The sequence below is a fragment of the Streptomyces sp. NPDC024632 genome (assembly GCF_055559175.1).
Genome location: NZ_JBVHLD010000007.1, coordinates 1 through 210832 on the forward strand (window position 1 = coordinate 1; position 210832 = coordinate 210832).

The window sequence follows — 210832 nt, forward strand, 5'->3', positions numbered from 1 at the left end:
CCCCCACCCCCCCCCCCCCCCCCCCCCCCCCCCCCCCCCCCCCCCCCCCCCCCCCCCCCCCCCCCCCCCCCCCCCCCCCCCCCCCCCCCCCCCCCGTGCCGCGTCCAAGACGCTCACCCGCGGGAGGTCAGCCCGCCTGGACCGCCGTGCACCGCCAGCGGGCCTGCCCGTAGCCCGCCGAGGGCGGCGCGGCGGCCCCCGAGGGTTCGAGCCGGAAGGCCAGGGCGCGGAAGACGTCCTGGTCCAGGGCGACGACGGCCGCCACCTCCAGGGCGCCGTCCGCGGTGCGGAAGCAGCGGCACCGGTACACGTAGGGGGTACGGCCGCGGGCCCGCAGCCGCCAGTCGGCGCGGGCGCCGTGCAGCTCCCACAGCCGTTGGTACGCCTCGTCCCTGACGCGTCCGGCCAGCGACGTCACGGGGCTGCGCCCGGTCAGCACGTCGAGCAGGCGCCCGGCGAACCACAGGTGCGGCGCGGGCGGGCGCGGCGCCGTCCCCGGCCGCGTCACGACCGCCACGGACCTCGCCGGGACCGGAACCGAGCCGGAGCCCCCGCTCGCCGCGCCTCCCGCCGGCCTCGCCGCGGCGCCTGGACGCCCGCCTGGCCGCCCGCCGGGCCGGCGGCTGTCTCTGCGTCCGGGCGGACCGGCGCCGCCCGCCGTACGCCGCTCCACACCCGCGGCGCGCGGCGGAGCGGGAGCGGGCGGGGGAGGTGCCGGGGTTCCGGGTACGGGCACGGTTACGGGCGGCTGCGGCGGCGTCGTCTGCACGGGTGCTTCCCCTGTGGTCGCTACTGGCGGGTAGGGCGGTGACAGGGCGGTTCTAGGACCCTCGGGGAGGGGCTGGCAAGCGGGGTGCCGTCCGACGCAGGGCGCGGAGGAATTCACCTATTCGCGTGGTGGCGCACGTATGCTTCACGCCATGCGCGTCTATATTCCAACGACCCTGGCCGGTCTCGCCGAGGCGTACAAGGCGGGCGAGCTGGGGCCCGTACCGCTGGACGCCTACGCGGTGACGCCGAGCCTGCGCGAGTGGTACGTCTCGGACGACATCGAGGAGCTGGAGTACGCGGCCCTCAACCGCGCCGCCCAGGCGTCGCTGCGGCTGCTGGCCGTGCACCCGGACACCCCGCGCCGCCGGGTGGTCGTCGCCGTGGACGTGGACGACGCCGCCGTGACGTACGACCCGGACCACGGCCTGGACCCCGGCTCGCTCGGCGAGGTCCGCCTGGCGCGCGCCGTGCCGCTGTCCAAGGCGGCCGCGGTGCACGTGGACGCCGACGACGCGCGGACCGATGTGACGGCCGCCGCGGCGGCCGTGGGCGCGGCCGACATGGGCGACGACGACGCGCAGTTCACCGTGGACGGCGCCGAGGACCACGACCTGCTCTGGTACGCGACGCAGGAGATCCCCAACCTCATCTCCTGACCCCGGCGCGCGAGGACCCGAGCGCGCGACCGGCTGAACGCCCGACCGGCTGAACGCCCGACCGCGTGAGCGCCCCGGCATCCGACCGCCCGGGCACCTGATCGGCTGAATCCGTTCGGCCCCCGCCCGGTCGTACGGCGGCCCCGCGTGGCCGGGACCCCACCCTCGGGCACCGGGCTGTCACACCCCGCGAGTACGGTTCGTGGAGTGAGCACGCATTCCGTAGGCACGCATCTGGTGTGGGACTGGAACGGCACCCTTTTCCACGACATCGACGCGGTGATCGAGGCGACGAACGCCTCGTTCGCCGAGCTGGGCCTGGCCCCGATCACCCTGGAGCGGTACCAGGAGCTGTACTGCGTGCCCGTGCCCCGGTTCTACGAGCGGCTGATGGGACGGCTGCCGACCGACGCCGAGTGGGAGGTGATGGACGCCGCCTTCCACCGCCACTACTGGGCGCTGGCCGGCCGCTGCGGCCTCGCCGAGGGCGCGGCCGAGCTGCTGGCCGCGCGCCGGGCCGCCGGGCTCACGCAGTCGCTGTGCTCGCTCGCCCCGCAGGACAATCTGCTGCCCGTGGTGACCTCGCACGGCATCATGGAGCACTTCGTCCGGGTGGACGGCCGTACCGGCCCCTCCAACCAGGGCAAGGCCGCGCAGATGGCCCGCCACCTCGCCGCGCTCGCCGACGTCGCCGCCGACCCCGGCCGGATCGTGGTGATCGGTGACGCGCTCGACGACGCGGTGGCCGCCGCCCACGTCGGCGCGCACGCCGTGCTGTACACCGGCGGCTCGCACAGCCGCGCCAGCCTGGAGAGCGCCGGGGTGCCGGTGGTCGACAGCCTCGCCGCCGCCGTCGTGGAAGCCGAGCGAATAGCCGCGGGCTAGAGCCTGTCCGGCGGACAGGCCCTGCCGCCGGGCTCCCGAATCGACGCTCGGGCCCGGTCCGTGCCCCGCTCCAACGCCGGAATCATCACCTCCGCATCGACTGTTCGCCGTCTCGTCCCGGTCCTGTTCCCGCCCGGTTCCTGTCCAGAGGGGCCAAAGGTGTGCAGTGCATTTGTACGAAGACGTCTCCTGACAGGCACCCGTGAGCGAGCGATAGCCTTGCGGCGTGATCAACGTTGATCAGTTCATCAGGGGCCACCGCGTGCGTACGGGCACGGCGGACCCCTCTTCCGGCATAGCGTCGTCCCGTAGCGGATACCCCGCGTCACGTGACGTCCTGCCATCACCCGACGTCACGCAATGGCGCGCGACAGGAGTCAGAGGACATGCAGACCAAGCTGGACGAAGCCAAGGCCGAACTGCTGGAACGAGCAGCCAAGGTCGCTGAGAACAGCCAGACGGGGGGACTACCCGGCCAGGGCCGCGACACAGAGGCGCTGACGGCGTTCCTCCGGGGTTACTACCTGCACAGCGCACCCGAGGACCTCAACGACCGCAATCCGGTCGACGTCTTCGGCGCGGCAGTCTCCCACTACCGGCTCGCGGAGGTACGCCCGCAGGGCAGTGCCAGCGTCCGGGTGCACACCCCCACCGTCGAGGAGAACGGCTGGCAGTCCAGCCACACCGTCGTCCAGGTCGTGACCGACGACATGCCCTTCCTCGTCGACTCGGTCACCAACGCGCTCACCCAGGCCGACCGCGGCATCCACGTCGTCTTCCACCCGCAGTTCCTGGTCCGCCGCGACGTGACCGGCAAGCTGCTGGAGATCGTCGCCCCGGGGTGCGGACCCGAGGACGGCTCGCTCCCGCACGACGTGCTGGTCGAGTCCTGGATCCACGTCGAGATCGACCGCGAGACCGACCGCGCCGACCTCAAGGAGATCACCGCGGACCTGCGCCGCGTGCTCTCCGACGTCCGCGAGTCCGTCGAGGACTGGGCGAAGATGCGCGAGTCCACCAAGCGCATCGCCGACGAGCTGTCCGCGACCCCGCCGCCGCTGCCCGAGCGCGAGGTCAGCGAGGCCGTCGAGCTGCTGCGCTGGCTCAACGACGACCACTTCACCTTCCTCGGCTACCGCGAGTACGAGCTGACCACCGACACCGAGCCCGACGGCTCCACCGAGGACGTGCTGGTCGCCGTCCCCGGCACCGGTCTCGGCATCCTGCGCTCCGACCCGGTGCACCCCGGCACCGACGGCACCGACCCGGGCCACCACACCCACCTCGGGCACCCCGGCTCCCCGTCGTTCAGCAGGCTGCCCGCCGACGCCCGCGCCAAGGCCCGCGAACACCGGCTGCTGATCCTCACCAAGGCCAACAGCCGCTCCACCGTGCACCGTCCCTCGTATCTGGACTACGTCGGCGTGAAGAAGTTCGACGCCGAGGGCAATGTGATCGGCGAGCGCCGCTTCCTCGGCCTGTTCTCCTCCACCGCCTACACCGAGTCGATCCGCCGGGTCCCGGTGGTCCGCCGCAAGGTCGAGGAAGTCCTCGAAGGCGCCGGATTCACCGCCCACAGCCACGACGGCCGCGACCTGCTCCAGATCCTGGAGACGTACCCGCGCGACGAGCTGTTCCAGACCCCCGCCGACGAGCTGCGGTCCATCGCCACCAGCGTGCTGTACCTCCAGGAGCGCCGGAAGCTGCGGCTGTTCCTGCGGCAGGACGAGTACGGCCGCTACTACTCGGCGCTGGTCTACCTGCCGCGCGACCGCTACACCACGGCGGTACGGCTGCGCCTGACCAACATCCTCCAGGACGAACTGGGCGGCCGAAGCGCCGACTTCACCGCCTGGAACACCGAATCGGTGCTGTCCCGGCTGCACTTCGTCATCCGCGTCGAACCCGGCGCGCCGCTGCCCGACATCACCGACGCCGACGTCGAGCGGATCGAGAGCCGGCTCTCCGACGCGACCCGCTCCTGGGCCGACGGCTTCGGCGAGGCGCTGACCGCCGAGTGCGGCGAGGAGCGCGCGGCCGAGCTGACCCGGCGGTACGCGCACGCGTTCCCCGACGGCTACCGCGCCGACTTCGCACCGCGCGTCGCCGTCGCCGACCTCCAGCACATCGAGGGCCTGGGCGCCGACGACTTCACCCTCAGCCTGTACGAGCCGGTCGGCGGCGCCAGCGACGAGCGCCGCTTCAAGATCTACCGCACCGGCGCGCCCGTCTCGCTGTCCGCCGTCCTGCCGGTGCTCCAGCGGCTCGGCGTCGAGGTCGTCGACGAGCGGCCGTATGAACTGCGCCGCTCGGACCAGACCCGCGCCTGGGTCTACGACTTCGGGCTGCGCCTGGACCCCAGCCTCGGCGACCTCGGCGACGACGCCCGCGAGCGGTTCCAGGCGGCCTTCGCCGCGACCTGGACCGACAAGGCGGAGAACGACGGCTTCAACTCCCTGGTGCTGCGCGCCGGTCTGGAGTGGCGCGAGGCGATGGTGCTGCGCGCGTACGCCAAGTACTTGCGGCAGGCCGGGTCCACCTTCAGCCAGGACTACATGGAGGACACCCTCCGTACCAACGTCCACACCACCCGGCTGCTGGTCAACCTCTTCCAGGCCCGCTTCTCGCCGGACCACCAGCGGGCCGGCAGCGAGCTGACCGACGGGCTGCTGGAGGAGCTGGACGGCGCGCTCGACCAGGTCGCCAGCCTCGACGAGGACCGCATCCTGCGGGCCTTCCTCACCCTGATCAAGGCGACGCTGCGCACCAACTACTTCCAGCGCCGCGACGACGGGCAGCCGCACGACTACCTGTCGATGAAGTTCGACCCGCAGGCCATCCCCGAACTGCCCGCGCCCCGCCCGGCGTTCGAGATCTGGGTGTACTCCCCGCGGGTCGAGGGCGTCCACCTGCGGTTCGGCAAGGTCGCCCGCGGCGGTCTGCGCTGGTCCGACCGGCGCGAGGACTTCCGTACCGAGGTGCTGGGCCTGGTCAAGGCGCAGATGGTGAAGAACACCGTCATCGTGCCGGTCGGCGCGAAGGGCGGCTTCGTCGGCAAGCGGCTGCCCGACCCGGCCGCCGACCGCGACGCCTGGCTGGCCGAGGGCATCGCCTCGTACAAGACGTTCATCTCCGGCCTGCTCGACATCACCGACAATCTCGTCGGCGGCGAGGTCGTGCCGCCGACGGACGTGGTCAGGCACGACGAGGACGACACGTATCTGGTCGTCGCCGCGGACAAGGGCACCGCGTCGTTCTCCGACATCGCCAACGAGGTCGCGGTGTCGTACGGCTTCTGGCTCGGCGACGCCTTCGCCTCCGGCGGCTCCGTCGGCTACGACCACAAGAAGATGGCCATCACCTCCAGCGGCGCCTGGGAGTCGGTGAAGCGGCACTTCCGCGAGATGGGCGTCAACACCCAGGAAGAGGACTTCACCGTCGTCGGCATCGGTGACATGTCCGGTGACGTGTTCGGCAACGGCATGCTGCTGTCGGAGCACATCCGGCTGGTCGCGGCCTTCGACCACCGGCACATCTTCCTCGACCCGAAGCCGGACGCGGCCACGTCCTACGCCGAGCGGCGCCGCATCTTCGAGCTGCCGCGCAGCAGTTGGGCCGACTACGACACCAAGTTGCTGTCGTCGGGCGGCGGGATCTTCCCCCGTACCGCCAAGGCGATCCCGCTCAACGCGCAGATCCGCAAGGCGCTCGGCATCGAGACCGCCACCGCGAAGATCACCCCCGCCGAGCTGATGAAGGCGATCCTCCAGGCCCCGGTGGACCTGCTGTGGAACGGCGGCATCGGCACCTACGTCAAGGCGTCCACCGAGTCGCAGGCCGACGTCGGCGACAAGGCCAACGACGCGATCCGGATCGACGGCGCGGAACTGCGGGTCAAGGTCGTCGGCGAGGGCGGCAATCTGGGCTTCACCCAGCTCGGCCGGATCGAATTCGCCCTGAACGGCGGCCCGGAGGGGACCGGCGGCCACATCAACACCGACGCGATCGACAACAGCGCGGGTGTGGACGCCTCGGACCACGAGGTCAACATCAAGATCCTGCTCAACAGCGTCGTCGCCGAAGGGGACATGACCGTCAAGCAGCGCAATTCGCTGCTCGCGGAGATGACCCACGAGGTCGGCGACCTGGTGCTGCGCAACAACTACGCGCAGAACGTCTCGCTCGCCAACAGCATGGAGCAGGCCCCGAGTCTGCTCCACGCCCACCAGCGGTTCATCCGCCGCCTGGTGCGCGACGGCCACCTGGACCGGGCGCTGGAGTTCCTGCCGACCGACCGGCAGATCCGCGAGCGGCTGGCGGCCGGACAGGGCCTGACGCAGCCGGAGTTGGCGGTGATCCTCGCCTACGCCAAGATCACCACGGCCGAGGAACTGGTCCACACCGAACTGCCCGACGACCCGTACCTGCGCTCCCTGCTGCACGCGTACTTCCCAGTGCCGCTGCGGGAGCGCTTCGAGCGGCAGATCGACAATCACGCGCTGCACCGCGAGATCATCACGACCGTCCTGGTCAACGACACGGTGAACTCCGGCGGCACGACCTTCCTGCACCGCTTCCGCGAGGAGATCGGCGCCACCACGGAGGAGATCGTGCGGGCCCACACGGCCGCCCGCGCGATCTTCGGTCTCGCCGAGATCTGGGACGCGGTGGAGGCGCTGGACAACATCGTCGCCGCCGACGTGCAGACCCGGATCAGGCTGCACTCGCGGCGGCTGGTCGAGCGCGCCACCCGCTGGCTGCTCAACAACCGCCTCCAGCCGCTCCAGATCGCCGAGACCATCGACTTCTTCGCCGAGGGCGTCGCCGCGGTCTGGTCCCACCAGCCCAAGCTGCTGCGCGGCGCGGACGCGGACTGGTACCGGTCGCTGCGCGACGAGCTGACCGCGGCGGGGGTGCCGGACGAACTGGCCACCCGGGTCGCCGGATTCTCCGCGGCCTTCCCGGCGCTCGACATCGTCGATGTCGCGGACCGCACCGGCAAGGAGCCGCTGGACGTCGCCGAGGTCTACTTCGACCTCGCCGACCGGCTGGGGATCACGCAGCTCCTGGACCGGATCATCCTGCTGCCGCGCGCCGACCGCTGGCAGTCCATGGCCCGCGCCGCCATCCGCGAGGACCTCTTCGCGGCCCACGCGGCACTCACCGCCGACGTGCTGACGGCGGGCCCCGAAGGGTCCACGCCCGAGCAGCGCTACACGGCGTGGGAGGAGCAGAACGCGGGGCTGATCGGCCGCGCCCGCACCACCCTTGAGGAGATCCAGGGCGCCGAGGAGTTCGACCTGGCGAGTCTGTCGGTGGCGATGCGGACCTTCCGTACGCTGCTGCGCACGCACCGCTGAGCCGCACGCACCGCTGAGCCGTACGGTCGCGGCGGTGCGTGCGCGGCGGTGCGGCTGAACGCGGGCCCGGTGGGCGGCACTTGTGCGCAAGTGCCGCCCGCCGGGCCCGACCGCGCTACGGTGTGGGCTGGTCCGGCATCTTCCACACCGTCAGCAGCGTGGAGTACGTCGGCATCGGGTCGGTCATCATGTTGCCGGACGGCGTGACGTCGGTGACCTTCAGCATGGCCAGATTGCCCTCCGAGGTCACCGTGCACAGCACCGTGCCCTTGGCGATGTACGTGTCCTTGGCGAGGTCGTCCCGGTAGATCTCGCCGGACAGCGCGTCGGCGCCGACGCCGTTCCTGCACGCCTGGTAGTCGGTGCCGTCGGCCCGGCCGAAGGTGGTGAGGAACCGCATGCTGCCGTCGGCCCAGTCCTGGTACTCGATCTCGTAGCCGTCGGTGTCGCCGATCTGGCCGTTCGGCTCGACCCTCGCGCTGTCCAGGTCCACATGCGTGCCGTGGTTCCAGGCGGGCGAGCGGATGGTGAACTTGCGGTCCTGGAAGATGACTTGCGGCTGCCCGCCGCCGGGTGTGCCCGGGTCGGCCGAGGAGCCGCCGGGGGAGCCGGTCGGGTCGGTGCTCGCGGGGCCGGTGGTCGGGGCGGCAGCGGGGGACTGGGAGGTGGAGGTGCCGGGGCCGCCGCCGAGCGGCGACTTGCCCTGCGGGCCCTTGTCGTCGCCCTTGCCGTCGGAGTGGGTGAAGGCGTAGGTGAGCGTCACCGCGAGGATCACGGCCAGGACGCTGCCGCCGATGGCCATCACCTTCTGCGTCCGGCCGCTGGGGACCCGGCTCTGCCCGTCGTGCCCGTTCCCGTCGTGCCCCTCGTTCCCGTTTCCGGGACCGCGCCCGTTCCCGTTTCCGGTGGCTCCGTGGGCGCCGGTCGCGGGGCCGTCCACGTTCGTCGGCCCGAACATGCCCGAGGTGTAGGGGCCTGACGCGTACGAACCCGGCGTGTACGGACCCGGCGCGTACGTGCCGGAGGGCGCGGCACCCGTCCCGGCGGGCGGTGCGGCCCGCGGCGCCCCCTGCGGCATCGCGGGCGGTACGGCGGGCGGTACGGCGGGCGGTACGGCGGGCGCCGGTATGTGCGGCGGCGCGGCGGGCGCGGCAGGCGGTGCCGGGGCCGGCGGCAGGGCCGCGGCGGCCTCCCGCCGGGCTATCTCGGCCGCGAGCGGCTGCGGCAGCCAGCCGCTGAAGTCCCGCAGCGGGCGGCCCGCGCCGCGCTCGCACAGCTCGGCCAGCTCCGCGGGGGTGGGCCGGGCCGCCGGGTCCGCGGTCAGGCAGCGTTCCAGGACGGTCCGCAGCTCGTCGGGGTAACCGGACAGGTCGGGCGGCCGGACGGCGGTGTTGGCTATCTGCGTGGCGAGCGTGATCGCGCCCGCCGTGCCGTACGGGTGCCGTCCGGTGGCGGCGACCGCGGCGATCAGGCCGAGCGAGAACAGGTCGGTGGCCGGGGTGAGTTCGTGCCCGTTGGCGTGCTCGGGCGACATGTACTGCGGGGTGCCGATCAGGCCGCCGCTGCGGGTGAGCTGCGTGGAGTCCGCCGCGCGCGCGATGCCGAAGTCGATCACCCAGGGGCCGCCCGCGCCGAGCAGCACATTGCTGGGCTTGAGGTCGCGGTGGATGACGCCCGCCGCGTGCACCGCGCGCAGCGCCTCCGCCGCGCAGCCCACCAGTTGCAGCGCGGTGGCCACCGGCAGCGCCCCGTACCGGGCGAGCGCGTCGTCCAGCGGCAGTCCCGGAATGTAACTGGTCGCCAGCCAGGGCCGGTTGCCGGTGGTGTCATGGTCGACGACCGGCACCACGTGGTAGCCCTGCACCCGGCGCGCGGACTGCACCTCCTGCTGGAAGCGCCGCCTGAACTCCTCGTCCTGCGCGTATTCGCGCCGGATCACCTTCAGTGCGACCGGCTGTCCGCCGCGGGTGTGCGAGAGGTAGACCGACCCCATCCCGCCCTCGCCGATCCGGGCCAGCAGCCGGTAACCGGCCACCTCGCGCGGGTCCTGCGGCTCCAGCGCCTGTAACGGACTCCCGCCCGGACCCTGATCAGAACCCGGTCCCGCGCCCGGCACCGGACCCGCACCCGCTCCCGCGCCCGGCACCGGACCCGCGCCCGGCGCCGGGCCACCGCTCGAACTGCTGTCGTGACTGGAGATTTCGGGCACCCCCCGGTAGGCGAACGGGGCACGATGCTACCGGGGGTGTGTACGAGGCGCGGACGTCGTATCGAACCCGCTGACGCCTTGGTGCCGTTCGGTGACATCACCCGCCGAGGACGGCCCCGGGCCGGAGGCCGGAACGGCATCGGGCCTCGCCCCGTATCCGCCTCAGGACTCGCCCGGCACCGGCGCCAGCCGCACCAGCCGGTCACCCGTCCTGGTCCCCGTCGCCACCAAGGTCCCGCCGGGCGTTACCTTCTGATATTTCGTCAGCAGCAACCAGCCGACCCCGTACCGCCGTTGGACCGCGGCGCGCTGCGCCGCCGTCGACTTCGGGTCCAGATACGTGCGCACGGCGGCGAATCTGCGGTCGCGTTCGGCGGCCGGGGTGGACGGGTCGGGCCAGGTGGGGGCGACCAGGAAGAAGCCGTAGGCGGGCAGGACGTGCGTGGCGTAGTACCCGTCGGTGAGGACCACCGCGTCGGCGGGCATGCGGTCCGCGGCCCAGCCGTACCCCGGCCAGCGCACCGGGTGGTCGACGGTCACCGGCAGGAAGCGCTGCGGCACGACGGCGCCGATCTGCGCGGCCACGCCGAAGCAGAGCGCGACGGCGGCCACGGGCGCGAGCACCGCGCGCAGCCGGGTCCACGGCGGGATCGAGGCCAGTTCCACGGCGAGCGCGAACTGCGGCGGCACGAGCAGCAGCGCGAAGACCCGCCCGTAGGTGTAGTGCCCGCTCACCCACCCGTAGGCGACGATCAGGCAGAAGGCGGCGAACATCAGGACCAGCGGGTCGCGGACGCCGCGCCGGGCGCGCAGCAGCAGCGGCGGGAGGCCGACGAGCGCCAGCCCGTACCACTGCCAGGGGTGGATGTAGAGCCGCTTGTGCACCGCGTCGACCGTGGTGTCACCGGCCAGTGAGAACACGTCGTAGTACGGCCACGCCACGGCCACCAGCAGCGCGAGCGCGCCCGCCAGCAGCCAGCGGGCCGTCACCCGCCGCGACCAGCCGCGCTGCCGGGCCGTCAGCACCGCCACGATCCCGACGGCCGCGGCCAGCGCGGTGATCGGGTGGATGAGCAGCAGCAGTCCGCAGGCCACCCCGAGCAGGGCGTAACCGGCCCAGCCGGTGGTACGGCGGCGCGCCAGCCGGTCGGTGAGCGCCCACAGGTGGAAGGTGACGCCGACCGCGAAGGCGCTCGGGTACGAGGCGCCGCGGGTCAGCGACCACACCCCGCAAAAGCCGCTCCACTCCTTGCCCTGCACGCCCCACAGCAGGGTGAAGGCCAGCAGCGCGTAGACCGGCGCCATCGGCCGTCTGCTCAGCGTCCGCGCGTACACGCCGACGCCGGTGACCAGCACGGCCAGATTCACCGGGCCGCACCAGCGCACGACCTCCCGCCCGGCGGCGCCGGTGGCCCGCGCGATCAGGCCGAGCGCCACGATGTACGGCGAGAAGTACGGGCTGCCGGTGCCCGGCAGGTCGAGCAGCGGATTGGCCGGGTGCCGCCAGTCGGCCTTGACCCGCTCCACCGCCGAGGCGTGCTGCCCGAAGTCCGAGGCGATCGGCGTACGCCAGGCCGCCGCGGCGACCACCAGCCAGAAGAGCGTCCCGACGACGGCGTACGGCGTCACCCGCCAGGCCCGCGCCCGCTCCAGCAGCCGGGCGGGCAGACCGGCCCGCCCGGCCGCGACCGCGGCGCCGTCGGCCGTACCGGCCCCCGGCTCGTCGCCCGCGCCGTCGCCCGCGGTGACCTCTCCGGTCGTCAGTGACGGCAAGGCGCGGCCTTGAGGAGGGTGCGGTCGTGCGGCCGCGGCGGGTGTGCGGCGGGGGCCAATTCGCTCGATGTCATGACAAGCTCCGTGTTCCGGCGGCGGTTCGGTCAGGGTGTCAGGGGGTCAGCCGAGCATCAGGTCCGCCACGCGGGCGGCGGCCCCTCCGTCGTCCAGGTGGCAGAAGGCGGCGCGGAAGGCCGCGTAGGCGTCGGCGCGGCTCCGGACGGCGGCCTCCGGGTCGCGCAGCGCGGCGGTCAGCTCGTCCGTGGTGCGCAGCAGCGGCCCCGGCGCCTGGGCCTCGTAGTCGAAGGTGAAGCCGCGCAGCGTGTCGCGGTAGTGCGGCAGGTCGGGCGTGAACAGCAGCACCGGGCGGCCGGTGACCGCGAAGTCGGCGAGCACCGAGGAGTAGTCGGTGACCAGCACGTCGGCGACGAGCAGCAGCTCCGCGAGGTCGGGGTGGGCGGAGACGTCCCGCACGAAGCCGCCGGGCACCGCCGGGAGGGTGTCGGCGACCAGCGGGTGCGAGCGGACCAGCAGCACATGGCTGGTGGTCAGCTCCGCCGCCATCGCCGCCAGGTCGAGCGGCAGGTGCAGCCGGGCGTGCTCGGCGTCGTACGCCTCGTCGTCGCGGACCGTCGGCGCGTACAGCACGACCGTGCGGCCGGGGGGCAGGCCGAGCCTGGCCCGTACCTCCTCGCGCACCTTGTCGCGGTCCTCGCCGCTGAGCAGGTCGGTACGGGGCAGCCCCGTCTCGGCGACCTCGCCGTCGAAGTCGAGGGCGCGGCGCAGGGCCGGGGTGCTCTGCGAGTTGGGGGAGAGCAGCACGCTCCACTGGTGGCCGAGGCTCGGCTGCGGCCACATGTGGGTGAGGTCGGCGCACAGCGTGCCCGCCAGGTCCTGGCCGATCCGCTTCACGGGCGCGCCGTGCCAGGTCTGGACGACTCGCTGGCCCTCGCGGCGGCGGAACCACGCGGGCAGATGCGTGTTGGTCACCACATGGCGGCCGCGGGCCAGCGCCTCGTACCAGTCGTCGCTGCCGCGCAGCACCGCGCGGGCGGTCGCGGGCACCGCCACGGTGTGGTCGCGCACCACCCACACATGGTCGAACGGGACGCCCCTGCGCACCAGTTCGTCGTGGACGGCGCGCGGCGAGTCCGCGCAGTCGCGGCCGTCGAAGCTGCTGTAGAGGACGGTGTCGGTCAACGGGCGGCGCAGCAGCACCGGATAGCGCCGCTCGCGCAGCATCCGCTGCCGGTACGGGCCGCGGTCCGCCGCGGGCACGGGCGATCCGGCCGCCACGAACAGGTGGTCGTGGAACCGCCGGTCGACCGTCACCGGCCGCGCGCCCGGCGCCGCCGGGAGCCGCAGCGGCAGCTCGGCGAACGCCTCCCGCGCGATCCGCACCGGGGCGTCGCCGCCGTCCGCCGCCCGCAGGTGCAGATACCAGCGTCCTGCGTGCGGCAGCGCCGACACGTCCAGCGCGGCGCTGAACCGGCGTACGGGGCCGGCCGGGCCCCGCCCCGCGGCTCCCTCCGCCTCCACGGCAGACGCCGTTCCGGCCACAGCCTGCGCCGGGGTTCCCGCCGCGAGCGGGGCGTCGTCCCCCGCTGCCGTTCCGGCCCCGGCGGCCCCGGCCCCCGCCGCCTCGGCGGCAGCGGAGTCCGCGCACTTGGCCGCCAGCGTCACCTCGACGCCGACCTCGGCCGCGTACGTGCCGTGCCGCAGGACCAGCCGGGCCGGGGGCGGGGTGTCGGCGGGGAGTTCACCGGTGACCAGGAGGGTGCCATTGGTGGCGCGCGCCACATGGGTGGCCAGCGGCTGGGGCGTACGGTCGCGCAACAGCAGATTGCCCGCCGCGGTGGCGTCGACGACCAGCTCGCGCCGGGCCCCGGCCAGCAGCGCGTCGCCGCCGAGGTCGTAACGCCCCTGCGGCAGCGGCCCGTCGGCGGCGATCCGCGCGGTGCCGCCGTCGGCGAAGACCGCCTCGAACGACCAGGCCGCGGCCGTCTCCGGCGCGACCTCCTTGGGCAGCCCCTCGACGTCGGGCCGCGCCCCCGCGAGGTCGGCCAGGACCAGGCGCGCCGTCAGCCGCGTCCAGCCGTCGATGCCGGTGCTCTCCGCGTCGGCGGTCAGCGGGTAGTCGAAGGCCGCGCCCGTCGTCTGCTGCGTGGCCCGCAGCGCGACCGGGGGCTTGCGGTCGCGGACGGCGATCCCGAAGACGACCCCGCCGTCGCCGTCCGCCCGGTGACCGGTGATCCGGCGGGTGACCGGCTCGACCGACAGGTGCAGCCGGCCGTCCTTATACCAGGGCACGAGCCGGGTGTCGTCGTCCAGCGGGAAGGGGACGGGCGAGGACCCGGCGCCCGCGTCGTCGGCGCGCGGCGCGGCGGGGCGGACCACCGAGCCCGCCGCCACGACGATCCCGAGCCGCCACTGCCCGGCCGTCCAGCCCTCCTTGCCCCGCAGCCGCTTGGGGTCGACGGTGATCTCGAAGCCTGACCAGTCGTACGAGTGCCGCTCCTGCGGTCCGCCGTCGGTCACTTCGGGGACCCGCACGGTCCGCACCGGCAGCAGCAGCTTGCGGCGCCCGGACATCAGCACCGCCGTCTTGAGCGAGGTACGGCGCGCGCCCGCGTCCACATTGCGCACATACGCGTGGCCCCGGAGAATCAACTTGCCCTCGCGCCAGTCCAGTTGGCTGAGCCGGGCGACCACCGGCAGGTCCTTCGTGCCGATGGCGGTCACCGCGCGCGGCAGCGGCACGGGCGAGCCGTCGCCGCGCACGACCACCGCGCGCTTGCGCAGCGGCGGCCCCGCGATGTCGAACACGGTGCGCCCGCCGTGCTGTTCGTGCGCCAGCACCTCCAGCAGGTCCGCCAGCCGCCCTTCCCTGATCAGTTCCCAGCGGATGCGCAGTTCGGCGGGCAGCGCGGGGAAGAGCGTCGGGTCGACGCGGCCGAGGTAGTCGCGGACGCGGTCGAGGAAGACCTGGTGGTATTCCGGTCCCGCCATCGGCAGGGCCTCGATGAAGTACAGCAGGTCGTCGGTGAGCACCGACCGGTCGTAGTCCCGCTTGTGCTTGCTCCAGCGGGTGTTGGCCGGGTCGGCCAGGAACCGCGAGACCCCGTCGACGGCCGCGATCCGGTCGCGTACGCCCTTGACGTCGGTGCGGCGGCGGGTGATCGAGCCCTCGCGGATCCGCCAGTAGTAGACGTGCTCGTGCAGCACGTCCACGGCGTCGGCGAGGAAGTGCGCCGGGATGGTCAGCGGCGTGTCCTCGTACAGCACGCCCTCGGGGAAGGCCAGTTGGTGCTTGTCCCAGAAGGAGCGGCGGAAGACCTTGTTCCACGCCACCCGGTCGGACAGCAGGCCCAGGTCACGGGTGATGTGCGTGCGCCGCACGGTCTTGTCCATGCCCCGGTGCTGCCACGCCTGGCTGCGGCCCTGCGTGGTGAGCCGGTAGACGTTGCCGGTCGCGAAGTCGGAGCCCGACTGGTCGAGCAGGCCGACCAGCTTCTCGTACGCGCGCGGCGGCAGCACGTCGTCGCTGTCCACGAAGGTCAGGTACGACGTCTGCGGCGCCGCGTTCCGCGCCCCGGTGTTGCGGGCGTGGCCGAGGCCGCCGTTGGGCTGCGCGACCAGCCGGAAGCGCGGGTCGCGGTCGGCGAACGCCTGGGCCAGTTCGGGGCCCGAGTCCGTCGATCCGTCGTCGACCATCACCACATCGAGGTCGGTGAAGGTCTGCGCCGCGATCGACCGCAGGCACTCCTCCAGATACTGCTCGACGTTGTAGACGGGGACGACGACAGTGAGGCGGGGCGTCATGGCGGGCAACGGTCCTTCCGGGACGGCGACGGCATACGGATGACGGCACGCGCGCGACGGCACATGCACGACGGCATGCGAATGCCGTTCCTTCAACTCGCCGAAGCGCCTTCCGGTCACCGCGAGTGAGCCGAACGAGCGAAAGGGTGAACCGCCGCAGGGTGTCCGGTTGGTACGCTCGGACGCTATCCCGTACCGGTACGTCTCGATCTGTCCAGGATGGTCATGCCCCGAATCACCGTCGTCGTCCCCGTCCACCGCGCCCAGGGCTTCCTGCGCGCCTGTCTGGAGTCGGTGCTCGGGCAGTCCTTCACCGACGTCGAGGTCGTCGCCGTCGACGACGCCTCACCGGACGCGAGCGGCGCGATCATCGCCGAATTCGCCGCCGCCGACCCGCGGGTCAAGCCGCTGCGGCTGGACCGCACCGGCGGCACGGGACCGGCGCGCGACGCGGGCGCGGCCCTCGCGACCGGCGACTACCTGCTCTTCCTGGACGCCGACGACCTGATGACGCCCGGCACGCTGGCCGCCGCGGACGCCCGGCTGCGCGCCACCGGCGACCCCGATGTGCTGCTCTTCGACCACGAGCGCTTCACCGTCTGGGAGAACATCCAGGAGAGCGACGACGCCGACTTCCTCGGCGAGGCGGGCGACTCCGTCTTCACCGCGTCCGACCGCCCCGAGTGCCTGGGCACCTACCCCGCGGTCTGGAACCGGCTGCTGCGCCGCGCCTTCTGGGAGGAGCGCGGCTTCCGCTTCGGCGAGGGCGCGTACGAGGACGTCGCCGTCGCCTCCCGCGTCCTGCTCGCCGCCACCGGCATCGCGTGCCTGGACCGGGTCGGCGTGCGCTGGCGCAAGCGGCGCGGGATCAGCGTCGGCACCACGCCCGGCCGCCACCACCTGGCCGTACTCGACCGGTACGAGGCGCTGTTCGCCGAGATCGACGGCGGCGACGAGGCAGAGGACCGCAAGCGGGAGCAACGCGCCGCGCTGTACCGGCGGATGGCCGTCCTGCTCGCGGCCGTCGGCGAGGACGGCTCGCCGCTGACGCCCGACGCCCGGCCGGAGTACGTCCGGCGCGCGGGACGGCTGCTGGGCCGCTACCGGCCCGCGGGCTGGACCGCGCCCGACAGCAACGAGGGCCGCTGGCTGCGGGCCGCGGGCACCGGCAGCTACGGCCGCTACCGCGCGGCGCTCGGCGGCCAGGCGTGGACGCGCAAGCTGGCCCGCCGGATCAGGGCACGCAAGAACGCGCTGGGCCGCGCGGTCTACCAGCGCTACTACCGGCTGCGGCTGCGCCGCCCCGTCGACCCCAACCTCGTGGTCTACGCGGCCTATTGGAACCGCGGGGTGTCCTGCAACCCGGCGGCCGTCTACTACAAGGCCCAGGAGATCGCCCCGCACCTGCGCGGGGTGTGGGTGGTCAACAAGAAGGACCGCGAGGCGATGCCGCCCGGCGTCGACCACGTCGTGGTCAACTCCCGCCGCTACTGGGACGTGCTGGCCCGCGCCAAGTACCTGGTGAACAACGCCAACTTCACCGGCCAGGTCGTCAAGCGCCCCGAGCAGGTCTACCTCCAGACCCACCACGGCACACCGCTCAAGCACATGGGCATGGACCTGCGCGCCCGCCCGGCCGTCGGCAAGGGCATGAGCTTCGGCCGCCTGCTCGACCACGCCGACCAGTGGGACTTCTCGCTGGCCGCCAACCAGCACTCCGCGGAGGTCTGGGAGCGGGTCTACCCCAGCGGCTACGAGACGCTGCCCAGCGGCTATCCGCGCAACGACGTGTTCCACACCGCGGGCGCCGACGAGGTCCGCCGCGCCCGCGAGAGCCTGGGCCTGGCCCCCGGCACCACCGCGATCCTCTACGCGCCCACCCACCGCGACTACCAGCGGACCTTCGTCGTCCCGCTCGACCTGGAACGGCTCTGCCGCGAACTGGGCCCCGGCTACACGCTGATGGTCCGCGCCCACTACTTCTACGGGCAGAACGACGCGCTCGAGGCGCTGCACGCGGCGGGCACCATCATGGACGTCTCGCAGCACCCGTCCGTCGAGGAACTGAGCCTCGCCTCCGACGCGTTGCTCTGCGACTTCTCCTCGCTGATGTTCGACTACGCCAACCTCGACCGGCCGATCGTCGTGCACGCCGCCGACTGGGAGGCGTACCGCGCCGCCCGCGGCGTCTACTTCGACCTGCTGTCCGGGCGGCACGGCGAGACGCCGGGCGTGGTGGCGGGCGACGAGGCGGGACTGGCCCGCGCCTTCCGCTCGGGGGCCTGGCGCGGCCCCGAGGCGGCGGCGCTGCGGGCCGCCTTCCGGCAGCGGTTCTGCGCGTACGACGACGGGCTCGCCGCCGAGCGCGTGGTGCGCCGGGTGCTGCTCGGCGAGCCCTCGCTGCTGCCCTACCGCCCGCTCCAGGACCGCCGTCCCGCCCCGGCCCCGGCCGGTGCGCGGGACGCGGACCCGACGGCGGGACCGGCGGGGGAGCGCCCGGCGGTCCCGCTCGGCTGAGGCGCGGGAGGCGCGCGAGCCGCTGGAGCTGCTGGGGCCGGCCGCTCGGCTGAGGCGCGGGGGCCGCTGGGGCCAAGGCCGATCGCGTGAACCGCCGGGCGCGTGTGAACCGCCGGGCCCGCGGGAGCGGCCCGATCGGGTGAACCGCCCGCGCCGCCGGGGCCCTTGGGGCCGCTACAGGCTGCGCGGGTCGGGCCCCGAGGGCTCCAGCGGCGGCGGGCCGGACGGATCGGAGGCGTCCGCCGCGAGCGGGGCCAGCGCGCGGGCGCGGGACGGCGGCGGGGCCAGGTGCCGGTCCTCCGGCGGGATCACGGGCGGCAGCCCGCCGTCCTCGCGCAGGAACACCCGGCGCACCACGCGCTCGGCGGCGAGCCCGTCGTCGTAGGGACAGAACCGGCGCCGGAAGGCGGCCCGCAGTTCGGCCGAACGCGGGCCGCGCCAGGCCCCCGTGGCGAGGATGTCGGTCAACTCGTCCTCGCCGCGCGCCACCAGGCCCGGCGGGTGCGCGGTGATGTCGAAGTACGCGCCGCGGGTGGCCCGGTAGGTCTCCCAGTCCGCGGCGTGCAGCACGATCGGCCGGTCGAGGCCCGCGTAGTCGAACATCAGCGACGAGTAGTCGGTGATCAGGCCGTCCGAGGCCAGGCACAGCTCCTCCGCCGACGGGTGCCCCGACACGTCGATGACCCGCGGGTGCGGGGCCCGGTCGTCCAGACCGTCGCGCGGGTCGCCCGGCGGGTAGAAGTGGTGGGTGCGGCGCAGCAGCACCACGTCGGGGCCCAGCGCGTCGGCCATCCGCGCCAGGTCGAGCGCGGGCCGGTAACCGCGCTGGTAGTCGCGGTGCGTGGGCGCGTAGAGGAAGGCGGTGCTCTCGCGCGGGATGCCGAGTTCGTCGCGCAGCCGCAGCACGTCGCGCGCGGTGGCCCGGTGGAAGATGTCGGTGCGCGGCTGGCCGTACTCCAGGGCCGTGAAGCCCGACGGGTAGGCGCGCTCCCAGACCAGCGTGGAGTGGCGGCTCGCCGAGAGGCTGTAGTCCCAGCGGTCGACGTGCCGCAGCATCCGCTCGAAGTCGGTGGTGCCCGCGGCGGCCGGGTGCTCCTGGAGGTCGATGCCCATGTGCTTGAGCGGCGTGCCGTGGTGGGTCTGCACATTGATCTGGCCGGGCCGCTTGGCGTACCTGCGGTGGAAGTTGACGTTGCTGACCAGGTACGAGGCGCGGGCCAGCGCCGTCCAGTACGCGGCCGAGCCCGGCTCCAGGCGCCGTACGCCCGGCGGCAGGGTGTGCGCGTGCTCCGCGGTGGTCACCCACGCGGTCCGCATGTGCGGCGCCAGTTCGCGCAGCCGCTCCTCGACGGCCGCCGGATTGCAGGAGTAGCCGCGGTCCCAGTACGCGGAGAACACCGCCAGGTCCGGGTCGAGCGCGCGCCGCCGCTGCACCCGGTAGTGCGCGTGCAGCGCCGTCGTCCGCAGCCTGCCGTACAGCGCCCTCGCCCGGTGGGTGGCGCGCAGCCGCAGCCGGTGCGCCCGGCCGAGCGCCTGGAAGGTGCGCCGCGCGCCCAGCGCGACCAGCAGGTACCGCACCCCGCTGCGGCCGGTGGGACTGGCCCGGAAACCGCTCGGCCGCAGCCGCCGGTACTGGGCACGGCAGCGGCGGAAGTACTCCGGGCGCGACGAATTCGGCAGCCGGTCGGGGAAGTTGAAGACGGTGGTGAGGTGATCCAGTATCCGGCGGAAGAGCACCGGCCGCCACCGCTCCAGCTCCGGGTGGCTGTCGAGGAACGCGAACAGCAGGTCGTACTGCTTGAAGATGTCGAAGTGCCGTCGGCTGGTGGTGTGCAGGATGCCGCTGCCGCGCCGCTGCCGGTAGTGCACGCAGACCCGGTCGAGCAGCGCGATCGACCCGGCGGCCATCAGCACCGGATACGTCCACGGGGTGTCCTCGTAGTAGCCCGAGGGGAAGGCGATGTCGGACTTCTCGATGAAGTCGCGGCGGTACGCCTTGTTCCAGGCCACCATGATCAGCCGCAGCAGCTCGGGCCGGTCGTCCAGCGTGCAGACCTCGGGGCCGGTCTCGCTGAGGATCGCCGCGAACTGATTGCGGTGGACGTCGCCGTTCCAGTACGTGCGGGCGTAGTCGAAGACCAGCACGTCCGGCTCGCCGGTCCGCTCGATCCGGGCGGCGACGGCCTCCAGCGAGCCGGGGACCATGGTGTCGTCGGAGTCGAGGAACAGGACGTAGTCGCCGGTGGCGCGGGCGAGACCCGCGTTGCGGGCCCGGCCGAGGCCGATGTTCTCCGGCAGGTGCAGCACCTCGACGCGGGCGTCCCTGGCCGCGAACGAGTCGGCGATGGCGCCGCTGCCGTCGGGGGAGCAGTCGTCCACGACGATCAGTTCGACATCGGCGAAGGACTGGTCGAGCACGGATTTCAGACAGGCGTGCAGATACGCCTGCACCTGGTAGACGGGGACGACGACGCTGAAGCGGGGCACAGCACATCCAGGTTCGACACGGGGGCGAGGGGCGCACGGGCGCCCATGGCTTTCGCGCGGAGTGCCCGTTATATCCAGGGAACGCGTGGCCGCGCCGCTGGTTACGCTCCGGCGCGTCGCGAGTCGCGGATCCGTACAAGTGCTTTGGTGATGATCGGCGGCAGGACGTTGACCAGCAGACGGCGCGCCCGGGAGCGGCGCGGCGCGGGGGCGGCGGGGGAGGCGGCCGTCGGGGCCTGCGACTCGGCCCGCCCGGCGGGCCCCGCGGTCCGCCCGGCGGCGGATTCGGCGTGCTCCGCGGTCGGCGCCGCTGTCTGGGCCGCGGTCTGGCCTGCGGTCTGATCAGGGGTTTGTGCGGCGGCGGGCGCGTGCCGGGACGGCGGCTGCGACGGCGACACCGTACGGTCCCGGTCGCCCTTGACCCGCAGCAGCGGCGCGCCCGCCACCGTCTGCACCTCGTGCCACAGGTCGGCGCGGCCCGACACGTACGCCAGCAGCTCCGCGCGGATCTCGGCCGGATCCCCCCAGGTGGCGTACATCTTGCTCTCGGTCACGCAGATCGCGTGCAGCCCGCCGGAGGTGACCGCCTGCCAGACGGCGGCGGCCACGCCGGGACAGTGCGCCGAGCGGTAGTCGTCCAGCGCGACCACGCCGTGCGGGTGCAGCAGCTCGCGCGAGGTCTCGATGTCGGCGTGCACGTGCTCGTACAGGTGCGAGGCGTCGATGTGCGCGAACCGGCACGACACCGGCTGGACCCGGTCCCTGACCGTCGAGGACATGCCCTGGACGACCTCGGGCAGTTCGTCGTGGAAGGAGAGGTAATTGGCCTCGAACGAGTGACGGGTCAAGGTCGGGTACGACTTCTTCATCTCGGCGGAGTTGGCGTTGTCCTCGGCCGGGGCGTCGAACAGGTCGCAGACGGTGAAGGTGTCGCCCTCGCGCAGGTAACTCCCCATGAAGATGGCGCTCTTGCCGAGATAGGCGCCCACCTCCAGCAGGTCGCCGGGCTCGGTGCGGCTGACCTGCCGGGTCAGGAACCAGTCGAAGAGGACCTGGTCGACGGGGAAGAACCAGCCCTCGACCTGGGCCAGTTCGGTGGGCGCGGGAAGCCGGTCCTCGGCGGAGGTCATGGTCATGGGGGGATGTCCGTTCGGTACGGGTGTGGGGGGCGTCAGTGTAAAGCGCCCGACGCCCCCCGTTTCGTACCGAATATCCCGCCGCCCCGCGCGTGCGCCGCTCCCCGGTGGCTCCCCGGTGGCTACCCGGTGGCTCCCGGGCGGCTGTTGGACGGCCGCTGGACGGCCGCTGGACGGCTCCGTGGCGGCTACTTGACGGCGCCCGCCATCACACCGGACACGAACTGCCGCTGGAAGGCGAAGAAGACCACCAGCGGGACCACCATCGACACGAAGGCGCCGGGCGCCAGGATGTCGATGTTGTTGCCGAACTGCCGTACCTGCTGCTGGAGGGCGACCGTGATCGGCTGCGCGTCGCTGTTGGCGAAGATCAGCGCGACCAGCATGTCGTTCCACACCCACAGGAACTGGAAGATGCCCAGCGACGCGATGGCCGGGCCGCCCAGCGGCATGACCACCCGCACGAACAGCCGGATCTCGCCCGCGCCGTCCAGCCGCGCGGCCTCCAGCAGCTCGCGCGGGATCTCCGCGAAGAAGTTGCGGAGCAGGAAGATCGCGAAGGGCAGTCCGAACGCGGTGTGGAAGAGCACCACACCGGAGATGTCACCGAAGATCCCGATGTCGCCGAAGAGCCGCGCGACCGGGATCAGCGCCACCTGCACCGGCACCACCAGCATCGCCACCACGGCGATGAACCACCAGTCGCGGCCCGGGAACTCCATCCAGGCGAAGGCGTAACCGGCGAGCGAGCCGATCACCACGACCAGCAGCGTCGCGGGCACGGTGATCAGCGCGGTGTTCACCAGCGAGTCGGTGATCGCGTGATTGTCCAGCAGCGTGCGGTAGTTGGAGACCGTCAGCTCCGACGGCGAGGTGAAGACCTTCCACCAGCCGCTGGCCGAGATGTCGCTCGGCGTACGCAGCGACGACAGCAGCAGCCCGATCGTCGGCATCAGCCAGAACAGCGCCACCACCAGCAGGAAGACCCGTACCAGGCCGCCGCTCGCGCGGGCCGCGATCCGCGCGGCCACACTCTCCTTCGGCCTCGGCGCGGCCTCGGGCACCGCGTCGCCCTTCGCCGCCTGGCCGCCCGTCTCAGGACCGCCCGCCATGGCGGCCGATTCCGCGCTCATCGCCGTCCCTCCCTGCGCAGCCGCCGGATGTTGAAGATCATGACCGGCAGGACCAGCAGCAGCAGGATCACACCGATCGCGCTGCCCACCCCCTGGTTGTCGCCGCCGCCGAAGGACGACAGATAGAGCTGGAGGGCCAGGACGTTCGCGTCCGACTGGGTGTTGCCGGGCGCGATGATGTACACGAGGTCGAAGATCTTCAGCACGTTGATCATCAGCGTGACCGTGACGACCACCAGGACCGGGGCCAGCAGCGGCACGGTGATCCGGCGGAACACCTGCCACTCGTTGGCGCCGTCCACCCGCGCCTGTTCCATCAGCTCCCGCGGCACCCCGGCCAGACCGGCCGCGATCAGCACCATCGCGAAGCCCGCCCACATCCAGATGTAGCTGCCGATGATCGACGGCGTGATCAGATTCGGGCCGAGCCAGTTGACGCCGTTGTATTTGCCGGAGAAGTTCGAGGCGGGCAGCCGCAGTTGGGCCCCGGCGGCGGACGCGGGCAGCTTGTACGTGCCGTCCTTCCCGGACTTCGCCGTCGCCACCACCTTGCCGTCCTTGACCGCCTGCACCTTCACACCGGACAGCGCCTTCTCGCCCGGATCGATCACACCGGGCTTCCCGGTGCCGCCGGGCCTGAAGTCCAGCCATACGGTGCCGGTCACCGAATCCGGCTGCGAGGGCGCGGGCTTGGCGTCCACGGCGTTCGAGGGCAGCTTGTTCTGCGGGATGCCGATCAGCGGCAGATCCGCGGGACTGCCCTGCCGGGCCGTGGACTTGGTGGTGAAGGAGCCGCCCGCGCTCGGCGCGAGATCGCCGCCGGGCCGCGGCCTGGCGCCCGGATAGGCCGCGTTGTCGGTGAACGTGTCATGGACCGCGACCACCACGGCGTTCGCGACGCCGCGCCCCGGGTCCTGCTCGTACACCAGCCGGAAGATGATCCCGGCCGCCAGCATCGAGATGGCCATCGGCATGAAGATGACCAGCTTGAACGCCGTGCTCCAGCGCACCCGTTCGGTGAGCACGGCGAAGACCAGACCGAGGGCGGTCGCCACGGTCGGCGCGACCACCACCCAGATCGCGTTGTTGCGCACGGCCGTGAGGATGCCGTGGTCGGTGAAGACCGTGCCGAAGTTCTTCAGACCGACGAAGGCGCTGCCGTCGGCGTCGAAGAGGCTGCGCTGGACGGTGTAGACGATCGGGTACACCACGAGCGCGCCCAGCAGGATCAGGGCGGGCAGCAGGAAGAGCGCGGCCACCCAGGGACGGGTGCCCATCAGGCTCCTGCGGCGGCCCGGTCCCTTGGCGGGCGGCCCGGGCAGAGGGCCGGGCGGCGGCGGCACCGTCACAGCGGTGCCGCCGCCTCCCGCCCCCGCGGCGGAGTCAGCCATCGGGGGCATCTCGCCTCAGTTCCCGTACGCCTTGGCGGCGTCCGCTTCGAGCTTGGCCTGCACGCCCGCGACATCGGACGGCTTGGAGAGGAAGTCCTGGAGGTCCTTCCACTCGCCCTGGCCCTTGGTCCCGCCGAAGGCGGCCGGAGCCTGGTCCGACATGTCGAAGCGGAAGTCGTCGCCCGCCGCGATCAGCGCCTGCGCGATGGACCGCTGCACGTCGTCCGGGTACGCCGCGAAGTCCAGCGACTTGTTCGGCGACAGGTAACCGCCGCCCTGCGCCCAGATCTTGGCCGCCTCCGGCGTCGCGATGTACGTCAGCAGCGCCTGCGCGGCCGGGCTGTCCTTCAGCGCCACGCCCACGTCACCGCCGCTGACCACCGGCGCCTTGCCGCTGCCCACCGCGGGGAACGGGAAGACCTTCGCGTCCGTGCCCACCTTCGCCTTGGTGTTGGCGGCGATGAACGCGGAGACGAAGTCGCCCTCGTAGACCATCGCGCCGGCCGGCGGGTTGCCGGTGAAGACCTGCGTCACCGACTTCGGGAAGTCGGCGGCGAGTGCGCCGCTGTTGCCGCCCGCGAGCAGGTCCTTCTTGCCGAAGAGCTGCCCGAGCGTGGTGAGCGCGTCTTTCACCGACGGGTCGGTCCACTTGATGGTGTGCGCGGCGAGCTGGTCGTACTTCTCGGGTCCGGCCTGCGAGAGGTAGATGTTCTCGAACCAGTCGGTGAGCGTCCAGCCGTCAGCGCCGCCCACCGAGACCGGCGCGGTGCCCGACTCGAAGACGGTCTCCGCGGTCTTCAGGAAGTCGTCCCAGGTCTTGGGCACCGAGGCGCCCGCGGTCTCGAAAGCCGCGCTGTTGTACCAGATCAGCGACTTGTTGGAGACCTTCGCGTAGATGCCGTACTGCTTGTCCTTCCACGCCCCGAGCTTCTGCCATCCGGGCGAGAAGTTCTTCTGGAGTTGCGCGGTCGCCTCGGGGCCCAGCGGCTTCAGCCAGCCCTTGTCGGCGAATTGGTGCAGCACGCCGTTCTGCGCGAGGAAGGCGACATCCGGCGGGGCGCCGCCCTCGATCTTCGTGCCGAGGAAGGTGGACTGGCTGTCGCCGGTCGGGACGAACGTCGATTTCGCTCCGGTGAGCTTGTCGAACTCGTCCAGCACCTTCTGGAAGTTCTTCTGCTCCGGCCCCGTCCACACGGCGGCCACTTCGAGCTTCTGCCCGTGCAGATCGGGCAGCTTGACCCCCGAGGCGGAACTCGTGGCGGACGCGCTCGGCGATTTCCCGCCGTCGTCCTTCTTGTCGCTGTCACCGCCGCACGCGGCGGCGGTCAACGCCAGCGCGGTCGCCGTCACTGTGGCGAGCGCTATGCGCGTAGTGCGGTTGTTTCGGCTGGTGCGCGGATTCTTCAGCGTACGCATCTGGCCATCCCCTCAGTCCCGTGGCGTCTGTCCTATGCCTTCGCGAACCCCAGCCGCAAGGGAGTACGGGGCTCCGTGACAGCTATCGTGACCATGACGTGATCTTGAGCCAAACGCTTTAACAGGGACGGCGGTTGGAATATCGCCGCTTGTCCGTCACGCGCCTCCCGAATGCCGGGGCACGGGTGTGCCGCATGACGGGGCGTTGGCCAACGCCCCGTCAAATCGGCCTATCCGCACGAGAATCGACGGACGGCGTGCGCGATGACCGTCGGAACATCGCAGATCAGCCGTCTGACGCGGGCCAGTTGACCGCCGTCGGCCACCCGACCGGTTCAGACCAATGACGGTTTCCGCCCGCCGGACGGAATCGGATCGCCGTGCGGGTACGAATTGGCGGACGGGGCAGGATCAGGGCATCCGCGTGAAATCCGCGCGCGGACGCTTCGGACGCTTCCGACGCGTCGGTACGGGCGGATTCGGCGGGATGCCCGTCCGACGGGCCGTCCGACGGGCGCGCGACGTCAGATCAGCGGGCCGGGGGCGGAACCCGGCGCGCTCGCGGACGCGGCGCCTTCCGCGGCGCGCGCGCCCGCCTCCTCGGGCGCCGACTCCGCCGCCCGCTGCAAGGCACTGGCCAGCAGGGCGAGATCGGTCGGGCCGTTGCCCAGCTCGCGGACCTGGCGGCGGGCCGGAGGATCGCCCATCCGCTCCCACTCCAGCGCCACGACGGTCGGCCGGAGCGTCGCCGTACGCGGGATACGGCCGCTGACCCGGCCCGCCTGGAACGCCGTCACCGCGCCGCCGGGCCGCCGCAGATAGCCGCGCCCCGGCACCGTGTCGTCGAGCCCCGCCGGGTCCTCGACATGCACCAGCAGCGCCGCGGACTCCGCGTCCGGCATGCGCAGCGCGATCCGCAGCCGGGACCGCTCGTCGGCCTCGGTGGCCGCCGTACGCTCCGGGCGGCCGGTCGACGCGATGAGGTGCACACCGAGCCGCGCGCCCTCCCTGGCGACCGCCTCCAACGCCCGGACGACACTGCCCGCCGCCGGTCTGCCGGTGCTGCCGAGACCGGGCGCGACCAGCTCGTCGAAGTCGTCCACGACCACCACGAGCCGGGGCAGCACGGGCTGGGTCCGCGCCGTCACCGCGCCCTGACCGGTGGGCTTGCGCGCCCCCGTCTCACCGGCGCGCGCCTCGTTCCGTCCGTCGGACCGGCCGCCTTGGTGCGGGCCGCCCTGGTGCGGCACGGTCGCGGCGACCAGCCGGTCCCCGTGCCAGGCCGCGAAGTCCTGCCCGTCGAGCAGCTCCGCGCGCCGCTTCAGCTCCGCGCCGAGCGCCTGCGCGAACTCCCGCATCCGCAACGGGTCCGAGGCCACCAGATGCGTGCTCACATGCGGCAGGTCGGCGCAGGCGCGCAGGCCCTCGCCGCGGTCCTGCCCCGCCCCGTCCACCAGCACCAGGGACAGCCGCTCGGGGCGGTCGCCCGCCGCGAGCGCCGCCGCGACCGACCGCAGCAGCTCCGTCTTGCCCGAGCCCGGCGCGCCGCCGACCATCGCGTGCGGCCCCTCGGTCACCAGGTCCACCGCGACCCGGCCGCCCGCGCCGACGCCCAGGACGGCCGTCGCCGCCCCGACCGCCGCGGGGGCCGCCGCCCACCGGTCGGCGATCTTCGCGGGCGTGGCCAGCGCCAGGTCCAGCTCGTCGAGCAGCCGTACGGTGCCGGGCAGCGCGTGCCGCGAACGGGCGCCGGACACCTCGCCGTCGGCCTCGCGCAGCGGCGCCAGGGCGCGCGCGAAATGCTCGGCCCACGCGGCCGACACGGCGTCCAGCACGATCTCGTCGGCGGCCGGTTCCGGCGGCGCGCTCGCGGCGGCCGGGCCCGCGGGCTCGATCCGCAGCGTCGTCGCCACGTCGCCCGAAAGCCGGGCCACCACCCCGGTGTCCACAGCGGGCCGCTCACCGCTCTCGGCCAGGCACAGCACATGCACCCCGACCGAGGGGCCGGCGACGGCGATCCGCGCCACGGTCTGCCGCAGCGTCGTGGACCCCGGATCGCCGTCCACCACCAGGAGCGTGAAGGGCCCTTCGTACGAGGCCGCCGCCGCCGAAGCCGCCTCGGGGGTCGCGGCGGCCCAGCCCGCGCCCAGCGGACCCGCCTCCAGACGACGCGCCAGCTCGCCGGTGCGCGCGTCCGCCTGGTCCCGGTCGAAGGCCAGCAGCAGCCGGCAGTCCTGGCCGTGCGCGGGGCGCAGATGCGGCAGCCAGTTCAGCCAGGACCACTCCTCGGCGCGCTGGTCGGCGGTGCGGGCGCGGTCGGCGCTCAGCATCACCAGCTCAAGAGCGGCGGGGGAGTGCAGCGCGCACAGCTGTGCCAGGACGGCGCGCGCCAGACCCGCCAGCCGCGGCCGGGGCCCGGCCAGGGTCAGCGCGGCCGTCCGCGGCGCCAGCAGGTCCACGGTGAACGGCACGGCCGTCAGCAGCCGCGTCCCGTCCTCGGACGGCAGATCCGCCGTCCCCAGCCGTACGGTCAGCGCGTCCGGATGGCCGGGACCGCGCTCCCACAGCCGCCGCCCCGGGCCCAGCGCCGTCAGCAGGACGGCCGCGGGATCGGGCCACCGCTCCCGCAGCGCCTCGGCCTCCCCGCCGTCCCCGTCGTCCGCAACACCCTTCGCCGCGCCGAGCCGCCGCCGCGCCCAGGCCCCTATCGACCCGACGACGCCGCCGCCACCGGGGCGCCGCGCGCTGTCGAATCCGGGCGCCCGGCGCTCACCGGTGGCCCGGCGGCCACTGCCCAGGGGGGCGTCGTCCTCGTCGCCGTCGTCGCCGTACACGTCGGCGGCGGCGCCCGGCGCGTCGTACGGGGCGCCGGGCGTACGGCCGTAGGCGTCGGCCTCGGGCGCCGCCGGGGGACGGCTGTGCGCCGTGCCGGACGTACCCGCGCCGGGGAGGCCGTCCGGCCGCGTACCGCCGAAGGCACCGGGGCCGGTAGCGGCACCCGCGCCTGCGTCGACGGCCGCGCCCAGGGCCAGGCCCGCGCCGTGCGTGACGGTGGACGAGGGGTCGGTGACCGGGAGCGGCGCGGAGGGCTCGCGCAGCGAGACGCGCAGGTGCCCGTCGGCGTCGGGCTCGGCGGCGAGCGCGGAGGGCCCGGTGGGGCTTCCCGACTCCAGGCGGAGCGTCGACTCGCCGATCCGGAGCAGGGCGCCCGGGGGCAGCGCGAGGGGGCGGGGGCCGACGGGCCGCCCGGCGAGGGTGGTGCCGTTGGTCGAGTCGAGGTCGGCGACGGTGATGAGCCCGTCCGCGCCGAAGGCGACCTCGCAGTGCAGACGGGAGACGTCCGGGTCGTCGAGCGGCACGTCGGCGTCGGCCGAGCGGCCGATCCTGGCCTGGCCGCCCTGGAGCAGGTGCACACCGCCCGCGTCGGGGCCGCCGACCACATGCAGCCTGGCCGTCTCGGCGGGCGGCTGCCCGTACTGCCCGAACCGGCCGTACTGACCGTGGTCCGCGACATGGCCGCCGCGCTGCTCCGCGGGCGCGTGCAGCGAGAGCAGGGCGCCGTCCACCAGGGGCGGCACGCCCAGCGGCGTGGTCGGCGCGAGCCGCAGCGTCCCGGCGAAGAGCGCGACGGACGACCCGGCGGACCTGCCCGGCTGCCCGGACCCGGCCGCGGAGGCGAGGGCACCGGCCACCGCGCCCAGCGTGGTCCCCGCGGGCGCGGTGATGAGCACGTCGCAGGCGCGCACGGCCCGACCGCTGCGCGGCCCGAGGACGGTCAGCCGGATCTGCATCTCGTCCGCGCTCCCCTTCTGCCCTGACCCGCGGCGGGAAGTCCCCTCCCCGGCCGCGCGCGGGCGCGTCGACACGTACAAGCACGAGCGGTGGAGCCCCCGTTGCCCCAACCGGACCGTACGGGTGCATCCTCCCACCCGCCACTGACACCCCGTCCCCGGTCCCGCCCCGAGTGATCTTGAAAGTACGGCAGATGATCATCCCGCGACGGAAACCGTCCGGAAAGAGCGCCGCATCCGACCGGAAAGCCGCCGCTCGCGGCCGATCGCCGCCACAAACCGGGCGCGGGCCCTCAGTGCGCGATTCACCGCGCGCCACGGCACATGCCCGTGACACCACGTGACGCAACCAACAGCCCGGTCCTCGCGTCCTAGGTCGGACAACTGTTCTCGGACGTTCTCGGGCGTTCCCGGACCATCCGCGGGCCCTCGCCGGGCCGTCGTCCGGCCGACGGCGGGCTGGCGGCGGGTCGTGGGCGTGACACCGGGCACGGCACGGAACGCCGGACGGAACGCGGCACGGGCCGATTCCCGTGGCGCGGCCAGGACGCGGGTCCGCCCGGCGGCACTACGCTTGGCCGGAATCAGGGCGAGCCCGCCATGAGTACGGCCATGAGCACCGCCGCGCACGTGCCGGCGGCGCGCATGGTCAGGGCGGACACACTACGGAGCAGGGAGCGCATGACGTGCGGCCGGTAGGCAGCAAGTACCTCCTGGAGGAACCGCTGGGACGCGGCGCCACGGGCACCGTCTGGCGTGGCCAGGTGCGCGGCGAGCAGGGCAGCGCCGTCGCCGTCAAGGTGCTCAAGGAAGAGCTGGCCGGCGACCCGGACGTGGTGATGCGCTTCCTGCGCGAGCGTTCCGTGCTGGTCCGGCTGCGCCACCCGCACATCGTCCGGGTCCGCGACCTGGTCGTCGAGGGCGATCTGCTCGCCCTGGTGATGGACCTGATCGACGGCCCCGACCTGCACCGCTACCTGCGGGAGAACGGGCCGTTCAGCCCGGTCGGCGCCGCACTGCTCACCGCGGCCGTCGCCGACGCGCTCGCAGCCAGCCACGCCGACGGCGTCGTGCACCGCGACCTCAAGCCCGCCAATGTGCTGCTCGCCACGGTCACCGGCGAGGACGGCAACCCGCAGATGCACCCGATGCTGACCGACTTCGGCATCGCGCGGCTCGCGGACTCGCCGGGCCTCACCCGAACCCACGAATTCGTCGGCACCCCCGCCTACATCGCGCCGGAGTCCGCGCAGGGCCGCCCGCAGACCTCGGCCGTGGACGTCTACGGCGCGGGCATCCTGCTGTACGAGCTGGTCACCGGGCGTCCGCCGTTCCGCGGCGACAGCGCCATCGAAGTGCTCCAGGCGCACCTCAACCAGGAGCCGCGCCGCCCCACGACCGTGCCGGAACCGCTGTGGACGGTGATAGAGCGCTGCCTGCGCAAGGAGCCGGGGCAGCGGCCCAGCGCCGAGAACCTGGCCCGCGCGCTGCGCGTCGTCGCCGCGGGCATCGGCGTGCACTCCTCGCCCGCCGCGGCCGAGGCGGCCTTCGCCGTCGGCGGCCTCCTGGCGCCCGACGCGACGCCGACGCTGGTCCCCGGCACCGGCCAGGGCTCCGCCTCCGCCTCCGGCGACGCGGAGCCGACCCAGGTGCTGCCCTCCCGCCAGGGCGCGACGCCTTCCACCTACGACCCGAACGCCTCCACCACCGAACTGCCCGGCGACCCCGGCCCCGGCGGTGCCGCCGCCGAGGGCACCCGCGTCCTGCCGCCCATCCCGGACGAGGGCCCCGGCACCCCCCAGGGCCCGCACCCGTGGGAATCCCAGCTCAGCGCCCTGCGGCACCGCAACGAGCAGACCGAGCTGCGCTACCTTTCCCCCGAACAGGACCCCCTGCGCCGCGAGCCGCGCCGCCGCCCCCAGCCCCAACCCCCACAGCCCCCGCGCCAGCCGCACCAGGGGCAGGGGCAGGGGCAGGGTCGCCAGGGCCAGGGCCAGGGCCAGGGGCAGGGCCAGGGCCAGGGTCGGGGGCAGCAGGGCGGGCAGGGCTACGCGCAGCCGTACCAGCAGCCCCAGCAGCAGCGCCCCCAGCCCCCACAGCCGCGCTACCAACAGCCGCAGCCGCAACGCTACGAGCCCCAGCGCCCGCCCGCCCCCGCGCCCGAGCCCCGCCAACGCGAGCCCCGCCAGCGCAGCGCCAACCCCATGAAGATCCCGGGCCTCGGCTGCCTCAAGGGCTGCCTCACCGTCATCCTCGTGATCGTCGTCATCTTCGTCGTCGTCTGGTACACCACCCCCCTCCCCGACTGGGTCAACAGCACCCGCAACCTCTGGGACGCCTCCTCCGGCTGGGTCAGCACCGTCTACGACAAAATCTCCTCGATCACGGGCGACTCCAACGGCAACTAACGGGCTCCGCCCGCCGGTTGACGCCGGGGTGCGCCGCCGGGGGTGTGTTTGCGCAGGGGGCTGCGCCCTTACGGCACCGCTGCGCGGTGGGGTTGGCCGCTGGGGTGCGTTTACGCAGGTGGGTTCGCCGGTAGCCAGCGAGCCGAAGGCGGCGCCGGTGTTGAAAGGGAGAACGCGCACAGCGACCGAGGAACGAGGGAGCGAGCACGATCGACCGTCGACACCGGATTTAAGCCGCCGGAGGCGAGAGGGCGGCAAAAAAAGGGGGATCGCGGTGAGCTGACACAAGAGGGCTCCCACGCACGGTGAGGATGCGCGAGGCGGCTCCCCGCGCGGTGGGCTCCCGCAGAAGGGCTCCCACGCGCGGTTCGCCGTGGGTGGGTGCCGTCTCGCGTGAGGTCGCCGTGGGGTGCGTGCCTCCGGGGTCAGTTGACCGTGGTGGGTGCCGTCTCGCACCAGTTCACCGTCGTGCGAACCGCCTCGCGCGAGCTCGCCCTGGGGGTGCCGTCTCCCGTGGGGCCACCATGGTGGGTGCCGTCTCGCGCGGGCTCACCGTCCGCGCGAACCCCCTCCCGTCGGCTCAGTGTTGGGGGTGAAGGTGGGTGGGTGCCGTCCTGTGTGGGCTCACTGTGGGTGCGAACCGTCTCGCGCAATCTCGCCCTGGGGGTGCCGTGTCCGGCGGGGCCACCATGGCGGGTGCCGTCTCGTACCAGCTCACCGTGCGTGGGTGCCCTCTTGGGCGGCTGAGCGTTGCGGGTGAAGGTGGGTGGGTGTCGTCTCGCGCGGCTGAGCGTTGCGGGTGAACGTGGGTGGGCGCCGTCTCGCGCGGGCTCACCGTCCGCGCGAACCCCTTACCGTCGGCTCAGCGTTGCGGGTGAGGGTAGGTGGGTGCCGTCCTGTGTGGGCTCACCGTGGTGCGAACCGTCTCGCGCAAGCTCGCCCTGCGCGGGTGCCCTCCCGCGTGAACTCACCGTCGTGCGAACCGCCTCTCGCATCCTCACCCTGCGGGGGAGCCGTCCTTTCTATGCGCACCCCGATCCCCTTTTTTTGCCGCCCTTCCGCCTCCGGGCGCTTAGACCCGGTGTCGACAGTCGATCGTGCTCGTTCCCTCGTTCCTCGGTCACTGTGCGCGTTCTCCTTTTCAACACCGGCGCGCCCTTCGGCTCCATGGCTACCGGCGAACCCACCTGCGCAGCCGTACCGCAGGGGCGCAGCCTCTCGTGCAACCGGACCCCAGCGGCGAACCCTCCTGCGTAGCGGCGACCTTGGGGCGCAGCCTCTCGTGCAACCGGACCCCAGCGGCGAACCCTCACCCCGAAGCCGCGCCGCAGCGGCGAACCCTCCTGCGTAGCGGCGACCTGGCGGCGAACCCCCCTGCGCTGCCGGACCCCAGCAGCGCGGCCCCCCGCGCAACCTCCTCCGTGAGCGCCCCCAGCGGCGAGCCCCACCGCGCAGCGGTGTCGTAGCAGGTGCAGCCCCTGCGCAGCCGCCTCCCGAAGCGGGCGCAGCCTCTCGCGCAACCGGACCCCAGCGGCGAACCGTCCTGCGCGGCGGTGACCTGGCGGCGAACCCTCCTGCGCAGCCGCGCCCCGCCGGCGACCCCCCCTGCACCCGCGCCCCGCCGGCGAACCCTCCTGCGTAGCGGCGACCTTGGGGCGCAGCCCCTCGTGCAACCGGACCCCAGCGGCGAACCGTCCTGCGCGGCGGTGACCTGGCGGCGAACCCTCCTGCGCAGCCGCACCCAGGCGGCGAACCCCCCTGCGCCCCCGCCCCAGCGGCGAACCCTCCTGCGTAGCAGCGACCTTGGGGCGCAGCCCCTCGCGCAACCGGCCCCCAGCGGCGAACCGCCCTGCGTGGCGGTGACCTGGCGGCGAACCCTCCTGCGCAGCCGCACCCAGGCGGCGAACCCTCACCCCGCACCCGCACCCGCGCCCCAGCGGCGACCCCCCTGCGCACACGCCCCCCGGCACTCACCCCCTGCGCACCCCCCGCACCCCCCGAAGGCGGTGCCCTCTCGGCGAGGCACCCTTGCACCGGTGGGGTGCTTAGGGTGGGGATTTGTCGACTTCTGGAGGGTGATTTCTGTGGCGGAACGGCGCGTGAGGGGGCTCGCGTACCCCGAACGGCCCCTGATCCGCGTAGCTTTGTCGCCAACACGACGGACCGTCGGAGGAGTCGGAGCAAGCCTTGGCCAGGAAGATCGGCAGCCGGTACACCGCGCACCAGGTGCTCGGGCGGGGGTCCGCGGGCACGGTGTGGCTCGGCGAGGGCCCCGAGGGCCCGGTCGCCATCAAGCTGCTGCGCGAGGACCTCGCCTCCGACCAGGACCTCGTCGGCCGCTTCGTGCAGGAGCGCACGGCGCTGCTCTCCCTGGACCATCCGCACATCGTCGGCATCCGCGACCTCGTGGTGGACGGCACCGACCTCGCCCTGGTGATGGACCTGGTCCGCGGCACCGACCTGCGCTCGCGGCTGGAACGCGAGCGGCGCCTGGTGCCGGAGGCCGCCGTCGCGATCGCCGCGGACGTGGCCGACGGGCTGGCCGCCGCGCACGCGGCGGGCGTCGTCCACCGCGACGTGAAGCCGGAGAACGTGCTGCTGGACTCGGCCGTGGCCACGGGCCCCGGCGGCGCGCCGCCCGCGCTGCTCACCGACTTCGGCATCGCGCGGCTGGTCGACACCCCGCGCCGCACCCGTGCCACCCGGATCATCGGCACCCCCGACTACCTGGCCCCGGAGATCATCGAGGGCCTGCCGCCGCGCGCGTCGGTCGACATCTACGCGCTGGCCACCGTGCTGTACGAACTCCTCGCGGGATTCACGCCGTTCGGCGGCGGCCACCCCGGTGCGGTGCTGCGCCGGCACGTCACCGAGACCGTCGCGCCGCTGCCCGGTCTGACCGACGACCTGTGGCGGATTCTCGCGGCCTGCCTGGCCAAGGCGCCCGCCTCGCGGCTGACCGCGGGCGAGCTGGCCACCCGGCTGAGGGACCTGCTGCCGCACCTCGCGGGCCTGCCCGCGCTCGACGTCGCCGCCCCCGGCACCGACGACGGCGGACCGGGCGCGGACGACCAGGACGCGTACGACGACGGCTTCGCCGACCTGCCGCCCGGTGCCCCGGAACCGCCCCGCGGCCCCGGCGCCGACCGCCCGCGCGGCGCCGTACCGCTGGTCAGGGGCGCCGCGCCGGACTCCAGCCGGGACACCCACACCAGCATCAAGCTGCCCACGGCGGAGGAGCTGGCCGGTTACGGCGCCGCCTCCCGCAACGGCAAGGGCAGCAAGGCGGCCCGCGACAGCCAGCGCCGCGCCTCGGCACCGGGCCGCCCGGCCAGCCCCCGGCACCGCGCGGTCTCCGACGCCGTGCGCCAGCGCCGGATCAAGTTCGCCGCCGCGGCCGCCGCCGCGCTCGCCGTCGCGGGCATCGGCGGCTGGGGGATCGCCACCGCGGGCTCCGGCTCGGGCAACGACTCCGGCGGCACCTCGCGGGACGACGCCCCGCCCAGCCCGACGCCGACCGCCACCCGCGGCACCCCGACCGCGCCCACCGCGGGCGCCGCCTCCCCGCAGGGCCGCACCGGCGCGCCGGTCACGCTCCCGCAGTGGTCGTCGTACAAGGACGTACCGGCCGCGGGCGTCAAGCTGCTCGGCGGCCCGCGCGCCCTGACCATGGACGGCGCCACGTACGTCTTCGCCCGCGGCGCCGACAAGAACGTCTGGTACGTGATCCGGGACGGCTCCGGCTACGGCGCGTGGCACAAGCTCACCGGGATAAGCGTGGACGACGACCCGGCGGTGGCGTCCGCGCACGCCGGGCGGATCGACCTGTTCGGGCTCGGCACCGACGGGCTGCTCTACCGCCGCACGCTGACCGACGGCTACTGGAACGCCTGGTCGCAGGTGGACGAGCGGACCCGCTTCGACGCGGCGCCCGCCGCCGCGTCCTCGGAGCCCGGCCGGATCGACCTGGTCGGACGGGTCGGCGGCGACCTGGTGACCGCGTCGCTGGTCGGCGACCGCTGGAACGCCTGGGCGCTGGTGCCCACCGCGGGCCGGATCACCTCGGCCCCTGCGCTGATCTCCCGGTCCCGCGGCTCCCTGGACGCCTTCGTGGTCCGCAAGGCCGACGGCGCCGTGCTGCGGCTCCCGTACTCCGGCGGCGCCTGGCGGCCCAGCGAGGTCATCAAGGGCCTGGACACCTCCGCGCGCCCCGACGCGGTCGCCGCCTCGGGCCGGCTCTTCGCCTTCACGCCCGGCACCCAGGCCGCCGCCGCGCTCGACGGCGACGCCGCCTCGCTGGAGGGCGACTGGGCCACCGCGCCCTTCACCGCGCCCACCGACGCGGCCCTGGGCGCCGCCGCCTCCGCGCACACCCTGGAGCTGTACTCCAGGACGCCGTCGGGCACCCTCACCCGCACCACGGCCCACATCTGACGCGATCCGGCCCGCCCGGCACCGGATCGCGGGCCCTCCCGGCGGCCGGCGGGCTCCCGGCCGGGGCGGGTCCGCTCGACCAGCCGGTAGGCTGGAGCCGTGGCGATCGTCGATGTTTCCGAAGAGCTGAAGTCCCTGTCCTCGACCATGGGGTCGATCGAGGCCGTCCTCGACCTCGACCGGATGCGGGCCGACATCGCCGCGCTGGAGGAGCAGGCCGCGGTGCCGTCCCTGTGGGACGACCCGGAGAACGCGCAGAAGATCACCAGCCGGCTCTCCCACCTCCAGGCGGAGCTGCGCAAGGTCGAGGCGCTGCGCGGCCGGATCGACGACCTGTCCATCCTCTTCGAGCTGGCCGAGAGCGAGGACGACGCCGACGCGCAGACCGAGGCCGAGGCCGAGCTGGAGTCGGTACGCAAGGCGCTGGACGAGATGGAGGTCCGCACCCTGCTGTCCGGCGAGTACGACGCCCGTGAGGCGCTGGTCAACATCCGCGCCGAGGCGGGCGGTGTCGACGCCGCCGACTTCGCGGAGCAGCTCCAGCGGATGTATCTGCGCTGGGCCGAGCGGCACGGCTACCCGACGGAGGTCTACGAGACCTCGTACGCGGAGGAGGCCGGCATCAAGTCGACCACCTTCACCGTCAAGGTCCCCTACGCCTACGGCACCCTCTCCGTCGAGCAGGGCACCCACCGCATGGTGCGGATCTCGCCCTTCGACAACCAGGGCCGCCGCCAGACGTCCTTCGCGGGCGTCGAGGTGCTGCCGGTCGTGGAGCAGTCCGACCACGTCGAGATCGACGAGTCCGAGCTGCGCGTGGACGTCTACCGCGCCTCGGGCCCCGGCGGCCAGGGCGTCAACACCACCGACTCCGCGGTGCGGATCACCCACATCCCGACCGGCATCGTCGTCTCCTGTCAGAACGAGCGCTCGCAGATCCAGAACAAGGCGAGCGCGATGAACGTCCTCCAGGCCAAGCTGCTGGAGCGGCGCCGCCAGGAGGAGCAGGCCCTGATGGACTCCCTCGGCAAGTCCGACGGCGGCAACTCCTGGGGCAACCAGATGCGTTCGTACGTCCTGCACCCGTACCAGATGGTCAAGGACCTGCGCACCGAGTACGAGGTCGGCAACCCGCAGGGCGTCCTGGACGGCGACATCGACGGCTTCATCGAGGCGGGCATCCGCTGGCGCAAGTCCCGCGAGAAGGCCACCGCGTAATCGGAGAAAGCCACCGCGTGTTACGGCCCCGCGCCGTACGGCTGAGAGGGCGATACGGCGCCGCCGTACGGCCGTTGCCTTGATCCCATCTGTCTGCCGTGTCACAGACGTGTGCTGAAGTGCCGGGCAAGACGGGACAGTTGGGGCACTTTGCGCTTAATGACCTTGACGCTCCCGGTGAATGCCACAAAGGTGATGTCCGGCATGCGCGCGAAAGCGGCGTAATCGACCGTGCCCGCAGCGGCGCGTGCTTCAAGCCGACGTCTACCGGGGGTAGTTGAGACATGACCAAGCAGAGCACGAGGGTACGCGTCACGCGCGTGGCGGCCGTCGCGGTGATCGCGGCCGGTGCGTCCCTGACCGTGGCGGGGGCTGCTCAGGCGGCGGTGAGCAGCGACGCGCCGCCGTCGGCCACCGCGGTGGTGGACCCGCCCACGACGGACCCGACGGACGAACCGACCACGCCGCCGACCGACGAGCCGACCACGCCCCCCACCACGCCCCCGACGACGCCTCCCACGACGCCGCCGACCACGCCCCCCACCACCCCGCCGACGACGCCTCCCACGACGCCGCCGACCACTCCGCCCACCACGCCTCCGACGACCGCGCCCGGCTCCATCGCCGGTGTCAGCGGCGGCAGCGACGACGGCGGTCCGAGCGGTTCGCCGAGCCCCAGCGTCAGCCCGAGCGCGACGGGCAACAGCAACACCTGCACCCTGACCGGTGACAGCGTCGACTGCGGGAACAACAACCCCGGCACCGACAACACCCAGCAGGTCCCGCAGAGCCAGACGACGCAGCAGCTCGCCGAGACCGGCTCCGACGGCACCACGTACATGCTCATCGGCGCCGCCGCCCTCGTGGCGGGCGGCGTCGGCTTCAAGCTGGCCCCGCGCCTGAAGGAGCGCCGCGACGCCTCCTGAGGCGCCGCGCGACCGCACCTGACGCGCACGACGGAGGGCCCGGAACGCGATGCGTTCCGGGCCCTCCGTGCTGTCTCAGCTCGCCCACCCGTGAATGTGACGTACCTCTCACGTATTTCTCACGTGCCGCCCGCGGGACTGCTCTACGCGGTCGCGTGCTCCACCACGAGCACCACCGTCAGCAGGGCCACGAGCAGGGCTATCAAGGTCGCGGGGGAGATGTTGGACCAGGGATTCTCCCGCTCCAGGCGGGCGCGGTTCGCCCGGCAGACGGGGCAGCGGCCCTCGCTCACCGGACCCGCGCAGTTGGCGCACACCAGCCGGTCGCACGTCATGCGATCTCCTCCTCGTCCGGTGAACGCCCCGGGAGGCCGAAGTGTTCCTTGTTCCACTGTGCCAGCTTCCGCCGGATTCGGCGCGGCCCCCGGTGGACCGGCGGCCCGTACGGCGGCTCCGGCGGGGTCCGCGAGAGCGGCGCGGGCGGGGGAGCGGACCTCCGGTGGCGGCCGGCCGCGCTGAGGTGTAAGGGGTCAATGACGGGTTTGTCCGCGTGTGCCCTGTGGGCAAGCCCACCAACCCTCCCCGGCGACTGCGCACCCCTGGCTCGGTCGCGTAGTGTCGCCCCCACATCCCCTGTCCACCCGTCCCCGCAAACCTGGTGCGAACGTGATCCGATTCGACAGCGTCACCAAGACCTACCCCAAGCAGAACCGTCCTGCACTTCGGGACGTCTCGCTGGAGATCGAGAAGGGTGAGTTCGTCTTCCTGGTGGGCTCGTCCGGCTCGGGAAAGTCGACCTTCCTGCGGCTGATCCTGCGCGAAGAGCGCACGGACACGGGAATGGTGCACGTCCTCGGCAAGGACCTCAACCGGCTGTCGAACTGGAAGGTGCCGCAGATGCGGCGCCAACTCGGCACCGTGTTCCAGGACTTCCGGCTGCTGCCCAACAAGACGGTCGCGGAGAACGTGGCGTTCGCCCTCGAAGTGATCGGCAAGGCCCGCGGCACCATCCGCAAGACCGTGCCCGAAGTGCTCGACCTGGTCGGCCTCGCGGGCAAGGAGGACCGGATGCCCGGCGAGCTGTCCGGCGGTGAGCAGCAGCGCGTCGCCATCGCCCGCGCCTTCGTCAACCGGCCCATGCTGCTGATCGCGGACGAGCCGACCGGAAACCTCGACCCGCAGACCTCGGTCGGCATCATGCGCCTGCTGGACCGGATCAACAGGACCGGCACGACCGTGGTGATGGCCACCCACGACCAGAACATCGTCGACCAGATGCGCAAGCGCGTCATCGAGTTGGAGAAGGGGCGGCTGGTGCGCGACCAGTCGCGCGGTGTCTACGGCTACCAACACTGAGAGCCGCGCGTACGGCGTACGTACTGCCGTACAGCAGTAGTCACCACCCCCCTGAAAGGACAACCAGAGACCATGCGCGCCCAGTTCGTCCTGTCGGAGATCGGCGTAGGACTCCGCCGCAATCTCACCATGACCTTCGCGGTGATCATCTCCGTCGCGCTCTCCCTCGCCCTGACCGGTGGCGCCCTGCTGGCCAACAAGCAGGTCAAGTCCATGAAGGGCTACTGGTACGACAAGGTCCAGGTCACCATCTACATGTGCAACAAGGGCGACGCGTCGACGACGCCCAGTTGCGCCAAGGGCGCCGTCACCGACGACCAGAAGGCCCAGATCAAGGCCGACCTGGAAAAGCTCCCGATCGTGGAGAAGGTCTACTTCGAGAACGCCGAGCAGGCGTACAAGCACTACCAGGAGCAGTTCAAGAGCTCCCCGCTCGCGGCCTCGATCACCCCGGACCAGATGCAGGAGAACTACCGGGTCAAACTCAGGGACCCGACGAAGTTCACCGTCGTCGCGAGCGCCTTCGACGGGCGTCCGGGGGTGCAGTCCGTTGAGGATCAACGGGCCGTGCTGAAGAACCTCTTCTCGCTGCTGAACGGTATGACGCTGGCCGCCTGGGTGGTGCTGGCCTTCATGCTCACCGTCGCGATGCTGCTGATCGTGAACACCGTGCGCGTGTCCGCCTTCAGCCGCCGCAGAGAGACCGGCATCATGCGGCTGGTCGGCGCCTCCAGCTTCTACATCCAGATGCCGTTCATCATGGAGGCGGCCTTCGCCGGACTCGTGGGCGCGGGGCTGGCGTGCGGAATGCTGCTCGGCGGCCGGTACTTCATGATCGACGCGGGTCTGAAGCTCCAGGAGAAGATCCCGCTGGTCTCCTTCCTCGGCTGGGACTCGGTGGTCGCGGTGCTGCCGCTGGTGCTGCTGATCGGCGTTGTGATGCCGTCGATCGCCGCCTTCATCGCGCTGCGCAGGTATCTGAAGGTCTGACGCCCGCGGGCCGGGCCCGGCCGTCGCGCCGGGCCCTTCGCGCGGCCGTACGGCGGGGGACGGGTCCCAGGGGGGCGGTGTACCGGTTTGCGGATCATGCCCCGCCGAGGTAGCGGCAACTATCCGTATGCCGCCCGTTTCTGTCCTAGACTTCCGGCCATGTCCGGCCCGTCGCTGTTCGGGACGCCCCGCCGCTTGCGCCGCGGGGCCACTCTGACGTTGGTGTTCAGCACTCTGCTGGCCACCGGTGCGGCGGCCAGCGGACTCACCGCGCCGGACGCCCGGACCGCCGCCCGCGCCACCCGTATCGCCGCCGCGCCGGTCGCCGACGGGCGGCAGGACGACGGCAAGCCGCCGGCCCCGGCCCACGGCGGCGAGCCCGCACCGTCGTCCCCCGCGGCCTCCGAGACCCCCACGGGTTCGCGGGCGAAGCCGGACGGGGCGAACGGCGATCACGTCGACACCGGCCGGATCGCCGAGGAGATCCAGGACGGCAAGGTCGGCCCGCTCGCCGCCGCGAAGCTCGTCAGCCGCAGCGGCGACCGCTGGTCGTCCTTCTACACCGCCCGCGAGTACGCGGGCCTCCAACAGGCGCTCGACGGCCGCTACGTCGGCGTCGGCCTGTCCGTGCGGCGGATCGACGACGGCCGGATCCAGATCGCCCGCGTCCAGCCCGGCAGCCCCGCCGATCGCGCGGGCCTGCGCGAGGGCGACTTGCTGGCCACCATCGGCCCGGTCAAGTGCACCGGCCTCGCGGTCACCGAGGTCGTGGCGGACCTGCGCGGCGACAACGTCCCCGGCAGCGTCGTACAGCTGGGAGTCCAGCGGGCGCAGCGTAGTTGGACGGTCACGGTACGTCGCGCCACGCTCGACACCGACGCCGTCACCGTGACGCGGTCCGCCGACGCGCCCACGGTCGTCAAGATCGACGCCTTCACGCTCGGCGTCGGCGACCAGGTACGCGACGCGGTACGGGACTCCGAGCACGGCGTGCTGCTCGACCTGCGCGGCAACTCCGGCGGCCTGGTCACCGAGGCGGTCGCGGTGGCCTCCGCCTTCCTCGACGGCGGCCTCGTCGCCACCTACGACGTCCACGGCGAGCAGCAGGCCCTCTACGCGGCCGAGGGCGGCGACACCACCGTCCCGCTGGTCATCCTGGTCGACGGCGGCACGATGAGCGCCGCGGAACTGCTCACCGGCGCCCTCCAGGACCGCGGCAGGGCCGTCGTCATCGGCTCGCGCACCTTCGGCAAGGGCTCGGTCCAGATGCCCAGCACGCTGCCCGACGGGTCGGTCGCCGAGCTGACCGTCGGCCACTACCGGCTGCCGGACGGGCGCAGTGTGGACGGCCGCGGCATCGACCCCGATGTGACCGTCCCCTCCGGTGAGGACCCGCTCGCCGAGAGTCACGAGGTATTCGCTGGCCTCGGACCCCCCTCCTAGTGGGACAATGGCCCGGTTATGGCAAAAGAGACGGGTCGCAAACTGATCGCGCAGAACAAGAAGGCGCGGCACGATTACCTCATCCTGGACACCTTCGAGGCCGGGCTCGTGCTGACCGGCACCGAGGTCAAGTCCCTGCGCCAGGGACGCGCCTCCCTGGTGGACGGCTTCGCGCAGCTCGACGGCGGCGAGGCGTGGCTGCACAACGTCCACATCCCGGAGTACACCCAGGGCACCTGGACCAACCACTCCGCGCGCCGCCGCCGCAAGATGCTGCTGCACCGCGCCGAGATCGAGAAGCTGGTCCACAAGACCCAGGAGACCGGGCACACGATCGTGCCGCTCGCCCTGTACTTCAAGGACGGCCGCGCCAAGGTCGAAATCGCCCTGGCCAAGGGCAAGAAGGAGTACGACAAGCGGCAGACCCTGCGCGAGAAGCAGGACCGCCGCGAGTCCGACCGCGCCATCTCGGCCGTGCGCCGCAAACAGCGCGGCTGAGCCGCCCCCGGCCGCCGGCCTCGACGCGCCCGGGGGAGACGCGGGTGACACGACGTCACGACGTCGGCTCGCCCTGAAACGACGAAACGGCACCCTCCCGAAGGAGGGTGCCGTTGTCACATGGGGTGGTGGAGATGGCGGGAATCGAACCCGCGTCCTGTGGTGCGGAATCAGGGCTTCTCCGAGCGCAGTCCGCTGTGCTTTTCTCGGCCCCGGCTGTCACGCGGACAAGCTGCCGACGGGCTCAGTCACTGTTTGATTTCCTTCTGGGGCCCGTGACCGGCCCTAGAAGTTTAGATCCCTTGATGATGCCAGGATCCGGGTCGGGATCACCCCCGGGCTGACACTTCGCAAGTCGCTACTTAGGCAGCGAGGGCGAAGGAATCGCGCTTGGTGTTGGCGATTATTGGTTGCGACATATGGTTAACGAGATCATTGCCGCTTCCTCGGCTCGCTTCCCCTGCTTCGACATCCCCAGTCGAAACCGATCATCCCCATGTTGATTTTTCAAGGTGCACCACCCGAGGGTGGCGGCCGCTTCCATCGTACGGGATCAACGGTCACACGGGCCAGCGCATTCCCCCGTGGGTGGCCCGGCGCACGCCCGGGAGCAAGCGCGCGGCCACCCTGCCGTCACCGGGGAGGGGGCGGCGGCGCGGGTGGCGCCGTTGTGCCACGTCACATCCGTGCCACCGGAAACGGGTGACACACCCTCCGGCCCCATCGGATTCTTTCCAGCATCGCGTGCACATGCATGGAAAGGGGCTGGACCGATGAGACGAACCCGCTTCGCGGCGGTCGTGTCGACAGGGCTGATCCTGGCCGTCTCCGCCGCCGTACCCACCGCGGCCGTCGCCGTACCCGGCGCCGAACCCGTACCGACATCGGGCGCACAGCCGGGGACAACCCCCGACAGCACCGCCACGGTTCGGCTGATCACCGGCGACCGGGTGCGGGTGACGACGACCGCGGACGGCCGGCACACCGCCTCCGTCGAGCCGGGCACCGGACGGGAACGCGTCGTCTTCCACACCTCGGACGCCGACGGGCGGCTGACCGTGCTGCCGTCGGACGCCGACCCCCTCGTACGGTCGGGGCGGCTTGACCGGCGGCTGTTCGACGTGACGGCGCTGGTGGAGCAGCGGTACGACGAGGAGCACCGGGCCTCGCTGCCGCTGATCGTCGCGGGGTCCGGGGGAGCGGCGGCCGACCGGCTGACCGCGCTGGCCGCGCCCGGCGCCCCCACCCATGACCTGGGCAGCATCGGGGCCCACTCCCTCACCGTCCCCGACGCGAAGCTCGCCGCCTTCTGGCAGCAGATCGTGCCCGCGGGAACGGACACCGGGAAGACCGGCACCGCGGCGACCGGCACCGGGCCGGCCGACACCGCGAAGGGCGCCGCCGTCCCGAAGATCTGGCTCGACGGCCGGGTCCGGGCGGCGGCGGACAGCATGGACCAGATCGGCGCGCCGCCGCTGTGGAAGGCGGGATACGAGGGCGCGGGCGTCAAGGTCGCGGTGCTGGACACCGGCGTCGACCAGACCCACCCCGACCTCAAGGACCGCGTCGCGAAGGCCGAGGACTTCACCGAGAGCCCGACCGGCACCGGCGACCACTTCGGACACGGTACGCACGTGGCGTCCATCGTCGGCGGTACGGGAGCGGCCTCTGGCGGTGCCCGCAAGGGCGTCGCCAAAGCCGCGAACCTGCTGGTCGGCAAGGTCCTCGGGGATGACGGCTACGGCTACGACTCGCAGGTCATCGCGGGCATGCAGTGGGCGGCCGACCAGGGCGCCAAGGTCGTCAACATGAGCCTGGGCGCCGACGACGAGAGCGACGGCACCGACCCGATGAGCCTGGCGCTGAACGAGATCAGCGAGGCCAGCGGCACCCTCTTCGTCGTCGCGGCGGGCAACAACGGCGAGAACGGGCAGCGGACCGTGGGCATCCCGGGCGTCGCCGACGACGCGCTGACCGTCGGCGCGGTCGACGGCAAGGACGCGCTGGCGAACTTCTCCAGCCGCGGCCCGCGCTACGGCGACGGCGCCGTCAAGCCCGATGTCACCGCGCCCGGCGTGGACATCGTGGCGGCCCGCGCGAGCGGCACGACGCTCGGCGACCCGGTCGACCCGTACTACGTCAGCCTGTCGGGGACGTCGATGGCGACCCCGCATGTGGCGGGCGCCGCGGCCCTGTTGGCGCAGCGGCACCCGGACTGGACCGCGCGCCAACTCAAGGACGCGCTGATCAGCACCGCGCACACCGTGGACGGGCAGGCCGTGACCGACCAGGGCGGCGGCCGGATCGACGTGTCGGCGGCGGCGCTCGGCACGCTCACCGCGACCGGCACCGTCTTCCTCGGCGACATCCACGCGACCGACCCGAAGGCCACCTACCCGGTCACGTACACCAACACCTCCGCCGCGCCGGTCACGTTGACGCTGGGCCTGGCGCTCAGGACGTCGGGCGGCCGGGCGGTGAACGCGGGCGCGGTACGGATCGGCGACGGTTCCGCCGCCGCCACGAAGGTCACCGTCCCCGCCCACGGCACCGCCCGCGCCGACCTCACCCTCGACCCGGCCAAGGTGACGTACGGCTCCTACTACGGCTATCTGACGGCGACACCGGCCGGGGGCACGGCGGGAGCACCCGTCCACACCACACTCGGCCTGGTCGCCCACGGCCCGCTGCACACCCTGACCGTCACCGCCTACGACGCGCACGGCGCTCCGGCCCACCCCACCATCAGCATCTGGGGCGCGAGCGGTCTGCTGTACCCGTCGGGCGACAGCAAGGGCACCTCCGCCTCCGACCTCGAAGAGGGCACGTACCAAGTCCGCGCGTCCTTCCAGGAGATGACGGACGACGGCATGGAGGAACGGCTGGTCGTGCTGCCCGAGGTGAGGCTCACCAAGGACACGGCCGTGACCGTGGACGCCCGCAGGACCACGCAGGTCGAGATCCGTACGCCGCGGCCCGCCGAACAGAGCGGCATCCCCTACTACCAGACGTACCGTCAGATCGAGGGCAGGGGCCTCACCGAGAGCGAGGAGTTCTTCACCGGCATCCTCAGCAAGCTCTACGTCAGCCCCACGACGAAGGTCACCGACGGCGACTTCGAGTTCTCCTCCCGCTGGCAGCTCGCCGCGCCGCAGCTCACCACCGAGGCGCCGGGCACGGGACTGAGGCTGAAGAGCTACTACACCTCGTACTCACCGCTCTTCGACAGCAAGGGCGTGAATCTGACGGCGGTCGACGCGGGCTCCCTGGAAGCGCCGGACTTCAGCGGGGCGCGCGGCAAGCTGGCCGTCATCCGCAACGAATCCGGCGAGGGAGAAAGGGAGTTGGCGGCAGCCGCGGCCAAGGCGGGCGTGCGCGGACTGATGATCGTGCACTTCTCCGACTTCGGCTGGACCCGCTGGTACCCGACCGGCGAGCGCAACGCGGTGCCGACGATACGGATCGGGAAGGCGGCCGGTGACGCGCTGCTGGCGCGACTGGCGAAGAAGCCGGTGAAGACCGTCACCGTACGGATCGGCGGCACGGCGGTCAGCCCGTATCTGTACGACGTGTTCCAGACGTCCACGCAGCAGATCCCGCAGCGCGTCGTCCACACCGTCACCGCCGCCAACAGCGCGGTGATCAGGACGACGTACGCCGAGAACGGCGGCGCCCCGTGGGCCGCCGAGCAGCGCTTCGCGTGGCGGCCGTACCAGAACTTCGCGTGGGAGGCGACGCGGAACGTGCCGACGGGCGTGACGCGTACCGAGTACGTCAGCGCCAACGGCACCTGGTGGATGCACCGGGTCAACCAGGAGACCACCTTCGACATCGACCAGCCGCTGCTGGCCGGCATGGTCGACACGACCACCACCTACCGGGCGGGCAAGCAGCCCGACCAGGCGTGGCAGCAGGCCGTGGTGCGGCCGTCGATCCCGCGCGGCACGCGCAACCCGAGCGTGCGCAACGGCGACGTACTCGACCTGCGCATACCGGAGTTCACCGACTCCGGCGCCGGACACTGGGCACGCGCGGCGGTCGGCGGCGACTTCGGCGGCTTCGGCACGGCGGCCGGTACGAGCCCGGCCTCCGGCACGCGTACGGCCTCCGGCACGAGCGGCGCGCAGGACGCCCCCGTCGAGGGCGACTCCGCCAAGGCCACGCTCTTCCGCGACGGCCGGCGGATCGCCGCCGCCGACTCCCCGTGGGCCGACCTCGAAGTGCCCGCGGGCACCGCCGACTACCGCCTGGACGTGGCGACTTCACGGGTCTCCCCGGAGTGGCGCTACGCCACCGACACCAGCACCTCGTGGTGGTTCCGCTCCGGCACCGCGGCGCGACCGACGCTGCTGCCGCTGCTCCAGGTCGACTACGCGGTACCGGTCGACGCCTCGAACGCGGTGCGCAAGGGCAGTTCGCACACCGTGGGTCTCACCGTCCGCGCCCAGGACGGGGCGGCCGTGCCGACCGGCGTGAAGGTCGAGGTCCAGGCGTCGTACGACGACGGGCGGACCTGGACCGGCGCGCGCGTGGACGGCCGAGGTCACAACACCTTCGACGCCCGGCTCACCAAGTCGGCCCGCTCCAGGGGCGATGCGTACGTGACGCTGCGGGTCACCGCGCGCGACGCCGCGGGCGACCAGGTGCGGCAGACCGTACGCCGCGCGTATCTGTGGCGGGGGTGAACGGGCACGTGAGCCGGTGGCGCTGATCCGACGCCACCTCGACAGCCGGGGCGAGCGGGCCAGTGGGGTGCCCGCTCGCCCCGGCGCGTGGTTCCGGCGCGTGGTTCCGGTACGTGGTTCCGGCGCGTGCTCCCGGCACGGGCTTCGCCGGGCCGCGGTGGTGATCTCCGCTCGTAGTACGGTGGCTGCTCACCCAGCCCCCGTACCCGCGAGGAGGGTGCCATGGCCCTGGAGGCCGCCGGGATCACCGACGCCGAAGAGGCCGCGTACCGGCTGCTGGTGACGATGGACAGCGCCTCGGCGCGGGAGATCGCGGAGTATTCGGGCCTGAGCCCGGACACCGCGCTGTCGGCGCTGACCGGTCTCGTCGCCAAGGCCATGGCCAGCGCCTCCGACGGCCGGCCGCCGCGCTACCGGGCCTACCCGCCGGACGTGGCGCTGCTGCCGCAGCTCAAGCACCGGGCCGACGCCCTGGACCTGGCGCGCTCGGCGGCGGCCGACCTGCTGGAGAGCTACCGGGCCACCGCGCGCCGCCGGGACGCCGGGCTGCTGATCGAGGTCATCACCGGGGCGGAGGCGCTGCGCCAGCGGCTGCGGCAGATCCAGGCGGACGCGCGCGACGAGATGCTGTGGTTCTGCAAGGCGCAGTACGTGGCGATGCCGTCGGGCAGCAACACCGCCGAGTTCGACGCGCTGGAGCGCGGGGTCCGCTACCGGGTGCTCTACGAACGGGACTTCTTCGACGACGAGAGCGCCGTCGGCAACATCGCGGCGGCCGTGCGGAAGGGCGAGATCGCCCGCGCCGTCCCGCACCTCCCGCTGCGGCTGGCCGTCGCCGACCGCTCGGTGGCGATCTTCCCGCTGGTCCCCGGCGGCCCGCACGGCAGCCCCGAGAAACCGTCCACCGCGCTGGTCCGCGACAGCAGCCTCCTCGACGCGCTCATCGCGCTCTTCGAGCGCTACTGGGAGGACGCCGTACCGCTGCACGTCGACGCCTCGGGCGCGGTCACCGGCGCGGCCGACGTCGGCCCCGCGGACCCGTTGTCGTCCACCGACCGGCGGCTGCTGTCGCTGATGGTCGCCGGGGTCGCGGACAAGGCGATAGCCACCCAGATGAACCTCAGCCGCCGCACCCTCCAGCGGCGCGTGCAGAGCATGATGGAGCTGGCGGGCGCCACCACCCGCACCCAGCTCGCCTGGCAGGCGGCCCGCCGCGGCTGGCTCTGAGACCACGCCCCGGCACCAAGCCCTGGCACCCAGCCCCGACTCCCCCCCACGAGGGCCGGCGCACAGCCGGGTGCGGGCGCGGGTGAGCGCGTGGTTGCGCTCGTGTCACCTCGGGGCGCGGGGCGGTCATGCGGCCGTTTCCAGGGTCGGGCCCGACAGTCCACCCCCGCCTTGTCTCCTTCCCCGCCTTCGTTCTCCTTCCTCGCCTCCTCCGCGCTCTGTTACGCCGTCACGTGGGCCGTATACCTGCGGCGACCGGCGCGGGCGGCGGGCGGGGCCGGGCGGACGGCGCCTGCCGGGACCGCCGTCCGCGCGCGGGTGTGAGCGGCGGAGGCGTCCGTAACATCCGGGTCATCCCGGTGAATCGACCCCGTCACCCCGTCTTGGGACGATGCGGCTCCGGCGGGGTGGCCGGGAGGGCGGCGGCGGATCAGGGACGGTCCGCCCGCCGTCCGGCACGCGTAACTCCAGCAAAAGTGGGGCGGAGCCATGCAGGCGCAGGCGACCAGGAACAGCGATCCGGGCCGGGGCGGCGGGGTGCCGCCCCTGGCCGGGTTCACCGTCGGGGTGACGGCGGCCCGCAGAGCCGACGAGCTGGCCGCGCTGCTGGAGCGGCGCGGCGCGGTCGTGCTGCGGGCGCCCGTCCTGCGCATCGTGCCGCTGCCCGACGACACCGAACTGCTGGAGACCACCAGGCGACTCGTCGCCGACGCACCCGACATCGTGGTCGCCACCACCGCGATCGGCTTCCGCGGCTGGATCGAGGCCGCCGACGGCTGGGGCCTGGGCGAGGCGCTGCTGCGCAGGCTCGGTGCGGTCGAACTCCTCGCCCGCGGGCCCAAGGTGCGCGGCGCGGTGCGCGCGGCCGGGCTGCGCGAGGCGTGGTCACCGGCCTCGGAATCGATGGCCGAGGTCCTGGAACGCCTGCTGGAGCAGGGAGTCGAGGGCCGCACCGTCGCCGTCCAGTTGCACGGCGAGCCGCTGCCCGGCTTCATCGAGTCGCTGCGGGCGGCAGGGGCGACCGTCGTGGCGGTGCCGGTCTACCGCTGGATGCCGCCCGAAGACCTCGGGCCCGTCGACCGGTTGCTCGACGCCGTCCTGTCCCGGTCGGTCGACGCGCTGAGCTTCACCAGCGCCCCGGCCGCCGCCTCCTTCCTCGACCGGGCCCGGCAGCGCGGCCGTTGCGACGCACTCCTCGCGGCGCTCCGCCACGACGTGATGACCGCCTGCGTCGGCCCGGTCACCGCGCTGCCGCTCCAGGGCCACGACGTGCCCACCCGGCACCCCGAACGCTTCAGGCTCGGACCGCTGGTGCAGCTCATCGCCAGCGAACTGCCCGGCCGCGTAAGGCCGTTGCCCGTCGCCGGGCACCATGTCGAGATCCGCGGGCACGCCGTCGTCGTGGACGGGACGCTGCGGCCGGTGCCGCCCGCGGGCATGGCCCTGCTGCGGGCGCTGGCCCGCCGCCCCGGCTGGGTCGTCGCCCGCGGCGACCTGCTGCGCGCCCTGCCCGGCTCCGGCCGCGACGAACACGCCGTCGAGACCGCCATGGCCCGGCTCCGTACCGCACTCGGCGCCCCCCAGCTGATCCAGACCGTCGTCAAACGCGGCTACCGGCTCTCCCTCGACCCGCACGCGGACGACAAATACGGCTCGGCGCCGTAAGCCGGTCAGGCGAGCGCGGCCACAGCGGTCCTGACACGCCCTAGACCCCGCGACGGCCGCCGGGCACCCTGGGGGGAAGGTGACGGGCGGGCGGGAAGGCGGCTGACCATGAGTGGAACGAGCCCGCTACGGTTCGACACCGGCCGGCTGTGTCTCGATCTCGTCGCCACCCGCACCGGCCGCCCCGAGCGGGAGCGGCTCGGCACGCCCGACCGGCTGGCGGCGTGGCTGTACGGGACCGGCCTGGTGCCGCGCGCGCCCGGGGAGGCGGCGCGGCCGGACCTCGCCGTGGACGACGGCTGGCTGAGCGGATTCCGCGGCCTGCGCGCCGTCGTCTGCCGGGTCGTGACCGCCGAGGTCGCCGGTGAGCGGCCCGCCGCCGCCGACATCGCCGAGCTGAACGCGACGGCGCTGGCCGCCCCGCCCGCCCCGCGCGCGGTCACCGGCGAGGGCGGCGCCCTGATCCGTACGCTGGCCGCGCCCCCGGAACCCGCGGGACTGCTCGCGGCCGTCGCCCGCGACGCCGTCGCGCTGCTGACCGACCCGCTGGCCCGTACACAACTGCGCCGCTGCGAGGGCGAGAACTGCTCGCTGGTCTACCTCGACACCTCCCGCGGCCGGCGCCGCCGCTGGTGCAGCAGCGAGATCTGCGGAAACCGCGAGCGCGTCGCCCGGCACCGCCGTCGCACCACCACGCGCGGGACTCTCACCTCGCCCCAGGGCTGACCCGCCGGGGTCCCCGGCCCGCCGGAAAACTGACCGCGCCTCAGACCCGACCGCACGGCGGAGTGTGCAGAAGCCCGCAGGTCGCGTACGGTTGCAGGCTGCCCCACGTGCCCCGTCACGTACGTGGGCGGCGCATGACGCAATGAAGAAGGGGGTCCTGCGTGGCCGCGCAGACCACAGCCCACCTGGGGGTCCGGGATCAGGAGATCGCCGTCGAGCAGGCGCATCTGGACCGGGTGTACCACCGCCTCGAAGAGAAGATCGACGAAGCCGAGTTCCTGATGAAGGACGCCGCCCAGCGCGGCCACGTCGGCACGCCGGGCGCGCTCGCCGAACGCGACGCGCAGGTCTTCCGCGCGGGGGTCCACCTCAACCGGCTGAACAGCGAGTTCGAGGACTTCCTCTTCGGCCGGATCGACCTGCTGCGGGGCAAGGACGGCAAGAAGGGCGCCGACGGCGCCTTCACCTCCGTCGAACCCGCCGACGACGCCGTCCGCGAGGACCGGACCGCCGACATCGCCGAGACCCTGCACATCGGACGGATCGGCGTCCTGGACAGCGAGTACGCGCCGCTGGTCATCGACTGGCGGGCCCCGGCCGCCGCGCCCTTCTACCGCTCCACCCCGGTCGCGCCGGGGCGCGTGGTGCGCCGCCGGGTGATCCGCTCCAAGGGCCGCAAGGTGCTCGGCGTCGAGGACGACCTGCTGCGCCCCGAGCTGACCACCGGGCTGCCGGTCGTCGGCGACGGCGCTCTGATGGCGGCCCTCGGCCAGGCCCGCAGCCACACCATGCGGGACATCGTGGCGAGCATCCAGGCCGAGCAGGACATGGTGATCAGGGCGCCCGCCGCGTCCGTCACCGAGGTGACCGGCGGCCCCGGCACCGGCAAGACCGCGGTCGCCCTGCACCGGGCCGCGTACCTGCTCTACCAGGACCGGCGGCGGTACGCGGGCGGCATCCTGTGCGTCAGCCCGACCCCGCTGCTGGTGTCGTACACCGAGGGCGTGCTGCCGTCGCTCGGCGAGGAGGGCCAGGTCGCGATCCGCGCCGTCGGCTCGCTGGTCGACGGCGTCTCCGCCGATCTGTACGACGAGCCCGCGGTCGCCCGGATCAAGGGCTCGCTGCGGATGCAGAAGGTGCTGCGCAACGCGGCCCGCGGCGCGCTCGACCTGACGCCCGGCCGCCCGGCGACGCTGCGCGTGGTCGCCTTCGGCCGCCGCGTGGAGCTGTCCGAGCAGGAACTGGCCGGCATCCGCCACAACACCCTCGGCGGCACCGCGCCCGTCAATCTGCTGCGCCCGCGCGCCCGCCGCCTGCTGCTGGACGCGCTGTGGCGCAAGACCGGCCGCCGCTTCGACGATCCGGAGCTGGCCGCGGAGGAACGCCAGGGCTTCGACGAGGACATCAGCACCGAGCAGGACTTCACCGACTTCCTCGACGCCTGGTGGCCGGTGCTCCAGCCGCGCGCCGTGCTGGCCGCGCTCGCCGACGAGAAGCGGCTGGCCCGCTGGGCGCGCCGGGTGCTGTCCCCGCCGGAGGTCCGCCGGGTGGCGCGCTCACTGCGCAGGACCGGCGCCACCGCGCACGACGTGGCGCTGCTGGACGAACTCGACACGCTGCTCGGCCCGGTGCCGCGCCCCAAGCGCCGCGAGGCCGACCCGCTGGACCAGCTCACCGGCCTGGACGAGGTCACGACCTTCGCCGACCGGCACGACGCGGGCCGCCGCAGCCGGGCCGAGCGGCTGGACGAGGAGCGCACCGAGTACGCGCACGTCATCGTGGACGAGGCGCAGGACCTGACGCCGATGCAGTGGCGGATGGTCGGGCGCCGCGGCCGTACGGCCACCTGGACGATCGTCGGCGACCCGGCGCAGAGTTCCTGGACGGACGTGGACGAGGCGGCGCGGGCGCGCGACGAGGCGCTCGGCACCCGGCCCCGGCGGCGCTTCACCCTCACCGTCAACTACCGCAACCCCGCCGAGATCGCGGAGGTCGCCGCCACCGTGCTGGCGCTCGCCATGCCCGGCATGCAGTCGCCGCGCGCCGTGCGCTCCACCGGTGTCCTGCCGCAGTACGCGGTCGCGGGCGACGACCTCGGCGCGGACGTACGCCTGTGCGCCGCGCGGCTGTTGGAGGAGGTCGACGGCACGGTCGGCGTCGTCGTCGCCATGAACCGCCGCGCCCAGGCCCGCGGTTGGCTCGAAGGGCTCGGCGAGCGCGTCGTGGCGCTCGGCAGCCTGGAGGCCAAGGGCCTGGAGTACGACGCCACGCTCGTGGTGTCCCCCGCCGAGATCGCTGAGGAGTCGCCTGCGGGGCTGAGGGTGCTGTACGTGGCCCTGACGCGGGCGACGCAACGCCTGATGGTCCTCGCGGCCGAGGGCGATCTGCCGGACGCCGAGGGAGTGCCGGACCTGCTGCGCCCCTGACCGGGCGCCGGGGTCCGACAACGGGTCCGAGAAGTGGCTCCTGGCACGGGTCCGGGAACGGGTCCTGGCACCGTTCCGAAAACGCCGTAGGCGCCCCCTCCGGAAGAGGGGGCGCCCACGTGACGTTCACGACACCGGCCCGCCATGCTCGCCTCGCGGCAAGTGGGCGCTCGAAGCGCCTAAGGTTGGGCCCGGGGGCTTGGATCGAGCCGGTGCCGTACTCAGGCTAACAAACGGCTACGGGAACCTCTTCCCGGCGGACGAAAATCTCTTCTTCGGTCCACCCGGTTGCGCCGCTCCCGCATCGCGGAAGTATTCTTCCAATCTTCACCCCACGCGGGTTTACGCGTACCCGTCGGTAGGTGCAACGATCGACGGGCAGCACCACCAGCAGCAGAGGAACCGGAAGAAGGTCCGTCATGGCAACGGCGCCAAGCGTCTCGTACTCGATCACGGTACGGCTGGAGGTCCCCGCCAGCGGGACCGCGGTCAGCCAGCTCACCACCGCGGTGGAGTCCTCGGGCGGTTCGGTCACCGGCCTGGACGTCACCGCGTCGGGCCACGACATGCTCCGCATCGACGTCACCGTCGCCGCCAGCTCCACCGCGCACGCCGACGAGATCGTCGGCAAGCTCCGCGGCATCGAGGGCGTCGCCGTGAGCAAGGTCTCCGACCGTACGTTCCTCATGCACCTCGGCGGCAAGATCGAGATGCAGTCCAAGCACCCGATCCGCAACCGTGACGACCTCTCCATGATCTACACCCCCGGCGTCGCCCGGGTCTGCATGGCCATCGCGGAGAACCCCGAGGACGCCCGCCGCCTGACCATCAAGCGCAACAGCGTGGCCGTCGTCACCGACGGCTCCGCCGTCCTCGGCCTCGGCAACATCGGCCCGAAGGCCGCGCTGCCGGTCATGGAGGGCAAGGCGGCCCTCTTCAAGCGCTTCGCCGGCATCGACGCCTGGCCGCTGTGCCTCGACACCCAGGACACCGACGAGATCGTGGCGATCGTCAAGGCCATCGCCCCCGGCTTCGCGGGCATCAACCTGGAGGACATCTCCGCGCCGCGCTGCTTCGAGATCGAGGCCCGGCTGCGCGAGGCGCTGGACATCCCGGTCTTCCACGACGACCAGCACGGCACCGCCATCGTGGTGCTCGCCGCGCTCACCAACGCGCTGCGCGTGGTCGGCAAGCAGATCGGCGACGTACGCGTCGTCATGTCCGGCGCGGGCGCGGCCGGTACGGCCATCCTCAAGCTGCTGCTGGCCGCCGGAGTGAAGCACGCGGTGGTCGCCGACATCCACGGCGTGGTGCACTGCGACCGCGACGACCTGGTGGAGGCGTCGCCGGACTCGCCGCTGCGCTGGATCGCCGACAACACCAACCCCGAGGGCGTCAGCGGCACCCTGAAACAGGCCGTGACCGGCGCCGACGTCTTCATCGGCGTCTCCGCGCCCAACGTCCTGGACGGTACGGACGTGGCGCGGATGGCGGACGGCGCGATCGTCTTCGCGCTCGCCAACCCCGACCCCGAGGTGGACCCGGGCGTGGCCCGCGAGACCGCCGCCGTGGTCGCCACCGGGCGCAGCGACTTCCCCAACCAGATCAACAACGTCCTGGTCTTCCCCGGCGTCTTCCGCGGCCTGCTGGACGCCCAGTCCCGCACCGTGAACACCGAGATGATGCTGGCCGCCGCGCACGCCCTCGCGGACGTGGTGGGGGAGGGCGAGCTGAACGCCAACTACATCGTCCCCAGCGTCTTCAACGACAAGGTCGCGGGCGCGGTCGCCGACGCCGTACGCGACGCGGCCAAGGCGCAGGGACCGGCGGTGGCCGCCGCGGCGACCGCGCCGGGGGCGGTCTGACAATCCGTCCGACAAACGGATTCGATGCGTCGACCATGTGACGACAATCCGTCATCCCCGTGGTGTCCCCGTGCAATCGCATCGTTTTTTGTGCGACTCGCGCGGTCGGTGGATTGGCTTTCCCCCCATATATGGGGGCAGGATGCACACCTGGGCAGTGAGGCACACAGCAACAGCTTCGAGCTCGCGCCCCCATGGCAGAAAGAACACGGGAGTACAGATATGAACCGCAGTGAGCTGGTGGCCGCTCTGTCCGAGCGCGCCGAGGTGACCCGCAAGGACGCCGACGCCGTACTGGCCGCGTTCGCTGAGACCGTCGGTGAGATCGTGGCCAAGGGCGACGAGAAGGTCACCATCCCCGGCTTCCTGACCTTCGAGCGCACCCACCGTGCCGCTCGGACCGCGCGTAACCCGCAGACCGGTGAGCCGATCAACATCGCGGCCGGCTACAGCGTGAAGGTTTCGGCGGGCTCCAAGCTCAAGGAAGCCGCCAAGGGCAAGTAATCACATCGCCAAAGGGCGGCTTCTCCCGGGGGAGAAGCCGCCCTTTCGCATGGGGCGGCCCGCACGACAGCGGTACGCCGGGCCGCACGGCGGGCGTACGGCTGCCGTACGCCCGCCGTACCGCTCAGGAAGCGACCGCGCCCGCGGGCTCGGGCAGCTCGATGTGGGCGCCCAGGCCCTCCAGCTTGGCGAGGAAGTTCTCGTAGCCCCGGTTGATCAGGTCGATGCCGTGCACGCGCGAGGTGCCCTGCGCGGCCAGCGCCGCGATCAGGTACGAGAAGCCGCCGCGCAGGTCGGGGATGACCAGGTCGGAGCCCTGGAGCTTGGTCGGGCCCGACACGACCGCGGAGTGCAGGAAATTGCGCTGCCCGAAGCGGCAGGCGGAACCGCCCAGGCACTCGCGGTAGAGCTGGATGTGCGCGCCCATCTGGTTGAGCGCGGAGGTGAAGCCGAGCCGGGACTCGTACACCGTCTCGTGCACGATGGACAGCCCCGACGCCTGGGTGAGCGCCACCACCAGCGGCTGCTGCCAGTCGGTCTGGAAACCGGGGTGCACGTCGGTCTCCAGCGCGATGGCGTTGAGCGGGCCGCCCGGGTGCCAGAAGCGGATGCCGTCGTCGTCCACCTCGAAGGCCCCGCCGACCCGGCGGAAGGTGTTGAGGAAGGTCATCATCGACCGCTGCTGGGCGCCGCGGACGTAGATGTTGCCCTCGGTGGCCAGCGCCGCGCTCGCCCAGGAGGCGGCTTCGAGGCGGTCGGGGAGGGCCCGGTGGTTGTAGCCGCCGAGCTTGTCGACGCCGGTGATCCGGATCGTCCGGTCGGTGTCCATCGAGATGATCGCGCCCATTTTCTGCAGGACGCAGATCAGGTCCTCGATCTCCGGCTCGACCGCCGCGTTGGACAGCTCCGTGACGCCCTCGGCCAGCACCGCGGTGAGCAGCACCTGTTCGGTCGAGCCGACCGACGGGTACGGCAGCCGGATCTTGCAGCCGCGCAGCCGCTGCGGCGCCTCCAGGTATTGGCCGTCGGCGCGCTTCTCGATCGTGGCGCCGAACTGCCGCAGCACGTCGAAGTGGAAGTCGATCGGCCGACCGCCGATGTCGCAGCCGCCCAGGCCCGGGATGAAGGCGTGGCCGAGCCGGTGCAGCAGCGGGCCGCAGAACAGGATCGGGATCCGGGAGGAGCCCGCGTGGGCGTCGATGTCGGCCACGTTGGCGCTCTCGACGCGCGTCGGGTCGAGGACCAGCTCGCCCGGTTCCTCACCGCTCTGCACCGTCACGCCGTGGAGCTGGAGCAGCCCGCGTACGACGCGTACGTCACGGATGTCGGGGACATTGCGGAGTCTGCTCGGTCCGCTGCCGAGCAGGGCGGCGACCATGGCCTTGGGCACGAGGTTCTTCGCACCGCGGACACGGATCTCGCCCTCGAGGGGGGTTCCGCCATGAACAAGCAGTACATCGGCGATGTCGGTCATGGATCTCGCGATCTTCGGAACGGTTGGTACGGGGGAGGCCGGGCGCGGCCGGGGTGCTCGCCGCGCGGAGCGCAGGAAGAAATGGTAATGCGCCTACTGACCCGTCCCGGCTGCCGTGAACCTCGGCCAGTGTCATGACTTCGCTACAGCGCGGTGCGTGGCGGACCGCACACCGTCCGCTGCCGCGCGCGCCGTACCGCGTGTCGCGCCGTACCTGCGGATGTCCGGGAGTGGCGGTTGCCGCTCCGCCCAGCGGGTTTGTGCGGGATCATGTGTCCCATGACCGAGGTGTCCTCGCTCACCGGAAGACTGCTCGTCGCCACACCGGCGCTCGCCGACCCCAACTTCGACCGGGCGGTGGTGCTCCTCCTCGACCACGACGCGGAGGGGTCGCTCGGCGTCGTCCTGAACCGGCCCACGCCGGTCGGCGTCGGCGACGTCCTGCTGCCCTGGGCGCCGCTGGCGGGCGCGCCCCCGGTGGTCTTCCAGGGCGGCCCGGTCTCGCTGGACTCCGCGCTGGGCCTGGCCGTGGTGCCGGGCGACGTCCGCGAGGGCGAGGACGCGGACCCGCTGGGCTGGCGGCGGGTGCACGGCGCGATCGGCCTGGTCGACCTGGAGGCGCCGCCCGAACTGCTCGCCGCCGAGCTGGGCTCGCTGCGGATCTTCGCCGGATATTCCGGCTGGGGGCCCGGCCAGCTGGAGAAGGAACTGGTCGACGGCGCCTGGTACGTGATCGAGTCCGAGCCGGGCGACGTGTCCTCGCCCGATCCCGAACAACTGTGGCGCTCGGTGCTGCGCAGGCAGCGCAATGAGCTGGCCATGGTGGCCACGTATCCCGACGATCCGTCTCTCAACTAGTCTTGAGTCTTATGAGCACTCTTGAGCCCGAGCGCGGGGCGGGCACCGGCACTCTGGTCGAGCCGACACCGCAGCTCTCCCATGGTGACGGCGACCACGAGCGCTACGCGCACTATGTCCAGAAGGACAAGATCATGGCGAGCGCGCTGGAAGGCACGCCCGTCGTCGCGCTCTGCGGCAAGGTCTGGGTCCCGGGACGCGATCCGAAGAAGTACCCGGTCTGCCCGATGTGCAAGGAGATCTACGAGGGCATGCCGCTGGGCGGCGGGGACAAGGACAAGTCCGGCAAGGGCAGCGGCGGCAAGAGCTGACGTCCGCGCTCCTCGCCGGCGGAAACAGGGGCGGACGTGGACAGCGGTCAGGGTGACGACGGCGCGTTCGGCGCGGCGGACGCGCCCGGCGACGACGACGCGAGCGACGGCGAGCGGGTGCACTCGCTCGTCGCGCAGAGCCGGTTCGCCGAGGCGCACGCCCTCGTCAGCGATGCCTTCGTGGAGCGCAACGGCAGCGCGGGCTACCTGCTGCGCGCCTGGATCCTCGCGCAGGAGAAGCGGCGCCCCGAGGCCCGCGAGTCGGTCGACTGGGCACTGGCGCTCGCCGGGCCCGCGGAGGCGGCCGACGTCTTCGTGCTGGCCGGGGTCGTGCTGCTCTCGCTGGACGAGCCGCACGCGGCGCTGACCGTCGCGCTGCGGGCCACCGGCGCCGACCCCGACGGCTGGGAGCCGTCGGTGCTGCTCTCCGACGTCTACCGGCGGCTCGGCCGGGTGCCCGACGCGGTGGCCGCCGCCCGCCGCGCGGTCGCGCTCGCCCCGCAGGAGGCCGAGGCGCAGGTCGCGCTGGCCCGTTCGCTGACCTCGGGGCGCGGGCTGCTCGGCCGGGTGCCCAAGCGGCACCGCGCCGAGCACCAGAGCGCGGTGGAGCGGGCGCTGATGCTCGGCGCCGACCCCAGCCAGCTCACCGCGCCGCGCGGCGGGGCACTGGCCGGGATCATCGCCGTGGCCCTGCTGGTGGGCGTGCAGCTCTTCCGGATCGCGACCGGTGACGTCTGGCAGATCATCGCCACCGCCGCCGGGGCCGCGGCTGCCCTGGTCCTGATCGTGGTCCTGCTGACGGTGGCCGGGCGCCGCTCCGGTACGCCGCTGCCCGCCCGGCTGCGGGGCATCCGTGCCACCGTCCGTACGGAGCTGGCCGCCGATCCCTGGCTGCGGCGGGTCCGGGAGATCAACGCCGTCGCCGTACTCCCGCTGGTGCCGCTGGTCACCACCGTGCTGCCCTGCGACAAGGAACGGCAGCGCGCGCCGTGGCCGCTGTGGGCGGTCTCCGCCGTGACCGCGGCCGGTCTGGCCGCCGTGGTCGTCGTCGGCCTCGCCGTCCGCTGGTGGTACGGCGGGCCCTTCGCCGAGCGCGCGTTCCTGCGGAGCTGGAACGGGCGTGTGCAGCTCGCGGCCGTGTTCGCGCTGCTGGGCGCCACCCTCGCCCTGGCCTCCGCCCCCGACGTGCCCCACTCCGCGTGGCAGGCCCTCACCATCGCCCACTTGGCGTGGCTGCTCCTCGGTGTGACCCTCACCGTGCTGCTGGCCGTGCGCGCCCAACGCGAGAGGGCGGCTGCCGCCTTCTAGTCTTTCCCGGGCCGGTTACGCGGTGCCCCGCTCCGGCGGCCCCCGCACTCCCGGCCGGTGGGGGCTGCCCGCGCAGTTCCTCCCCCAGTTACCGCTGGGAGGTGCCCCCGGCGCCCCTTCGGGGCCCGTGCCCGTCGTCTTTGCCCGCGCCCGGGCGGGGCAAGTCTGCCGCGGGCGGGTGAGCCGAGCGCTTCAGGGGCGCGGGAACTGCGCGACCAGGCATGACGCTTCCGCGGTCGGAGAATGGTCCTCGGCCAGGCAGCTGCGGGATTGGTCTATGCCAATCGCGGATTACGGGTCAGGATGGCCCCCATGGACCTCATTCCGGCCCCGCGCCATCAGACCCCGTACGGCACCGACGACGCCTTCGTCCTCGGGCCCGAGACGACCCTCACCGCGACCCCCGGCGCCGAAGGCGCCGCGCGCTGGCTGCGCGGAGTGCTCGCGGCAGCGACGGGCCTGCCGCTGGCGCCGGTGGAGCCGTCCGGGAAGGACGTGATCCGGCTGGCGGTGGACGACGCGGTGGCCAGGGAGCTGGGCCCCGAGGGCTACCGCATCATGGCCGCGCCCAACTCCGGCGTGCACGTCTTCGGCGGGAGCCCCGCCGGCGTCTTCTGGGGCGCGCAGACCCTGCGCCAGCTCCTGGGGGCCGACGCCTTCCGCCGGGCGTCCCTGGGGGAGCGCGAGTGGCGCGTGCCGACCTGCCAGATACAGGACGCCCCCCGCTTCGCCTGGCGCGGCTTCATGCTCGACGTGGCACGGCACTTCATGCCGAAGGACGTCGTGTTCAAGTACCTCGACCTGATGGCCGCCCACAAGCTGAACGTGCTGCACTTCCACCTCACCGACGACCAGGGCTGGCGGGTGGAGATCAAGCGCTACCCGAAGCTGACCGAGGTCGGCGCGTGGCGCGAGCGCACGAAGGTCGGGCTGCGCGAGTCGCCGCTGTGGGACGAGCGCCCGCACGGCGGTTACTACACCCAGGACGACATCCGCGAGATCGTCGCGTACGCCGCCGAGCGGCACATCACCGTCGTCCCCGAGGTCGACATCCCCGGCCACTCGCAGGCCGCCATCGCCGCGTACCCGGAGCTCGGCAACACCGACGTCGTCGACACCTCGGCCCTCTCCGTGCTGACCACGTGGGGCGTCAACCCCAATGTGCTCTCGCCCGCCGAGAGCACCCTGCGCTTCTACGAGAACGTCTTCGCCGAGCTGCTGGAGCTGTTCCCCGGCGAGTTCTTCCACGTCGGCGGCGACGAGTGCCCCAAGGACCAGTGGCGCGCCTCGCGTTCGGCGCAGGAGCGGATGCAGGAGCTGGGCCTGGAGGACGAGGACGAGCTGCAGAGCTGGATGATCGGCCACTTCGACCACTGGCTGACCGAGCGCGGCCGGCGGCTGATCGGCTGGGACGAGATCCTGGAGGGCGGCCTCGCCGAGGGCGCCGCCGTGTCGTCGTGGCAGGGATACGCCGGCGGCATCGCGGCGGCCAAGGCCGGGCACGACGTGGTGATGTGCCCCCAGACCCATGTCTACCTGGACTGGCGGCAGTCGGAGGACCCCGAGGAGCCGGTGCCGATCGCGCACGCCCGCGGCCTGGAGGACGTCTTCCGCTTCGAGCCGGTTCCGCCGCAGCTCACCGAGGAGGAGGCGGCGCACGTCATCGGCACCCAGGCCAACATCTGGACCGAAGTCATGGACTCCGTACGGGTGCTGGACTACATGGCCTTCCCGCGGCTCGCCGCCTTCGCCGAGGTCGCCTGGTCGGACCTGCCCGCCGCCGACGAGCGCGACTGGCCGGAATTCGAAGCCCGGATGCGGACCCACTACGCCCGACTGGACGCCTTGGGCGTGGAGTACAGGCCGCCGGGCGGCCCGCTGCCGTGGCAGCGCCGCCCCGGCGTCCTCGGCCGTCCCAAGGACGGTCCGCCCCCGATCGTGTGACTGATTCCGCAACTTCCGCACCCGGCGCGGGCGGAGCTGGCACGGTGGAGTGGCGTACCGTCGCAACACACCCGAAGGATGGCAATTCCGGCACAGCGGTTGATTCCGTCAGAGCCGTACGATCGCGCCCGTGACGGACGGATCGGTACTTCGTGGACCCTCGCGTTGACCACCGTGGAACATGTGCCAGAGTTGCCACGTCCAGGCTGTGAGCACGTACGGTACGGCTACCGCGCGACGGAGGAAGGCCGGGAAGGGGCAGGCTGCGTGAGCACGTATGCACGGCGGACGGCGGAGAACGTGACGCTGCCGTCCTCGCTCGACGAGGCGGTGGAGGCGCTCGCCGCCATGCCCAGCGCCGTGCCCGTCGCAGGCGGCACCGACCTGATGGCGGCGGTGAACTCCGGGCTGCTGCGCCCGGACGCGCTGGTCGGCCTCGGCCGGATCAGTGAGATCCGCGGCTGGCAGTACGCGGACGGCGCGGCGCTGCTCGGCGCCGGACTGACCCACGCGCGGATGGGGCGGCCGGACTTCGCCGCCCTCATCCCCGCGCTCGCCGCCGCCGCCCGCTCCGCGGGACCGCCGCAGATCCGCAACGCGGGCACCCTCGGCGGCAACATCGCGACCGCGGCACCGACCGGCGACGCCCTCCCGGTGCTCGCCGCGCTGGAGGCCAGCGTCATCGTCGCCGGACCCGAGGGCGACCGCGAACTCCCGGTCAGCCACCTGCTCACCGGCATGGACCCGCTGCGCCCCGGCGAACTCCTCGCCTTCGTGAGGATTCCGCTGCTGCACGCGCCGCAGACCTTCCTCAAGGCCACCGGGCGCACCGGGCCGGGGCGCGCGGTGGCCTCCGTCGCGCTCGTGGTCGACCCCGCGCGCCGCCAGGTGCGCTGTTCGGTGGGCGCGGTCGCGCCGGTGCCGCTGCGGCCCCTGGAGGCCGAGCAGTGGGTCGCGGGCCTCATCGACTGGGACGGCGACCGCAATCTCGCCCCCGAGGCGTGCACGGCCTTCGGCGAGTACGTGGCCGCCGCGTGCATCCCGGACCAGGAAGGTGTCGAACTGCCGCCCGCCGCCGTCCAGCTACGCCGTACCGTGGCCGCACTGTCCCGTCGAGCGCTCGGGAGGGCACTGGCATGACCGACCAGCCGCAGCCGCAGCCGGGCGCACCCGGCACCGACGACAGGTCGGGCACGTCCGGCGGGTCCGGTACGTCGCCCGGCACGTCGGGGACCTGGCAGCCCGTGCCCGGCGGCGGGGACTACGACCCCGACCAGACCATGCACGTCTCCTTCGCGGCCCAACTGCCGCCGGAGCCGCGGCCGGGCGAGGACCCGCTCGGCGCGCACGGCCCGGCGGGACCGCCCGTCACCGGTGAGGGCGACCCGGTCACCCAGTGGTCGATCCCGGTCATAAAGGACGACGCGGACGGCGATTCGGGGGAGTTCTCCGTCGGCTCCTTCGCCTCGCCGTGGGACCAGGCGCCGTCGCCCGCGCCCACGCAGTCCTTCCCCGCCGGGATGTTCGGGCAGGGCGCGGCGGCCGCCGCGCAGGCCCAGGCGGCCGCTCAGGCCGCCGCCCAGGCGCAGGCCGGGCAGGGCACACCGCAGGACCAGCTCACCGGGCAGTGGGACTTCAGCGGCGTCGGCACCGGCATCGACCCCGGCACGGGCCTGGGCACCGGCCTGGGCGCGGGAGTTGACGAGGGGCTGCCCTGGCCGCCCACCCAGGCCGCCTGGTCCGCCGCCGTCGACGACCCGGAGGGCCCGCCGCCCGGCGCGGGACACCAGGCCACCGCCGACAGCGCGTTCACGCACACCGGCCACGACGCCGACTACGGCACCGGCCACGACCCGGCGGCCAGGACGCGCGCCCCCGGCGACCCCGAGAGCCCCGGCAGCGCGGGCGCGCTGCACGACCCCGAGGGCCTGTCGGACGGCCTCACCCCGCTCACCGGGATCGGCGCGCTCGACGGCGTCGACGGCCTGTCCGCGCTCGACGGTCTCAGCGGCCTCGACGCCCTGCCGGGCGGCCTGGACGGCCTGGACGGCCTGTCGGCGCTGCCCGCGCTGCCCGCGCTCGACGGCGGCGAGGAACTGGTGGCGGACGGCCACGTCCCGGATGGCCACGTACCGGACGGACTCGCGCCGGGCGAACTGCCCCCGGCCGGGCCGCTCCCCGACGCCGTGGACGGCCCCGCGCCCGACGGCCTCGCCCCCGACCCCCTCGCCCCGGATTCCGGTACGGCGGAGGCGGACGGCGACCTCGCGGCCGACGAGGCCGAGCGGGAGCCGGAACCCGTCGAGGAGACCCACAGCGAACACCCCCTCGCCTCCTACGTTCTGCGCGTCAATGGCGCCGACCGCCCGGTGACCGACGCCTGGCTCGGCGAGTCGCTGCTCTACGTGCTGCGCGAACGCCTCGGCCTCGCCGGCGCCAAGGACGGCTGCGAACAGGGCGAGTGCGGGGCCTGCTCTGTCCAGGTCGACGGCCGTCTGGTCGCCTCCTGCCTGGTGCCCGCGGCCACCGCGGCGGGCAGCGAGGTCCGTACCGTCGAGGGCCTGACCGTGGACGGCCGCCCCTCCGACGTCCAGCGCGCGCTCGCCGAATCCGGCGCCGTACAGTGCGGCTTCTGCATCCCCGGCATGGCGATGACGGTGCACGACCTGCTGGAGGGCAACCACAAACCCACCGACCTGGAGACCCGCCAGGCGCTGTGCGGCAACCTCTGCCGCTGCTCCGGCTACCGCGGCGTCCTCGACGCCGTCGACCAGGTCATCGCCGCCCGCGAGGCCGCCGCCGACGACCCCGACAACCCGGCGTCCGCGGCCTCCTCCACCGCCGCCCGCGTCCCGCACCAGGGCGGCCCCTCGGGAGGCGCCGTATGACCGGCATCATCGACGGACCGGGGCCCGTCGCGGAGACCCTGGCGGGCGCCGGGGCGGTACGGGGGATCGGCGCGTCGCTGCCCTCGGCCGACGCGCTCCAGAAGGCGCAGGGCACCTACCCGTACGCGGCGGATCTGTGGGCCGAGGGGCTGCTGTGGGCGGCCGTGCTGCGTTCGCCGTACCCGCACGCGCGGATCACCCGGATCGACACCAGCGAGGCCGTCGCGATGCCCGGCGTGCGGGCCGTCGTCACGCACGAGGACGTGCCGGGCGACGCGATGCACGGCCGCCGGGTCGCGGACCGCCCGGTCTTCGCCGAGGACCTGGTGCGGCACCACGGCGAGCCGATCGCCGCCGTCGCCGCCGACCACCCCGACACCGCCCGGCTGGCCGCCGCCGCGATCCTCGTCGAGTACGAGGTGCTGGAGCCGGTCACCGACCCCGAGAAGGCGTTCGCCGCCGAGCCGCTGCACCCCGACGGCAATCTGATCCGGCACATCCCGCTGCGCTTCGGCGACCCCGACGCGATCGGCGACGTCATCGTGGAGGGCCTGTACCGGGTCGGCCGCCAGGACCCGGCCCCGATCGGCGCCGAGGCCGGACTCGCCGTCCCGCGCCCGGACGGCGGCGTCGAGTTGTACGTCGCCTCCACCGACCCGCACGCCGACCGCGACCTGGCCGCCGCCTGCTTCGGCCTCGAACCCGACCGCGTCAAGGTCGTCGTCACCGGCGTGCCCGGCGCGATGGGCGACCGCGAGGACTCCGGCGTCCAGCTCCCGCTCGGCCTGCTCGCGCTCAAGACCGGCTGCCCGGTCAAATTCGTGGCCACCCGCGAGGAGTCCTTCCTCGGCCACGCCCACCGCCACCCCACCCTGCTGCGCTACCGCCACCACGCCGACGCCGAGGGCCGCCTGGTCAAGGTCGAGGCGCAGATCCTGCTCGACGCGGGCGCGTACGCCGACGCCTCCTCCGACGCGCTCGCCGCCGCCGTGGCCTTCGCGGCCGGTCCCTACGTCGTCCCGCACGTCTTCGTCGAGGGCTGGGCCGTACGCACCAACAACCCGCCGTCCGGCCACGTACGCGGCGAGGGCGCGCTCCAGGTCTGCGCCGCGTACGAGGGCCAGATGGACAAGCTCGCCGCGAAGGTCGGCCTGGATCCGGCCGAGATCCGGATGCGCAACGTCCTGGCCACCGGCGACCTGCTGCCCACCGGCCAGACCGTCACCTGCCCCGCGCCCGTCGGCGAGCTGCTGAAGGCCGTACGCGACGCCGAGCTGCCCCCGCTGCCCGACGGCGACGACGAGTCGCAGTGGCTGCTGCCCGGCGGCACCTCGGGCGCGGGCGAGCCGGGTGCGGTACGGCGCGGGGTCGGCTACGCGCTCGGCATGGTCCACGTGCTCGGCGCCGAGGGCGCCGACGAGGTGTCGACCGCGACCGTACGCGTCCACGACGGCCGCGCCACCGTCATCTGCGCCGCCGTCGAGACCGGCCAGGGATTCACCACGCTGGCCCGGCAGATCGTCCAGGAAGTCCTCGGCATCGACGACGTCCAGGTGCTGCCGTCCGACACCGACCAGCCGCCGTCGGGACCCTCCGCGCGCGGACGCCACACCTGGGTGTCCGGCGGCGCGGTCGAGCGCGCGGCCAAGATGGTCCGCACCCAGCTGCTCCAGCCGCTCGCCGCCAAATTCGGCATGTCCGTGGAGCTGCTGTCCATCGCCGACGGCAAGATCACCTCGTACGACGGTGTGCTGTCCACCACCGTCGCCGAGACCCTCGACGGCAAGGAGCTGTGGGCCACCGCGCAGTGCCGCCCGCACCCGACCGACCGGCTCGACGACACCGGCCAGGGCGACGCCTTCGTCGGCCTCACCTTCTGCGCGATTCGCGCCGTGGTCGACGTCGACATCGAACTGGGCGCCGTGCGCGTGGTCGAGATGGCCGTCGCCCAGGACGTCGGCCGCATCCTCAACCCCCGCCAGCTCGCCGCCCGCATCGAGGCCGGGATCACCCAGGGCGTCGGCCTCGCCCTGATGGAGGACCTCCGCGCGCCCCGAGGCATCGTCAAACGCCCCAGCCTCACCGGATACTCCCTGCCGACCGCCCTCGACGCCCCCACGGTCCGCATCATCCGGCTGGTCGAGGAGCGCGACGTCCTCGCCCCCTTCGGCGCCAAGGCCGTCTCCGCGGTCCCCGTCGTCACCGCGCCCGCCGCGGTGGCCGCCGCCGTCCGCGCCGCCACCGCCCGCCCCATCCCCCGCCTCCCCATCCGCCCCCAAGCCGCGGTGGTCAAACCCCAGAACTAGCGCCTGTCCGGCGGATCATGGGCGGTCCAGGCGGCGCCCGGTACGTGCGAGCGCAAGGCGCCGGGGCGGCCTCGTAGCGGAGCTATCCGGGGCGGGTTGAGCTTGTCAGGGGCGCGGCCGCGGCTGAGCGTGCCGGTCCACCGCGCCCCTGGACAACGTGGCCCGGCGCCTTTACGCGGCGCGCGCCCGGCGGGTCACAGGCGCATGCCGGTCGCCATGTCGCGGACGGCTTCCAGGGCTTGTTGCTGGAGGCCGCCGCCGAAGGTGACGCGGGTGGCGCCGAGGAAGGCCAGCTCGCGGGGGGAGGGCCCGCCGGGACGGCAGAGTGCGTTGAGGGGGAGGGGGACGGCTTCGGCGATCTCGGCGAGGAGGGCGGGCGGGGCGAGGATCGGGTAGACGCAGTCGGCTCCGGCGGCGGCGTAGAGCAGCCCGCGCTCGACGGCGGCGCCGGTCGTACGGTCGCCGCGCAGAAACGTGTCGATGCGCGCGTTGACGACCAACGCGTCCCCGGCGGCGGCGCGTAGGGCCGCGAGCCGGTCCGCCTGCCGCCGGGGCTCGACCAGCCCCCTGGACCCCGGCTCGGAGTCCTCCAGATTGCACCCGACGGCCCCGGCCTCCAGCAGCCGCTCGACCAACTCCTCGGGCGCCAGCCCGTATCCGGCCTCGACGTCGGCCGACACGGGGACGTCCACGGCGCGGGTGATCCGCCGGATCGCGGCGAACATCTCGTCGGCGGGCGCCTCGCCGTCCTCGTACCCCAGCGACGCCGACACCCCGGCGCTGGGTGTCGCCAGCGCCGGGAAGCCCGCGTCCGCGAACACCCGCGCGCTGGCCGCGTCCCACGGCCCGGGCAGCACCAACGGATCGGCGGCGTCCCGCCCGTGATGCAGCGCCAGCAGCGCCTTCGCGCCCCCCGCCCCGGCCCCGGCCACGTCCCCCGCCCCGGCCACGCCTCCCGCCCCGGCCACGCCTCCCGCCCCGACCTCGGCCCCGGCCCCCGCGCCGCTCACGCGCTCGCCGCCGGCTGCGTCCTGAACGTCACGTTGAACCGGTTCCACGCGTTGATCGCCACGATCGCGGCCCCCAGGCGCGCCAACTCGTCCGCGTCGAAGTGCTCCGCCGCCCGCGCGTACACCTCGTCCGGCACGAACCCGTCCGTCAGCAGCGTCACCGCCTCCGTCAGCGCCAGCGCCGCCCGTTCCTTCTCGCTGTAGACGCCGTCGACTTCTTCCCACGCGCTCAGCAGGAAGATCCGCTGGTCGCTCTCCCCGGCCTTCCGCGCGTCCTTGATGTGCATGTCCAGGCAGAACGCGCACCGGTTGATCTGCGACGCCCTGATCTTCACCAGCTCCGCGACCACGGGGTCGAGCCCCTTCGCCGCCGCCTGGCTGAACCCCAGCATCGCCCGGAACGCGTCCGGCGCGTGCTTCGCGTAATCCACTCGCTCACTCATACCGACGACGCTACGGCCTGATCGCCCCGCGCCGTTGTACCACTCCCGCCCCAAATCCCTGGGCCAATCGCGGCGGGAGCGGACGGGCGGCCCGGCTTCGGGCCCGGCTTCAGCTCTCCGCCGCCGCCAGGGCCGCCTCGATGTCGGCGACGGAGGCCGGCGCGGGGGGCTCGGCCATGAAGTCGGCGACCGACTTGTCCGCGTAGGGCAGCCCGTACGCCGCCGTGCCGGGCTGGAACCGCCGGCCCTCGGCGAGCGGCCCGGCGTCCACCGTGTCGAAGCCGAGCAGATCGAGCAGCTCAGCGGCGTGCGCCTTCGCGTCGGCGTCGTCACCGGCGATGGGCAGGGCGCTGCGGTCGGCCGCTCCCGCCGGACGCGGCAGCGCCGCCAGGTGCTTGAAGAAGATGTTGTTGAACGCCTTCACCACGTGGGCACCGTCCAGATACCCCTGGAGCAGCCCGCTGTCGGTGGTCTTCTTCTCGACCAGCTCGGCGATGTCGCCGTCGCGCTGCGGGTAGTAGTTGCCGGTGTCGATCACGGTCTTGCCCGCCAGCGGCTCCCGCGGAATCCGCGGGTACGCCTTGACCGGGACCGTCACCACCACCCAGTCCCCGGCGGCGGCGGCCTCCGCCGCCGTGCCCGCGCGGGCTCGTGGACCGAGCTCCGCGACGAGGTCCGCGAGGGTTTCCGGCCCCCGGGAGTTGCTGAGCACCACATCGAGCCCGCTGTCGACCGCCAGCCGGGCCAGGGTGCCGCCGATGTTTCCGCTGCCGATCAGTCCCAAAGTCGCCATACCGGCGGCAACCGCCACGGCCACGTCAGTATTTCCGCCGGTCCGGTCGTTCACCCTGTCAGCGGCGCCGGTGCGGCCCGAGCGCGAGGAGCACGTCGCCGAGCTGGGCGGCGGTCAGGGGTGGCGCGGGCAGGGTTTTCGCCTTTGGCGGCGTCTTCGGCAGGGGCTCCGGGCCGGCCCGGAAGCCGTCCAGGAGCCTCTCCCCGCTTCGTGCCTGGAGAGTGATGTCGCTCAGATACCCCAGGACTCGGCCGGATCGTCCAGCCACACGTACTGCCCGTCGGCGTCGACCGTCAGCCCGAAGCGCTCGACCCCCGGCTTTCCCCGGCCCGTCCACCAGCGGAAGGCGGCCTCCACCTCGTCCCACAGCCGACGCGGTCCGTACTGGTGGACCGTGGACGCGGGCCGGCCGTCGCGGAAGGTCACGACGGCCCACGACGTGTCGGTGAGACCGTAGAACCAGACCGGCCGCGTGTCCCCGCGCTTCTCGGCCGCGGCCTGCACGCACCCGGGCACCCGCAGCCCCAACGCGAAGGGGCCCGCGGTGTACCGCCCGGTGAGGAATTCCGCCTCGGTGACGGTGGTCGTGGACGCGTCGGCGCCGTCCGTGCCCTCCTTCGATACGTCATCGCCGTGCCGTACGGCAGCCCTCCGCTGGGCGCGGAGCTTCATGAACTCCACCAGCCGCGTGAACCGCCCCGACGCCACCCCGTCCCCGACGACCAGCCGTGCCACGGCGTCACCGTTCCCGTAATGCGTCCCCCACGGCGCCACGACGATCCCGCCGGGTGCCGTCTGCTCGACCCAGGCGTACGGGATCTCGCGCATCCCGCACGTGGCGATGACCCGGTCGTACGGCGCGCCCGGCAGGTGCCCGCCGTATCCGTCCCCCGTCACCACCGTCGGGCCGAGCCCCGCCCTTCGCAGCGACTCCCGGGCCGCTGCCGCCACCGCCGCGTCCACCTCGACGGTCGTCACCTTCTCGCCGCCGAGCCGGTGCGTCAGCAGCCCCGCGTTCCACCCCGTCCCGGTGCCGATCTCCAGCACCGCGTGCCCGGGCCGCACCTCCAGGTCGCCGAGCATGGCGAACACGACGGACGGCATCGACGCGGACGACGTCGACACCTTCCCCGGCGCCGTCCCGCTGTGCCGCCCGTCGTCCCACTGCGTCACGATCGGCACATCGGCCTCGGCGTACCCCAGCCACGCCGCCGGGTCCTCCGCCCTGCTCACGGCCACACTGGCCTGTGCGGTGAGGTCGAACGGCCACATCACCTCGGGCAGAAACGCCGCCCGCGGCACCGCCGCGAAAGCCGCCGCCCAATCGTCCGTCATGACCCTCGCCGCGAGAAGCGACCGCCCCAACTCGGCCCAGCCCCGGCCCCGTTCGATCGATGTCACTTCCGATGCGTCCCGTCCCCGGGCGGCGTGGACCCATCCGGATTCGGCGGCTCCTCCGGCGGCGTCCACGGCGTCCCCGGCTGCCCGTCTCCCTCTCCACCGGCACGAATTCCTCGCGGAGTCTTCTCCACTGCGCATCTCCTTTGCTTGGCCTTCCGCCCTATTCGCTGTCGTGTCCAGAATTCTGGGAGGCGGAGTGCGGTGTCCAGGGCGTTTCCTGTTCGCGCAAGAATTCGTCGCGAACAGCCGTGAGGAAGTCGCGCATGGCGTCGTCGGCGAGGGCGCCCGAGGAGAAGTGCTCGAATTTCTTCACGTAAAGAGCGACGTCCCTGGGATCGGTCACCGCCATTTCGGCGTGCAGCGTCTCGACCGTGACCATACGGTTGTCGCGGATGACGAAGGAGTGACCGGGTGCGTATTTTTGTGCTGCGGTGAGCGGGACGACGCGGATGTCGAGATTGGGAAGCCCGGACAGGAAGATGAGCCTGTCCAGTTGGCCGGCCATCACCGGTGGCGGAACGAGCAGCCAGCGCAGTACGGGCTCGGTGACGACGAACCGCAGGGTCTTCGTCCTGTCGTACAGCACGCTCTGGCGATCGAGTCGCGCGGCGACCGTACGTGCCAACTGTTCGTCGCCCAGCTCCTTGCGGGAGAGCACCGCCCGCCCGTACTCGGGTGTCTGCAACAGGCCCGGAATCAGCGACGGTTGGCGGACACGCCCAATGCCGTGAGGATGCGCTCCACGTCGATGACGCCGGGCGCGGTGCGGCCGTTCTCGATCTTGCTCGGTTTACTGGTGGACATGACGGCGCCGCGGGCCACAGCCTTCGCTTCATGCCCGGATGCCTGCCGCAACGCCCGCAGCGCGGCGCCCAGTTCTGATCTGTTCACTCGCCGAACTCGGCCCACCAGTCGGTGAAGGGCCTCGCGTGTGCGAGCGCCACATCGCGGTACGCCCCGAACTCGTCGGCATCCGCCGCCTCGTGGACGTCCACGCCGAGGAACTTCCCAGCGCCGTCGTACGTCATGGCTGCCGCCGTCCTGCCGTCGAACAGCCAGAAGTCAGGGGCCTGCGGCAGCGGGTTCTCCGTCTCGGTGGTGTCGAGGATGAAGAATTCCTCACCGGCCGTCATGTTCCGCTGGTATCCCCAGCCCAGTTCGAATCGCAGGTACGGCGTGAGAGGCCGTGACAAGATGTGTACCCGATAGATGCGTTTCCCGGCCCGGGTGATCTCGCGGACCGTCGTGACCCAGTCAGCGTCTCGGTAGTCCTCCGGCTGATCCTCCCCTGCGAGGAAGGCGTGATAGGCGGTCACACCACCGGACTTGCTGTAGTCGCCCAGCGTTTCCAGCCGGAACGCTTCCCGCTCGAACTGCGAGAACATCTCGCCGAGCGTTTTAGAGGAGCCCGTCACGGATGGCCTTTCTGATCAGTTCCACAGGGATTTCGACCATGCCTTCGTGAGCGGGGATGCTCCGACCGTGCTCGGTGATGTGCGGCCCCTGCACTGCGAGGGTGCCCCGGTCGGTCACGTACAGCGTCGGACAATCGCCGTCGTCGCACGATCCGACGAGTCGTGTCAGCTCCACTGCTGCCCCCAGGGAAGAGACGGTGTCGTGTTCGATGCTCCCGAGTGACCGTCCCCCGGCGCACTGAGGCCCGCTCTCCCAAGCTCGAGTGCTCCGGATCGTGCACGTCGCAGGAGACGACAGCACACAAGAAGAGGGCGGCACCCCGTACGGGGTGCCGCCCTCTTCTTTCGCCATATCAGGCAATGGAGGCCGTGACCGGAATCGAACCGGCGTAACTCGCTTTGCAGGCGAGTCCCTCAACCACTCGGGCACACGGCCAGGTGTGTGTGCGGTGTGGTTCGACCTTCGCGGGTGGGGCGGGGGTGGGTCAAGGGTGGGGGAGGGGGTGCAACGGGACTGCCATACGGCGTTCATGAACGGGGGCGCGGGCCGGGGCGGGAAGGCGGCCGGGACGGAGGTGGGACGAGGGCGGGGCGTAGGGCGAAAGGCGGAGGGAAAGGGGGTCGCAGGGCAGGGGTGAAAGGGGCTGATGCCCCTTACCCTTGGCTGGTGACTGCCTCCGACACTCGCCGTGACCAGCGGCTTCCTGGAATCGACCCCGAGACCGCCCCGGACGCGCCGGAAGGCGTGATGGGGCGGTCGTACCGCGCGCTGACCCTGGGCATCGTGTCGGTGGTGCTGATGATCGCGTTCGAGGCGACCGCGGTGGGGACGGCGATGCCGATCGCGGCGCGGGAGCTGGACGGTCTCGGGCTGTACGCGTTCGCGTTCTCGGGGTATTTCACGACGTCGCTGCTCGCGATGGTGGTCAGCGGGCAGTGGTGCGACCGGTCGGGGCCGCTGCCGCCGCTGGCGGCGGGCATCGGCGGCTTCGCGGCGGGACTGGTGATCAGCGGGACCGCGCAGTCGATGTGGCCGTTCGTGCTCGGCCGGGCCGTGCAGGGGCTCGGCGGCGGGCTCGTGATCGTCGCGCTGTACGTGGTGGTCGGCCGGGCGTATCCGGAACGGCTGCGGCCCTCGGTGATGGCCGCCTTCGCGGCGTCGTGGGTGGTGCCGTCGATCGTCGGGCCGCTGGTGTCGGGGACGGTCACCGAACACCTCGGCTGGCGCTGGGTGTTCCTGGCCATCCCGGTCCTGGTGGCGCTGCCGCTCGCCGTCATGCTGCCGCCCCTGCGGCGGGCCGCGCACGCCCCCGACCCGGCCCCCGAGACGCTGCCCGAGGCCCCCGAGCCGGTCGCGCCGCCCGTACGGGACGGGCGGCGGATCTGGTACGCGGTGGCGCTCGCGACGGGCGCGGCGCTGTTGCAGTACGCGGGCCAGGACATCAGCCCGCTCTCGGTGATACCGGCCGTCGCGGGCATCGTGCTGCTCGTACCGTCCGCGCTGCGGCTGCTGCCGCCCGGCACCTTCCGCGCGGTGCGCGGGCTGCCCACGGTGATCCTGATGCGCGGGATCGCGGCGGGCACCTTCATCGCCGCCGAGAGCTTCATCCCGCTGATGCTGGTCACCCAGCGCGGCCTGTCCGCCACCATGGCGGGTCTGTCGCTGGCGGGCGCCGGGCTCACCTGGGCGCTCGGCTCGTACGTCCAGGCCCGCCCGCGCCTGGCGCCGGTCCGCGAACGCCTCGCGCAGTTCGGCATGGTGCTGTCCGCCGCCGCCATCTGCGGCGCCTGCCTCGCCCTCGTCCAGTCCGTACCGGTGTGGATCGTGGCCGTCGCCTGGTGCGCGGGCGGCCTCGGCATGGGCCTGGTCATCTCCACCCTCAGCGTGCTGATGCTGGAGCAGTCCGCCCCCGCGGAGGCCGGTGCCAACTCCGCCGCCCTCCAGGTCTCCGACGCCCTCTCCAACGTCCTCCTGGTCGCCGCCGCCGGCACCGTCTTCGCCGCCCTCGGCGGCGGCACGGTCGGCGCCACCGCCGACGCGAGCACCACCACGACCGCACACCCCGCGGCCTTCGCCGCCGTCTTCCTCCCCGCCGCCGCCCTGGCCCTCGTGGGCGCCTTCGTAGCGGGGCGCCTGCGCCCCCACCCGAAATCGGCGTGAGACCGACCGCCTGCGCCCGGGACGGCGTATCACCGTACGAGACGGCGTCCGCGCGCCCGTATGTGAGCTGAGTCGCACACGGGCGGCGCGGTGGCGTCGGGACGGGGGTGAGGGGGTGCGGCCGGTAGGCTGAGGCGGTTTTCGTACCGACCCGCCGCGAGACGAACCTCAACGGAGACCGTGACTACCACCGCCGCATCGCACCCGCACCATCTGTCTCCCGCCTTCCCCGGGCGCGCGCCCTGGGGGACGGCGAACAAGCTTCGGGCCTGGCAGCAGGGGGCCATCGACGCGTACGTCGCCAAGCAGCCGCGGGACTTCCTCGCGGTGGCGACACCCGGCGCCGGGAAGACCACCTTCGCGCTGTCGCTGGCGTCGTATCTGCTCCACAACCACCTGGTGCAGCAGATCACGGTGGTGGCGCCCACCGAGCACCTGAAGACGCAGTGGGCGGACGCGGCGGCGCGGATAGGGATCAAGCTGGACCCGGAGTACAGCGCGGGCCCCGTCGGCAAGGAGTACCACGGCGTCGCCGTGACGTACGCGGGCGTCGGGGTGCGGCCGATGCTGCACCGCAACCGCTGCGAGCAGCGCAAGACGCTGGTGATCCTGGACGAGATCCACCACGCGGGCGACAGCAAGTCGTGGGGCGAGGCGTGCCTGGAGGCGTTCGACCCGGCGACGCGGCGGCTGGCGCTGACCGGGACGCCGTTCAGGTCGGACACCAACCCGATCCCCTTCGTGGTGTACGAGGAGGGCAACGACGGCATCCGCCGCAGCGCCGCCGACTACACGTACGGGTACGGCAACGCGCTCAACGACGGCGTCGTGCGCCCGGTGATCTTCCTCAGCTACAGCGGCAACATGCGCTGGCGCACCAAGGCGGGCGACGAGATCGCGGCGCGCCTGGGCGAGCCGATGACGAAGGACGCCATCGGGCAGGCGTGGCGGACCGCGCTCGCGCCGACCGGCGACTGGATCCCGAACGTGCTGAAGGCCGCCGACCAGCGGCTGACCGAGGTCCGCAAGGGCATCCCGGACGCGGGCGGCCTGGTGATCGCCACCGACCAGGACTCGGCCCGCGCCTACGCCAAGCTGCTCAAGGAGATCTCCGGGCACAAGCCGACCGTCGTGCTCTCCGACGACCCCGGCTCCTCCAAGCGGATCGAGAAGTTCAGCGAGTCCGAGGACCGGTGGATGGTCGCGGTCCGGATGGTGTCGGAGGGCGTCGACGTGCCCCGCCTCGCGGTCGGCGTGTACGCCACGACGATCTCGACGCCGCTGTTCTTCGCGCAGGCCGTGGGCCGTTTCGTACGGTCGCGGCGGCGCGGCGAGACGGCGTCGGTGTTCGTTCCGACCATCCCGATGCTGCTGGAATTCGCCAACGAGATGGAGGTCGAGCGCGACCACGTGCTCGACAAGCCCAAGAAGCAGGGCGAGGAGGACCCCTTCGCGGAGGAGGACAAGCTCCTCGCGGACGCGGAGAAGGCCGAGGACGAGGCCACCGAGGAGGACATGCTGCCCTTCGAGGCGCTGGAGTCCGACGCGGTCTTCGACCGGGTGCTGTACGACGGGGCCGAGTTCGGCATGCAGGCGCATCCGGGCAGCGAGGAGGAGCAGGACTACCTCGGCATCCCCGGACTCCTCGAACCGGACCAGGTCCAGATACTGCTGCAGAAGCGGCAGGCCCGACAGATCGCCCACAGCCGGAAGAAGCCGGACGAAGAGGCCGATCTGCTCGAACTCCCCGCCGAGCGGCGCCCGATCGTCACCCACCGCCAACTGCTCGAACTGCGCAAGCAGTTGAACACGCTCGTGGCCGCGTACAACCATCAGAGCGGTAAGCCGCACGGGGTGATTCACACCGAATTGCGCCGTGCGTGCGGCGGGCCGCCGAGCGCCGAGGCGACGGCGGGACAGCTCGGCGAGCGGATCAAGAAGGTGCAGGAGTGGGCGACCCGAATGCGATGATGTCGGCCGTATTGTAGAGGGTGGATCTCCAAAGTCGGGTCAAGCCGACGCCCGGATTGTGGACGACCCCTTCCGCTGAGCGGTACCCGCTCGCTACGGTGCCGGTCACGCACGCGCCGTGGCAGTGCAGCCGCGGAGCGCAGCCGGTATGACGACTACCGGCGGCCTCTCCGCGCACTGCCGCGGGACCGGCAGTGCGTTACCGCCGTGGAGATGGCCGCCGCCTACGAGGAGGGGGCGTCGTGACCGCGGAGACGTCTCAAACGCTTGACCGGGGCCTGCGGGTTCTCAAGCTGCTCGCCGACACCGACCACGGCCTGACGGTGACCGAGCTGGCCGCCAAACTCGGTGTGAACCGGACGGTGGTCTACCGCTTGCTGGCCACGCTGGAGCAGCATTCGCTGGTCCGCCGTGACCTCGGCGGCCGGGCGCGCGTCGGACTGGGCGTGCTCGGTCTGGCCCACCAGGTGCACCCGCTGCTGCGCGAGGCCGCACTGCCCGCGTTGCGCTCGCTCGCCGAGGAGATCGGGGCGACCGCCCACCTGACCCTCGTCGACGGCAGCGAGGCGCTGGCCGTCGCCGTCGTGGAGCCGACCTGGACCGACTACCACGTGGCCTATCGCACCGGCTTCCGGCACCCGCTGGACCGCGGGGCCGCGGGGCGCGCCATTCTCGCCGGGCGGGGCATGCAGCCGACGCCCGACGGGTCGCGCTGGGAGCGGTTCGTCGAGGAGGAGTCCCTGGGCGCCCGCCCGGCCGAGGGGCCGCCCGCCGCCCATACCGTCACCGCCACCGAGCCGGTCCGGTACGTCCTCACCCACGGCGAGCTGGAGGCCGGTGCCAGCGGGGCCGCCGCGCCCCTCCTGGGCGTCCCCGGCATCGAGGGGAGCGTCGGCGTCGTCATGCTCGCCGACTCGGTCCCCGAGAGGGTGGGTGCGCGCGTCGTGGAGGCCGCCACGGAGGTCGCCGACGCCCTGCGCTAGGGCGCTGAGCCTCCCCACAAGGGTGCGCCCCCAGGCCCCCGGGCCCGTGCAGGGTCCTTTGCCGGTACGCCGGCTACGCGTCTTCATGGGCCCGGCCCAAGGGGGGCTCCTTTGCTGGGACGCCGCTACGCGTTTTGGGCTGCTGCCCCGGGGCGGTTGTTTTGCTGGGGGCGGTGGGCCGCGTTTTTGGGGGCGCGGGGAACTGCGCGGGCTGCCGCGGTGCTTCCGCGGGTCACCGCCGGTCCCGGCGGGGCGGTTCGGTTGTTGGCGGGCCACCGGCCGGTGGTGGGTTGCTCGCGCAGTTCCCCGCGCCCCTGGCGGGGCACTGGTCGTGCGTGCGTGCGGGCAGCGGGGCCCGGCCCCGGGGCGGTTGCTTTGCCGGGGGCGGCGGGGCTGTTCGGTTGGGTCCGGGCCACCGGCCGGTGGTGGGTTGCTCGCGCGGTTCCTCGCGCCCCTGGCGGGGCACTGGTCGTGCGGGGGCGTGGCCGCGAGGGCGGGGGGTGTGAAATAGGGTCGGCGGCATGCGTAGAAGCAGCGTCTCCCGGCGGACCGTGACTCTGGCCGTCTGCGGAGCAGTCACGGCCGGGCTGCTGGCCGTCGCGGCCCTCGCCCCGCTCCCGATCTCGATCGTGGAGCCGGGGCTGACGGCGAACGTGCTGGGGGCGGACCAGGGGACGCAGGTGATCACGGTGAGCGGGACACCGGTGCGCAGGACGAGCGGGCAACTGCGGATGGTGACGATCCAGGCGACGTCACCGGACGCCTCGGTGCACGTCACCGACGTGCTGAAGGCGTGGTTCAAGAAGGACCAGGCGGCGATGCCGCGCGACTCGGTCTATCCCACCGGCGGCTCGGTGAAGGAGATCGAGAAGGCGAACCGCAAGGAGATGACCGACTCGCAGGACGCGGCGACGACGGCCGCGCTCAAGCACCTCGGGCTCTCACCGTCCAAGGTGAAGGTCGATCTCCAGCTCGCCGACGTCGGCGGCCCCAGCGCCGGGCTGCTCTTCGCACTCGGCATCATCGACAAGATCAACGGCGACGGCCACGGCGGCGACCTCACCGGCGGCCGGACCATCGCGGGCACCGGGACCATCGACGCCTCGGGCAAGGTCGGCGCGGTCGGCGGGGTGCCGCTGAAGGAGCAGGCCGCCCGCCGCGACGGCGCGACCGTCTTCCTCGTACCGCGCGGCGAGTGCTCCGACGCCAAGGCGGAGCTGCCCGACGGGCTCAGGCTGGTCCCGGTCAACGACCTGGACGGCGCGCTGGCGGCCCTGGCCGCCCTGGACAAGGGCGGAAAGCTGCCGACCTGCTAGAGGCGGCTAGACCGACGCCCGCGCGGCGCCCGGCGACACGGCGGGCTCGTCGCCGGGCTCGTCGTTCCAGTGCCGGAAGGCGGGCAGGACGAGCGGGCTCAGCGTCGTGAGCAGATAGACGGCGCTGACGGTGGCCATGGCGGTGCGCAGGCCCGCGTACTGGACGAGGAAGCCGCCGAGCAGGCCGCCCAGCGGCACGGCGACCAGGACGCCGGAGGTGACGGCGCCGAAGACCCGGCTGCGCAGCCGCTCGGGGACCAGGCGGACCATCTCGGTGCCGATCATCGGGTTCAGGACCCCGGCGGCCAGCCCGCACACCGCGCAGGTGACCAGGAGCGGGGTCAGACCGGGCACGAAGGCGGCCACGGCCGTCCGGGGGAAGCCGCTGATGAGGAACGCGCCGATGTAGAGGCCGCGTTGCGACACCCGGTGGCCGACGACGCCGTACGTCAGCGAGCCGATCAGCGCGCCGCCGCCGAAGGTCCCGGCGACCAGGCCGACGCTCACCGAACCGCCCAGGTGCTCGCGGGCGTCCACCGGCAGCAGCACCGCCGACCACGCCTGGTCCAGCGCGTTGGTCACCATCACCATCACCACGATGGCGAACAGCAGCCGCGCGGCCACCAAGTAGACGAATCCCTCGCGCAGTTCGGCCCGGTAACTGCCGGCGGACTCCTTCGGCGGCTCCGGCGCCTCCGCCGGCGTCCGGTCCCGTACCCCGATCCCGATCAGCACCGCGGACACCGCGAAGGTCGCCGCGTCGACCAGCAGCGTATTGGTGGCGCCCATCACCGAGATGAGCACGCCAGCCAGCGGGGCGCCGAGCATACGGGCGCCGCGCGACGCGCCCTCGTACGCGCTCGACGCCCGCGCCACGGTGGTGTCGGCGCGTGCGGCGAGCCGGGGCATCAGCACCTCGCGGGCGGTCTCGCCGGGGGCGTGGAAGAGGCCGCTGACGCCGACGAGCGCGAGCAGTTCCCAGTAGCGCAGCCCGACGGTCAGATGCAGCAGCGGTACGGCCGCCATGGCCGCCGCGCACACCACGTCCGACACGACGCTCGTGACCGCGTAGCCGAGCCGGTCGATCAGCGGGCCGCCCAGGATCGCGGCGAGCACGACCGGCAGGGTGGCCGCGAAGGCGACCAGACCGGCCCGCGCCGGGCTCCCGGTGGTCTCCAGGACGAACCACGGGACGGCGACGACGGTGAGCATGTTCCCGGCGATCGAGACCACGTTGGCGGCCAGCAGCACCCCCAGCGGGCGCCGGTCGCGGGCCGGTCCCGACCCGTCGGGCCGGTGGTGGGCGTGCGGTATCGCGGTGCGTGCGGGCATGGCGAATTCCCCCGTGACGATGGGTCGTTGATACGGAGTGACGGAGCTACGGAATTACGGGCCGGTGCGGACAGGGAGCCGGTACGGACAGGGAGCCGGTACGGATACGGGTACGGATACGGCTGCGCGTGCGGTGACGGCGCGCGCGGCGCGGGGGAGCGGGGTCAGTCGGACGCGATCGGGAACTCGTGGAACTGCACCCGGACCCGCTCACCCTCCGGCCCGTCCGTCTCCCGCTCGCGGAAGGACTCCACGAGCGCGTGCACCCGCTCGCTCAGCTCCACCGCGTCCTGCGGCGTGAGGCGCAGCGTGAAGCGGCTGGAGTCCCACGCCTCCTGCCAGACCTTCGGCCAGGTGTGCATCGTGCTCATCCAGGTCGCCACCTGCTCGGCGCTGCTGGTGGCGTGCTCGACCAGGAAGGTGCTCATCGCGGCGCGCACCTCTGGGTCGGGGTGCCGGACGAACTCCCCGATGCTGTCGAAGCGTTGGCCCCGGTGCACCGCCTTCCACCAGCGCTCGCGCGCGGTGCCGCGGCCGGGGTCGTCCTCGACCAGGCCGAACGAGGCGAGCTGGCGCAGGTGGTAGCTGGTCGCACCGCTGGACTCGCCGAGCCGGTCGGCCAGTTGGGAGGCCGTGGCGGGGCCGCGGTCGCGCAGCGCGGCCAGCAGCCGCATCCGCAGCGGGTGGGCGAGGCCGCGCAGCGACCTGGCGTCGAGGGTCAGCAGATCCTCGTCCGAGATCGGGCCGATCGGCACCGCGTCCTTCTTGTCCGTCATGGACACCACCTTAAGCGCATGCAAAGCACCTTTGCAACGCTCTTTTGCAAAACAGCTTTGCATCCACCCCAGAGCCGTACGCCCGAGCCGTACCCCCGGCCCGTACCCCGCGAGCCGTACCCCCCGAGCCCCGCAGGGCCCCCTCACCCGTTCTTGATGAAGCCCTCCGCGATCAGCCACTTCTTCGCCACGTCGTGCGGGTCCTGCCCGTCCACGTCCACCTGGGCGTTCAGCTTCTGCGCGACCGCCGTGTCCAGCTTGGCGCTGATCGGGTCGAGGAGCTTGGCGATGGCCGGGTACTTCTTGAACGCCTTGCTGTAGATGACGGGCGCCGCGTTGTAGTTGGGGAAGAAGTGCTTGTCGTCCTCCATGACGGTCAGGTGCATCGACTGGATGCGGCCGTCGGTGGTGTACACCTCGCCCAGCAGGCAGGAACCGTTCTTGTTCACCTGGGTGTAGATGATCCCCGCGTCCATCTTCTGGATCCGCGAGCTGGGGATGTCCATGTCGTACGCCTTCATCATGCCGGGCAGCCCGTCCTGCCGGGAGGCGAACTCGTTCTCCACGCACAGCGTCACGGCCCTGGGGTCCTTCTTCGCCAGCGCGGCCACGTCGGAGAGCGTCTTGAGGTGGTACTTCGCGTTGTTGCGCTGGCTGACGGCGAGCGAGTACGTGTTGTTCAGCGTGGACGGCGGCAGCCAGGTCAGGCCGTTCTTCAGGTCCGCGTCGTGCACGGCCTGCCACTGCGCCTGGGGGTTCTTGATGGGTTCCGTGTGCCCCAGATACGTGATCCAGGCGGTGCCGGTGTACTCGTACATCGCGTCCGCCTGACCGGACTTGACCGCCTCGCGGGCGCCGATCGAGCCGGTGATGTTCGTCCGGTCCAGCACGCTCGCGCCCGCCGCCTTGAAGGCGAGGCCGATCATCTCGCCCAGGATGATGTTCTCGCTGAAGTTCTTGGACGTGATCACCAGGTGGGCGCCCTTGAGGGGTTCGCCCTGCCCGATCGAGCCCGGTTTGACGTTGTCCACCAGCGGGCTGCCGCTGGTCAGCCCGCAGGACGCCAGCAGGGCGGCGCCGCAGAGCGCCACGAGCCCCGTACGCCGCCGCGTCACGCCGTCACCTCTAGGCCGCGGGGCCGCATCAACTGCTCGGCGACCGAGGCCAGCCAGTCCACGAACAGCGCGAGCACCACCGTCAGCACCGAGCCGAGGATCAGCACCGGCATCCGCTGGTTGACGATGCCGGAGGTGATCAGGTCGCCGAGGCCGCCGCCCCCGCCGAAGGTGGCCAGCGTGGCGGTGCCGACGTTGAGCACCAGCGCGGTCCGCACGCCCGCGAGGATCAGCGGTACGGCGAGCGGCAGTTCGACCTTGGCGAGCACGCCGGGCGCCGACATGCCGATGCCGCGCGCGGCCTCCACCAGCGTCGGGTCGATGGCCTTGAGCCCCGCGACGGTGTTGGAGAGCACCGGCAGCACCGCGTAGGCCACGATGCCGATGATCGCGGTGCGGGCGCCGATGCCCAGCCAGATCACCAGCAGCGCCAGCAGGCCGATCGCCGGGGTCGCCTGGCCGATGTTGGCGAGCGCGGTCACGAACGGCGCGACCCTGCGCAGCCGCCGCCGGGTCAGCGCGATGCCGACGGGGATGGCGATCACCAGCACCCAGAAGGTGGAGATCGCGGTCAGCTTCACGTGCTGCCAGAGCCGGAGCTGCACATTGCCGTCGTCGAGCGAATTCTTCTCGATCGCGTCCAGGTGGATGTTGGTGATCCACAGATACGTGGCGAGCAGCACGGCGGCCAGCACGACCGGGGTGAACACCAGCTTCCGCCACGTCAGTTTGGGCTTCGGCCTGGTCGCGGCGGGCGCGGGCCCGCCCTCGTGCTCCTCGTGCTCCGTACCGCCGTCGTCGTCGCGGAAGGCCAGGCCGCGCACGTCGTGCTCGCCGGGGGGACGGCGCTCCCCGGCGTCGCGGGTGTCCCGGCCCGACGGGTGGGACCGGCCGCCGTCGGCGCGGCTGGCCCCCGTCGCGCGGTCCGGGCCGTCCGGGCTCATGACGCCGGCTCCGCGCCCGCCGCGCCCTCCTGCTCGGCGCGTGCCCGCTCCTCCTCGTGCCCCTGCCCGGCCTGCGACTCGGCCAGTTCGTGCTGGTGCTCCATCGCGGTCAGCCGGTCGGCCTCCAGCATCTCCTGCACCGAGTTCATCAGCGTCTCCATGTCGACCACGCCCACGAATTCGCCGCGCCGCCCGGTCACCGCCACCCGCCCGCCGCTGTCGGTCAGCACCGCCTCCAGCGCGTCCCGCAGCGTCGCGTCCCGCGTCACCGTGTCGTGCACGACCGTGCCCGCCCGTGCCAACGACCCCTTGGCGCGCATCAGATCGCCGCGCCGCAGCCACTTGTACGGGCGGCGCCGCCGGTCGAGCAGCAGCAGTTCGTTGTGCTGGCTGGTGCGCAGCCGCTCGAAGACCGACTGCAACGGCTCGTCGACGCCCACCGCGGGGAAGTCGGCGATGCCGACATCGCGCACGCGGGTGAGATTGAGCCGCTTGAGCGCCGCGCCGGCGCCGACGAAGCCGGACACGAAGTCGTCGGCCGGGTTGGTGAGAATGGCCTCCGGCGTGTCGAACTGGGCGATGTGCGAGTGCTCGCGGAGCACCGCGATCCGGTCGCCCAGCTTGATGGCCTCGTCGAAGTCGTGCGTGACGAAGACGATCGTCTTGTGCAACTCGTGCTGGAGCCTGATCAGTTCGTCCTGGAGGTGGTCGCGGGTGATCGGGTCGACCGCGCCGAACGGCTCGTCCATCAGCAGCACCGGCGGGTCGGCCGCCAACGCCCGTGCCACGCCCACGCGTTGCTGCTGTCCGCCGGAGAGCTGGCGCGGGTAGCGGCCGTGGAACTCCCGCGGGTCCAGGCCCACCAGGTCGAGCATCTCCTCGACCCGGTCCTTGACCCGCGACTTGCTCCAGCCGACCATCTTCGGCACCAGCGCGATGTTCTCCGCGACCGTCATGTGCGGGAAGAGACCGGACGACTGGATCGCGTACCCGACCTTGCGGCGCAGCTTGACCGGGTCGATCGCGGTGACGTCCTCGTCGTTGATCCTGATCCGCCCGGACGACGGCTCGATCAGCCGGTTGATCATCTTCAGCGTGGTGGACTTGCCGCAGCCGGAAGGGCCCACGAAGATCACCGTCTCACCGGCCTTGATCTCCATGCTGACGCTGTCCACGGCCGGGTCCTGGCTGCCCGGATAGCGCTTGGTCAGGTTCTCCAGCTCGATGGTGGCGCCCGCCACCCCGGCGGGCGCCGGCTGCTCCCGGTCCTGCGGTGACCACTGCTCAGACACGGATCCCCCTCGGAATGGTCAGACGGCCGATGCCCACGTACGCGGCGTCGAAGAGCAGCGCGAGGACGATGATGCCGAGCGTGCCGGACAGCACCTCGTTGAGCGCGTTGGCGCTGCCCAGCGACGCGATGCCGCGGAAGATCTCGTTGCCGAGGCCGGGGCCCGAGGCGTACGCGGCCACCGCCGCGATACCCATCAGCATCTGGGTGGCGACCCGGATACCGGTCAGGATCGGCGGCCAGGCCAGCGGCAGCTCCACCCGCAGCAGCCGGGCCACCCGCGACATGCCGATGCCCTTGGCCGCGTCCACCAGCGCCGGGTCCACACCGCGCAGCCCGACGATGGAGTTGCGGACGACCGGCAGCAGCCCGTACAGCGTCAGCGCGGTCACCGTCGGCGGCACGCCCAGGCCCAGGACCGGGATCAGCAGACCGATCAGGGCCAGCGACGGGATGGTGAGGATGGTCGCGGTCGAGGTGACCGCGAGATTGCCCGCCCAGTCGCTGCGGTAGGTCAGGACACCGATCAGGACGCCGATCACGGTCGCGAGCACCATGCACTGGAACACCGCGCTGGCGTGCTGGAAGGCGTCGGTGAGCAGTTGCTGGTGCCGGTTGGAGAGGTACTGCCAGAAGCTCACCGCGCCGCCACCTCCCCGTCTCCTTCGACCGCGTGGCGCGTCTACGTGTCGCGCGCCGCCTGCTCCACCAGCGGGATGATCCGCAGCGGGACCGGGTTCTCCATGACGATGGCCGTGGCGGCCCGGACAATCCCATCAAAGCCGACAACGCGGTCGATCACCCGCTGGAGATCGGCGTTGGAACGCGCCACCAGACGGCAGAGCATGTCGCCCTGACCGGTCGTGGTGTGCAGCTCCAGCACCTCCGGCACGGTGGTCAAGTGCGCCCGTACGTCGGCCCCTTGGCCCTGCTTGATCTCCAGCGTGGCGAACGCCGTCACCGGATAGCCGAGCGCCGCCGGGTCCACCTGCGGGCCGAAGCCGCGGATCACCCCATTGGCCCTCAGCCGGTCGAGCCGCGCCTGCACCGTGCCGCGCGCCACCCCCAGCCGCCGGGACGCCTCCAGCACGCCGATCCGCGGCTCCCGGTCCAGCAGCGTGATCAGCCGCCCGTCCAGCGCGTCGATTCCCATACCCCGCCGCCTTCCGTGGTCATGCTGCACAGATTGACCCGTCGATCCTCGCTTCCGCTGTGCAGACTGTCCACTGAAATCCGGAACTATTGCGCACCCTGACAAGCGGCGGGACGCTTTTGTCATGACTGAGACCCAGGATGCTTTCCCGGTAAAGGGCATGGACGCCGTCGTCTTCGCCGTGGGCAACGCCAAACAGGCCGCGCACTACTACTCCACCGCTTTCGGCATGCGCCGCGTCGCCTACTCGGGACCCGAGAACGGCAGCCGCGAGACCGCCTCCTACGTCCTGGAGTCGGGCGGCGCGCGCTTCGTGTTCACCTCCGTCATCAAGCCCGCCACCGACCACGGCCGCTTCCTGGCCGACCACGTCGCCGCCCACGGCGACGGCGTCGTCGACCTCGCCCTGGAGGTCCCGGACGCGCGCGCCGCGTACGCGTTCGCCGTCGAGCACGGCGCCACCGGCCTCACCGAGCCGTACGAGCTGAAGGACGACCACGGCACCGTCGTGCTCGCCGCCATCGCCACGTACGGCCAGACCCGGCACACCCTGGTCGACCGCACCGGCTACGACGGCCCCTACATGCCGGGCTTCGTCGCCGCCGAGCCGGTGGTCGAGCCCCCGGCGCGGCGCTTCTTCCAGGCCATCGACCACTGCGTCGGCAATGTCGAACTCGGCCGGATGAACGAGTGGGTGGCCTTCTACAACCGGGTCATGGGCTTCACCAACATGAAGGAATTCGTCGGCGACGACATCGCCACCGAGTACTCGGCGCTGATGTCCAAGGTCGTGGCCGACGGCACGCTCAAGGTGAAGTTCCCGCTCAACGAGCCGGCCGTCGCCAAGAAGAAGTCCCAGATCGACGAGTACCTGGAGTTCTACGGCGGCCCCGGCGTCCAGCACATCGCGCTGGCCACCAACGACATCGTCGCCTCCGTACGCGCCATGCGCGCCGCCGGTGTCGAATTCCTCGACACCCCCGACTCCTACTACGACACCCTCGGCGAATGGGCGGGCGAGACCCGCGTCCCCGTCGAGACACTGCGCGAACTCAAGCTCCTCGTGGACCGCGACGAGGACGGCTACCTGCTCCAGATCTTCACCAAGCCGGTCCAGGACCGCCCGACCGTCTTCTTCGAGATGATCGAGCGCCACGGCTCCATGGGCTTCGGCAAGGGCAACTTCAAGGCCCTGTTCGAGGCGATCGAGCGGGAGCAGGAGCTGCGCGGCAACCTCTGATCTCACCCTGTGGTCTCGCGGGGTCCCGCCCTTGAGGGCGGGGCCCCGGCCTGTCAGGGTGAACACATGCACGATGAACTGATCACCGCACTGCGCGGCGGCCTGCCGCCGGAGGCGGTACTGACCGACCCCGACGTCGTCGCGGCGTACTCCCAGGACATGGCGAGCTTCTCCGCCGTCGGCACCCCGGCGGCGGTCGTGCTGCCCCGCAGCACCGAGGACGTGCAGCACGTCATGCGGACCGCGACCGCGCACCGGGCGCCGGTCGTACCGCAGGGGGCGCGGACCGGGCTGTCCGGCGGCGCCAACGCCATGGACGGCTGCATCGTGCTCTCGCTGGTGAAGATGGACCGCATCCTGGAGATCGACACGGTCGACCGGATCGCCGTGGTCGAACCGGGCGTCGTCAACGCCGTGCTGTCCAGGGCGGTCGGCGAGCACGGCCTGTCCTACCCGCCGGACCCGTCGAGCTGGGAGCAGTGCACGATCGGCGGCAACATCGGCACCGGCGCGGGCGGCCTGTGCTGCGTGAAGTACGGGGTGACGGCCGAGTACGTCCTCGGCCTCGAGGTGGTGCTGGCCGACGGGCGGCTGCTGACCACCGGGCGGCGCACCGCCAAGGGCGTGGCGGGATACGACCTCACGCGGCTCTTCGTCGGCTCCGAGGGCACCCTCGGCATCGTCGTGAAGGCGGTCCTCGCGCTGCGGCCCGCGCCGCCGCGCCAGCTCGCCATGGTCGCCGAATTCCCGTCGGCCGCCGCGGCCTGCGCCGCCGTCTGCTCGATCATGGAGAGCGGCCATGTGCCGTCGCTGCTGGAGTTGATGGACGGCACGACCATCCGCGCGGTCAACGCGATGGCGAACATGGGCCTGCCCGAGACCACCGAGGCCATGCTGCTCGCCGCCTTCGACACCGCCGACCCGGCCGCCGACCTCGCCGCGGTCGGCGAGCTGTGCACGGCGGCGGGCGCCACCGACGTGGTGCCCGCGGAGGACAGCGCCGAGTCCGAGATGCTGCTCCAGGCGCGCCGCCTGTCGCTGACGGCGCTGGAGACGATCTCGACGGCCATGATGATCGACGACGTGTGCGTACCGCGCGCGAAGCTCGGCGAGATGCTGGACGGCGTCGCGGACATCTCGGCCAAGTTCGGCCTGACGATCGGGGTGTGCGCGCACGCGGGCGACGGCAACACCCACCCCGTGGTCTGCTTCGACGCGCACGACCCCGACGAGGCGCTGCGGGCCCGCCAGTCCTTCGACGAGATCATGGCGCTCGGTCTCGCGCTCGGCGGCACCATCACCGGCGAGCACGGCGTCGGCCTGCTCAAGAAGGACTGGCTGGCCCGCGAACTCGGCCCCACCGGCGTTGAGTTGCAGCGCGGCGTGAAGGCCGTCTTCGACCCGCTCGGGCTGCTGAATCCGGGCAAGCTGTTCTGAGGGCCGCGCCGGGCGTGCCCGGCCCTCACGCCCCCGCGTCCGGCGTCTCGTCCTTCCCCGACCACGGATCGCTCAGCCACAGCTCGTCCCGCGTGGTCGGGGCGAGCAACCGGCTGAGACCGTCGTCCATGCCGAGCTGCTCGTGCTCGGTGCCCGGCGGCACCACCCGCAGCGTCCGCTCCAGCCAGGCCGCGACCGGCGACGAGGGCGCCTCCAGCAGCGCGTTGCCGTCGGGGGAGCTGAGGGCCAGACAGATCACGCTGCGGCCGTTGACCTTCGTCGGCCAGATCCGCACGTCACCGTGACCGCACGGCCTGAACACGCCCTCCACGATCAGCTCGCGGGCGAATGTCCAGTTCACGGGGGCGTCGGAGCCCACGTGGAAAGTGATGTGCACGGCAAAGGGATCATCCGTGCGATAGGCCAGCCTGGCGGGTACGGGGATGCTCCGCTCCGGCGACAGCACTAGCTGCATTTCCAGTTCGCGTTCCACCACGGTGTGCATCGACTCGACATCCTTTCCTCGGCGCGGCAGCCCCATTTCGCGTTCCGCGTGTTCCGCGGTGTCTTCGGTGACGCGCAGCGGGTGCTGCGCCGGGGCCTGCACCAGGAGAGAGCGCGTACCACTCCAACCATTACGCGGGTTCGCGGGATTCGGTTCAAATTTCCTGAAGCACGGGCACGAGGGGGCGCGTACGGGTAAAGACAAGTACGCCCTCCGAAGCCGGGCGGTGCGGGGAACGGCGGTCACGCCGGGCCCGCGCGTCTGGTAGATGTGGACGTCACAAACCCCCCAGACCGAGCAGATACGGATTCCGTGAACCATGAGCGCACCCACTTCTGGCTCCTCCGGTTCCTCTTCCGCGTCCCCGGCCCCGGGCTACTACCCTGACCCCTCGGTCCCGAACTACATCCGCTACTGGAACGGCTCCACCTGGGTGCCGGGTACGAGCCGGCCCGCGCCCGCCGCGGGTGAGGCGCCGGTTCCGTCCCCGTCCCCTTCTTCTTCCCCTCCGCCCGCCCCGGCGATGGACGAGTCCGGGCCAATGTTCCTCGACGAGGACCCGGGGGCGCCGCACTCCGACTTCGGTACGCCGGCGCCCGCTGCGGCCCCGGCGTCCGCCCCGGAACCCGCTCCTTCCTGGCCCCGGCCCGCCGGGCAGGAGCCCGGCGCCGAGCCGCCGCGGATCTCCTGGGGCGCCGCGGGCACGGCCGCCGCGCCGGGCGTGCCCGCGCAGCAGCCCCCGCCCGCCGCCGAGCGGCCCCAGCCGCGGACACCGCCCCACCAGCCGCAGGTCCACGCCCAGCCTCAACCGCACGCCCAGCCGCAGCCGCAGGCCGCCCCCCAGCCGCAGCCGCAGCCGCAGGCCCAGCCGCAGCCTCAACCGCAGGCCGCGCCCTGGGCGCAGCAGGTGCACCATCTGGCCCGGCAGTCGGCGGGGGAGCAGGAGCGGCCCGCGGGCGAGGAGCGCCCGGCGCCGTGGCGGCCCCCGGCCGGTGACCCGTTCCTGAGCATGATCTCGGCGCAGGGGCGGCCGGGTGCGCTGGTGCGGCGGTTCGCGGCGCGCGTGCTCGACACCGTGCTGTTCTGCGCGGTGACCGCCGCCGCGGCCGTACCGCTGGGCACGGCCGCGTACCACCACATCCACACGAAGGTGGACGACGCGAAGCAGAGCGGCGAGACCGTGAAGGTGTGGCTGATCGACGGCACGACGGGCCTGGAGCTGGCCGTGGTGCTGCTGGTGGCGGTCCTGGCGGGCCTGCTGCTCGAAGTGCTGCCGACCGTCAAGTGGGGGCGCACGCTGGGCAAGAAGCTGGTGGGCCTGCGGGTGCTGGACGTCGAGGCGCAGATCCCGCCGGCCTTCGGCCCGAGCCTTCGCCGCTGGCTGACCCACACCGTGCTGGACGTCCTGGTCGTCGGCGTCGTCGGCCTCGCCTGGTGCCTCTTCGACCGCCCGTGGCGCCAGTGCTGGCACGACAAGGCCGCGCGGACGTTCGTGGCGGCCGACTGAGGTCACGTCCGTGGGGGCGTACGTCCGCGCCGATGCCGTACGTCCGGGGCGGCGCCGTACTCCGAACGGAGTCCGCAGCGGGCGGGCGGCCGGTGTCCGGGTTTGACTCGGGACATGAGTACCGATCAGCCAGCGCCCGGTTCCCCCCAGGACCCCTTCGCCAAGCCGCCAGGCGACCAGGCCGGCGGCCCGTACAACGGCGCCCAGGGCACCCCGCCGCCGGGCAATCCGTACGGCGGCGACCCGTACGGCGGCGGTCCCGCCACTCCGGGCGGCCCCGGCGGCTCCGACAACCCCTACGGCGGCGGTCCCGGCGGCCCGGCGAATCCGTACGGCGGCGGCGGTCCCGGCGGTCCGGGAAACCCGTACGGCGGCGGTCCTGGCGGTCCCGGCGGGCCCGGGGACCCCAACAACCCCTACGGCGGCGCCCCGCAGGACCCGCTGGCCGGGATGCCGCCGCTGGCGGACGGCGGCAAGCGCGTGCTGGCCCGCGTCATCGACGTGATCATCGTGCTGATCCCGGCCGGTCTGCTGGACTGGGCGGCGGGCGGCACCGACAACTTCAGCAGCGGCAAGTCGGCGGTCGGCAGCGCCTTCTTCGCGGTGCTCGGCTTCCTCTACGAGTGGTTCATGACCCGGTCCACCGGCCAGACGGTGGGCAAGAAGCTGATGAAGCTGCGCGTGGCGATGCTGGAGAACGGCAGCGTGCCCACCTCCGCGGCGGCGGGGCTGCGCGCCCTCGTGCTGTGGCTGCCCGCCTTCTGCTGCAGCTGCGTCTGGTTCGTGATCCTCGGCATCACGGTGCTGTTCGACAAGCCGTACAAGCAGGGGCTCCATGACAAGGCCGCCAAGACGGTGGTCGTCCAGACCGCCTGACGGACCGGCGGCCGGGCGGAAGGGCGCCGCACACGCCCTGTACCACCACCCGGATGGCTGATTGACTGAGCGTCATGAGTGCAGACCAGCCGTCCGGGATGGCCCCGCTCGCCTCCCTCGGCCAGCGGTTCCTGGCCCGGGTCGTCGACACCGCGATCCTGATCGTCCTCGACGTGCTCCTCAGCGCGGCGGTGTTCGGCGGTGATCTGTCCAATCCAGGTGACGCGGGCCGCGGCAAGGAGATCCTCGCGGGGGCGGCGACCTTCATCGCGTACTTCCTCTACGAGGGCGCCATGACGGCCGCCCGCGGGCAGACCCTCGGCAAGATGCTGCTGCGGATACGCGCGGCGCGCCTGGAGGACGGCGCGGTCCCCGGCGGCGTCGGCTGGACGCGGGCCGCGGTCTACGCGCTGCCCGGCGTGCTCGTCACGATCCTGATCGGCCCGCTCTTCTGGCTGCTCAACTCCCTGTGGTGCACCTGGGACAAGCCGTTCCGGCAGTGCCTGCACGACAAGGCGGCCAGGACCGTGGTCGTGGCCGCCGTCTGACGCGGTGACGCGGTGACGCGGTGAAGCGGTGCAGCGGACGAGCGCTGGAGCGATGAAGCGGTGGCGCCGTGAAGTGCCGAAGTGCCGAAGTGCCTTCAGCGGTGACATGCGGTGCGGGTCTTCCGCGCGGGTCCGCGCCGGGCCTCAGCGTCGTAGTGACGCCTCGCCGACCCGCGACGACTCGCGTACGCCGCGACCGCCGGCGGCCCGTGGGAGCGGGCGCTGTGCGGGGGACGGTTGGGCGCCGGACTCGGCGGCGGGAACGGTGGAACCGGTGGAACCGGTGGAACCGGTGGAGGCGCTGGGCCGGGCCTGGGCGGACCGCACCCGGGCGGCGAAGGGCAGGGTGACGGTCACCGCGACGAGCAGGCCCAGGATCAGTCCCGCCGCGCAAATGACGGCGACTCCCACGCCGGACCGTGCGTCCGACAGCAGGAGCATCGCGAAGGTGGACAGGACAACGGTCAGGGAACCGTAGGCGAGTTGCGCGGTCGTAGGACGTGGCATTGGGGGAATCCGTCCTCGGTAGCGGGCTGGCTCTACGCTTCGGCATGCCCGGCCCGAACATGGGGTAAGCGTGACCTAACCCACGGTGCGGAGCACGAGGGGGCGCACGGGGTCGCAAGCGTGTCAGGCGTCTCATCCTGCGGACGCCGGTGTCCGTCAACGCCCGGACGGTGGCGGCCGGTTGGTGTGACCTGTGGGTCCGCTGAGCGGTGCCGGGAAACCGGTAAACGTACTGGCCTGCCATGCTCAAGTCAAGATCTGTTTTTTCTCCCTTCACTCCGATGCAATGGCCTTTCTCAAGGGGAGGTCAAAAATCTTGAAAACGCAGCGGAGGATCACCACACCCGCCGCCCTGGCCCTCGCGATAGCCGTGTTGGGCGTCACCGCGGTCACCACCGCGGGGGCGTACGCGGCTCCCGCCGAGAAGGGGCAGCCCGCACCCGTGGCCAGCCACGATCCGGCGGAGAACCAGGCCCACGATCTGCCGGGCCCGTTCAGCGAGAAGCAGTCGGCCGAGCGCACGGCCGCGCTTCAGCAGGTCGTGAACGGCGACGCGACCGTGCAGCAGCGCGGCGGCTCGAAGGTCGTCCAACTCGGCTCCGGCAAGGGCAAGAAGAGCAAGTACGTCGAGCTGGGCCGCGAGCAGACCGACAAGATCTTCACGATTCTTGTCGAGTTCGGCGACCAGGTCGACAACACCACGACGTACGACCCGGACGGCCCCGACGGCCCGCAGCCGCCGGTCGTGAAGTACGGCGGCGACCCGGGCCCCGCGCACAACACCATCGCCAAGCCGGACCCGAAGAACGACAACAGCACGGCCTGGCAGGCGGATTACAACCAGCAGCACTTCAACGACCTCTACTTCTCGCACGACGCGAAGAAGGAGTCGCTGGCGAAGTACTACGAGAAGCAGTCCTCGGGCCGCTACTCGGTGGAGGGCGAGGTCTCCTCCTGGGTCAAGGTGCCCTGGAACGAGGCCCGTTACGGCTCCAACTACTGCGGCGCCAGCACCTGCTCCAGCGCCTGGGACCTGATCCGCGACGCCACCACCGCGTACGTCGCCGACCAGAAGGCCCAGGGCCGCACCGACGCGCAGATCAAGGCGGACCTGGCCCAGTACGACCAGTGGGACCGCTACGACTACGACGGCGACGGCAACTTCAACGAGCCCGACGGCTACATCGACCACTTCCAGATCGTGCACGCGGGCGAGGACGAGTCCGCGGGCGGCGGCGCCCAGGGCACGGACGCGCTGTGGGCGCACCGCTGGTACGCCTACGGCACCGACGCGGGCCGCACGGGCCCGGCCGACAACAAGTCCGGCGGCACCCAGATCGGCAACACCGGCGTCTGGATCGGTGATTACACCCTCCAGCCGGAGAACGGCGGACTCGGCGTCTTCGCGCACGAGTACGGCCACGACCTCGGCCTGCCCGACGAGTACGACACCACGTACGTCGGCGAGTCCAGCGTCGGCTTCTGGTCGCTGATGTCCTCCGGCTCCTGGATGGGCACCGGCAAGGACTCGATCGGCGACCTCCCGGACGACATGAGCGCCTGGGACAAGCTCCAGCTCGGCTGGCTCAACTACGGTACGGCCAAGGCCGCTTCGCGCTCGACGACCAAGCTGGGCGTCGCCGAGTACAACACCAAGGACAAGCAGGCGCTGATCGTCTCGCTGCCCGACAAGGCGGTCACCACCGCCATCACCGCGCCCGCCGAGGGCAGCAAGCAGTGGTGGAGCGGCAGCGGCGACAACCTGTCCAACACCCTGACCCGCTCGGTCGACCTGACCGGCAAGTCCTCGGCGTCGCTGGCCCTCAAGGGCTGGTGGGACATCGAGGAGGGGTACGACTACCTCTACACCGAGGCGTCCGCCGACGGCGGGGCCACCTGGACCGCGCTCGACGGCACCGCCAACGGCAAGTCCATCCCGCGCGACGGCGGCGGCACCCCGGCGCTGACCGGCACCAACGGCGCGTACCAGGACCTGTCCTTCCCGCTGAACGCCTACGCGGGCAAGCAGATCCAGCTCCGCTTCCGCTACCTGACCGACGGCGGCGTGGCCCAGCAGGGCTTCGCGGCCGACGCGATCTCGGTCACCGCGGACGGCGCGACCGTCTTCACCGACGGCGCCGAGACGGACGACAACGGCTGGACCGCCAAGGGCTTCTCCCGGATCGGGGCGTCGTTCACCAACGACTACCCGCAGTACTACATCGCGGAGAACCGGCAGTACGTCTCGTACGACAAGACGCTGAAGACCGGCCCGTACAACTTCGGCTGGACGAGCACCCGGCCGGACTGGGTCGAGCACTACCCCTACCAGAACGGTCTGCTGGTCTGGCTGTGGGACACCTCGCAGTCCGACAACAACGTCGGCATCCACCCCGGCGCGGGCCAGATCCTGCCGATCGACGCCCACGCCAAGGCGGAGAAGTGGTCGGACGGCAGCGTGATGCGCAACCGCATCCAGGCGTACGACTCGCCGTTCAGTTGGTTCCCGACCGACGGCTTCACCGTGCACACCAACGGTGTCGCCACCAAGGTCAAGGCGAAGCTCGGCAACCCGGTCTTCGACGACCACTACGGCTCCTACTGGGACGCCGCGAACCCGACCGGCGGGGTGAAGGTGCAGGACACCAACACCCGGATCACCATCGTCGGTGAGGCGCTCGACGGCAGCACGATGACCCTCCAGGTCGGGCCGGCGCACCGCTGATCACCGCGCCGATCGCCGGGCTAATCACCGGGACGGTCACCGCACGAAGATCGTCCTGATCGGGTCGCATCCGCTGTGACCTGCTGTTTCATCCGGGTTCATCCCGCGTTCGGCCGTCGTCCTCTGGTGGGCGGCGGCCGAACGGCTGATGATGTGACCATGGCGGTCGGTGGATTCACCAAGCTCCCGGGCGGCACGGTCGTCGTCGCACTCGGCCTGCCGCATCCGGCGTGCCCCGAACGCACAGTACGGGTCGTGGTGCACGCCCAGAACCGGCAGCGCGCCCTCACCCGGCTCAGCAACCTCGGCTTCCGCGGCGCCCGGCTCACCGGCAACGCCGAGCCGCCCACGCCCGACGAGGTCACCGCGGTCCTGCACCACCCGGACGGCCTGGTCTGGCGCGAATACCGCGGCAAGGGGGACGTCGGCGCCAGCACCGAGCTGTGGCACCCGATCTCGGCGCTGAACCGTACTCCGCGCTAGCTGAACCGTACTCCGCCCTAGCCGGCGACCACCGGGGCGCCGGTCAGCTCCACGCCCGCCTCGCGCAGCTCCACCAGCGCCCGGTCGGTCGTCGTGGGCGCCACGCCCGCGGTCAGCGAGAGCAGCACACGGGTCGTGAAGCCGTCGCGTACGGAGTCCAGCGCGGTCGCCCGCACGCAGTGGTCGGTGGCGATGCCCACCACGTCCACCTCCGTGACGCCGCGCTCGCGCAGCCAGCCGGTCAGCGCCGCGCCGTTCTCGTCCAGGCCCTCGAAGCCGCTGTACGCCGCCGCGTACGCCCCCTTGTCGAAGACCGCGTCCACCGCGCCGGAGGCGACCGCGGGCGCGAAGTTCGGGTGGAACCCCGCGCCCTCCGTGCCCGCGACGCAGTGCACCGGCCACGACGTCACGAAGTCCGGCCGGTCCGAGAAGTGCGAGCCCGGGTCGATGTGGTGGTCCCTGGTGGCGACGACGTGCCGGTAGCTGCCCGCCGACTCCCCGATCAGGTCCGTGATCGCCGCGGCCACGTCGGCCCCGCCGGTCACCGCGAGGCTGCCGCCCTCGCAGAAGTCGTTCTGCACGTCGACGACGATCAATGCGCGGTGCATTTTGCCCTTCCGGCGGAAAGTGTGGAAACGGTCCCGAGCCTAGGGGTGCGCTCCCCCCAACGTAAGACGTTGCCCTCCCCGCTGCGCGGGGAACCGCGCGCTCAGCCGTCGACGGGCCGCTCGCGCGGTTCCTCGCGCCCCTGAGGGGGCGCCCCCGCGGGGGTCACATCAGTTCGGTGGGGAGGACGGGCTCGCCGCGGGAGAGCTGGGTCGCGGAGAGGGGAAGGCCCGCGCGAGCGGTGATGTGGCGGGCGCGGGCGGAGTCGAGGGGCTCGCGGCCGATGACCTCGCCGTGGCGGACGAGGGGGACGAGGAGCTGGCGGTCGGCGAGCTCGGGCGGCACGGCCCCGGTGCCGACCACCTCGGCGGCGGCGACGCCGTCCTCGTCGAGCCGCCGGGCGGCCCACTTGCGGCCGCCGACGCTCGTCTTGCCGCCGAGGGACTTCTTGGCGACGGAGACCAGCGGCTCGTCGGGGTCGTCGGAGGTGGCGCGGGCCACGAGCTTGTAGACCATCGAGCAGGTGGGGTGCCCGCTGCCGGTGACCAGGGAGGTGCCGACCCCGTAGGCGTCCACGGGCGCGGCGGCCATCGAGGCGATGGCGTACTCGTCCAGATCGGAGGTCACGATGATCTTCGTGTCCTTGGCGCCGAGGTCGTCGAGCTGCTGGCGCACCCGGTAGGCGAGCAGCAGCAGGTCGCCGGAGTCGATCCGGACCGCTCCCAGCTCGGGCCCGGCGATCTCCACGGCGGTGCGCACGGCGCTGGTGAGGTCGTACGTGTCCACCAGCAGCGTCGTGCCGCGGCCGAGCGCGTCCACCTGGGCGGTGAACGCGTCGCGCTCGGTGTCGTGCAGCAGCGTGAAGGCGTGCGCGCTGGTGCCGATGGTCGGGATGCCGTACCGGAAACCGGCGGCGAGGTTGGAGGAGGAGCCGAAGCCGCCGATGTACGCGGCCCGCGAGGCGGCCACCGCGGCCAGCTCATGGGCGCGCCTGGCGCCCATCTCCATCAGCGGACGGCCGCCCGCGGCCACCGCCATCCGGGAGGCCGCCGCGGCGATCGCCGAGTCGTGGTTGAGGATCGACAGGATGACCGTCTCCAGCAGCACGGCCTCGGCGAAGGTGCCCTCGACGCGCAGGATCGGCGAGCCGGGGAAGTACACCTCGCCCTCCGGGTATCCCCAGATGTCGCCGGTGAAGCGGTAGCCCGCCAGCCAGTCGAGGGTCGCGGAGTCCACCACGCCCTCGCGCTCCAGGAATTCCAGCACGGGTTCGTCGAAGCGGAAGTTCTCCACCGCGTCGAGGACCCGGCCGGTGCCGGCGACCACTCCGTAGCGGCGCCCCTCGGGCAGCCTGCGGGTGAACGCCTCGAAGACCGAGCGGCGCTGCGCGGCGCCGCTGCGCAGGGCGGCCCGCAGCATCGTCAGCTCGTACCGGTCGGTGAACAGGGCGGTGGACGGCACGTCCACCGGCAGTCCCAGGTCTGCTGTGCTCATGGCGAGGATGCTACCCCCAATACTCGTCAGAGTGACGATTTCTCGGGGCAAGTGTGCGGCGCCGCACACCCGCGGATTCCGCGCGGGCGCAAAACCCCCCATTCGGCGGTGCCGCGCACGCCCATTTGTGCGAGGCACCACAGGAGCGGCAGCATGGAACCTGTGAGTGTCGCGCCAGTAGAAGTCGAGCGTCCCGAAGCGAGCGAAGCGCCTTTCGAGGTTCCCGCGCCGGACGTGCCGTGGGTGACCCTCGTCCACAACGACCCCGTCAACCTCATGAGCTACGTGACGTATGTCTTCCAGACCTACTTCGGGTACTCGAAGGGCAAGGCCAAGAAGCTGATGGAAGACGTCCATTACAAGGGCCGCGCCGTGGTGTCGAGCGGCACCCGCGAGGAGATGGAACGCGACGTGCAGGCGATGCACGGATACGGCCTGTGGGCCACCTTGACGCAGGACCGCTGATGGGCCGCCGCGCCCGTGCGGGCTACTTCGAGCGGGTCCGCGGCGGCGGCGCCGCGATCGAGCTGGACACGGTGGAGATCTCCATCCTCCGCAGCCTCACGGCGCAGTTGCTCGAACTCGTCGGTCCGGGCAGCCAGCCCGCGGAGGCCGACGACGACCCGCTGGCCGCGCTCTTCGCCGACGGCCCCACCAAGCCCCCGGAGGACCCGGCGCTGGCCCGGCTCTTCCCGAGCGCGTACGAGGAGACCGCCGACGCCGCCGAATTCCGCCGCTTCACCGAGAACGACCTGCGTGCCCGCAAGCGCGAGGACGCCCTCGCCGTGCTGCGCGCGCTGGACGCGGGCGGCCCGCTGATCCGGCTCAGCGCCGACGAGGCCCGCCAGTGGCTCGGCACGCTCAACGACCTGCGGCTGTCCATCGGTGCCCGGCTGGAGGTCAGCGAGGACGAGCGCAGCGAGCTGTACCACCTGCCGGACGAGGACCCGCGCAAGCCGCTGATGCTCGCCTTCCAGTGGTTCGGCCTGCTCCAGGAGACCCTGCTCGAAGCCCTCACCTGAGCCGCGCCCGGCCCGTGTCCGCCCCTCATCCGGCCCGCACCCGACCTGACGGACCGTCGGCCGCCGACGGGCGGCGCCGTACCGCACGTGGTACGAATCCGGCATGAAGGACGTGTCGGACGTGACGGGTGGAACGGACGGGCGGGACGGGGCGGGCGAGGCCCCGGCGGGGGACGAGGGGTACGCGCGCGGCCTCGGCAGCCGCCAGATCCAGATGATCGCCATCGGCGGCGCGATCGGCACCGGCCTGTTCCTCGGCGCGGGCCGCGCCATCCACCAGGCGGGCCCCGGCCTGGTCCTGATGTACGCCGTCGCGGGCGTCGCCATCTTCGTCATCATGCGCGCGCTCGGCGAACTCCTCACCTACCGCCCGGTGTCCGGCTCCTTCGCCGACTACGCCCGCGAATTCCTCGGCCCCTTCGCGGGCTTCGTCACCGGCTGGACGTACTGGCTGATGTGGGTGGTCACCGGCATGGCCGAGGTCACCGCCGCCGCCACCTACCTCGCGTACTGGTGGCCCTGGATTCCGCAGTGGACCGCCGCCCTCGGCTTCCTCGTCCTGCTCTTCGCGGCCAACCTGATCTCCGTGCGGCTCTTCGGCGAGGTCGAGTTCTGGCTGTCGATGGTGAAGGTCACCGCCATCGCGGGCATGATCCTCATCGGCGTCGGCGTCCTCACCCTCGGGGTGTCCGCGGCCGGTGACACCGCCTCGGTCGGCCACCTGTGGCGCGACGGCGGCGTCTTCCCCAACGGCGTCGGCTCCTCGCTGCTCACCCTCCAGATCGTCATGTTCGCCTATCTGGCCGTCGAACTCGTCGGCGTCACCGCGGGCGAGGCCGAGAACCCCCGCGAGACGCTGCCCAAGGCCATCAACACCCTTCCCTGGCGCATCGGCCTGTTCTACGTCGGCGCGCTCGCCGTCATCCTCTGCGTCGTCCCCTGGACCGAATTCCGGCCCGGCGTCAGCCCGTTCGTGGCCGCCTTCGCCCGGATCGGCATCCCCTTCGGCGCGGGCATCGTCAACTTCGTGGTGCTCACCGCCGCCCTGTCGTCCTGCAACTCCGGGATGTACTCCACCGGGCGCATGCTCCGCGACCTCGCCGTCAACGGCCAGGGCCCGCGGGTCTTCACCCGCCTCACCGCCCGCCGCACCCCGGCCACCGGCACCCTGGTCTCCGTCGCCCTGATGGGCACCGGCGTGTGGCTCAACTACGTCGACCCTGCAGGCGCGTTCACGTACATCACCGCCTTCGCGACCGTCGCCGCCGTCTGGACCTGGGGGGTGATCCTCGCCTCGCACATCCGCTACCGCGCCGCGGTCAAGGACGGGCGCGCGGCGGCGGCCTGGTTCACCGCGCCCGGCGGCGCCGTCGCCAGCTGGCTCGCGCTCGCCTTCCTCGTCCTGGTGCTGGTGCTGATCGGCGCCGACGCCGACGCCCGGATCTCGCTGTACGGCGTCCCGCTGTGGCTCGCCCTCCTGGCCGGCGGCTACGCGCTGCTCAAGCGGCGCAATCCGGCCGCCTTCGCCCGCAGGGCCCACCTGGCGCCCGCCCCCACCCCCGCCGCCGCGACCGCGACCACCGGGCCGTAGGCGCCGCGACCGCGACCACCGGGCCGTAGGCGCCGGGCCCCGACCGCCGGCCCGTGAGCGCCGGGCCCCGACCACCGGCCCGTGACCGCGCGGCCCCTGTTATTTTTCCCGCATGCTCACCATCACCCAGGACCTGTACGACCGGATCGTCGCGCACGCCGAGGCCGACGCCCCCGACGAGGCGTGCGGGGTCGTCGCGGGCCCCGAGGACAGCGACCGCCCCGAGCGGTTCGTGCCCATGCTGAACGCGGCCCGCTCACCCACCTTCTACGAGTTCGACTCGATGGAGCAGCTCCGGCTCGACAAGGAGATGCGGCAGCGCGGCGAGGAGCAGGTGGTGATCTACCACTCGCACACCGCGACCGAGGCGTACCCCTCCCGTACCGACATCTCGCTCGCCCAGGAACCCGGCGCGCACTACGTGCTGGTCTCGCTCGCGGAGGAGTTCCAGTTCCGCTCGTTTCGCATCGTGGACGGTGTCGTCACCGAAGAACCCGTACAGGTCGTGGACTCCTACGTCTGACGGTCCGGATCGTGGGACGGCCGTCTCGGCCCACCAGGGGGAATCGATACGATGACCCCATGGTTCTCTTCGACGTGAGTGACAAGGCGCCGGGCACGCTGCTCGTGGCGCGGCTGCACGTCGACCTGTGCCGCCGCACCAGCGCGGCGTGTCAGGGCGCCTGACCACCCGCGCCCGCTTCCGCACGCACCCCGCACGACCGCTGAAGCACCGCAGCCCCGCCCCGCCCCTGTCGTCGTACGCACGCACTCACTGGAGCGCAGTCATGGCCATCGAGGTCCGCATCCCGACCATCCTCCGCACCTACACCGACGGCCAGAAGGCCGTCGAAGGCGCCGGGACCACCCTGGACGAGCTGTTCGCGGACCTCGACACCCGGCACGCGGGCCTGCGCGACCGCGTCGTGGACGGCGGCGAGCTGCGCCGCTTCGTGAACGTCTACCTCAACGACGAGGACGTCCGCTTCCTCGACGGCATCTCCACCAAGGTCGCCGACGGCGACAGCGTGACGATCCTCCCGGCAGTGGCCGGCGGCGCGCGCTGATGCGTTACGACAGTTCGCTGGCGGCGGTCGGCAACACCCCGCTGGTCCGCCTGCCGCGCCTGTCGCCGTCCGACGAGGTGAGCGTCTGGGCGAAGCTGGAGGACCGCAATCCGACCGGCTCGGTCAAGGACCGCCCGGCCCTGCACATGATCGAGCAGGCGGAGGCGGACGGCCGCCTCACGCCCGGCTGCACCATCCTGGAGCCCACCTCAGGCAACACCGGCATCTCGCTGGCCATGGCCGCCCGCCTCAAGGGCTACCGGATCGTCTGCGTCATGCCGGAGAACACCTCCTCCGAGCGGCGCGAGCTGCTCGCCATGTGGGGCGCGGAGATCATCTCCTCACCGGCCGCGGGCGGCTCCAACACCGCGGTCCGGGTCGCCAAGGAACTGGCCGCCGAGCACCCCGACTGGGTGATGCTCTACCAGTACGGCAACCCCGCCAACCCGGCCGCGCACTACGCCACCACCGGCCCGGAGATCCTCGCCGACCTCCCCACCATCACCCACTTCGTCGCCGGTCTCGGCACCACCGGCACCCTCATGGGCGTCGGCCGCTTCCTGCGCGAGAAGGTGCCGGGAGTCTCCGTCGTCGCCGCCGAGCCGCGCTACGACGACGTCGTCTACGGCCTGCGCAACCTCGACGAGGGCTTCGTGCCCGAGCTGTACGACGAGTCCGTGCTCACCACCCGCTTCTCCGTCGGCTCCGAGGACGCGGTCCGCCGCACCCGCGAACTCCTGTCGCAGGAAGGCATCTTCGCCGGGGTCTCCACCGGCGCGGCGCTGCACGCCGCCCTCGGCGTGGCCGCCAAGGCGCACCGCGCCGCCCAGCGCGCCGACATCGTCTTCATCGTCGCCGACGGCGGCTGGAAGTACCTCTCGACCGGCATCTACACCGCCGAGTCCACCGAGGCCGCCGTCGCGGCCCTGCACGGCCAGCTCTGGGCCTGACCGCTCGTCGGCCGGCCCGTCCGGCGTTCCAGGACACCCCCCGGTGCGCGGGGGCCCGCGTTGGTGTTCGGCAACCGGCCCCGCGGCCCCCCGTACTGGTGATTCCGCCCACAACGAGGTGCGGGAGAGGCGCGTGAGGACCCCCCGCGCCTTACCCTCTCAAGACATGGCGGACCGTCCCGCCAATCCCCCCACTCCAGCCGGAATGGGGTGATCTGTGGCGCGCCCACGGAGGTGTTTCCAGGAATGAAGCTCACCGTCGTCGGCTGCTCGGGGTCGTTCCCGTCCGCGGAATCGGCTTGTTCGAGCTACCTCGTCGAGGCCGACGGCTTCCGGCTGCTGATCGACATGGGCAACGGCGCCCTCGGCGAACTGCAGCGTCACTGCGGCCTGTACGACCTGGACGCCGTCCTGCTCAGCCATCTGCACGCCGACCACTGCATCGACATGTGCGGCTACTTCGTGGCCCGCTACTACCGGCACGACGGCGGCCCCGCCGCCCCGATCCCGGTCTACGGCCCCGAGGGTACCGAGCGCCGTCTGAGCATCGCCTACGGCGACGTGCCGGACGAGAAGTGCATGAGCGAGGTCTTCGACTTCCGCACCCTGGAGCCCGGCGCCTTCCGCCTGGGCCCGTTCGGCATCACCACGGACCTGGTCAGCCACCCGGTCGAGGCGTACGGGTTCCGTATCGAGTACGAGGGCAGCACGCTGGCGTACTCCGGCGACACCGGCCCCTGCGCCGCCCTGGACGGGCTCGCGGACGGCGCCGACCTCTTCTTGTGCGAGGCGTCCTTCACGCACGGCAAGGAGGACATCCCCGAGCTGCACCTCAACGGCCGCGAGGCCGGCGAGGCCGCCGCCCGCGCCCGCGCCGGACGCCTGGTCCTCACCCACATCCCGCCGTGGACCAACACCTCGGTCAACCTGCGTGACGCCAAGTCCGCCTTCGAAGGTCCGGTCGAACTCGCCGTCTCCGGCGCGGTCTACGAACTCTGACCGGAACGCGGACGGCGGGCCCGTAACCGTATCCGGTCCCGGACCCGCCGCGGGTGGCTGAACTGTCAGCGCCCGTACGTCACTTGGTGATGTCCTCGATCTCCTCCTCGGGCTCGCGGCCCGGGGTGGGGATGTTGAACTTGACGATCGCGAACCGGAAGACGAAGTAGTAGATCGCTCCGAAGACCAGGCCGATCGGGATGATCAGATACGGCTTGGTGGCGAGGTTCCAGTTCAGCGCGTAGTCGATGAAGCCCGCGGAGAAGGTGAAGCCCGCGTGCACGCCCAGCGCCCAGGTGATGGCCATCGACGCGGCGGTCAGCACGGCGTGGATCGCGTACAGCAGCGGCGCGATGAACATGAACGAGAACTCGATCGGCTCGGTGACACCGGTCACGAACGAGGTCAGGGCGAGCGAGAGCATCATGCCCATGACGGCCTTGCGGCGCTCGGGGCGCGCGGTGTGCGCCATGGCCAGCGCGGCGGCGGGCAGGCCGAACATCATGATCGGGAAGAAGCCCGCCATGAACTGGCCCGCGGTCGGGTCGTGGGCGAAGAACCGGGTCAGGTCGCCGTGCACGATCGTGCCGGAGGCGTCCTTGAAGTCGCCGATCTGGAACCAGGCGACGGAGTTCACGAACTGGTGCATGCCGACCGGGATCAGACCGCGGTTGATCAGGCCGAACAGGCCGGCGCCGACCGCGCCGAGGCCGGTCATCCACTCGCCGAAGTTGCTGATGCCCTCGCCGATCGGCTTCCAGACCAGGCCGAAGAAGACACCCATGCCGGTGCCGACGAAGGCCATGATGATCGGGACGAGGCGGCGGCCGTTGAAGAAGCCGAGCCAGTCGACCAGCTTGGTGCGGTGGAAGCGCTGCCACAGCACGGCGGCCAGCAGACCCATCAGGATGCCGCCGAGGACACCGGGGTTGTTGTACGTGGCCGCAACGTCGACGCCCTTGTTGGCGGTGGTGTTGACGACCGCGTCGGTGACCGGGAACGCCTGGAGGACCCGGCTGTAGACCAGGAAGCCGACCAGGGCGGCCAGCGCGGTGGAGCCGTCGGACTTCTTCGCGAAGCCGATGGCGACGCCTATGCAGAACAGCAGCGGCAGGTTGTCGAAGACCGCGCCGCCGGCCTCGGCGAAGACGGTCGCGACCTTGCCCCAGCCCAGACCGTCGGCGCCGAAGACGTCGGGCTGGCCGAGCCGGAGCAGGATGCCCGCGGCCGGCAGGACGGCGATCGGGAGCTGGAGGCTCCGTCCCACCTTCTGCAGACCCTGGAACAGGCCGGAGCCCCGCTTCTTCGCGGGAGCCGCCGTGCCGGTGGCCGTACTCATCAGATTCCTCCTGGTGAGGCGGGCGCATGGAAGGGGACGGCCCGCCGCCGTGGTCTATACCACTCAGTGGTGTAGACCAGTTTTAACACGTGAGGGAGGCGTAAAGGAATCCATGATTCCGGATCGTTGTGTGTGCCATGAGTCACACGCTGGGTGACATGACAAAAGCCCCCAAGTCCGGGGACTTGGGGGCTTTTACGACGCTGAATCGTTACTTTACGTTGCCCTGCTCCAGCTCGGCCTCGATCTCGTCCGGCTCCCGGCCCGGCGTGGCCAGGTTGAACTTCACGATCACGAAGCGGAAGAGCGCGTAGTAGACCACGGCGAAACACGCGCCGACGATCAGCAGCAGCCAGGGTTTGGTGGCCAGGTTCCAGTTCAGGCAGTAGTCGATCAGACCGGCCGAGAAGCTGAAGCCGTCCTTGGCGCCCAGCCCCCAGCAGACCGCCATCGAGACGCCGGTCAGCACCGCGTGGAAGGCGTACAGCAGCGGTGCGATGAACAGGAAGGAGTACTCGATCGGCTCGGTGATCCCGGTGACGAATGACGTCAGGCCGACCGAGAGCATCATGCCGCTGATCTCCTTGCGGCGGTGCGGCTTGGCGGTGTGCGCGATGGCCAGCGCGGCGGCGGGCAGCGCGAACATCATGATCGGGAAGAAGCCGGTCTGGAACTGCCCGGCCGTCGGGTCGCCCGCCAGGAAGCGCGGGATGTCGCCGTGCACGACCGTGCCGTCCGGCTTGGTGAAGTCGCCGAACTGGAACCACACGAAGGTGTTCAGGAACTGGTGCAGACCCACCGTGAGCAGCGCGCGGTTGGCGACACCGAAGATGCCCGAGCCGATCGCGCCGAGGTCCACCAGCCACTTGCTGAAGCTGGTCAGCGCGTCGCCGATCGGCGGCCAGACCCAGGTGCAGATCACCGCGAAGACGATCGCGACTCCGGCCATCATGATCGGCACCAGGCGGCGGCCGTTGAAGAAGCCGAGCCAGTCGACCAGCTTGGTGCGGTGGAAGCGCTGCCAGAAGTACGCGGTCAGCAGCCCGAGCACGATGCCGCCGAAGACACCGGGGTTCTGGTACGTGGCCGCCGCCGCCGTACCGTCCTTGGCGATGCACGCGCCCGCCGACAGTACGGTGCCGGGCCCGCAGTCCTTGGGGAACTGGTGCAGCACGCCGTTGTAGACCAGGAAACCGGCCACCGCGGCGAGCGCGGTCGAGCCGTCGGACTTCTTGGCCATGCCGATGGCCACACCCACGCAGAACAGCAGCGGCAGACCGATCGAGCCGTCCAGCAGCGCGCCGCCCGCGCCGACGAAGACCTTGGCCACCCGGTCCCAGCCGAGGCCGTCGGCGCCGAAGACGTCCGGCTGGCCCAGCCGGTTCAAGATGCCCGCGGCGGGCAGGACGGCGATCGGCAGCTGGAGGCTGCGGCCCATCTTCTGGAGCCCTTGGAACAGCACGCTCAACCAGGGTTTGCGGGGCGCCGCGGACGCGGTGGCCGAACTCATTCGGTGTCCTCCCTGACTGCTGCCTGCGGGCGTTCGCGTACAGTGGCCGTACATTGGTTTAGACCACTTGTACGCAGGCGGCGCCCGTCCGGCAGGGGGGCGCCGCTGAGCGCCATGGTGGTCCACCCGGGGGTCAACCGCCCGTGAAGTTGGGCCAACCGTGCGTTACCGTGACATATCGGACTCACGGTGGGTCAGGGAAACAGGAGACAAGAGATGGCCAGCAAGGCTGAGAAGATCGTCGCCGGTCTCGGCGGACTCGACAACATCGAAGAGGTCGAGGGCTGCATCACCCGGCTGCGCACCGAGGTACGGGACCCCTCCCTCGTCGACGAGGCCGCCCTCAAGGCCGCGGGCGCCCACGGCGTCGTCAAAATGGGCACCGCCATCCAGGTCGTCATCGGCACCGACGCGGACCCGATCGCGGCGGACATCGAAGACATGATGTGACGCGGCGCCCGCGCTGAACGTCCGAGGACCGCGTCACTCCCGTGGCGCGGTCCTCCCCGTTCCCGCCGACGGCCGCGGGCCGCGCCCCCGGCGGGCCCCGCGGTCCCGGACCCACCCGGTCCTGCGCGGCGGCCTCACCCGGATAGGCTCACGCGCATGTCACGATTCGACGGCCGCACCCCTGACCAGCTCCGCCCCGTCACCATCGAGCGCGCGTGGAGCAAGCACGCCGAGGGCTCCGTCCTCGTCTCCTTCGGCGACACCCGTGTGCTCTGCACCGCCAGCGCCACCCAAGGGGTACCCCGCTGGCGCAAAGGCAGCGGCGAGGGCTGGGTCACCGCCGAATACTCCATGCTCCCGCGCGCCACCAACACCCGCGGCGACCGCGAATCCGTCCGCGGCAAGATCGGCGGCCGCACCCACGAGATCTCCCGCCTGATCGGCCGCTCCCTGCGCGCCGTCATCGACTACAAAGCCCTCGGCGAGAACACCGTCGTCCTCGACTGCGACGTCCTCCAGGCCGACGGCGGCACCCGCACCGCCGCCATCACCGGCGCCTACGTCGCCCTCGCCGACGCCGTCACCTGGATGCAGACCAACCGCCTCATCCGCGCCAAGGCCCAGCCCCTCACCGGCACCGTCGCCGCCGTCAGCGTAGGCATCGTCGACGGCGTCCCCCTCCTCGACCTCGCCTACGAAGAAGACGTCAAGGCCGAAACCGACATGAACGTCGTCTGCACCGGCGACGGCCGCTTCGTCGAGGTCCAGGGCACCGCCGAAGGCCAGCCCTTCGACCGCGCCGAACTCGACGCCCTCCTCGCCCTCGCCGTCAACGGCTGCGCCGACCTCACCGCCGCCCAGCAAGCCGCCCTGGCGGCCACCGCCTGAACCCCGCTCGACGCCACCCTCCCGGCGGCTGCCGCGTGTTGACAGCTCCGCGCGCCGCACCCGCCGGGAGGCGCGGCCACGGGGGAGGGGGCGCGTGAACCGTCGTCACACGACCGCCTCAACGGCCACGGCATCCGGCCGGAGATAATTCCCCCATGACGCGCCGCCTCGTACTCGCCACTCGCAACGCACACAAGGTCACCGAACTCCACGCGATCCTCGCCGACAGCGGCCTGGACGTGGACCTCGTCGGGGCCGACGCCTACCCCGAGATCCCCGACGTCAGGGAGACCGGCGTCACCTTCGCCGAGAACGCCCTGCTCAAGGCGAGGGCGCTGGCGGCCGGTACCGGGCTGCCGGCCGTCGCCGACGACTCAGGGCTCTGCGTCGACGTACTCGGCGGCGCCCCCGGCATCTTCTCCGCCCGCTGGGCGGGCAAGCACGGCGACGACGCGGCCAACCTCGACCTGCTCCTCGCCCAGCTCGGCGACATCGACACCCCCCACCGCGCCGCCCACTTCACCTGCGCCGCCGCCCTCGCCCTCCCCGACGGCACCACCCGCGTCGTCGAAGGCCGCCTCCGCGGCACCCTGCGCACCGCCCCCGCCGGCACCAACGGCTTCGGCTACGACCCCATCCTCCAGCCCGACGGCTCCACCCTCACCTGCGCCGAACTCACCCCTGCGGAGAAGAACGCCATCAGCCACCGCGGCCAAGCCTTCCGCGCCCTGACCCCCCTGGTGGCGGAACTCCTGGCCTGACCCCGCGCATGACAATGGCCTGCGATTCGACCTTTGAATCGCAGGCCATACATGGTGCGGCCGGTGGGATTCGAACCCACACGGGATTTCTCCCACTGGGATCTAAACCCAGCTCGGCTGCCTGTTACGACACGGCCGCGTGCAACCTCACCATGATATCGACCCGGTGTGGTCTGCGGTACGTGGTCGCGCCCGCCCCCGCGTCCGTGGATACGTGGTCACGTCAGACGGCGAGGTCCTTGAGGAGCTTGGCGACGTGGCCGGTGGCCTTGACGTTGTAGAAGGCGTGGGCGACTTTGCCGGATTCGTCGACGACGACGGTGGAGCGGATGACGCCGGTGACGGTTTTCCCGTAGAGCTTCTTCTCGCCGAAGGCGCCGTAGGAGGTGAGCACGGCCTTGTCGGGGTCCGCCACCAGGGTGACCTTGAGGGATTCCTTCTCGCGGAATTTGGCGAGCTTTTCCGGCTTGTCGGGGGAGACGCCGATGACGTCGTACCCGGCGGAGGCGAGGACGTCGAGATTGTCGGTGAAGTCGCACGCCTGCTTGGTGCAGCCGGGGGTGAGGGCGGCCGGGTAGAAGTAGACGATGACCTTGCGGCCGCGGTGGTCGGCGAGGGAGACGGGCTTGCCGTCGGCGTCCGGAAGGGTGAAGTCGGGGGCGGTGTCGCCGGGGGCCAGGCGCTCGGACATGAGGGAAACTCCTTGTGCAATGGGGCGCATTCGGGGGTGCCGACGGGGCGCGGGCCGCGTCGTACTGACAGACTGTCCGAACGCTACCGAATCAGGCGATGGAGGAACCGCGGTGTCGGAAGGGTCGGAAGTCAGGACGGCCGCCCAGATCGAGGCGGAGATCACCCGCAGGCGGCAGGATCTGGCGTCGACGCTGGACGAGATCGCGGTACGGGTGCACCCGGTGACGATTGTCCGGGACACCAAGGCCAAGGCCGTTTCCGCGGTGGACCGCAGTGTCGGGCAGGCGTTCGTGGCGGCGAACCGCGCGGTCGGCAGGACGCGTGCGCACTTCGTCGACGAGAAGGGCGCGCCCCGCCCCGAGCGGGTCATTCCGGCGGCGGTCGCCGGGGTGGCGCTGGTCGCCGCGGTGGCCGGTCTCACGGTGTGGCGGCGCCGCCGGTAACGTCGTGGCCGTGAGTTCGAAGAGTTCGAAGAGCGAGCAGCACGACAAGCTGCCCATCCGCATGCTGCACGACCGCGTTCTGGTGCGCCAGGACAGCGGTGAGGGTGAACGCCGCAGTGGCGGCGGGATTCTGATTCCGGCGACCGCGGCCGTCGGCAAGCGCCTGGCGTGGGCCGAGGTCGTGGCCGTCGGGCAGAATGTGCGGACCGTCGAGGTCGGCGACCGGGTGCTGTACGACCCGGAGGACCGGGCCGAGGTCGAGGTGCGCGGGGTCGCGTACGTCCTGATGCGGGAGCGCGATCTGCACGCGGTCGCCGCCGAGCGGCTCCAGGGCTCGGAGGACTCCACCGGGCTGTATCTCTGAGGCCGGTGGATGACGGAATCCCTGAGACCGGTGGATGACGGACTCTCTGAGCCCGGTGCATGACGGACTCCCTGAGACCGGTGGATGACCGGAATCCCTGAGGCCGGTGGTTCCCCGGAGCCGGGCCGCTGAGGTTCCTGCCCGCGGCCCGGCCCCCGCACATGCCGGGCCCCCCCCGCGCCCGGCCTCCTCACCCGCCCGGTGAACTGTTCCCGTCCGGCCCCGCCGTACCGCTCCCGTCACCGCCCCCGCCGCCACTGCTCCCGCCGCCCGGACTCGTCCCGCCCGTCACCCCGCCGATCGGGTTGAACGTGTCGGACGGGGTCGGCTCGGTGGTCGGGGGCTGCGTCGTGGGCGGTTCCGTGGTCGGCGGCTGCGTGGTGGGCGGCACGGTGGTCGTCGGGGGAGGGGTGGTCGGCGGCTCGGACGTGGGCGGCGTCGACGTCGGGGTGTCGGTCGGGCTCGCGGTGGTCGCCGGCGGCTGCGTGGGCAGGCCGCTCTGCACGTCCAGCGAGAAGTTCTGCTTGGGCACGCCCTTGAGCGCCGCCGCCGTGTAGTCGGCCCACACCGAGCCGGGCGGCCCGCCGCCGTTGATCCGCGGCAGATTCATCGCGCCGTACAGCTTCTCCTGTTTGCCGTTGTCCGGGTTCATGCCCAACACGGCGACCACGGTGGCGAGTTTGGGCGTGTAGCCGGCGAACCAGGCGGCGATGTCGTCGTCCGCCGTACCGGTCTTGGCGGCCGACGGCCAGCCGGAGTCCTGGGCGACGGTCGCGGTCGCGCCGGGGCTGTCGACGACGCTGCGCAGGATGGACGTCGTGGTGTCGGCGGCCTGGCGGGGCACGGACTGGACGGCGTCGCGCTTGGGCAGGCTCACGTCGTTGCCGTCCTTGGTGATCTTCAGGACGAGCGAGTACGGGATCTCCTTGCCGTGGTTGGCGAGCGTGGCGTACATCTGCGCCATGTCCAGCGGGCTGGCCCCGAAGGCGCCGAGCGCCATCGCGGGTGTCTCGGGGATCTTGACGTCGTCCGGCATGCCCAGGTCGTGCGCGGTGTCGATCACCTTGCGGGTGCCGACGTCCTGCGCCATCTGCGCGAAGACGGCGTTGACGGACTTGTCCATGGCGCGGGTGACGGTGATGTCGGGGTAGGACCCCTGGTCCTCGTTCTCCGGCTTGTAGCCGGTGGGCCCGTCCGGGCCGATCACCTCGCGCTTGTTGGTGCCGTCGTAGACCGTCTTGGGGGTGATCGGCTCCTTGTCCTGCGTCGAGGACTCGTGCTGGACGGCGGAGGCGAAGATCACCGGCTTGAAGGTCGAGCCGGGCGGATACGTGGCGTTGGTGGCGCTGCTGACGTACTGCTTGGTGTAGTCGATGCCGCCGTAGAGGGCGACGACGTTGCCGGTGGCCGGGTCGATGGACGCGCCGCCCGCGCGGACGTACTTGTCGACGGTCCTGTGGCCGAGTTGGTCGTAGATGTTCCTCTGGGCGGCGGCGACGAAGGCGTCTTCCTTGGGCTTCTGGATCGTGGTGACGATGCGGTAGCCGCCCAGGCGCAGGGTGTCGGCGTCGACGATGTGGTTGTCGGAGAGATAGCGGTTGACGGCTTCGATGATGTAGCCGCGCTGTCCCGCCTTGCTGGCGACGGGCTTGGGCTTGTCGATGCCGGGGAAGACCGTCGCGTTGCGCTCGGACTGGCTGAGCCAGCCCTCCTTGACCATGCCGTCCAGTACGTAGTTCCAACGGCCTTTCGCCGCCGGGGCGTTCTCCGGGTGGGCGACCAGGTCGTATTCACTGGGCGCGTTCAACAGCGTTGCCAGATAGGCGCCTTGAGCGGTCGTCAATTCGCTGGCGTTGACGCCGAAGTACGCCTGGGAGGCGGCCTGGATGCCGTACGCGTTGCGCCCGTAGTAGCTGGTGTTGAGATAGCCCTCGAGGATCTGGTCCTTGGTCTCGTTGCGGTCCAGCTTGATGGCGATGAAGAATTCCTTGACCTTGCGGACCGCGGTCTGCGACTGGTTCAGGTAGTAGTTCTTCACGTACTGCTGGGTGATGGTGGAGCCGGATTGCCTGCCCTTGCCGGTGGCGGTGTTCCAGGCGGCGCGGAGCATGGCCTTGGGGCTGACGGCGGACTCGTGGTAGAAATTCCGGTCCTCCGCGGAGAGCACGGCGTGCTGCGCGGTCTTGGCGACGCCGCTGAGGGTGACGTTCTCACGGTTGATCGCGCCGTCGCGGGCGATCTCCGTCGTGCCGTCCGCGTACACGTACACGTTGCTCTGCGCGGTGGCGGCGGCGTTCGGGTCGGGGATGGAGACCAGCGCGTAGCCGAGGAAGAAGCCGCCGATGAGGACGATCAGGACGGCGAGTACGCCGCCGGTGACCATGCGCCAGGTCGGCAGCAGCCGGCGCAGGCCGGTACGGCGCGGCCGTCCCCTGCGGTCGGTGAGCGTCGGGCGCGGTCCCCAGCCCTGCCCGCCGGTCATGCCCGCTCGCCCGTCGTCGGTTTCGGCTCGTGGCTCATATCTGTTGGGACTCCTCCGCCGCTGCCGGGGTTGGTCCGCGGCGGAACATGATGGACCAATCGTTACGTACGCTTACGTAGGCCGCCGCCAAACACTGTCGCACCATTAGCCCGCCGGGGTTCAACGCCGCGCATCCGTGACAGGGCTGTGACAGGCCGGACGGCGCACGCGTGTCACCCGTTGGGGTGGGTCGCCGGGGTGCGGAACGCCGCGGAGAAAACCGGTGGTGGGTGGGGTTCGCCGCGTACTAGGCTCGCCGACTTGCGTCTTTTTCGGGGGTGAGTGAGTGATGGGCGGCTTCTACGGGGCCGTGGTGGTGCGCGGTTTCCGGCGTTACGCCACCTACCGGACGGCGACCGCGGCGGGTGTCTTCACCAATACGGTCTTCGGTTTCATTGTCGCCTACAGCTATGTGGCGCTGTGGGGTCAGCGCCCGCACCTCGGCGGTTACACCGAGGCGCAGGCGCTGACGTATGTCTGGATCGGGCAGGCGCTGCTCCAGACGATGGCGTTGATGGGCGGCGGCTTCGAGGACGAGCTGATGGAGCGGATCAGGTCGGGTGACATCGCGGTGGACCTGTACCGCCCGGCCGACCTCCAGGGGTGGTGGCTGGCGGCGGATCTGGGCCGGGCCTCTTTCCAGCTGATGGGGCGCGGTGTGATGCCGATGGTGTGCGGGGCGCTGGCGTTCGATCTGGCGCTGCCGACGCGGCCGGTGACCTGGCTGCTGTTCCTGGTGTCGGTGGCACTGGGGGTGGTGGTGAGTTTCGCGGTGCGGTTCCTGGTGGCGCTGAGCGCTTTCTGGCTGCTGGACGGGGCGGGCGTCAGCCAGGTCGCCTTCCTGGCCGGGCTGTTCTTCTCCGGGATGCTGCTGCCGCTGACCGTCTTCCCGGGCTGGCTCGGCACGCTCGCGCGGTCGATGCCGTGGGCGGCGATGCTCCAGGTGCCCGCCGATGTGCTGCTGGAGCGGCACCGGGGGACGGACGCGCTGCTCGCGCTGGCCTTCCAGGCGGGCTGGGCGGCGGCGCTGCTGCTGACCGGCCGCGCGTTGCAGGCCGTCGCGGCCCGCAGAGTGGTGGTGCAGGGTGGCTGAGGAATCCACGGTCCGCGACGGCGCCGGGCGCGCCGAGGACGGCCGGAGCCTCGGGGGCTCCCGGGGCTTCGACGGCTCCCGGGGCGTCGGGGGCTTCGGCTCCGTCGAATCGGTCGGGGCCGTCGACCCGTACGACACCGCAGGCGGCGCGTGGTTCACCGTCCGTGAGACGTGGCGGACCTACCGGCTGATCGTCGGCATGTGGGTGCGGTCCACGATGGCGTACCGGACGTCCTTCGTCCTCACCGCGTTCGGCAACTTCGCCGCCACCGGCCTGGACTTCGTGACGATCCTGCTGATGTTCTCGCACATCACCGTGCTCGGCGGCTTCACCCTCGCCGAGGTGGCGTTCCTGTACGGCACCACGAGCACGTCCTTCGGCGTCGCCGATCTGGTGCTGGGCTCCATGGACCGGCTCGGCCGCCGGATCAGGGACGGCACGCTCGACACGCTGCTGCTGCGCCCGGTGCCGGTGCTCGCGCAGGTCGCCGCCGACCGGTTCGCGCTGCGCAGGCTGGGCCGGATCACCCAGGGTCTGATCGTGCTCGGCTGGGCGGTCGCGCACGCGGACATCGACTGGTCGCCGGTCACCGTCCTGCTGCTGCCCGTGACGGTGCTGTCGGGCGCGGTCATCTTCTGCGCGGTGTACGTGGCGGGCGGCGCCTTCCAGTTCTGGGCGGGCGACGCCTCCGAGGTGCAGAATTCGGTGACCTACGGCGGCAACACGATGCTCCAGTACCCGCCGGGCATCTTCGCCCGCGACCTCGTGCGCGGCGTCACCTTCGTGGTGCCGCTCGCCTTCGTCAACTGGCTGCCCGCCCTGCGCATCCTCGGCGAACCCGACCCGCTCGGCCTGCCCGGCTGGGTCGACTTCGCCTCCCCGCTGGTCGCCGCGCTCTGCTGCGGGCTGGCCGGGCTCGCCTGGCGCGCGGCCCTTCGTACGTACCGCAGCACAGGGAGTTGAGACGGCCGTGATCGAGCAACGCACAGGAGCAACCGGAGGAACGGGAGCCGCGGGAACGGGCGCCACCGGAGCAGGCGCCACAGGTGCCGGGGGCGGGCCGGGACCCGGCACAGACACCGTGATCGCGCTGGACGGCGTCGAGAAGGTCTTCGACGTACGCCGCAAAGCGGGCGCGCTGCGCAGGGTGCGCAGCCAGGTGCGGGCGGTGGACGGGATCTCCTTCACCGTGCCGCGCGGCGAGATCGTCGGCTACATCGGGCCCAACGGCGCGGGGAAGTCCACGACGATCAAGATGCTCACCGGCATCCTCAACCCCAGCGGCGGCCGGATCAGGATCTGCGGCCTGGACCCGACGCGCGACCGTACCCGGCTGGCCCGCAGGATCGGTGTCGTCTTCGGCCAGCGCACCACGCTCTGGTGGGACCTGCCGCTGCGCGACTCGTACCAACTGGTCCGCCGCATGTACCGGATCGACGACGCCCGTTACACCCGCAATCTCGCGGCCTGCGTCGAACTCCTCGACCTGGGGCCGCTGTTGGACGTGCCCGTGCGCCAACTCTCGCTGGGGCAGCGGATGCGCGGCGACATCGCGGCGGCGCTGCTGCACGATCCCGAGGTGCTGTACCTGGACGAGCCGACGATCGGGCTCGATGTGATCAGCAAGTCCAAGGTGCGCGACTTCCTGCGCACGGTGAACGCCGAACGCGGCACGACGGTGCTGCTCACCACGCACGACCTCACCGACATCGAGCAGTTGTGCCGCCGGGTGATGGTGATCGACCACGGCCGCCTGATGTACGACGGGGACCTCGGCGGGCTGCACGCGGTCGGGGAGAGCGAGCGGACCCTGGTGGCGGACTTCGCCCGCGAGCTGCCCCCGGTCCAGGTCGAGGGCGCCCGCTGCGTCAAGGTCGAGGGCCCCCGCCAGTGGCTGGCCTTCCCCGCGCAGGCCAGCGCCGCCCCGCTGGTCGCCGCGGTCGCCGCCGACTACCCGCTGGTGGACCTGTCGGTCCGCGAACCGGCCATCGAGGACGTCATCGCCCGGATGTACGGCGCGGACCGCACCTGAAACGGACCGCCCCCGGCCGGCGATACGGCTACGGCCGTGCCGGGACGTGGCCGTGCGGATACTCCTCGGCGCGGTGCTGGAAGGCCAGCACCTTGGGGTTCTGCACGGTCCCGCCGCGGATCTCGATCGCCCGCCGCAGGGTGTCGTCCGCGTCCCAGCCCGCCGGGCCCTCCAGGACGCGCCGCAGATACGGCAGCAGCGCCTCGCTGATCTCCCAGGTGGCCGAGTTCCACAGGTACGACGGGCTGTGGTCGACGCCGTAGTACTGGACGTGGTCGCCGACGGTGAACATCGGGTCGGTGAAGGTGGTGGGCCTGGCCCACGCGAAGCCCATGCCCTCGTCGCAGGACACGTCGATGATCAGCGTGCCGGGCGCGAGGCTGGGCAGGTCGTCCTCTATCAGGAACATCAGCGGCGCGTCGGTGTCCTGGAGCACGCAGTTGACGATGATGTCGTGCCCGGCGAGGAATTCGGCCAGCGGCTGCGGGCCGTCCTCGGTCAGGACGACGCTGCGCCGCGGGTCGAGGGTGTCGTCGGCCTCGTCGTGGTCGAAGTGCACGATCCGCGCGGAGTGGATGGGCGAGCTGACGGCCGTCACACCGCGGGCGGTGAGCACGTCCACATCGTGCACGCCCAGCGCGCTGAGCGCGGTGACCGCGCCGCGGGCGGTCGCGCCGAAGCCGATCACGACCGCGCGCTGCCGCCGCCCGTAGTCACCGGTGACCCCGGTGAGCTGCATGGCGTGCAGCACCGAGGAGTATCCGGCCAGCTCGTTGTTCTTGTGGAAGACGTGCAGGTTGAACGAGCCGTTGCGGTGCCAGTGGTTCATCGCCTCGAAGGCGATCAGGGTCAGCCGCCGGTCGATCGCGGCCTGGGTGACCTTCTCGTCCTGCACGCAGTGCGGCCAGCCCCACAGGACCTGGCCCTCGCGCAGTTCCGCCAGGTCCTCGTGGAGCGGCTTGGCAAGCAGGACGACATCGCACTCGGCGATCAGTTCCTCGCGCCGCCGGAAGCCGGCGACGAGCGGCGCGAGCTGTTCGTCCGGCACACCGAAGTGCTCGCCGTAACCGGTCTGGAGATAGATGCTGCCGAGCAGGTCGGCGTCGATGCGTTCGAAGTGGGCCGGATGGATGGGCAGACGGTGCTCGTTCTCCTTGCGCGTCTGCGCCATGATTCCGAGCGTGAGGTGCGGCTGCTGCGGGTTCTGCCTGTGCTGCTTGAGCTGCTGCAAAATGCCCCTTTGGTTACTCCCTGTGTAGCACACGGGGAGTGGGCGCGACGCCCTCCGCGTCAGGGGCGGCACGGGGGACGCGGGGGACGCGGGGGACGTCGGGGGGACAGCCGCTGTGGGCGGCACGCGTGCGCGGGGCCGCCCGCCGCCGGATCAGCGCAGCGACGTCAGGGCCGCGCGGACGCGGTCGACGGCCGCGAGCCGGGTGGAGGCGTGCGCGGACAGCCGTACCGAGTCCGTACGGACCGACGGCGTGACCCCGTGCGCGTGCAGGGCCTTCGCGACGTGCCGCGGGTCGGTGCCGGGCAGCCGGAAGGAGACGATCCCGGCCCGCTCGGCCGGATCGGTGGGGGACAGGACGTCGCCGCCGCAGGACCGGACGGCGTCGATGAACTGGCCGACCCGCGCGCGGATGTGCGCCTCGACGGCCGGTACGCCGACGCCCTCCACCAGCTCCAGCGCCGTGGCCAGCGCGGCGGCCGTGACCGGGCTCAGATTGGTGGTGCTCCAGCGCTGGGCGCCGGGCGCGGGCGGGTGCTCGACGTCGTCGAAGACGCCCGCGTCCTCGACGCCGGTCCAGCCGCCGAGCGTCGGCTCCAGACGGTCGAGCGCGAGGTCGGAGAGGATTCCGAAGCCGGTCGCCCAGCTCGCCCGCAGCCACTTCTGGCCGCCCGCGACCACCACGTCCGCCGCCGCCCACGGCAGATCCGCCACCCCGAAGCCCTGGATGGCGTCCACCACCAGCAGCCGGTCCGGGCCGATCACCTCGCGCAGCGCCGCCAGATCCGCCCGGTAGCCGGTCCGGAAGTCCACGGCGCTGACCGACACGGCCACGACGTCGTCGGTCAGCGCCGCCCGTACGGCGTCGGCGGTGATCCGCCCCCGCGCGTCCGGCTCCAGCACGCGCGGTACGGCGCGGCCCAGCTCCGCGCTGCGCCGCCACGGATAGTGGTTGGCGGGGAACTCGCCCGCGGGCACCAGCACCGTGCCCGCCGGGAGGCCGAAGGCCGCGTGGAACAGGCCGGTCGAGGTGTTCGGCAGCAGCACCGTGTGCGCCGCGTCGGTGCCCGCCAGCCGGGCGGCGGCCTCCCGCGCCCTGGGCTCGGCGCGCATCAGGTCGTTCACCGTGTCCTGGTCGGCGTGGGCCGACCTCTCCAGCGCCTCGGCCGTCGCGGCCAGCACGTCCCGCGAGGGCGGACCGTAACGGGCGAAGTCGAGATAGCCCTCCGGCTCCTCGAAGTGCTCGGCGTAACCGGGCAGCCCTCCGGTGGCGTGCGGCGCTGTCATCGCGGTGTGCTCCCTGTCGCTGTCTGTCGCTCGTACGTGGCGGTGCCGTGCGGGGGTATGCGTGCGTCGTGGGCCGTTCCCGGTGCCGGGAGGCACCGGGAACCCGCCGTTCGTTCCCCCATTGTCGGCGCGGGGGGAAAGCGCCGGCACGACGGGTACGGGCGCGCGGACGAGGAGGCGCACGGGAGCGGGAAGCGGGAAGCGGGAGCGGGTAGGGGCGGGCGTACGTGCGTACGGGCAGGCGTACCGGAGCGCGTACGGGCTGGCGTACGTGCGCGCGTACGACAAGGATCACCGGGCCGTGACGGCCGCGGGCGGCGACAATACCCGGGTGGACACGCGGGCGGAGCGGGAGCGGATGGAAACGGCGAGCACGAGCGGCGGGACCGGTACGGGCGGGGCGGCGGGTGCGGGCAGTGCGGGCAGTGCGGCCCCGGCGGCCCATGGCCCCGCGGCCAACGGCGCACGGCCGGAATCAGGCGGACGGATCGCGCTCGGGTCCGAGGCCGGGGACGCTGCGCCGACGGCCGACGGCTCGGGCCCCGGCGGCGCGTCCCGGAACGGCGCAGGCGGCGGGGGCCACGGCGGCTCCGGGGGTTCCGGCGGCTCGGGCTCCGGCTCCGGGCCCGGTTCCGCCCCGCGCGGGCGGCCCTCACCGCGCGGCGGACTGGCCGACGCGCCCGGCGGCGCCGCGGCCGAGGAGGAGCGCCGCAGGGGCCTGCGCCGGATGAAGCTGATCGCGACCGGTTTCCTGCTGGTCGCGACCGTCGTCTACGCGCTCGCGAAGTGGGCGGACTCGCGGGGCGCGGGCGGCTGGGCCGGTTACGTGGCCGCCGCCGCGGAGGCGGGCATGGTCGGCGCGCTCGCCGACTGGTTCGCGGTCACCGCGCTCTTCCGCCGCCCGCTGGGCCTGCCCATCCCGCACACCGCGATCATCCCGACCAAGAAGGACGCCCTCGGCGCCAGCCTCGGCGACTTCGTCGGCGAGAACTTCCTGTCGGCCGAGGTCGTCCGCACCCGGCTGCGGGCGGTCGGCGTCGGCACCCGGCTCGGCGGCTGGCTGTCGGAGCCCGCCAACGCCGACAAGGTCACCGAGCAGGCCGCCGCCGCGCTGCGCGGCATGTTCACGGTGCTGCGCGACTCCGACGTGCAGGCCGTGGTCAGCGAGGCGATCACCCGGCGCGCGGAGGCCCAGGAGGTCGCGCCGGGGCTCGGCAAGATGCTGGAGCGGATCGTCGCCGACGGCGGCCACCGCCGCATGGTCGACCTGGTCTGCGTCCGCGCCCACGACTGGCTGGTCGAGCACGGCGACTCCGTCATGGACGCGGTGCAGGGCGGCGCCCCCGGCTGGACCCCGCGCTTCGTGGACCGCAAGGTCGGCGAGCGGGTCTACAAGGAGCTGCTGCGCTTCGTCACCGAGATGCGCGATTCCCCCGGCCACCCGGCGCGCGGCGCCGTCGACCGCTTCCTCGGCGACTTCGCCGTCGAGCTCCAGTCCGACCCGGACACCCGCGCCCGCGTCGAGCGGCTGAAGAGGGACCTGCTGGCGCGCGGCGAGGTGCAGGACCTCATCGCGTCCGTGTGGGGCGCGGTGCGCACGATGATGGTCGCCGCCGCCGAGGACGAGCGCAGCGAGCTGCGGATGCGCGCCCGCGCCTCCCTGCTGTCGCTCGGCCGCAAGCTGGCCACCGACCCGCGGCTCCAGGAGAAGGTCGACGTCTGGCTGGAGGACGCCGCCACGTATCTCGTGACCACCTACCGCGACGAGATCACCTCGCTGATCTCCGAGACCGTCGCGGGCTGGGACGCCGACCAGACGTCCCGCAAGATCGAGAACCACGTCGGCCGCGACCTCCAGTTCATCCGGATCAACGGCACCGTCGTCGGCGCCCTCGCGGGCCTGGCCATCTTCGCCATCTCCCGCCTCGCGGGGGGCTGACGGGCGGCGCCGTACCGCCGTATCGTTGCCGATGTGACGGTTCGTCAGATACGGCACGGTCGGCGGGGTGCGACGTCCAGGCGGGGGTCGGGCCCGCCCCGGCGGCGGCGCGTCGTCGCCTACGGGCACGGCTACGGCCGCCGCTACGGGCAGGCGTACGGCCCCGGTTACGGCCGCGGGCCCCGTCCTCGGCGCTCGCTGACCGGGCGGCTGCTGTGGGCGGCGGCCGAACTGGCCATGACCGCGGGGGTGCTCGTACTCCTGCTCGTCGTCCACCAGTTGTGGTGGACCAATGTGCAGGCGCACGCGGCGGCCCGGCGCGAAGTCGCCGCGCTGGAACGGAGTTGGGGCACGTCGTCGCCCTCTCCCGCGGCGCCCTCGCCGGGGGCCGGCGCGCCGAGTGACGATCCGGCCGTCACGCCGAGCGGCCCGGCCCCGTCCGCCGCCGCGCCGCCGCCCTCCTCGAAGGGCGGCACCCGCGATCCGGGCTTCGCCGTCATCCACATTCCCCGGATCGGGATCACCGCGCCGATCGCCGAGGGCATCAGCAAGTCCGCGATCCTCAACCACGGTTACGTCGGCCACTACCCCGGCACCGCGGGGCCCGGCGCCACCGGCAACTTCGCCCTCGCCGGGCACCGCAACACCCACGGCGAGCCGTTCCGCTACATCAACCGGCTCCGCGTCGGCGACACCGTCGAGGTCGAGACGGCCGCCTATCGCTACACGTACGTGATCCGCGAAGTCCTTCCCCAGACGTATGCCTCCGACGGCACCGTCATCGCGCCCATTCCCTACAGCTCCGTCCACTCCTCCGCCCGTATGCGCGGGGTCGCGCACTACATCACGCTCACCACCTGCACTCCCGAATTCACCTCCCGCTACCGTCTCGTCCTCTGGGGCACCCTCCAATCCACCGCCTCCCGCTAGGGCCTGTCCGGGGCCCGGGCCCGTGCGGTTCTCCCGCCGGGGCGGCTGTCCCACGGGGTGGGCCGGGGGTTGCGCGGGCCGGGGGCGGAGTTGGAGGATCGGACAAGACATCCGATGACCGTTCCCACCGGGTGCCGACCGATGACCGAGCCCCGGACCGGGGCAGGCCGCCCAGAGGCGACCGGAAAAAAATGGGAGTACCCACGTGAAGCTGCTGCGAGTCGGCCCCGCCGGGGCGGAGCGCCCGGCCCTGCTCGACGGAGACGGTGTCCTGCGTGACCTGAGCGGTCTGGTGACCGACATCGACGGGAAGCTCCTCGCCGATTCGGCGGCGCTCACCGCGGTGGCCGAGGCCGCGGCCGACGGCTCGCTCCCGTCGCTCGACCCGTCGCTGCGGGTCGGCCCGCCGCTGTCCCGGATAGGCAAGATCGTCTGCATCGGGCTCAACTACCACGACCACGCGGCCGAGACCGGCGCCCAGGCGCCGGGCGAGCCCGTCGTGTTCATGAAGGCCCCGGACACGGTCGTCGGCCCCGACGACACGGTGCTGGTGCCGCGCGGCAGCGAAAAGACCGACTGGGAAGTGGAGTTGGCCGTCGTCATCGGCCGCGAACTGCGCTACGCCGCCTCGCACGAGGAGGCGCTGGCCGCCGTCGCGGGGTACACCATCGCGCACGACGTCTCCGAGCGCGCGTTCCAGATCGAGCGCGGCGGCCAGTGGGACAAGGGCAAGAACTGCGAGACCTTCAACCCCCTCGGTCCCTGGCTCGTCACCGCCGACGAGGTCCCCGACTCGCAGGCCCTGCGCCTCCGGCTCTGGGTCAACGGCGAGCTGAAGCAGGACGGCTCCACCGCGAGCCAGATCTTCCCCGTCGCCGAAGTCGTGCGCTACCTCAGCCACTTCATGACGCTCTACCCCGGCGACGTCATCAACACCGGCACCCCCGCCGGTGTGGCGATGGGCCAGCCCGAACCCAAGCCGTACCTCCGGCCCGGCGACGTCGTCGAGCTGAGCATCGACGGACTCGGCACGCAGCGCCAGCAGTTCACGTCCGCCTGACCCCACCGCGCGGCCGTTGACCGGCATGCGCACAGCGGGCCCGCTCCCCGGGCGGGCCCGCCCCGAAGCCCGTCACGCCGTGACGAAGTAGGGCTCACGTCCTGCCGCCCGCTCGTTGGCCTCGAATTCGACCGCGAGCAGCCCGAAGTGATGCACGTCCCGATAGGCGCCGCCCTGGAACACGTGCTCACGCTGCACGCCCTCCGCGGTGAAACCGAGTTTGCGCTGGAGCGCCAACGACCCCTCGTTGCCTCCGTAGACCTCGGCACAACAGCGGTGATACCGCCGTTCCCCGAACATGAACGACAGGACCAGCCGCATGGCCTCCGACGCGTAGCCGCGGCGCTGGTACGCGGCACCGAGATGAATGCCGTAATGGAAGTTGCCGTTCAGCCGGTCGCAGTCGTTCAGCACGACAGCACCCACCGGTTTCCCGCTGTCCAGGGCCTCGATGACGAGCAGGTACTCGTCCTCCGTACGGCTCGGCCCTTTCTCGCTCTGCTCTTGAAGGCGCTTGCGAGCCGCGGCCGCGGAAATCGGCAGCATCAGCCGCTCACCGTCCCGTTGCGTCTCCGCCTCGGACTCGAACGCGGCCAGTTGCTCCCAGTCCTCGGGCTCCAGGCCCCGCAGGCGCACCCGCTCGCCCGTCCAGAACCGCGTCACTCCACCCATGCTCAGCCCCCGCCGTCTGTCGCTGTCCCGCGCGGGCCATGACGTCGACCCGGTCCGGGCTGCCAGCGTACGGGGGTGGGCCGGGCTGAATTCCGGGGTGCGGAGGCCGGGCATGCGAATGGGCAAGGAGAGTGGGTACTCCTTGCCCTTCTTAAGGTATAGCGCAAGGGGGGCCTTGCGGCAAGGGGGTGCTGGGGTCGCACAATGGGCGGCCGGAGGCCAGAGGTGCGGTGAATCTGGCGGAATGCACGGCTTTGTGGACGGGGACATCTGATGGTGGACGTGACCGTCGTCGGCAGTGGGCCGACGGGGTTGATGCTGGCGAGCGAGCTGCGGTTGCAGGGCGTGGACGTCGTGGTGCTGGACCGGGAGGCGGAGCCGACGTCGTTGGTGCGGGCGCTGGGGCTGCACGCGCGGAGCATCGAGATCATGGACCAGCGCGGGCTGCTGGAGCGGTTCCTGGCGCTGGGGACGCAGCACCGGGTCGGGGGATTCTTCGGGGGGCTCGGCAAGGAGTGGCCGCGGCGGCTGGATACGGCGCACGGATATGTGCTGGGGATCTTCCAGACGGTCACCGAACGGCTGCTGACCGAGCACGCGCGGGAGCTGGGCGTGGAGTTCAGGCGCGGCTGCGAGGTCGTGGGGCTGAGCCAGGACGACGAGGGGGTGACGGCGGAGCTGGCGGACGGTTCGCGGCTGCGGTCGCGGTACCTCGTGGGGTGCGACGGCGGCCGGAGCACGGTGCGCAAGCTGCTCGGCATCGGATTCCCGGGGGAGCCGAGCAGGGTGGAGACGTTGATCGGCGAGATGGAACTGGACGTCGACCAGGAGACGTTGGCGGCCGTGACGGCCGAGGTGCGCAAGACGGAGAAGCGCTTCGGGGCGATGCCGCTCGGTGACGGGACGTACCGGGTGGTCGTGCCCGCGAAGGGCGTCAGCGAGGACCGGGCGGTCCCGCCGACGCTGGAGGACTTCAAGGAGCGGCTGACGGCCTTCGGCGGCACCGACTTCGGCGTGCACTCACCGCGCTCGCTGTCGCGGTTCGGCGACACGACCCGCCTGGCGGACAGCTACCGCGTGGGCCGGGCGCTGCTGGCGGGGGACGCGGCGCACATCCACCCGCCGACCGGCGGCCAGGGCCTCAACCTCGGCGTGCAGGACGCGTTCAACCTCGGCTGGAAGCTGGCCGCCGCCGTCAACGGCTGGGCCCCGGAAGGGCTGTTGGACACCTACGAGACCGAGCGCCGCCCGGTGGCCGCCGCCGTACTGGACAACACCCGCGCCCAGATGGAGCTGATGTCCACCGAGCCGGGAGCCATGGCGGTGCGCCGACTGCTGTCGGAACTGGCCGAGTTCGAGAACGTCAACACGTACCTGATCGAGAAGATCACCGCGATCGCCATCCGTTACGACGTCGGCGAGGGGCACGAACTGCTCGGCCGGCGGCTGCGCGACGTGGAGTTGAAGCGCGGCCACCTCTACGGGCTGATGCACCAGGGGCGCGGTCTGCTGCTCGACCGGACCGGCGCGCTCTCGGTCGACGGGTGGGCGGACCGGGTCGACCACGTGGTCGACGTCAGCGAGGAACTGGACGTCTCCGCCGTCCTGTTGCGCCCGGACGGCCATGTCGTGTGGGTCGGTGAGGACCAGGCGGAACTGCGCGCCCTGATGCCGAAGTGGTTCGGGGCCCCCGCCGACTGAGCGATCACGCCGACTGAGCGATCAGGCCGACTGAGCGATCACGGCGACCATGAAGCTCACGGCGACCGTCAAGCTCACGGCGACCGACCGTCAAGCTCACGGCGATCACGGCCACCCACCCCGCTCGCCGTCAGGCGCCCGCCTCCGCCAGATAGCGGGTGAGCGCCGCCACGACCAGCGCGTGGTCCTCGACCTGCGGGAGGCCGGAGACGGCGACGACCCCGACCACGCCGACTCCCGCCACCCGCAGGGGGAACGCGCCGCCGTGCGCCGCGTACAGGTCGGGGTCGAGCCGCGAGGACTCCTCGAAGCTGCCGCCCTTGGCCCGGAACCGCTCGCCGACCAGCAGCGACGAGGCGTGGTAGCGCTCGACGACCCGCGCCTTACGGGCCAGCCAGGCGTCGTTGTCGGGGGTGGTGCCGTCCAGGGCGTGGTGGAAGAGCTGCTGACCGCCGCGCCGGATGTCGACGGTGACGGCGGCGCCGCCCTCGCGGGCCATCTCGACCAGCAGGGAGCCGAGCCGCCAGGCGTCGTCGTGGGTGAACCGGGGGAACACCAACTCCGCTTCCTGCGCCACGAGTTCGGCGACGCGCTCGCCACCGGGCGCGGTCACAGCGCCACCGTCCGGCCCTGCGCGGCCGAGAGCTTCGCGGCCTCCAGGACGTCCAGGGCGGCGGCGGCCTCCAGCGCCGTGACCGGCGGCGGGGTGCCGTCGCGCAGGGAGGCCAGGACACCGGCGTAGAAGGCGGGGTAGTCGCCGGGCACGGACGGCACCCGGCGCGAGTTGTCGTCGGTGCCGACGGTGCCCCACGAGGACTCCGGCTCCGCGCCCCACGCCGTGCCCTCGCCGGGGCGCAGGCCCTCGCGCAGCGCGGCCTCCTGCGGGTCAAGACCGTAGGTGACGTAGCCGCCGAGGCTGCCGAGGACGCGGAAGCGCGGCCCGAGGCGGGCGGTGGTGGCGCTCATCCACAGGTGGGAGTGGACGCCGTTGGTGTGGGTGACGGCGATGAAGGTGTCGTCGTCCGCGGCGGCGCCGGGCCGCTGGACGTCGGACTCGGCGTACACCAGGGCGGCCGGGCCGAACAGCGCGAGCGCCTGGTCGACGAGGTGGCTGCCGAGGTCGTACAGCAGGCCGCCGATCTCGGCCGGGTCGCCGGACTCGCGCCAGCCGCCCTTGGGCTGCGGGCGCCACCGCTCGAACCGCGACTCGAAGCGCTGCACCTCGCCCAACTCGCCCTTGTCCAGCAGCCCTTGGAGGGTGAGGAAGTCGCTGTCCCAGCGCCGGTTCTGGAAGACGGAGAGCAGCAGGCCGCGGCGCTCGGCGAAGGCGGCCAGTTCGCGCGCCTCGGCCGCGGTGCCCGCGAGCGGCTTGTCCACCACGACCGGCAGCCCGGCGTCCAACGCGGCGGTGGCCAGCGGCACATGGGTGCGGTTGGGGGAGGCCAGGACGACCAGGTCCAGCTCGGACGCGCGCGCCCACAGCTCGTCGGCCGCCGCGGCGAACCGTACGTCCGGGTGCTCGGCCAGCGCCTGGGCGCGGCGCTCGGGGCTGCCGGTGACGATCGTGTCGAGGACCAGGCCCTCGGTGGCGGCGATCAGCGGGGCGTGGAAGAAGGAGCCGGCCGGGCCGTAGCCGACGAGGCCGACGCGAAGGGGAGTGCCGGAGGTGCTCATGCGCTCCACTTTGGCAACAGTGTTGCCAAAGTGCAAGCGGGCGGGACAATGGCGGGGTGAACCCGTCCGCGCCCGGCGCCAACCTCCCCGCCCTCCGCAGCCACAACGCCGCGCTCGTCCTCGGCCTGCTCCGTACGGCCACGCTGTCGCCCGCCGACGCAGGCACGGACAGCGGCGGTACGGACAGCCGGAGTACGAGCGGCGGCGGCACGGACAGCGGGGGTACGAGCGGCGGCGGTACGGGCAGCGGCGGTACGGACGGCCGCGCGCGGGGCATCAGCCGCCTGGAGCTGGCCGAGCGGACCGGCCTCACCCCCCAGGCGGTCAGCAAGATCACCGCCCGGCTGCGGGCCGAGGGACTCGTCGAGGAGGCCGGGCGGCGCGCCTCGACCGGCGGCAAGCCGCGCACCGAACTGCGGCTCGTCAGCGGCGCCCGGCACGCCGTCGGCGTCCACCTCGACGGGGAACGGCTCACCGCCGTCCTCACCGACCTCACCGGCCGTACCGTCGCCGAACGCGAGGCGCCGCTGGACCTCGGCCTGCCCGTGGAGTCCGCGCTCGCCGCGATCGTCCACGAAGTACGGCTCATCGCCGCCCGCGCCCCCGGCGCCGTCCTCGGCGTCGGCGTCGGCATGCGCGGCCCCCTCGACCACCGCACCGGCACCCTCCACCGCGTCACCGGCTTCCCGCACTGGCAGGGCGTCCCGCTCCGCGCCCGCCTGGCCGCCGCCCTCGGCCTCCCGGTCGCCCTCGACAAGAACACCAACGCGGCGGCCCTGTCGATCCTGGCCGAGGCCGTCCCGGCGGGAAGCGTCCCGACCGGGGCCGTTCTGGCCGGGACCGGGGAGGGCTCACCGCCCCCGGCCGCCGCCCCCGGCGAGTGGTCCGCACCGACGGAGTCCGCCCTGGCCCCCGTCACAGCCCCGGCCCCCGTCCCCGCCCCGGCCCCCGGAGCCGGTCGTCCCGCGTCCGGAGCCGGTCGTCCCGCGTCCGAAGCCGGCGGTCCCGCGACGGAGTCCGACCCCGCCCTTGGCGGCGAGCCGCCGACGGCGGCGGAGTCCGCAGCCGTCCGTCCCCGCCCCGCCGCAGGCGGCCCCCCGGCCTTCGCGTATCTGCACCTCGGGGCCGGGCTCGGCGCCGGGCTGGTGCTGGGCGGGGAGGTGTACCGCGGCGGGCGGACCGGGGCGGGGGAGTTCGGGCACCAGGCGGTGGAGCTGGGCGGGGTGCTGTGCGAGTGCGGCAACCGGGGCTGCCTGGAGGCGCTGTGCCTGGCGGCGGCCGGGCGCGGCGACACCGTGGGCGCGGCCCGGCTGCTGGGCGTCGGGGCGGCGAATCTGGTCGCGCTGCTCGACATCGACCGGGTGGTGCTGGGCGGCAGGACCGTACTGGCCGCGCCCGCCGTCTTCGCGGAGCAGGTCGCGGCCGTGCTGGCCGAACGCGGCCGGAGCGTGCCCGTGGGATTCGCCGCGGCGGGCCCCCGCGCGGTGGCCGAGGGCGCCGCCCTGCTCGTCCTGGCCCCGCTCTTCGGCAATGTCCTCACCCACGCCTGACGCGTCCCCGCCCGCCCGTGAGCAGGGCTCCGGGACCGGGCACCCCGTCCGGTCTGCGAGGATCGGGCAATGGCCGACGCAGATCCGCAGAGCCCGATCCGGGCGGGCATCCCGGAGCACGGGCGGGTGCCGAAGTACTTCGCCGTCAAGACCCGCCTCGAAGTCGTGCTCGACGAGTTGGGCGAGGGCGGACTGCTGCCCACGGAGCGGGAGTTGGCGGCCCGCTTCGAGGTGGCGCGGGAGACCGTACGGCAGGCGCTGCGCGAACTGCTGATCCAGGGCCGGGTGCGCCGCAGGGGCCGCGGCACCGTCGTGGCCGGGCCCAAGCTGGAACAGCCGCTGTCCACCGACAGCTACACCGAGGGCGTACGGCGGCAGGGCCGCGTCCCCGGCCGTAATCTGATCGCGCTGGAGCGGCTGCCCGCCGACCCCGGTCTCGCCGCCGAACTGCGGCTCGCGCCCGGCGACCCGGTGTGGCACATGGAGCGCGTGCTGCTCGCCGACGAGGAGCGGGTCGGCCTGGAGAGCACGTATCTCGCGGTGGCCCGACTGCCGCACCTGGAAAGGGACTTCGCGCCCGACACCTCCTTCTACGCCTTTCTGCGCGAGCGGATCGGCGTCGAGCCGGTCTCGGTGGACGAGCGGATCGAGACGGTGCTGGCCACACCGCGCGAGGCGCTGCTGATCGGTACGCCGCCCGCGCTGCCGATGCTGCTGCTGCACCGGTCGAGCCGGGACGAGGCGGGCGAGCCGCTGGAGCGGGTGCGGTCGCTCTACCGCGGCGACCGCTTCAGCTTCACCGTCCACATGGAGAAGAGCGACCGGCGGGGCTGAGGTCCCCGGTGGCCGACGTCTCCTTTTTAGTCACGAAATGATAACGGGTCTAGTCCAAGCTTGGAGACCTGTTCACCCGGACGTCGGTAGCCGGACGCGAGACGGCCACCCTCCGCCGCGAATCTCGACGGCGTGAGAGTCACTGTCGTAGGAGCCGGAGCGCTGGGCACGATGCATGCCTGGCACGCAGTCAACCGCGGCCACGAGGTCGTCCACCTGGAGCGCGAGCGGGAGGCCCGCGGCGCGTCCGTGCGCAACTTCGGCCTCGTGTGGGTCGGCGGCCGGGCGGCCGGTGCCGAACTGGAGACCGCGCTGCGCGCCCGCGAGCTGTGGGAGGGGATCGGCGCCCGCGTGCCCGGCGTCGGCTTCCGCGCCAACGGCTCGCTCACCGTGGTCCGCACCCCGGCCGAGCGGGCCGTCGCCGAGGACGTCCTGGGCCGCCCCGACGCCGCCGAGCGCGGCTACAAGTGGCTGTCGCCCACCGAGGTCGCCGCCCACAACCCGGCCCTGCGCGGCGAACTCCTCGGCGCCCTGCTCTGCGAGCGCGACGCCGCCGTCGAGTCGCGTGTCGCCCTGCCCGCCCTGCGCGCCCACCTCGAAGCGACCGGCCGCTACACCTTCGTCGCCGGCCGCGAGGTCCGCGACGTCGACACCGGCCTGGTCCGCGACGACCACGGCACGTCGTACGCCTCCGACAGCGTCGTCGTCGCCACCGGCGCCTGGCTGACCGGTCTCGTCAAGGAACTCGCGCCGAGCCTGCCGGTACGCAGGGTCCGGCTCCAGATGGCGCAGACCGACCCGCTCGGCGAACCGCTGACGACCTCCGTCGCCGACGCCGACAGCTTCCGCTACTACCCCGCCTACGACGGCGCCGCGCTCGACGCCCTGCGCGCGGGCCAGCCGCAGCCGCCGGTCGCCGCCGAGCACCGCATGCAACTGCTCATGGTCCAGCGCCTCGACGGCGGCCTCACCATCGGCGACACCCACGAATACGACGAAGCCTTCGCCTTCGACGTGATCGAGGACCCGTACGACCACCTGCTGGAACGGGCCGCCGAACTCCTCGGCCGCCCCCTGCCCAAGATCCGCCGCCGCTGGGCCGGGGTGTACGCGCAGTGCGCCGACACCACCCGGGTCGTCCACCGCGAGCAGGTACGCGACGGCGTGTGGCTGGTCACCGGCCCCGGCGGTCGCGGCATGACCTGCTCCCCGGCGATCGGCGAGGACACCGCGAACGAGATCGGCTGGTGAACGACATGACCGAGACCACGGCGGCTGCCGCCGCCCCCGCACCCACGGAGCCGGGACCCGCCGCCTCCGCCTCCGCCCCAGGCGATACGTCCGACCTGCGGCTCGTCGTCCTCGACATGGCCGGGACCACCGTCGCCGACGACGGGCTGGTCGAACTGGCCTTCTCGCGGGCGGCCGAGGAGCTGGGGGTCGAGCCCGGCAGCGCGGACCACAGCGCCAAACTCGACTACGTACGCGCCACGATGGGCGAGTCCAAGATCACCGTCTTCCGCGCCCTGTTCGGTGACGAGCGGGCGGCACGGCGCGGCAACGCGGCGTTCGAGACCGCGTACGCCGCACTCGTCGACGGCGGCCGGTGCGCGCCGCTGCCCGGCGCGCGCGAGACGATCGACGCGCTGCGCGAGACGGGCCGCAAGGTCGTCCTGACCACCGGCTTCTCCCGCGTCACGCAGGACGCGATCCTCGACGCGCTCGGCTGGCGCGACGTCGCCGACCTCACCTTGTGCCCGGCCGACGCGGGCCGTGGCCGCCCCTACCCCGACATGGTGCTCACCGCGCTGCTGCGCACCGGCACCGACTCCGTCCGCCAGGTCGCGGTGGCCGGCGACACCGCCTACGACATGCTCAGCGGCGTCCGCGCGGGCGCCCCGCTGGTCGCGGGCGTCCTGACCGGCGCTCACACCGAGGCTCAGCTCATCGCCGCGGGCGCCACCCACGTCCTGGCCTCGATCGCCGAACTCCCCGCCGCCGTCGCCCGCCGGGAGACCCCGCGATGACCGCCGCCGACCACCCGGCGGCGGAGCCGACGCCCGCGCCCCCGCGCGCGGGCACGACCGGCCCCGCGGGCATCCGGTTCGCGCAGGTGACCGTTGCCTACCACGGCCAGACGGTGCTGGACTCGCTCGACCTGACCGTCGAGCGCGGGGAGGTCATGGCGCTGCTCGGCCCGTCGGGGTCGGGGAAGACGACGGCGCTGCGGGCGGTGGCGGGGTTCGTGCGGCCGGTCAGCGGGCGGGTGGTGATCGGGGGACGGGACGTGACGGACCTGCCGCCGTACCGGCGGGGCATCGGGATGGTGGTGCAGCAGTACGCGCTCTTCCCGCATCTGCGGGTGGACCAGAATGTGGCGTTCGGGCTCAAGGCGCAGAAGGTGCCGCGCGGCGAGGTGCCCGGGCGGGTGGCGGACGCGCTGGAGATGACCGGCATGGCCGCGTACGCCCGGCGCTATCCGCGGGAGCTGTCCGGCGGGCAGCAGCAGCGCGTGGCCATCGCCCGCGCGCTGGCGATCAGGCCGGGGGTGCTGCTGCTCGACGAGCCGCTGTCGGCGCTCGACGCGCAGCTCCGCTCCGGGATGCTCACCGAACTGGCCCGGCTGCACCGCGAGTTGCCCGAGGTCTCGATCCTGTACGTCACCCACGACCAGATCGAGGCGCTGACGCTCGCCGACCGTATCGCCGTCCTGGACAAGGCCAGGCTCCGGGACTGCGGCACCCCGCACGACCTCTACCGGCACCCGCGCACGGCCTTCACGGCCTCCTTCGTGGGCAACGCCAATCTGCTGAACGTCAGGGCGGGGGAGGACGGCGCCGTACGGCTGGCGGACACCACCCTCCAGGTGGCCGCGAGCGGTACGGACGGCCCGGCGCCGGGCGCCGAGGCGACGCTGTGCGTCCGCCCGCACGCGCTGCGGCTGGCCGCCGCATCCGGGGAAGGCGGCGGCAACGTCCTGCGCGGCACCGTCACCGCCGTGCAGTGGCGCGGCCACACGCACCGGCTGCTCGTCGCGGCGTACGGGCACGAACTGCGCGCCGACGTAGGGGACTTGCGGCAGCCGCCGCGGGCGGGCGACGAGGTCGGGCTGACCTTCGCGGCCGAGGACGCGGTGCTGCTGCCCGCGGGGCTCGGCGCGGGAGGTGTCGGCGTTGGCTAGGACGACGCAGGCGCCGCTCGTACCGGAAACGAAGCCGGGCGCCACACCGGACACCCCACCGGACGCCACAGCGGACGCCCGACCGGCCGCGCGCACCGCCACGTCCGCCGCGGACAAGGGCGGTTCGCGGCGGCTGACCGTGCCCGGCCCGCTCTGGGCCCTGCCGCCCCTGGCCGCGATCGGCTTCTTCTTCCTCTATCCGCTCTTCCTCGTCGGCAAGCAGTCCCTCTCACCGGACAGCGGCGGCCACTCCGTGTCCGCGTACACCGACGTGTTCACGGAGGAGTCGTTCCGCAAGGCGCTGTGGAACACCGTGTGGATCGCGGTCGGTTCGACCGCGGGCTGTCTGGTCCTCGGCTTCGTCCTGGCCCTGGTGATCGCCTTCGTGCCGTTCCCCGGCGGCAAGGCGCTCAGCCGCTTCATCGACATCTTCCTGGCCTTCCCCTCCTTCCTGATCACCCTCGCGCTGCTGTTCCTCTACGGCACCGTCGGCATGGCCAACGGCCTGTGGACGGACGTGACGGGCGGCGCGAGCGGCAGCGGCCCGATCGACTTCCTGCGCACACCGTGGGGCGTACTCCTGGCGGAGATCACGTACTTCACGCCCTTCGTGATGCGCCCGCTGCTCGCGGCCTTCTCCCAGGTGGAGACCGCCCAGTTGGAGGTCGCCTCGTCGCTGGGCGCGCGGGCGCCGCGGATCGTACGGCAGGTGATCCTCCCCGAGGCGCTGCCGTCGCTCGCGGCGGGCGGCAGCCTCGTCCTGGTCATGTGCCTCAACGAGTTCGGCATCGTGCTCTTCACCGGCGCCAAAGGCGTCACCACCCTGCCGATGCTCGTCTACAGCAAGGCGATCCTCGACGGCGACTACCCGGGGGCGTGCGTCGTCGCGGTCGTCGCCGTCGTGCTGTCGGTGACGCTCTACGGCCTCTACCGGGCTGTCGTGGCCCGTACCACCACCCTCGCAGGAGGCTTCACCGGAGGTGCCCGCCGTGCTGGTGCATAGCCGCAGCGGTCGCTGGACGGCCTGGGCCGTCTTCTTCGTCCTGTTCCTGCCGGTCTTCGCGCTGCCTTTCCTCGTCGTGCTGATGGCGTCCTTCGCCACCAACTGGAGCGGCGCCTTCCCGTCCCACCCGACGCTGACGCACTATCAGGACATCACCAAGGGCGACTCGGCGCACGCCCTGACCACCAGCCTGTGGACGGCGCTGGCCGCCAGCGTGCTGGCCCTGCTCGTCGGCGGCTGGGCGGCGCTCGCCGCCGAACGCCTGCGCGGCTGGCAACGGCGCCTGCTCGACACCCTGTTCATGCTGCCCGTCGCCGTGCCGTCCGTCGTGGTCGGCCTGTCCCTGCTGGTCGCCTTCTCCAAGCCGCCGCTGCTGCTCAACGGCACCCGCGAGATCGTGATCCTGGCCCACACCGTCCTGGTCACCGCCTTCGCCTACCAGTCCGTGAGCGCCGCGCTCGTCCGCCTTGACCCGGCGTACGAGCAGAGCGCCGCGAGCCTGGGCGCGCGGCCCGCGTACGTGCTGTGGCGGATCAGGCTTCCGCTGCTGCTGCCCTCGCTCACCGCCGCCGCCGGACTCTGCTTCGCCCTGTCCATGGGCGAGTTGAGCGCCACGATGATGCTCTACCCGCCCGACTGGCTGCCGCTGCCGGTCCAGATCTACGGCGCGACGAACCGCGGTTCGCTCTACTCGGGCGCCGCCCTGGCCGTCGTCCTCATGGTGACGACCCTGCTCGTCCTGCTCGGGATGTCCCGCGTCCGCACCCGGGCCTCCTACCGCTGACCCCCTTTTCCCCTTTCTCCTTCCCGATTGACCACACCCAGCAAGGAGTTCGACCTGCCATGCGCAAGCGCAGCCCCATCACCCCGCTCACCGCCGTCGCCGGCACCCTCACGCTCGGTCTCGCCCTCGCCGCCTGCGGCGGCTCCTCCGACTCCGGCTCCGGTTCCTCGGACGGCAAGGCGTCCACCGAGGTCACCGTCTACAGCGCCGACGGCCTGCACAACGAGGCCGGGGACGGCTTCTACGACAAGGTGTTCAAGGACTTCACGGCGAAGACCGGCATCAAGGTCAACTACGTCGAGGGCGGCTCGGGCGAGGTCGTGCAGCGCGTGATCCGCGAGAAGTCCAACACCAAGGCCGACCTGATCGTCACGCTGCCGCCCTTCATCCAGCAGGCCGACGCCAAGGGGCTGCTGACCACGTACAAGCCCGCCGGTTCCGACAAAGTCGACGCCGCTGACAAGGGCGCGGACGGCAACTGGACCTCGATCGTCAACAACTACCTGTGCTTCATCTACAACACCGAGGAACTGCCGACCCCGCCCAAGACCTGGAACGACCTGCTGGACGGCAAGTTCAAGAACAAGCTCCAGTACTCCACCCCCGGTGTCGCGGGCGACGGCACCGCCGTCGTCATCAAGGCCATGCACGACTTCGGCGGCCAGGCCCCGGCGATGGAGTACCTGAAGAAGCTCCAGGCCAACAACGTCGGCCCGTCCGCGTCCACCGGCCAGCTCGCCTCCAAGGTCGACAAGGGCGAACTGCTGGTCGCCAACGGCGATGTGCAGATGAACTACGCGGACCAGGCGACGATGCCGCACCAGGGCATCTTCTTCCCGGCCGCCGACGCCTCGGGCAAGCCGACCACCTTCGCGCTGCCGTACGCGGCCGGGCTGGTGAAGAACGCGCCGCACGAGGACGCGGCCAAGAAGCTGCTCGACTACTTCCTGACCACCGAGGTCCAGCAGGAGGTCTCCTCGATCGGCGGCGGCTTCGCGGCCCGCACCGACGTGACCGCGACCGACGCCAACGCCGCCGAGCTCAAGCAGATCATGTCGGGCGTGGACGTCTTCACCCCCGACTGGTCCGACATCGACGCCCACCTGACCGACTACGTGGACGCGTGGAAGACCGCCACCGGAAGCTGACTCCTGGCCGAGCGGCAGGTCACCGGTCAGCCGGCCGTTGGCTGACCGGGGGACCGCCGTGACGCGGCGGCCGACCAGCACGCGAGACGGCCGGGGCGGGTGCCATCCGCCCCGGCTACGCTGGTGAGTGAAGCCGTGGGCAGAAGCCGGCGTGCTGAGGCCGTGGGCTGAAGCCGTGCGCGGAAGCGGCGCGCGGATGCCGCGAGCGGATGCCCCGGGCGCGAGCTGTGCGAGGAACAGGAGAGCGGAACCCGTGTCGACACGCAGGCCCATCGAGTCGTGGCTCACCGACATGGACGGGGTGCTGATCCATGAGGGCACGCCCATCCCGGGCGCCGACGCCTTCATCAAGGGGCTGAAGGAGTCCGGCAAGCCCTTCCTGGTGCTCACCAACAACTCCATCTACACCCCGCGCGACCTGCACGCCCGGCTGACCCGCATGGGTCTCGACGTACCGGTCGAGAACATCTGGACGTCCGCGCTGGCCACCGCCAAGTTCCTGGACGACCAGCGCCCCGGCGGCACCGCGTACGTGATCGGCGAGGCGGGGCTGACCACCGCCCTGCACGACGTCGGCTACATCCTCACCGACACCGACCCGGACTACGTCGTCCTCGGCGAGACCCGCACCTACAGCTTCGAGGCGCTCACCAAGGCGATCCGGCTGATCAACAACGGCGCCCGCTTCATCGGCACCAACCCCGACGAGACCGGGCCGTCCCCCGAGGGCGTGCTGCCCGCGACCGGCTCCGTGGCCGCGCTGATCACCAAGGCCACCGGCAAGGACCCCTACTTCGTGGGCAAGCCCAACCCGCTGATGATGCGCGCCGGGCTCAACGCGATCGGCGCGCACAGCGAGACCAGCGCGATGATCGGCGACCGGATGGACACCGACGTGCTGGCCGGCCTGGAGTCCGGCATGACCACGTTCCTGGTGCTGACCGGCCTCACCGCGCCCGCCGACATCGACCGCCACCCCTTCCGCCCCTCGCGCGTCGTGAACTCGATCGCGGACCTCGTGTCGGAGATCTGAGCCCCGGCCCGCAGCCCCCAGCGCCGGCCCCCGAGCCGGCGCGCGGCCCCCGGAGCCCCGGGCCCGGGAAAGCCGAGCCGACACACCGATTCGTCACTCTCCGTAGAGCGTCCCTCACCCTGATGGACGATTGAGGCGCCCCTCGGGGTGCGGGCGGCGGCCGTCGCAGGGATGTTCGTAAGCACCGGGCGCGAGTCCCCGCTCCCGGACGAGCGGAGGTCTCCATGTTCGGTCTGAAACTGCCCGTCATCGCCGCAGCCGGTGCCGTCGGAGTGTTCGCGCTCGGTGGCGCCTCGGGGCTGCCCAGCCAGGCGATCGCCGACTCGGGCGGAGGGGGATCGTCGTCCTCTTCCTCCTCGTCGTCGTCCTCGTCCTCGTCGTCCAGTTCCTCGGACTCGATGGACGTGTCGCCCGCCAGCGTGGCGCCGGGTGGTGTCGTGAGCCTGCACCTGGAGACCTCCTGCAAGTCCGGCGGCAAGGCCCGCGCCAGCGCCGAGGTCTTCGTGGACACCGTCACCCTCGCCCCGGCGAGCGACGGCTCCCACTCGCTCGAAGGCACCGCGTTCATCAAGTCCGACGCGGTCGACGGCTCGTATGAGATCTCCGTCGAGTGCAACGGCTCCTCCAGTTCCGCGTCCGCGTCCGTGACGGTCACCGGCGCCAGCACCTCGCTGCCGATCGCGCCCGTCCCCGCGGGCGGCGGCGGTACCGCGCAGCTCGCGGCCGGGCCCGGCACGGCCGGTTCCGACACCAGCGCGCTGCTGGTCACCGGCGGCTTCGCGGCCATCGGCCTGGCGGGCCTCGTGATCCACCGGCGCCGCAGCTCCGACCGCGGCTGACCGGCATGGCGGAAGGGGCGGAGGCCGCGGGCGGCGGCGAGGACGGTCCACGGCCCGACAACAGGACCTGGACGACCGCGGCCGTCGCCCTCGTGCTGCTCGCGGCCTGGCTGTTCGGGCACGACGGCGGCGGCAGCGGCACGGAGGCCACCCCCGGCGGCCGGGCGCTGGCCGCCGCCGCTGCCGACCGCCCGCGCGAGGTCTACGCCCCCCACCTGCCGATGGCCGCCTCCACGCCGCTGCGCATCGACATCGCCTCGATCGGGCTGCACGCCAAGCTCGTCGGCCGCGGCCTGAAGGACGGCGCGGTCGACCCGCCGCCGTACGCCACCCCGGACGTCGCGGGCTGGTACCGCGACGGACCGTCGCCGGGAACGGCGGGCGCGGCGCTGATCGTCGGCCACGTCGACACCGAGACCCGCGCGGCCGTCTTCTACGGGCTGAGCACCGTCGAGCCGGGCGCGCTGGTGGAGGTGACCCGCGCGGACGGCACGGTCGCCGAATTCTCCGTCGAGGGCGTCGAGGTGGTGGAGAAGGACCACTTCGACGCCAACCGGGTGTACGGGTCCTCCGGGCGCCCGGAACTGCGGCTGATCACCTGCGGCGGCTCCTTCGACAAGGAGAAGCAGGCGTACTCGGCGAACGTCGTGGTCTTCGCGGCGCTGACCGGCAACCGCACGACCTGACGCACGCAGTACGACCTGACGCACGCTGTACGGCCCGAGGCGCGTGCGCCCGACGCACGTACGGCCCGACGGCGTCCGACCCGACGCACGTACGGCCCGGCACGCGGACGGCCCGGCACGCGTGTCGAGACCCGCATCCCTCCCGGGGTGCGTACCGCGCCCGGCCGGTGGCTCGCCTCCCCCGCGAAGCCGCCCGGCCGGGCGCTCCTCACCCTCGGGCGCCTGGACTGCGGGAGGCGTCCGGCGCGGCCGGGGGAGTGGGGGGAACCGTGGGGGCGTGGGGCAGTTGGGTCCTGAAGCGGATGAGCACGGCGCCGTCCACGGCGTGGTGCACCTGGACCCCGTCGATCGTCACCGGGTGGGCCGCGGCCTCGGCGAGCCGCCTGCACAGGTCCCTGGCCTCGTCGCGGGCCGGTTCCGGCACCGGCTCCGCGCCGTCGCCGGGCAGCCCGTGGTCGTAGCCGTAGTCGGTGACCGCGACCGCGCAGTGCCCGCCGTCCACGCCCAGGGTGACGCGGTAGCGCCGGGCCAGGCTGTGGGCGACCAGGTAGGCGCAGGCCAGTGAGGTGGCGTCGGTGATCAGGGCGCCGATCCCGCCGTACGGGCCGCCGAGCGTGTCGAGGGCGGCGCGGGTCATACGGGCCGCCAGTTCGTCGCTGCCGGGCAGGCGGCCGACGGAGAAGGTCCAGGACACGTCGAGCACCGGGCGGTCGGCTTCGCGTGGGGGGAGGTACGCGGATGCCGCGAGCTTGACCATGGGCAAACCAAGTCCTGGCGTCGTCGGGCCGTGCCTGAGCGGACGGGAGAGTACGGGTCTGAGCGCCGCGACCGGGGTCGCGGGCCGCGAAGTGCCCCACACCCTAGAACACCGAACTCCCGCGCACCAGAGGGAATATGACGGTTGGTTACACGTTCTCTACGCAATGCGACGTCACCGGCCGCGGCATGGGCGGCGTCACCGGCCGGGGCCCCCGCGCAGCTCCGCCGCGTCCACCGTGCTGTCGAGCAGGCCCTGCGCCAGGTCGGACAGCCGGATGCGGCGTGTCCTGGCGTGGCTGCGCAGCGCGGTGAAGGCGGCGTCCACGCTCACCTGCCAGCGCTCGGCGAGCAGTCCCTTGGCCTGCTCGACCAGGACCCGGCTCTCCAGGGCGGACTGGAGCTGGTCGGCGAGCTGTTCGCGCTGCCGTCTGACCCGGCGCTGGAGCACCCCGATGGTGGTGACGTCGGCGAGCGCCTGGGCCAGCTCGGCGTAGCCGTCGGGGAGCGGGCCGGGCGCCGTACGGAACAGCGTCAGGGCGCCGATGGTCTCCTCGCGCCAGCGCATGGGGACGGCGAGGACGGCGCCGTAGCCCGCGGCCAGCGCGGCCCCGGTGAAATCGGGCCACCGGCCCGCCGCCGCGCCCAGCACGTCGGCGCGCACCGGCGCGCCCGCGCGGTGGCACTCCCGGCCCGGGCCCTCGGCGGCGACCAGCGCCCGTACGGCCTCGTCCGTGACCGCGACCACCTCGGGCTCCGCGCTCCCGCGCGACTCCGCCACCAGCAGCAGCCCGGCCGCCGCCGCCCCGAGCACCCCGACACACCGCCCGACCAGCACGTCCCCGACCGCGCCGCCCCCGTCGAGCGTGTCGGCCACGGCCACGAAGGCCGCCCCGAGCGCGGCGGCGTACGGCTCGGGCGCCGGGGAGTCGGAGGGAGCGCCGGGCCGGACCCCGGAAGGGCCGCTCGTGGCGGGACCGTTCGAGGCGGGACGGTTCGAGGCCGGACCGTTCGAGGCGGGGCCGCTCGTGGCGGGACCCTTCGTGGGAGGGCCGGAAGGATCACCTGGCGCGCTGTGGCTCATTCTCGCTGCTCCCCGTTCGTGCCCGGCCCCCGTTGCCGGACTCGCAGCCGAGTATCCGCCGTCGGGTCGGCGCGGCGCCTCCGCCGTAGGTCGGAGACGGCGGAGCAGCGCGGGGCCCGCGGGGCGAGCGGGAACGCGGAGTCCGTCATACCTTGGCAATCGGTGGGCTCCTCCCGAGCACCGAGAGCCGAGTACCGAGCACCCGGAGCCGCCGACCCGAGAACCGCCGCGAGCCCAGCGCCCACGACCGAGAACCGGAAGCCACCACGTCCCACGGTCCGCCCGAGGAGGTCCGGATGCCCGTGCCCGATCCGAAGGGCGAGGCACTGCGCCCTGTGCCGCCCGCGAGCGCCGCGCCCGACCGGGTGGAGGAGTCGCGGGCCACCGGCACACCGCAGGGCCTCAAGGCCGCGCTGACCGAGCTGCTGGGCGCGGAGAAGGTCCTCACCGGCGTCTCCGACCTCGTGCGCTACGCCTCCGACGCCAGCCCGTACCGCTTCGTGCCGCAGGCCGTCGTGCTGCCCGAGAGCGCGCAGGACGTCGTCAGGCTGCTGGCCTACGCCCGCCGCGAGCGCCGCCACCTGGTCTTCAGAGCCGCGGGCACCAGCCTGAACGGCCAGGCGCAGGGCGAGGACATCCTGGTGGACGTGCGCCGCCACTTCAGCGGCGTCGAGGTCGAGGCCGACGGCGCGCGGGCCCGTATCCTGCCCGGCACCGTACTCGCGCGGGCCAACGCCACCCTGGCCCGGCACGGCCGGGTGCTCGGCCCCGACCCGGCCAGCGCCGTCGCGTGCACGGTCGGCGGAGTCGTCGCCAACAACGCGTCCGGGATGGCCGCGGGCACCAGCCGCACCTCGTACCGCACGGTCACCTCGATGACCGTCGTCCTGCCGTCGGGCACCCTCGTGGACACCGGCGACCCCGACGCCGACGCGGCGCTGGCCGCCGCCGAGCCCGAGCTGTGCCAGGGCCTGCTCGACCTGCGGGACGAGATCGAGGCCGACGAGGAGCTGACCGCCAGGATTCGCGCGAAGCACGCGATCAAGAACACCAACGGCTACCGGCTCGACGCCTTTCTCGACGCCGAGACGCCCGCGCAGATCCTGCGCGGTCTGATGGTCGGCTCGCAGGGCACCCTCGGCTTCGTCGCCGAGGCCGTCTTCGAGACGCTGCCGATACGCGCGGCGGCCACCGCCGCCCTGCTGTTCTTCCCGACGCTGCCCGCCGCCGCCGCGGCCGTGCCGCTGTTCAACCAGGCGGGGGCCGAGGCCGTCGAGCTGATGGACGGCAACACCCTGCGGGCCGCCGTGGGCGTGCCCGAGGTGCCGGGGGAGTGGGCCGCGCTGCCGCGCGAGACGACCGCGCTGCTGGTGGAGTTCCGGGCCGCCGACGACACGGAGCTGGCCGCGTACGAGCGGGCCGCCGTCCGGGTCTGCGACGACCTCGGCCTGGTCACGCCCGTACCGTCCGCGGACAACGCCTTCACCCGCGACCCGGCGCGGATCGCCGGCCTGTGGCGTATCCGCAAAGCCTTCGTCGCGGCCGTCGGGAGCGCCCGCCCGTCGGGCACCACGCTGATCACCGAGGACTTCGCCGTACCGCCGGAGCTGCTCGCCGACGCCTGCGCCGAGCTGCTGGAACTCCAGGAGCGGCACGGCTTCGACGCGGCCGTCGCGGGCCACGCCGCGCACGGCAATCTGCACTTCCTGCTGACCTTCGACGCGGCCGACCCCGCCGACGTGGAGCGGTACGCCGCCTTCATGGACGACTTCTGCCACACCGTCGTCGAGCGGTTCGACGGCTCGCTGAAGGCCGAGCACGGCACCGGCCGCAACATCGCGCCCTTCCTCGAACTGGAGTGGGGCGCGAAGGCCACCGCCCTGATGTGGCGGGTCAAGCGGCTGCTCGACCCGGACGGCGTCCTCGCCCCCGGCGTCGTCCTCGACCTGGACCCGCGCGGCCACCTGCGCGGCCTCAAGACGATCCCGGCCATCGAGGCCGTCGCCGACGCCTGCATCGAGTGCGGCTTCTGCGAGCCCACCTGCCCCAGCCGCGACCTCACCACCACTCCCCGACAGCGGATCGTGCTGCGCCGCGAGATGCTCCGCCAGCCGCCCGGCTCCCCGGTCCTCCAGGCGCTCCTGGACGCGTACGGATACGACGCCGTCGACACCTGCGCGGGCGACTCCACCTGCGCGCTGGCCTGCCCGGTCGGCATCGACACCGGCGCGATGATGCGGGACTTCCGGCACGCAGGGCACTCCCGTACCGAGGAGCGGGTCGCCGCCTCCGTCGCCACCCACTGGAAGGCCGCGGAACGCGCCGCCCGCGCCGCGGTGGCCGCCGCCGACGCGGTACGCGACCGGGTCGGCGACCGCCCGCTGACCGCGGGCACCGGCCTGGCCCGCAGGGCCGTACGCCCGGACCTGATACCCGAATGGCTCCCCGAGATCCCCGGCGCCGCCCCCCGGCTGCCCCGCACCGAGAAGGACGGCGCGACCGCCGTGTACTACCCGGCGTGCGTCAACCGCGTCTTCGGCGTCCCGGCCACCCGGTACGGGTCGCTGCCGCAGGCCGTCGTCAGCGTCTCCGCGCGGGCCGGCCGCCCGGTGTGGATCCCGGACGACGTCACGGGCACCTGCTGCGCCACCATCTGGCACTCCAAGGGCTACCTGGCGGGCAACGCGGTGATGGCCAACCGGATCGTGGAGGCCGCCTGGCTGTGGACCGGCGGCGGACGGCTGCCGATCGTGGTCGACGCCAGCTCCTGCACGCTCGGCCTGGCCCGCGACGTCGTGCCGTACCTCTCCGACGCCAACCGTGAACTGCACGGCGAGCTGACCGTCATCGACTCCGTCGTCTGGGCCGCCGAGCACCTGCTGCCGCGGCTGACGGTCACCGACACCGTCGCGTCCGCCGTCCTGCACCCGACCTGCTCGATGCGGCACCTCGGCGACACCGGCGCGCTGGAGACCGTCGCGCGGGCCTGCGCCCGCGAGGTCGTCGTACCCGACGACGCGGGCTGCTGCGCCTTCGCGGGCGACCGCGGGATGCTGCACGAGGAGCTGACCGAGGCCGCGACGCGCCCCGAGGCCGAGGAGGTCGCGGCGCGCGGCTACGACGCGTATCTGTCGGCGAACCGGATGTGCGAGCTGGGCATGGAACACGCCACGGGCGAGGCGTACGAGTCGGTGCTGATCGCGCTGGACCGCGCGACACGCGGCCTGCCGGTCACCCACGCGGCGCCCGCGCCGGACGCCCGGGACACGACGACAGCGGTCACACCGGATTGAGCGGCGGGTCCTGCGGGTGGGCCGGCAGGGGCCGTTGCTGGGGCGCGAGCAGCAGCAGGACCACGTCGTCGGTGAGCGAGCCGCCCGCGTGCTCCAGCAGGTCGCTGTAGACCCGCTCCACGGCGTCGTCCAGGTCGTACGAGGCACCGGCCACCAGGCGGCCGACCCGCTCGGCCAGCGGGTAGAAGGAGTTGTCCCGCGGGCTGCGGGCCTCGATCACCCCGTCGGTGCACAGCACCAGCACGTCGCCCGGCATGAGCGGCACCCGCCACGGGGTGGGCCCCTCGGCCACCATGTCGGCCAGGCCCAGCGGCAGCCACGGCTCGTTCGGGTACAGCGTCTCCACCTCGCCGTCCCGCGAGACCCGCAGCGGCGGCACATGGCCGTAGTGCAGCAGTTCCACGCTGTCCGGCTTGTCGAACTGCGCGAACAGCGCCGTGATGAAGTCCCCGCCGGTCACATGCCGGCCGACGCTGATGTCCACCCGGCGCGCCACCCGGTCGAGTCCGCCCTCGTCGAACGCGGCCTCGCGGAAGGCACCGAGCACCACCGCCGAGGTCTGCACCGCGCCCAGGCCCTTGCCGCGCACGTCGCCGATCAGCGCCCGCACGCCGTACGGGGTGTCGAGCACCGCGTACAGGTCGCCGCCGATCTGCGCCGCGTCGGCCGCCGACACGTACCGCACGGCCAGTTGGATACCGCCCACGCGCGGGGCGGGCGGGCGCATCAGGGCGTGCTGGGCGGCCTCGGCGACGGAGGTGATGGCGCTGAACGCCTTCGCGCCGGTCTCGCGGCGCCAGGCGATGTAGATGCTGAAGAGGGTCACCGAGCCGTACGCGAAGACCTGGCCGAAGAACACGTCGTGATCGGGGATCTCGGCGATGCCGTCGTAGGGCGCGAGCGCCGCCTGGACGATCAGGCCCAGCACGCCGATGAACAGGGTCCGCCGCCAGTTGACGGTGATCGCGGCCAGCGGCGGCGCGGCGACGATGCCCGGCGTGATGAAGTGGTCCCGGCCCGCCGCGAGATCGGCGATCACGACCAGCGCGATGACCAGCAGGGGGAGCGACATACCCATACGTGACAGGTATTCGTCCTCCACATGCTGTAGCGCCCTGACCACGCGGACATTCTTCACACGGTGAACCTATCTGGCCTTTCCGGCCGGGTCAGCCGCTCGTCCAACTCGTCAAGGACCAGCCGGTCGCCGTCCACCTGGCCCGTGCGGTACGCCGCACGGCCCACGATATGAGCCGCGACCGGCACAGTCATCAGCTGAAACGTGCCAATCAGTACCAGCGTTCCCAGATCCACCCAGGAACGCAACCGCAGGGCGACCCCGAGCAGCACCAACAGCAGCCCGAGCACCTGCGGCTTGGTCGCCGCGTGCATACGGGTGAGGGTGTCGGGCAGCTTCAGCAGCCCGACCCCGGCCACGAAGCTCAGCCCCGCGCCGAGCAGCAGGCACACTGCCGCGGCCCAGTCGCCCACCGCGGTCCAGCTCATCCGCCCGTCTCCTCACCGTCAGCGGCCGTGCCCTCCCGGCCGTCATCCCTTTTCGGCCGCTCGGTCCGCTCGGTCCGCTCGGTCCGCTCGGTCCGCTCGGCCCCCTCGGGCTCCACCGGCTCCCCCGGCCGCCCCGGCCCTCCTGGCTCCCCTGACCCCGCCGGCTCCTGCCCGCCCGGCCGCTCCGGGGGCTCCGCGCCGCGCACCGCGATGAAGCGGGCGCTGGCCACCGAGCCGGTGAAGCCGAGGAAGGCCAGGACCAGCAGCACCGGCAGGGTGTACGGGGTGCGCGCCTCGGCGGCCCGCGCGCCGAGTCCGGCCACCACGACCGCCAGCAGCGCGTCCACCGCCACCGCCCGGTCCAGCATCGAGGGGCCGCGCGCCAGCCGGACGAAGACCATCACGCCGGAGGCGACCAGCAGGGCGAGCACCACCCCCGTCACCCAGTTCACGGCGCACCCGTACCCGGCTCGGGGGCCGTCAGGTCCGCGATCTCCGCGCGGGTGCCGAACGCCCGTACCACCAACTGCTCCAGGCGTCTGACCTCGGCGCGGGCCTGGTCCGTGCCCGCGCTGTCGGAGCCCATGACGTGGACGAAGAGGGTGCCGGTGGAGCGCTGGATCTCCAGTACGGCGCTGCCCGGCACCGCGCAGACCGCCACGGCCGTCGCGGTCAGCATCAAGTCGCTGCGGGAGCGCAGCGGTACGGCGAGCACCGCGCAGGGCAGCGGCGACGGGGTGAGGATCTGCCAGACCGTACGCAGCCCGGCCACCGTCAGATCGGCCAGGAAGTAGGCGGCGAAGCGGACCAGGCCCACCGGGTGCAGCCGCAGTTCGAGTTCGAGCGGCGGGAGGGGGAAGGCCAGGCAGAGCACGACGCCGACGGCCAGGCCGGTCAGCACATTGCCCGCGGTGACCTTTCCCCACAGCAGCACCCAGACCACGGCCAGCCAGAGCACCAGCGGCCACTGGATTCTCCGCAGGGTACGCACCCGCCGAATGCTCGCAGACCGGACACGTGTGACGCGCCTACGACACGGGTGTCACGTTCCGGCCGTTGTGTTGCGCCGGGTGAACGTTCTGCGACAGCAGTGAGTACAGGGGTGGCTGGGACGGTTGGGGCTCCTTAGGGTCGCCGTGTACCTGCCACTCGGCCGCCGCCACCCGCCTCGCGGCGGCGGCCACTTGGCACCTGCCGCTTGTCGTTCACCGTGCTGGAGGACCCCTGTGCGTAAGAGAGTCATCGCGTCCACTGCCGCCGCCCTCGGCCTGCTGCTGGCGATCCCGGCGGCCGCTGCCGACACGGGGCCGGGCGCGCCCGGCATCGGCGACCCGTACTACCCGACCTACGGGAACGGCGGCTACGACGTCTCCCACTACGACCTGAACCTCGACTACCAGCCCAGCACCGACCTGCTGTCGGGCACCGCCGTCATCACGGCGACCGCCACCCAGGGACTGACCAGCTTCGACCTGGACTTCGCGCTGACCGTCAGCCGGGTCACCGTCGACGGGAAGCCCGCCGCCTTCGCCACCAGCGGCGAGCAGGAACTGGTCATCACCCCCGCCAGGCCGATCGCCAAGGGCCACCGGATCACCGTCGCCGTCACGTACTCGGGCGTCCCCTCCACCGTGAAGCGCTACGGCTTCACGTCGTGGCAGCGCACCCCGGACGGCGCAGTCGCCGCCAACGAACCCGAGTCCGCGTGGTGGTGGTTCCCCAGCAACGACCACCCGGCCGACAAGGCCACCTACGACGTGCGCGTCAAGGTCCCCGACGGCGACCAGGCGATCAGCAACGGGCTGCTGGTCTCGCGGAAGTCCGAGGACGGCCGGACCAGCTACCACTGGCGCGAGACCAAGCCGCAGGCCACGTACCTCACCACGCTGGCCGTCGGCCACTTCGACATCACGCACAGCCGCACCCGCACCGGCGTCCCGGTCATCAACGCGTACAGCGCCGACCTCCCCGCGGCCACCGCCGCCAACGCCCGCGCCAGCGTGGAGCGGACCGCCGAGATCGTCGACTTCCTCAGCGGCTGGTTCGGCCCCTACCCCTTCGACGCGGCCGGCGGCTACGTGCCCAACGTGACCTCGCACTTCGCGCTCGAAGCGCAGACCCGCGTCTTCTACAGCCCCAGCTCCTTCGCCACCAAGGCCAACACCAACGTCGTCTCGCACGAACTGGCCCACCAGTGGTGGGGCGACGACGTGTCGCTGGAACGCTGGTCCGACATCTGGCTCAACGAGGGCTTCGCCAGCTACGCCCAGTTCCTGTGGGCCGAGCACGAGGGCACCGGCACCCCGCAGCAGCTCGCCCGGGACATCTACGACGCGCACCCCGCCGACGACCCGTTCTGGACGGTCAAGCCGGGCGACCCCGGCCCCGACAACCAGTTCGACGACGCCGTCTACGACCGCGGCGCCGTCGCCATCCAGGCGCTCCGCGACACCATCGGCGACCGCGACTTCCGCACCCTGCTCAAGGCGTGGCCCGCCCTGCACCGCTACGGCAACGCCACCATCGCCGACTTCCAGCGGCTCGCGGAGCGGATCTCCGGGCAGCGCCTCGGCACCTTCTTCCAGACCTGGCTCTACACCGCCGCCAAGCCCGCCGTCTTCCCCTCGGCGCCGTGAGGCACCATTGACCGGTGAACACGCCGACGGGTGAGACGAGTGAGCTGCGGGCCGACTGCGGCGACTGCTTCGGGCTGTGCTGCGTGGCCCTCGCCTTCACCCGCTCCGCGGACTTCGCCGCGGACAAGGCCGCCGGGGAGCCCTGCGGGCACCTCGGCGGCGACCACCGCTGCGGCATCCACCGCGAACTGCGGGGCCGCGGCTACCGGGGCTGCACCGTCTACGACTGCTTCGGCGCGGGCCAGAAGCTCTCCCGGATCACCTTCGGCGGGCAGGACTGGCGCGACGCCGCCGACGGGGGGCGGTCGATGTTCGCGCTGCTGCCGGTCGTCCGGCAGCTCCACGAACTCCTCCGCTACCTCGGCGAGACACTGGCGCTGCCGTCCGCCCGGCCCGTGCACGCCGCCGCAGAGGCGGCCGTCGCCCGGATCTCCGGGCTCACCCTCGGCACCCCCGAGGCCCTGCTCGCCCTCGACGTCGCCGCCGAGCGCGCGTCCGTCAACGAGATCCTGCTCCGCGCCAGCGCCCTGGCCCGCGCCGGCACCCCCGGCCGCGACCGGCGCGGCGCCGACCTCATCGGCCGCGGGTTCCGCGGGGCGGACCTGCGCGGCACCGACTTCCGCGGGGCCTATCTGATCGCCGCCGACCTGCGGCGGGCCGACCTGCGCCTCGCCGATCTCATCGGTGCCGATCTCCGCGACGCCGATCTGCGCGGGGCGGATCTGCGCGGGGCCCTCTTCCTCACCCCGCCCCAACTCACCGCCGCCCGCGGCGACTCCACCACCGTCCTTTCGCCAGGTGCCCCGCCCCGCCCCGCCCACTGGACCTGACGCCCGGGGCAGGACGCGCCCCGTCGGGGGCATGGGGGACCGCGCGCTCAACTACCGCGTTCCCGCGGGTCACCACCCGCCCCGGCGGGGCAGTCCGGTTGTCTCCGGACCACCGGCCGGTGGGGACCGTCAGTGGCGGAGGACCGCCGAGACGTACGGGGTTCGGGACAGGAGCTCGCTCGCGGAGCGATCGGCGAGGCCGGTGAGGGGCCCGGCCAGGACGGTGAACGACAGACCGAGCGCGACCATGGCGCAGGTGGCGAGAAGCATCGGCGCGGGGAGGGCCGCCGTGGTGGTGATGGGCCGCCCGCTGAGGGAGGCGGCGTGGGCGGCCCCGGCGGGCAGCGGCACGGCGGTCGCCCCGGAGTCCTCCCCGGGCGACGGGGGCGACGGCGGCGCGGGTGCCGGTCCCGAGCCGCCCTCCTCCGCGTCGGCGGAGTCCTCGTCGGATTCCAGGACGGTGCCGTCCTCGCACAGATCGGGCGGGGCGGCACGCCAAAAGGCCAGGTTCCAGACCTTCGCCAACGCGTACAGCGTCAGCAGGCTGGTGACGATGCCGCCCGCGACCAGGACGTACGCCCAGCCGCCACCGTTGGCGATGCCGGCGCGCAGCAGGCCGAGTTTGCCGAGGAAACCGGACAGCGGCGGAATACCGGCGAGGTTCATGGCGGGGACGAAGAAGACGACGGCGAGCAGCGGCGAGATCCGGGCCAGGCCGCCCAGCCGCAGCAGATCCGTCGTGCCGCCGCGCCGTTCGATCAGCCCCGCGACGAGGAAGAGCGTGGTCTGCACGGTGATGTGGTGGGCCACGTAGAAGACGGAGCCCGCGATGCCGCCGCGTGAGGCGAGCGCGATACCGAAGACCATGTACCCGATGTGGCTGACCAGCGTGAAGGACAGCAGCCGCTTGAGGTCGGTCTGGGCGACCGCGCCCAGGATGCCGATCACCATCGACAGCAGGGCGACCAGCATCAGCGGGTCGGCGAGCCGCCCGCCGGGGAACAGCAGCGTCTGGGTCCGCAGTATCGAGTAGACGCCGACCTTGGTGAGCAGACCGGCGAAGACGGCGGTGACCGGCGCGGGCGCGGTCGGGTACGAGTCCGGCAGCCACGCCGCCAGCGGGAAGACGGCGGCCTTGATGCCGAAGACGGTCAGCAGCGCCAGTTGCAGCAGCAGCCGTACGCCGGAGGGCAGTTCGGCCAGCCGCCCGGCGAGCAGCGCCAGATTCACCGTCCCGGCCGCCGCGTAGACCATCCCGATCGCGACGAGGAACAGCACCGACGACAGCAGCGACACCACCACGTACGTGGCGCCCGCCCGCATGCGGGCCGCCGTACCGCCGAGCGTCAACAGCACATAGCTGCTGGTCAGCATGATCTCGAAGCCGACATAGAGGTTGAACAGGTCGCCCGCGAGGAAGGTGTCGCAGACCCCGGCGACCAGGATCAGATACGCCGGGTGGAAGACGGACAGCGGTGTCGCCGCGTCCTGGTCGGCCATGCCCTGGCCGATCGAGTAGATCAGCACGCACAGCGTGACCGCGGCCGACACCACCAGCATCAGCCCGGACAGCCGGTCGGCGACCAGCGTGATGCCGACCGACGCGGGCCAGGTGCCGGTGTGCATGACCTGCGGCCCGTCCCGGTCGGCGGCCACCAGCAGGGCGAGCGACGCGCCGAGCACCGCGCACAGCACGCCCGCGCTGATGAACCGCTGCGTACGCGGCAGCCGTTGGCCGATCGCCAGCTTCACCCCGGCCGCGAGCAGCGGCAGCGCCACCGGCAGCGGCAGCAGGTCGGACGCGGTCACCGGTCGGCCCCCAGTACGTGGTCCCAGACCTCGTCGTCGAGGTCCTCGGTCTCCTCCGCGCGGGCCTGCCGCACCCGGTCCGCCCGCAGCACGGCCCGCAACTCCGCCCGCGTGCCCTCGTGTTCTGCGCGCAGCGCGATCCGGATGTCCTCGACGTCGTCCTGCACGTCGTCGTTCCCCGACAACTGCCAGCTCCGGTACGCCATCGCCAGCAGGAACGCCGTCAGCGCCAGCGTGATGACGATCGCGGTGAGCGCCATCGCCTGCGGCAGCGGGTCGGTGACGTCCTTCGGGTCGGTGCCCGGATACAGCAGCGGCGGCTTCCCCGCCTTGCCCGACGTGGCGAGCACCAGCAGATTCGCCCCGTTGCCGAGCAGCACCGCGCCCAGCAGGATCCGGGTCAGCGGTCTGGACATCAGCAGCGCGGTGCCGCAGCCGAACAGCACACCGCCCACCGCGATGAGCGCGATCGTCGCCTTCACGTGACCTCCCTCTCCCCGCGGCCGTCCCGTTCGATCTGGAGGTCGATCTCGGCGCCCAGGCCGCGCAGCACGTCCAGGACGACGCCGAGCACCAGCAGGTAGACCCCGAAGTCGAAGAGCACCGGGCTCGCCAGATGGACCGAACCGAACAGCGGCAGCCGCGCGTGGTACGTGCCCGCGTCGAGCACCGCGCGCCCGAACACCAGCCCGCCCAGGCCCGTACCGACCGACACGACCAGGCCCGCGCCCAGCAGGAAACCGGCGTCCACCGGGGCCGCGGCGGCCAACTCGTACCGCCCGCCCGCCAGATAGCGCACCACCAGCGCCAGGCCCGCGACGAGCCCGGCCGTGAAGCCGCCGCCGGGCAGATTCTCCGCGCTGAACAGCAGGTAGAGGGAGAGCACCAGGATCGGGTGGAAGGTCAGCCGGGCCACCACCTCGAAGACCACCGAGCGGCGCTCCTGCGCGAGGGTGCCGCTCGCGGACAGCCAGGTCCGCTCGGGGGCCAGTGACGCCGGGCCCGGCGCCTCGCGCGGCCCCGCCCGCCATACGGTGCCCGGCTCCTCGCCGTCCGCTGCCCGTGGCAGCGAGCCCGCGCGGCGGCGCAGGAACAGCAGACTCGTCACGCCGACCGCGGCGACCGCCAGCACCGCGGACTCGCCCATCGTGTCCCAGGCGCGCAGATCCACCAGGATCGTCGCCACCACGTTCTTCACGCCGTCGTGCTCGGTCGCCTCGATCAGCGCGGCGCGGGCGTCGCTCGCCCGGCGGGCCGCCGCCGTCAGATACGTCAGGCCCGCGACGAGGGCGCCCGCGGCGGCGCCCACCGCGTAGTTCGCCGCGCGGCGGCGCGGGGCGGTGCGCGGGAAGCGCGCCGGGAGGCGGCGCAGCACCAGCACGAACACCACGATGCTGGCCGTCTCCACGGTGAACTGCGTCAGGGCCAGGTCGGGGGCGCCCTGGAGCACGAACAGCACCGCCGTGCCGTAGCCCGTGGTGCCCGCCAGCACCACCGCCTTCATCCGCAGCCGGGCCGTCACGCACAGCACCGCCGCCGCCATCACCGCGACCGCCACGGCGGCCTGCGCCGCGTCGTCCGCCAGGCGGGGGCCGCCGCCGGGAGTGTGCCAGGGGGCGTCGTGGACCAGGGCGTACGACTCGGTGCCGGTGAACACGAGGAGGGCGGTGGTCAAGTAGACCGCGAGGGAGCCGCGTTGCACCGTGCCGGTGAGCTGGAGGGCGAACCATTCGGTGCCGCGGATCATGCGGGCGAAGGCCGCTTCGGCGGTGGGGAGGGCCGTTTTCCGGGCGAGCCGGATCAGGGGGGTGTTCGCCGCGAAGAGGGCTGCGCCCAGGGCCCAGGCGACCAGGGACAGGGCCAGGGGGGTGCCCCAGCCGTGCCACAGCGCCAGGTGGTACGGCGTGGCGCCGTCCGCTTCCGGTACGGAGTGGGCGTACTGCCCGAGCAGCGGTTCGAGGTGGGTGACGTAGGGGCCGAGGACCGTCCCGGCGAGTGCCAGCGTTCCTACGGGCACCGCCTTTTCCCAGCCCTTCAGGTGTGGGCTGGCCGTGCGTGGGCGGGTCGGTCCCGGGCCGGGGTACCTCCTCGAGCTGCGTGCTGCCTGCTCCCGCGCATCCGTCGCCGCCCTGTCGGCACGCAAATCTGCGGGGGCACCCCGGCCCGTCCCCTCCGGTACGTCGGCGGCTGCGGGGGGAGGGGCGGCAAGGGGCTCCGGTGCGTCGGCGGCTGCGGGGGGAGGGGCGGCAGGGGGCTTCGGTGCGTCGGGGGCCGCGGGGGGAGGGGCGGCAGGGGGCTTCGCCGTGGCTCTTCCTCCGAAGGCGCCCCACAGGAAGCGCAGGGTGTATGCGACGGTCAGGGCGGAGCCGAGGACGGACAGGGAGAGGGGGAGGGGGGCCAGGGCGTCGAAGGCGGCTTCTTTGGCGGGGAAGCCGAGGAAGGGGGGGAGGCCGGTCATGGAGGCGGCGGCGAGGGTGGCGGCGGCGCACAGGAGGGGAGAGGTGCGGGCCAGGCCCGACAGGCGGCGGATGTCGCGGGTGCCGGTGGTCTGGTCGACGGCGCCGACGACGAGGAAGAGGGCGGCCTTGAAGAGGGCGTGGGCGAACAGGAGGGTGACTCCGGCGAGAGCGGCGTTGTGGGAGCCGGTGCCGACCAGGGCGGTGAGGAAGCCGAGTTGGCTGACGGTGCCGTAGGCGAGGATCCGTTTGAGGTCGAATTCGCGCAGGGCGCGCCATCCGCCGAGGAGCATGGTGGCCAGGCCGAGGCCGACGGTGAGGGCGCGCCAGGGGCCGACGGGGGCGAAGGCGGGGGAGAGGCGGGCGACGAGATAGACACCGGCCTTCACCATGGCCGCCGCATGCAGGTAGGCGCTGACGGGGGTGGGCGCGGCCATCGCGCCGGGCAGCCACAGGCTGAAGGGCCACACGGCGGACTTGGACAGGGCGCCCGCGAGGACCAGGACGAGGGCGACGCGTACGGCGGGACCGGTGGCGGGCGGGTGGGCGATCAGTGCGGACAGCCGGTAGGTGCCCGCGAGGTGGCCGAGCATCAGCAGCCCGACGAGCATGGCGAGGCCGCCCGCGGTGGTGACCACCAGGGCCTGGAGGGCGGAACGCCGGTTGGCCTTCTTCTCGGCGCTGTGGCCGATCAGCAGGAAGGACAGGACGGTGGTCAGCTCCCAGAAGACGTACAGGAGCATCAGGTCGTCGGCCAGGACGAGGCCGAGCATGGCGCCCGCGAAGGCGGTCAGGGTGCCCGCGAAGCCGCCGAGTCCCGGCTCGTCGTCGCGGAAGTACCCGGCGCAGTAGACCAGGACGAGGGCGCCGACGCCGCCCGCGAGGACGGCGAGCAGCAGGCTCAGCGCGTCGAGGCGCAGCGCGATCTCCAGGTCGAGGGCGGGGGCCCAGTGCCAGGTCTGTTCGCGCACCCGGCCGTTGGCGACCGCGTTCCACTGGAGGGCCGCCCAGACGGCGGTCGCGGCGGGCGCGGCGGCGAGCACGAGGAAGGCCCGGCGGCCCCACCACCGCGTGAACACCCCCGCGAAACCCGCCAGCACGAAATGACCCACGATCAGCCCCAGCACGGGCCGACCTTCCTCCGCCCGCCCCGCCCCGTACGCCTGCCGCGCCCGCCGCCGCCCAGGACCACCCGTGCGGAGCACACCGGCGGGCACACGGAGAAGGCCCCCCGCTCGCGCGGAGGGCCTTCCGGGCAAGTGCGCCGCCAGGGACTCGAACCCCGGACCCGCTGATTAAGAGTCAGCTGCTCTAACCAACTGAGCTAGCGGCGCTTGCGGGGACCATCATACGTGGTCGGAGGGGGTGGTCTCGACCACCCCCTCCGACCATCCCCTCCGCCCGGTGGGTCAGCCGGTCACCTCAGGCCGAAGGCCCTGATGATCTCCTGGCTCACCGAGCCGCCCGCGCCGTCGGACGCGCTCGCCTTCAGCGACACGGAGCCGCCGGGGTCGCGCGGAGTCCGGATCAGCGTCGTCCAGTGGCCCTTGCGGTCCTTGATCAGCAGCGTCGGCAGCCAAGTCCTGCCGTCGTCGTAGGAGACCGACAGCTTCGCCGAAACCGCCTTCGTCGCGCCGTCCAGCCACTCCTGCGTGGTGGACCCCAGACCGACCGGGATCAGCCGGCCGCCGGGCACATCGCCCGCGGTGTCGGTGGGCACGTCGTAGTCGAGCTGGAGCAGCTTGACGTCGTCCTGGCCGACGCCCTCGGGCAGCGGCCCCGAGACGAAGTTCCACTCGGTGTGCGTACGGATCGAGGTCCGCCACTCCTTGGCGTCCCGCGCCGAGTCGAGCACCAGCCGGTAGGGCAGCTTCTTCGCGGGCTGGTCCCAGATGCCGCCCGCCCGGCCGACTCCCTGGGCGACGAGGGTGTCGCCCTGGTAGGCGGCGTAGGTGGTGCGGCCGTCGTACTCGTCGGCGGGCATGTCGCCCGAGTGGCCCGCGCCGCCGTCCGTCCACGGCGTGATGTTGAACTGGATGTCGTTGTACGACGAGCGGTTCGGCCCCCAGAAGGCGGAGCCGAGGCGCGGCCGGAAGATCCCCCCGAACCAGGAGACCGCGTACGAACGGCCCGGTGTGAACGAGTCGTTGCCGCCGCGCTCCTCCAGGAGCTGGTTGCTGTAGTCCGCGTCGTAGACGGAGTGGTCCTCGTACCAGAATCCGGCGCCGTGCTCGGGCGAGACGTACTCGGTACGGGTGCCCGGGTAGGACTCCTGCTCGGCGAAACCGATGCCGAAGCCCCAGGCGGGGATGTCGTAGCGGAAGCCGGCGCCCGCGCGGGCGCGGTCGCCGTTGTAGGTGGCGGTGACCTTGGCCAGGTCGCGCCTGGGGTCGGGGGTGTAGGCCAGGGAGCGGTCAGGGATGGTGCCGTCGTGCTGGTCGAGCAGGTCGTAGACGACCCGGGTGTACTCGCGCTGTTCAACGCTCAGCGAGAGCTTGCCGCCTTTGGCGTCGGCGACGAGCTTCGCGCCCGCGCCCTGCTGGACGGAGACCACGGTCAGCGGCGTGTCCTGGTAGCCGTTGTCGGGGTCGGCGTAGGACTCCAGCAGCCTGCCGCGGCCGTCGTTGACGACGATCAGCAGCTTCGCGCCCGCGGCGGTCGCCGCCGCGGCCCGCTGGACCGGCGTGACGGCGTCGGAGCGCTCGACCACCACGACCTTGCCCCTGGCGTCCAGACCCCGGTAGCCGGCCGCGCCGCCCTGCCCGGCGTAGACCGCGCGGAGCGTGCCCTTGCCGTCGGTGACGGTGGCGCCGGGCTGCGGGGTGGTGTCCAGGTCCTGCCCGCGCCCGGTGACGGCGACCTGCCGCTCGCCGAGCCGCCAGCGGGTCAGGAAGTCGAAGGTGCCGTTGCCGACCTTGGCCGTCGGCGACGCGTACAGCGTGTCGTACGTCAGCGGCAGGACCGCCGCGTCACGGACGACCTCGCCGTCGGCGAAGGTGCGGGCGATGTCCACGTGGAGCTGCCGCGTCTGGGTCCGCTGACCCGGCACGGCCGCGCTGACCTTGCGCGCCTTGCTCGCGTCGAGCGTGACGGTGGTGTCCTTGCTGAGCACCGTCTCCGGGTTGATCAGCACGGCCAGGCCCAGCGAGTCCGGCGCGTCGCCTGCCACGTCGATCTCCGCGTACGCCATGTACGTGCCGGGCGCCAGCCGCAGCGTGCGCTCGCCGTCGACCGCGACCGGCGACGGGTTGGGGTTGCCCTCCTGCGCCAGCACGACGGTGCCCGCGGCGGGCTTTCCGTCCCGGCCGCGCAGCTTGACCGTGTAGTCGTACAGCTCCTGTTCCTTCTCCAGCGCGAAGCCGGTGTGCGCGACGACGTGTCCGGTCGCCGCGTCGGTCGCCAGCACCTGGCCGGAGAAGGTGGTCGCCGACGGCACCCCGGCCGGGTCGAGCGTCAGCGTGACGTCCGCGCTGCCGCCCGCGGCCACGGTGACGGACGGCGCCGACAGCGTGTACGCCGGGTCCTTGGTGTCCGTCGCCAGATCCAGCGTGACCGGGGCCTTGCCGCTGTTGCGGTACGTGATCACGCGGGTGGCCGGGGCCGCGCCGTCGTGCGGCCAGGAGTAGACGGCCGTGTCGACCGAACCTGTGGCCTGGACCGGGGAGTCGACCGCGGCCAGTACGTCGACCCGGCCGGTGCCCTGCTCGAACGGCGTGTAGTCGGCGAGCACCTTGGACGTGCTCATCAGCGCGTCCTTGAGCCGCGCCGCGGTCCAGTCGGGGTGCCGCTGCTTGAGGATCGCGGCGGCGCCCGCCACGTGCGGGGTGGCCATCGACGTACCGGACATCGTCTGGTAGCCGCCGCCGGGCATCGCCGCGGTGATGTCGACGCCGGGCGCCGACAGGTCCGGCTTGAGTCCGTAACCGCCGCTCAGCGGGCCCATGCTGGAGAAGTCGGCGCGCTGGTCGGACTTGTCGACGGCCGCCACGGTCAGCGCGTCGCGCGCCGAGCCGGGGGCGCCGATGGTGCCCGCGCCGTAGGAGTTGCCCGCGGCGATCACGTACAGCGGACCGCCGTTCGCCGACAGGGAGTTGACGGCCTGGGCCATCGGGTCGGTGCCGTCGTCGGGTATCGGGGAGCCGAGGCTCATGCTCACCACGTCGGCGCCCTGGGCCTTGGCCCACTCCATGCCCGCGATGATCCAGGAGTCCTGGCCCTCGCCCTCGTTCGAGAGCACCTTGCCGACCAGCAGCTTCGCGCCCGGCGCGACGCCCTTGTAACTGCCGTCGGAGGCCGCGCCGCTGCCCGCGATGGTGGAGGCGACGTGCGTGCCGTGGCCGTTGCCGTCGGTGACGGCCTGGCCGGGCACGAAGCTCTGCTCGGTGGCGATCCGGTCCTTCAGGTCGGGGTGGGTGTCGTCCACGCCGGTGTCCAGGACGGCGACCTTCTCGCCCGCGCCGTCGTAGCCCTCGGCCCACGCCTGCGGCGCGTTGATCTGCGGCACCGAGTCCTTGAGGTCGGCCGTCACCCGGCCGTCGAGCCACAGCTTGTCGATGCCGGTGGCGCCGTTGAGCGAACGGGCGTTGCCCGCCGGGCCCGTCAGGCCGGTCCAGAAGGCGCGGGACCGCTTCTTGTCGGCCTTCAGGGCCGCGCCGCCGATGCTCGGCAGCGTCCGTACGGTGCTCGCGCCGGCCGGAGCCGCGGGCTGCGACCGTGCCGTGCGGGCGGCGTCGGTCCAGGTGGCGATCAGCGGCAGTCCGGCGCTGTGCGCGTCGTCGTAGCCCATCGCGGTCAGGGCGGACACGTCGAACAGCCGCCGGTCCAGCTTCCCCGCGGCCAGCAGCGGCTCCGCCTCGTCGGGAATGACGTACGTGTCACCGCCGTACTGCTGGATCCGTACGATCCCCCGCGCTCCGGGCGCGCGGTCGACGGTGACGGTGTCCTGCTTGCCGGGGCCGTCGGCGATGTGCACGACATCGCCGGTGAGCAGGGTGACGGTGGTCGAGGTGGCGGAGGGGGTGGAGTTGGCTGACGAGGGCGCGGACCGCGGGGCCGCCGCGGGGGTCGCCGCGGCGGCGGGGCCCGTGGGCAGCAGGAGTGCGGTACCGAGGGCGAGCACGGTGGTGCCCGCCGGTACGGTGATCCGGCGTCGAGTCGAAGTCATGCACATGATCTACCGGCCGTACGCCCGCCACCGCACGGATCGGCGGTGGCGCGATTCCGCCTGGCGGCAATCCGCCGCCGCTTTGAGCCCGGCCCCGACCATCGGGTACGATCTCCCACGTCAGCAGGCGCCGCTAGCTCAGTTGGTTAGAGCAGCTGACTCTTAATCAGCGGGTCCGGGGTTCGAGTCCCTGGCGGCGCACATGCCCACGAAGGCCCTCCGTACACGCGGGGGGCCTTTGTCGTACCGAACCTTTGTCGTACCGAACGCTCGCCGTGCCGGGTCTTCGCCGTGCCGGGCTTTCGTCGTGCCGAGCCTGTGCCGTGGCGGATCAGATGCTGAAGGAGAGCAGGACCGGGGCCGCGCGGGTGTGGAGGGTGTCCACGGCGGGCTTGAGGCGGTGGGCCTGGGCGTACGGCATCGACAGCGCGAGGCAGGCGACCGTCTTGCCGATGGTGACCGGGATCGCGGCGCAGACGGTGCCGACCGCGTATTCCTGGAGGTCGAGCGTGGGCACCGAGGTCGGCTGCCGTTCGAGCTTGGTCAGCAGGACGCGGTCGTCCACGACGGTGCGCGAGGTCAGCCGGGCCGGGCGGTGCCGCGAGAGGTGTTCCATCCGGCCGTCGTGGTCGAGCTGCGAGAGCAGGCACTTGCCGACCGCGCTGGCGTGGGCGGAGGAGCGGAAGTCCACCCACTCGTTGACCTTCGGCGCGTTGGGGCCGTCGGCGAAGTCGATGACGTGCACCTCGCCGTCGTCGTACCGGCTGAAGTAGACGGCCGCGCCCACCTCGTCGCGCAGTTCGGCCAGGACCGTCTGGAGCTTCTCCGCGAGGGCGTGGTCGCGGTTGGCGGCGCCGAGGAGCACCATGGACTCGCCGATGACATATCCGCCGCCGGGCAGAAATCCGAGATAACGCTCGCGGCGCAGCATTGCCAGCAGATGGGAGAGATAGTCCAGCGGCACACCGATTTCGCGAGCCAACTGTTCGGCGGTGACGCCGTGCCGATGGGTGTCGACGGATTCGAGCACGCGCAGCGCGTACTGGACCGCGTACACCGGCTCGATCTGTCGGTGTTCAAGCGCCACGGTAGCCCCCTGCAGGTATGACCGTTTGCGTCCTGGCTGTCGCCGCCGGTCACGGACGGGTATCCGAGACGACCGGACCCGGCGGCTGGGCCGGTCTCCACGATAGCCCCAATCCCGTTTCAGGTAGAGGCGGTTGGCCGGTTATCCGGGGCTCTTCAAGCGTATATGCAGGAAGGGGCCACCCTGGCATATGCCGACGTCATTACCCGAAAAGGAAACGGCGGGGGAACCGTACAATCCGCGCCCGGGAATAACCGGACGCGGGCTCCGGTTGTCGGTCGGGCAGGGGTGGGGCAGACATGGGCACGGAGACGATCGAGGAGGCGCCCGCCGTGGGTGACGAACGACAGGGCGAACAGCAGGGCGAACGGACGGACGGGCGGTCCGTTACGGACGGCCGGTCCCGTACGGACGGCCGGGACGGCGACACCGGTACGCTCCGCGGCCGGGGCATCCGCGGCCCGGTCCGCGGCACCGCCCCCGTACCGCTGTCCGTACTGGATCTGGCCACCGTCGGCAGCGGCTTCACCGCCACCGACGCGCTGCGCACCAGCGTCGAGATCGCCAGGACCGCGGAGACCCGCGGCTACCACCGGATGTGGGTGGCCGAGCACCACTCGATGCCGGGCGTCGCCAGCTCCTCGCCCGCGGTGATCCTCGCCCACCTCGCCGCCCACACCCGCACGCTGCGGCTCGGCTCCGGCGGGGTGATGCTGCCCAACCACGCGCCGCTGGTGATCGCCGAGCAGTTCGGCACCCTGGAGGCGCTGGCCCCCGGCCGGATCGACCTCGGTCTCGGCCGCGCGCCCGGCACCGACGGCGCGACGGCCGCCGCGCTGCGCCGCACCGACCGGCTGCACGAGGGCGCGGACGAATTCCCGCAGCAGCTCGCGGAGTTGACCCGGTTCTTGGACGACGACTTCCCCGACGGGCACCGCTACGCGCGCATTCACGCCATTCCCGGCCCGGTGCAGGGCACGGCGCCCGGCGGCGTCCAGTCGGCGGGCCGCCCGAGCGTGTGGCTGCTGGGCTCCTCCGGCTTCAGCGCGCGACTGGCGGGCACGCTCGGCCTGCCGTTCTCCTTCGCGCACCACTTCTCGGCCGCCAACACCGTTCCCGCGCTGGCCCTTTACCGCGAGTCCTTCCGGCCCTCGGAGATCCTGGACCGCCCCTACGCCTCGATCGGCGTCGCCGCGCTGGCCGCCGACGACCCGGCCGAGGCGCGCCGCCAGGTGCTCTCCGGCGCGCTGAGCATGCTGCGGCTGCGCACCGGACGCCCCGGCCTGGTGCCGACGCCCCAGGAGGCCGAGGCGTACGAATTCAGCCCGGCGGAACGGGACTTCGTGGACTCGTGGCTGGTGAACATCATCCACGGCGACCCGGACACGGTGCGTACCGGACTCGACCAGCTCGTGGACCGCACCGGCGCCGACGAGTTGGTGATCACCGCCAACGCGCACACGCCGTCGGTCCGGCTGCGTTCCTACGACCTCATCGCGGACGCGTACGGCTTCCCGAAGGACATCGCGACGGCCTCCGCCGAGGCCCCGTCGGGTGTCTCCTCCGAGGTCGCCGCCGGTTAAAGACTCATTTCCGGCCGGTGCGTGGTCCAACGTCGCGCGACGGCCCCTGACCAGCCTTAAGTCAGCGTTAAAGCCGCTTGTCACCCGGTTGACGAGCGGCTTTGCCGTTGTCGCGGAACGCTACCGGCCGGTCGCCTTCCGCAGGATTGGTCTAGTCCAAGTCTGGTTCAGACCATTGACGTGCACTTGACGAGGGGTTATCCATTCACCAGCCCCCTGTTGTTCCTCCCTCTCCCCCCGGAGGTACTCGTGCAGTCCAGGAAGAGAGCGATCGTGGCAGCCGTCACGACCGCCGCCCTCACCGCCGGAGCGCTCACCGCGCTCGTCGCCGGAGTGGGCACAGCCCAGGCGGACACCACCGCCGCCGCCAAGCCCGCGGCCGCCGCCGCGAGCAGCGGCGGCGTGAAGATCGCCTATTACGACCAGTGGAGCGTGTACGGCAACGCCTACTACCCGAAGAACCTCGACACGTCGGGGGTGGCGGGCAAACTCGACATCCTCAACTACTCGTTCGAGAACATCGACCCCTCGAACCTGACCTGTTTCGAGGCCACCAAGGCGTCGGACTCCACGAACGAGTCCAACCCCAACGCCGGTGACGGCGCGGGCGACTCCTTCGCCGACTACCAGAAGTCGTTCGGCGCGGACATCAGCGTGGACGGTGTCGGCGACACCTGGAACCAGCCGATCGTCGGCAACTTCAACCAGCTCAAGAAGCTGAAGGCGAAGCACCCCAACCTGAAGATCGTCGCCTCGATCGGCGGCTGGACCTACTCCAAGTACTTCTCCGACGTGGCGGCCACGGACGCCAGCCGGAAGAAGTTCGTCAGCTCCTGCATCGACATGTTCATCAAGGGCAATCTGCCCGTGCAGGGCGGCTACGGCGGCCCCGGCAGCGGTGCCGGGATCTTCGACGGCTTCGACATCGACTGGGAGTACCCCGGCTCGCCCAACGGCCACGTGGGCAACCACTACAGCCCCAACGATAAGGCCAACTTCACCGCGCTGCTCGCGGAGTTCCGCACCGAGCTGAACGCGTACGGCACGGCCAACGGCAACAAGAAGATGCTGCTGACCGCCGCGCTCCCGGCCGGCCAGGACAAGATCGCGCAGATCGAGACCAACAAGGTCGGGCAGTACCTCGACTACGCGAACATCATGACGTACGACATGCACGGAGCCTGGGACGCGACCGGTCCGACCAACCTCCAGGACCCGCTGTACCAGTCGCCGACCGACCCGTCCACGGCGATCCCGCCGGGCACCGAGAAGTACAGCACCGATCACGCCATCAACGCGTGGATCAACGGTAATTCGGCCTACGGCATCGCGGGCGGCTTCCCGTCCACGAAGATCACCATGGGCTACCCGCTGTACTACCGCGGCTGGACCGGCGTACCCGCGGGCAGCAACCACGGCCTGTACCAGTCCGCTTCGGGCCCCGCCCCGGCGCGCGGCATCAGCCAGGTCGCGGGCACCGCGTACTACAAGGAGCTCACCGGGCTCGTGGACAACGCCTCCACGACGTTCTACGACCCGAGCACCCAGGCCAACTGGTTCTACAACGGGACCGAGTTCTGGACCGGCCTCGGCGCCCAGGCGATCCAGGCCAAGGCGGACTACGCGCACTGCCACAACCTGGCCGGCTCGATGATGTACTCGCTGCTCGACCTCGATCCCGCCGCCACCCTCTTCAACAAGATCGTGACGGCGACCAACGGGTCCGCGTCCGGCTGCGGCACGACCACCACGCCGCCGACCACCCCGCCGACCACGCCTCCCACCACCCCGCCGACGACGCCCCCCACGACGCCGCCGACGACCCCGCCCACCACGCCTCCGACCACCCCGCCGGGCGGCACCTGCACCCTGCCGTCCTGGTCCGCCTCCGCGGTCTACGTCGGTGGCAACCAGGTCTCCTGGAAGGGCCACAAGTGGAACGCCAAGTGGTGGACCACCAATGAGGAGCCCGGTACGACCGGGGAATGGGGCGTGTGGCAGGACCTCGGGGCCTGCTGACGCGGCTCACCTCCTGACCGCATGACCCGGGGCCCGCGTCCTTTCTCCCCCCAAGGACGCGGGCCCCTTCCGCGTGCCGCCGTCCCGCGGCGCGTGCCGCCCCGGTCCCGCGGCGCGTGCCGCCTCAGTCCAGCAGCGCGGAGATCGCCGCTGCCGCCACGGGGCGCGAGTAGTGCCAGCCCTGGCCCGTGTCGCAGCCGATCCGCCGCAGGCGCTCCGCCTGCTCCGCGTTCTCCACGCACTCCGCCGTCACCGTCAGACCGAGCCGGTGGGCCAGTTCGACCAGCGCCTCGACGATCGTCTCGTCGGCCGGGTTGGGGTGTTCCGCGGAGCGGAAGCCCTGCACGAAGGAGCCGTCCAGCTTCAGGGCCGAGACCGGGAGGCGGCTCATGTAGGCGAGGTTGGAGTAACCGGTGCCGAAGTCGTCGATGGCGATCCGTACGCCCATCTCGTCCAGGGCGTGCAGCGCCTGGAGGGGACGGCCGGCGGAGCCCATCACGGCGGACTCGGTGAGTTCCAACTGGAGCAGCCGCGGCGGCAGACCGGTGTCGGCGAGGATCGCGGCGACGTCGGCGACCAGGTCGGAGTCCCAGACCTGGCGTACGGCCACGTTGACACTGACCACCAACGGCGCCTCGGGGTGGGCCAGTTGCCAGGCGCGGGCCTGGCGGCAGGACTCGGCGAGCACCCAGCGGCCGAGCTGGACGATGGAGCCGTCCTCCTCGGCGAGACCGATGAAGCGGTTGGGCGCCAGCCGCCCGAAGTGCGGGTGCTCCCAGCGCACCAGCGCCTCGACACCGCGCAGCTCGCCCGAGTCGAGGGCGACCAACGGCTGGTAGTCCAGGACGAATTCGCCGCGCTCGACGGCCTGCCGCAGCGTACGGGACAGAGCCTGACGGGTCATCCGGTGCTCGTTGCGCTCCGGGTCGAAGAGCGTCCAGCGCGCCTTGCCGTCGGCCTTGGCCCAGTACAGCGTGGTGTCGGCGGCCTGCATCAGACCGGTGGCCGACGTGCCCGCCGCCTCCCGTTCGACCACGCCGATGCTGGCGGAGACCGCGAGCCGGTGGCCGCCCACGTCGAACGGCGGCTGGAGCGCGGCCAGTACGGCCTCGGCCAGATCCGTCGCCTGCCCCGTACCGGTGGAGTCCCGTACCAGCAGGGCGAATTCGTCGCCGCCGAGCCGCGCCACCAGGTGCCCGCCGGGCTCGGCGCAGGCCAGCAGGCGGCGGCCCACGGCGGCCAGCAGTTCGTCGCCGACGCGGTGGCCGAGTGTGTCGTTGACCGCCTTGAAGCCGTCCAGGTCCAGATAGCACAGGCCGATCCGGCCGGTCCGGCTGCCGTGGTCGCCGACGGCGGCCGACAGCCGCTCGAAGAACAGCGCGCGGTTGGGCAGTCTGCTGACCGGGTCGTGCATGCGCAGGTGCCGCAGCTCCTCGCGCAGGGTGTCCCGTTCGCCGACGTCCTCGACGGACAGCAGCAGCGGGCGGGCGCCGGTGCGCGAGAGCGTGATCTCGGCGTGCACGGTGCTGCCGTCCGGCCGGGTGATGCCGCGCGTGCAGCGCAGCCGTTCGCGGCGGCCGGTGAGCACGTCGTGGAAGGCGGCGCGGGCGTGCCGGTCGCCGCTCAGGCCGAGGAGCGCGGCGGCGCCCGTGGCGCTCATCCGCTCGGGCGAGGCGCCCAGCAGCGCGCCGAGCGCGCCGTTGGCCTCCAGGACCGTGCCGTCGGGGGCGAGCAGCGCCATCGCGGTCTGGGCGATGGCGAAGGCGGCCCGGTAGTCGCGCAGGTCGGCGTCGCCCGGCCGCGCGGCCGTACTTCCCTGCCCCGCCGTCCGTCCGGCCGGCTGCGGTTCCGCGCCGCCGCCGGAGTGTGGGGCAGAGGTGTGACTGTGCGTGATGACTTGTGCTGTGCTTTCGGGCTCGACACCTGGGCCGCCCGAGGGTCCGCCCATGGCCCGCTCCCCGCTTCGCGCTCGTCTCGATCGCGATCATATGGGCTGGCGGAGTTGGTGTTCCAGCGCCCTGGTGGTGATTCTCCGCACGTGTGCTGACGGATCGACCGAACGTGTCCGAACGGATCGCTCATGTGATCGCATCCCCGGGGACATTACGCACCGTAGTGACCGCTGCGCGACGCCCGTACGCCTCCCGCACACCGCCCGGCTGGAGCAGTCGGACAGGACATATCGTCACATTCCATAGCAATGTGGGGGAGGTGTCCCGAACGGGTTCACGAATCCTCCCCGGAGGTCCATGTGCGGCGGTCAGCCAGCTCGTCAGGCTCCTCAGGCGTCTCGATAGGCGTACCGCCCCGCGCGCGGCGGCGTGTCCTGCGCTCCGCCGCGGCGGCGCTCAGCGTCTTCAGCGCCGTGGTCGCCTGGACGCTGACGACCGGCCCCGCCGCGTCCGCCGCCGTCGGCAGCGCCTGCCTCCTGCCGCGCACCGGCGCCCACCACTCCGAGGGCGTCGACACCTGGGAGAGCGGCTACACCCGGCCGACCGGCCACATGAAGGCCCTCATGGTCTTCCTCGACTTCCCCGGCACCGCGCCCGACCTCACCACCCGGCAGGTCGCCGCCGACCACTTCCCGGCCACCACCCGCTTCTTCGACCGCGCCTCGTACGGCCGCTTCGACCTCGGCGTCCACCCCGTCACCCGCTGGCTGCGCATGCCGCGCCCCGCCACCGACTACGCGATCAGCCGCGACTGGAACGCCGCCGACCGCACCGCCTACCTGCGCGACGCCATCGCCGCCGCCGACCCGGTGGTCGACTTCCACGGCTACGACGTCGTCTACCTCGTCGCCGACCCCGACGCGCCCGGCGTCGACTCCGACGCCACCAAGGTCGTCAACCTCTCCACCCCGATCACCGTCGACGGCACCCCGCTGCGCCGGCTCGTCACCGTCTTCGAACGGCACCCGCCGGACCGCAACGTGCTCGCCCACGAGACCGGCCACGTCTTCGACCTGCCCGACCTGTACTACCGGCCGCCCGCGGGCAGCAACGCCGACTGGGACACCCACGTCGGCGACTGGGACCTGATGGGCAGCCAGTTCGGCCTCGCGCCCGACCCCTTCGCCTGGCACAAGTGGAAGCTCGGCTGGATCACCTCCGACCAGGTCGGCTGCGTCACCCGCGCGGGCACCACCTACCAGGACCTCAGCCCCGACGAGACCCCCGGCGGCACCAAGCTGATCGTCGTACGCACCGGGCCCGACACCGCCCTCGCCATCGAGGCGCGCACCGCCACCGGCAACGACCACGCCGCCTGCCGCCAGGGCGTCCTGCTCTACAAGGTGCGCTCCGACATCGAGTCGGGCGACGGACCCATCGCGGTGATCGACGGCCACCCGCACACCTCCGCGTGCCGGGCCACCTCCGTCTACCCGCCGCTGGCCGACGCGCCGCTGGGCGTGGGGGAGTCCTACGCCGTACCCGACGGCTCCACCCGCGTGACGGTCTCCGCCCACAATTCGGACGGCACCTGGACGGTCAAGATCGTCGAGGGGTCGCCCGTCGGCGACGACACCGGCCACAGGAGCTAACGCCATGGCCTCCACCAAGGGGTCTGGACCGCGCCGCCCGGCCACGACGGGGTCGGGGCCGCGCCGGCTGACCCGGACCGGACTGCGCTGCACCGCGCTCTTCGCGCTCGGGCTGCTCGCCGTCGGCAGCACCGTCTCCGCGGGCCCGCGCACCGCCGCGCTCAACGCCTCGCCGCCGCCCGCCGCCCGGCCCTGCGCCCTGCGGGCCGTCCCCGGCGTCGCCATGTCCGAGGGCTTCCCCGACAGCTCCAGCCGCGGCCCCAACGCCGAATTCGCCCCCTCCACCGGCACCCTGCACGCCCTGACCCTGCTGATCGACTTCCCCGACGCGCCCGCCCAGTACAGCGCCGCCGACCGCTACGGCGAGTTCTTCCCCGCCGTCAAGAAGTGGTACGCCGTCAGCTCGTACGGCCGCCTCGACTACGAGTCCACGCCGGTGCTGCGCTACATACGGATGCCGCGGCCCTTCAGCGCGTACGGGATCGGCCGCGGCTACGGCTGGGACGCCCACACCGAGATGATGCGCGACCTGCTCAAGGTCGCCGACCACTCCATCGACTTCCGCGGCTACGACCTGGTCAACATCCTCGTCACCCCCAACGCGGGGCCGCCCGCCGACGAGGCGGTGCTCTCGGTCACCTGGACCGGCGCGTCCGCCGCGACCACCGACGACGGCGCCCACCTCGACAAGGTCTCCCTCATCTACGGGCACGACCAGTCGGGCCCGCGCGTCCTCAGCCACGAGAACGGCCACGCGCTCGGCCTGCCCGACCTCTACGCCGCCGACGACTTCCCGCGCACCGACACGCTCGCCGGGCAGTGGGACAGCATGTCGCTCGACTGGGGACTGCAGGGCGACCTGTTCGCCTGGCACAAGTGGAAGCTCGGCTGGCTCGACGACAGCCAGATCGCCTGCGTCACCGGCCGCACCGACACGACCTACGAACTCGGCGCCGTCGAGATCCCCGGCGGACGCAAAGCCGTCGTGATCCCGTACAGCCGCACCGGGGTCTTCGTCCTGGAGGCCAGGCAGCAGCTCGGCAACGACAAGGACGCGTGCCGCGCGGGCGTGCTCGCCTACCGGGTCCGCACCGACGTCGACTCGGGCAAGGGCCCGGTGACCGTCGTGGACGCCCATCCCCGCACCTCCGCCTGCGACTTCAGCAGCGGCGCCTTCAACTCCCTGAACGACGCGCCCTTCAGCGTCGGCGAGGGCTCTACCGACAAGGCGTCCGGGCTGACCTTCAAGGTGCTGGGAAGGACAGCGGCGGGCGCGTGGAAGATCCACGTCACCCGCCGCTGATCAGGCGTCAGAAACCGTACTCAGTCCAGCAGTTCGGCGTTGAGCGTGATCGTCGTGCCCGCGAGCGCCTTGCTGACCGGGCAGTTCTCCTTGGCGCCCTGCGCCGCCGCCTCGAAGTCACCGGCGGAGATGCCGGGGACACGCGCCTTCACCGTCAAGACGATGCCGGTGATGCCCTCACCCGGCTGGAAGGTCACGTCGGCCTGCGTCTGCACCGACTCGGGCGGGGTGCCCGCGCCCGCCAGGCCGTGCGAGAGCGCCATCGAGAAGCAGGAGGAGTGGGCCGCGGCGATCAGCTCCTCGGGGCTGGTCTTGCCGTTCGCCTCCTCCGCGCGGGAGGCCCACGTCACGTCGTACGAGCCGACGCCCGAGGTGTCGAGCGAGACGGTCCCGGCGCCGCCCATCAGCGGGCCCTTCCACTGGGTCGTCGCGGTGCGGGTGGTTGCCATGGTGAAGCCTCCAAGAGGTACCGACGGATGGCGGGAACGCCTCCTGAACGCTACCTCGCGCGCGCCACGATCAGCGCGCGGGGAAGCTGTATGTCCAGCCCTGCGCGTCGAGCCTGTCCAGCAGCCGCGACAGCGCCCGCACCGTCTGGGCGCGGTCGCCGCCGCCGTCGTGCATCAGCACGATGGAGCCGGGGCGCAGTTGACGGTCGATGTTCGCCAGCACCTTGGCGGTGCCGGGCCGCTCCCAGTCGCGGGAGTCCACCGTCCAGCCCAGCGGGCGCAGCCCGTGGCCGGCGGCGATGTGACGGATCGTCGGGGTGAAGTCGCCGCCGGGCGCCCGGTAGTACCAGAGCTTCGCGCCGGCGCCCGCGGCCTTGGTTATCTCGCGCTGCGCGTCGACTATCTCGTGCGTGTTGTACGCCGCGGACCTGCTGCTCTGCCGCTCGTTGTGGTGCACGGAGTGGTCGCACAGCCGGTGGCCCGCCGTGGTGATCTGCCGGACCAGGTCGGGGTGGGCGGCGGCGTTGGGGCCGATCTCGCAGAAGGTCGCCTTCGCGTGGTGCGCGGCCAGCAGCGCCAGGACCTGCGGGGTCCAGCGCGGGTCGGGGCCGTCGTCGAAGGTCAGCGCGACGGACCTGCCGCCGTCCTCGGTGGAGTGCTGGATCGACTCGCCGGCCGGGGCGCCGGTGGCGGGGCTCCCCGAGGGGTCGGCGGGACCGGCCGAGGGGTCCAGGGGCCCGGTCGGCTGCCCGGGGACCGTCTGCGACGGGACGGTCCCGGACGGATCGGTGGGCACGGGACCCGTCCGCGACGGACCGGTCGGTGCGGGACCGTTCTGCGCGGGACCCGGTCCGGACGGCTGCGAGCCGGACGGATCGCCCGGCGGAGAGGTCCGCTGGGACGGGATGCCCGCGGCCGGGCCGGACGCCTCACCCGACGCGGTCGAGGACGGCGCGCGCGACGAGGCCCGCGCGTCGTCCGCCCCGCTCGCCGCTGCCCCGCCGTGCTGTGTGCCGCACGCCGCGAGCGCGGTCCCGGCGAGCGCCGCGGTGGCCACCGCGGCGGCGGTCCGCCGTACGGCCGTGCGGCTCAACATCCCAGATCGTCCGGTTTTGTACGTCATGCGGACCACCGTAAACATGCTCCGAACGGGTGATGCAAGGCCCCCCGCCCCGCGCCCGGCCCCGGGGAACCCGCCCCGCGCCCCCGCGAATCCGGCCGCGCACCCCCCGCGACCCGCCGCGCGGCACGGTCAGCGGCGACGTACCAACGGGAAAGGCAGCGTCTCACGGATCGTCCGGCCCGTGAGGAACATCACCAGCCGGTCCACCCCGATCCCCAGCCCGCCGGTCGGCGGCATCGCGTACTCCAGCGCCGTCAGGAAGTCCTCGTCCAGCTCCATCGCCTCCGGGTCGCCGCCCGCCGCCAGCAGCGACTGCCGGGTCAGCCGGGCCCGCTGCTCCACCGGATCGGTCAGCTCGGTGTACGCCGTGCCCAGCTCCGTGCCGTACGCCACCAGGTCCCAGCGCTCGGCCAGCCGCGGATCGGTGCGGTGCTGCCTGGTCAGCGGCGAGACCTCGGCCGGGAAGTCCTTGTAGAAGCACGGCGTGGTGGTGCGCTCCTCCACCAGCCGCTCGTACATCTCCAGCGCCACGTCGGCCGGGCCGTCCTCCGGGCCGTACGGCACCCCCGCCCGGTCGCACAGCGCGCGCAGCCGCGCCAGCGGCGTCCCCGCGTCGACCTCCTCGCCCAGCGCCAGCGAGATCGCCCCGAACACCGTCCGCACCGGCCACCGCCCCGACAGGTCGACCTCCGCGCCGTCCGGCCGCCGGGCGGTCTGCCCGCCGTTCGCCGCGACGGCCGCCGCCTGGATCAGCTCCCGCGCCAGATCGAGCATCACGTCGTAGTCCGCGAACGCCTGATACGCCTCCAGCATCGTGAACTCGGGGTTGTGCTTGTACGACACACCCTCGTTGCGGAAGGTCCTGCCCAGCTCGAAGACCCGCTCCACCCCGCCGACGCACAGCCGCTTCAGATACAGCTCGGGCGCGATCCGCAGATACAGGTCGAGGTCGTAGGCGTTGATGTGCGTGGTGAACGGGCGGGCGTTCGCGCCGCCGTGCACCGGCTGGAGCATCGGCGTCTCGACCTCCAGGAAGCCGCGGTCGGCCAGCGTCGTACGGACCGCGCCGACGGCCGCGCTGCGGGCGGTGAGCAGGGAACGCGCCTCGGGGGAGACCACCAGCGCCAGATAGCGCTGCCGCACCCGCGCCTCCGGGTCGGTCAGGCCGCGCCGCTTGTCCGGCAGCGGGTGCAGGCACTTGCCGGTCAGCGTCCAGGAGTACGCCTCCGCGGTCGGCTCACCGCTGCGGCTGACCGTCATCGCCCCCTCGACCCGGAGCAGGTCGCCGAGGTCCACGCCCGACTCGAACTCCCGCAGACCGTCCCGTCCGAGACGATCCCTGGTCAGCATGATCTGGAGGTCGCCCGACCAGTCCCGCAGCGTCACGAAGACGACCCCGCCGTGGTCGCGCACCCGCAGCACCCGGCCCGCGACCGCCACCGCGCTGCCCGCCCCCGCCGTACGCGCCACCGCCAGCGTGTGCGTCGGCCCCGCGCTCACCGGATACGGGTCGACGCCGTCGCGCCGCATCCCCTCGACCTTGGCCAGGCGCACACGGACCTGCTCGGCGGGGCCGTGCGGGTCCGCGGGGGCGTGACGGCCGCGCTCGGCCGCGGCGGCCGTCACGCTCGCCGTCGTCATCCCCGCCGCCGTACCGCCCACCACGCCCGCCGCCGCACCGGCCACCGCCGTACCGCCCACCGCGCCCGCTCCCGTACCGCCCGCCGCGGACCGGCGGCGGCGCCGGAAGCGCAGGCTCGGGAGTTCCACGAAACCCTCGGCGATGCCCGAGGCCAGGCCGATCCTGGCCATGTCCTTGCCGTCGGCGTAACACAGGTACCGCGGGTACCAGTGCGGCTGGTACTTCACGTTCGAGCGGTACATCGCCTCCAGCTGCCACCAGCGGGAGAAGAACAGCAACAGCCGCCGCCACATCCGCAGGACGGGCCCCGCGCCGATCCGGGCGCCCTCCTCGAAAGCGGACCTGAACACCGCGAAGTTCAGCGAGACCCGCCGGACACCCAGCGCGCCCGCGCCCGCGGCCAGCTCGGTGACCATGAACTCCATGATCCCGTTGGGCGCCGTACGGTCCCGCCGCATCACGTCGAGCGACACCCCGTCGTGCCCCCACGGCACGAACGACAGCAGCGCGGTCACCCGCCCCTTGTCGTCCAGCGCCTCCACCAGCAGGCACTCGCCGTCCGCCGGGTCGCCGAGCCGCCCCAGCGCCATCGAGAAGCCGCGCTCGGTGTCGGTGTCCCGCCAGGCGTCCGCCAGCCGTTCGACCTCCCGCAGCTCCTCGGGCGACAGGTCGTGGTGCCGCCGGATACGGGTGGTCGCCCCGGTCCGCCGCACCCGGTGCACCGCCTGCCGGATACCGCGCATCTCGCGGCCCGCCAGGTCGAAGTCCGTCACGTCGAGAATCGCCTCGTCGCCCAGCTCCAGCGCGCCGAGCCCCGCCCGCGCGTACGCCTTCGCGCCCTCCTCGCCCGCGCCCATCACCGCCGGCACCCAGCCGTACGCCCCCGCGTGCGCCAGCCACGCGTCGATCGCCGGACCCCACGCCTCCGGGTCGCCCAGCGGATCACCGCTGGCCAGACAGACCCCCACCTCCACCCGGAACGTCACCGCGGACTTGCCGCTCGGCGAGAACACCACCGACTTGTCGCGCCGCGTCGCGAAGTAGCCCAACGAGTCCTTGTCCCCGTACCGCGCCAGCAGCGCCCGGATGCGGTCCTCGTCGTCCCCCCGCAGCGCCGCCTCCATCCGCTGCGACCTGAACAGCGCCGCCGCCGCGCACAGCAGCGCCGCCGCGCCGAACAGGCCCAGCCAGAAATTCGTCCAGTACGGCGGCCGGCCGATGTCCGGCAGGTCGTTCACCCCGCCGACCACCTTGTTGACCGCCCACCGCAGCCGGTTCCCGCCCTCCAGCGTCCCCGGGAACAGCGTCAGCAGCCCCCACCCCAGCAGCACCCCGATCGCCAGCCCGCACACCAGCACCAGCAGCGCCCGCCAGAACGCCCCCTTGCGCACCCGCGCCGAGAACTCGCCCCGCGCGGCGATCACCGCGCCCAGCACCGTGCCCGTGATCAGCAGCGCCGGGATCGCGCTCCAGTCGCGCACCGCGATCAGCACCAGATTCGCCACCACGGTCAGACCGAGGAAGACCGCCACGATCCAGTACGCCACCCGTTTGCGGGCCGCCATCGCGCCGCCCAGCAGCACCAGGAACGCCGCGTACGCCAGATTCGGCGACGCCGGCACCGTCAGGATCTCCACCCACCGGCGCACCGGGTCCAGCAGGGGCCGCAACGGGGAGACGACGGCCAGGGTGGCGCAGAACAGGGCCAGAATCCCGAAGAATTCTCCGAACCAGCCCGGCATTCTGGGCGCCACCCGCCCCCACGCCACCTTCCCGGGCATCGGCTCCGCCTCTCCTCCCACGCACCTGGCGCCTTCAGCTTTCCCCAACCCGGCGTGACGCGCCTCCCCAGGCGTACGGCTCCGGGCTAGGGAGCACCGTCCTCAGGGGTGAGGAGGGTGCCGCGGTGGCGGAGACGGGGTCCGGTCAGGAACCCCTCGGCGATGGCATTGGCGGCAGCCACCCGCGGAAGGTCGGCTCTCCGCTCGAAGAGCACATAGCGGGCCTGCCAGCGCGGCGCGAACGCCGCGTAGCCCCGCTCGCGGGCGGCGACCTGCCCGAGGCGGGCGAGAAGCCGCAGCGGGGCGCGGCGCAGCCGCGAGGACAGGGCGCCGCGGAAGGCGGTGAAGTTGAGGGACACGCGGGTGACCGCGCCCAGCGGAGCCCTACCGGCGGCGGCGCGCAGCAGCACCTCGGTGAGGAGGAAATCCACCGGGGCCCGCCCGGACTCCCGGTCGCGCCGGATGAGGTCGAGGGTGAGCCCGTCGGGCCCCCAGGGCACGAACGTGACCATCGCGCAGGTCCGCCCGTGCGGATCGAGGCACTCCGCCAGGAGACAGTCCCCGTCGGCCGCGTCACCGAGCCGCCCGAGCGCCACGGAGAAGCCGCGCTCGGCGGGGTGCCGCCGCCACCTGTCGGCCAGATGCGCCAGCCGCCGCAGTTCGTCCGGGGCGATCTCCCGGTGCCTGCGCAGCACCACCGAGTAGCCCGCGCCGCCGAGCACCCCGTGCGCCTGCCGCAGCGCGCTCAGCTCGGCGGAGCCCGTATCGGCGAAGACGGCGGCGAAGGAGGCCGCCTCCACCACCGCCTCGTCACCGGACGGCAGCGCGCGGAAACCGGCCGCCTCGTACACCACGGCCGCCGCGGGCCCCGCGCTGGTGACGGCCGGGACCCAGGCGTGCCGCCGCGCCGTGTCCAGCCAGTGGTCGACGGCCCGCGGCCAGGCCGCCCGGTCGCCGACGAGGTCACCGGAGGCGAGCGCGACCCCGTTCACCACGCGGTAGAGGACGGCCGCGTCCCGCTCCGGGGTCCAGGACACCGCCTTGTCGCGGCGCAGCGCGAAGTAGCCGAGCGAGTCGCGCCGCCCGTACACCCGCAGCAGCGCCCGCAGCCGCCGCTCGTCTGCGGGCAGCAGCCGGTCCCGGCCGCGCGGCGAGCGGAAGAAGGCGAGCAGGATGAGCAGCATCAGCGCGACGCTCAGGACGTTGATCGCCAGGTCCGTCCAGCCGGGCACCCGGATCTCGGGCAGGTCGAAGAGACCGGACACCGTCAGCACCCGCACCAGCGTGTACCGCGTACTGGCCCCCCACTGGCGCGGCGGCAGCTCGTCCGTCGCGTGCACCAGCAGTGTGCCGAGGCCGATCGCCACCGCGCCGCCGACGACGAAGGTCGTCAGCCCCAGCGCCACATTGCCCCGCTCGCCGCGCACGTTGAACACCGTCCTGGACACCAGCAGCGCGAACAGCACCAGCCCGGTCACCCCCAGCGACACCCAGTTGAACGGATGCCCGCGCGTCACCGGCAGCGCCGCCACACCCGCCAGGCACAGCAGTGTGTATCCGCCGGTCAGCACGGTCGTGACGATCCAGGCGGCCCGCTTGCGGCGGCGCAGGCTCACCGACAGCACCAGCGCGAGCACCGCGCCGGTGAAACCGGGGCTGACCAGGAAGGCGGTGAAGAACTCGCCGTTCGAGGCGGCCCGCACCCGGTCGCGGAACGGCGCGATCACCCCGGTCACCGCGTTGACCGCGCACACCACCCGCAGATACCAGACAGTGAAGGCCGCACCCGGCTGCCGCAACGGCCGCAGCACGCGGGCCAGCAGCGTCTCGATCCTGGACGGCGGCAGCTCCACGATCGTCGGCCGCCGCGCGGGCTTGCGCGCGGGCGTCGCCGACGGCAGCGGCGCGCCCGCCACCGCGTCCATCATGGCCGTCTTCATCACGACCATCCGCCGGTGGATCCGGTCCTCGCGCCGCTCGGCCCTGGCCATCCGGCGCGGCCGGGAGGTGTACCGCCAGCGCGCCCACGGACTGGCCGGGCGGGCCAGCCGCAGCGCGCCGACGATCGCCAGCACCGGCACCATCACCCCGAGCAGCCCCGTCCACACCTTGCCCTTGGACAGGCACACCACCACGAAGCCGATCAGCACCCCGGCGCTCAGATACTGCTGGTACGACTCCCCGACGACGAATCCGCCCAGCGGGGCCTGGCCGATCAGCAGCAGCCCGATCACCGACACCGCGAGGATCACCGCGTCGACCGACTGGCGGCCCTGCTCGCTCCAGTAGACGTCCTTCAGGTGCAGCACCAGCGCGAACTCGTCCAGCACCAGGCCGCAGCCGATCCCGAAGACCAGCGCGAGCACGTCGTGCACCGCCGGGCCGCCGCGTACGGCGAACGACCCGATGCCGCCGATCAGCATCATCGCCTGGCCGAACACCACATGGTGGATGTGCAGGCCGCCGGGCTGCACATTGCCCGGCCACCACTTCACCCCGCGCCGGATCATCCGCACGCTGAACCGGATGAACAGGAAGGAGCCGATCAGTCCGACCAGCAGCAGGAAGAGCGGCTCACGGCCGGTGTCCGCGATCCGCGTCCGGTACGCGTCGGCCAGCCAGTCCACCATGGCTCCAGGGTCGTCGTGGTGCGGGCCGTCGGCCACCCGGACGGCGCGTCCGCATGCCTGGACGTTCATACGAAGAAGGCCCCCCGCTTCCGCGAGGGGCCTTCGACCGTCTGTGCGCCGCCAGGGACTCGAACCCCGGACCCGCTGATTAAGAGTCAGCTGCTCTAACCAACTGAGCTAGCGGCGCCTGCCGACGTCGTAGACCTTAGCATCCGGCCACGGGGAGCGGAAATCGATATGACTCAGGCCGTTCCAGGGGTGCTGACCAGGGCGGGAACGGTCTTCGCGGGCGCCGACCTGGCCGCCCGCACGCACGCCCAGAGGACCACGTCCGCGCCCGGCAGCCAGGGGTGCCGGGTGTCGGGCGCCACCAGCCAGCGGGACAGCCCTGCCCCCGGATCGCAACCGGAGTCCTGGCCGGCCTCGGCGCCGTCCAGCGGCGCGTACAGCGGCGGTACGGTCACCGCGTCGCCGCTGCCGTGACAGAGCATCGGCGGCACCGCCTGGCCCCACTCCTCCCAGTCCAGCAGGTACGGCAGCCGCTGCGCCGTACCGGGCGCGACGAGCAGCAGCAGCCGCCCGCGGTGCACGGCCACCGGGCCGCTGCCGGGGCCCGACGCCCATAACTGCTCCAGGAGTCTGCGGCCGAACAGCGCCGACAGGTTCACCACGTCGAACGCCGTACCGCACGGCAGCACGCTCGGCGCCGTCGGACGGGCCGACCACAGCGCCCGCACGCTGCGCGGGAAGGCGCTGGCCGAGGCCAGCCACTCGGCGCCCTCCGGGGTGACGTACGACGTGTGCCGACGCCGCTGGGCTTCGGTGACGACCTCGGTGACGGCATGCGTCACGGCCGCGATGCTTCCGGTCCCTTGCCATTCGTCCATGGCACCTACAGGTACCGGCCGCTTCCGGCGCGGTCGGCGCAATCGGACGAATTCGGGACAGGAGGGTGGGAGAGGGGGTACCTTGCCGCGACGCATATGCGGGGCACGGTTGCGGCGGCCCCCGGCGGCGTGACAGTCACGGCAGCCGCCAGGGGAGCCGGAAGCGCCCGCGGACCCGCCCTAGGGGGCGCCGCCGCCCGCGATCAGGCCCTCGCCGTACTCGACCATCCGCTTCGCGTAGTCCTCGGTCCACCCCGCGCGCTCGGCCAGGCCCGCGTACGTCAACCGGTCGAAGCGGCGCGGATCGGTGAGCTGCGCGGCGGCTATCGCCTGGAAGTCCGTGGCCCGGTCGGCGGCCGTACGGAAAGCCGTCGCCAGCTCCGTCGCCCGCGCCAGCATCCGCCCCGGATCGTCCATCGACTCCAGGTCGAAGAAGTGCTCCGGATCCTCCACCGTCGCGGCAGGCTCGAAGCTCAGCGACGCGGGCCGCCTGGGCCGCGGCGCCGCCTCCCGCGACCCACCGCCCTGCGCGCTCTGAGCCGACTGCGGCTCTGACATACGGCTACCTCCGGAATCGATCACGCACACCATTGTCCCGCGCCCACGCAAGACCCCCTCCATTCGGGTGAGCGACCGCGCTCACGGCCGCCAGCTCACTCGGTGTTCCGCGAGGTGCGCCAGGACCGCGTGGTTGGCCTCCCAGCCGTCGGGGAACTTGACCGTGACACCGAGCTGGACCGGCTCGGAGGACGGGTGCTCGTCGAGGAGTTCGGCCACGCCCGCGCGGCACACCACGATGCACGCGTGCCGGTGCCGGGAGGCCAGCACGCACAGCCGCCCGGTCTCCAGATGGAACGCCGTGGCGTCGGGGCGGCCGGACAGCGGGTGCAGCACCACGGTCACGTCGAACTCGCGGCCCTGGAGACGGTTCGCGGTGTCCACCGTGACCCCGGCGACGCCGACGTCGGCCAGGGCGGCGCGCACCGCCGCCGCCTGGTCCCGGTGCGCTGTGCCGACCGCGATCCGGTCCGCGGTCAGCGGCGCCGGATCGGGATCGGGCGCGGAGTACGTCAGACCCCCGCGGTCCAGCAGCCGCCGCACCACCGCGGCCACCGCGCGTACCGCCTCAGGGTCGGTGCGCGGGGTGTGCCGGGCGGGCAGCTCCAGCAGCCCCCAGCCGCTGGCCGCCGCCTCGTCCAGGACGCGGTCGGGCCCGCCGCCGTCGCCCGGCACCCCGAACACCAGCCGCCGGTCGCCGTGGTCCGTACCGCTCCTGAACGGGGTGTACGGGTAGAAGGCGCGCGACACCAGGGGCGCCGCCGACGCGGGCAGCCGCCAGGACACCGGCAGCCGGTGCTGCGGCAGCCCCGGATTGTGCGCGAGCAGCGTCACCACCGCGCTCGCCGACGGGTCGTAGCTCAGCCCCGCCCACTGCTCCGCGCCGACCACGCTGAACGGGTCCAACTGCCCGGGGTCGCCCACGAACAGCGCCCGCTCGAAGAGCCCCGCCACTTGCAGCAGCGCGTCCGACCGCATCTGGTACGCCTCGTCCACGATGGCGTGCCGCCACGGCTCGGTGTCCTTCACGTACGCCCACTTCGCCGCGGTCGCGATCACCACCTCGCAGGCCCGCAGATCCGCCACCGAACTGGACTTCATCAGCGCCGGGTGCCGGTCGAGCGCCTTGTCGGGCGGCGACTCGGCGCCGTGCAGCCGGCCCACCGGCAGGTCGGGCTCGGCGGTGGCGAGCCGGTCCGCGAGGTCGTCGACCTGCGCGTTGGTCTGCGCGACGATCATCAACGACTCGCCCGCCGCCGCCAGTTCGCGTGCCGCGCGCACCACGAGCGTCGACTTGCCCGCGCCGGGCGGCGAGTCGACCACGACCCCGCGGGCGGTGCCGTGCAGCGTGCTCTCCAGGATCGCGGCCGTCGCCTCGGCGGCGGCCCTCCCCGCGTCGAACCCGTCCTTTCTGTCCCACCTCTCCGGTACGTGTCCGTCCGTGTCCGGGCCGTCGGCTCGCACGGGCTGCGTCACAGGTAGTCCTCCGCGGTCACGGTGTCGGGCGGGTCAGCGGTCGGCGGTGTGCCGGGCGGCGTCCCGGCGTCGGGCGGGCCGCCGTGCGTCCACGGTGTCTGCTCCGGCTCCGGCAGCCCGGGGCCGCCGCGCGGATCGTGCTCGAAGAAGGTGAAGTCCACCCGGTCACCGGCCCCCGGCACCGACCCCTCCTTCGGCGTCCGCCCGCTCCCCATCCCCCCGGTGAGCCGCACCACCACCACGAACCGGCCTTCCGGCCCGGTCGCAGGACCGCCGTCCGGCGCGGTGGCGCCGCTGCCGTCCGGGGCCACCGAGACCACTTCGGCGCTCTGCGCGGACTTGGCGCCCGGCACGGAGCGGTACGCCTTGGTGCCGGGCTCGGCCTGGGGGAGGTCGTGGGTGCGGATGGTCAGGAGGGGGCGGGGCATGGGCCGCTTGCCCTCGGAGTACGTCATCTCGACGCCGATGACCTCGCCCGCGAACGCCTCGCCCGCCAGCCGCCTGGCCGCCATCGTCAGGGGGTCGTCCAGCGCCTCCTGCGCGGAGACCCGCGCCTGGGCCGTCTCGCGGCCCGCGAGCTTCTGCGCGGCGGCGATGGCGCCGTCCCGCTTGGGCTGCGGCGGCTCACCCGCGCGCAGCCGGTCGCGGTGCCCGGTGAACGACCAGCGGTCGCGCTTCCACCGGTCGGCCACATGCGCGCCCTCGGGCAGCGCCCGCAGCAGGTCGAGGCCGCGCCACACGTCGTCCCAGGTCGGCCGGAGCTGGGAGCCGACCAGCCGCCGTACCTCCGCCTCGGCCGCGGCCAGCTCAGCGGCGGCCCCGGCCGGGTCCGCCTCCGCCGCCGTACGCGCCGCGTCGTAGCGGGCCATCGCGGGGGCCAGCACACGGTTGTCGAAGACCGGGTCGGTCGCGGGACCCGCGGGCGGGCTCAGCAGCAGCCCGTCGGCGGCGCGGTCGGTCTGCGCGCGCTCGGCGGCGACCGCCCCGTCCAGCCCGTCCGGCGGGTCGATCCAGCCGAGCAGGCCGCCCAGGTGCTGGTCCTCCATCGAGCTCTGCCCGGTCGCCCAGTGCCGGGTCAGCAGCTCCGTCATGGCCACCAGCAGCGCGCTGCCCGGCGTACGCGCCCGCTCCCCGTAATGCGTCAGCCAGCGGCCGAGCAGCGGCACCGGCACCGGGACGGGGTGCGGCGCGTCCGGGTCCTCGGCCGTCCGCAGGAAGCGCGTGGACCGGCCGAGCAGGCGGACGTACTCCAGCGCCGCGCTGTTCGGCACCACGATCTGCGGCGCGTCCGCGCAGACCTCCGACTCTCCCCCAGCCCGGCGGCTGGGAGGTGCCCCCACGCGGTTGCGGGTCGCGGGCTCCACCTCGACGTCGTCCGCGTACGCGTCCATCAACGGCAGTACGGCGCCCGCGAGTCCGGCGAAGAAGCCGAAGCGCAGCTCCCGGTCCAGCGGCTGCGGCACCACCAGCAGCTCGGGTGCCGCCCGGTCCGTGCCCACCATCGCGCCCAGCGGCGCGCCCGCCTCACCGGCCGTCGTCAACGGCACCAGCACCAGCGGCCGTTCGGCCAGGTGCCGGTGGCGTACGGTCGCCGCGGGCACGGCCCGGCCCGTCGCGACGGCCTCGGCCCGCGCGAGCGTGTTCATCAACGACATGCGGCACCGTCCCGTACGGCGGCGTCGTCCGGTGCCTGGTCCCGTACGGCCGCCTGGGCGGGCAGCGCGGGTGCCTCTTCCCGGGCGGACAGCGCCTCGGCCCGCAGGGCCGCCGCCCTGCGCAGCGCCGCCACCGCCGGGTCGGCCGGGTCACCGGCCTCACCGTGCGCGGCCGACAGCACCGCCTCCACCGTCGTCAGGGTGCCCAGCTCGCCGCGCAGACTGCGGCCGAGCGACTCCACGCAGCCGTCCGCCCGCGACCGGTCACGGCAGTGGTACGCCAGCTCGCAGGTCGACAGGCACTCGGGCGCGTACGCGGCGGGCACCGCGTCCACGGCGGCGGTCAGGTCGATCCGCGGCCGGGTCGGCGTACTGCCGTCCGCGCCGTACCGCAGGTCGAAGGTGGTGCCCTCGGGGAGGGCCGCCGCGATCTCCTCGATCCGGGTCAGCCGGGCCAACTGCCGCCGGGTGACCGAGAGCTGCTTGCGGACGTCGACCCACTCGGCGGTCGGCAGATTCGAGAAGTCCTTCGGGCAGACCAGCAGGACGTCGGGCCGGGTCCGGCCGGCCGCCACCTCGTCGAGCGCGAGCACGTACACCGCGGACTGCCGGGCCGCCGCGCCGACCTTCAGCGCGTCCGCGCCGCCGTCCAGGATCGGGAAGGACTTGATCTCCACCACCGTCCAGGACCCGTCGGGCCGCACCGCCACCGCGTCCGGCTCCAGATACGCCAGCGACCCCGCGACCTCGAGGGCCAGCAGCGGATGGTCGAGCAGCGTCCAGGAACCGGCCGGTGCCTCGGCGAGCGCCAGCCGCGTACGGGCCGCCCGGCCCTCGGGCCCCGCCGCCGACAGATCGGGGACCTCGGCGGACTCCGGAATCCCCGCCGCCGTCTCCGCCGCGCCCAGCAGCCGCAGCAACTCGGCGCAGCCGTCCCGTTTGACGCGGGCCTCGAAGGCGTGGCCGCGCGAGAAGGCGAAGCGGGACTGGCCGAACCGGGCGGGCGCGCCCAGCACTTCGGCGACCGCGCCCTTGTCGACCCCGGCGGCGTCCAGCAGCGCGCGGCGGCGGCACCCGGGGTTGGCGGCCAGCGCGGCCAGCGCCCGTGCGTCGAGCGGCCGTGGCGCGGTGTCGGGGCCGCGCAGCGCGGCCAGCCGTTCCCGCAGCGAGTGGTGGTGGTGCGTAGTGCTCACCCGCGAAAGTGTGGCACTCGGCTACGACATCCGGCTCTGTCCGGCGTGTTCGCCCGCCGCACGCGGGTCGTCGGCGTCGTCCGGCCCGTCCGCGCCGGGCGGTACGGACACGGTCCGCGGCTTCGGTACGGAGGCGCCGCCGCCGGGCGCCGGAATGCTCGCGGCGACACCGCTGACACCCGTGGCATGCGTGCCGTTGGACACCTGCGTGCCGTTGGACACGTGCGTGCCGTTGGAGACCTGCGCGGTATTGGCGACGTGCGCGGTGACCACCGCGGACGACGCACCGGACACCGGCTCCGTCTCCTCGGCCGTCGGCCTGCCCAGGGCTTCCTTCACGCGCGCCAGCAGCCGGTCGGCGACCCGCAGCGCGGGCTTCGCCAGCAGATAGCCCAGGCCCATCACGGCGACACCGGCCACCGCGTCCAGCAGATAGTGGTTGGCGGTGCCCATCACGACACACGCCGTCGTCACCGGGTAGAGCACGCCCAGGGTGCGCACCACCCTGTTCCGCCCGTAGCGCCACAGGATGATCCCGCACCACAGCGACCAGCCCACGTGGAGGCTGGGCATCGCCGCGTACTGGTTGGTGAGATGTCCCATACCGCGCGGCGCGCTCGCGTCGGTGCCCCACCAGCCGTAGGAGCCGTACTGCGCCATCGTGTCGATGAAGCCGTGCCCGCCGCCGATCAGCCGCGGCGGCGCGGTGGGCGCCACGGTGAAGCCGACCAGACCGATCAGCGTCGAGATCATCAGCCACGTGCGCGCCACCCGGTAGTGCGTCGGGCGGCGGCGCCACAGCCAGATCAGGATGCTCGGCGTCACCACATAGTGCAGCGACGCGTACGCGAAGTCCGCGGGCACGCCCAGGAAGGCGTGCTGCGTGAAGAGCTTGTTGAACCAGCGCTCCGGATCGATGTGCAGGAGCTGCTCGAAGTGCAGGATGTCCGCGCCGTGTTCGACGGCGTCGTCCACATCCCCCCTGACCAGCAGGCGGGCGCCGGAGTAGAGCGCGTAAATCACCGCGATGAGCGGCAGCTCGGTCCACCAGCGCAGCTTCCCCCGGTAGGCGGCGGCGCGCGGCGCGGTGGCGGTGATCGTCATGCGGGCGTCTCTCCAGGTTCTCCGAAGGCCGCGGGCGGGCGGTCATGGTCTTGGCGCGTACCCTCTACCGTACGACGTACGCTAAACGCCACGTACACCGGCCCAGAACTACGGAAGAAACTCCGACATCGTACGGTGTTCAACGTTCCGTAGCAGGGGTATGTGCAGTCGAGGACGCCCGGTCCGCTCTCCGGGTTGCCTTCCTCGGCGTATTCCTCGACGTGTTGGCGACGTTCCGGCCTCGGCGTACCCCGTCGCACGAGGCACCCCAGCGTGACTGTTGTACGACTGAAGTACGACTGAGTACGAGAAACAAGAGAATCGGATGTCCGTCACCCAGCCGGTCCGCTCCCCACGGCGCCGTGCTCCCCGCAACTCGCTCAACCCCGACCGTATCCTCGACGCCGCGATCACCCTCCTCGACCGCGAGGGCGCCGAGGCGTTCACCATGCGCGCGCTCGCCCAGGAACTCGGCGTCGGCACCATGGCGGTCTACTCCCACTTCCGGGGCAAGGACGAGATCAGCGACGCCGTGGCACAGCGTCTGATGGACACGATAGAGCTTCCGCCCACCGGCACGGGCGACCCGCGAGGTGAGCTGCGGGAGGTCTGCCGCGGCGTCTACGGGCTCTTCACCGAGCACCCCTCCGCGCTCCAGCTCCTCACCATCAGGCCGCTGCGCGGCGACGACGCCATAGCCGTCATCGACCGCATGCTCGACCTGCTCAGGCGCGCGGGGCTCGGCCGCGCCGACGCGGCCCACGCGCACGTGGCCCTCATGCAGTACACCGTCGGCTCCGCCCTGTGGAACACCCGGCGGGCCCGCGCCCTGTGCGAGGACGGGGTACGCGACCGGGTCCGCGCCAAGATCGACGCCCTGCCGCCCGACGTCTACCCCGCCCTCGTCAGCCTCGCGCCCGAACTCCTCTGCGCCCAGGACCAGGGTTCCGCGCAGTACGAATTCGGCCTCGAAGGGCTGCTGGAGGGTCTGCTCGGCGGCGGCCAGGGGCTCTGAGGGCGGGGACGGCGGGGCCGTGAGGGCGGGGACGGCGGGGCCGTGAGCGATGATGGGGGCCCGTTTCCTAGGAAAGGCACCGCCGCATGGCTCCGCGCATTCTTCTGGTCAGACACGGCCAGACGGAATGGTCCCTGTCCGGGCGGCACACCGGCCGTACCGACATCCCCCTCACCGAGGAGGGGCGGCGCACCGCCCGGATCCTCGGGGAGCGGCTCGCGCGCGGGCCCTGGAACGGACTTCCCGACGTCGAGGTCCGCACGAGTCCGCTGCTGCGGGCCGCCGAGACCTGTGACCTCACCGGTTTCGGCGGCGCCGCCAAGGAGTGGGACGCGCTGGTCGAGTGGGACTACGGCGACTACGAGGGCCTGACGCCCGCCCAGCTCCAGGACCTGCGGCCCGGCTTCACCATCTGGCGCGACGGCGTGCCGGGCGGCGAGGCGCTGGCCGAGGTCGCCGCGCGCGCCGACCAGGTCGTCTCCTGGGCGCGGTCCGCCGAGCGCGACGTCCTCGTCTTCGCCCACGGGCACTTCCTGCGCGTCCTCGGGGCCCGCTGGCTCGACCTCGCCCCGTCCTTCGCCGGCGCCCTCCGCCTCGACCCCGCCTCCCTGTCCATCCTCGGCTGGGCCTACGGCGCCCCGGCGATCGAACGCTGGAACGACACCGGTCACTTGGCGTGAGGCCCTGACCGCGCCCTGACCGCGCCCCGCACCGTCCCCGCACCGTCCCCGCGCCGTCCCCGCGCCGTCCCCTCCGCGTCCTCGGCTCAGGAGGCGGGCGTTGGCAGGGGGCGGTCCAGGAGGAAGGACCGCAGGAGGGCGGTGTAAAGGGCGGGCTGGTCGTGGGAGATGGCGTGGCCCGCGTCCTTGACGCGCACGAGGCGGGAGTCCGGGAGGGTCTGCCGGTACTCCTCGGTCACGGCGGGCTTGATGAAGTCGCAGCTTCCCCGCATGACCAGGGACGGAACGCGGATCGCGCGCAGCCTCGGGCGCGGGTCGGGGAGCTGCTCGAAGTCCTTGACGGTCATCTGGTTGCTGTAGAAGCCCTGGGGGTTGGCGTGCGCCTCCGAGGCCGCGGCGTCCGCGCAGGAGGTGGTGTCCTTGCCGAGCAGGGCCACCTCGTGCATCCAGTGGTCGAGTTCGCCGTCGCCCACCAGGGCGTGCGCGGCGCGCGCGTTGATCTGGAGCAGCACACTGGCGGCGATCAGCCGCGGCTTGCTGTCCAGCCGGTCACGGGCCGCCCGCTGGGCCGGTGTCAGGTGGTCCCAGGGGTCTCCCGCCGCGGAGCCGGGGAATTCGTGGCCCCACAGCGCGCCGGGCGAGGTGAACACGGCCTTGGCGACGTGGGTGCCGTGCGCCAGCAGGTACTGGGCGGCCAGCGAACCGCCCCACGACTGGCCGACGACGATGATCCGGTCCGCCCCGATCGTGCGGCGGATCGCGTCGAGGTCCGCGACCTGGCGCGCCACCGTGTACCCGGTGACGTCGGAGAGCCGGGTGGAGCGTCCGGCGCCCACCTGGTCGTACGCGTAGACGTCGAAGCCGTCCGCGGCCAACTCCCGGCCGCCGGTGGGGATGCCCTCCGACGGGGTGCCGGGGCCGCCGTGCAGGAAGACGACCGGGGTCGGCCTCGGGGTGCCGACGGCGGGTGCGTGCACATAGGCGATCCGTGAACCGGTCGGCAGATTCCAGAATCTGACGTCCGCCGGGACCGGGGCCGAGGCGGAGGTCGGCATCGGGCGGAAGACCGTACCGGCGGCGAGCGCGCAGACGCCGAGGAGCAGGACGCCGGTGAGGACGCAGGTCGCCCGCAGGCCGCCCTTGCCGAGCAGGGCGAACGCCCCTCGGCCGAGCGCCGCGGCCGTCCCCGCGGCGACCACCAGGCCGCACAGGGCGAGCAGCGGGACGTTCGCGGTCGCGAACGCCGCCGCGAAGAAACCGGCCGTCGCGGTGACGGGCGTCAGCGCCACCGTGACGACGAGGAGGACGCCGCCGAATATGCGGCGGGCGAGCGGGGGAAGCGCGGGAAGCGGGGGAAGTCTCAGTGCCATGCCGCCGAGGCTAGGTACGCGCGGGTCACCCGGTCGTCGTGCGCCCGGACGACCGGCGTCCGGCGAAATCCGCTGGTCGGCGGGGTCCCGACCCCCGCCGCGCGGCGGGGGGCCCGACCGGTCGCGGCGGCTCAGATCTGTCTCGTACGGGGGCGGGGGGCGGCGGATTCAGCCGGCTCCGGGGCTGACCAGATCTGTCTCGTACGGGGGCGGGGCGGCGGATTCAGCCGGCTCCGGGGCGGACCAGACCTGTCTCGTACGCGGCGATCGTCGCCTGGACCCGGTCGCGTACGCCCAGCTTGCCGAGGACCACGGCGACATGGTCCTTGACGGTGGCCGGGCTGATGCCCAGGACGGCGGCGATCTCGGCGTTGGCCAGGCCGCGCGCCACGTGCCGCAGGACCTCGGTCTCGCGCGGGGTGAGGCGCGCCAGCCGCGCCGGGTCGGCGGGGACGGGCCCGGCGGCGTACCGCTCGATCAGCCGTCCGGTCACCGCGGGGTCGAGCAGGGCGGCCCCGCCGGCCACCACCCGCACGGCGTCCACGACCCGTTCCGGCTCGGCGTCCTTGAGCAGGAAGCCCACAGCCCCGGCGCGCAGCGCGGCGAACACGTACTCGTCGAGGTCGAAGCTGGTGAGCACGATGACACGGGTGGCGGGGGCGCCCGCGACGATCCGGGCCGTGGCGGCCAGACCGCCGGTGCCGGGCATCCTGATGTCCATCAGCGCGACGTCCGGGCGCAGTTCGAGGGCGAGCGCCACCGCCGACTCCCCGTCGTCGGCCTGGCCGACGACCGACAGGCCGGGCTCCGCGTCGACGATCGCCGCGATGCCCGCGCGTACGACCGCCTGGTCGTCGGCGACCGTCACCCTGATCGTGATGGGAACACCTCCGGCAGCCACACGCGCACCGCGTCGTCGTCGGTCCTGGTGAGCGTACCGCCCACCGCGTCGGCCACCGCCCGTACCCGGCGCAGGGCGCCGGGGCCGCCGGGCGGCGGCGCGGTGAGTTCGACACCCGCGTCCAGGCGCAGCACGGTGAGGGTGACGCCCTCGGCGAGCAGCAGCGCCGCGACCCGGTACGCGGCCACCCCCACGACGACGGTCACCGCCCGGTGCGGCCCCCGGTAGCGGACGGTCGCGCCGTACCGGCCCGCCAGCGCGGCGATCCCCGCCACCGTGGGCGGCGGAGTGCTCACGCCGTCCCGGCCGCGCAGGTCACGCAGGAGTTCGCGGAGCGCGCCCAGGGCCGCGCGCGCCTCGTCGAGAACGGTGTCGAGCCGTCCCGCGTCGGCCGCGTCCGCCACATTCGCCGCGTATTGCCGAGCGGTACGCAGCAGGCCCGCCGCGATCAGGCGGCGCTGGTCGCGTACGGCGGCGTCGGCGTCCCGTTCGAGCCGTTCCCGCCCCCGCGCCGCCACCGCCCCGCGCCGCTCCCGCCGCCGGGCGGTGGCCAGACCCAGCCACCACAGCGCGAACGACGGCACCGCCAGCAGCCCGGTCAGCGCCGCCCAGGCCGCCGTCCTGCTGCCGGTGATGCCGTCCGCGCTGGCCAGCGCGAGACCGCCGGTCACGGCCACCGCCACCGGCGCCATCAGCCCGCGCCGCACCGCCAGATACGCGCCCGCGCTGAAGACGAACGTCAGCTCGACCCACCAATAGACCAGGAAAATGTCACTGACCGGCGGCCGGGTCCACCCGGCCCTGTCGCACCCCCACCACAGCACCAGCGCCGACAGCACCGCCACCAGCCCCGCCCCCGGCGCCCGCGACCGCCACCCCAACGGCACCGCGTGCAGCCCGGACAGGACCACCACCGGCACGCTCGGCAGCAGCCCGCGAAACGAGTCGGGCACGTCGTCCGAGAGCAGGCTCGCGCCGAGCGACAGCGCGACGGCCAGGACGACCAGCGCCCAGTCGAGCGCGGTGGGTCCCCGCCACAGGGGGCGGCGGCGGTCGGGTGTCCCGCCGGGTGTCCGGCCGGACGCGGCTTGTGCGACCGGGAGTTCGGCCCGCACCGTCCAGCCGGGGCCGTCCGGGCCGTAACGGAGCGTGCCCCCGGCGGCGGCCACGGTCGTCCGCAGACCGGCCAGGCCGTGGCCCGTGCCGAGGCGGGGTTCGAGCGCCGTGCCGCCGCTGTCGCCGACCGTGACCGTGACCACGCCGGGGGCGGCCTCGACGGCGATACGGATCGCCGAACCGCGGGCGTAGCGCGCCGCGTTGGTCAGGGCCTCGCGCACGACGCGGTACGCGAGGGCGGCGGTCGGCGCGGGGACCGCCGCGGCGGTGCACTCGTAATGGGCGCCGGCCTCGGCGGCGAGGGCCGCGACGGCGTCGAGGTCCGCCGCTCTTTCGTCCGCGTGGTCGGTGAGGACGTCGAGTTCCGCGATCGCCTGGCGGGCGGCGGTGCCCGCGTGGCGCAGCGCGGCCGCCGTGCGCTCGGGGTCGGCGAGGCGCTGCGCCGCCGCGGCGGAGACCACGATCGCCGTCAGGCGCTGGGCGGCCACGTCGTGCAACTCGACCGCGAGCCGGTCGCGTTCCGCGAGGGCCGCGAAGCGGGGGATCTGGGGTGCGCCGGTACGGTACGCGGCCAGGGCCGAGCGCTCGGCGCGCCTGCGTTTCCGCGAGCGGCCCAGGGCCCATGCGACGGCCGCGGCGCCCGCCGCCACGAGGGCGGTGCCCGCGACGTTCCACGGCCTCAGGCCGGCCGCGGCGGCGGTGGCGGTGGCCATCGCGACGGCGCCGGCCGCGGCGGCGGCGGCGAGGCCGGCGGTGCGGTGGCTGGCGAGCAGGTGCAGCGTCAGCAGCGCCGCGGTGGACGCGGCGACTCCTGCGACGGTTCCACCGTCCACCGCCCCTCACCCCCTCCCCGCACCCTAACGAACCCGCCTCCGCCCTTCGTGTCTTGCTTCCTTTTCCCGCCCGCCCACCCGTGCGGGTGTTTTCTTCGTCTGCGGGTGCCGCTTGTGCCTGGTCGGTGCCGGTCCGGGGCACCTCCTCGAAATCCGTACCACCTGGCCTTTGCGAATCCGGTACCCGGCCGTCAACGTATTTCTGCGGGGGCACCCCGGCCCGTCCCCTCCCGGTACGTCGGCGGCTGACGGTCCGCTGTGGTGGTGGTGGAGGGGGTGGGTGGGAGCCCGGCCCCTGTGCGCCCCGACCTTCCGGCGGGGTGGGCGAAGGGGGGTGGGTGAGAGCCCGGGCCCTGCGCGCCTTACCGTCCGGCCGGGTGGGCGAGGGGGGCGGGGCCTGGGGGAGGCGACGGTCTGGCGGGGTGGGCAGGGGTGGAGTTGGGTGCTTGGGGGAGGGCCGAGGTCTTGCGGCTTGCTGGGAGGGGGCACCGGCGCAGGGCGGCCCGCCGAAAGAATCCCCCTCCCGGCAACCCCCACCGGACCGTCGGACGCCGACGGACCGGGAGGGGACGGGCCGGGGTGCCCCCGCAGAAATGCGGTGACAGGGAGGGTGCCGGATACGCGGGGCCAGGTAGCCGCATTTCGAGGAGGTGCCCCGGACCGGCACCGACCCAGGCACAGGCGGCACCCGCAGACGAAGAAAGCACCCGCACGGGTGGGCGGGCGGGCAAAGACAAAGGGCAAGAGGGCTAGCGGCCAGGAGGGCGGCAGGCGAGCACGGGACGCTGTCCCTCGTCTACGACCGGGTCCGCTGAGGTGCCGCGTGCTACGCCACCAGCATCGCGCGGATGCGGGAGGAGCGGACCTGTCCGAGGAGGCGCAGCGCGCGCGAGCGTGCCGCCTGGGCCTCCTCGGGCTGGCCGGACGCGGCCAGATTGAGGGCGAGTTCGGCCTCGTACAGGGCGATGTTCCGGGTGAAGTGCGGGTCCTGGAGGCGGACGGCCTCGCGGGCGGCGGCAGCGGCGCGGGAGTGGGCGCCGAGGGCGGACCATGCCTGGGCGGCGAGGCCGGAGAGTTCGGCTTCGCCGAAGAACGTCATCCAGGCGGGGTCGGCGTCGCGCGGGCCGGAGGCGAAGAGGGAGTGGGCGCGGGATAGGGCGAGTTCGCAGCCGCGCCGGTCGCCGAGCCCGGCGCGCCCCCCGGCCTCGCGCAGGGCGAGCAGGGAGAGCAGCCGGGGGGAGCCGAAGAAGCGGGCGAGGAGCTGGGCGGCCTGGGCGGCGCGGACGGCCTCGCGGGGGCGCCCGGCGTCGCGGGCGAGGAAGGCGGTGTTGCAGAAGGCGTGGGCCTCCAGGGCGGAGTCCCCGGCCATCCGGGCGGTGGCCAGCGCCTCGGCGTAGTACGAGCGGGCCTCGGTGAGCCGCCCGGAGTCGTGGGCCAACCAGCCGACGGAGATGGCCAGTTCACCGGCGCCGGAGGCGAGCCCGGCGGCGACGGCGGGCCCGTGGCTGCTCTCGTCCAGGAGCCGGTAGGCCGTGCGCAGGGCGTCCCCGGCGTCGTCGTAGAGGCCGTCGGCGCCGTGCCGGTCGTCGTGCAGCCGGATCTGCCGGACGGACTCGTGGACGGCGCGTACCTCGGAGGAACCGGCGCGGCCGGTCGTACGGCCTCGGTCCCGGCCGCCCTGCGCGGGCACCAGCGTGCTGGCGAGGGCGGCGGAGCCGCCGGTCATGAATGCGCGACGCAGCACGTCGCTCTCCTCGTACGTCGGATCGGGAAGGCCGGCGGAAGCCGTGGGGCCGGAAGGGCCGGTGGGGCCGGTGGGGCCGGTGGGGGAGGGCAGGACGGAGAGGGCGGGCGGACCGGCGGCGCCGGACTCGGGGGAGCGGCGGGCGCGGCCCCGTACCGCCCGGCGGGGTGCGAAGCCCATGTCCGCCGAGGTCAGGTCGGGGAACAGATGGCGGAAGACCCGCTGGTAGGCGTAGTTGGGGCAGCGGATCTCCCCGCTCTCCAGCCGCCCGATGTACCGCGCGTCGCAGCTCACGTGCTCGCCGATCTCGCGGGCGGCGCGCCGTACCGCCGCCGCGAATTCGCCCGGCGACCGGTCGCCGCGCAACTGACGGAAGGCGGTGTTGGGCGTGTACGGGGAAGCGGACGCGGCGGCGGACGACCCGGTGGCGCGGGGGAGAGGGGGCAGGGGGAACGACGTCATGACGGACTCCCGGACGGACGGTGCCGCTCGGCGGCGGGGACGACCGTACCGGGGAATCGGGCCCGCGAAATACTCAATTTGCCTACAAAACGGATATCTCACGCGCTATCCGCCATGAAACGCCACCCCTTACGGCGTCATTCACGCGTAGCCGTTGACGCCGGGGCGCGTTGATACGGGTGTGGTGCCGATCCCATCGTGAGCGTGAGGAGAGTTGCCTTGTTGGACACCAGCGGGTCACACACGTCGGGTCCGAGCACGGAGAGCAGCCAACTGCCGCCGCCGTGCGACCTGGTCACCGTGCCGACCAGGCAGGGTCTGGAAGCGGTCGACATCCTGCGGCTGAGCAGCGGAGTCGGTCCCGTACTGCACGACAACTCCGGGCACAGCCTCGGCTTCCTCGTCCCGCCCGGCACCGCGGACTGCTGGGACGTCCCCGGCAGCTCGTGTACCAGCACCGACGGCCGCGGTCTGGTCATCGGTGACGAGCCGCCCGTCGAGGACACCGGCTGGCTGGTGCCGCCGCACACCGACACGGTCGTCACCGACCCGGCCGTACTGCGCGCGGCCCTCGGCATGGCGGCCCGCACCATCGAGCTGGCCGACGGCTTCTGCCCGTCCGCGGACCACCACCGCCCGGCCGAGTCGGTCCTGCGGACCGCGGACGCGACCCCGGGGTACCGCTAGGGCCTGTCCAGCGGCTCACGCACGGCCCCTCCGGCCTCCCCGCCCCTGACCCGCCCGGCCGCCGGCCGTCCCCGATAATCGGGGGATGGCAGGCAAGCGGCAGAGCGGCGGCAGGGCGCGTACCCCGGACACGGTCGAGGCACAGGTGGGCGGCGGACTCGCCGCGCTCGTGCCCGACCGGGCGCGCCCCGGCGGCTGGACGCTGCTGATCGACGGCGCCCCGCAGTCGCATGTGGACCTCGCGGACCCCGCGCACCTGGACTTCTCCTACCAGCGCAGGCTCGGCCACCTGATCGACCTGGCCGCGCCGCCCGGCCGCCCGTTGCAGGTCCTGCACCTGGGCGGGGGTGCCCTGACGCTGGCCCGCTACACCGCGCACACCCGGCCGCGCTCCACCCAGCAGGTCGTGGAACTGGACACCGCGCTGGTCGAGTTGGTCCGGGCCGAACTGCCCTGGGACCGTGGCTGGCGGATCAAGGTACGCGGCGGCGACGCCCGCGCGGGCCTGGCCAAACTGCCCGACGGCTGGGCCGACCTGGTCATCGCCGACGTCTTCGGCGGCGCCCGCACCCCCGCCCACCTCACCAGCGCCGAGTTCCTCACCGAGGTCCGCCGGGTGCTGCGGCCCGACGGGCACTACGCCGCCAACCTCGCAGACGGCGGGCGGCTGGACTTCCTGCGCGCGCAGATCGCCACCGTACGGGCCGCCTTCGCCGAGGTCTGCCTGGCCGCGGACCCCGCCGTGCTGCGCGGCAAGAGATTCGGCAATCTCATCCTCTACGCCGCCGACCACACGCTGCCGGTCGCCGAACTGACCCGCAGGGTCGCCACCGACCCGCACCCCGGCCGGGTCGAACACGGCCGCGAGCTTGCGGACTTCGCGGGCGGCGCGCCCGTCGTCACGGACGCCACGGCCGCCGACTCCCCGGCGCCACCGCCCGGCGTCTTCACGTAAGCCCGCGGCCTGCCCCGTAGCGGCGGGCCGGGCGTCAGTCCTCGAAGGCCTGGACCGTCGGCGCGTGGCCGTTCCAGGTGCAGAAGACGGAGGACGAGCCGCTGCCGGAGGTCTCGGTGAAGGTCACCCGCAGCCAGCCGTCCTGCGTCCAGACCTGCATCTGCCAGCCCGGATTGGGCGTCGCGGAGACCAGCGACGCCGAGTCGGGGCCCAGGTCGAGGGCGACCCGGCCGCCCTCCACGGTGTAGCTGTGCACATGGCCGGTGTCGACGCTCGCCGTGGCGGTCGCCTTCGGCGTGCCCGGCGGCGTCTTCGGCGGCACCTTGGCCTTGCCGGTGACCGGGGGCGGGGCGGTCGCCCTGGTGTGCGTGGCGGTCGGCGTCGCGGGCGGCGTCGGCTTCGGGCGGTGCGTGGAGGACACGACCGGCGGGTCCCCGTCCGAGATCGGCAGGGCGCGCGGCGGGTCGTACGCCGTACGCAGCACCGAGTGCACGCCGAACCACGACAAGGTCACGGCCGCCGCGGTCGCCAGCGCCCAGGCGCCGACATGGAACAGTCCTCTGTGCACGCGCGCCATACTGCCGCACCCGCCCGCCGCCCGGAACACGTACCGGAACGCCCGGCTCAGCGTCCGGCTCAGCGTCCGGCTCAACGCCGGGTTCTGCACCGGATTCGGCAGTGGGCCCAGCGGCTGGCCGAAGCACCCCCGTCCGCGAGACCGCCCGCCCCGCCGCGCGTCCGATGCGCCCCTTTACGCACCCCCGTCCGCACCCCGTACGCACCTCGGATCGTCGGGCGGGCCGGTGCCCGGTCCCCCGGATGGGCTAGGTTGCGGCGCATGGCAAGTGTGCTCGTGGTCGAGGACGACCAGTTCGTGCGGTCCGCCCTCATTCGGCACCTCACCGAGGCGTCCCACACGGTACGCAGCGTGGGGACGGCTCTTGAGGCGTTGCGGGAGGTCGCGCAGGTCGGCTTCGACGTGGTCATCCTCGACCTCGGACTGCCCGACCTCGACGGGTCCGAGGCGCTGAAGATGCTGCGCGGCCTCAGCGACGTACCGGTGATCATCGCGACCGCGCGGGACGACGAGGCCGAGGTCGTACGCCTGCTCAACGCCGGGGCCGACGACTACCTGATCAAGCCGTTCTCCGTCGAGCACCTGTCGGCGCGGCTCTCCGCCGTCCTGCGGCGCGCCCGCAGCCGGTCCGCCGCGCCCACCGCGGACGCCCTGATCCACGTCGGCGGCCTGCACATCGACGTACGCCGCCGCCAAGCGGTCCTGGACGGCGCCGTCCTCGACCTGACCCGCCGCGAATTCGACCTGCTGGCCTTCCTCGCCGCCCGGCCCGGCGTCGTCGTCGCCCGCCGCGAACTGCTCGCCGAGGTCTGGCAGCAGTCGTACGGCGACGACCAGACCATCGACGTCCATCTGTCGTGGCTGCGCCGCAAGCTCGGTGAGACCGCGGCCAGTCCGCGCTATCTGCACACCCTGCGCGGCGTCGGCGTCAAACTCGAACCGCCCGCCGCCCTGCCGCCCACCGCGATAGCGCCCGCCCCCGCGGTGCCGCCGTCATGAGATGGGCGCTGATCAAGGTGAGCCTGGCGGTGACGGCGATGGTCGTCATCGCCTTCGCCGTACCGCTCGGCCTGGTCGTCAAGGAACTGGCCCGCGACCGCGCGCTCACCAACGCCGAACGCCAGGCCGCCGCGATCGGCCCCGCCCTGGCCATCACCACCGACCGGGGTGAGCTGGAACGCGCCATCGCCAGCACCCAGGCGGGCGCCGAGTCCCGGATCGCGCTGCGCATCCCGGCCACCGCGCAGTCCCCGGCCGTCGGCATCGGCACCCCGCACGCCACCGACGCCGCGCTGCACACCGCCTCGGCGTACGGCGAGGCCGCGACCGTACGCGTCCCCGGCGGATACGCGCTGCTCCAGCCGACCGCCGTCAGCTCGGGGACGGTCGCGGTCGTCGAGGTGTTCGTGCCCGACGACGACATCAACCGCGGTGTCCCCACCGCCTGGCTGGTGCTGGCCGCCGTCGGAATCGGCCTGATCGTCGGCTCGGTCGCCATCGCCGACCGGCTCGGCACCCGCATGGTCCGCCCCGCCGCCCGGCTCGCGGGCGCCGCGCAGCGCCTCGGCGAAGGCGACCTGGCGGTACGGGTTCCCGAGGCCGGTCCCAGCGAACTGCGGTCCGCCGCCGCTGCGTTCAACGCCATGGCCGACCAGGTGGTCGAACTCCTCGCCAGCGAAAGGGAGTTGGCGGCCGATCTCTCGCACCGGCTGCGCACCCCGCTCACCGTGCTGCGGCTCAACACCGCGTCCCTCGGCGAAGGTCCGGCCGCCGACCAGACCCGCGCGGCCGTCGCCCAGCTCGAACGCGAGGTCGACCAGATCATCCGCGCCGCCCGCGAACAGCGCGGCGCCCACACCGCGACCGGCGCCGCCGGGTGCGACGCCGCCGAGGTCATCCGCGAACGGATGGCCTTCTGGTCCGCGCTCGCCGAGGACGAGGGCCGCGAGGTCCGCTCCGCGGGGGCCGACCGGCCGGTACGGGTCCCCGTCGCCCGCGCCGAACTGGCCGCCGCCCTCGACGCCATGCTCGGCAACGTCTTCCGCCACACCCCGGAGGGCACCGCCTTCGCCGTCGACGTCCACCGCGGCGACGACGCCGTCATCGTCCTCGTCTCCGACGCCGGACCCGGCGTCGCCGACCCGGCCGCCGCCCTGCGCCGCGGCCACGGCGCGGGCGGCCAGGGCTCCACCGGCCTCGGCCTCGACATCGTCCGCCGCGTCGCCGAATCCACCGGCGGCGACCTCGCCGTCGGCCGCAGCGTCCTCGGCGGCGCCGAGATCCGCCTCTGGCTCGCCCTCTCCCCCCACACCACCACCCCCCACCCCACCCACCGCCGCACCCCCCTCAACCGCCACCGCTGAGCCCGCGGCGCGCCCGGCGCGTGTGCCGGAAGCCAGGATTCAGCCCGTCCGGCGTCTGTGGGGGCGCCTCCCCGCGCTGGCTGGGGGCGACGAGCCCCGCCGGCGATGAGGCCCCACCTTTAACGGCTCCCTTGCGCCGCCTTAAGCGCGCCATAAGAACCCCGTCCGCAGCCCGGACCAGCCAATTTGTCCCCTCTCCGCGCGCTAGCGTGCCAACGCGTCCCCCTCCCCCCAACCCCCAACCCCCAAGAGGCAGGCTCGAACATGGCAACAACGCACCGCCGTCGCCCCAGCCGGAAGGTCCAACTGATAGGCGGCCTCACCGCCGTCGCCGCCGTAGCCGGAGGCGCCTTCGCACTGGCGGGATCGGCGAGTGCCGCGTCGGTCGGGGCGGTGTACTCCAAGACCAGCGGGTGGGACGGCGGTTACACCGGCCAGTACGAGATCACGAACTCCGCGAGCAGCGCCCTCACCGGCTGGACGCTGAAGTTCGACCTGCCTGCGGGAACGAAGATCAGCTCGCTGTGGAACGGCAGTTACCAGGTGTCGGGCCAGACGGTCACCGTCACCGCGGAGAGCTGGAACGGCACGATCGCCCCCGGCGGCAAAGTCGACGTCGGCTTCGTGACGAGCGCGTCCGGCGCGGCGGGCGACCCCGTCAACTGCCTGATCAACAACGCGAAGTGCTCGGTCTCCGACGGCCCCACGCAGACCCCGACGGGCCACCCGACGCAGACCGCGACCCCCACGGCGACCCCGACCCAGAAGCCCACGCAGACCCCCACCCAGAGCCCGACGCCCACCGCCACCCCGACCCCGACCTCGGGCGGCGGCACCACGGCGTCCAGCGGCTTCGCCCCCTACGTCGACACCTCCCTCTACCCGGCGTACGACCTCGTCGCCGCGTCGAAGGCCAACGGCGTCAAGGAGTTCAACCTCGCCTTCCTCGTGTCCGGCGGCGGCTGCGTCCCCAAGTGGGGCGGCGTCACCGACCTGGGCGGTGACGCGGTGGCCGCGCAGATCGGCGCGCTGCGGGCGGCCGGCGGCGACGTACGCGTATCGTTCGGCGGCGCCAACGGTACGGAACTGGCCTCGGCGTGCTCCTCGGCGTCGGACCTGGCGGCGGCGTACGGCAAGGCCATCGACCAGTTCAAGCTCACGAAGGTCGACTTCGACGTGGAGGGCGGCGCGCTGCCGGACACCGCGGCCAACACCCGCCGCGCGCAGGCCATCGCCCAACTCCAGAAGAGCCACAGCGGACTTGAGGTCTCGTACACGCTGCCCGCGATGCCGACCGGGCTCACGCAGGACGGCATCAATCTGCTGAGCAACGCCAAGAGCAACGGGGTGGACATCCACGCCGTCAACATCATGGCGATGGACTACGGTTCCTCGTTCAGCGGCGACATGGGCCAGTACGCGATCGACGGCGCGACCGCCACCCAGGCGCAGGTCAAGAGCGTGCTCGGGATCTCCGACGCCGCCGCGTGGAAGAAGATCGCGGTGACGCCGATGATCGGCGTCAACGACGTCGCCACCGAGATCTTCACCGTCGAGGACGCCACGCAGTTGGTGGCCTTCGCCAAGTCCAAGGGCCTGGCGTGGCTGTCGATGTGGTCCGCGACCCGCGACAAGCAGTGCGCGGGCGGCGCGCAGAGCTGGGCCGACGCCTCGTGCAGCTCGATCGTGCAGAGCGCGGGCGCCTTCTCCAAGGCGTTCGCCGCGTACACCGGCTGACGGCACGTCACCTGTGGACGCCCCCTGAACCGTGCCTCTCCCACCCCCACGGGAGAGGAGCGCGGAGCGGTACGGACAGCACCCTCGAGCTGTCCGTACCGCTCCTTTTCCGTTCCCTCAGGAAGCCCCGTCCTCCTCCGCGACTCCCTGAAGGACGTTCTCGCGGGCGACGGCCGCGTACCAGTGGGCGCTCTGCTTGGGGATGCGGCGCTGTGTGCCGAAGTCGACGTAGACCGCGCCGAACCGCTTGCTGTAGCCGTACGCCCACTCGAAGTTGTCCATCAGCGACCACAGGAAGTAGCCGCGTACGTCCACGCCGTCGGCGATCGTGCGGTGGATCGCCGCCAGGTGGCTGCGCAGATACGCGATCCGCTCCGGGTCGTTGACCGTGCCCTCGGGCGAGATGTAGTCGTCGTAGGCGGCGCCGTTCTCGGTGACCATCATCGGCAGCCCCGGGTGCTCGCGCGCCACCCGGTGGATCAGGTCGTACAGACCGGTGGCGTCCACCGCCCAGCGCATCGCGGTGGTCTCGCCGGGCGGCAGGTGGAAGGCGACGTGCTCGGAGCCGGGCCACGGCGAGTGGTCGCTGGCGCCGTGCCCGTCGTTGCGGGGCACGTCGGGTCCGTCGGCGCGCTGCTTGCCGTCCGAAACCAGCGTCGGCGTGTAGTAGTTGATGCCCAGCAGGTCGATCGGCCGGGAGATCTCCGCGAGGTCGCCCTCCCGTACCAGCGACTCCCAGTCCACCAAGTGGGCGGTGTCCGCGAGGAGATCGGCCGGGTAGTCGCCGCCGAGGATCGGGCCGAGGAAGACCCGGTTGCCGACCGCGTCGATCCGGCGGGCCGCGTCGAGGTCGCCCGGTGAGGTGGTCAGCGGGCGGATCTGGTGCAGATTGAGGGTGATCGAGGTCTGCGCGGCGGCGGGCAGCGCGGAGCGCAGGGCCCCGATCGCCTTGCCGTGCGCGAGGTTGAGGTGGTGGACGGCCCGCAGCGCCGACTCCGGCTCGGTGCGGCCCGGCGCGTGCACGCCGGAGCCGTAGCCGAGGAAGGCCGAGCACCAGGGCTCGTTGAGGGTCGTCCAGTACGGCACCCGGTCGCCGATCGCGCCGGCCACCAGCGCCGCGTAGTCGGCGAACCGCTCGGCGGTGTCGCGTACCGTCCAGCCGCCGACGTCCTCCAGATCCTGCGGGAGGTCCCAGTGGTAGAGGGTGGCCACCGGCGTGATGCCGCGGTCGAGCAGCTCGTCGGTGAGCGAGCGGTAGAAGTCGAGGCCGCGCTGGACGGCCGGGCCGCGCCCGGTCGGCTGCACGCGCGACCAGGAGACGGAGAACCGGTACGCGCCCAGGCCCAGGTCGGACATGAGCGCGACGTCGTCGCGGAAGCGGTGGTAGTGGTCGGCCGCGATGTCACCCGTGTCCCCGTTGTGGACGCGGCCGGGCGTGTGGCTGAAGGTGTCCCAGATCGAAGGGGTGCGGCCGTCCTCGGCCGCGGCGCCCTCGATCTGGTAGGCGGCGGTGGCCGCCCCCCAGACGAAGCCGGGGGGAAAGCGGAGCGAGGCCGAGACATTGGCGCTCTCGGCGCTCTCGGAGCGGACAGCGGTCATAACGGGGGACTCCAGGGGAATCAGGGGTAAGCGGGGGAGGGGGCCAACAGGACGCTGCTCAGGGGGAGTTCAGGGGAGGCACGGGGGAGTTCACGAAGGGTTCAGCTCTTGACGGCACCTGCCGTGATGCCGCCGACGATGTGCTTGCCGAGGACCGCGAAGACCAGCAGCAGCGGCAGCGTGGCGACCAGCGCGCCCGTCACCACGATCGAGTGGTCGATGGTGTGGTCACCGGAACCCAGACCGGCCAGCGCGACCTGAACCGTCGGGTTCTGCTGGTTGAGCGCGATGAACGGCCAGAAGAAGTCGTTCCACGACTGCACGAACACCAGCATTCCCAGCACGGCCATCGCGGGCCGCGCCACCGGGAACACCACGTGCCAGATGATCCGCAGGCTGTGCGCGCCGTCCACCCGCGCCGCCTCGACCAGTTCGATCGGCAGCGCCTCGGACAGGAACTGCCGCATGAAGAACACGCCGAAGGCGGCCACCAGCGACGGCAGGATGACGGACTGGATGTGCCCGACCCAGCCCAGGTTGGTGATGATCTGGTAGAGCGGGATCACGCTGAGCTGCGGCGGGATCGTCATCGTCGCGACCACCAGCATCAGCAGCGCGTTACGGCCGCGGAACTGGAGCTTGGCGAAGGCGAATCCGGCGAGCGTCGCGAACATCACTGTGCTGAACGACACGAAGCCCGCCACGATCGTGGAGTTGATCAGCGCTTTGCCCATGTCGACCTGGTCCCACACGATGTGCAGGTTGTCGATCAGATGGCTGCCGGGCAGCAGCGGCATCGGCGGCGTGACGATCTCGGCGTCCGTGCGCGACGCCGCCACCACCGTCCAGTACAGCGGGAACAGCGAGATCAGCGCCGCGACGACGAGAATCACGTACGCGACCGGGCCCGCGTGCTCCTGCTTGCCCGCCCCGCTCCTGCGCAGGAACCGGCGACGCGGGGGCTTGGGCGGCGGTACGGCGGCGGACCGCCGCGACGGCGCGGCCCCGAACGCTTGCGTTTCGGTTGTCTGTGCCATGAGGTCAGCCCCCGAGCTTCCGGCGGTTGGCCCGCACGATCAACAGTTGGACGGCGCCGATGAGCAGCAGGATCAGCAGCATCACCCAGGCCACGGCGGAGGCCTGGCCCAGCGCGCCGGTCGCCCAGCCCTTCTCGTACATGTAGAGGCTCAGCGTCTGGTACTGATGCGCGGAGCCGCCGCTGACGCCGACTCCGCCGCCGTAGATCAGCGGCTCACCGAAGAGCTGTGTGGCGCCGATCGTCGAGACCACGATGGTGAAGAGAATCGTCGGCCGGATCGAGGGGATCGTGACGCTGATGAACTGCCGCCAGCGCGAGGCCCCGTCGAGCGCCGCCGCCTCGTACAGGTCGGACGGCACGGCCTGCATCGCGGCCAGGTAGATCAGCGCGTTGTAGCCGGTCCAGCGCCAGGTCACGATCGCCGAAATGGCGATCTGCGCGGGCCACTTGGACGACTGCCAGTCGAGGTTGTGCACCCCGAAGTGGGCGAGGATCTGGTTGACCATCCCGTAGTCGGGATTGAAGAGCTGGACGAAGACCAGCGACGCCGCCGCGATCGAGGTGGCGTACGGCGCGAGCACCGCGACCCGGAAGAAGCCGCGCGCCCTGAGCTTGAAGTTCAGCAGGTGCGCGAGGCCGAGCGCCATCAGGAGCTGCGGCACGGTCGAGATCACCGCGAGCGAGAAGGTGTTGCGCAGCGCGTTCCAGAAGAACTCGCTGTCCCACAGGCGGGTGTAGTTCCGGAAACCGACCCAACTGGCGTCGCCGCCGAGCTGTACCTGGTTGAAGGAGAGGTAGCCGGTGTAGATCAGCGGAAAGAGGCCGAAGGCCGCGAAGCAGATGAAGAACGGGGCGATGTACGCGTACGGCGACGCCTTGGTGTCCAGCCGGTACAGCCTGGAACGCCAGCCCGGGGGGCGGTGGGCGCCCTTGCCGGGCGAGCGGGGGGCGGCGGGCCGGGACGACGGAGGACTGCCGTCGGACGTCGCCCTGACGGAGGTGGCCACGAGTGGCGTCCTTCCCGTAGGGGTTCGGGCGAGGGTTGTGCGGTGACTGGAGGAGGGCCGCGGTCGTCCGGGGTGGTCCGGCCGCGGCTGCGGGGGCGGTTCGAGGTGCGGGGAGAGGTGCGGGCCGCCCGGCAGGTGGGAGACACTGCCGGGCGGCCCCGTCCGCGCTACTGGTCGATCTTGTCCTTGACCAGCGCCTTCACGTTCGACCACGCCTTGTCGGCCGAGGTGCCGTGCTGCTCCATGTCGAGGATTCCGTTGTCGGTGATGAAGGTCTTCACCTGACCGTCGTACTGGCCGATGGGCGCGGGCTGGATGCTCTCCGCGGTGGCCGAGTAGATCTTGCCGACGGGGGTGTCACCGAAGTACGGGTTCGTCGCGTTCTGCACGGCCGGGTCGGCGAGACCCGCCTTGGTCGACGGGATGTTGCCGTTCTTCGCGAAGACCTTCGCCTGCTGGGCGGGCGCGGTCAGCCAGGCGGCCAGCGCGGTCGCCTCCGCTATGTGCTTGCCGGCCTTGGGCACCGACAGGAACGAACCGCCCCAGTTGCCGGCCTGCGGCGGCGCGGCGATGTCCCACTTGCCCTGGTTGGCGGGGCCGGCCGAGTCCTTGATGATGCCGATCATCCAGCTCGGGCAGGCCACGGTCGCGAACTTGGAGTTCTTGAACGCCGCGTTCCAGGTGTTGGCGTCGAACTGCCGCAGCTTGTCGGTCAGTCCGTCCTTGACGGCCTCGGTCGCCAGGTCCCACGCCGTCTTCACACCGGGGCTGGTGTCGTAGATCAGCTTGCCGGACGCGTCGGAGTACTGCGTGGTCTGGCTGGAGACCACCGCGTTGAACAGGCCGCTGCCGGAGTCGGTGAAGGCCACACCCGAGGGCGCATTCGCCTTGAACTCCTTGCCGACGGCCAGGAACTTCGACCAGTCACCGGCCCACTTGGCCGCGACCGCCTCGCGGTCGTCGGGCAGACCCGCGGCCTTGAAGAGGTCCTTGCGGTAGCAGACCGCCATCGGGCCGATGTCGGTGCCCAGGCCGATCACCGAACCGTCGGTGGTGGTGGCCTGCTTCTCCTTGTAGTCCAGCCAGTCGCCGACGTTGACGCCCTTGGCCTTGCCCAGGTCCACGAACTTCGACGCCAGCGTCGGGCCGGTGGCCTCGGCGATGTAGCCGATCTCGATGGCCTGGATGTCGGAGAGGCCGCTGCCCTGGGAGAGGTGGAGCTTCAGGGCGTCCCAGTACTGCTGCCCGTCGGCGACGTTGTCCTCGACGATCGTGATGTTGGGGTGCAGCTTGTGGTACTCGGAGAAGAGGGCCGCGCCCGTCTTGTCGTCGTAGCCGAACGATCCGAAGTCACCGACGTGCAGCGTGATCTTCTCGGTCGAGGAGGCGGTGCTCCCGTTGCCCGAGTCCTTGCTCTTGCTGTCGCTGCTGCATCCGGTGATCAGGGTCGCGCAGGTCGCGAGACCCGCGACCGCGATGACTGCGGCCTTGCGGGTTCTGCCGGAAGTGCGCATTCCACTCTCCTTGTCAGGGTGGGTCTGGCGTGCGGTGGTGCGAGTGAGGGTGTGGGAGCGCTCCCACTAAGCTTGCCGGAACAATCCGGCCTCGGAGGGGTCAGTGTCAAGATGTGAAGTCGATTTCGTTGCCGGAACGTGTCCGGACCGGACCGATGGTCACTTCTTGAACGGATCGGACGCCGCGGGGCGGGTACGGTGAACACAGCGTGGGAGCGCTCTCAAGAGATCCTGCTGTCCAGAGCGGGCCGGGCGCTAAGGTGGCGCGACAGTGGAGCACAGGAGGCGGAAGTGGCCATGAACGGGCGGCACAGCGGACGGCCCACCCTGGAAGAGGTGGCTGTACGCGCCGGGGTGGGACGCGGCACGGTCTCGCGCGTCATCAACGGGTCGCCGCGGGTCAGCGACCGCGCGAAGGCCGCGGTCGAGGCCGCCATCGCCGAACTGGGGTACGTGCCCAACCGCGCGGCCCGCGCGCTGGCCGGAAATCGCACCGACGCGATCGCTCTGGTCATCCCCGAGCCGGAGACGCGGCTCTTCGCCGAGCCGTACTTCTCCGACATCATCCGGGGGATCGGGGCGGAGCTGGCCGACACCGACATGCAGCTCCTGCTCACGCTGATCCGTACGCCCAAGGAGCGGGCCCGTTTCGGCCAGTACCTGGCCGCGCACCGCGTGGACGGCGTCCTGCTGGTCTCCGTCCACGAGGACGATCCGCTGCCCGACCTTCTCGAACAGCTCGACATGCCCGCCGTTCTGAACGGGCGGCGCAGTGACCTGGAATCCGTCTCGTACGTGGACGCCGACAACGTCGGCGGCGCGCGTGCCGCCGTCGCCCACCTCTTCGCCCGCGGGCGGCGGGCGGTCGCGACGATCACCGGGCCGCCGGACATGTACGTGGCCCGCTGTCGCCTCGACGGGTATCGGCAGGCCGTGGAGGCGGCGGGGATTTCCGCCGGGGGTTCCTCGGGGGGCTCCTCGGACTCGGAGCTTGTCGCCCGGGGCGACTTCACCGAGGAGGGCGGGCGGCGGGCCATGCGCGAGCTGCTCGCGCGGCGGCCGGACATCGACGCCGTTTTCGCCGCCTCCGACCTCATGGCGGCCGGCGCGCGGCAGGTGCTGCGCGAGTCGGGGCGGATTGTGCCGACTGACGTCGCGCTCGTCGGTTTCGAGGACTCGGCCATCGCGCGGCACATGGATCCGGCGCTCACCAGTGTTCGGCAGCCGACGGAGGAGATGGGGCGCACGATGGCGCGGGTGCTTCTGGAGGAGATCGCTGAGCGGGATTCGGTGCGACGCCATGTCGTTCTGGCCACTGAGCTCATTCAACGCGACTCTGTTTAGGGCTCGTTGTCTTGTCTTTCCCGCCCGCCCACCCGTGCGGGTGCTTTGTCGTCTGCGGGTGCCGCTTGTGCCTGGTCGGTGCCGGTCCGGGGCACCTCCTCGAAATGCGGCTACCTGGCCTTTGCTTATTCGGCACCCTTCTTGTCACCGCATTTCTGCGGGGGCACCCCGGCCCGTCCCCTCCTCGCTCGTCGGCGTCCGCCTGCCGGTGGGGGTGGCCGGGGAGGGTAGGGGGCCTTTTCGGCGAGCCGCCCTGCGCCGGTGCCCCCTCCCGGTGAGTCGGAATGCTCGGGCCCTTCCTCCAAGAGCCCAACGAAGCCCCTGCCAACCCCCCCAGTACCCGCACCCCCACCTACCTCATCCGCCCACCCCGGCTGGACGTCGGGTGGCTCGGGTCCCACCCACCCCCTTGCGCCCACCCCGCCGGAGGGTTGGGCGGCGCAGGGCCCGCACCCCACCCACCCCCTCCCCCCCCAGCCACAGCGGACAGGCGGACGCCGACGGGCGAGGAGGGGACGGTGCGGGGTGCCCCCGCAGGGGGACGAACGGAAAGGGGCTGGACGTTTTCGAAGTGGGTGCACGTTCGTCGCCCGAGGAGGTGCCCCGGACCGGCACCGACCCAGGCACAAGCGGCACCCGCAGACGAAGAAAGCACCCGCAGGGGTGGGCGGGTGGGAAAGACAGGACGGAGGGAAGGACAGGACGTGAAGAAGCGGACGGCGGTTTACGGGGAAGTGGCGACAGAGCTGGCGCTGAGAAGTGACGCGGAACTGCGCGAGCTCGTGGAAAGGGGTGAACCCCTCGGAGAAGGCATCGGCGGACACACCTCAAAGGTGCTCCTCGCGGGAACCCCCGTCTTCGTGAAGGAGATCCGCCTCACCGACCTCGAAAGGCGCCCGCAGAACACCCACTCGACGGCGAACGTATTCGACCTCCCGGCGTTCTGCCACTACGGCATCGCCACCCCCGGCTTCGGCGCCTGGCGCGAACTGGCCGTCCATGCCATGACGACGAACTGGGTCCTGGCGGGAGAGCACGACGGCTTCCCCATGACGTATCACTGGCGGGTGCTGCCGAGCACGAGAAGGCCCCTGCCGAAGGAGCTGGCCGATGTGGAGGCGGCGGTGGCGTACTGGGGCGGCAGCCCCGGAATGAGGCGCCGCATCGAGGGTGTGCGGGACGCGACGGCGAGCGCGGTGGTCTTCATGGAGTACATCCCGCAGAATTTGCAGAATTGGCTGCGGAACCGTCTCGCGGAGGCGGACGAGGAGACGACGGAACGCGTCTGCGAGTGGATCGAGCGCGAGCTGCTGGACGGCGCGGATTTCATGAACGACCGTGAACTGCTGCATTTCGACGCGCACTTCGAGAATATCCTGACCGACGGCCACCGCCTGTACTTCGCGGACTACGGCCTGGCGGTGTCGACCAGGTTCGAACTGTCCTCGGCGGAGGCCGAGTTCTACGAGCGGCACCGGACGTACGACCGCGATTACATCCGTACGCACTTGGTGCGCTGGCTGGAGCGCAATACGGGGAAGGTCCCGGCTCCGGTGCTGGCCCGGCACGGGCAGTTGGCCGAGGAGATGGGGGAGTGGCACAGGGCGTTGCGGACGGAGAGCCGGGAGACGCCGTATCCGGTTCAGTCGGCGGGCCGCCATCTGACGCGGTAGTCGACGCCGTCGGGGCGGTAGCGGGGGCCGGGGGTGGAGCGCCACTGGGCGGTCAGGACGCGCGGCTCGGCGGGGGTGTCGCGGTGGGGGAGGAGCAGCGCGGTGAGTTCGTCGTAACGGGCGTCGACGCCGCCCGTGCCGGGGTGGGTGTCGGGCTCGGCCGTACCGGCCTCGTAGCGGGCGTGCCAGGCCGCGAAGAGGGCCCACCGCTCGCGCTCCAGGGCGAGTTGGGCGGCGCCGACGGGCCACACGGCGTAGGTGTCCTCGTACACGAGCCGGAAGTAGTGCGGCTCCCCTTCGACCTCGGCGAGGCCGAAAATCGGGGCGTCGTATCGGTCCAATTCGGCAAAGACCCGCTCGAATCCCTCGCCGATCAGCTCCTGTTCATCCCAGATCTCGGCCATGAACGGAGGCTACGACCTCGGGCCGCCGAGGCGCGTACGTTTCTTGAACGCGGGCCCTCGTACGCGCTCTCAGAACGCGCTGCCGACGCCGTTCACCGCCGCCACGGGCGGCGCCACACCGGCACTCCCGGCGCGGCGCGGGAGGGTGACGACAGCACCACGTGGGGCGGGGACGGCTGCGTCCGGGACGTCGGGCAGCTCCCACTCCGGTACGGCGAGGTGGTGGTGAGGGTGCTCCTGGCGGTGGCCGGAGGACACGGCGGGGCGGTCGCACCGGGCGATGAGGAGTTCTCCGTGGACGTCGGCGACCTCCCGCACCCGGTCGCGTACGTACGCGTACAACTCGCCGAGCGTGATCAGCCCGTCGCGGTCGCCGTCCGCCTCGCCCGTCCGCAGGCCGTGCGCCAGTGCGTGGGTGAGGCCCGCCGTGCACCGAATACGTTCAGGAACACGCTCCCGGAGACGTTTCCGGACCGCGTTCGCCGGTCTCGGTTCAGGCCGCGTCCTCGGGCGCGGGCGGGCGGCAGGCGAGGATCTGGTCGACGCCCATGCGGTTCTCTCCGAAGGACAGGGCGCTGCCGATGAGGTAGAGCCGCCACACGCGGGCGGTCTCCTCGCCGACGAGGGCGACGAATTCGGCCCAGCGGTCCTCCAGCGTGCGGTGCCAGGCCAGGATGGTGCGGACGTAGTGCTCGCGCATCGCGGTGACGGACCGCACTTCGAGACCGGCCTGTTCGAGCAGGCCGACGGTCTCGCCGAGCGGGCGCATGTGCATGTCGGCGGCGATGTAGGTCTCGATGAAGGCGCCGCCGCCCGGCGCGTTCCGGCCGCGTGACATCTGCTGGACCATCACCCGGCCGCCCGGCCTGAGCCGGTCGTGCAGGGCCGCGGCGAAGGCCGGGTACTCGGCGTCGCCGACGTGCTCGCCCATCTCGATGGTGGCCACGGCGTCGTAGCCGCCGCCCCGGATGTCGCGGTAGTCGCGGCACTCCACGTCGACCAGGTCGCTGAGCCCGCGCGCCTTCACCTCCTGTCGTACGTACGCCGCTTGCTCGGCCGCGAGGGTGACGGCGGTGACGCGGGCGCCGTACCGCTCGGCGGCGTGCAGGGTCAACGAGCCCCAGCCGCAGCCGATGTCGAGCAGCCGGGCCTCGGGCCCGAGCCCCAACCGCGTGCAGATCAGGTCGAGTTTGTCGCGCTGCGCGTCGGCGGACGTGTAGTCGGGGGCGTCGCTGGTCCACCAACCGCAGGAGTACGCCATCGTCTCGTCGAGCAGCAGCGCGTAGAAGTCGTTCGACAGGTCGTAGTGGTGGTGGATCGCCGCCCGGTCGCGGTCCTTGCTGTGCAGGCGTCCGCTCAGCCGCGCCGGAGCCCCGGGCGGCGCGGGGCGCGGCCCGATCGCGCCGATCCGTACCGCCGCCGCCAGCGCGCGCGCCCGGTCGGCCGCCGACAGCCGGGCGGGCCGCAGCTTCTGCTGCCGGATGGCCGCCCACACCGTGCGCAGCGCCTCCCCGACATCGCCCTCGACGTCGATCTCCCCGGCCACGTACGCCTCCGCGAGGCCCAGCTCGCCGGGCTGCCAGACCAGCCGCCGCAGCGCCCGCCGCCGCCGTACGACCACCAGCGGTCCGTCGCCCGAGCCCAGCTCGCTCCCGTCCCACAGCCGCACCCGCAGCGGCGGTTCCCCGCCGAGCGCCTGGTCCAGGTGGGGGCGCAGCCGGTCGGCCGCGGTGGGTGTCACGGAGGGCATGGACGCGCTCGCTTTCCGCGGTGCCGGCCGGTGAGGCGGCGGCTCCGCTGTGCTGTTCCGGGCTGTGCCGGGCTGTTCCGGGCTGTGCCGGTCGGGGCTCTCACCCTGTATTCGGCGCGGTACGGCGTACGGATTGGCGCGGGTGCCGCCCGTCTGCCGGGGGCTGTCGCACGGCTGTCGCACGGATGTCGCGCGGCGGCGTGCGGGCCTCGGCGGGATTGTCGTTCCCCTCGGATACGTTGCCGCCATGGCTGAATTCGTACTGGTCGCGGGGGCGTGGCTCGGCGCGTGGGCGTGGGACGAGGTGGTGCCCGAGCTGCGGGCGGCCGGGCACGGCGTCCATCCGCTGACGCTGTCGGGGCTCGCCGAGAAGCGGGGCGCCGCGCCGGACGCCGGGCAGCGGACGCATGTCGAGGACATCGTGGCCGAGGTGGAGCGGCTCGATTTGCGGGACGTGGTCCTGGTCGGACACAGCTACTCGGGGATTCCGGTCGGCCAGGCCGCCGGGCGGATCGGCGACCGGCTGGCCCGTATGGTCCTGGTCGACTCCGAAGTGCCGGTCGAGGGCGGGTCGTTCGCGTCCGGCTGGTGGGAGGGGCAGGCCAGATTCGAGGCGATCCTGGCCGAGGGGGACGGCTTCTGGCCGCCGCCCGCCGCCGGGGAGTTCGAGGGCCAGGGCCTGACCGACGAGCAGATCGCCCGGCTCGTCGCGGGCGCGACCCCGCATCCGGCTGCCTCGCTCACCGAGCCCGCCGCGCTGTCCCGCCCGCTCGCCGACCTCCCGACGACGTACATCAAGTGCCTTCTGGACGGCCCGGAGCCGAACAGCGACGTGGCCGCGCTCCTGGACGGCAAGCGGTGGCGGCTGGTGGAGATGAACACCGGGCACTGGCCGATGTTCTCCGAGCCGCGCCAGCTCGCCGCGATCCTGGGGGCCGAGACCGCCCCCTGATCCCTGCCGGGCGCGCGTGGGCCCCGGGCCCGCGCGGGTGTCGGGCCCACTCGCTGCGGGTCCGTCCTACGCCTGCGGCACCATCACGTCCGCCGGGATACGGCGGCGGACGTCCGCGAGCAGATTCCGCATCGCCATGCGGAAGACCTCGGCCTGGTGCTCGCCGAGGAACGAGGTGTGCCCGAAGACCTCCAGGACCACCTGCCCGTGCAGGCGGCCCCACGCCTCCATGAGGAGAGCGACCGCCGGCGGGGGCAGCTCTCCCGGGCCCTCCGGCGGCAGCCGGTCCAGGTGCGCCAGGAGCCGGGGCGAGAGCGCGGGGACGTCGGCCGCCGCGAGCTGCGCGGTGCTGAAGCCGTCGAACAGTTCGCGCTGGAAGAGCACGCTCATCCGGCGGTTGGCCTGGGTGGTGATGCCGTCGTGCGGGGCCGCGTACCCCCGCAGCGGTGTCCCGTAGAGGAGTTGGTACCGCTCGGGGTGGGCGATGGCCCAGTGGCGGTAGCCCTCGGCCGCGACCACCAGGCGCGGCAGATCCGGCCAGTCCGCCGCCGCTCGGTCGAGCGCGGCACGTACGGCGGCGGTCAGGTCGTCGTACGCCTTGGTGACGAGCACGGTGACGAGGGCGTCCCGGCTCGGGAAGTAGTGGTAGAGCGCCTGGACGGTCATGCCCAGGCCGCGGGCTATCGCGCGCATCGACAGGCCCTCGGGGCCGTTCTCCCCGATCAGGTGTTCGGCGGCGTCCAGGATCTCCTGCGTCGCCGCCGCGCGCCGCCGTTCACGCAGAGAGGGCGGGGCGGGCGCGGAGGGCGGGGAGGGCGGGGACGACGGTGGCGGCGGCGTTGTCGGTGTCGTCCGTGGTGTCGGCGTGGAGACGTCCGGTGGCGCTGGCGGGTGTTCCTCGGCGGGCATGCGCCCACCCTACGACGGCTTCCTTGGCGTGTATCCGGAATTTGAACGCTGTCAGGTAAATCTCGCACTGCCAAAGTCTGTTGTGTGCTGTCTACGTTCGTCACGGCGACGTCACTCCCGTCGCATCCGCCGCACGGCGCGGCTCCGCGGGCCCCGCACACCCGCGACTGCGCCGGTACGCGCGTCCAGAAGGCCCGCAAGTCCGCAGAGGAGATCTCGCGTGTTCGAACGCATAGCCGAACTGGCGATCCGCCGGTCCCGGCTGGTACTCATCGTCGCCATCGTGGCGACGGCCGTCATGGGTGCCGTGGGTGCTGGCGCCTTCACCAAGCTACTGGGCGGCGGCTTCGACGATCCAGCTTCCCAGTCCACCCGGGCACGCGACCTCATCGACAAGAGATTCGGCGGCGAGACGAATCTGGTGCTGCTCGTCCGCACCGCGGACGGCCGTATCGCCGACGGCCGCGTGGACGCCCCGGCGGCCGAGCGGAACGGGCGGGCCCTGGTGGCCGAGCTGAAGAGTGAGAAGACGCTGGCGAACGTCGTCTCGTACTGGGACACGCGGAGCACCGAACTGCGGTCCAAGGACGGCCGCGAGGCCATGGTGCTCGCCCACGTCAAGGGCGACCCGACGCAGCAGCAGAAGAACGCCGAGAAGCTTCTCGACCACTTCGGCGGTACGTACAAGGACGCGCTCACGGTCCGGGCCGGCGGTGTGGCCGCCGTCGGCAACGACATGGCGACGCAGGTCGTCAAGGACCTCGAACTGGCCGAGCTGATCGCGATCCCGCTGACCCTCGTCCTGCTGCTGTTCGTCTTCGGCAGCGCGGTGGCCGCCCTGCTGCCGCTGGCCATCGCGGTCATCGCCATCCTCGGCTCGTTCGCCGAGCTGTCCCTGCTCGCGGACGTCACCAGCGTCTCGAACACGGCGACCAATCTCACCACGGCCCTCGGCCTCGGACTGGGCATCGACTACGGCCTGTTGATGATCAGCCGGTTCAGGGAGCAGCTCGCGACGGGCGCGAGCGTGGACGACGCCGTCCGCCGGACCGTCCACACCGCGGGCCGCACCGTCGCGTTCTCCGCGGCGACCGTGGCCGCCGCGCTCGCCGCGCTCCTGGTCTTCCCGCAGTACTTCCTGCGCTCGTTCGGCTTCGCGGGCGTCGGGGTCGTCGCCATCGCGGCCGTCAGCGCGCTGTTCGTCATGCCGCCGCTGCTCGTCGTCCTGGGCCACCGGGTCAACAGCGGGCGGATGCCCTGGATGAAGGCCGCGAGCGCCGCGAACGACACGAAGGCCGTCAATTCCGCGAGCGCCGCGATGGCTGTGAGTCCCGCGAACGACACGAAGGCCGTGAATTCCGCGAGCGCCGCGAGCGCCACGACTTCCGCCAGCTCCACGGATTCCGCCGACTCCACCGCCCGCGTCTCCGTGTGGGCGCGGCTGGCCCGTACCTCCATGCGGCGGCCCGCGCTCACCGCGCTGCCCGTGCTCGTGGTCCTGCTGGCGGCGGCGAGCCCCCTGCTGGGCATCGTCTTCGGCACCCCGGACGAGCGCGTGCTGCCCAAGGACGCCGAGAGCCGCCAGGTCTCCGCGACGCTCAGGAGCGACTTCACCGGCAGCGACGACTCCGCCCTCCAGATCGTCTTCGGCCAGGCCGTGGACAAGGGCCCCCTGGGGTCGTACGCGCAGCGGCTGTCGCAGCTCAAGGGTGTCGTACGGGTCGAGACCAGCACCGGGACCTACGCCGACGGGCAGGCTTCCGCCGCCGGGCCGGGCAGCGCCAACCTCGGCCGCCCCGACGGGCAGCGGATCAGCGTGACCAGCTCCCTGACGCCGAGGTCGGACGCGGCCCAGGACCTGGTCGGCGCGGTACGGGACCTCGCGCCGCCCGCCGGAACGCACCCGCTGGTCGGCGGAACCGACGCCGAACTGGTCGACACCAGGCACTCCATCGGCGGCCAACTCCCGCTCGCCATCGGCCTGGTCGTCCTCACCACCTTCATCCTGCTCTTCCTGTTCACCGGCAGCGTCGTGCAGCCGCTGCGCGCCCTGCTGCTCAACGCGATCACCCTGGTGGCGACCCTCGGCGTCATGACGTGGATCTTCCAGGACGGCCATCTCTCCTCCCTGCTCGGCTTCACCGCGCAGCCGATGGAGATGTCGATGACCGTGCTGATGTTCTGCATCGTCTTCGGACTCTCGATGGACTACGAGGTCTTCGTCACCAGCCGGATCAAGGAACTCCACGACCAGGGCGAGGACACCGAGTCGGCCGTCGTCAACGGCCTCGGGCACACCGGGCGCATCGTCACCGCGGCGGCCTGCCTGCTGGCCGTGAGCTTCTTCGCTTTCGGCACGGCCAAGCTCAGCTTCATGCAGATGTTCGGCCTCGGCAGCGGACTGGCCATCCTCATCGACGCCGTCGCCATCCGCGGTGTCCTCGTCCCCGCCGCGATGCGCCTGCTCGGCGGATCGGCCTGGTACGCGCCGGGCTTCCTGCGCAGATTCCACGACCGGTTCGGGCTCAGCGAGGGCGAGCCGGCCTCCGGTCCCGACCTGGACCGCGAGCCGGTCGCCTCGCAGAGGTGATCGAGCGGGCCCCGCGGCCCCGATGTCTGTGACGGCCTCCGCCCTTTCCCGGGCGGGGGCCGTGGCGCGTGCCCGGCCCCGTCCGCCGCCGCCCCCCACCCGGCGGATCTGTGTGCGATGCCTTGACGCCCCCGCCGTTCCGCCCGACACTCCATTCGCACGCAGCTCTGAGAGCGCTCTCAGGATTCCCGACATGTCATGCCCGCATCACGCGTATCGAGTACGGCACCACGGGCGGCGGGTCGCGCACGAGCAGGACGGACCACGCACCACGCACCACGGACCACGGCCACGCACCACGCACCACGGCTCACGCTCAGCGCCCCGCCCCCACGGCAGCTGTCCCCCCACGACCGAAAGGCAGCACCTGCCCATGACGACATCCCCTCCATCGGCCGCCCGCCGCTTCGTCAGCGGACGTCCCACGGCCGTGCTCAGCGCCCTGCTCCTCCTCGTGACCGGCATCACCGGCCTTGTGCTGTCCGGCGGTTCGGCGTCGGCGGCCGTTCCCGGACCCGCGGCGGGCTGGACGACCGTGTTCAGCGACGACTTCAACGGGGCGGCGGGCAGCGGCCTCAACCGGTCCAACTGGCTCTACGACATCGGCACGAGCTACCCCGGCGGCGCGGGCAACTGGGGCACCGGCGAGATCGAGACCTCCACCGACTCGACGCAGAACGTCTACCAGGACGGCTCCGGCCACATGGTGATCAAGCCGGTCAAGGACGCCTCGGGGCACTGGACTTCGGGCCGCGTCGAGACGCAGCGCACGGACTTCGCGGCCCCCGCGGGCGGTCAGCTCGAAATCAGCGCCTCGATCCAGCAGCCCAACCCCCAGAGCGGGCTCGGCTATTGGCCCGCATTCTGGGCGATGGGCGCCGCCGCCCGCCCGGTCAGCGCCACCAACTGGCCCAGCATCGGCGAGATCGACATCATGGAGGACGTCAACGCCCTCAGTAAGCACTCCACCACCTTCCACTGCGGGCAGTGGGCGGGCGAGTGCCACGACCCCGACGGCATCACCAGCGACCTCCAGCCGTGCGCCGGTTGCCAGACCGGCTTCCACAAGTACTCGGCCGTCATCGACCGCACCAACACCTCCGCCGAGCAGCTCCGCTTCTACCTCGACGGCAATCTGACCTACACCGTCAACGAGAACCAGGTCTCCGTCGCCACCTGGCAGGCCGCCGTCGACCACGGCTTCTTCGCCATCTTCGACGTCGCCATCGGCGGCTCGTACCCCAACAAGGTCTGCGGCTGCACCTCCCCGTCCGCCGACATCAGCTCCGGCGCGGGCATGAGCGTCGACTGGTTCGCCGTGTACCAGACGACCGGCGGCAGCAGCGGCACGGTCGGCGGCACGAACAACGGCGGTACGTCGTCCGGTACGAGCACGGGTACGAGTTCCGGCACCAGCTCCGGTACGAGTTCCGGCACCAGCTCCGGTACGAGTTCCGGCACCAGCTCCGGTTCGAGCGCGGGCAGCACGGGCGGCAGCACCACCACGCCCGACTACACCGCCGGTGTCACCTCCACCAGTTCCACGCAGGCCCGCATCTCCTTCACCCCGACCACCCCGGCCGCCTACGTCGACGTCCACTACCTCGTCAACGGCGCGGGTCAGCAGAATTTCCGCATGACCAACTCCTCCGGCACCTGGACCCAGACCGTCAACGGCCTCTCCACCGGCAGCGTTCTCACGTACTGGTTCACGTACGAGAAGAACGGCCCCCAGTACGACTCCCCGCACTACACGTTCACCCAGGGGTCCTGACCCTCGGCCCGCGCGCCTGCTTCGGCTGTGCCTGCTTCGGCGGGGCCTGCTTCGGCGGGGGGGGGGGGGGGGGGGGGGGGGGGGGGGGAGGGCGCGCAGGGGGGGGGGGGGGGAGGGGTATTTAGTGTGGTGGGGGGGAAAGGTACCCCCCCCC

General features: G+C 72.7%; 160 protein-coding genes, 5 tRNA genes, 1 other RNA gene and 2 pseudogenes. 89 read left to right on the plus strand and 79 right to left on the minus strand.

All coding sequences use genetic code 11. The annotated features are described in order from the left end of the window. Positions 1 to 127 precede the first annotated feature (127 nt). Positions 128 to 517, minus strand: a complete 390-nt coding sequence (locus ACZ37P_RS15830) for an Rv3235 family protein (protein WP_391163995.1) — start codon at positions 515 to 517, stop codon at positions 128 to 130. 403 nt (positions 518 to 920) lie between these two features. Here ACZ37P_RS15830 and ACZ37P_RS15835 point away from each other — a divergent pair, with 403 nt between their 5' ends. The 3 genes from ACZ37P_RS15835 (at position 921) to ACZ37P_RS15845 (ending at position 7672) form a co-directional block, all read left to right on the plus strand. Next, positions 921 to 1427, plus strand: coding sequence for a DUF6912 family protein (locus ACZ37P_RS15835; protein ID WP_402714018.1), 507 nt, complete (start codon positions 921 to 923; stop codon positions 1425 to 1427). 207 nt (positions 1428 to 1634) lie between these two features. Further along, positions 1635 to 2312 carry an HAD family hydrolase gene (locus ACZ37P_RS15840; RefSeq protein WP_355342925.1) on the plus strand — a complete coding sequence of 226 codons (678 nt, stop codon included), beginning with the start codon at positions 1635 to 1637 and terminating at the stop codon, positions 2310 to 2312. Positions 2313 to 2698: 386 nt separating this feature from the next. Further along, entirely contained in the window at positions 2699 to 7672 is a 4974-nt protein-coding gene (locus ACZ37P_RS15845; protein WP_355342928.1) for an NAD-glutamate dehydrogenase, read from the plus strand. Between the two features lie 115 nt (positions 7673 to 7787). Here ACZ37P_RS15845 and ACZ37P_RS15850 read toward each other — a convergent pair whose 3' ends face one another. The 3 genes from ACZ37P_RS15850 to ACZ37P_RS15860 all read right to left on the minus strand — a co-directional run bounded on the left by ACZ37P_RS15850 (position 7788) and on the right by ACZ37P_RS15860 (position 15476). After that, the gene (locus ACZ37P_RS15850) at positions 7788 to 9707 is read right to left on the minus strand and encodes a serine/threonine-protein kinase (RefSeq protein ID WP_467346865.1); all 1920 of its coding nucleotides are present in this window, start codon (positions 9705 to 9707) and stop codon (positions 7788 to 7790) included. A gap of 336 nt (positions 9708 to 10043) precedes the next feature. Further along, positions 10044 to 11654, minus strand: coding sequence for a hypothetical protein (locus ACZ37P_RS15855; protein WP_467346866.1), 1611 nt, complete (start codon positions 11652 to 11654; stop codon positions 10044 to 10046). Positions 11655 to 11774: 120 nt separating this feature from the next. Beyond that, positions 11775 to 15476, minus strand: a complete 3702-nt coding sequence (locus ACZ37P_RS15860; RefSeq protein ID WP_467346868.1) for a bifunctional glycosyltransferase/CDP-glycerol:glycerophosphate glycerophosphotransferase — start codon at positions 15474 to 15476, stop codon at positions 11775 to 11777. A 225-nt stretch (positions 15477 to 15701) separates the two neighbouring features. Here ACZ37P_RS15860 and ACZ37P_RS15865 point away from each other — a divergent pair, with 225 nt between their 5' ends. Continuing rightward, positions 15702 to 17993 carry a bifunctional glycosyltransferase/CDP-glycerol:glycerophosphate glycerophosphotransferase gene (locus tag ACZ37P_RS15865; protein ID WP_467346870.1) on the plus strand — a complete coding sequence of 764 codons (2292 nt, stop codon included), beginning with the start codon at positions 15702 to 15704 and terminating at the stop codon, positions 17991 to 17993. Positions 17994 to 18167: 174 nt separating this feature from the next. Here ACZ37P_RS15865 and ACZ37P_RS15870 read toward each other — a convergent pair whose 3' ends face one another. The 6 genes from ACZ37P_RS15870 to ACZ37P_RS15895 all read right to left on the minus strand — a co-directional run bounded on the left by ACZ37P_RS15870 (position 18168) and on the right by ACZ37P_RS15895 (position 29347). Next, positions 18168 to 20480: a bifunctional glycosyltransferase/CDP-glycerol:glycerophosphate glycerophosphotransferase gene (locus tag ACZ37P_RS15870; RefSeq protein ID WP_401304962.1), complete on the minus strand. Its 2313-nt coding sequence runs from the start codon at positions 20478 to 20480 to the stop codon at positions 18168 to 18170. Positions 20481 to 20581: 101 nt separating this feature from the next. Then, a complete protein-coding gene (locus tag ACZ37P_RS15875; protein ID WP_402714028.1) occupies positions 20582 to 21610 on the minus strand; it encodes a class I SAM-dependent methyltransferase in 1029 nt (342 codons plus the stop codon). Positions 21611 to 21804: 194 nt separating this feature from the next. Beyond that, the gene (locus tag ACZ37P_RS15880; protein ID WP_355343274.1) at positions 21805 to 22728 is read right to left on the minus strand and encodes a carbohydrate ABC transporter permease; all 924 of its coding nucleotides are present in this window, start codon (positions 22726 to 22728) and stop codon (positions 21805 to 21807) included. A gap of 17 nt (positions 22729 to 22745) precedes the next feature. Beyond that, positions 22746 to 24140, minus strand: a complete 1395-nt coding sequence (locus tag ACZ37P_RS15885) for a carbohydrate ABC transporter permease (RefSeq protein ID WP_401304960.1) — start codon at positions 24138 to 24140, stop codon at positions 22746 to 22748. Between the two features lie 15 nt (positions 24141 to 24155). After that, on the minus strand, positions 24156 to 25556 hold the full coding sequence (locus tag ACZ37P_RS15890) for an ABC transporter substrate-binding protein (protein WP_355342949.1): 1401 nt from the start codon (positions 25554 to 25556) through the stop codon (positions 24156 to 24158). Positions 25557 to 26080: 524 nt separating this feature from the next. Continuing rightward, positions 26081 to 29347, minus strand: a complete 3267-nt coding sequence (locus ACZ37P_RS15895; RefSeq protein WP_467346871.1) for an FtsK/SpoIIIE domain-containing protein — start codon at positions 29345 to 29347, stop codon at positions 26081 to 26083. A gap of 686 nt (positions 29348 to 30033) precedes the next feature. Between ACZ37P_RS15895 and ACZ37P_RS15900 the strand changes: the two genes are divergently transcribed. From ACZ37P_RS15900 to ACZ37P_RS15920, 5 genes and pseudogenes are all read left to right on the plus strand, one after another. Next, positions 30034 to 31755, plus strand: a complete 1722-nt coding sequence (locus ACZ37P_RS15900; protein ID WP_467346873.1) for a serine/threonine-protein kinase — start codon at positions 30034 to 30036, stop codon at positions 31753 to 31755. Between the two features lie 2187 nt (positions 31756 to 33942). Continuing rightward, a pseudogene (locus ACZ37P_RS15905) lies at positions 33943 to 35265 on the plus strand (serine/threonine-protein kinase); the annotation flags it as partial. Positions 35266 to 35424: 159 nt separating this feature from the next. After that, entirely contained in the window at positions 35425 to 36189 is a 765-nt protein-coding gene (locus ACZ37P_RS15910; RefSeq protein ID WP_467347223.1) for a DUF8189 domain-containing protein, read from the plus strand. Between the two features lie 99 nt (positions 36190 to 36288). Further along, on the plus strand, positions 36289 to 37407 hold the full coding sequence (gene prfB, locus ACZ37P_RS15915) for a peptide chain release factor 2 (RefSeq protein WP_355342958.1): 1119 nt from the start codon (positions 36289 to 36291) through the stop codon (positions 37405 to 37407). 284 nt (positions 37408 to 37691) lie between these two features. Further along, positions 37692 to 38333 carry a hypothetical protein gene (locus tag ACZ37P_RS15920; RefSeq protein WP_467346876.1) on the plus strand — a complete coding sequence of 214 codons (642 nt, stop codon included), beginning with the start codon at positions 37692 to 37694 and terminating at the stop codon, positions 38331 to 38333. Between the two features lie 143 nt (positions 38334 to 38476). Here the strand turns inward: ACZ37P_RS15920 and ACZ37P_RS15925 are convergent, their stop codons facing one another. Continuing rightward, positions 38477 to 38668, minus strand: coding sequence for a hypothetical protein (locus tag ACZ37P_RS15925; RefSeq protein WP_355342964.1), 192 nt, complete (start codon positions 38666 to 38668; stop codon positions 38477 to 38479). A 331-nt stretch (positions 38669 to 38999) separates the two neighbouring features. Between ACZ37P_RS15925 and ftsE the strand changes: the two genes are divergently transcribed. The 4 genes from ftsE to smpB all read left to right on the plus strand — a co-directional run bounded on the left by ftsE (position 39000) and on the right by smpB (position 42620). Next, positions 39000 to 39689 (plus strand): cell division ATP-binding protein FtsE, encoded by a 690-nt coding sequence (ftsE, locus tag ACZ37P_RS15930; protein ID WP_188284086.1) that lies wholly within the window; start codon positions 39000 to 39002, stop codon positions 39687 to 39689. Positions 39690 to 39761: 72 nt separating this feature from the next. Then, complete coding sequence (ftsX, locus tag ACZ37P_RS15935; protein WP_188284085.1) at positions 39762 to 40679, plus strand: permease-like cell division protein FtsX; 918 nt, start codon at positions 39762 to 39764, stop codon at positions 40677 to 40679. Between the two features lie 159 nt (positions 40680 to 40838). After that, on the plus strand, positions 40839 to 42122 hold the full coding sequence (locus ACZ37P_RS15940) for a S41 family peptidase (protein WP_467346878.1): 1284 nt from the start codon (positions 40839 to 40841) through the stop codon (positions 42120 to 42122). 18 nt (positions 42123 to 42140) lie between these two features. Further along, positions 42141 to 42620, plus strand: a complete 480-nt coding sequence (gene smpB / locus ACZ37P_RS15945) for an SsrA-binding protein SmpB (RefSeq protein WP_355342970.1) — start codon at positions 42141 to 42143, stop codon at positions 42618 to 42620. A gap of 126 nt (positions 42621 to 42746) precedes the next feature. Here smpB and ssrA read toward each other — a convergent pair. Further along, positions 42747 to 43116: a transfer-messenger RNA gene (gene ssrA / locus ACZ37P_RS15950) on the minus strand. 277 nt (positions 43117 to 43393) lie between these two features. Between ssrA and ACZ37P_RS15955 the strand changes: the two genes are divergently transcribed. From ACZ37P_RS15955 to ACZ37P_RS15985, 7 genes are all read left to right on the plus strand, one after another. Continuing rightward, positions 43394 to 47305 carry a S8 family serine peptidase gene (locus tag ACZ37P_RS15955; RefSeq protein WP_467346880.1) on the plus strand — a complete coding sequence of 1304 codons (3912 nt, stop codon included), beginning with the start codon at positions 43394 to 43396 and terminating at the stop codon, positions 47303 to 47305. Positions 47306 to 47527: 222 nt separating this feature from the next. Continuing rightward, entirely contained in the window at positions 47528 to 48532 is a 1005-nt protein-coding gene (locus ACZ37P_RS15960; protein WP_467346881.1) for a helix-turn-helix domain-containing protein, read from the plus strand. 489 nt (positions 48533 to 49021) lie between these two features. Then, positions 49022 to 50197 (plus strand): uroporphyrinogen-III synthase, encoded by a 1176-nt coding sequence (locus ACZ37P_RS15965; RefSeq protein ID WP_402713187.1) that lies wholly within the window; start codon positions 49022 to 49024, stop codon positions 50195 to 50197. A 108-nt stretch (positions 50198 to 50305) separates the two neighbouring features. Then, complete coding sequence (locus tag ACZ37P_RS15970; protein WP_355342982.1) at positions 50306 to 50923, plus strand: CGNR zinc finger domain-containing protein; 618 nt, start codon at positions 50306 to 50308, stop codon at positions 50921 to 50923. A gap of 161 nt (positions 50924 to 51084) precedes the next feature. Further along, entirely contained in the window at positions 51085 to 53349 is a 2265-nt protein-coding gene (locus ACZ37P_RS15975; protein ID WP_467346884.1) for a HelD family protein, read from the plus strand. Between the two features lie 419 nt (positions 53350 to 53768). Continuing rightward, positions 53769 to 55214 (plus strand): NAD-dependent malic enzyme, encoded by a 1446-nt coding sequence (locus ACZ37P_RS15980; protein WP_467346885.1) that lies wholly within the window; start codon positions 53769 to 53771, stop codon positions 55212 to 55214. A gap of 222 nt (positions 55215 to 55436) precedes the next feature. Then, positions 55437 to 55718: an HU family DNA-binding protein gene (locus ACZ37P_RS15985; protein WP_355342991.1), complete on the plus strand. Its 282-nt coding sequence runs from the start codon at positions 55437 to 55439 to the stop codon at positions 55716 to 55718. 124 nt (positions 55719 to 55842) lie between these two features. On the opposite strand, the gene murA is transcribed toward ACZ37P_RS15985, so the two are convergent. Then, positions 55843 to 57192: a UDP-N-acetylglucosamine 1-carboxyvinyltransferase gene (gene murA / locus ACZ37P_RS15990; protein WP_391047158.1), complete on the minus strand. Its 1350-nt coding sequence runs from the start codon at positions 57190 to 57192 to the stop codon at positions 55843 to 55845. Between the two features lie 279 nt (positions 57193 to 57471). Between murA and ACZ37P_RS15995 the strand changes: the two genes are divergently transcribed. The 7 genes from ACZ37P_RS15995 to ACZ37P_RS16025 all read left to right on the plus strand — a co-directional run bounded on the left by ACZ37P_RS15995 (position 57472) and on the right by ACZ37P_RS16025 (position 66807). Next, a complete protein-coding gene (locus ACZ37P_RS15995) occupies positions 57472 to 58050 on the plus strand; it encodes a YqgE/AlgH family protein (RefSeq protein WP_188284071.1) in 579 nt (192 codons plus the stop codon). Between the two features lie 11 nt (positions 58051 to 58061). Continuing rightward, on the plus strand, positions 58062 to 58361 hold the full coding sequence (locus tag ACZ37P_RS16000) for a DUF3039 domain-containing protein (protein ID WP_093716639.1): 300 nt from the start codon (positions 58062 to 58064) through the stop codon (positions 58359 to 58361). 36 nt (positions 58362 to 58397) lie between these two features. Next, entirely contained in the window at positions 58398 to 59669 is a 1272-nt protein-coding gene (locus tag ACZ37P_RS16005; protein WP_355343000.1) for a tetratricopeptide repeat protein, read from the plus strand. Between the two features lie 312 nt (positions 59670 to 59981). Further along, positions 59982 to 61613, plus strand: a complete 1632-nt coding sequence (locus ACZ37P_RS16010; RefSeq protein ID WP_467346887.1) for a beta-N-acetylhexosaminidase — start codon at positions 59982 to 59984, stop codon at positions 61611 to 61613. A 267-nt stretch (positions 61614 to 61880) separates the two neighbouring features. Beyond that, positions 61881 to 62753, plus strand: a complete 873-nt coding sequence (locus ACZ37P_RS16015) for an FAD binding domain-containing protein (protein ID WP_355343006.1) — start codon at positions 61881 to 61883, stop codon at positions 62751 to 62753. Beyond that, the gene (locus ACZ37P_RS16020; protein ID WP_467346888.1) at positions 62750 to 64501 is read left to right on the plus strand and encodes a 2Fe-2S iron-sulfur cluster-binding protein; all 1752 of its coding nucleotides are present in this window, start codon (positions 62750 to 62752) and stop codon (positions 64499 to 64501) included. Before ACZ37P_RS16015 ends, ACZ37P_RS16020 begins: the two co-directional genes overlap by 4 nt. After that, entirely contained in the window at positions 64498 to 66807 is a 2310-nt protein-coding gene (locus ACZ37P_RS16025) for a xanthine dehydrogenase family protein molybdopterin-binding subunit (RefSeq protein WP_355343012.1), read from the plus strand. Before ACZ37P_RS16020 ends, ACZ37P_RS16025 begins: the two co-directional genes overlap by 4 nt. Before the next feature lie 194 nt (positions 66808 to 67001). Here ACZ37P_RS16025 and ACZ37P_RS16030 read toward each other — a convergent pair whose 3' ends face one another. The 8 genes and pseudogenes from ACZ37P_RS16030 to ACZ37P_RS16065 all read right to left on the minus strand — a co-directional run bounded on the left by ACZ37P_RS16030 (position 67002) and on the right by ACZ37P_RS16065 (position 72305). Continuing rightward, positions 67002 to 67775 (minus strand): isocitrate lyase/PEP mutase family protein, encoded by a 774-nt coding sequence (locus ACZ37P_RS16030; RefSeq protein WP_467346889.1) that lies wholly within the window; start codon positions 67773 to 67775, stop codon positions 67002 to 67004. Positions 67776 to 67813: 38 nt separating this feature from the next. Next, positions 67814 to 68260 carry a carboxymuconolactone decarboxylase family protein gene (locus ACZ37P_RS16035; RefSeq protein WP_355343018.1) on the minus strand — a complete coding sequence of 149 codons (447 nt, stop codon included), beginning with the start codon at positions 68258 to 68260 and terminating at the stop codon, positions 67814 to 67816. Positions 68261 to 68369: 109 nt separating this feature from the next. Then, complete coding sequence (locus ACZ37P_RS16040) at positions 68370 to 69053, minus strand: NADPH-dependent F420 reductase (protein WP_391047146.1); 684 nt, start codon at positions 69051 to 69053, stop codon at positions 68370 to 68372. Positions 69054 to 69284: 231 nt separating this feature from the next. Beyond that, positions 69285 to 70388: a methyltransferase domain-containing protein gene (locus ACZ37P_RS16045; RefSeq protein ID WP_467346891.1), complete on the minus strand. Its 1104-nt coding sequence runs from the start codon at positions 70386 to 70388 to the stop codon at positions 69285 to 69287. A 226-nt stretch (positions 70389 to 70614) separates the two neighbouring features. Further along, a pseudogene (locus tag ACZ37P_RS16050) lies at positions 70615 to 71309 on the minus strand (helix-turn-helix domain-containing protein). A 32-nt stretch (positions 71310 to 71341) separates the two neighbouring features. Next, entirely contained in the window at positions 71342 to 71869 is a 528-nt protein-coding gene (locus tag ACZ37P_RS16055) for a DUF6879 family protein (RefSeq protein WP_391047144.1), read from the minus strand. Beyond that, the gene (locus ACZ37P_RS16060) at positions 71853 to 72044 is read right to left on the minus strand and encodes a hypothetical protein (protein WP_355343280.1); all 192 of its coding nucleotides are present in this window, start codon (positions 72042 to 72044) and stop codon (positions 71853 to 71855) included. Before ACZ37P_RS16060 ends, ACZ37P_RS16055 begins: the two co-directional genes overlap by 17 nt. Before the next feature lie 186 nt (positions 72045 to 72230). After that, positions 72231 to 72305: transfer RNA gene (locus tag ACZ37P_RS16065), tRNA-Cys, on the minus strand. A 312-nt stretch (positions 72306 to 72617) separates the two neighbouring features. Between ACZ37P_RS16065 and ACZ37P_RS16070 the strand changes: the two genes are divergently transcribed. The 4 genes from ACZ37P_RS16070 to ACZ37P_RS16085 all read left to right on the plus strand — a co-directional run bounded on the left by ACZ37P_RS16070 (position 72618) and on the right by ACZ37P_RS16085 (position 78300). After that, positions 72618 to 74030 (plus strand): MFS transporter, encoded by a 1413-nt coding sequence (locus tag ACZ37P_RS16070; protein ID WP_355343283.1) that lies wholly within the window; start codon positions 72618 to 72620, stop codon positions 74028 to 74030. A 180-nt stretch (positions 74031 to 74210) separates the two neighbouring features. Continuing rightward, on the plus strand, positions 74211 to 76001 hold the full coding sequence (locus ACZ37P_RS16075) for a DEAD/DEAH box helicase (protein WP_355343030.1): 1791 nt from the start codon (positions 74211 to 74213) through the stop codon (positions 75999 to 76001). Positions 76002 to 76243: 242 nt separating this feature from the next. Then, complete coding sequence (locus ACZ37P_RS16080; RefSeq protein ID WP_355343033.1) at positions 76244 to 76984, plus strand: IclR family transcriptional regulator; 741 nt, start codon at positions 76244 to 76246, stop codon at positions 76982 to 76984. A 521-nt stretch (positions 76985 to 77505) separates the two neighbouring features. After that, a complete protein-coding gene (locus ACZ37P_RS16085) occupies positions 77506 to 78300 on the plus strand; it encodes a S16 family serine protease (protein ID WP_355343036.1) in 795 nt (264 codons plus the stop codon). A 6-nt stretch (positions 78301 to 78306) separates the two neighbouring features. On the opposite strand, the gene ACZ37P_RS16090 is transcribed toward ACZ37P_RS16085, so the two are convergent. The 7 genes from ACZ37P_RS16090 to ACZ37P_RS16120 form a co-directional block, all read right to left on the minus strand. Continuing rightward, positions 78307 to 79632, minus strand: a complete 1326-nt coding sequence (locus ACZ37P_RS16090; protein ID WP_467346894.1) for an MFS transporter — start codon at positions 79630 to 79632, stop codon at positions 78307 to 78309. A 164-nt stretch (positions 79633 to 79796) separates the two neighbouring features. Further along, positions 79797 to 80408 carry a winged helix-turn-helix domain-containing protein gene (locus ACZ37P_RS16095; RefSeq protein WP_188284047.1) on the minus strand — a complete coding sequence of 204 codons (612 nt, stop codon included), beginning with the start codon at positions 80406 to 80408 and terminating at the stop codon, positions 79797 to 79799. A gap of 143 nt (positions 80409 to 80551) precedes the next feature. Further along, entirely contained in the window at positions 80552 to 81523 is a 972-nt protein-coding gene (locus ACZ37P_RS16100; protein WP_355343042.1) for a glycine betaine ABC transporter substrate-binding protein, read from the minus strand. After that, positions 81520 to 82467 (minus strand): ABC transporter permease, encoded by a 948-nt coding sequence (locus tag ACZ37P_RS16105; RefSeq protein ID WP_355343045.1) that lies wholly within the window; start codon positions 82465 to 82467, stop codon positions 81520 to 81522. Before ACZ37P_RS16105 ends, ACZ37P_RS16100 begins: the two co-directional genes overlap by 4 nt. Continuing rightward, the gene (locus ACZ37P_RS16110) at positions 82464 to 83759 is read right to left on the minus strand and encodes a betaine/proline/choline family ABC transporter ATP-binding protein (protein ID WP_355343048.1); all 1296 of its coding nucleotides are present in this window, start codon (positions 83757 to 83759) and stop codon (positions 82464 to 82466) included. The genes ACZ37P_RS16105 and ACZ37P_RS16110 overlap by 4 nt, the downstream gene beginning before the upstream one ends. Continuing rightward, positions 83752 to 84399, minus strand: coding sequence for an ABC transporter permease (locus tag ACZ37P_RS16115; protein WP_355343051.1), 648 nt, complete (start codon positions 84397 to 84399; stop codon positions 83752 to 83754). The genes ACZ37P_RS16110 and ACZ37P_RS16115 overlap by 8 nt, the downstream gene beginning before the upstream one ends. 41 nt (positions 84400 to 84440) lie before the next feature. Further along, positions 84441 to 84911, minus strand: a complete 471-nt coding sequence (locus ACZ37P_RS16120; RefSeq protein WP_093716663.1) for an Lrp/AsnC family transcriptional regulator — start codon at positions 84909 to 84911, stop codon at positions 84441 to 84443. A 124-nt stretch (positions 84912 to 85035) separates the two neighbouring features. Between ACZ37P_RS16120 and hppD the strand changes: the two genes are divergently transcribed. Next, positions 85036 to 86151 (plus strand): 4-hydroxyphenylpyruvate dioxygenase, encoded by a 1116-nt coding sequence (gene hppD, locus ACZ37P_RS16125; protein WP_467346897.1) that lies wholly within the window; start codon positions 85036 to 85038, stop codon positions 86149 to 86151. A 66-nt stretch (positions 86152 to 86217) separates the two neighbouring features. Next, complete coding sequence (locus ACZ37P_RS16130; protein ID WP_467346899.1) at positions 86218 to 87588, plus strand: FAD-binding oxidoreductase; 1371 nt, start codon at positions 86218 to 86220, stop codon at positions 87586 to 87588. Positions 87589 to 87613: 25 nt separating this feature from the next. On the opposite strand, the gene ACZ37P_RS16135 is transcribed toward ACZ37P_RS16130, so the two are convergent. Then, a complete protein-coding gene (locus ACZ37P_RS16135; RefSeq protein WP_355343286.1) occupies positions 87614 to 88093 on the minus strand; it encodes an SsgA family sporulation/cell division regulator in 480 nt (159 codons plus the stop codon). Between the two features lie 319 nt (positions 88094 to 88412). Here ACZ37P_RS16135 and ACZ37P_RS16140 point away from each other — a divergent pair, with 319 nt between their 5' ends. The 3 genes from ACZ37P_RS16140 to ACZ37P_RS16150 all read left to right on the plus strand — a co-directional run bounded on the left by ACZ37P_RS16140 (position 88413) and on the right by ACZ37P_RS16150 (position 91024). Next, a complete protein-coding gene (locus ACZ37P_RS16140) occupies positions 88413 to 89600 on the plus strand; it encodes an RDD family protein (RefSeq protein WP_467346901.1) in 1188 nt (395 codons plus the stop codon). 114 nt (positions 89601 to 89714) lie between these two features. After that, on the plus strand, positions 89715 to 90476 hold the full coding sequence (locus ACZ37P_RS16145) for an RDD family protein (protein WP_467346903.1): 762 nt from the start codon (positions 89715 to 89717) through the stop codon (positions 90474 to 90476). Positions 90477 to 90550: 74 nt separating this feature from the next. Further along, entirely contained in the window at positions 90551 to 91024 is a 474-nt protein-coding gene (locus ACZ37P_RS16150) for an RDD family protein (protein WP_355343066.1), read from the plus strand. 144 nt (positions 91025 to 91168) lie between these two features. Here the strand turns inward: ACZ37P_RS16150 and ACZ37P_RS16155 are convergent, their stop codons facing one another. After that, the gene (locus ACZ37P_RS16155; protein WP_467346906.1) at positions 91169 to 91531 is read right to left on the minus strand and encodes a hypothetical protein; all 363 of its coding nucleotides are present in this window, start codon (positions 91529 to 91531) and stop codon (positions 91169 to 91171) included. A 316-nt stretch (positions 91532 to 91847) separates the two neighbouring features. Here ACZ37P_RS16155 and ACZ37P_RS16160 point away from each other — a divergent pair, with 316 nt between their 5' ends. Both ACZ37P_RS16160 and ACZ37P_RS16165 read left to right on the plus strand, forming a co-directional pair. Further along, the gene (locus ACZ37P_RS16160) at positions 91848 to 94256 is read left to right on the plus strand and encodes an immune inhibitor A domain-containing protein (RefSeq protein ID WP_467346908.1); all 2409 of its coding nucleotides are present in this window, start codon (positions 91848 to 91850) and stop codon (positions 94254 to 94256) included. 159 nt (positions 94257 to 94415) lie between these two features. Beyond that, positions 94416 to 94739 (plus strand): hypothetical protein, encoded by a 324-nt coding sequence (locus tag ACZ37P_RS16165; RefSeq protein WP_355343075.1) that lies wholly within the window; start codon positions 94416 to 94418, stop codon positions 94737 to 94739. A gap of 17 nt (positions 94740 to 94756) precedes the next feature. Here the strand turns inward: ACZ37P_RS16165 and ACZ37P_RS16170 are convergent, their stop codons facing one another. Beyond that, positions 94757 to 95347: an isochorismatase family protein gene (locus ACZ37P_RS16170; protein ID WP_355343078.1), complete on the minus strand. Its 591-nt coding sequence runs from the start codon at positions 95345 to 95347 to the stop codon at positions 94757 to 94759. Between the two features lie 163 nt (positions 95348 to 95510). Further along, positions 95511 to 96839 carry a nicotinate phosphoribosyltransferase gene (locus ACZ37P_RS16175; protein WP_391047120.1) on the minus strand — a complete coding sequence of 443 codons (1329 nt, stop codon included), beginning with the start codon at positions 96837 to 96839 and terminating at the stop codon, positions 95511 to 95513. Positions 96840 to 96992: 153 nt separating this feature from the next. Here ACZ37P_RS16175 and clpS point away from each other — a divergent pair, with 153 nt between their 5' ends. From clpS to ACZ37P_RS16215, 8 genes are all read left to right on the plus strand, one after another. Continuing rightward, positions 96993 to 97304 carry an ATP-dependent Clp protease adapter ClpS gene (gene clpS / locus ACZ37P_RS16180; RefSeq protein ID WP_188282151.1) on the plus strand — a complete coding sequence of 104 codons (312 nt, stop codon included), beginning with the start codon at positions 96993 to 96995 and terminating at the stop codon, positions 97302 to 97304. Then, on the plus strand, positions 97304 to 97861 hold the full coding sequence (locus tag ACZ37P_RS16185) for a DUF2017 domain-containing protein (RefSeq protein ID WP_391047204.1): 558 nt from the start codon (positions 97304 to 97306) through the stop codon (positions 97859 to 97861). The genes clpS and ACZ37P_RS16185 overlap by 1 nt, the downstream gene beginning before the upstream one ends. Positions 97862 to 97964: 103 nt before the next feature. Then, positions 97965 to 99452 carry an amino acid permease gene (locus tag ACZ37P_RS16190; protein WP_467346911.1) on the plus strand — a complete coding sequence of 496 codons (1488 nt, stop codon included), beginning with the start codon at positions 97965 to 97967 and terminating at the stop codon, positions 99450 to 99452. Between the two features lie 112 nt (positions 99453 to 99564). Continuing rightward, a complete protein-coding gene (locus ACZ37P_RS16195) occupies positions 99565 to 99975 on the plus strand; it encodes a M67 family metallopeptidase (RefSeq protein ID WP_355343087.1) in 411 nt (136 codons plus the stop codon). Between the two features lie 59 nt (positions 99976 to 100034). Beyond that, a complete protein-coding gene (locus tag ACZ37P_RS16200; RefSeq protein ID WP_317452711.1) occupies positions 100035 to 100139 on the plus strand; it encodes a putative leader peptide in 105 nt (34 codons plus the stop codon). Between the two features lie 101 nt (positions 100140 to 100240). Continuing rightward, a complete protein-coding gene (locus ACZ37P_RS16205; protein WP_188282154.1) occupies positions 100241 to 100519 on the plus strand; it encodes a MoaD/ThiS family protein in 279 nt (92 codons plus the stop codon). Continuing rightward, positions 100519 to 101469, plus strand: a complete 951-nt coding sequence (locus ACZ37P_RS16210) for a PLP-dependent cysteine synthase family protein (RefSeq protein ID WP_355343092.1) — start codon at positions 100519 to 100521, stop codon at positions 101467 to 101469. The genes ACZ37P_RS16205 and ACZ37P_RS16210 overlap by 1 nt, the downstream gene beginning before the upstream one ends. Positions 101470 to 101715: 246 nt before the next feature. Continuing rightward, positions 101716 to 102468, plus strand: coding sequence for an MBL fold metallo-hydrolase (locus ACZ37P_RS16215; protein ID WP_467346913.1), 753 nt, complete (start codon positions 101716 to 101718; stop codon positions 102466 to 102468). 79 nt (positions 102469 to 102547) lie between these two features. Here the strand turns inward: ACZ37P_RS16215 and ACZ37P_RS16220 are convergent, their stop codons facing one another. Next, positions 102548 to 103807, minus strand: coding sequence for a PTS transporter subunit EIIC (locus ACZ37P_RS16220; protein ID WP_355343098.1), 1260 nt, complete (start codon positions 103805 to 103807; stop codon positions 102548 to 102550). Between the two features lie 211 nt (positions 103808 to 104018). Next, positions 104019 to 105317: a PTS transporter subunit EIIC gene (locus ACZ37P_RS16225; RefSeq protein ID WP_355343101.1), complete on the minus strand. Its 1299-nt coding sequence runs from the start codon at positions 105315 to 105317 to the stop codon at positions 104019 to 104021. Positions 105318 to 105533: 216 nt separating this feature from the next. Between ACZ37P_RS16225 and ACZ37P_RS16230 the strand changes: the two genes are divergently transcribed. The 3 genes from ACZ37P_RS16230 to rdgB all read left to right on the plus strand — a co-directional run bounded on the left by ACZ37P_RS16230 (position 105534) and on the right by rdgB (position 107416). Continuing rightward, positions 105534 to 105767, plus strand: coding sequence for a PTS sugar transporter subunit IIB (locus ACZ37P_RS16230; RefSeq protein WP_188282159.1), 234 nt, complete (start codon positions 105534 to 105536; stop codon positions 105765 to 105767). 156 nt (positions 105768 to 105923) lie between these two features. Continuing rightward, the gene (gene rph, locus ACZ37P_RS16235) at positions 105924 to 106655 is read left to right on the plus strand and encodes a ribonuclease PH (RefSeq protein ID WP_355343104.1); all 732 of its coding nucleotides are present in this window, start codon (positions 105924 to 105926) and stop codon (positions 106653 to 106655) included. Between the two features lie 155 nt (positions 106656 to 106810). Further along, positions 106811 to 107416: an RdgB/HAM1 family non-canonical purine NTP pyrophosphatase gene (gene rdgB, locus ACZ37P_RS16240; protein ID WP_355343107.1), complete on the plus strand. Its 606-nt coding sequence runs from the start codon at positions 106811 to 106813 to the stop codon at positions 107414 to 107416. A gap of 52 nt (positions 107417 to 107468) precedes the next feature. Here rdgB and ACZ37P_RS16245 read toward each other — a convergent pair. Then, positions 107469 to 107555, minus strand: a tRNA-Leu gene (locus tag ACZ37P_RS16245). An 84-nt stretch (positions 107556 to 107639) separates the two neighbouring features. Continuing rightward, positions 107640 to 108107, minus strand: coding sequence for a thioredoxin-dependent thiol peroxidase (gene bcp, locus ACZ37P_RS16250; protein WP_355343110.1), 468 nt, complete (start codon positions 108105 to 108107; stop codon positions 107640 to 107642). A gap of 112 nt (positions 108108 to 108219) precedes the next feature. Between bcp and ACZ37P_RS16255 the strand changes: the two genes are divergently transcribed. Together ACZ37P_RS16255 and ACZ37P_RS16260 are read left to right on the plus strand one after the other, a co-directional pair. Then, positions 108220 to 108552 carry a DUF3618 domain-containing protein gene (locus tag ACZ37P_RS16255; RefSeq protein ID WP_355343113.1) on the plus strand — a complete coding sequence of 111 codons (333 nt, stop codon included), beginning with the start codon at positions 108220 to 108222 and terminating at the stop codon, positions 108550 to 108552. Between the two features lie 61 nt (positions 108553 to 108613). Then, positions 108614 to 108916, plus strand: a complete 303-nt coding sequence (locus tag ACZ37P_RS16260) for a GroES family chaperonin (RefSeq protein ID WP_188282170.1) — start codon at positions 108614 to 108616, stop codon at positions 108914 to 108916. Positions 108917 to 109106: 190 nt separating this feature from the next. Here the strand turns inward: ACZ37P_RS16260 and ACZ37P_RS16265 are convergent, their stop codons facing one another. Further along, positions 109107 to 111398, minus strand: coding sequence for a transglycosylase domain-containing protein (locus tag ACZ37P_RS16265; RefSeq protein ID WP_402713175.1), 2292 nt, complete (start codon positions 111396 to 111398; stop codon positions 109107 to 109109). A gap of 328 nt (positions 111399 to 111726) precedes the next feature. On the opposite strand from ACZ37P_RS16265, the gene ACZ37P_RS16270 reads away from it, so the two are divergent. The 3 genes from ACZ37P_RS16270 to ACZ37P_RS16280 all read left to right on the plus strand — a co-directional run bounded on the left by ACZ37P_RS16270 (position 111727) and on the right by ACZ37P_RS16280 (position 114563). Continuing rightward, positions 111727 to 112530: an ABC transporter permease gene (locus tag ACZ37P_RS16270; RefSeq protein WP_355343119.1), complete on the plus strand. Its 804-nt coding sequence runs from the start codon at positions 111727 to 111729 to the stop codon at positions 112528 to 112530. Between the two features lie 199 nt (positions 112531 to 112729). Continuing rightward, positions 112730 to 113494, plus strand: coding sequence for an ABC transporter permease (locus ACZ37P_RS16275; RefSeq protein ID WP_355343292.1), 765 nt, complete (start codon positions 112730 to 112732; stop codon positions 113492 to 113494). A 118-nt stretch (positions 113495 to 113612) separates the two neighbouring features. Continuing rightward, positions 113613 to 114563, plus strand: a complete 951-nt coding sequence (locus ACZ37P_RS16280; RefSeq protein ID WP_391117272.1) for an ABC transporter ATP-binding protein — start codon at positions 113613 to 113615, stop codon at positions 114561 to 114563. A gap of 28 nt (positions 114564 to 114591) precedes the next feature. Here ACZ37P_RS16280 and ACZ37P_RS16285 read toward each other — a convergent pair whose 3' ends face one another. Together ACZ37P_RS16285 and ACZ37P_RS16290 are read right to left on the minus strand one after the other, a co-directional pair. Continuing rightward, positions 114592 to 115734, minus strand: coding sequence for a N(5)-(carboxyethyl)ornithine synthase (locus tag ACZ37P_RS16285; protein ID WP_467346916.1), 1143 nt, complete (start codon positions 115732 to 115734; stop codon positions 114592 to 114594). A gap of 213 nt (positions 115735 to 115947) precedes the next feature. Beyond that, positions 115948 to 117081, minus strand: a complete 1134-nt coding sequence (locus tag ACZ37P_RS16290; RefSeq protein WP_391047094.1) for an aminotransferase class V-fold PLP-dependent enzyme — start codon at positions 117079 to 117081, stop codon at positions 115948 to 115950. Positions 117082 to 117439: 358 nt separating this feature from the next. Here ACZ37P_RS16290 and ACZ37P_RS16295 point away from each other — a divergent pair, with 358 nt between their 5' ends. The 3 genes from ACZ37P_RS16295 to ACZ37P_RS16305 all read left to right on the plus strand — a co-directional run bounded on the left by ACZ37P_RS16295 (position 117440) and on the right by ACZ37P_RS16305 (position 121010). Next, positions 117440 to 119020 carry a DUF445 domain-containing protein gene (locus ACZ37P_RS16295; protein WP_467347224.1) on the plus strand — a complete coding sequence of 527 codons (1581 nt, stop codon included), beginning with the start codon at positions 117440 to 117442 and terminating at the stop codon, positions 119018 to 119020. Positions 119021 to 119053: 33 nt separating this feature from the next. Then, positions 119054 to 119950, plus strand: a complete 897-nt coding sequence (locus tag ACZ37P_RS16300; RefSeq protein WP_391047091.1) for a class E sortase — start codon at positions 119054 to 119056, stop codon at positions 119948 to 119950. Positions 119951 to 120155: 205 nt separating this feature from the next. Continuing rightward, a complete protein-coding gene (locus tag ACZ37P_RS16305; RefSeq protein ID WP_467346919.1) occupies positions 120156 to 121010 on the plus strand; it encodes a fumarylacetoacetate hydrolase family protein in 855 nt (284 codons plus the stop codon). A 72-nt stretch (positions 121011 to 121082) separates the two neighbouring features. Here ACZ37P_RS16305 and ACZ37P_RS16310 read toward each other — a convergent pair whose 3' ends face one another. Continuing rightward, entirely contained in the window at positions 121083 to 121673 is a 591-nt protein-coding gene (locus ACZ37P_RS16310) for a GNAT family N-acetyltransferase (RefSeq protein WP_391047087.1), read from the minus strand. A 282-nt stretch (positions 121674 to 121955) separates the two neighbouring features. Here ACZ37P_RS16310 and rox point away from each other — a divergent pair, with 282 nt between their 5' ends. Beyond that, positions 121956 to 123383: a rifampin monooxygenase gene (gene rox, locus ACZ37P_RS16315; protein WP_467346921.1), complete on the plus strand. Its 1428-nt coding sequence runs from the start codon at positions 121956 to 121958 to the stop codon at positions 123381 to 123383. Between the two features lie 130 nt (positions 123384 to 123513). On the opposite strand, the gene ACZ37P_RS16320 is transcribed toward rox, so the two are convergent. Further along, a complete protein-coding gene (locus ACZ37P_RS16320; RefSeq protein WP_355343140.1) occupies positions 123514 to 123996 on the minus strand; it encodes a heme-degrading domain-containing protein in 483 nt (160 codons plus the stop codon). Continuing rightward, the gene (locus ACZ37P_RS16325) at positions 123993 to 125057 is read right to left on the minus strand and encodes a Gfo/Idh/MocA family oxidoreductase (RefSeq protein ID WP_467346923.1); all 1065 of its coding nucleotides are present in this window, start codon (positions 125055 to 125057) and stop codon (positions 123993 to 123995) included. The genes ACZ37P_RS16320 and ACZ37P_RS16325 overlap by 4 nt, the downstream gene beginning before the upstream one ends. Before the next feature lie 275 nt (positions 125058 to 125332). Here ACZ37P_RS16325 and ACZ37P_RS16330 point away from each other — a divergent pair, with 275 nt between their 5' ends. The 11 genes from ACZ37P_RS16330 to ACZ37P_RS16380 all read left to right on the plus strand — a co-directional run bounded on the left by ACZ37P_RS16330 (position 125333) and on the right by ACZ37P_RS16380 (position 136115). Beyond that, the gene (locus tag ACZ37P_RS16330) at positions 125333 to 126607 is read left to right on the plus strand and encodes an ROK family transcriptional regulator (RefSeq protein WP_467347225.1); all 1275 of its coding nucleotides are present in this window, start codon (positions 125333 to 125335) and stop codon (positions 126605 to 126607) included. 69 nt (positions 126608 to 126676) lie between these two features. Beyond that, positions 126677 to 127441 (plus strand): GntR family transcriptional regulator, encoded by a 765-nt coding sequence (locus tag ACZ37P_RS16335; protein ID WP_355343149.1) that lies wholly within the window; start codon positions 126677 to 126679, stop codon positions 127439 to 127441. A gap of 132 nt (positions 127442 to 127573) precedes the next feature. Further along, positions 127574 to 128692, plus strand: a complete 1119-nt coding sequence (locus ACZ37P_RS16340; RefSeq protein ID WP_391047079.1) for a TIGR03364 family FAD-dependent oxidoreductase — start codon at positions 127574 to 127576, stop codon at positions 128690 to 128692. Positions 128693 to 128697: 5 nt separating this feature from the next. Next, complete coding sequence (locus ACZ37P_RS16345) at positions 128698 to 129468, plus strand: phosphonatase-like hydrolase (protein WP_467346926.1); 771 nt, start codon at positions 128698 to 128700, stop codon at positions 129466 to 129468. Next, positions 129465 to 130622, plus strand: a complete 1158-nt coding sequence (locus ACZ37P_RS16350; protein ID WP_467346927.1) for an ABC transporter ATP-binding protein — start codon at positions 129465 to 129467, stop codon at positions 130620 to 130622. The genes ACZ37P_RS16345 and ACZ37P_RS16350 overlap by 4 nt, the downstream gene beginning before the upstream one ends. Beyond that, on the plus strand, positions 130615 to 131625 hold the full coding sequence (locus tag ACZ37P_RS16355) for a 2-aminoethylphosphonate ABC transporter permease subunit (protein WP_467346929.1): 1011 nt from the start codon (positions 130615 to 130617) through the stop codon (positions 131623 to 131625). The genes ACZ37P_RS16350 and ACZ37P_RS16355 overlap by 8 nt, the downstream gene beginning before the upstream one ends. After that, positions 131612 to 132409 carry an ABC transporter permease gene (locus ACZ37P_RS16360; protein ID WP_391163942.1) on the plus strand — a complete coding sequence of 266 codons (798 nt, stop codon included), beginning with the start codon at positions 131612 to 131614 and terminating at the stop codon, positions 132407 to 132409. Before ACZ37P_RS16355 ends, ACZ37P_RS16360 begins: the two co-directional genes overlap by 14 nt. Positions 132410 to 132468: 59 nt before the next feature. Next, positions 132469 to 133557 carry a 2-aminoethylphosphonate ABC transporter substrate-binding protein gene (locus tag ACZ37P_RS16365; protein WP_467346931.1) on the plus strand — a complete coding sequence of 363 codons (1089 nt, stop codon included), beginning with the start codon at positions 132469 to 132471 and terminating at the stop codon, positions 133555 to 133557. Positions 133558 to 133810: 253 nt separating this feature from the next. Then, positions 133811 to 134590 carry an HAD-IIA family hydrolase gene (locus ACZ37P_RS16370; RefSeq protein ID WP_355343169.1) on the plus strand — a complete coding sequence of 260 codons (780 nt, stop codon included), beginning with the start codon at positions 133811 to 133813 and terminating at the stop codon, positions 134588 to 134590. 224 nt (positions 134591 to 134814) lie between these two features. Continuing rightward, complete coding sequence (locus ACZ37P_RS16375) at positions 134815 to 135429, plus strand: hypothetical protein (RefSeq protein ID WP_391163940.1); 615 nt, start codon at positions 134815 to 134817, stop codon at positions 135427 to 135429. 5 nt (positions 135430 to 135434) lie between these two features. Continuing rightward, positions 135435 to 136115 carry a class F sortase gene (locus tag ACZ37P_RS16380; protein ID WP_402713166.1) on the plus strand — a complete coding sequence of 227 codons (681 nt, stop codon included), beginning with the start codon at positions 135435 to 135437 and terminating at the stop codon, positions 136113 to 136115. Positions 136116 to 136323: 208 nt separating this feature from the next. On the opposite strand, the gene ACZ37P_RS16385 is transcribed toward ACZ37P_RS16380, so the two are convergent. Together ACZ37P_RS16385 and ACZ37P_RS16390 are read right to left on the minus strand one after the other, a co-directional pair. Next, complete coding sequence (locus ACZ37P_RS16385; protein ID WP_355343174.1) at positions 136324 to 136872, minus strand: hypothetical protein; 549 nt, start codon at positions 136870 to 136872, stop codon at positions 136324 to 136326. Between the two features lie 198 nt (positions 136873 to 137070). Next, entirely contained in the window at positions 137071 to 137955 is an 885-nt protein-coding gene (locus ACZ37P_RS16390) for an ANTAR domain-containing protein (RefSeq protein ID WP_467346933.1), read from the minus strand. 296 nt (positions 137956 to 138251) lie between these two features. Here ACZ37P_RS16390 and ACZ37P_RS16395 point away from each other — a divergent pair, with 296 nt between their 5' ends. Further along, positions 138252 to 141248, plus strand: a complete 2997-nt coding sequence (locus tag ACZ37P_RS16395; RefSeq protein WP_467346935.1) for an FAD-binding and (Fe-S)-binding domain-containing protein — start codon at positions 138252 to 138254, stop codon at positions 141246 to 141248. Here ACZ37P_RS16395 and ACZ37P_RS16400 read toward each other — a convergent pair. Genes ACZ37P_RS16400 through ACZ37P_RS16415 form a run of 4 tightly spaced genes read right to left on the minus strand, consistent with a single transcriptional unit; the run spans position 141235 to position 143745 of the window. After that, positions 141235 to 142386: a PP2C family protein-serine/threonine phosphatase gene (locus tag ACZ37P_RS16400; RefSeq protein ID WP_355343183.1), complete on the minus strand. Its 1152-nt coding sequence runs from the start codon at positions 142384 to 142386 to the stop codon at positions 141235 to 141237. The genes ACZ37P_RS16395 and ACZ37P_RS16400 overlap by 14 nt on opposite strands. Further along, positions 142383 to 142754, minus strand: coding sequence for a monovalent cation/H(+) antiporter subunit G (gene mnhG, locus ACZ37P_RS16405; protein WP_355343185.1), 372 nt, complete (start codon positions 142752 to 142754; stop codon positions 142383 to 142385). Before mnhG ends, ACZ37P_RS16400 begins: the two co-directional genes overlap by 4 nt. After that, complete coding sequence (locus ACZ37P_RS16410) at positions 142751 to 143206, minus strand: MrpF/PhaF family protein (RefSeq protein ID WP_467346937.1); 456 nt, start codon at positions 143204 to 143206, stop codon at positions 142751 to 142753. Before ACZ37P_RS16410 ends, mnhG begins: the two co-directional genes overlap by 4 nt. Then, a complete protein-coding gene (locus tag ACZ37P_RS16415) occupies positions 143203 to 143745 on the minus strand; it encodes a Na+/H+ antiporter subunit E (protein WP_355343191.1) in 543 nt (180 codons plus the stop codon). The genes ACZ37P_RS16410 and ACZ37P_RS16415 overlap by 4 nt, the downstream gene beginning before the upstream one ends. 235 nt (positions 143746 to 143980) lie before the next feature. Between ACZ37P_RS16415 and ACZ37P_RS16420 the strand changes: the two genes are divergently transcribed. Then, positions 143981 to 145390 (plus strand): M1 family metallopeptidase, encoded by a 1410-nt coding sequence (locus tag ACZ37P_RS16420; protein WP_401304875.1) that lies wholly within the window; start codon positions 143981 to 143983, stop codon positions 145388 to 145390. Positions 145391 to 145404: 14 nt separating this feature from the next. Further along, positions 145405 to 146220: a pentapeptide repeat-containing protein gene (locus ACZ37P_RS16425; RefSeq protein ID WP_467346939.1), complete on the plus strand. Its 816-nt coding sequence runs from the start codon at positions 145405 to 145407 to the stop codon at positions 146218 to 146220. A 129-nt stretch (positions 146221 to 146349) separates the two neighbouring features. Here ACZ37P_RS16425 and ACZ37P_RS16430 read toward each other — a convergent pair whose 3' ends face one another. The 5 genes from ACZ37P_RS16430 to ACZ37P_RS16450 all read right to left on the minus strand — a co-directional run bounded on the left by ACZ37P_RS16430 (position 146350) and on the right by ACZ37P_RS16450 (position 155649). After that, positions 146350 to 148029 carry a Na+/H+ antiporter subunit D gene (locus tag ACZ37P_RS16430; RefSeq protein WP_391163933.1) on the minus strand — a complete coding sequence of 560 codons (1680 nt, stop codon included), beginning with the start codon at positions 148027 to 148029 and terminating at the stop codon, positions 146350 to 146352. Further along, positions 148026 to 148511 carry a Na(+)/H(+) antiporter subunit C gene (locus ACZ37P_RS16435; protein WP_355343203.1) on the minus strand — a complete coding sequence of 162 codons (486 nt, stop codon included), beginning with the start codon at positions 148509 to 148511 and terminating at the stop codon, positions 148026 to 148028. The genes ACZ37P_RS16430 and ACZ37P_RS16435 overlap by 4 nt, the downstream gene beginning before the upstream one ends. After that, the gene (locus ACZ37P_RS16440) at positions 148508 to 151612 is read right to left on the minus strand and encodes a Na+/H+ antiporter subunit A (RefSeq protein WP_467346941.1); all 3105 of its coding nucleotides are present in this window, start codon (positions 151610 to 151612) and stop codon (positions 148508 to 148510) included. The genes ACZ37P_RS16435 and ACZ37P_RS16440 overlap by 4 nt, the downstream gene beginning before the upstream one ends. A gap of 133 nt (positions 151613 to 151745) precedes the next feature. Beyond that, positions 151746 to 151819: transfer RNA gene (locus ACZ37P_RS16445), tRNA-Lys, on the minus strand. Between the two features lie 83 nt (positions 151820 to 151902). After that, a complete protein-coding gene (locus ACZ37P_RS16450) occupies positions 151903 to 155649 on the minus strand; it encodes a S8 family peptidase (RefSeq protein ID WP_467346942.1) in 3747 nt (1248 codons plus the stop codon). A gap of 127 nt (positions 155650 to 155776) precedes the next feature. Here ACZ37P_RS16450 and ACZ37P_RS16455 point away from each other — a divergent pair. After that, positions 155777 to 155850, plus strand: a tRNA-Lys gene (locus ACZ37P_RS16455). Between the two features lie 130 nt (positions 155851 to 155980). Here the strand turns inward: ACZ37P_RS16455 and ACZ37P_RS16460 are convergent. After that, on the minus strand, positions 155981 to 156736 hold the full coding sequence (locus ACZ37P_RS16460) for an IclR family transcriptional regulator (protein WP_355343212.1): 756 nt from the start codon (positions 156734 to 156736) through the stop codon (positions 155981 to 155983). A gap of 299 nt (positions 156737 to 157035) precedes the next feature. Between ACZ37P_RS16460 and ACZ37P_RS16465 the strand changes: the two genes are divergently transcribed. Both ACZ37P_RS16465 and ACZ37P_RS16470 read left to right on the plus strand, forming a co-directional pair. Beyond that, a complete protein-coding gene (locus ACZ37P_RS16465; RefSeq protein ID WP_467346944.1) occupies positions 157036 to 158319 on the plus strand; it encodes an LLM class flavin-dependent oxidoreductase in 1284 nt (427 codons plus the stop codon). 270 nt (positions 158320 to 158589) lie between these two features. Further along, on the plus strand, positions 158590 to 160338 hold the full coding sequence (locus ACZ37P_RS16470) for a glycosyl hydrolase family 18 protein (protein WP_467347226.1): 1749 nt from the start codon (positions 158590 to 158592) through the stop codon (positions 160336 to 160338). 124 nt (positions 160339 to 160462) lie between these two features. Here ACZ37P_RS16470 and ACZ37P_RS16475 read toward each other — a convergent pair whose 3' ends face one another. Further along, positions 160463 to 162286 carry a putative bifunctional diguanylate cyclase/phosphodiesterase gene (locus ACZ37P_RS16475; protein ID WP_355343218.1) on the minus strand — a complete coding sequence of 608 codons (1824 nt, stop codon included), beginning with the start codon at positions 162284 to 162286 and terminating at the stop codon, positions 160463 to 160465. Between the two features lie 252 nt (positions 162287 to 162538). On the opposite strand from ACZ37P_RS16475, the gene ACZ37P_RS16480 reads away from it, so the two are divergent. After that, entirely contained in the window at positions 162539 to 163882 is a 1344-nt protein-coding gene (locus tag ACZ37P_RS16480; RefSeq protein WP_467346946.1) for a M6 family metalloprotease domain-containing protein, read from the plus strand. A 4-nt stretch (positions 163883 to 163886) separates the two neighbouring features. After that, entirely contained in the window at positions 163887 to 165185 is a 1299-nt protein-coding gene (locus ACZ37P_RS16485; protein ID WP_401304863.1) for a M6 family metalloprotease domain-containing protein, read from the plus strand. A gap of 20 nt (positions 165186 to 165205) precedes the next feature. Here the strand turns inward: ACZ37P_RS16485 and ACZ37P_RS16490 are convergent, their stop codons facing one another. The 11 genes from ACZ37P_RS16490 to ACZ37P_RS16540 all read right to left on the minus strand — a co-directional run bounded on the left by ACZ37P_RS16490 (position 165206) and on the right by ACZ37P_RS16540 (position 179683). Further along, the gene (locus tag ACZ37P_RS16490; protein WP_355343227.1) at positions 165206 to 165634 is read right to left on the minus strand and encodes an OsmC family protein; all 429 of its coding nucleotides are present in this window, start codon (positions 165632 to 165634) and stop codon (positions 165206 to 165208) included. Between the two features lie 70 nt (positions 165635 to 165704). Further along, the gene (locus ACZ37P_RS16495) at positions 165705 to 166757 is read right to left on the minus strand and encodes a polysaccharide deacetylase family protein (RefSeq protein WP_467346948.1); all 1053 of its coding nucleotides are present in this window, start codon (positions 166755 to 166757) and stop codon (positions 165705 to 165707) included. 129 nt (positions 166758 to 166886) lie between these two features. Further along, the gene (gene lysX, locus ACZ37P_RS16500; protein ID WP_467346949.1) at positions 166887 to 170180 is read right to left on the minus strand and encodes a bifunctional lysylphosphatidylglycerol synthetase/lysine--tRNA ligase LysX; all 3294 of its coding nucleotides are present in this window, start codon (positions 170178 to 170180) and stop codon (positions 166887 to 166889) included. A gap of 86 nt (positions 170181 to 170266) precedes the next feature. Next, on the minus strand, positions 170267 to 172879 hold the full coding sequence (locus ACZ37P_RS16505; RefSeq protein WP_467346951.1) for a phosphatidylglycerol lysyltransferase domain-containing protein: 2613 nt from the start codon (positions 172877 to 172879) through the stop codon (positions 170267 to 170269). A 44-nt stretch (positions 172880 to 172923) separates the two neighbouring features. Beyond that, positions 172924 to 172997: transfer RNA gene (locus ACZ37P_RS16510), tRNA-Lys, on the minus strand. Between the two features lie 55 nt (positions 172998 to 173052). Then, positions 173053 to 173661: a bifunctional DNA primase/polymerase gene (locus ACZ37P_RS16515; protein ID WP_467346952.1), complete on the minus strand. Its 609-nt coding sequence runs from the start codon at positions 173659 to 173661 to the stop codon at positions 173053 to 173055. Positions 173662 to 173877: 216 nt separating this feature from the next. After that, a complete protein-coding gene (locus ACZ37P_RS16520; protein ID WP_391117198.1) occupies positions 173878 to 174255 on the minus strand; it encodes a hypothetical protein in 378 nt (125 codons plus the stop codon). Positions 174256 to 174336: 81 nt separating this feature from the next. After that, entirely contained in the window at positions 174337 to 175617 is a 1281-nt protein-coding gene (locus ACZ37P_RS16525) for an AAA domain-containing protein (RefSeq protein ID WP_391163999.1), read from the minus strand. 110 nt (positions 175618 to 175727) lie between these two features. Then, positions 175728 to 177386 carry a hypothetical protein gene (locus ACZ37P_RS16530; RefSeq protein WP_467346953.1) on the minus strand — a complete coding sequence of 553 codons (1659 nt, stop codon included), beginning with the start codon at positions 177384 to 177386 and terminating at the stop codon, positions 175728 to 175730. Further along, positions 177377 to 178579 (minus strand): hypothetical protein, encoded by a 1203-nt coding sequence (locus ACZ37P_RS16535; RefSeq protein WP_401304852.1) that lies wholly within the window; start codon positions 178577 to 178579, stop codon positions 177377 to 177379. Before ACZ37P_RS16535 ends, ACZ37P_RS16530 begins: the two co-directional genes overlap by 10 nt. Positions 178580 to 178600: 21 nt before the next feature. Next, positions 178601 to 179683, minus strand: a complete 1083-nt coding sequence (locus ACZ37P_RS16540; RefSeq protein ID WP_467346955.1) for a phosphatase PAP2 family protein — start codon at positions 179681 to 179683, stop codon at positions 178601 to 178603. A 325-nt stretch (positions 179684 to 180008) separates the two neighbouring features. Here ACZ37P_RS16540 and ACZ37P_RS16545 point away from each other — a divergent pair, with 325 nt between their 5' ends. Both ACZ37P_RS16545 and ACZ37P_RS16550 read left to right on the plus strand, forming a co-directional pair. Continuing rightward, a complete protein-coding gene (locus ACZ37P_RS16545; RefSeq protein ID WP_355343253.1) occupies positions 180009 to 180698 on the plus strand; it encodes a TetR/AcrR family transcriptional regulator in 690 nt (229 codons plus the stop codon). Between the two features lie 86 nt (positions 180699 to 180784). Next, complete coding sequence (locus ACZ37P_RS16550) at positions 180785 to 181378, plus strand: histidine phosphatase family protein (RefSeq protein ID WP_391047011.1); 594 nt, start codon at positions 180785 to 180787, stop codon at positions 181376 to 181378. A gap of 86 nt (positions 181379 to 181464) precedes the next feature. Here ACZ37P_RS16550 and ACZ37P_RS16555 read toward each other — a convergent pair whose 3' ends face one another. From ACZ37P_RS16555 to ACZ37P_RS16570, 4 genes are all read right to left on the minus strand, one after another. Then, positions 181465 to 182748: an alpha/beta hydrolase gene (locus tag ACZ37P_RS16555; RefSeq protein WP_467346958.1), complete on the minus strand. Its 1284-nt coding sequence runs from the start codon at positions 182746 to 182748 to the stop codon at positions 181465 to 181467. A gap of 223 nt (positions 182749 to 182971) precedes the next feature. Next, a complete protein-coding gene (locus ACZ37P_RS16560) occupies positions 182972 to 183616 on the minus strand; it encodes a response regulator (protein ID WP_391047006.1) in 645 nt (214 codons plus the stop codon). Continuing rightward, positions 183613 to 185598, minus strand: a complete 1986-nt coding sequence (locus ACZ37P_RS16565) for an ATP-binding protein (protein WP_467346960.1) — start codon at positions 185596 to 185598, stop codon at positions 183613 to 183615. Before ACZ37P_RS16565 ends, ACZ37P_RS16560 begins: the two co-directional genes overlap by 4 nt. A gap of 826 nt (positions 185599 to 186424) precedes the next feature. After that, positions 186425 to 187804 carry a tetratricopeptide repeat protein gene (locus tag ACZ37P_RS16570; protein WP_467346961.1) on the minus strand — a complete coding sequence of 460 codons (1380 nt, stop codon included), beginning with the start codon at positions 187802 to 187804 and terminating at the stop codon, positions 186425 to 186427. A gap of 219 nt (positions 187805 to 188023) precedes the next feature. Between ACZ37P_RS16570 and ACZ37P_RS16575 the strand changes: the two genes are divergently transcribed. Both ACZ37P_RS16575 and ACZ37P_RS16580 read left to right on the plus strand, forming a co-directional pair. Next, positions 188024 to 188491, plus strand: a complete 468-nt coding sequence (locus tag ACZ37P_RS16575) for a hypothetical protein (RefSeq protein ID WP_401715727.1) — start codon at positions 188024 to 188026, stop codon at positions 188489 to 188491. Positions 188492 to 188576: 85 nt separating this feature from the next. Beyond that, on the plus strand, positions 188577 to 189446 hold the full coding sequence (locus tag ACZ37P_RS16580) for a spermidine synthase (RefSeq protein WP_467346963.1): 870 nt from the start codon (positions 188577 to 188579) through the stop codon (positions 189444 to 189446). A 34-nt stretch (positions 189447 to 189480) separates the two neighbouring features. Here the strand turns inward: ACZ37P_RS16580 and ACZ37P_RS16585 are convergent, their stop codons facing one another. After that, a complete protein-coding gene (locus ACZ37P_RS16585) occupies positions 189481 to 190023 on the minus strand; it encodes a hypothetical protein (protein WP_467346965.1) in 543 nt (180 codons plus the stop codon). A gap of 261 nt (positions 190024 to 190284) precedes the next feature. Between ACZ37P_RS16585 and ACZ37P_RS16590 the strand changes: the two genes are divergently transcribed. The 3 genes from ACZ37P_RS16590 to ACZ37P_RS16600 all read left to right on the plus strand — a co-directional run bounded on the left by ACZ37P_RS16590 (position 190285) and on the right by ACZ37P_RS16600 (position 194123). Next, entirely contained in the window at positions 190285 to 191022 is a 738-nt protein-coding gene (locus tag ACZ37P_RS16590) for a response regulator transcription factor (protein WP_401304840.1), read from the plus strand. Further along, positions 191019 to 192386 (plus strand): sensor histidine kinase, encoded by a 1368-nt coding sequence (locus tag ACZ37P_RS16595; protein ID WP_355336934.1) that lies wholly within the window; start codon positions 191019 to 191021, stop codon positions 192384 to 192386. The genes ACZ37P_RS16590 and ACZ37P_RS16595 overlap by 4 nt, the downstream gene beginning before the upstream one ends. 264 nt (positions 192387 to 192650) lie before the next feature. Continuing rightward, positions 192651 to 194123 carry a cellulose binding domain-containing protein gene (locus ACZ37P_RS16600; protein ID WP_467346967.1) on the plus strand — a complete coding sequence of 491 codons (1473 nt, stop codon included), beginning with the start codon at positions 192651 to 192653 and terminating at the stop codon, positions 194121 to 194123. A 117-nt stretch (positions 194124 to 194240) separates the two neighbouring features. On the opposite strand, the gene ACZ37P_RS16605 is transcribed toward ACZ37P_RS16600, so the two are convergent. The 4 genes from ACZ37P_RS16605 to ACZ37P_RS16620 all read right to left on the minus strand — a co-directional run bounded on the left by ACZ37P_RS16605 (position 194241) and on the right by ACZ37P_RS16620 (position 199282). Beyond that, complete coding sequence (locus ACZ37P_RS16605) at positions 194241 to 195722, minus strand: glycoside hydrolase family 1 protein (RefSeq protein ID WP_355336938.1); 1482 nt, start codon at positions 195720 to 195722, stop codon at positions 194241 to 194243. A gap of 101 nt (positions 195723 to 195823) precedes the next feature. Then, on the minus strand, positions 195824 to 196759 hold the full coding sequence (locus tag ACZ37P_RS16610) for a carbohydrate ABC transporter permease (RefSeq protein WP_355336940.1): 936 nt from the start codon (positions 196757 to 196759) through the stop codon (positions 195824 to 195826). 4 nt (positions 196760 to 196763) lie between these two features. Next, positions 196764 to 197768, minus strand: a complete 1005-nt coding sequence (locus tag ACZ37P_RS16615; RefSeq protein ID WP_355336942.1) for a carbohydrate ABC transporter permease — start codon at positions 197766 to 197768, stop codon at positions 196764 to 196766. Positions 197769 to 197935: 167 nt separating this feature from the next. Further along, positions 197936 to 199282, minus strand: coding sequence for an ABC transporter substrate-binding protein (locus ACZ37P_RS16620; RefSeq protein WP_355336944.1), 1347 nt, complete (start codon positions 199280 to 199282; stop codon positions 197936 to 197938). A gap of 297 nt (positions 199283 to 199579) precedes the next feature. On the opposite strand from ACZ37P_RS16620, the gene ACZ37P_RS16625 reads away from it, so the two are divergent. Then, positions 199580 to 200626 carry a LacI family DNA-binding transcriptional regulator gene (locus tag ACZ37P_RS16625; RefSeq protein WP_401715871.1) on the plus strand — a complete coding sequence of 349 codons (1047 nt, stop codon included), beginning with the start codon at positions 199580 to 199582 and terminating at the stop codon, positions 200624 to 200626. 704 nt (positions 200627 to 201330) lie between these two features. Next, on the plus strand, positions 201331 to 202299 hold the full coding sequence (locus tag ACZ37P_RS16630; protein ID WP_467346970.1) for a protein kinase family protein: 969 nt from the start codon (positions 201331 to 201333) through the stop codon (positions 202297 to 202299). Here ACZ37P_RS16630 and ACZ37P_RS16635 read toward each other — a convergent pair. The 3 genes from ACZ37P_RS16635 to ACZ37P_RS16645 all read right to left on the minus strand — a co-directional run bounded on the left by ACZ37P_RS16635 (position 202269) and on the right by ACZ37P_RS16645 (position 204453). Continuing rightward, positions 202269 to 202703: a hypothetical protein gene (locus ACZ37P_RS16635; RefSeq protein ID WP_355336948.1), complete on the minus strand. Its 435-nt coding sequence runs from the start codon at positions 202701 to 202703 to the stop codon at positions 202269 to 202271. The two genes, ACZ37P_RS16630 and ACZ37P_RS16635, sit on opposite strands and share 31 nt — an antisense overlap. Before the next feature lie 69 nt (positions 202704 to 202772). Then, positions 202773 to 203045 (minus strand): hypothetical protein, encoded by a 273-nt coding sequence (locus ACZ37P_RS16640; RefSeq protein WP_467346971.1) that lies wholly within the window; start codon positions 203043 to 203045, stop codon positions 202773 to 202775. 151 nt (positions 203046 to 203196) lie between these two features. Continuing rightward, on the minus strand, positions 203197 to 204453 hold the full coding sequence (locus ACZ37P_RS16645) for a class I SAM-dependent methyltransferase (protein ID WP_391160561.1): 1257 nt from the start codon (positions 204451 to 204453) through the stop codon (positions 203197 to 203199). 247 nt (positions 204454 to 204700) lie between these two features. On the opposite strand from ACZ37P_RS16645, the gene ACZ37P_RS16650 reads away from it, so the two are divergent. Continuing rightward, entirely contained in the window at positions 204701 to 205405 is a 705-nt protein-coding gene (locus ACZ37P_RS16650; protein WP_467346973.1) for an alpha/beta fold hydrolase, read from the plus strand. 66 nt (positions 205406 to 205471) lie between these two features. Here the strand turns inward: ACZ37P_RS16650 and ACZ37P_RS16655 are convergent, their stop codons facing one another. Further along, on the minus strand, positions 205472 to 206314 hold the full coding sequence (locus ACZ37P_RS16655; protein ID WP_467346974.1) for a TetR/AcrR family transcriptional regulator: 843 nt from the start codon (positions 206312 to 206314) through the stop codon (positions 205472 to 205474). A 220-nt stretch (positions 206315 to 206534) separates the two neighbouring features. Between ACZ37P_RS16655 and ACZ37P_RS16660 the strand changes: the two genes are divergently transcribed. After that, positions 206535 to 208904, plus strand: coding sequence for an MMPL family transporter (locus ACZ37P_RS16660; protein WP_467346976.1), 2370 nt, complete (start codon positions 206535 to 206537; stop codon positions 208902 to 208904). Between the two features lie 373 nt (positions 208905 to 209277). After that, positions 209278 to 210678, plus strand: a complete 1401-nt coding sequence (locus tag ACZ37P_RS16665; protein WP_355336956.1) for a glycoside hydrolase family 16 protein — start codon at positions 209278 to 209280, stop codon at positions 210676 to 210678. Positions 210679 to 210832 lie beyond the last annotated feature (154 nt).

Bases quoted from the DNA above. Each gene is read 5' to 3' on its own strand.
- ACZ37P_RS15835 (WP_402714018.1), top strand. From the start codon at position 921: ATGCGCGTCTATATTCCAACGACCCTGGCCGGTCTCGCCGAGGCGTAC.
- ACZ37P_RS15845 (WP_355342928.1), top strand. From the start codon at position 2,699: ATGCAGACCAAGCTGGACGAAGCCAAGGCCGAACTGCTGGAACGAGCA.
- ACZ37P_RS15860 (WP_467346868.1), bottom strand. From the start codon at position 15,476: ATGACGCCCCGCCTCACTGTCGTCGTCCCCGTCTACAACGTCGAGCAG.
- ACZ37P_RS15865 (WP_467346870.1), top strand. From the start codon at position 15,702: ATGCCCCGAATCACCGTCGTCGTCCCCGTCCACCGCGCCCAGGGCTTC.
- ACZ37P_RS15875 (WP_402714028.1), bottom strand. From the start codon at position 21,610: ATGACCTCCGCCGAGGACCGGCTTCCCGCGCCCACCGAACTGGCCCAG.
- ACZ37P_RS15880 (WP_355343274.1), bottom strand. From the start codon at position 22,728: ATGGCGGGCGGTCCTGAGACGGGCGGCCAGGCGGCGAAGGGCGACGCG.
- ACZ37P_RS15885 (WP_401304960.1), bottom strand. From the start codon at position 24,140: ATGGCTGACTCCGCCGCGGGGGCGGGAGGCGGCGGCACCGCTGTGACG.
- ACZ37P_RS15890 (WP_355342949.1), bottom strand. From the start codon at position 25,556: ATGCGTACGCTGAAGAATCCGCGCACCAGCCGAAACAACCGCACTACG.
- ACZ37P_RS15895 (WP_467346871.1), bottom strand. From the start codon at position 29,347: ATGCAGATCCGGCTGACCGTCCTCGGGCCGCGCAGCGGTCGGGCCGTG.
- ACZ37P_RS15910 (WP_467347223.1), top strand. From the start codon at position 35,425: ATGGACGGCGCCACGTACGTCTTCGCCCGCGGCGCCGACAAGAACGTC.
- ACZ37P_RS15920 (WP_467346876.1), top strand. From the start codon at position 37,692: ATGACCAAGCAGAGCACGAGGGTACGCGTCACGCGCGTGGCGGCCGTC.
- ACZ37P_RS15925 (WP_355342964.1), bottom strand. From the start codon at position 38,668: ATGACGTGCGACCGGCTGGTGTGCGCCAACTGCGCGGGTCCGGTGAGC.
- ftsX (WP_188284085.1), top strand. From the start codon at position 39,762: ATGCGCGCCCAGTTCGTCCTGTCGGAGATCGGCGTAGGACTCCGCCGC.
- ACZ37P_RS15940 (WP_467346878.1), top strand. From the start codon at position 40,839: ATGTCCGGCCCGTCGCTGTTCGGGACGCCCCGCCGCTTGCGCCGCGGG.
- smpB (WP_355342970.1), top strand. From the start codon at position 42,141: ATGGCAAAAGAGACGGGTCGCAAACTGATCGCGCAGAACAAGAAGGCG.
- ACZ37P_RS15955 (WP_467346880.1), top strand. From the start codon at position 43,394: ATGAGACGAACCCGCTTCGCGGCGGTCGTGTCGACAGGGCTGATCCTG.
- ACZ37P_RS15960 (WP_467346881.1), top strand. From the start codon at position 47,528: ATGGCCCTGGAGGCCGCCGGGATCACCGACGCCGAAGAGGCCGCGTAC.
- ACZ37P_RS15965 (WP_402713187.1), top strand. From the start codon at position 49,022: ATGCAGGCGCAGGCGACCAGGAACAGCGATCCGGGCCGGGGCGGCGGG.
- ACZ37P_RS15970 (WP_355342982.1), top strand. From the start codon at position 50,306: ATGAGTGGAACGAGCCCGCTACGGTTCGACACCGGCCGGCTGTGTCTC.
- ACZ37P_RS15980 (WP_467346885.1), top strand. From the start codon at position 53,769: ATGGCAACGGCGCCAAGCGTCTCGTACTCGATCACGGTACGGCTGGAG.
- ACZ37P_RS15985 (WP_355342991.1), top strand. From the start codon at position 55,437: ATGAACCGCAGTGAGCTGGTGGCCGCTCTGTCCGAGCGCGCCGAGGTG.
- murA (WP_391047158.1), bottom strand. From the start codon at position 57,192: ATGACCGACATCGCCGATGTACTGCTTGTTCATGGCGGAACCCCCCTC.
- ACZ37P_RS15995 (WP_188284071.1), top strand. From the start codon at position 57,472: ATGACCGAGGTGTCCTCGCTCACCGGAAGACTGCTCGTCGCCACACCG.
- ACZ37P_RS16000 (WP_093716639.1), top strand. From the start codon at position 58,062: ATGAGCACTCTTGAGCCCGAGCGCGGGGCGGGCACCGGCACTCTGGTC.
- ACZ37P_RS16010 (WP_467346887.1), top strand. From the start codon at position 59,982: ATGGACCTCATTCCGGCCCCGCGCCATCAGACCCCGTACGGCACCGAC.
- ACZ37P_RS16020 (WP_467346888.1), top strand. From the start codon at position 62,750: ATGACCGACCAGCCGCAGCCGCAGCCGGGCGCACCCGGCACCGACGAC.
- ACZ37P_RS16025 (WP_355343012.1), top strand. From the start codon at position 64,498: ATGACCGGCATCATCGACGGACCGGGGCCCGTCGCGGAGACCCTGGCG.
- ACZ37P_RS16035 (WP_355343018.1), bottom strand. From the start codon at position 68,260: ATGAGTGAGCGAGTGGATTACGCGAAGCACGCGCCGGACGCGTTCCGG.
- ACZ37P_RS16040 (WP_391047146.1), bottom strand. From the start codon at position 69,053: ATGGCGACTTTGGGACTGATCGGCAGCGGAAACATCGGCGGCACCCTG.
- ACZ37P_RS16045 (WP_467346891.1), bottom strand. From the start codon at position 70,388: ATGACGGACGATTGGGCGGCGGCTTTCGCGGCGGTGCCGCGGGCGGCG.
- ACZ37P_RS16070 (WP_355343283.1), top strand. From the start codon at position 72,618: ATGGGGCGGTCGTACCGCGCGCTGACCCTGGGCATCGTGTCGGTGGTG.
- ACZ37P_RS16085 (WP_355343036.1), top strand. From the start codon at position 77,506: ATGCGTAGAAGCAGCGTCTCCCGGCGGACCGTGACTCTGGCCGTCTGC.
- ACZ37P_RS16090 (WP_467346894.1), bottom strand. From the start codon at position 79,632: ATGCCCGCACGCACCGCGATACCGCACGCCCACCACCGGCCCGACGGG.
- ACZ37P_RS16095 (WP_188284047.1), bottom strand. From the start codon at position 80,408: ATGACGGACAAGAAGGACGCGGTGCCGATCGGCCCGATCTCGGACGAG.
- ACZ37P_RS16105 (WP_355343045.1), bottom strand. From the start codon at position 82,467: ATGAGCCCGGACGGCCCGGACCGCGCGACGGGGGCCAGCCGCGCCGAC.
- ACZ37P_RS16120 (WP_093716663.1), bottom strand. From the start codon at position 84,911: ATGGGAATCGACGCGCTGGACGGGCGGCTGATCACGCTGCTGGACCGG.
- hppD (WP_467346897.1), top strand. From the start codon at position 85,036: ATGACTGAGACCCAGGATGCTTTCCCGGTAAAGGGCATGGACGCCGTC.
- ACZ37P_RS16130 (WP_467346899.1), top strand. From the start codon at position 86,218: ATGCACGATGAACTGATCACCGCACTGCGCGGCGGCCTGCCGCCGGAG.
- ACZ37P_RS16135 (WP_355343286.1), bottom strand. From the start codon at position 88,093: ATGCACACCGTGGTGGAACGCGAACTGGAAATGCAGCTAGTGCTGTCG.
- ACZ37P_RS16140 (WP_467346901.1), top strand. From the start codon at position 88,413: ATGAGCGCACCCACTTCTGGCTCCTCCGGTTCCTCTTCCGCGTCCCCG.
- ACZ37P_RS16145 (WP_467346903.1), top strand. From the start codon at position 89,715: ATGAGTACCGATCAGCCAGCGCCCGGTTCCCCCCAGGACCCCTTCGCC.
- ACZ37P_RS16150 (WP_355343066.1), top strand. From the start codon at position 90,551: ATGAGTGCAGACCAGCCGTCCGGGATGGCCCCGCTCGCCTCCCTCGGC.
- ACZ37P_RS16155 (WP_467346906.1), bottom strand. From the start codon at position 91,531: ATGCCACGTCCTACGACCGCGCAACTCGCCTACGGTTCCCTGACCGTT.
- ACZ37P_RS16165 (WP_355343075.1), top strand. From the start codon at position 94,416: ATGGCGGTCGGTGGATTCACCAAGCTCCCGGGCGGCACGGTCGTCGTC.
- ACZ37P_RS16170 (WP_355343078.1), bottom strand. From the start codon at position 95,347: ATGCACCGCGCATTGATCGTCGTCGACGTGCAGAACGACTTCTGCGAG.
- ACZ37P_RS16175 (WP_391047120.1), bottom strand. From the start codon at position 96,839: ATGAGCACAGCAGACCTGGGACTGCCGGTGGACGTGCCGTCCACCGCC.
- clpS (WP_188282151.1), top strand. From the start codon at position 96,993: ATGGAACCTGTGAGTGTCGCGCCAGTAGAAGTCGAGCGTCCCGAAGCG.
- ACZ37P_RS16185 (WP_391047204.1), top strand. From the start codon at position 97,304: ATGGGCCGCCGCGCCCGTGCGGGCTACTTCGAGCGGGTCCGCGGCGGC.
- ACZ37P_RS16190 (WP_467346911.1), top strand. From the start codon at position 97,965: ATGAAGGACGTGTCGGACGTGACGGGTGGAACGGACGGGCGGGACGGG.
- ACZ37P_RS16195 (WP_355343087.1), top strand. From the start codon at position 99,565: ATGCTCACCATCACCCAGGACCTGTACGACCGGATCGTCGCGCACGCC.
- ACZ37P_RS16200 (WP_317452711.1), top strand. From the start codon at position 100,035: ATGGTTCTCTTCGACGTGAGTGACAAGGCGCCGGGCACGCTGCTCGTG.
- ACZ37P_RS16205 (WP_188282154.1), top strand. From the start codon at position 100,241: ATGGCCATCGAGGTCCGCATCCCGACCATCCTCCGCACCTACACCGAC.
- ACZ37P_RS16210 (WP_355343092.1), top strand. From the start codon at position 100,519: ATGCGTTACGACAGTTCGCTGGCGGCGGTCGGCAACACCCCGCTGGTC.
- ACZ37P_RS16215 (WP_467346913.1), top strand. From the start codon at position 101,716: ATGAAGCTCACCGTCGTCGGCTGCTCGGGGTCGTTCCCGTCCGCGGAA.
- ACZ37P_RS16220 (WP_355343098.1), bottom strand. From the start codon at position 103,807: ATGAGTACGGCCACCGGCACGGCGGCTCCCGCGAAGAAGCGGGGCTCC.
- ACZ37P_RS16225 (WP_355343101.1), bottom strand. From the start codon at position 105,317: ATGAGTTCGGCCACCGCGTCCGCGGCGCCCCGCAAACCCTGGTTGAGC.
- ACZ37P_RS16230 (WP_188282159.1), top strand. From the start codon at position 105,534: ATGGCCAGCAAGGCTGAGAAGATCGTCGCCGGTCTCGGCGGACTCGAC.
- rph (WP_355343104.1), top strand. From the start codon at position 105,924: ATGTCACGATTCGACGGCCGCACCCCTGACCAGCTCCGCCCCGTCACC.
- rdgB (WP_355343107.1), top strand. From the start codon at position 106,811: ATGACGCGCCGCCTCGTACTCGCCACTCGCAACGCACACAAGGTCACC.
- bcp (WP_355343110.1), bottom strand. From the start codon at position 108,107: ATGTCCGAGCGCCTGGCCCCCGGCGACACCGCCCCCGACTTCACCCTT.
- ACZ37P_RS16260 (WP_188282170.1), top strand. From the start codon at position 108,614: ATGCTGCACGACCGCGTTCTGGTGCGCCAGGACAGCGGTGAGGGTGAA.
- ACZ37P_RS16265 (WP_402713175.1), bottom strand. From the start codon at position 111,398: ATGACCGGCGGGCAGGGCTGGGGACCGCGCCCGACGCTCACCGACCGC.
- ACZ37P_RS16270 (WP_355343119.1), top strand. From the start codon at position 111,727: ATGGGCGGCTTCTACGGGGCCGTGGTGGTGCGCGGTTTCCGGCGTTAC.
- ACZ37P_RS16275 (WP_355343292.1), top strand. From the start codon at position 112,730: ATGTGGGTGCGGTCCACGATGGCGTACCGGACGTCCTTCGTCCTCACC.
- ACZ37P_RS16285 (WP_467346916.1), bottom strand. From the start codon at position 115,734: ATGGCGCAGACGCGCAAGGAGAACGAGCACCGTCTGCCCATCCATCCG.
- ACZ37P_RS16290 (WP_391047094.1), bottom strand. From the start codon at position 117,081: ATGACAGCGCCGCACGCCACCGGAGGGCTGCCCGGTTACGCCGAGCAC.
- ACZ37P_RS16295 (WP_467347224.1), top strand. From the start codon at position 117,440: ATGGAAACGGCGAGCACGAGCGGCGGGACCGGTACGGGCGGGGCGGCG.
- rox (WP_467346921.1), top strand. From the start codon at position 121,956: ATGGTGGACGTGACCGTCGTCGGCAGTGGGCCGACGGGGTTGATGCTG.
- ACZ37P_RS16325 (WP_467346923.1), bottom strand. From the start codon at position 125,057: ATGAGCACCTCCGGCACTCCCCTTCGCGTCGGCCTCGTCGGCTACGGC.
- ACZ37P_RS16335 (WP_355343149.1), top strand. From the start codon at position 126,677: ATGGCCGACGCAGATCCGCAGAGCCCGATCCGGGCGGGCATCCCGGAG.
- ACZ37P_RS16345 (WP_467346926.1), top strand. From the start codon at position 128,698: ATGACCGAGACCACGGCGGCTGCCGCCGCCCCCGCACCCACGGAGCCG.
- ACZ37P_RS16350 (WP_467346927.1), top strand. From the start codon at position 129,465: ATGACCGCCGCCGACCACCCGGCGGCGGAGCCGACGCCCGCGCCCCCG.
- ACZ37P_RS16365 (WP_467346931.1), top strand. From the start codon at position 132,469: ATGCGCAAGCGCAGCCCCATCACCCCGCTCACCGCCGTCGCCGGCACC.
- ACZ37P_RS16375 (WP_391163940.1), top strand. From the start codon at position 134,815: ATGTTCGGTCTGAAACTGCCCGTCATCGCCGCAGCCGGTGCCGTCGGA.
- ACZ37P_RS16380 (WP_402713166.1), top strand. From the start codon at position 135,435: ATGGCGGAAGGGGCGGAGGCCGCGGGCGGCGGCGAGGACGGTCCACGG.
- ACZ37P_RS16385 (WP_355343174.1), bottom strand. From the start codon at position 136,872: ATGGTCAAGCTCGCGGCATCCGCGTACCTCCCCCCACGCGAAGCCGAC.
- ACZ37P_RS16390 (WP_467346933.1), bottom strand. From the start codon at position 137,955: ATGAGCCACAGCGCGCCAGGTGATCCTTCCGGCCCTCCCACGAAGGGT.
- ACZ37P_RS16395 (WP_467346935.1), top strand. From the start codon at position 138,252: ATGCCCGTGCCCGATCCGAAGGGCGAGGCACTGCGCCCTGTGCCGCCC.
- mnhG (WP_355343185.1), bottom strand. From the start codon at position 142,754: ATGAGCTGGACCGCGGTGGGCGACTGGGCCGCGGCAGTGTGCCTGCTG.
- ACZ37P_RS16450 (WP_467346942.1), bottom strand. From the start codon at position 155,649: ATGACTTCGACTCGACGCCGGATCACCGTACCGGCGGGCACCACCGTG.
- ACZ37P_RS16465 (WP_467346944.1), top strand. From the start codon at position 157,036: ATGGGCACGGAGACGATCGAGGAGGCGCCCGCCGTGGGTGACGAACGA.
- ACZ37P_RS16475 (WP_355343218.1), bottom strand. From the start codon at position 162,286: ATGGGCGGACCCTCGGGCGGCCCAGGTGTCGAGCCCGAAAGCACAGCA.
- ACZ37P_RS16480 (WP_467346946.1), top strand. From the start codon at position 162,539: ATGTGGGGGAGGTGTCCCGAACGGGTTCACGAATCCTCCCCGGAGGTC.
- ACZ37P_RS16485 (WP_401304863.1), top strand. From the start codon at position 163,887: ATGGCCTCCACCAAGGGGTCTGGACCGCGCCGCCCGGCCACGACGGGG.
- ACZ37P_RS16490 (WP_355343227.1), bottom strand. From the start codon at position 165,634: ATGGCAACCACCCGCACCGCGACGACCCAGTGGAAGGGCCCGCTGATG.
- ACZ37P_RS16495 (WP_467346948.1), bottom strand. From the start codon at position 166,757: ATGACGTACAAAACCGGACGATCTGGGATGTTGAGCCGCACGGCCGTA.
- lysX (WP_467346949.1), bottom strand. From the start codon at position 170,180: ATGCCCGGGAAGGTGGCGTGGGGGCGGGTGGCGCCCAGAATGCCGGGC.
- ACZ37P_RS16505 (WP_467346951.1), bottom strand. From the start codon at position 172,879: ATGAACGTCCAGGCATGCGGACGCGCCGTCCGGGTGGCCGACGGCCCG.
- ACZ37P_RS16520 (WP_391117198.1), bottom strand. From the start codon at position 174,255: ATGTCAGAGCCGCAGTCGGCTCAGAGCGCGCAGGGCGGTGGGTCGCGG.
- ACZ37P_RS16530 (WP_467346953.1), bottom strand. From the start codon at position 177,386: ATGTCGTTGATGAACACGCTCGCGCGGGCCGAGGCCGTCGCGACGGGC.
- ACZ37P_RS16540 (WP_467346955.1), bottom strand. From the start codon at position 179,683: ATGACGATCACCGCCACCGCGCCGCGCGCCGCCGCCTACCGGGGGAAG.
- ACZ37P_RS16545 (WP_355343253.1), top strand. From the start codon at position 180,009: ATGTCCGTCACCCAGCCGGTCCGCTCCCCACGGCGCCGTGCTCCCCGC.
- ACZ37P_RS16550 (WP_391047011.1), top strand. From the start codon at position 180,785: ATGGCTCCGCGCATTCTTCTGGTCAGACACGGCCAGACGGAATGGTCC.
- ACZ37P_RS16555 (WP_467346958.1), bottom strand. From the start codon at position 182,748: ATGGCACTGAGACTTCCCCCGCTTCCCGCGCTTCCCCCGCTCGCCCGC.
- ACZ37P_RS16570 (WP_467346961.1), bottom strand. From the start codon at position 187,804: ATGACGTCGTTCCCCCTGCCCCCTCTCCCCCGCGCCACCGGGTCGTCC.
- ACZ37P_RS16580 (WP_467346963.1), top strand. From the start codon at position 188,577: ATGGCAGGCAAGCGGCAGAGCGGCGGCAGGGCGCGTACCCCGGACACG.
- ACZ37P_RS16585 (WP_467346965.1), bottom strand. From the start codon at position 190,023: ATGGCGCGCGTGCACAGAGGACTGTTCCATGTCGGCGCCTGGGCGCTG.
- ACZ37P_RS16590 (WP_401304840.1), top strand. From the start codon at position 190,285: ATGGCAAGTGTGCTCGTGGTCGAGGACGACCAGTTCGTGCGGTCCGCC.
- ACZ37P_RS16595 (WP_355336934.1), top strand. From the start codon at position 191,019: ATGAGATGGGCGCTGATCAAGGTGAGCCTGGCGGTGACGGCGATGGTC.
- ACZ37P_RS16600 (WP_467346967.1), top strand. From the start codon at position 192,651: ATGGCAACAACGCACCGCCGTCGCCCCAGCCGGAAGGTCCAACTGATA.
- ACZ37P_RS16605 (WP_355336938.1), bottom strand. From the start codon at position 195,722: ATGACCGCTGTCCGCTCCGAGAGCGCCGAGAGCGCCAATGTCTCGGCC.
- ACZ37P_RS16610 (WP_355336940.1), bottom strand. From the start codon at position 196,759: ATGGCACAGACAACCGAAACGCAAGCGTTCGGGGCCGCGCCGTCGCGG.
- ACZ37P_RS16620 (WP_355336944.1), bottom strand. From the start codon at position 199,282: ATGCGCACTTCCGGCAGAACCCGCAAGGCCGCAGTCATCGCGGTCGCG.
- ACZ37P_RS16625 (WP_401715871.1), top strand. From the start codon at position 199,580: ATGAACGGGCGGCACAGCGGACGGCCCACCCTGGAAGAGGTGGCTGTA.
- ACZ37P_RS16635 (WP_355336948.1), bottom strand. From the start codon at position 202,703: ATGGCCGAGATCTGGGATGAACAGGAGCTGATCGGCGAGGGATTCGAG.
- ACZ37P_RS16645 (WP_391160561.1), bottom strand. From the start codon at position 204,453: ATGCCCTCCGTGACACCCACCGCGGCCGACCGGCTGCGCCCCCACCTG.
- ACZ37P_RS16650 (WP_467346973.1), top strand. From the start codon at position 204,701: ATGGCTGAATTCGTACTGGTCGCGGGGGCGTGGCTCGGCGCGTGGGCG.
- ACZ37P_RS16655 (WP_467346974.1), bottom strand. From the start codon at position 206,314: ATGCCCGCCGAGGAACACCCGCCAGCGCCACCGGACGTCTCCACGCCG.
- ACZ37P_RS16665 (WP_355336956.1), top strand. From the start codon at position 209,278: ATGACGACATCCCCTCCATCGGCCGCCCGCCGCTTCGTCAGCGGACGT.